At 70.3% G+C, this 227,271-nt stretch carries 201 protein-coding genes, 2 tRNA genes and 4 pseudogenes (1 of these 207 only partly in view); 110 read left to right on the top strand and 97 right to left on the bottom strand.

Annotation, left to right across the window (positions count from 1 at the left end; genetic code table 11):
* The first annotated feature begins 60 nt into the window (after positions 1-60).
* Entirely contained in the window at positions 61-1,239 is a 1,179-nt protein-coding gene (locus ACFY10_RS05170) for an acyltransferase family protein (RefSeq protein WP_390663657.1), read from the top strand.
* A gap of 103 nt (positions 1,240-1,342) precedes the next feature.
* Here the strand turns inward: ACFY10_RS05170 and ACFY10_RS05175 are convergent, their stop codons facing one another.
* Together ACFY10_RS05175 and ACFY10_RS05180 are read right to left on the bottom strand one after the other, a co-directional pair.
* Complete coding sequence (locus ACFY10_RS05175) at positions 1,343-1,786, bottom strand: HD domain-containing protein (RefSeq protein ID WP_390664138.1); 444 nt, start codon at positions 1,784-1,786, stop codon at positions 1,343-1,345.
* 20 nt (positions 1,787-1,806) lie between these two features.
* Positions 1,807-3,024, bottom strand: a complete 1,218-nt coding sequence (locus ACFY10_RS05180; RefSeq protein ID WP_390663658.1) for a PP2C family protein-serine/threonine phosphatase — start codon at positions 3,022-3,024, stop codon at positions 1,807-1,809.
* Between the two features lie 162 nt (positions 3,025-3,186).
* On the opposite strand from ACFY10_RS05180, the gene ACFY10_RS05185 reads away from it, so the two are divergent.
* The gene (locus ACFY10_RS05185; protein ID WP_390663659.1) at positions 3,187-4,416 is read left to right on the top strand and encodes a GNAT family N-acetyltransferase; all 1,230 of its coding nucleotides are present in this window, start codon (positions 3,187-3,189) and stop codon (positions 4,414-4,416) included.
* A gap of 16 nt (positions 4,417-4,432) precedes the next feature.
* Here the strand turns inward: ACFY10_RS05185 and ACFY10_RS05190 are convergent, their stop codons facing one another.
* Positions 4,433-5,242 carry an Fpg/Nei family DNA glycosylase gene (locus ACFY10_RS05190; protein WP_390663660.1) on the bottom strand — a complete coding sequence of 270 codons (810 nt, stop codon included), beginning with the start codon at positions 5,240-5,242 and terminating at the stop codon, positions 4,433-4,435.
* 197 nt (positions 5,243-5,439) lie between these two features.
* A complete protein-coding gene (locus ACFY10_RS05195) occupies positions 5,440-5,925 on the bottom strand; it encodes a ribose-5-phosphate isomerase (RefSeq protein ID WP_390663661.1) in 486 nt (161 codons plus the stop codon).
* Positions 5,926-6,140: 215 nt separating this feature from the next.
* On the opposite strand from ACFY10_RS05195, the gene ACFY10_RS05200 reads away from it, so the two are divergent.
* The gene (locus ACFY10_RS05200) at positions 6,141-7,562 is read left to right on the top strand and encodes an amino acid permease (protein ID WP_390663662.1); all 1,422 of its coding nucleotides are present in this window, start codon (positions 6,141-6,143) and stop codon (positions 7,560-7,562) included.
* A gap of 2,485 nt (positions 7,563-10,047) precedes the next feature.
* Here the strand turns inward: ACFY10_RS05200 and ACFY10_RS05205 are convergent.
* A pseudogene (locus tag ACFY10_RS05205) lies at positions 10,048-10,797 on the bottom strand (serine/threonine-protein kinase); the annotation flags it as partial.
* 278 nt (positions 10,798-11,075) lie between these two features.
* On the opposite strand from ACFY10_RS05205, the gene ACFY10_RS05210 reads away from it, so the two are divergent.
* Together ACFY10_RS05210 and ACFY10_RS05215 are read left to right on the top strand one after the other, a co-directional pair.
* Entirely contained in the window at positions 11,076-11,804 is a 729-nt protein-coding gene (locus tag ACFY10_RS05210; protein ID WP_390663663.1) for an LPXTG cell wall anchor domain-containing protein, read from the top strand.
* A gap of 104 nt (positions 11,805-11,908) precedes the next feature.
* On the top strand, positions 11,909-13,249 hold the full coding sequence (locus tag ACFY10_RS05215) for an FAD-binding oxidoreductase (protein WP_390663664.1): 1,341 nt from the start codon (positions 11,909-11,911) through the stop codon (positions 13,247-13,249).
* On the opposite strand, the gene ACFY10_RS05220 is transcribed toward ACFY10_RS05215, so the two are convergent.
* The gene (locus tag ACFY10_RS05220) at positions 13,236-13,814 is read right to left on the bottom strand and encodes a biotin transporter BioY (RefSeq protein ID WP_390663665.1); all 579 of its coding nucleotides are present in this window, start codon (positions 13,812-13,814) and stop codon (positions 13,236-13,238) included. The two genes, ACFY10_RS05215 and ACFY10_RS05220, sit on opposite strands and share 14 nt — an antisense overlap.
* Positions 13,815-14,219: 405 nt before the next feature.
* On the opposite strand from ACFY10_RS05220, the gene ACFY10_RS05225 reads away from it, so the two are divergent.
* The 12 genes from ACFY10_RS05225 to ACFY10_RS05280 all read left to right on the top strand — a co-directional run bounded on the left by ACFY10_RS05225 (position 14,220) and on the right by ACFY10_RS05280 (position 25,771).
* Positions 14,220-15,407 carry an ROK family protein gene (locus tag ACFY10_RS05225; protein ID WP_390663666.1) on the top strand — a complete coding sequence of 396 codons (1,188 nt, stop codon included), beginning with the start codon at positions 14,220-14,222 and terminating at the stop codon, positions 15,405-15,407.
* 219 nt (positions 15,408-15,626) lie between these two features.
* Positions 15,627-16,691: an ABC transporter substrate-binding protein gene (locus ACFY10_RS05230; protein WP_390663667.1), complete on the top strand. Its 1,065-nt coding sequence runs from the start codon at positions 15,627-15,629 to the stop codon at positions 16,689-16,691.
* The gene (locus tag ACFY10_RS05235; protein WP_390663668.1) at positions 16,688-17,536 is read left to right on the top strand and encodes an ABC transporter permease; all 849 of its coding nucleotides are present in this window, start codon (positions 16,688-16,690) and stop codon (positions 17,534-17,536) included. The genes ACFY10_RS05230 and ACFY10_RS05235 overlap by 4 nt, the downstream gene beginning before the upstream one ends.
* Positions 17,512-18,237 carry an ABC transporter ATP-binding protein gene (locus ACFY10_RS05240; RefSeq protein ID WP_390663669.1) on the top strand — a complete coding sequence of 242 codons (726 nt, stop codon included), beginning with the start codon at positions 17,512-17,514 and terminating at the stop codon, positions 18,235-18,237. The genes ACFY10_RS05235 and ACFY10_RS05240 overlap by 25 nt, the downstream gene beginning before the upstream one ends.
* A 199-nt stretch (positions 18,238-18,436) precedes the next feature.
* Positions 18,437-19,783 carry an LLM class flavin-dependent oxidoreductase gene (locus ACFY10_RS05245; protein WP_390663670.1) on the top strand — a complete coding sequence of 449 codons (1,347 nt, stop codon included), beginning with the start codon at positions 18,437-18,439 and terminating at the stop codon, positions 19,781-19,783.
* Positions 19,784-19,795: 12 nt separating this feature from the next.
* Positions 19,796-20,692 carry a TauD/TfdA dioxygenase family protein gene (locus ACFY10_RS05250; protein WP_390663671.1) on the top strand — a complete coding sequence of 299 codons (897 nt, stop codon included), beginning with the start codon at positions 19,796-19,798 and terminating at the stop codon, positions 20,690-20,692.
* A 113-nt stretch (positions 20,693-20,805) separates the two neighbouring features.
* On the top strand, positions 20,806-22,188 hold the full coding sequence (locus tag ACFY10_RS05255) for an amino acid permease (protein WP_390663672.1): 1,383 nt from the start codon (positions 20,806-20,808) through the stop codon (positions 22,186-22,188).
* Between the two features lie 110 nt (positions 22,189-22,298).
* Positions 22,299-22,940 (top strand): superoxide dismutase, encoded by a 642-nt coding sequence (locus tag ACFY10_RS05260; RefSeq protein WP_390663673.1) that lies wholly within the window; start codon positions 22,299-22,301, stop codon positions 22,938-22,940.
* A 267-nt stretch (positions 22,941-23,207) separates the two neighbouring features.
* Positions 23,208-23,507: a WXG100 family type VII secretion target gene (locus ACFY10_RS05265; protein ID WP_390663674.1), complete on the top strand. Its 300-nt coding sequence runs from the start codon at positions 23,208-23,210 to the stop codon at positions 23,505-23,507.
* 97 nt (positions 23,508-23,604) lie between these two features.
* Positions 23,605-23,874: a hypothetical protein gene (locus tag ACFY10_RS05270; protein ID WP_351471059.1), complete on the top strand. Its 270-nt coding sequence runs from the start codon at positions 23,605-23,607 to the stop codon at positions 23,872-23,874.
* Entirely contained in the window at positions 23,861-24,583 is a 723-nt protein-coding gene (locus ACFY10_RS05275) for a hypothetical protein (RefSeq protein ID WP_390663675.1), read from the top strand. The genes ACFY10_RS05270 and ACFY10_RS05275 overlap by 14 nt, the downstream gene beginning before the upstream one ends.
* A gap of 9 nt (positions 24,584-24,592) precedes the next feature.
* A complete protein-coding gene (locus ACFY10_RS05280; RefSeq protein WP_390663676.1) occupies positions 24,593-25,771 on the top strand; it encodes a hypothetical protein in 1,179 nt (392 codons plus the stop codon).
* Between the two features lie 112 nt (positions 25,772-25,883).
* On the opposite strand, the gene ACFY10_RS05285 is transcribed toward ACFY10_RS05280, so the two are convergent.
* Positions 25,884-30,263 (bottom strand): FtsK/SpoIIIE domain-containing protein, encoded by a 4,380-nt coding sequence (locus ACFY10_RS05285; RefSeq protein ID WP_390664139.1) that lies wholly within the window; start codon positions 30,261-30,263, stop codon positions 25,884-25,886.
* 248 nt (positions 30,264-30,511) lie between these two features.
* Between ACFY10_RS05285 and ACFY10_RS05290 the strand changes: the two genes are divergently transcribed.
* Positions 30,512-31,444, top strand: a complete 933-nt coding sequence (locus ACFY10_RS05290; RefSeq protein WP_390663677.1) for a hypothetical protein — start codon at positions 30,512-30,514, stop codon at positions 31,442-31,444.
* A 3-nt stretch (positions 31,445-31,447) separates the two neighbouring features.
* On the opposite strand, the gene ACFY10_RS05295 is transcribed toward ACFY10_RS05290, so the two are convergent.
* The 4 genes from ACFY10_RS05295 to ACFY10_RS05310 form a co-directional block, all read right to left on the bottom strand.
* On the bottom strand, positions 31,448-32,032 hold the full coding sequence (locus tag ACFY10_RS05295) for a sigma-70 family RNA polymerase sigma factor (protein WP_390663678.1): 585 nt from the start codon (positions 32,030-32,032) through the stop codon (positions 31,448-31,450).
* A gap of 63 nt (positions 32,033-32,095) precedes the next feature.
* Positions 32,096-32,866 carry a LamG domain-containing protein gene (locus tag ACFY10_RS05300; protein ID WP_390663679.1) on the bottom strand — a complete coding sequence of 257 codons (771 nt, stop codon included), beginning with the start codon at positions 32,864-32,866 and terminating at the stop codon, positions 32,096-32,098.
* Between the two features lie 248 nt (positions 32,867-33,114).
* Positions 33,115-33,723: a histidine phosphatase family protein gene (locus tag ACFY10_RS05305; RefSeq protein WP_390663680.1), complete on the bottom strand. Its 609-nt coding sequence runs from the start codon at positions 33,721-33,723 to the stop codon at positions 33,115-33,117.
* Positions 33,720-35,192, bottom strand: coding sequence for an FGGY-family carbohydrate kinase (locus ACFY10_RS05310; RefSeq protein WP_390663681.1), 1,473 nt, complete (start codon positions 35,190-35,192; stop codon positions 33,720-33,722). The genes ACFY10_RS05305 and ACFY10_RS05310 overlap by 4 nt, the downstream gene beginning before the upstream one ends.
* A gap of 199 nt (positions 35,193-35,391) precedes the next feature.
* Between ACFY10_RS05310 and ACFY10_RS05315 the strand changes: the two genes are divergently transcribed.
* From ACFY10_RS05315 to ACFY10_RS05355, 9 genes are all read left to right on the top strand, one after another.
* Entirely contained in the window at positions 35,392-36,813 is a 1,422-nt protein-coding gene (locus ACFY10_RS05315) for an ABC transporter substrate-binding protein (RefSeq protein ID WP_390663682.1), read from the top strand.
* A gap of 6 nt (positions 36,814-36,819) precedes the next feature.
* Entirely contained in the window at positions 36,820-37,701 is an 882-nt protein-coding gene (locus ACFY10_RS05320) for a carbohydrate ABC transporter permease (protein ID WP_390663683.1), read from the top strand.
* Positions 37,698-38,528: a carbohydrate ABC transporter permease gene (locus ACFY10_RS05325; protein WP_390663684.1), complete on the top strand. Its 831-nt coding sequence runs from the start codon at positions 37,698-37,700 to the stop codon at positions 38,526-38,528. Before ACFY10_RS05320 ends, ACFY10_RS05325 begins: the two co-directional genes overlap by 4 nt.
* A complete protein-coding gene (locus ACFY10_RS05330; RefSeq protein ID WP_390663685.1) occupies positions 38,525-39,613 on the top strand; it encodes an ABC transporter ATP-binding protein in 1,089 nt (362 codons plus the stop codon). Before ACFY10_RS05325 ends, ACFY10_RS05330 begins: the two co-directional genes overlap by 4 nt.
* Positions 39,610-40,449, top strand: a complete 840-nt coding sequence (locus ACFY10_RS05335; RefSeq protein ID WP_390663686.1) for a DeoR/GlpR family DNA-binding transcription regulator — start codon at positions 39,610-39,612, stop codon at positions 40,447-40,449. Before ACFY10_RS05330 ends, ACFY10_RS05335 begins: the two co-directional genes overlap by 4 nt.
* On the top strand, positions 40,427-41,506 hold the full coding sequence (locus ACFY10_RS05340; protein ID WP_390663687.1) for an ABC transporter ATP-binding protein: 1,080 nt from the start codon (positions 40,427-40,429) through the stop codon (positions 41,504-41,506). Before ACFY10_RS05335 ends, ACFY10_RS05340 begins: the two co-directional genes overlap by 23 nt.
* Positions 41,503-42,525: a 2-hydroxyacid dehydrogenase gene (locus ACFY10_RS05345; RefSeq protein WP_390663688.1), complete on the top strand. Its 1,023-nt coding sequence runs from the start codon at positions 41,503-41,505 to the stop codon at positions 42,523-42,525. The genes ACFY10_RS05340 and ACFY10_RS05345 overlap by 4 nt, the downstream gene beginning before the upstream one ends.
* A gap of 102 nt (positions 42,526-42,627) precedes the next feature.
* Entirely contained in the window at positions 42,628-44,046 is a 1,419-nt protein-coding gene (locus tag ACFY10_RS05350) for an FGGY family carbohydrate kinase (protein ID WP_390663689.1), read from the top strand.
* A 16-nt stretch (positions 44,047-44,062) separates the two neighbouring features.
* Positions 44,063-44,290 (top strand): hypothetical protein, encoded by a 228-nt coding sequence (locus ACFY10_RS05355; RefSeq protein ID WP_390663690.1) that lies wholly within the window; start codon positions 44,063-44,065, stop codon positions 44,288-44,290.
* Positions 44,291-44,293: 3 nt separating this feature from the next.
* Here ACFY10_RS05355 and ACFY10_RS05360 read toward each other — a convergent pair whose 3' ends face one another.
* Positions 44,294-44,956 (bottom strand): DsbA family protein, encoded by a 663-nt coding sequence (locus tag ACFY10_RS05360; protein WP_390663691.1) that lies wholly within the window; start codon positions 44,954-44,956, stop codon positions 44,294-44,296.
* Between the two features lie 149 nt (positions 44,957-45,105).
* On the opposite strand from ACFY10_RS05360, the gene pepN (ACFY10_RS05365) reads away from it, so the two are divergent.
* Both pepN (ACFY10_RS05365) and ACFY10_RS05370 read left to right on the top strand, forming a co-directional pair.
* Positions 45,106-47,688, top strand: a complete 2,583-nt coding sequence (pepN, locus tag ACFY10_RS05365; protein ID WP_390663692.1) for an aminopeptidase N — start codon at positions 45,106-45,108, stop codon at positions 47,686-47,688.
* Positions 47,689-47,876: 188 nt separating this feature from the next.
* Positions 47,877-48,923: a hypothetical protein gene (locus ACFY10_RS05370; RefSeq protein ID WP_390663693.1), complete on the top strand. Its 1,047-nt coding sequence runs from the start codon at positions 47,877-47,879 to the stop codon at positions 48,921-48,923.
* Between the two features lie 71 nt (positions 48,924-48,994).
* On the opposite strand, the gene ACFY10_RS05375 is transcribed toward ACFY10_RS05370, so the two are convergent.
* Positions 48,995-49,924, bottom strand: a complete 930-nt coding sequence (locus ACFY10_RS05375; protein WP_390663694.1) for a LysR family transcriptional regulator — start codon at positions 49,922-49,924, stop codon at positions 48,995-48,997.
* A 190-nt stretch (positions 49,925-50,114) separates the two neighbouring features.
* On the opposite strand from ACFY10_RS05375, the gene ACFY10_RS05380 reads away from it, so the two are divergent.
* Together ACFY10_RS05380 and ACFY10_RS05385 are read left to right on the top strand one after the other, a co-directional pair.
* Complete coding sequence (locus ACFY10_RS05380) at positions 50,115-51,464, top strand: acyltransferase (RefSeq protein WP_390663695.1); 1,350 nt, start codon at positions 50,115-50,117, stop codon at positions 51,462-51,464.
* Between the two features lie 46 nt (positions 51,465-51,510).
* Positions 51,511-52,278, top strand: coding sequence for a hypothetical protein (locus ACFY10_RS05385; protein ID WP_390663696.1), 768 nt, complete (start codon positions 51,511-51,513; stop codon positions 52,276-52,278).
* Between the two features lie 27 nt (positions 52,279-52,305).
* Here the strand turns inward: ACFY10_RS05385 and ACFY10_RS05390 are convergent, their stop codons facing one another.
* Complete coding sequence (locus ACFY10_RS05390) at positions 52,306-52,653, bottom strand: ArsR/SmtB family transcription factor (protein ID WP_390663697.1); 348 nt, start codon at positions 52,651-52,653, stop codon at positions 52,306-52,308.
* Between the two features lie 65 nt (positions 52,654-52,718).
* Here ACFY10_RS05390 and ACFY10_RS05395 point away from each other — a divergent pair, with 65 nt between their 5' ends.
* On the top strand, positions 52,719-53,951 hold the full coding sequence (locus ACFY10_RS05395) for an MFS transporter (protein WP_390663698.1): 1,233 nt from the start codon (positions 52,719-52,721) through the stop codon (positions 53,949-53,951).
* A 74-nt stretch (positions 53,952-54,025) separates the two neighbouring features.
* Here the strand turns inward: ACFY10_RS05395 and ACFY10_RS05400 are convergent, their stop codons facing one another.
* From ACFY10_RS05400 to ACFY10_RS05410, 3 genes are all read right to left on the bottom strand, one after another.
* On the bottom strand, positions 54,026-54,148 hold the full coding sequence (locus tag ACFY10_RS05400) for a hypothetical protein (protein WP_390663699.1): 123 nt from the start codon (positions 54,146-54,148) through the stop codon (positions 54,026-54,028).
* Positions 54,145-55,338: a glycosyltransferase gene (locus ACFY10_RS05405; RefSeq protein ID WP_390664140.1), complete on the bottom strand. Its 1,194-nt coding sequence runs from the start codon at positions 55,336-55,338 to the stop codon at positions 54,145-54,147. The genes ACFY10_RS05400 and ACFY10_RS05405 overlap by 4 nt, the downstream gene beginning before the upstream one ends.
* A 183-nt stretch (positions 55,339-55,521) precedes the next feature.
* Positions 55,522-55,716: a hypothetical protein gene (locus ACFY10_RS05410; protein WP_390663700.1), complete on the bottom strand. Its 195-nt coding sequence runs from the start codon at positions 55,714-55,716 to the stop codon at positions 55,522-55,524.
* Positions 55,717-55,761: 45 nt separating this feature from the next.
* Between ACFY10_RS05410 and ACFY10_RS05415 the strand changes: the two genes are divergently transcribed.
* Positions 55,762-57,180, top strand: coding sequence for a PLP-dependent aminotransferase family protein (locus tag ACFY10_RS05415; protein WP_390663701.1), 1,419 nt, complete (start codon positions 55,762-55,764; stop codon positions 57,178-57,180).
* Here the strand turns inward: ACFY10_RS05415 and ACFY10_RS05420 are convergent.
* The 5 genes from ACFY10_RS05420 to ACFY10_RS05440 form a co-directional block, all read right to left on the bottom strand.
* Entirely contained in the window at positions 57,168-58,325 is a 1,158-nt protein-coding gene (locus ACFY10_RS05420; RefSeq protein ID WP_390663702.1) for a serine hydrolase domain-containing protein, read from the bottom strand. The genes ACFY10_RS05415 and ACFY10_RS05420 overlap by 13 nt on opposite strands.
* A gap of 148 nt (positions 58,326-58,473) precedes the next feature.
* Positions 58,474-60,225 (bottom strand): TIGR03767 family metallophosphoesterase, encoded by a 1,752-nt coding sequence (locus tag ACFY10_RS05425; RefSeq protein WP_390663703.1) that lies wholly within the window; start codon positions 60,223-60,225, stop codon positions 58,474-58,476.
* Positions 60,226-60,475: 250 nt separating this feature from the next.
* Positions 60,476-61,342, bottom strand: a complete 867-nt coding sequence (locus tag ACFY10_RS05430; RefSeq protein WP_390663704.1) for a hypothetical protein — start codon at positions 61,340-61,342, stop codon at positions 60,476-60,478.
* Complete coding sequence (locus tag ACFY10_RS05435; protein WP_390663705.1) at positions 61,339-61,758, bottom strand: hypothetical protein; 420 nt, start codon at positions 61,756-61,758, stop codon at positions 61,339-61,341. The genes ACFY10_RS05430 and ACFY10_RS05435 overlap by 4 nt, the downstream gene beginning before the upstream one ends.
* 110 nt (positions 61,759-61,868) lie before the next feature.
* Positions 61,869-62,330, bottom strand: a complete 462-nt coding sequence (locus ACFY10_RS05440; protein WP_390663706.1) for an NUDIX hydrolase — start codon at positions 62,328-62,330, stop codon at positions 61,869-61,871.
* A 176-nt stretch (positions 62,331-62,506) separates the two neighbouring features.
* On the opposite strand from ACFY10_RS05440, the gene ACFY10_RS05445 reads away from it, so the two are divergent.
* Positions 62,507-65,800 (top strand): S8 family serine peptidase, encoded by a 3,294-nt coding sequence (locus ACFY10_RS05445; protein WP_390663707.1) that lies wholly within the window; start codon positions 62,507-62,509, stop codon positions 65,798-65,800.
* A 61-nt stretch (positions 65,801-65,861) separates the two neighbouring features.
* Here the strand turns inward: ACFY10_RS05445 and ACFY10_RS05450 are convergent, their stop codons facing one another.
* Entirely contained in the window at positions 65,862-66,572 is a 711-nt protein-coding gene (locus ACFY10_RS05450; RefSeq protein ID WP_390663708.1) for a hypothetical protein, read from the bottom strand.
* 1 nt (position 66,573) lies between these two features.
* The gene (locus ACFY10_RS05455) at positions 66,574-67,101 is read right to left on the bottom strand and encodes an RNA polymerase sigma factor (RefSeq protein WP_390663709.1); all 528 of its coding nucleotides are present in this window, start codon (positions 67,099-67,101) and stop codon (positions 66,574-66,576) included.
* A 309-nt stretch (positions 67,102-67,410) separates the two neighbouring features.
* Between ACFY10_RS05455 and ACFY10_RS05460 the strand changes: the two genes are divergently transcribed.
* On the top strand, positions 67,411-68,427 hold the full coding sequence (locus ACFY10_RS05460; protein ID WP_390663710.1) for an aspartate-semialdehyde dehydrogenase: 1,017 nt from the start codon (positions 67,411-67,413) through the stop codon (positions 68,425-68,427).
* Here ACFY10_RS05460 and ACFY10_RS05465 read toward each other — a convergent pair.
* On the bottom strand, positions 68,424-68,894 hold the full coding sequence (locus ACFY10_RS05465; protein WP_390663711.1) for a DUF1203 domain-containing protein: 471 nt from the start codon (positions 68,892-68,894) through the stop codon (positions 68,424-68,426). The genes ACFY10_RS05460 and ACFY10_RS05465 overlap by 4 nt on opposite strands.
* A 181-nt stretch (positions 68,895-69,075) precedes the next feature.
* Between ACFY10_RS05465 and pepN (ACFY10_RS05470) the strand changes: the two genes are divergently transcribed.
* A complete protein-coding gene (pepN, locus tag ACFY10_RS05470) occupies positions 69,076-71,652 on the top strand; it encodes an aminopeptidase N (RefSeq protein ID WP_390663712.1) in 2,577 nt (858 codons plus the stop codon).
* 110 nt (positions 71,653-71,762) lie between these two features.
* Here the strand turns inward: pepN (ACFY10_RS05470) and ACFY10_RS05475 are convergent, their stop codons facing one another.
* The 3 genes from ACFY10_RS05475 to ACFY10_RS05485 form a co-directional block, all read right to left on the bottom strand.
* Positions 71,763-72,521 (bottom strand): SDR family NAD(P)-dependent oxidoreductase, encoded by a 759-nt coding sequence (locus ACFY10_RS05475; RefSeq protein WP_390663713.1) that lies wholly within the window; start codon positions 72,519-72,521, stop codon positions 71,763-71,765.
* 74 nt (positions 72,522-72,595) lie between these two features.
* A complete protein-coding gene (locus ACFY10_RS05480; RefSeq protein WP_390663714.1) occupies positions 72,596-73,891 on the bottom strand; it encodes a sigma-70 family RNA polymerase sigma factor in 1,296 nt (431 codons plus the stop codon).
* Between the two features lie 40 nt (positions 73,892-73,931).
* Positions 73,932-74,816, bottom strand: coding sequence for a LysR family transcriptional regulator (locus ACFY10_RS05485; protein ID WP_390663715.1), 885 nt, complete (start codon positions 74,814-74,816; stop codon positions 73,932-73,934).
* 130 nt (positions 74,817-74,946) lie between these two features.
* On the opposite strand from ACFY10_RS05485, the gene ACFY10_RS05490 reads away from it, so the two are divergent.
* On the top strand, positions 74,947-75,843 hold the full coding sequence (locus ACFY10_RS05490; RefSeq protein ID WP_390663716.1) for an SDR family oxidoreductase: 897 nt from the start codon (positions 74,947-74,949) through the stop codon (positions 75,841-75,843).
* Here ACFY10_RS05490 and ACFY10_RS05495 read toward each other — a convergent pair.
* From ACFY10_RS05495 to ACFY10_RS05505, 3 genes are read right to left on the bottom strand one after another with little or no spacing between them, the layout of a single operon-like run.
* Positions 75,828-76,739, bottom strand: coding sequence for a LysR family transcriptional regulator (locus tag ACFY10_RS05495; protein WP_390663717.1), 912 nt, complete (start codon positions 76,737-76,739; stop codon positions 75,828-75,830). The genes ACFY10_RS05490 and ACFY10_RS05495 overlap by 16 nt on opposite strands.
* Before the next feature lie 9 nt (positions 76,740-76,748).
* Positions 76,749-77,663 (bottom strand): DMT family transporter, encoded by a 915-nt coding sequence (locus tag ACFY10_RS05500; RefSeq protein ID WP_390663718.1) that lies wholly within the window; start codon positions 77,661-77,663, stop codon positions 76,749-76,751.
* 35 nt (positions 77,664-77,698) lie between these two features.
* Complete coding sequence (locus ACFY10_RS05505; protein WP_390663719.1) at positions 77,699-78,640, bottom strand: EamA family transporter; 942 nt, start codon at positions 78,638-78,640, stop codon at positions 77,699-77,701.
* A 122-nt stretch (positions 78,641-78,762) separates the two neighbouring features.
* On the opposite strand from ACFY10_RS05505, the gene ACFY10_RS05510 reads away from it, so the two are divergent.
* The 4 genes from ACFY10_RS05510 to ACFY10_RS05525 all read left to right on the top strand — a co-directional run bounded on the left by ACFY10_RS05510 (position 78,763) and on the right by ACFY10_RS05525 (position 82,629).
* Positions 78,763-79,272, top strand: a complete 510-nt coding sequence (locus ACFY10_RS05510; RefSeq protein WP_390663720.1) for a MarR family winged helix-turn-helix transcriptional regulator — start codon at positions 78,763-78,765, stop codon at positions 79,270-79,272.
* A gap of 79 nt (positions 79,273-79,351) precedes the next feature.
* Positions 79,352-79,978: a hypothetical protein gene (locus ACFY10_RS05515; protein ID WP_390663721.1), complete on the top strand. Its 627-nt coding sequence runs from the start codon at positions 79,352-79,354 to the stop codon at positions 79,976-79,978.
* Between the two features lie 66 nt (positions 79,979-80,044).
* Complete coding sequence (locus tag ACFY10_RS05520; RefSeq protein WP_390663722.1) at positions 80,045-80,842, top strand: hypothetical protein; 798 nt, start codon at positions 80,045-80,047, stop codon at positions 80,840-80,842.
* Positions 80,843-80,844: 2 nt separating this feature from the next.
* On the top strand, positions 80,845-82,629 hold the full coding sequence (locus tag ACFY10_RS05525; protein WP_390663723.1) for a hypothetical protein: 1,785 nt from the start codon (positions 80,845-80,847) through the stop codon (positions 82,627-82,629).
* Here ACFY10_RS05525 and ACFY10_RS05530 read toward each other — a convergent pair.
* The 3 genes from ACFY10_RS05530 to ACFY10_RS05540 form a co-directional block, all read right to left on the bottom strand.
* Entirely contained in the window at positions 82,601-82,945 is a 345-nt protein-coding gene (locus tag ACFY10_RS05530; protein WP_390663724.1) for an NUDIX domain-containing protein, read from the bottom strand. The two genes, ACFY10_RS05525 and ACFY10_RS05530, sit on opposite strands and share 29 nt — an antisense overlap.
* 16 nt (positions 82,946-82,961) lie before the next feature.
* Positions 82,962-83,888, bottom strand: coding sequence for a radical SAM protein (locus ACFY10_RS05535; protein ID WP_390663725.1), 927 nt, complete (start codon positions 83,886-83,888; stop codon positions 82,962-82,964).
* A gap of 157 nt (positions 83,889-84,045) precedes the next feature.
* Positions 84,046-85,494 carry an FAD-dependent monooxygenase gene (locus ACFY10_RS05540; RefSeq protein WP_390663726.1) on the bottom strand — a complete coding sequence of 483 codons (1,449 nt, stop codon included), beginning with the start codon at positions 85,492-85,494 and terminating at the stop codon, positions 84,046-84,048.
* 128 nt (positions 85,495-85,622) lie between these two features.
* On the opposite strand from ACFY10_RS05540, the gene ACFY10_RS05545 reads away from it, so the two are divergent.
* Positions 85,623-86,219: a TetR family transcriptional regulator gene (locus ACFY10_RS05545; protein WP_390663727.1), complete on the top strand. Its 597-nt coding sequence runs from the start codon at positions 85,623-85,625 to the stop codon at positions 86,217-86,219.
* A 66-nt stretch (positions 86,220-86,285) separates the two neighbouring features.
* Here the strand turns inward: ACFY10_RS05545 and ACFY10_RS05550 are convergent, their stop codons facing one another.
* The 3 genes from ACFY10_RS05550 to ACFY10_RS05560 all read right to left on the bottom strand — a co-directional run bounded on the left by ACFY10_RS05550 (position 86,286) and on the right by ACFY10_RS05560 (position 88,930).
* Entirely contained in the window at positions 86,286-86,537 is a 252-nt protein-coding gene (locus ACFY10_RS05550; protein WP_390663728.1) for a hypothetical protein, read from the bottom strand.
* 71 nt (positions 86,538-86,608) lie between these two features.
* Positions 86,609-88,696, bottom strand: a complete 2,088-nt coding sequence (malQ, locus tag ACFY10_RS05555) for a 4-alpha-glucanotransferase (RefSeq protein WP_390663729.1) — start codon at positions 88,694-88,696, stop codon at positions 86,609-86,611.
* On the bottom strand, positions 88,697-88,930 hold the full coding sequence (locus ACFY10_RS05560; protein WP_390663730.1) for a hypothetical protein: 234 nt from the start codon (positions 88,928-88,930) through the stop codon (positions 88,697-88,699).
* Between the two features lie 190 nt (positions 88,931-89,120).
* Between ACFY10_RS05560 and ACFY10_RS05565 the strand changes: the two genes are divergently transcribed.
* Genes ACFY10_RS05565 through ACFY10_RS05575 form a run of 3 tightly spaced genes read left to right on the top strand, consistent with a single transcriptional unit; the run spans position 89,121 to position 91,698 of the window.
* The gene (locus ACFY10_RS05565; protein ID WP_390663731.1) at positions 89,121-89,654 is read left to right on the top strand and encodes a PadR family transcriptional regulator; all 534 of its coding nucleotides are present in this window, start codon (positions 89,121-89,123) and stop codon (positions 89,652-89,654) included.
* Positions 89,651-90,355 (top strand): ABC transporter ATP-binding protein, encoded by a 705-nt coding sequence (locus tag ACFY10_RS05570; RefSeq protein ID WP_390663732.1) that lies wholly within the window; start codon positions 89,651-89,653, stop codon positions 90,353-90,355. The genes ACFY10_RS05565 and ACFY10_RS05570 overlap by 4 nt, the downstream gene beginning before the upstream one ends.
* Positions 90,352-91,698 carry an ABC transporter permease gene (locus ACFY10_RS05575; protein ID WP_390663733.1) on the top strand — a complete coding sequence of 449 codons (1,347 nt, stop codon included), beginning with the start codon at positions 90,352-90,354 and terminating at the stop codon, positions 91,696-91,698. Before ACFY10_RS05570 ends, ACFY10_RS05575 begins: the two co-directional genes overlap by 4 nt.
* Before the next feature lie 103 nt (positions 91,699-91,801).
* Here the strand turns inward: ACFY10_RS05575 and ACFY10_RS05580 are convergent, their stop codons facing one another.
* Positions 91,802-92,338, bottom strand: a complete 537-nt coding sequence (locus ACFY10_RS05580) for an HNH endonuclease (protein WP_020116449.1) — start codon at positions 92,336-92,338, stop codon at positions 91,802-91,804.
* Between the two features lie 323 nt (positions 92,339-92,661).
* Here ACFY10_RS05580 and ACFY10_RS05585 point away from each other — a divergent pair, with 323 nt between their 5' ends.
* The 14 genes from ACFY10_RS05585 (at position 92,662) to ACFY10_RS05650 (ending at position 111,481) form a co-directional block, all read left to right on the top strand.
* Positions 92,662-93,759 (top strand): mechanosensitive ion channel family protein, encoded by a 1,098-nt coding sequence (locus tag ACFY10_RS05585; protein ID WP_390663734.1) that lies wholly within the window; start codon positions 92,662-92,664, stop codon positions 93,757-93,759.
* Between the two features lie 217 nt (positions 93,760-93,976).
* Positions 93,977-95,188 carry an ROK family protein gene (locus tag ACFY10_RS05590; RefSeq protein WP_390663735.1) on the top strand — a complete coding sequence of 404 codons (1,212 nt, stop codon included), beginning with the start codon at positions 93,977-93,979 and terminating at the stop codon, positions 95,186-95,188.
* A 61-nt stretch (positions 95,189-95,249) separates the two neighbouring features.
* A complete protein-coding gene (locus ACFY10_RS05595) occupies positions 95,250-96,611 on the top strand; it encodes an ABC transporter substrate-binding protein (protein ID WP_390663736.1) in 1,362 nt (453 codons plus the stop codon).
* 7 nt (positions 96,612-96,618) lie between these two features.
* Complete coding sequence (locus ACFY10_RS05600) at positions 96,619-97,560, top strand: carbohydrate ABC transporter permease (protein ID WP_390663737.1); 942 nt, start codon at positions 96,619-96,621, stop codon at positions 97,558-97,560.
* Between the two features lie 2 nt (positions 97,561-97,562).
* Positions 97,563-98,456, top strand: a complete 894-nt coding sequence (locus ACFY10_RS05605; protein WP_390663738.1) for a carbohydrate ABC transporter permease — start codon at positions 97,563-97,565, stop codon at positions 98,454-98,456.
* A 7-nt stretch (positions 98,457-98,463) separates the two neighbouring features.
* Positions 98,464-99,729, top strand: a complete 1,266-nt coding sequence (locus ACFY10_RS05610; protein ID WP_390663739.1) for a 6-phospho-beta-glucosidase — start codon at positions 98,464-98,466, stop codon at positions 99,727-99,729.
* Positions 99,720-100,691: an N-acetylglucosamine kinase gene (locus tag ACFY10_RS05615; protein WP_390663740.1), complete on the top strand. Its 972-nt coding sequence runs from the start codon at positions 99,720-99,722 to the stop codon at positions 100,689-100,691. Before ACFY10_RS05610 ends, ACFY10_RS05615 begins: the two co-directional genes overlap by 10 nt.
* Positions 100,692-100,920: 229 nt before the next feature.
* On the top strand, positions 100,921-102,375 hold the full coding sequence (locus tag ACFY10_RS05620; RefSeq protein WP_390663741.1) for a hypothetical protein: 1,455 nt from the start codon (positions 100,921-100,923) through the stop codon (positions 102,373-102,375).
* A gap of 14 nt (positions 102,376-102,389) precedes the next feature.
* Positions 102,390-103,439 carry a glutamate ABC transporter substrate-binding protein gene (locus ACFY10_RS05625; protein WP_390663742.1) on the top strand — a complete coding sequence of 350 codons (1,050 nt, stop codon included), beginning with the start codon at positions 102,390-102,392 and terminating at the stop codon, positions 103,437-103,439.
* 65 nt (positions 103,440-103,504) lie between these two features.
* Positions 103,505-104,830, top strand: a complete 1,326-nt coding sequence (locus tag ACFY10_RS05630) for a hypothetical protein (RefSeq protein WP_390663743.1) — start codon at positions 103,505-103,507, stop codon at positions 104,828-104,830.
* Positions 104,831-104,834: 4 nt separating this feature from the next.
* Positions 104,835-107,330, top strand: coding sequence for a tetratricopeptide repeat protein (locus ACFY10_RS05635; protein WP_390663744.1), 2,496 nt, complete (start codon positions 104,835-104,837; stop codon positions 107,328-107,330).
* Positions 107,331-108,665, top strand: coding sequence for a PP2C family serine/threonine-protein phosphatase (locus tag ACFY10_RS05640; RefSeq protein WP_390663745.1), 1,335 nt, complete (start codon positions 107,331-107,333; stop codon positions 108,663-108,665).
* Between the two features lie 98 nt (positions 108,666-108,763).
* The gene (locus ACFY10_RS05645) at positions 108,764-110,110 is read left to right on the top strand and encodes a VWA domain-containing protein (RefSeq protein WP_390663746.1); all 1,347 of its coding nucleotides are present in this window, start codon (positions 108,764-108,766) and stop codon (positions 110,108-110,110) included.
* An 87-nt stretch (positions 110,111-110,197) separates the two neighbouring features.
* Positions 110,198-111,481, top strand: a complete 1,284-nt coding sequence (locus ACFY10_RS05650) for an FHA domain-containing protein (RefSeq protein WP_390663747.1) — start codon at positions 110,198-110,200, stop codon at positions 111,479-111,481.
* 73 nt (positions 111,482-111,554) lie between these two features.
* Here the strand turns inward: ACFY10_RS05650 and ACFY10_RS05655 are convergent, their stop codons facing one another.
* Entirely contained in the window at positions 111,555-112,538 is a 984-nt protein-coding gene (locus ACFY10_RS05655) for a methyltransferase domain-containing protein (protein WP_390663748.1), read from the bottom strand.
* Positions 112,539-112,662: 124 nt separating this feature from the next.
* Between ACFY10_RS05655 and ACFY10_RS05660 the strand changes: the two genes are divergently transcribed.
* The 6 genes from ACFY10_RS05660 (at position 112,663) to ACFY10_RS05685 (ending at position 118,954) form a co-directional block, all read left to right on the top strand.
* Positions 112,663-113,076 (top strand): globin, encoded by a 414-nt coding sequence (locus tag ACFY10_RS05660; RefSeq protein ID WP_390663749.1) that lies wholly within the window; start codon positions 112,663-112,665, stop codon positions 113,074-113,076.
* A gap of 178 nt (positions 113,077-113,254) precedes the next feature.
* Positions 113,255-113,950 carry a FadR/GntR family transcriptional regulator gene (locus tag ACFY10_RS05665; protein ID WP_390663750.1) on the top strand — a complete coding sequence of 232 codons (696 nt, stop codon included), beginning with the start codon at positions 113,255-113,257 and terminating at the stop codon, positions 113,948-113,950.
* Between the two features lie 71 nt (positions 113,951-114,021).
* Entirely contained in the window at positions 114,022-115,428 is a 1,407-nt protein-coding gene (locus ACFY10_RS05670) for a four-carbon acid sugar kinase family protein (RefSeq protein WP_390663751.1), read from the top strand.
* A complete protein-coding gene (locus ACFY10_RS05675) occupies positions 115,428-116,279 on the top strand; it encodes a class II fructose-bisphosphate aldolase (protein WP_390663752.1) in 852 nt (283 codons plus the stop codon). The genes ACFY10_RS05670 and ACFY10_RS05675 overlap by 1 nt, the downstream gene beginning before the upstream one ends.
* 282 nt (positions 116,280-116,561) lie before the next feature.
* Positions 116,562-117,509, top strand: coding sequence for an NAD(P)-dependent oxidoreductase (locus ACFY10_RS05680; protein ID WP_390663753.1), 948 nt, complete (start codon positions 116,562-116,564; stop codon positions 117,507-117,509).
* Between the two features lie 2 nt (positions 117,510-117,511).
* Positions 117,512-118,954, top strand: a complete 1,443-nt coding sequence (locus ACFY10_RS05685; RefSeq protein ID WP_390663754.1) for an SLC13 family permease — start codon at positions 117,512-117,514, stop codon at positions 118,952-118,954.
* A 7-nt stretch (positions 118,955-118,961) separates the two neighbouring features.
* On the opposite strand, the gene ACFY10_RS05690 is transcribed toward ACFY10_RS05685, so the two are convergent.
* The 6 genes from ACFY10_RS05690 to ACFY10_RS05715 all read right to left on the bottom strand — a co-directional run bounded on the left by ACFY10_RS05690 (position 118,962) and on the right by ACFY10_RS05715 (position 124,995).
* Positions 118,962-119,639, bottom strand: a complete 678-nt coding sequence (locus ACFY10_RS05690; protein ID WP_390663755.1) for a hypothetical protein — start codon at positions 119,637-119,639, stop codon at positions 118,962-118,964.
* Positions 119,636-120,049 (bottom strand): acyl-CoA thioesterase, encoded by a 414-nt coding sequence (locus ACFY10_RS05695; RefSeq protein ID WP_390663756.1) that lies wholly within the window; start codon positions 120,047-120,049, stop codon positions 119,636-119,638. Before ACFY10_RS05695 ends, ACFY10_RS05690 begins: the two co-directional genes overlap by 4 nt.
* Before the next feature lie 6 nt (positions 120,050-120,055).
* The gene (gene ettA / locus ACFY10_RS05700) at positions 120,056-121,720 is read right to left on the bottom strand and encodes an energy-dependent translational throttle protein EttA (protein ID WP_390663757.1); all 1,665 of its coding nucleotides are present in this window, start codon (positions 121,718-121,720) and stop codon (positions 120,056-120,058) included.
* A gap of 1,101 nt (positions 121,721-122,821) precedes the next feature.
* The gene (locus tag ACFY10_RS05705; protein ID WP_390663758.1) at positions 122,822-123,019 is read right to left on the bottom strand and encodes a hypothetical protein; all 198 of its coding nucleotides are present in this window, start codon (positions 123,017-123,019) and stop codon (positions 122,822-122,824) included.
* 168 nt (positions 123,020-123,187) lie between these two features.
* Positions 123,188-123,505 carry a hypothetical protein gene (locus ACFY10_RS05710; protein ID WP_390663759.1) on the bottom strand — a complete coding sequence of 106 codons (318 nt, stop codon included), beginning with the start codon at positions 123,503-123,505 and terminating at the stop codon, positions 123,188-123,190.
* Positions 123,506-124,680: 1,175 nt separating this feature from the next.
* Positions 124,681-124,995, bottom strand: coding sequence for a hypothetical protein (locus ACFY10_RS05715; protein ID WP_390663760.1), 315 nt, complete (start codon positions 124,993-124,995; stop codon positions 124,681-124,683).
* A gap of 184 nt (positions 124,996-125,179) precedes the next feature.
* On the opposite strand from ACFY10_RS05715, the gene ACFY10_RS05720 reads away from it, so the two are divergent.
* On the top strand, positions 125,180-125,404 hold the full coding sequence (locus ACFY10_RS05720) for a hypothetical protein (RefSeq protein ID WP_390663761.1): 225 nt from the start codon (positions 125,180-125,182) through the stop codon (positions 125,402-125,404).
* A gap of 827 nt (positions 125,405-126,231) precedes the next feature.
* On the opposite strand, the gene ACFY10_RS05725 is transcribed toward ACFY10_RS05720, so the two are convergent.
* Positions 126,232-126,927: a cupin domain-containing protein gene (locus ACFY10_RS05725; RefSeq protein ID WP_390663762.1), complete on the bottom strand. Its 696-nt coding sequence runs from the start codon at positions 126,925-126,927 to the stop codon at positions 126,232-126,234.
* Positions 126,928-127,041: 114 nt separating this feature from the next.
* Here ACFY10_RS05725 and ACFY10_RS05730 point away from each other — a divergent pair.
* Both ACFY10_RS05730 and ACFY10_RS05735 read left to right on the top strand, forming a co-directional pair.
* Positions 127,042-127,350, top strand: a pseudogene (locus ACFY10_RS05730) (tyrosine-type recombinase/integrase); the annotation flags it as partial.
* Between the two features lie 353 nt (positions 127,351-127,703).
* On the top strand, positions 127,704-128,285 hold the full coding sequence (locus tag ACFY10_RS05735; RefSeq protein WP_390663763.1) for a hypothetical protein: 582 nt from the start codon (positions 127,704-127,706) through the stop codon (positions 128,283-128,285).
* 157 nt (positions 128,286-128,442) lie between these two features.
* On the opposite strand, the gene ACFY10_RS05740 is transcribed toward ACFY10_RS05735, so the two are convergent.
* The 6 genes from ACFY10_RS05740 to ACFY10_RS05765 all read right to left on the bottom strand — a co-directional run bounded on the left by ACFY10_RS05740 (position 128,443) and on the right by ACFY10_RS05765 (position 135,268).
* Positions 128,443-128,739: a zinc-ribbon domain-containing protein gene (locus tag ACFY10_RS05740; protein WP_390663764.1), complete on the bottom strand. Its 297-nt coding sequence runs from the start codon at positions 128,737-128,739 to the stop codon at positions 128,443-128,445.
* Between the two features lie 28 nt (positions 128,740-128,767).
* On the bottom strand, positions 128,768-129,136 hold the full coding sequence (locus ACFY10_RS05745) for a hypothetical protein (RefSeq protein ID WP_390663765.1): 369 nt from the start codon (positions 129,134-129,136) through the stop codon (positions 128,768-128,770).
* A 185-nt stretch (positions 129,137-129,321) separates the two neighbouring features.
* On the bottom strand, positions 129,322-130,731 hold the full coding sequence (locus tag ACFY10_RS05750) for a Cys-Gln thioester bond-forming surface protein (protein WP_390663766.1): 1,410 nt from the start codon (positions 130,729-130,731) through the stop codon (positions 129,322-129,324).
* Positions 130,732-130,989: 258 nt separating this feature from the next.
* Positions 130,990-131,466, bottom strand: coding sequence for a single-stranded DNA-binding protein (locus ACFY10_RS05755; RefSeq protein WP_390663767.1), 477 nt, complete (start codon positions 131,464-131,466; stop codon positions 130,990-130,992).
* Between the two features lie 274 nt (positions 131,467-131,740).
* The gene (locus tag ACFY10_RS05760; protein WP_390663768.1) at positions 131,741-133,657 is read right to left on the bottom strand and encodes a GTPase; all 1,917 of its coding nucleotides are present in this window, start codon (positions 133,655-133,657) and stop codon (positions 131,741-131,743) included.
* A gap of 3 nt (positions 133,658-133,660) precedes the next feature.
* Positions 133,661-135,268 carry a dynamin family protein gene (locus tag ACFY10_RS05765; protein WP_390663769.1) on the bottom strand — a complete coding sequence of 536 codons (1,608 nt, stop codon included), beginning with the start codon at positions 135,266-135,268 and terminating at the stop codon, positions 133,661-133,663.
* Between the two features lie 321 nt (positions 135,269-135,589).
* On the opposite strand from ACFY10_RS05765, the gene ACFY10_RS05770 reads away from it, so the two are divergent.
* Positions 135,590-135,662: transfer RNA gene (locus ACFY10_RS05770), tRNA-Arg, on the top strand.
* Positions 135,663-135,839: 177 nt separating this feature from the next.
* On the opposite strand, the gene ACFY10_RS05775 is transcribed toward ACFY10_RS05770, so the two are convergent.
* The 6 genes from ACFY10_RS05775 to ACFY10_RS05800 all read right to left on the bottom strand — a co-directional run bounded on the left by ACFY10_RS05775 (position 135,840) and on the right by ACFY10_RS05800 (position 140,288).
* Positions 135,840-137,234: a tyrosine-type recombinase/integrase gene (locus ACFY10_RS05775; RefSeq protein WP_390663770.1), complete on the bottom strand. Its 1,395-nt coding sequence runs from the start codon at positions 137,232-137,234 to the stop codon at positions 135,840-135,842.
* Positions 137,234-137,404 carry a helix-turn-helix transcriptional regulator gene (locus ACFY10_RS05780; RefSeq protein ID WP_390663771.1) on the bottom strand — a complete coding sequence of 57 codons (171 nt, stop codon included), beginning with the start codon at positions 137,402-137,404 and terminating at the stop codon, positions 137,234-137,236. Before ACFY10_RS05780 ends, ACFY10_RS05775 begins: the two co-directional genes overlap by 1 nt.
* Positions 137,405-137,757: 353 nt before the next feature.
* Positions 137,758-138,174 (bottom strand): hypothetical protein, encoded by a 417-nt coding sequence (locus ACFY10_RS05785; RefSeq protein ID WP_390663772.1) that lies wholly within the window; start codon positions 138,172-138,174, stop codon positions 137,758-137,760.
* A 102-nt stretch (positions 138,175-138,276) separates the two neighbouring features.
* A complete protein-coding gene (locus ACFY10_RS05790; protein WP_390663773.1) occupies positions 138,277-138,885 on the bottom strand; it encodes a nuclease-related domain-containing protein in 609 nt (202 codons plus the stop codon).
* Positions 138,845-139,198 carry a hypothetical protein gene (locus ACFY10_RS05795; RefSeq protein WP_390663774.1) on the bottom strand — a complete coding sequence of 118 codons (354 nt, stop codon included), beginning with the start codon at positions 139,196-139,198 and terminating at the stop codon, positions 138,845-138,847. Before ACFY10_RS05795 ends, ACFY10_RS05790 begins: the two co-directional genes overlap by 41 nt.
* A gap of 835 nt (positions 139,199-140,033) precedes the next feature.
* Entirely contained in the window at positions 140,034-140,288 is a 255-nt protein-coding gene (locus ACFY10_RS05800) for a hypothetical protein (RefSeq protein ID WP_390663775.1), read from the bottom strand.
* A gap of 157 nt (positions 140,289-140,445) precedes the next feature.
* On the opposite strand from ACFY10_RS05800, the gene ACFY10_RS05805 reads away from it, so the two are divergent.
* The gene (locus ACFY10_RS05805) at positions 140,446-140,895 is read left to right on the top strand and encodes a hypothetical protein (protein ID WP_390663776.1); all 450 of its coding nucleotides are present in this window, start codon (positions 140,446-140,448) and stop codon (positions 140,893-140,895) included.
* A 72-nt stretch (positions 140,896-140,967) separates the two neighbouring features.
* Here the strand turns inward: ACFY10_RS05805 and ACFY10_RS05810 are convergent, their stop codons facing one another.
* Together ACFY10_RS05810 and ACFY10_RS05815 are read right to left on the bottom strand one after the other, a co-directional pair.
* On the bottom strand, positions 140,968-141,375 hold the full coding sequence (locus ACFY10_RS05810) for a hypothetical protein (protein ID WP_390663777.1): 408 nt from the start codon (positions 141,373-141,375) through the stop codon (positions 140,968-140,970).
* Between the two features lie 281 nt (positions 141,376-141,656).
* The gene (locus tag ACFY10_RS05815) at positions 141,657-141,974 is read right to left on the bottom strand and encodes a hypothetical protein (protein ID WP_383986837.1); all 318 of its coding nucleotides are present in this window, start codon (positions 141,972-141,974) and stop codon (positions 141,657-141,659) included.
* Between the two features lie 812 nt (positions 141,975-142,786).
* On the opposite strand from ACFY10_RS05815, the gene ACFY10_RS05820 reads away from it, so the two are divergent.
* Positions 142,787-142,854, top strand: a tRNA-Arg gene (locus ACFY10_RS05820).
* Positions 142,855-142,927: 73 nt separating this feature from the next.
* Here ACFY10_RS05820 and ACFY10_RS05825 read toward each other — a convergent pair.
* The gene (locus ACFY10_RS05825; protein ID WP_390663778.1) at positions 142,928-144,538 is read right to left on the bottom strand and encodes an MFS transporter; all 1,611 of its coding nucleotides are present in this window, start codon (positions 144,536-144,538) and stop codon (positions 142,928-142,930) included.
* A gap of 201 nt (positions 144,539-144,739) precedes the next feature.
* On the opposite strand from ACFY10_RS05825, the gene ACFY10_RS05830 reads away from it, so the two are divergent.
* The 3 genes from ACFY10_RS05830 to ACFY10_RS05840 all read left to right on the top strand — a co-directional run bounded on the left by ACFY10_RS05830 (position 144,740) and on the right by ACFY10_RS05840 (position 146,899).
* The gene (locus ACFY10_RS05830; RefSeq protein WP_390663779.1) at positions 144,740-144,967 is read left to right on the top strand and encodes a hypothetical protein; all 228 of its coding nucleotides are present in this window, start codon (positions 144,740-144,742) and stop codon (positions 144,965-144,967) included.
* On the top strand, positions 144,964-146,364 hold the full coding sequence (locus ACFY10_RS05835) for a DUF2252 domain-containing protein (protein ID WP_390663780.1): 1,401 nt from the start codon (positions 144,964-144,966) through the stop codon (positions 146,362-146,364). The genes ACFY10_RS05830 and ACFY10_RS05835 overlap by 4 nt, the downstream gene beginning before the upstream one ends.
* 121 nt (positions 146,365-146,485) lie before the next feature.
* The gene (locus tag ACFY10_RS05840) at positions 146,486-146,899 is read left to right on the top strand and encodes a hypothetical protein (RefSeq protein ID WP_390663781.1); all 414 of its coding nucleotides are present in this window, start codon (positions 146,486-146,488) and stop codon (positions 146,897-146,899) included.
* A gap of 6 nt (positions 146,900-146,905) precedes the next feature.
* Here the strand turns inward: ACFY10_RS05840 and ACFY10_RS05845 are convergent, their stop codons facing one another.
* Complete coding sequence (locus tag ACFY10_RS05845; protein ID WP_390663782.1) at positions 146,906-148,210, bottom strand: DUF2254 domain-containing protein; 1,305 nt, start codon at positions 148,208-148,210, stop codon at positions 146,906-146,908.
* Between the two features lie 122 nt (positions 148,211-148,332).
* On the bottom strand, positions 148,333-148,611 hold the full coding sequence (locus ACFY10_RS05850; RefSeq protein WP_390663783.1) for a hypothetical protein: 279 nt from the start codon (positions 148,609-148,611) through the stop codon (positions 148,333-148,335).
* Between the two features lie 197 nt (positions 148,612-148,808).
* On the opposite strand from ACFY10_RS05850, the gene ACFY10_RS05855 reads away from it, so the two are divergent.
* Positions 148,809-149,222 carry an SHOCT domain-containing protein gene (locus ACFY10_RS05855; protein WP_390663784.1) on the top strand — a complete coding sequence of 138 codons (414 nt, stop codon included), beginning with the start codon at positions 148,809-148,811 and terminating at the stop codon, positions 149,220-149,222.
* Positions 149,223-149,316: 94 nt separating this feature from the next.
* On the opposite strand, the gene ACFY10_RS05860 is transcribed toward ACFY10_RS05855, so the two are convergent.
* Positions 149,317-149,514 (bottom strand): hypothetical protein, encoded by a 198-nt coding sequence (locus ACFY10_RS05860; RefSeq protein WP_390663785.1) that lies wholly within the window; start codon positions 149,512-149,514, stop codon positions 149,317-149,319.
* 117 nt (positions 149,515-149,631) lie between these two features.
* On the bottom strand, positions 149,632-152,322 hold the full coding sequence (locus ACFY10_RS05865) for a LuxR C-terminal-related transcriptional regulator (RefSeq protein ID WP_390663786.1): 2,691 nt from the start codon (positions 152,320-152,322) through the stop codon (positions 149,632-149,634).
* Between the two features lie 212 nt (positions 152,323-152,534).
* On the opposite strand from ACFY10_RS05865, the gene ACFY10_RS05870 reads away from it, so the two are divergent.
* From ACFY10_RS05870 to ACFY10_RS05885, 4 genes are read left to right on the top strand one after another with little or no spacing between them, the layout of a single operon-like run.
* Positions 152,535-154,892, top strand: coding sequence for an arylsulfatase (locus ACFY10_RS05870; RefSeq protein ID WP_390663787.1), 2,358 nt, complete (start codon positions 152,535-152,537; stop codon positions 154,890-154,892).
* Positions 154,893-154,932: 40 nt separating this feature from the next.
* Positions 154,933-155,355, top strand: a complete 423-nt coding sequence (locus ACFY10_RS05875) for an SHOCT domain-containing protein (protein ID WP_390663788.1) — start codon at positions 154,933-154,935, stop codon at positions 155,353-155,355.
* 25 nt (positions 155,356-155,380) lie between these two features.
* Positions 155,381-155,800: a DUF6325 family protein gene (locus ACFY10_RS05880; RefSeq protein WP_390663789.1), complete on the top strand. Its 420-nt coding sequence runs from the start codon at positions 155,381-155,383 to the stop codon at positions 155,798-155,800.
* Between the two features lie 37 nt (positions 155,801-155,837).
* The gene (locus tag ACFY10_RS05885; RefSeq protein ID WP_390663790.1) at positions 155,838-156,131 is read left to right on the top strand and encodes an SHOCT domain-containing protein; all 294 of its coding nucleotides are present in this window, start codon (positions 155,838-155,840) and stop codon (positions 156,129-156,131) included.
* A gap of 5 nt (positions 156,132-156,136) precedes the next feature.
* Here the strand turns inward: ACFY10_RS05885 and ACFY10_RS05890 are convergent, their stop codons facing one another.
* From ACFY10_RS05890 to ACFY10_RS05905, 4 genes are read right to left on the bottom strand one after another with little or no spacing between them, the layout of a single operon-like run.
* Complete coding sequence (locus ACFY10_RS05890; protein WP_390663791.1) at positions 156,137-156,979, bottom strand: YhjD/YihY/BrkB family envelope integrity protein; 843 nt, start codon at positions 156,977-156,979, stop codon at positions 156,137-156,139.
* A 31-nt stretch (positions 156,980-157,010) separates the two neighbouring features.
* Complete coding sequence (locus ACFY10_RS05895; protein WP_390663792.1) at positions 157,011-158,330, bottom strand: diacylglycerol/lipid kinase family protein; 1,320 nt, start codon at positions 158,328-158,330, stop codon at positions 157,011-157,013.
* 25 nt (positions 158,331-158,355) lie between these two features.
* Positions 158,356-159,630: a cation:proton antiporter gene (locus ACFY10_RS05900; protein WP_390663793.1), complete on the bottom strand. Its 1,275-nt coding sequence runs from the start codon at positions 159,628-159,630 to the stop codon at positions 158,356-158,358.
* Positions 159,631-159,659: 29 nt separating this feature from the next.
* A complete protein-coding gene (locus ACFY10_RS05905; protein ID WP_390663794.1) occupies positions 159,660-160,517 on the bottom strand; it encodes a formylglycine-generating enzyme family protein in 858 nt (285 codons plus the stop codon).
* A gap of 202 nt (positions 160,518-160,719) precedes the next feature.
* On the opposite strand from ACFY10_RS05905, the gene ACFY10_RS05910 reads away from it, so the two are divergent.
* Positions 160,720-161,943 (top strand): hypothetical protein, encoded by a 1,224-nt coding sequence (locus ACFY10_RS05910; protein WP_390663795.1) that lies wholly within the window; start codon positions 160,720-160,722, stop codon positions 161,941-161,943.
* 4 nt (positions 161,944-161,947) lie between these two features.
* On the opposite strand, the gene ACFY10_RS05915 is transcribed toward ACFY10_RS05910, so the two are convergent.
* From ACFY10_RS05915 to ACFY10_RS05935, 5 genes are all read right to left on the bottom strand, one after another.
* A complete protein-coding gene (locus ACFY10_RS05915; protein ID WP_390663796.1) occupies positions 161,948-163,666 on the bottom strand; it encodes an LCP family protein in 1,719 nt (572 codons plus the stop codon).
* Between the two features lie 111 nt (positions 163,667-163,777).
* Positions 163,778-163,984: a Sec-independent protein translocase subunit TatA gene (gene tatA, locus ACFY10_RS05920; protein WP_275773052.1), complete on the bottom strand. Its 207-nt coding sequence runs from the start codon at positions 163,982-163,984 to the stop codon at positions 163,778-163,780.
* 32 nt (positions 163,985-164,016) lie between these two features.
* Positions 164,017-166,656 carry a magnesium-translocating P-type ATPase gene (gene mgtA, locus ACFY10_RS05925; RefSeq protein ID WP_390663797.1) on the bottom strand — a complete coding sequence of 880 codons (2,640 nt, stop codon included), beginning with the start codon at positions 166,654-166,656 and terminating at the stop codon, positions 164,017-164,019.
* Positions 166,649-167,011, bottom strand: coding sequence for an ArsR/SmtB family transcription factor (locus ACFY10_RS05930; RefSeq protein WP_390663798.1), 363 nt, complete (start codon positions 167,009-167,011; stop codon positions 166,649-166,651). The genes mgtA and ACFY10_RS05930 overlap by 8 nt, the downstream gene beginning before the upstream one ends.
* 61 nt (positions 167,012-167,072) lie before the next feature.
* A complete protein-coding gene (locus ACFY10_RS05935) occupies positions 167,073-167,351 on the bottom strand; it encodes a hypothetical protein (protein WP_390663799.1) in 279 nt (92 codons plus the stop codon).
* Positions 167,352-167,533: 182 nt separating this feature from the next.
* On the opposite strand from ACFY10_RS05935, the gene ACFY10_RS05940 reads away from it, so the two are divergent.
* On the top strand, positions 167,534-168,493 hold the full coding sequence (locus tag ACFY10_RS05940; RefSeq protein ID WP_390663800.1) for a D-2-hydroxyacid dehydrogenase family protein: 960 nt from the start codon (positions 167,534-167,536) through the stop codon (positions 168,491-168,493).
* Between the two features lie 25 nt (positions 168,494-168,518).
* Here the strand turns inward: ACFY10_RS05940 and ACFY10_RS05945 are convergent, their stop codons facing one another.
* The 4 genes from ACFY10_RS05945 to ACFY10_RS05960 all read right to left on the bottom strand — a co-directional run bounded on the left by ACFY10_RS05945 (position 168,519) and on the right by ACFY10_RS05960 (position 171,268).
* Positions 168,519-169,391 (bottom strand): tyrosinase family protein, encoded by an 873-nt coding sequence (locus ACFY10_RS05945; RefSeq protein WP_390663801.1) that lies wholly within the window; start codon positions 169,389-169,391, stop codon positions 168,519-168,521.
* On the bottom strand, positions 169,375-169,842 hold the full coding sequence (locus tag ACFY10_RS05950; protein ID WP_390663802.1) for a tyrosinase family oxidase copper chaperone: 468 nt from the start codon (positions 169,840-169,842) through the stop codon (positions 169,375-169,377). Before ACFY10_RS05950 ends, ACFY10_RS05945 begins: the two co-directional genes overlap by 17 nt.
* Before the next feature lie 159 nt (positions 169,843-170,001).
* Positions 170,002-170,481 carry a hypothetical protein gene (locus ACFY10_RS05955; RefSeq protein ID WP_390663803.1) on the bottom strand — a complete coding sequence of 160 codons (480 nt, stop codon included), beginning with the start codon at positions 170,479-170,481 and terminating at the stop codon, positions 170,002-170,004.
* A gap of 52 nt (positions 170,482-170,533) precedes the next feature.
* A complete protein-coding gene (locus ACFY10_RS05960; RefSeq protein ID WP_390663804.1) occupies positions 170,534-171,268 on the bottom strand; it encodes a beta-glucanase in 735 nt (244 codons plus the stop codon).
* Between the two features lie 278 nt (positions 171,269-171,546).
* Here ACFY10_RS05960 and ACFY10_RS05965 point away from each other — a divergent pair, with 278 nt between their 5' ends.
* From ACFY10_RS05965 to ACFY10_RS05980, 4 genes are all read left to right on the top strand, one after another.
* Positions 171,547-171,942 (top strand): hypothetical protein, encoded by a 396-nt coding sequence (locus ACFY10_RS05965; RefSeq protein ID WP_390663805.1) that lies wholly within the window; start codon positions 171,547-171,549, stop codon positions 171,940-171,942.
* 307 nt (positions 171,943-172,249) lie between these two features.
* Entirely contained in the window at positions 172,250-172,570 is a 321-nt protein-coding gene (locus tag ACFY10_RS05970) for a hypothetical protein (protein ID WP_390664141.1), read from the top strand.
* A 62-nt stretch (positions 172,571-172,632) separates the two neighbouring features.
* Entirely contained in the window at positions 172,633-172,950 is a 318-nt protein-coding gene (locus ACFY10_RS05975) for a hypothetical protein (protein WP_390663806.1), read from the top strand.
* Positions 172,951-173,009: 59 nt separating this feature from the next.
* Positions 173,010-173,330, top strand: a complete 321-nt coding sequence (locus tag ACFY10_RS05980) for a hypothetical protein (RefSeq protein WP_390663807.1) — start codon at positions 173,010-173,012, stop codon at positions 173,328-173,330.
* 388 nt (positions 173,331-173,718) lie between these two features.
* Here ACFY10_RS05980 and ACFY10_RS05985 read toward each other — a convergent pair whose 3' ends face one another.
* The gene (locus ACFY10_RS05985; RefSeq protein WP_390663808.1) at positions 173,719-174,051 is read right to left on the bottom strand and encodes a hypothetical protein; all 333 of its coding nucleotides are present in this window, start codon (positions 174,049-174,051) and stop codon (positions 173,719-173,721) included.
* A gap of 322 nt (positions 174,052-174,373) precedes the next feature.
* Between ACFY10_RS05985 and ACFY10_RS05990 the strand changes: the two genes are divergently transcribed.
* The 8 genes from ACFY10_RS05990 to ACFY10_RS06025 are packed head-to-tail and all read left to right on the top strand — an operon-like array spanning position 174,374 to position 183,825.
* Positions 174,374-175,498: a glycosyltransferase gene (locus ACFY10_RS05990; protein ID WP_390663809.1), complete on the top strand. Its 1,125-nt coding sequence runs from the start codon at positions 174,374-174,376 to the stop codon at positions 175,496-175,498.
* Between the two features lie 20 nt (positions 175,499-175,518).
* Positions 175,519-176,982 carry an exopolysaccharide biosynthesis polyprenyl glycosylphosphotransferase gene (locus ACFY10_RS05995; protein WP_390663810.1) on the top strand — a complete coding sequence of 488 codons (1,464 nt, stop codon included), beginning with the start codon at positions 175,519-175,521 and terminating at the stop codon, positions 176,980-176,982.
* A gap of 6 nt (positions 176,983-176,988) precedes the next feature.
* Positions 176,989-178,446 (top strand): O-antigen ligase family protein, encoded by a 1,458-nt coding sequence (locus ACFY10_RS06000; protein ID WP_390663811.1) that lies wholly within the window; start codon positions 176,989-176,991, stop codon positions 178,444-178,446.
* A complete protein-coding gene (locus tag ACFY10_RS06005; RefSeq protein WP_390663812.1) occupies positions 178,443-180,128 on the top strand; it encodes a lipid II flippase MurJ in 1,686 nt (561 codons plus the stop codon). Before ACFY10_RS06000 ends, ACFY10_RS06005 begins: the two co-directional genes overlap by 4 nt.
* Positions 180,118-180,909 carry a polysaccharide deacetylase family protein gene (locus ACFY10_RS06010; RefSeq protein WP_390663813.1) on the top strand — a complete coding sequence of 264 codons (792 nt, stop codon included), beginning with the start codon at positions 180,118-180,120 and terminating at the stop codon, positions 180,907-180,909. Before ACFY10_RS06005 ends, ACFY10_RS06010 begins: the two co-directional genes overlap by 11 nt.
* Positions 180,906-182,048, top strand: a complete 1,143-nt coding sequence (locus tag ACFY10_RS06015; protein ID WP_390663814.1) for a glycosyltransferase — start codon at positions 180,906-180,908, stop codon at positions 182,046-182,048. Before ACFY10_RS06010 ends, ACFY10_RS06015 begins: the two co-directional genes overlap by 4 nt.
* Positions 182,045-182,716, top strand: coding sequence for a lipopolysaccharide biosynthesis protein (locus ACFY10_RS06020; RefSeq protein WP_390663815.1), 672 nt, complete (start codon positions 182,045-182,047; stop codon positions 182,714-182,716). Before ACFY10_RS06015 ends, ACFY10_RS06020 begins: the two co-directional genes overlap by 4 nt.
* The gene (locus ACFY10_RS06025) at positions 182,713-183,825 is read left to right on the top strand and encodes a GNAT family N-acetyltransferase (RefSeq protein ID WP_390663816.1); all 1,113 of its coding nucleotides are present in this window, start codon (positions 182,713-182,715) and stop codon (positions 183,823-183,825) included. The genes ACFY10_RS06020 and ACFY10_RS06025 overlap by 4 nt, the downstream gene beginning before the upstream one ends.
* Positions 183,826-183,833: 8 nt before the next feature.
* Here the strand turns inward: ACFY10_RS06025 and ACFY10_RS06030 are convergent, their stop codons facing one another.
* From ACFY10_RS06030 to iolC, 11 genes and pseudogenes are all read right to left on the bottom strand, one after another.
* Positions 183,834-185,075: a glycoside hydrolase family 26 protein gene (locus ACFY10_RS06030; protein ID WP_390663817.1), complete on the bottom strand. Its 1,242-nt coding sequence runs from the start codon at positions 185,073-185,075 to the stop codon at positions 183,834-183,836.
* A gap of 119 nt (positions 185,076-185,194) precedes the next feature.
* On the bottom strand, positions 185,195-187,117 hold the full coding sequence (locus tag ACFY10_RS06035) for an AMP-dependent synthetase/ligase (protein WP_390663818.1): 1,923 nt from the start codon (positions 187,115-187,117) through the stop codon (positions 185,195-185,197).
* Between the two features lie 98 nt (positions 187,118-187,215).
* On the bottom strand, positions 187,216-188,817 hold the full coding sequence (locus ACFY10_RS06040; protein ID WP_390663819.1) for a von Willebrand factor type A domain-containing protein: 1,602 nt from the start codon (positions 188,815-188,817) through the stop codon (positions 187,216-187,218).
* A 147-nt stretch (positions 188,818-188,964) separates the two neighbouring features.
* Complete coding sequence (locus ACFY10_RS06045) at positions 188,965-189,837, bottom strand: ABC transporter permease (RefSeq protein WP_390663820.1); 873 nt, start codon at positions 189,835-189,837, stop codon at positions 188,965-188,967.
* Positions 189,834-192,638, bottom strand: coding sequence for a CocE/NonD family hydrolase (locus tag ACFY10_RS06050; protein ID WP_390663821.1), 2,805 nt, complete (start codon positions 192,636-192,638; stop codon positions 189,834-189,836). The genes ACFY10_RS06045 and ACFY10_RS06050 overlap by 4 nt, the downstream gene beginning before the upstream one ends.
* A 182-nt stretch (positions 192,639-192,820) precedes the next feature.
* Complete coding sequence (locus tag ACFY10_RS06055; protein ID WP_390663822.1) at positions 192,821-194,215, bottom strand: APC family permease; 1,395 nt, start codon at positions 194,213-194,215, stop codon at positions 192,821-192,823.
* Positions 194,216-194,441: 226 nt separating this feature from the next.
* Positions 194,442-195,944 (bottom strand): CoA-acylating methylmalonate-semialdehyde dehydrogenase, encoded by a 1,503-nt coding sequence (mmsA, locus tag ACFY10_RS06060; protein ID WP_390663823.1) that lies wholly within the window; start codon positions 195,942-195,944, stop codon positions 194,442-194,444.
* Between the two features lie 14 nt (positions 195,945-195,958).
* Positions 195,959-197,842 (bottom strand): 3D-(3,5/4)-trihydroxycyclohexane-1,2-dione acylhydrolase (decyclizing), encoded by a 1,884-nt coding sequence (iolD, locus tag ACFY10_RS06065; protein ID WP_390663824.1) that lies wholly within the window; start codon positions 197,840-197,842, stop codon positions 195,959-195,961.
* A 49-nt stretch (positions 197,843-197,891) separates the two neighbouring features.
* A pseudogene (locus tag ACFY10_RS06070) lies at positions 197,892-198,134 on the bottom strand (5-deoxy-glucuronate isomerase); the annotation flags it as partial.
* Between the two features lie 49 nt (positions 198,135-198,183).
* Positions 198,184-199,095, bottom strand: coding sequence for a deoxyribose-phosphate aldolase (locus ACFY10_RS06075; protein ID WP_390664142.1), 912 nt, complete (start codon positions 199,093-199,095; stop codon positions 198,184-198,186).
* Between the two features lie 56 nt (positions 199,096-199,151).
* Entirely contained in the window at positions 199,152-200,102 is a 951-nt protein-coding gene (gene iolC / locus ACFY10_RS06080; protein WP_390663825.1) for a 5-dehydro-2-deoxygluconokinase, read from the bottom strand.
* 124 nt (positions 200,103-200,226) lie between these two features.
* On the opposite strand from iolC, the gene ACFY10_RS06085 reads away from it, so the two are divergent.
* The 3 genes from ACFY10_RS06085 (at position 200,227) to ACFY10_RS06095 (ending at position 202,865) form a co-directional block, all read left to right on the top strand.
* Positions 200,227-201,144, top strand: a complete 918-nt coding sequence (locus ACFY10_RS06085) for a sugar phosphate isomerase/epimerase family protein (protein WP_390663826.1) — start codon at positions 200,227-200,229, stop codon at positions 201,142-201,144.
* A gap of 288 nt (positions 201,145-201,432) precedes the next feature.
* Positions 201,433-202,281: a helix-turn-helix domain-containing protein gene (locus tag ACFY10_RS06090; protein WP_390663827.1), complete on the top strand. Its 849-nt coding sequence runs from the start codon at positions 201,433-201,435 to the stop codon at positions 202,279-202,281.
* Positions 202,282-202,640: 359 nt separating this feature from the next.
* A complete protein-coding gene (locus tag ACFY10_RS06095; RefSeq protein WP_390663828.1) occupies positions 202,641-202,865 on the top strand; it encodes a helix-turn-helix transcriptional regulator in 225 nt (74 codons plus the stop codon).
* 140 nt (positions 202,866-203,005) lie between these two features.
* On the opposite strand, the gene ACFY10_RS06100 is transcribed toward ACFY10_RS06095, so the two are convergent.
* Together ACFY10_RS06100 and ACFY10_RS06105 are read right to left on the bottom strand one after the other, a co-directional pair.
* A complete protein-coding gene (locus ACFY10_RS06100; protein WP_390663829.1) occupies positions 203,006-204,049 on the bottom strand; it encodes a zinc-dependent alcohol dehydrogenase family protein in 1,044 nt (347 codons plus the stop codon).
* The gene (locus ACFY10_RS06105; protein WP_390663830.1) at positions 204,018-206,282 is read right to left on the bottom strand and encodes an MMPL family transporter; all 2,265 of its coding nucleotides are present in this window, start codon (positions 206,280-206,282) and stop codon (positions 204,018-204,020) included. The genes ACFY10_RS06100 and ACFY10_RS06105 overlap by 32 nt, the downstream gene beginning before the upstream one ends.
* 131 nt (positions 206,283-206,413) lie before the next feature.
* Here ACFY10_RS06105 and ACFY10_RS06110 point away from each other — a divergent pair, with 131 nt between their 5' ends.
* From ACFY10_RS06110 to ACFY10_RS06120, 3 genes are all read left to right on the top strand, one after another.
* Complete coding sequence (locus tag ACFY10_RS06110) at positions 206,414-207,085, top strand: TetR/AcrR family transcriptional regulator (RefSeq protein WP_390663831.1); 672 nt, start codon at positions 206,414-206,416, stop codon at positions 207,083-207,085.
* Between the two features lie 106 nt (positions 207,086-207,191).
* On the top strand, positions 207,192-207,431 hold the full coding sequence (locus tag ACFY10_RS06115; RefSeq protein ID WP_390663832.1) for a heavy-metal-associated domain-containing protein: 240 nt from the start codon (positions 207,192-207,194) through the stop codon (positions 207,429-207,431).
* Positions 207,432-207,451: 20 nt separating this feature from the next.
* The gene (locus ACFY10_RS06120) at positions 207,452-209,710 is read left to right on the top strand and encodes a heavy metal translocating P-type ATPase (RefSeq protein WP_390663833.1); all 2,259 of its coding nucleotides are present in this window, start codon (positions 207,452-207,454) and stop codon (positions 209,708-209,710) included.
* A gap of 579 nt (positions 209,711-210,289) precedes the next feature.
* Here ACFY10_RS06120 and ACFY10_RS06125 read toward each other — a convergent pair.
* Together ACFY10_RS06125 and ACFY10_RS06130 are read right to left on the bottom strand one after the other, a co-directional pair.
* On the bottom strand, positions 210,290-211,579 hold the full coding sequence (locus ACFY10_RS06125) for a citrate synthase (protein WP_390663834.1): 1,290 nt from the start codon (positions 211,577-211,579) through the stop codon (positions 210,290-210,292).
* A 251-nt stretch (positions 211,580-211,830) separates the two neighbouring features.
* Entirely contained in the window at positions 211,831-214,059 is a 2,229-nt protein-coding gene (locus tag ACFY10_RS06130) for an ATP-dependent RecD-like DNA helicase (protein WP_390663835.1), read from the bottom strand.
* A 141-nt stretch (positions 214,060-214,200) separates the two neighbouring features.
* On the opposite strand from ACFY10_RS06130, the gene ACFY10_RS06135 reads away from it, so the two are divergent.
* The 5 genes from ACFY10_RS06135 to rbsD all read left to right on the top strand — a co-directional run bounded on the left by ACFY10_RS06135 (position 214,201) and on the right by rbsD (position 220,122).
* Entirely contained in the window at positions 214,201-215,202 is a 1,002-nt protein-coding gene (locus ACFY10_RS06135; RefSeq protein WP_390663836.1) for a LacI family DNA-binding transcriptional regulator, read from the top strand.
* Positions 215,203-215,252: 50 nt separating this feature from the next.
* Complete coding sequence (locus ACFY10_RS06140; protein WP_390663837.1) at positions 215,253-216,773, top strand: sugar ABC transporter ATP-binding protein; 1,521 nt, start codon at positions 215,253-215,255, stop codon at positions 216,771-216,773.
* The gene (locus tag ACFY10_RS06145) at positions 216,763-218,715 is read left to right on the top strand and encodes a substrate-binding domain-containing protein (protein WP_390663838.1); all 1,953 of its coding nucleotides are present in this window, start codon (positions 216,763-216,765) and stop codon (positions 218,713-218,715) included. Before ACFY10_RS06140 ends, ACFY10_RS06145 begins: the two co-directional genes overlap by 11 nt.
* Before the next feature lie 118 nt (positions 218,716-218,833).
* Positions 218,834-219,736, top strand: a complete 903-nt coding sequence (locus ACFY10_RS06150) for a ribokinase (RefSeq protein ID WP_390663839.1) — start codon at positions 218,834-218,836, stop codon at positions 219,734-219,736.
* Entirely contained in the window at positions 219,733-220,122 is a 390-nt protein-coding gene (gene rbsD / locus ACFY10_RS06155; protein WP_390663840.1) for a D-ribose pyranase, read from the top strand. Before ACFY10_RS06150 ends, rbsD begins: the two co-directional genes overlap by 4 nt.
* Before the next feature lie 529 nt (positions 220,123-220,651).
* Here rbsD and ACFY10_RS06160 read toward each other — a convergent pair.
* Positions 220,652-220,933 (bottom strand): DUF6247 family protein, encoded by a 282-nt coding sequence (locus ACFY10_RS06160; RefSeq protein ID WP_390663841.1) that lies wholly within the window; start codon positions 220,931-220,933, stop codon positions 220,652-220,654.
* Positions 220,934-221,115: 182 nt separating this feature from the next.
* Positions 221,116-221,544: an ATP-binding protein gene (locus ACFY10_RS06165; protein WP_390663842.1), complete on the bottom strand. Its 429-nt coding sequence runs from the start codon at positions 221,542-221,544 to the stop codon at positions 221,116-221,118.
* 195 nt (positions 221,545-221,739) lie between these two features.
* Between ACFY10_RS06165 and ACFY10_RS06170 the strand changes: the two genes are divergently transcribed.
* The 6 genes and pseudogenes from ACFY10_RS06170 to ACFY10_RS06195 form a co-directional block, all read left to right on the top strand.
* Positions 221,740-222,585 (top strand): helix-turn-helix domain-containing protein, encoded by an 846-nt coding sequence (locus ACFY10_RS06170; RefSeq protein WP_390664143.1) that lies wholly within the window; start codon positions 221,740-221,742, stop codon positions 222,583-222,585.
* 11 nt (positions 222,586-222,596) lie between these two features.
* Complete coding sequence (locus ACFY10_RS06175) at positions 222,597-222,941, top strand: DUF397 domain-containing protein (protein WP_390663843.1); 345 nt, start codon at positions 222,597-222,599, stop codon at positions 222,939-222,941.
* 66 nt (positions 222,942-223,007) lie between these two features.
* On the top strand, positions 223,008-223,283 hold the full coding sequence (locus ACFY10_RS06180) for a hypothetical protein (protein WP_390664144.1): 276 nt from the start codon (positions 223,008-223,010) through the stop codon (positions 223,281-223,283).
* Positions 223,284-223,299: 16 nt separating this feature from the next.
* Positions 223,300-224,688 (top strand): type VII secretion integral membrane protein EccD, encoded by a 1,389-nt coding sequence (eccD, locus tag ACFY10_RS06185; RefSeq protein ID WP_390664145.1) that lies wholly within the window; start codon positions 223,300-223,302, stop codon positions 224,686-224,688.
* 13 nt (positions 224,689-224,701) lie between these two features.
* Positions 224,702-226,180 carry a hypothetical protein gene (locus ACFY10_RS06190; protein WP_390663844.1) on the top strand — a complete coding sequence of 493 codons (1,479 nt, stop codon included), beginning with the start codon at positions 224,702-224,704 and terminating at the stop codon, positions 226,178-226,180.
* A 163-nt stretch (positions 226,181-226,343) separates the two neighbouring features.
* Positions 226,344-226,553: pseudogene (locus ACFY10_RS06195) on the top strand (hypothetical protein); the annotation flags it as partial.
* Between the two features lie 12 nt (positions 226,554-226,565).
* Here the strand turns inward: ACFY10_RS06195 and ACFY10_RS06200 are convergent.
* Positions 226,566-227,271 carry the 3' portion of an MOSC domain-containing protein gene (locus ACFY10_RS06200; protein WP_390663845.1) on the bottom strand. 110 nt of this gene lie beyond the right edge of the window, so only the last 706 of its 816 coding nucleotides appear in the window; the start codon falls outside the window, past its right edge; its stop codon occupies positions 226,566-226,568.

A 227,271-nucleotide genomic window follows, 5' to 3' on the forward strand; every position in this document is an offset into this window, starting at 1 on the left:
GTCCCCCGCACGCGCAGCGAGGTCCGGGATCGTCTCCCCCAGTTTCTGGGGGGAGGGTCTGTGACGAACTCGTTGCAACCGCACGGCCAGAACAGAGCGCCGCTCCCTCCGGCACAGTCGCCGGCGTCGGGAGTGCCGAGTCCGCGCTCACCGCAGGAACAGCAGAACAAGCCCCCCAAACCAGGCAAACAGCGCGACTCGTTCTTCGACAATGCGAAGTACCTGGCGATCGTGCTGGTGGCGATGGGCCACTCCTGGGAGCCCCTGAAGGGTGACAGCCGCATCCTGGAGGGTGTGTACACGGTCGTGTACTGCTTCCACATGCCGGCGTTCATCATCATCTCCGGCTACTTCTCGCGCAGTTTCGACATGCGCCCCGACCGCCTCAGACGTCTGGTCACCGGCGTCCTCGTGCCGTACATCGTCTTCGAGACCGCGTACAGCCTCTTCAAGCGCTACGGCGACCACGACCCGAGCATGACGGTCAGTCTGCTCGACCCCTGGTACCTCACCTGGTTCCTGATCGCGCTGTTCATCTGGCGTCTGACGACCCCGCTGTGGAAGACCCTGCGTTGGCCGCTGCCCGTCGCGCTCGGCATCGCGATGTTCGGGTCGGTCTCGCCGGAGATCGGCAACGACCTCGACCTCCAGCGCGTCCTGCAGTTCCTGCCGTACTTCGTGCTGGGCCTGTGCATGAAGCCCGAGCACTTCCAGATGGTGCGCACGCGGAAGATGCGGATGCTGGCGGTGCCGGTCTTCGCGGCCGCGCTGGCCATCGGCTGGTGGGCGGTGCCGCGTATGAACACCGCCTGGTTCTACCACCGGGACGCCGCCCAGGAGTTGGCCGCGCCGTGGTGGACCGGGCCGGTCATGGTGCTCGCCCTGTTCGGCTGCTCGCTGCTGCTGACCGCCTGCTTCTTCGCCTGGGTGCCGCGCCGGAAGATGTGGTTCACGGCGCTCGGCGCGGGCACGCTCTACGGCTATCTGCTGCACGGCTTCCTGGTGAAGGCCGGCGACTTCTACGGCTGGTTCGAGCCGAAGTGGTTGCACCGGCCGCTCGGTGAGATCTTCGTGACCGTGGTCTTTGTCGGCGCCGTCACGTTGCTGTGCACCCGGCCTGTGCAGCGGGTCTTCAAGTTCGCCATGGAGCCTGAGATGAAGTGGGCCTTCAGGCGGGATGCGGCGGAGGTTGCGCGGGCGCGGGAGACTGCGCAGAAGCGGGAGATGGCCAGCGCCTGAGCATTTGCCACGATGTGCCGTCTGGCGTCTGCGGGTTCGTCGGAGCTGGTCGCGCCCACGCGGCGGAGCCGCATATCGACACGGCCCCGCGCCCCTAAAAGCGCTACTGCTGACCTAGGCCGAGAAGTGCACGCATCTGCGTGTACTTCTCGGTCAGTCTTGTGCGGGTGGGCTCGTCGGTGAGGCGGGCCAGGCGGGTCGGGTCCGCGTTGTGGGCCAGGTCCGCCTGCTTCACCAGCCGTGCGCCGGGCGTGGCGAGGATCCGGGCGGCGTACTCCTCCGGGCTCTCCCCCGCCCGCTTGGTGAGCGCGAGGACGATGTCCTTCGTACGGCGGCTCAGTGCGGCCTCGTCCAGCCACTGTGCGGAGAGCGCGTCGTCCTCGACGGCGTCGTGCAGCCAGGCCGCCGCGATCTGCTCGTCGTCGCCGCCACGCGCGCGTACGCCCTCGGCGACGGCCCGGAGGTGCTCGGCGTACGGCCGTCCCGCCTTGTCGGTCTGCCCTTCGTGGGCGGCACGGGCGGTGGCCTCGACTTCGGCCAGGGTCATCGGCTCCCGAGGGGTTTCGGTCACTCCTCCAGAGCCTCCTTGCGCAGCGGCGGCTGCTGGGCCGTCTGGACCGTCGCCGTCGGGCCCTCCCTGCAGATCAGCAGCAGGGCCCGGTCGTCGTTCACGTCCTTCGCGACCGCCTCGATGAGGTGCCAGGCGGCGCCGTGGAAGCCGCCGGCGACATAGCGGTCGGCCTCGCCCGTGAGGCGGTCGATGCCCTCGACGATGTCCCGGTCTGAGGTCTCCACCAGGCCGTCTGTGAACAGCATCAACACGTCACCGGGGCGGAGCGAGCCCTTCACGGGGTCGAACTGCGCGCCGTCGTACACACCCAGGAGCGGGCCCTCGGCCGCCTTCTCCTCCCAGCGGCCGCTGCCCGCGCTGAGCTGGAGACCTGGTGGATGGCCCGCGGAGTAGAGCTCGTAGTCGCCGGAGTCGAGGTCCAGGACCAGGTGGATCGAGGTCGCGAAACCCTCGTCCCAGTCCTGGCGGAGCAGATAGCCGTTGGCCGCCGGGAGGAACGCGTGCGGGGGCAGCGAGCCCAGCAGGCCGCCGAACGCTCCCGACAGCAGCAGCGCACGCGAACCCGCGTCCATGCCCTTGCCCGAGACGTCCGTGAGGACGACCTCCATCGTGCGGCCGCCGTTGGTACGCGCCGCGACCACGAAGTCGCCCGAGAAGGACTGGCCGCCCGCCGGGCGCAGCGCCATCTCGCGGTGCCAGCCCACCGGCAGCTGCGGGAGCTTGCTCTGCACCCGGATGCGTTCGCGCAGGTCGAAGAGCATCGTGCCGCCGCGCCGCCAGGGCACGCCGACCCGGCTGCGGAACTGGGCGATGAGCAGACCGAAGAAGCCGCAGGCGGCCACCACCAGCACGACGCCCGGGGTGACACGGGAAGGGCCCTCCGTATAGGGCCCCAGTTTCACCGACTCCACGATCAGTGCCGTGGCCGCGGCCGCGTACAGACCGAGCAGGCTCGCCGGACGCAGCAGCAGGCCGCCCGCGACGATCGGGAGGACCAGCACGGCCGGGGAGCACCACACCGAGTTGGCGAGCGTGACGGCCGCGATCAGCGGGACGGTGAGCAGCAGACCCGCCAGCGCGACCCAGTCCGAGCCGTCCCCGCGGAAGTAGTCCACGGCGCTTCTGCGCAGGCCGACGCGGGCCCGGTGCCACTGCACTTTCAACCGGGCCGTGAACGTCTCGGCTTCTGCGCGCCGCTCTCGTCCTGCTGCCATTAGTTCGGGACCCTATCCATCGGACCAGCTGCTTGGCACGGGAGGTCCCACTTGTCCCCCGTCCGAGGTTCAACTTCACAGTGAACTTCACAGAAAGCCGTTGCGGGTCCGCCAAGGCGAAATTCCCTCGCTCGTCCCGCAATGCCCTGGTAGTCATGGTTCATGGGGACTGACTTGCGCGTGCTGCGCCGGGACGACTGGGACGAGTGGTACGACAACCTGATCCGCGCCTTCGGCGGGGTTCCGGAGTCGGCAGAGGAGCGGGCGCTGTGGCGTGAGCTCACCGAGACGGACCGTTCCATCGGCGCCTGGGACGGTGATCTGTGCGTGGGGACGGCGGGGGCGTTCTCCTTCCGGCTGACCGTGCCCGGCGGGGCCGCGGTGCCGGCCGCGGGCGTCACGATGGTGAGCGTGGCCGCCACGCACCGGCGGCGCGGGGTGCTGACGTCCATGATGCGGCGGCAGTTGGACGACGTACGGTCCTGGGGCGAACCGCTGGCCGTCCTGACCGCCTCCGAGCCGGTGATCTACGGGCGGTTCGGGTACGGCGTCGGGACGTACCACGTCAACGCCGAGATCGACACGACGCGCGTACGGCTGTCCGTGCCGCCCGGCACCGATGACGTACGGCTGCGGTACGCCAGGCCGGCCGACGTACTCGACGCGTGCGAGGCGGTGTACGCGCAACTGGTGGCGCGGCGGCCGGGGATGGTGGCGCGGATTCCGGGCTGGGAGCGGCTGTGGCTGCTCGACCCGGAGAGCGAGCGGGACGGTGCGTCGCCGCTGCAGTGTGTGCTCGCGGAGCGGGGCAGCGAGGTCGTCGGGTACGCGCGCTTCCGGATCAAGGGGGACTGGGAGCCCGCGGGCCCCAAGGGCACGGTGGTCGTACAGGACGTGGACGCGTTGGACCCGGCGGCGCACGCGGCGTTGTGGCGGTTCCTGTTCGAGATCGACCTGACGTCGAGGATCGACGCGCGGCGGCGGCCGCTGGACGAGCCCTGGCAATACCTGGCCTCCGACATCCGGCGGTGCTCACTGCTGGTCCGGGACTCGCTGCACGTACGGCTGGTGGACGTCGGGGCGGCGCTGGAGGCGCGGACCTACCAGACGCCGGTGGACGTGGTGTTGGAGGTCGAGGACGCCTTCTGCCCCTGGAACAGCGGGCGTTGGCGGCTGAGCGGCGATCCGAAGGGCGCGTCCTGCACGCGTACCGACGAGGCCGCCGATCTCGCCCTGTCCGTAAGGGAGTTGGGGTCGGCGTACCTGGGCGGCGTGACCCTGGACGCGCTCGCCGCGGCCGGGCGGGTACGGGAGTTGCGGCAGGGCGCCCTTGCGGAGGCGTCGCTCGCCTTTGTGTCGACGGTGGCGCCGTGGCTGGCGCACGGGTTCTGACCGTTCTGGAACCCGGTTATCTCTGCTGGCAGTGCGGGCACCAGAACAGGTTGCGGGCGGCGAGGTCGGCGGTGCGGATCTCGCTGCCGCAGATGTGGCAGGGCTGGGTGGCCCGGCGGTAGACGTACACCTCGCCACCGTGGTCGTCGACGCGCGGCGGGCGGCCCATGGCCTGAGGGGTGTGTTCCGGGCGGACGGTGTCGATGCGGTTGTGGCGGACGCCCTCGTGCATGAGCTCCACGAGGTCCGTCCAGATCGCGTCCCACTCGGCGGGGGTGACGTCCTTGCCTGCGCGGTACGGGTCGATGTTGTGCCGGAAGAGGACCTCGGCGCGGTAGACGTTGCCGACGCCGGCGATCACCTTCTGGTCCATGAGGAGTGCGGCGATCGTCGTACGGCTGCGGGAGATTCGCTTGTACGCCGTCTGCGGGGCGGCGTCCTCGCGGAGGGGGTCGGGGCCGAGGCGGTCGTGTATCGCGTGCTTCTCGGTGTCCGTGATGAGGGCGCAGGTCGTGGGGCCGCGCAGGTCGACGTACGACGTGGCGTTCGCGAGGCGGAGGCGGACGGTGTCCGTGGGTGGGGGTGCCGGGGTGTCGCCGAAGGTGACCTTGCCGAAGAGGCCCAGGTGGATGTGGACCCAGTCCGTGTCCCGGAAGCCCAGGAAGAGGTGTTTGCCGTGGGCCTCGGTGTCGGTGAGTTCGGCGGTGTTGAGGAGTTCTGCGGCGTCGGAGAACTTGCCCTGGGGGCTGGTGACGTGGGGGTGGGTGCCGAGGAATGCGGTGGCGTAGTCCTTGGCCAGGCGGTGAATGGTGTGCCCCTCCGGCACGGTGGCTCCTGTTCGTCCGTGTGTGGGGGCTGGGCGTAGGGGGTTTGTCGCCCCCGCCGCCCCTACCCGTTCCCATCCCCAGGGGCGCTGCCCCTTCGGCCCCGCCAGGGGGCTCTGCCCCCTGGACCCCCGGTCGGCCTGAACGGCCTCGTCCTCAAACGCCGGACGGGCTGGGAGTGCCGGACGGGCTGGAAGAACTACTGCTGCGGGTGGTGGGGCGGGATCGGGGGGAGGTCGCCCGTTGTCTCGTAGGTCGCGAGCATGTCGATGCGGCGGATGTGGCGCTCGTCCTCGGAGAACGGGGTGCCCAGGAAGGTCTCGACGAACTTTGTCGCCTCTTCCTGCGTGTGCATCCGCGCGCCCACCGCGACGACGTTGGCGTTGTTGTGCTGGCGGCCGAGCGACGCCGTCTCCTCGCTCCATGCGAGAGCGGCCCGTACGCCCTTGACCTTGTTCGCCGCGATCTGCTCGCCGTTGCCGGAGCCGCCGATCACGATGCCGAGGGAGTCGGGGTCCGCGGCCGTCTTCTCCGCGGCGCGGAGGCAGAAGGGCGGGTAGTCGTCCTGGGCGTCGTAGATGTGGGGGCCGCAGTCGACGGGGTCGTGGCCTGCTGCCTTGAGCCACTCGACGAGGTGGTTCTTGAGTTCGAAGCCCGCATGGTCGGAGCCGAGATACACGCGCATGGTTCCGAGTGTGACATGGCTGTTTCCGGGCGGCAGCCTCGGGTGTCGGCCAGGAGAGAAGTGGGTCCGACCATCGGCTCAACCATCGAACCTCAAGGAAACCTCAAGTAACGATCTGGAATCAAAGGTTCACGAATTCCTTTGCCTCCGTTTCACTGGACCGACTCGTACGCGACCCGTACGGGACCGCTCACCCGGTGCAAAGGAATTCCCCCATGACTGGTCTCCAGGCCGGACTGAAGAACCGCCATCTGTCGATGATCGCCATCGGTGGCGTCATCGGCGCCGGCCTCTTCGTCGGCTCCAGCTCCGGTATCGCCACCGCAGGACCGGGCATCCTCCTGTCGTACGCCCTCGTCGGCACGCTCGTCGTCCTCGTGATGCGGATGCTCGGCGAGATGTCCGCCGCCAATCCGACCTCCGGCTCGTTCTCGGCGCACGCCGACCGGGCCCTCGGCCGCTGGGCCGGGTTCTCCATCGGCTGGCTCTACTGGTTCTTCTGGGTCGTGGTGCTCGCGGTGGAGGCCACCGCCGGTGCCAAGATCCTGGCGGCGTGGATGCCGGCCGTCCCGCAGTGGGGCTGGGCCCTGATCGTGATGGTGGTGCTGACCGCCACCAACCTCGTCTCGGTCGGTTCCTACGGCGAGTTCGAGTTCTGGTTCGCCGGGATCAAGGTCGTCGCGATCGGCGCGTTCATCGTGGTCGGCGGGCTCGCTGTCTTCGGTGTGCTGCCGGGCGTCGACAGCGACAAGGCCGGCCTGAGCAACCTCACCGGCCACGGCGGCTTCCTGCCCCACGGGCCCGGCGCGATCCTCACCGGCGTACTGCTGGTCGTCTTCTCCTTCATGGGCAGCGAGATCGCGACGCTGGCGGCGGGCGAGTCGGAGAACCCGCAGCGGGCCGTGACGAAGTCCACGAACAGCATCATCTGGCGTATCGCGGTCTTCTACCTGGGCTCGATCTTCGTCGTCGTGACCCTGCTGCCCTGGAACGACCCGTCGATCAAGAAGCAGGGCTCCTACGTCGCGGCCCTCGACTCCCTCGGTATCGCGCACGCCGGTCAGATCATGAACTTCATCGTGCTGACGTCGGTGCTGTCCTGTCTCAACTCGGGTCTGTACACGGCCTCCCGGATGGCCTTCTCGCTCGGTGAGCGGGGGGACGCGCCGAAGGTGTTCGCGAAGACGACCTCGCGTGGTGTGCCGATGGCCGCGATCGTCGCGTCCGTGGTCTTCGGGTTCGTCGCCGTGTTCTTCAACTACAAGTTCCCGGACTCCGTCTTCCTCTTCCTGGTCAACTCCAGTGGTGCGGTGGCCCTGTTCGTGTGGCTGGTCATCTGCTTCTCGCAGCTGCGCATGCGGAAGATCATCCAGGCCGAGGCGCCGGAGAAGCTGGTCGTGAGGATGTGGCTGTACCCGTATCTGACCTGGGCGACGGCCGCGCTGATCGTGTTCGTGCTGGGTTACATGCTCACGGACACGGAGCACGACGGGCGCGAGACCGTGCTGCTGTCGCTGCTCGTCGCGGCGGTCGTGCTCGTCATCGCCTTCGTGAAGGAGAAGGTGCGTGGGGGCGGCCGGGCGGTCGTCGGGGGCGCGTCCTCGGCGGAGGTGCAGGAGAAGGTCAAGACCGGCTGACGTCAACGGCGTTGTGTGCTGGACGAGGGGCCCGCGGTGTTCACCGCGGGCCCCTTCTGCACGCTCGCCGAGCCGCTCACAGCACCGTGAAGCTGTCCTTGACCTTGTCGTAGGTCTTGAGGGCCTGGGTTTCGATCTCCGGCTGGTACCAGGTGTTGATCTGGTACGACTTCCCGTCCTTGTCGAAGCCCAGCAGCCGGGCGTGCCAGGGGGTGCCCTTCAGGGTGAAGGTGTACTCCCAGACCACGGCCGGGTTGCCGCGGAACGTCGTCTTCTCCAGGCGGATCTTCCGGTAGTCCTGGCCCTGGTGGGCGTCCTGCTCCGACTTCTGCCATGTCTCCATCAGGTCGCCGCGGGCGAGGGACGACTTGGCCACGAGCTCCTGTGCGCCGTCGGGGGACGTGTAGTGCACCTCCGCCCCCGTCTTCAGATCCCGCCGCCAGTCCTGCGGCGGCGCCCACGCGAACCCGCCGGCTTCCCGGTGGGAGCCCGGCGGCAGGCTCTGCGGCCTGGACGTGCCTTCCACGGTGGACGACGGGCTGCCGGCGGGTGTGGTGGCGGACGTCGTCGGTGACGTCGAGGAGCCTGCGCGGTCGTCGCCGGGCGATCCGGAGTTCGTCAGGAGGAGTACGGCGACGACGGCACCGGCCGCCACCAGACCGACGCCGGCCACGAGTACGGCACGGCGGCGGCCGCGGTGGGGAGTGGTCTGGACGGCGGGGCCACGGAGTTCCCCTTGGGGGGTGCGGAGGGGGTGGGGGCCCAGGGCGGGGCGGGTGGCTTGGTCGGGGGCGGGGTTGGAGCGGCTCTGCTGCGTGTTCGGGTGGGGGGCCTGGCGCGTGCCCGGGTGCGGGCCTTGTTGGACGTCGGGAGGCAGTCCCTGGTGGGCGCCGGGAGGCGGTCCCTGCTGGGCGCCTGGGGCCGGGGCCGGCCGAGTGGTTGGGGTCGGGTCCTGCTGAGTGCTCGGGTGCGCGACTGCTGCGAGGCCGGAGCCGTTCCGCTGCGCGGGGCGCTGCTCGGTGACCGCGTGGGGGCGGATGAGTGAGACGCCGGATCGTTGGGGTGCGGGGGGCTCGGAATGGGCAGTGGGGGGCGCGGAGTTGGCGGACGGGGTCTCGGAGCGGACCTCCGAGCGCAGTTCGGAGGGGACTTCGGTGGAGGCGTTGGGGGGTTGGGGGGCGGGGGGTGCCTGGGAGACGGCGGGTGCGGTGGGGCTGTGGGGCTCGGCGGGTACGGAGGGTGCGGAAGGTCCGGGGGGCTGGGAGGGTGCGGAGGGCTCGCGGGGTTCCGCATGCGCGGGCGGACCGTGGGGGGCCGCTGGTGCCGGGGGCTGATGGGAATCAGCAAACGCCGACGGCCCTTGGAATGCGGCTGCCGCCGGAGGCTCATGGGAATCCGCGAACGCCGGCGGCCCCTGGGATCCGACTGCCGCCGGAGACTCATCGGAACCCGCAAACGCAGAGCGCCCGTACGGTTCAGCAGGCGCCGAAGGCCCAACGGAATCCGCCAACGCCGGCGGCCCCTGGACTGCCGCTGCCGCCGGAGACTCATCGGAATCCGCAAACGCGGAAGACCCACGCAGTTCAGCAGGCGCCGAAGGGCCGACAGAATCCGCATACACAGAAGGCTCGTGCGGCTCGGCGGGTGTGTGGGGTGCTTGCGGAGGCGGGGGTGCCGTTGCCGCGGGGTTGGCGGCGGGTTGTTGCGGCGGTGCAGGGGCGTCGGAGGGCTCGTCCGTGCTGGTCGGGGCTGGGGCGCGGTCTCGGCGGAAGTCGTGAGTGTCGGGCAGGTCTTGCGGTATCGCGTCCTGGACGGGGGCGGGGGCGGGTTGCCTGGGGTCGCGTGCAGTGCGTACGAGACGGGTGTCCAGGTAGGCCGGGGTGGGCGTCTCGTTCGGGGCCCACGGGGTGGTCGGGGGCGGCTCCGCCGGGCCGGGCGTGTCCAGGCCGCCGGGGGCGTCGGCCCCACCAGGCCGCTCGGGCCCACCGGACCGCTCAACCCCACCAGGCCGCTCAGCCCCACCAGGCCGCTCAGCCCCACCAGGCCGCTCGGGCCCACCGGACCGCTCAACCCCACCAGGCCGCTCAGCCCCACCGAACCGCTCGGGCCCACCGAACCGCTCAGCCCCACCAGGCCGCTCGGGCCCACCGAACCGCTCAGCCCCACCAGGCCGCTCAGCCCCACCGGACCGCCCAGCCCCACCGAACCGCTCGGTCCCGCCCACGGGCTCCGGCTCGGCTTCAGCGCTCGCCGTAGCACTCGTCCTAGGCCTCGTCCTGGCACTCGTCGTCGCTTCGGTCGCAGGTGCGCCGGTCGGGCTCGGCTCGGCGTTCTCGGTCGGTCCGGTTCCGGGGGGCTCCTGGGGCTCGGACGGCTCTTGCTCGTCCGTAAGTTGAGTGGGCTCCGGCCCCGCCCCGGGCGTCTCTTCCTTCGCCGCCGCGCCCTTGTCCTCTCCTCCGCCCACCGGAAGGGTCGGCGTGGGTGCCGGGAACGCGACCGGTCGTAGGGCCTCCTCCAGATCGTGCAGGCCCGGGCGGACCGATGGTTCCTTCTCGAGCAGTGCGGCCAGGACGTCCCGTAGCGGGCCTGCCGCGGCAGGGAGTTCGGGCTCCTCGTACAGGACCGCGTGCAGTGTGGCCAGGGTCGTGTCGCGGGAGAAGGGGGAGCGGCCGCCCAGGGCCGCGCAGAGGGTCGCGCCCAGCGACCACACGTCGGACGGCGGGCCCTGGGGGCGGCCGGAGATGCGTTCGGGAGCCATGTAGTCGGGGGAGCCGACGAGCATGCCGACCATGGTGAGCGCCTTGGCGTCCTGGATCGCGGCGATACCGAAGTCCGTGAGGACGATGCGCCGGCCGCTGCCCTCCACCAGGACGTTCCCGGGCTTGATGTCCCGGTGCAGGACGCCGCGCGCATGCACCTGGCGCAACGCCGCCACCAGACCGAGCCCTATCCGTGCCGCCTCGCCGGGCCCCAGCGGCCCCTCCTCCACCATGATCTGTTCAAGGGAGCGGCCGACGACCAACTCCATGACGATCCACAGGCGTTCGCCCTCGTCGACGACGTCGTAGACCCGCACGACATTGGGATGGTCGATCCGGGCGGTGGCCCTGGCCTCGCGCAGCGTGCGTTCGCGCCTGGTGCGGGTGTCCTCCGCGTCCAGGCCGTCTATGCGCATCTCCTTGACGGCGACCGGACGGTCGAGCATCTCGTCGGCGGCTCGCCACACCCGCCCCATTCCTCCCTGGCCGATACTTTCGACCAGCCGATAGCGCCCCGTCACCAGTAACCCTGGAACTCCGCCGCTCCTCGTATTCCCCGGCAATCCGCTGCACCCCCTTGATTACCCCGGGTCAGCCCGGTCACCCCGATTACCCCAGTTGCCTCATTTATCTCAGCCGCGCCCCGACTGAAACACAATGGTCACACTTCATGGCGTACCAGCATAGTGCGGAGAAATCTTGTGGTAGCTCTTCAAGTACTGCGAATTCAGGCGCAGCCAAGGGGGATGTGAACATGAGTTCTCGTCGCACGACGACCATCGCGGGATCGCTGGTCGCGGCATCTTTTTCGGCAGTGATGATCCTTTCCTTCACTGCCAGCGCGGACGACCAGGGACCCGGCAGCAGCAAGGGGGGAAAGGCCGTCGACGAGGCACCGGCAGGTGTAAAGCTGACCACGCTTCTGCCTTCGAAGATCTCGGTCGACAACGGCTCCAAAAAGACGGCGATCACCGCCACGGTCAAGAACGAAGGGACCAAGGACAGCGGAAAGATCCAGCTTGTGGTCGCCGGTTTCGACGGCCTCACGGTGAAGAGCGTTCAAGGCTGCTCCCAGATTTCCGAAAAGAATCTTCCGACGGGCTCGAACAGCGCTTTCTCCTGCGCGATCGACAATCTGGCGGCCGGCAAGTCGAAGTCGTACGCCGTCGACGCCACCTACGACCTGAGCAAGACCGGCAAGATCTGCCTGCCCGTTCAGTCCGGTGACGGGAAGAAGACGTACTGGCAGCAGGGACCGGTTCCGTTCGGTACGACGAACCCGTCGCCGAACGCCCCGGCCACCCCGCTGCTCCTCGGCACCGACAACAAGCCGGTGGCACCGGGCGGCAGCGAGCTGCCGAAGACCGGTGTCGGGCGGGACGTCCTGCCGCTGGGTGCGGCGGGCGCCACCCTGATCGCGGCCGGTGCGGCGGGGCTGTGGTGGTCGTCCCGGCGGCCGACGCCTCAGCGGATGCGCGGCTGAGCGGCTGAGCGGCTGAGCGGGTCCACCAGATGGCCGGGGGCCTGGCATCCCGGCCATCTGTTCGCTTGAAAAGCTGACGGCAACTGTCAGGTTATCCGCGCACGATGGCTGCCATGACCAACGCCGACAACACCGCAGATCTGCTCGTCCTCCGCCCCGGCCGGCCCGGCTACGACGACGAACTCGCCGGTTTCCAGACCGGGTTCGCCCAGCGGCCCGCCGTGGTCTTCGCCGCCTCCTCGGCCGACGACGTGATCGCCGCCGTACGGTACGCGGCCGACCACGACCTGCCTGTCGGCGTCCAGGCCACCGGGCACGGGCTGCCCGGCGCCTCCGAGGGCGGGGTGCTGGTGACGACGAAGCGGATGGACCGGGTGACCGTCGACCCCGAGGCGCGCACCGTCCGCGTTCAGGCGGGCGTCCGCTGGGGGCAGGTCGTGGCGGCCGCCGAACCGTACGGCCTGGCCCCGCTCAACGGCTCCGCCCCGAGCGTCGGCGCAGTGTCCTACACGCTGAGCGGCGGACTGGGCATCCTGGCAAGGGAGTTCGGGTACGCGGCCGACCATGTGCGCTCCCTGGACATCGTCACCGCCGACGGCCGGCTCCGGCACGTGACCCGGGAGTCCGACCCCGACCTGTACTGGGCCCTCCTCGGCGGCGGCCACAACTTCGGCATCGTCACCGAGCTGGAGATCGGCCTCGTACCCGTGAAGACGCTCTACGGCGGCTCGCTCGCGTTCGACGGACGCGAGGTCGACCCGGCCGCCGTGCTGCGGGCGTACGAGGAGTGGACGCGGACCGTGCCCGACGGGCTGACCTCGTCCTTCGCGGCCGTACCGTATCCGGACATCCCGGCGTTGCCGCCGCACCTGCGCGGCCGGTACGTCGTCTCCGTGCGCGTCGCGTACACCGGCACCGGCGGCGAGCAACTCGTCGCCCCGCTCCGGGAGTTGGGGCCTGCGCTCGCCGACTCCCTGCGTGAGATGCCGTACGCCGAGAGCCACACCATCCACAGCGACCCGGACTTCCCGCATGCGTACTACGGGGACAGTGCGGTGCTGAGCGAGCTGGACGTGACGGCCGCCGGTGAGCTGCTCTCTCGGGTGGGTCCGGACTCGGGTGGGCCGATGTGCGTCGTGCAGATCAACCATCTGGGCGGGGCGCTCGCGCATCCGGCGGCGAACTCGGTGCCGTACCGCGAAGGGCGTTTTCTGGTGCGGCTGTTGACGGTGGGCGATAGGGAGACGGCGCGGGCCGTACTGGATCCGGCGTTCGCGCTGCTCGCGCCGGTCACCCTCGGCCGCGCCCTCAACTTCGCCTTCGGTGCCGGGGATCGGACCGACGGCCTCTACGACGCCGTAACGCTGAAGAGGCTCGCCGAGCTGAAGTCGCACTACGACCCGGCGAACCTCTTCCGCAGGAACTACAACCTCAGCGCTTGTTGACGAGCTTCCAGGCGGTGGGCATGACGCCCATCGCCAGGGCCGCCTTCAGGGCGTCGCCGAGCAGGAACGGGGTGAGGCCGGCCGCGATCGCCGTGGACGCGGACATGTCGGCGGCGTAGGCCAGGTACGGGACTCCCACGGCGTAGATGATCGCCTCGCCCAGCAGCATCGTGCCCGCCATGCGCAGCACGGAGCGGTCGGCGCCGCGGCGGGCCAGGGCGCCCACCACGGTGGAGGCGAGGAGCATGCCGAGGATGTAGCCGAAGGAGACGGAGACACCGGAGCTGCCGCCGGCGAACCACGGCACACCGGCGAGCCCGGCCAGCGCGTACAGGACGAGCGACGCCAGGCCGCGGCTCGCGCCGAGCGTGGTGCCGACCAGCAGGGCGGCGAAGGTCTGGCCGGTCACCGGCACCGGGGAGCCCGGGACGGGGACGGAGATCTGGGCCGCGAGGCCGGTGAGCGCGGCGCCGCCGAGCACGAGCGCGAGGTCGCGGACGCGGGAAGCGGGGAGCAGGTCGGCGAGGACCTGTCCGGGGAGGGCGGGGGCGGCAGCGGTGCTCATGGGGACTCCGCGGGTCGGGGACACAAGGGGACTCGGTGACGCTAACCCAGGGCACTCGAGGTGATCACCATCAGCGCTCGACAAAGGGTGGAGCAGCGGTTTCGTGGGCTCCGTACAAAGGATGTGGGTTACACGGGGTACGGCGTGACACCGGTCACGGAGAGGGAGTGACCTAACCTTCGTCGTCTCGCCCGTCGGTCGCCGTCTGGGCAGCGGTGGCCCGTTTTGCTAGCTTCGAGTTCATGGTCGCCCAGTCCCGGAACTTCTCGTCGCGTCGCCACGTCGACCTGCGACGAGTCGGTGCGTCCGCCTGTCATCTGCCCTAGCGGGGCGGGCGGAGCGGATCCGGCGCGTCTCGCTGTACGAGACGGCGCAGTGTCGGACCCGTTCCCGAGGATGATCGCCATGCCCCGTACCGCGGCAACCACCCTTCCCTCCCCTCCCCGTGATGACCGGCGCCGGACGAGCGCCAGCGTCGTGCTGCGGTCCGTGCTGGAGCACGGGCCGGTGGCGCGCTCCACCATCGCCCGGCTGACCGGGCTGTCGCCCGCGTCCGTCACCGACTACTGCGCCCGGTTCACCGAACTCGGCCTGATCCGCGAGTCGGACGCGCCCCGCCGCTCGAACGGGGTGGGCCGTCCGCACGTCCCCGTCGACCTGGACGACTCGCGGTTCGTGGTCGGCGGGGTGCATGTGGCGGTGCCGTACACCACGGTGGCGCTGCTCGATCTGCGCGGCCGGGTGGTGGCCCGGCGCGAGCTGAAGCACGAGCGCACCGATCCGGGGTGGGTACTGGCCCGGGCCGCCGAGGGGCTGGCGGCACTGCTGGCAGCCAACCCCCGGTGCAGAGCCCTCGGTGTCGGCGTGGCCGTCGGCGGCTGGGTCGACCGGGAGTCCGGGACCGTCGTGGAGCATCCGCTGCTGGGCTGGCGGGACGTGGCCGTGCGGGAGGTGCTCGGCCGGCGCACCGGGCTGCCGGTCCATGTGGACGGGCACGCGCGGGCGTTGGTCAACGGGGAGCGGCTGTTCGGGCTGGCGCGGAGCAGTGGAAGCGTGCTGCACCTGTTCGTCGGCAACGTCGTCGACGCGGCCTTCGCCACGGGCGACGAGGTGCACCACGGGCCGCGCTCCCAGGCGGGCGCCATCGCCCATCTGCCGGTGCCGGGCGGCACGGAGCCGTGCGACTGCGGCCGTATCGGCTGTCTGCAGGCCGAGTTGAGCGAGCGGACGCTGTGCCGGCGGGCGCGGGAGGCGGGCGTGGTGGCGGGTGTGAACCCGATGCACGTGGTCACGGCGGCGGACGGTGGCGACCCGGAGGCCGTACGGCTGCTGGTGGAGCGGGCCCATGCCGTCGGGCAGGCCTCTCGGTTGCTGCTCGACGTACTGAATCCGGAGACGGTGGTGGTGAGCGAGCTCGGCATCATCCACCGGGCGGACTGCCTCGACGCACTGCGCCAAGGGGTCGGGGACGAACGCGCGGTGTCCGTCGTCCCGACGAGTTTCCCGGAATCGATCCTCGCGGTGGCGGGCGGTTCGGTGGCGCTGGACGTGCTCTACCGCGACCCGCTGGCGGCCTCACCTGAGGCTATTTAATTCAGAAACTCGGAATGTTGACAGGGACCGTGCATGACCAGGAACATCCTGTTCATGAGCCCGTTCGTGAGCTGTCGCACCCTTTGTTGCTGACACGTTGCCGCGTGTGAAGCGCTCATTTTCTGCTGCGTGAATTCCCTTCCCCGGCTCTTCCCTGCCCGGAATTCCGCCTGCGCTCTTTCCTTCTGAAGTTCCTTCTGAAACTCACGGAGTCCTGCCATGACTTCCTCTCCCCTGTCGGGTGTCGACCGACGGCTCTTCCTCACCTCCCTGCTCGGCGCCGCGGCCGGCGTCGCCGGGCTGAGCGGCTGCGCGGGCAGCAGCTCGGCCGCCGACAGCAAGGGTGTCTCGTCCGCTCCGTTGGCCGACAAGGTTCCGTCCGGTACGAGCCTGAAGATCGCCTCGTACTCGAACACCCAGCAACTCCAGTTCAAGCTCGCCAAGTTGAGCCTTCCTTTCCAGGTGTCGAGCTGGGTGAACATCGGAGCCGGTCCCGATGTCATCAACGCCTTCCGCGCCAACTCTCTCGACCTCGCCAACAATGCGGGAATTCCGCCGATCCAGGCGCACTACCAGGGTTTCGACGCGAAGATCGTCGCGATCGACATCACCCGCAAGCCCAACTACCTCTTCGCCACCAAGCCGGGCAGCGACATCCGGTCGGTCGCCGACTTCAAGGGCAAGAAGCTCGCGTTCTCGCAGGGGCAGGCCCAAGGTGTCGTACTTCTGCGGGCGTTGAAGAAGGCGGGGCTGAAGTACGACGACGTCAAGCTCGTCCCGCTGACCAGCAACCAGTTCCTCACCGCCCTGCAGTCGGGCCAGGTGGACATCGCGCCCCTTGCCAACCAGCAGGCGCCCGCCTATCTGGCGCAGTACAAGTCCAAGGGCGCACACGCCATCACCACCGACGTCGTCGATCTCCTCAACCTCCTGTGGGCGCCGGCCTCCGTACTGAACGACCCCGCGAAGGCCGCCGCGGTCGCCGCGTACATCCCGTACTGGGCCAAGGGCCAGGTCTGGACGTACGAGAACCCCGACGCCTGGAACGAGGAGTTCTACGTCAAGACGCAGAACCTGACCGCCGCCCAGGCCAAGTCGATCTCCGATCTCGCCAACAAGCCGCTGTTCCCGCCGAGTTGGGACGAGGCGATCAAGTGGGAGCAGGAGACCGCCGATCTGCTGGCGGAGGGCGGCTTCGTGAAGAAGTTCGACGTCTCCTCGCTCTTCGACCACCGCTTCGAGTCCATCGCCGCCAAGGCCGTACCGGCGGAGTACCGGAGGTGAGCGCCGTGACCACGACGACCACTGCGGCCCCCGTCCGCACGGAGGACCGGGGCACACGGCGGGCACGCCGGCGAGGTCTCTCCCCCGGCAAGCGGCTGCCCGCCTCCCGTCTCATCGGCCCCGCCCTCGTCCTGGGCCTGTGGGCGGTCGCCTCCGCCGCCGGACAGCTCGATCCCGGCGCGATCCCGGCGCCCTGGACGGTGCTCGAAACGGCCGGTCACCTGTGGACCGCCGGGACCCTGCCCACCGACATCCTGACCTCGCTGGAGCGGGCCGCGTACGGTTTCGCGATCGGCCTGACGGGCGGCGTCGTCCTCGCCCTGGCCTCCGGGCTCAGCCGGGTCGGCGAGGCGCTGATCGACGGGACGGTGAACCTCAACCGGGCCATCCCGACCCTTGGCCTGATCCCGCTGTTCATCCTCTGGCTGGGCATCGGCGAGTCCTTCAAGATCGCGATCATCGCCATCGTCGTCTACATCCCGATCTACCTGAACACGCATGCCGCGCTGTCCGGCATCGACAGCCGTTTCGTCGAACTCGCCGAGGTGCAGGGGCTGTCGCGCTGGGCCTTCATCCGGCAGATCGTCATCCCCGGCGCCCTGCCCGGATTCTTCGTGGGACTCCGGCTCGGGGTGACCGGCTCCTGGCTGGGCCTGGTGGTCCTGGAGCAGATCAACGCCACCAGCGGACTCGGCTACATGATGTTCCAGGCCCAGAACTACGGCCAGTCCGACGTCATCCTGGTGGGCCTGCTCGTCTACGGCGTCTTCGGTCTGGTCTCCGACAGCGCAGTCCGTCTCATCGAACGGAGGGTGCTGTCATGGCGCCGCACACTGAGCAGCTGACCCGGCCCGCCGTCCAACTCCGGGGACTCACCAGGTCGTTCGAGGGGCGGACGGTGCTCGACGGCATCGATCTCGACCTTCCGGCAGGACAGTTCACGGCTCTGCTCGGGCACAGCGGCTCCGGCAAGAGCACGCTGCTGCGGGCGATCGCGGGGCTGGACCACAAGGTGGCCGGGAGCGGTCAGCTGACCGCTCCGGAAGCGGTGTCCGTGGTCTTCCAGGACTCGCGGCTGCTGCCCTGGCGGCGGGTGCTGGACAACGTACTGCTGGGCACCGACGGCGAGGAGAAGGGGCGTGCCGCCCTCGCCGAGGTGGGCCTGAAAGGCCGTGAGCGGGCCTGGCCAAACGAGCTGTCGGGTGGCGAGGCGCAGCGAGCCGCCCTGGCCCGGTCGCTGGTCCGCGAGCCCGAACTGCTGCTGGCCGACGAGCCGTTCGGCGCGCTGGATGCCCTGACGCGCATCAAGATGCACTCTCTGCTGCGGCAGCTGTGGGAACGCCACCGGCCGTCGGTGCTCCTGGTCACCCACGACGTGGACGAGGCCATCGTGCTCGCCGACCGGGTGCTGGTGCTCGACGCGGGCCGCGTCGGGCTCGACCTCGCGATCGACCGGCCTCATCCGCGCTCGTACCGGGATCCGTTGCTCGGGGAGTACCGGGAGCAGCTGCTGGCCGCGCTGGGCGTGACCGAGGATGCGGGGTGACCGGCGGCTGTCGTGACCGTGCTGGGGGCTGCCGCCCCCAGGCCCCCGCTTCGGCCCTTGAGGGGCCTCGTCCTCAAACGCCGGACGGGCTGAATTTCCGTGACCGGCGCTCGAAACAAGCGGACGGGCTGAAGTGCACTGACCTGCGCTCGTGAGCCCTCCCCCTGTTCTTCCGAAGCATCCGAAGCAAAGGACCCCCATGCCCCGGCAGCTCCACCTCAACGCCTTCCTGATGAGCACCGGCCACCACGAAGCCTCCTGGCGCCTCCCGGAGAGCGACCCGTACGCCCACGTCGAGCTCGACCACTACGTCAAGCTCGCCCGGATCGCCGAACGCGGCACCTTCGACTCGCTCTTCCTCGCCGACGGACCTCAGCTGTGGGGCAACATCGCCCAGCGCCCCGCCGGTGCCCTGGAACCGCTGACCCTGCTCACCGCGCTGGCGACGGCCACCGAGCACATCGGACTGATCGCCACCGCCTCCACCTCCTACAACTCCCCCTACAACCTGGCCCGCAAGTTCGCCTCGCTCGACATCATCAGCGGTGGCCGGGCGGGCTGGAACATCGTCACCACGGCGGGGGCGGAGGCCGCGCGCAACTTCGGTCTGGAGCACGAACCCGCGCACGCCGACCGGTACGCCCGGGCCGCCGAGTTCCTCGATGTCGCCCTGAAGCTCTGGGACAGCTGGGAGGACGACGCGATCGTCGCCGACAAGGCGGCCGGCGTCTGGGGCGACGACGACAAGATCCACCCGCCCTTGCACAAGGGGACGTACTTCAGTGTCGAGGGCGCCCTCAACGTGCCCCGCTCACCCCAGGGTTACCCGCTGCTCGTGCAGGCGGGGTCGAGCGAGGACGGGAAGGCGTTCGCGGCGCGGTACGCGGAGGCGGTGTTCACCGCCCAGCAGACCCTGGCCGACGCGCAGGCCTTCTACGCCGACCTCAAGTCCCGTACGAAGGCGGCCGGCCGGGACCCCGAACACATCAAGGTGCTGCCCGGGATCGTGCCGGTCATCGGCTCGACGGAGGCGGAGGCACGCGCGAACGAGCAGGTGCTGGAGGACCACATCGTGCACCGGCACGGGGTGGCCAACCTGGAGCGGCTGCTGCAACTGCCCACCGGCGCCCTGGAGTTGGATGCCCTGCTCCCCGCCGACCTCCCGCCCGAGGACGCCATCGAGGGCGCGAAGAGCCGCTACACGCTCATCGTCGAACTCGCCCGGCGCGAGCGCCTCACCGTCCGGCAGCTGATCGGCCGGCTCGGCGGCGGACGCGGCCATCTCACCTTCGCGGGCACGCCCGAGCAGGTCGCCGACGAGATCGAGACCTGGTTCACGCAGGGCGCCGCCGACGGGTTCAACATCATGCCCGCCGTGCTGCCCTCCGGCCTCGAGACCTTTGTCGAGCAGGTCGTCCCGATCCTGCGTGGCCGAGGTCTCCTCCGCACCGAATACGGCTCCCGGCAGACCCTGCGGGAGCGTTACGGCCTCCCGCGCCCCGCCAACCAGTACGTCACCACCTCTCCTGCACTCGCCGCCGTCTGAAAGGACCCGTACATGCCCGGCATCGAAATCCAGAAGGTCACCGCGAACATCGGCGCCCGCGTCTTGGGCGTCGACGTCTCCAAGCCGCTCGACGAGGAGACGGCCGCCGCGGTCCGCGAGGCCCTCAACGTCCACAAGGCCCTCGTCTTCGACGACGTGAACCTCGACGACGAGGGTCAGCAGGCCTTCGTCCGCCACTTCGGTGACGTCACCACCGCCCACCCGACGGTCTCCTCCGTCGACGGCGTCCCGAACGTCCTGCCCGTCGACAGCGAGCGCGGCCGCGCCGCCAACCACTGGCACACCGACGTGACGTTCGTCCTGAACCCGCCGCAGGCCAGCACGCTGCGCTCCATCACGATCCCGCCGTACGGCGGCGAGACCCTGATCGCCAGCGCGGCGGCCGCCTACCGCCAACTCCCCGAGTCGCTGCGCCAGTTGGCGGACACCCTGTGGGCCGAGCACACCAACGACTACGACTACGCCGTACCGGAGGAGGAGCTCGACGAGCAGCAGGCCGCCCAGCGAGCCCAGTTCACCTCGATCAAGTACCGCACGGTCCACCCGGTGGTCCGCGTCCACCCGCTGACCGGTGAACGCGGCCTGTTCATCGGCGGGTTCGCCCAGCGCATCGTGGGCCTCTCCCCGTCCGAGTCCCGCAAGATCCTCGACCTGCTCCAGGCGTATGTCACCCGGCCGGAGAACATCCTGCGCCACCGCTGGTCCGAGAACCAGCTGGTCCTCTTCGACAACCGCATCACCCAGCACTACGCCGTCGACAACTACGACGGTCTGCCGCGCCGTCTGCACCGGGTGACCGTCGCCGGTGACATCCCGGCCGGGATCGAGGGCAAGGAGAGCTACTCGATCGAGGGCGACGCCTCGCACTACACCTCCGTAGCGGCGTAGTCACAGCACGTACCGGACGCGTCCGGATACTGGGCAGCCTCTCCTCCTGACCGGAGAGGCTGCCCAGACTGTGGGCGTTTTTGCCCATCTCATGTACTGGACGAGCCGCGCCCATGCCCAGCAGCACCACCGAGGTCGAGAAGCCGCCACAGGCGGACGCCGACGCCACCCTGTCCCACGGCCTGAAGCAGCGCCACCTGTCGATGATCGCCCTCGGCGGGGTCATCGGCGCGGGTCTGTTCGTGGGCTCCGGCGCGGGTATCGCCGCCGCCGGCCCCTCCATCGTCGTCGCCTACACGCTCTCCGGTCTCCTCGTGATGCTGGTGATGCGGATGCTCGGCGAGATGTCGGCCGCGTACCCGTCGTCGGGCTCGTTCTCGGCGCACGCGGAACGGGCGATCGGCCCGTGGGCGGGCTTCACCGCGGGCTGGTCCTTCTGGGTGCTGCTCTGCACGGCCGTCGGCCTGGAGGGCATCGGCGCGGCGAAGATCGTGACGGGCTGGCTGCCGGGGACGCCCGAGTGGGCGTGGGTGGCCCTCTTCATGGTCGTCTTCTGTGTCACGAACCTTGCCGCCGTGCAGAACTTCGGCGAGTTCGAGTTCTGGTTCGCGGCCCTGAAGGTCGGGGCGATCAGCCTGTTCCTGATCCTGGGCGTGCTCGCCATCGCGGGCGTCCTGCCCGGCACGGACGCCCCGGGGGCCGGCAATCTGAGCGACTTCCTCCCGAACGGCAGCGAGGGCCTGATCGTCGGCGTACTCGCCTCGATCTTCGCGTACGGCGGCCTGGAGACCGTCACCATCGCGGCGGCCGAGTCGCAGGACCCGGTGCGGGGCGTGGCGAGCGCCGTCCGCACGGCCATGTGGCGCATCGCGCTCTTCTACATCGGCTCGATGGCGGTCATCGTGACGATCGTCCCCTGGGACTCGAATGAGGTCGTCGAGAAGGGCCCGTACGTCGCCGCCCTCGACCACCTCGGCATCCCGGGCGCCGGGCAGCTGATGAATGTGGTCGTCCTGGTCGCCCTCCTCTCCGCCATGAACGCCAACATCTACGGCTCCTCGCGCATCGCCTACTCGCTGGTGGAGCGGGGCCAGGGCCCGAGGGTGCTGGGCCGGGTGTCCGGCGGCGTCCCGCGCATCGCGGTCCTCTCCTCCTCCGTCTTCGGTTTCGTGTGCGTGGTGCTGAGCTACTGGCGCCCGGACGACGTCTTCCCCTGGCTGCTGAACATGATCGGCGCGGTGATCCTGGTCGTCTGGGTCTTCATCGCGGTCTCGCAACTGCGGCTGCGGGCCCGGCTGAACCGGGAGGCCCCGGAGCGGCTGACGGTACGGATGTGGGCGTTCCCGTGGCTGACCTGGGTGGCGCTGGCGGGGATGGCGGCGATCTTCGTGCTGATGGCCCGGGAGCCCGGCACCCGGGTCCAGCTCTACTACACCGGCGGGTTGACGGCGGTGCTGGCGGCGGTGGGGTACGCCCGACAGAAGGCCAGGCGCTGACACGACCACACCGCACCACCGAGAGGCCCCCGTGTGACCCACGGGGGCTTTTTGTTGTTAGCGTGTAGTTGCAACTAACTTGCAATAAGAGTTCCGGAGGGGACCCCGCCATGCCCGTCTACACGCTGCCCGACCTGCCGTACGACTACTCCGCACTCGCCCCCGTGATCAGCCCCGAGATCATCGAGCTGCACCACGACAAGCACCACGCGGCTTATGTGAAGGGCGCCAACGACACGCTGGAGCAGCTGGCGGAGGCGCGGGACAAGGAGTCGTGGGGCTCGGTCAACGGGCTGGAGAAGAACCTGGCCTTCCACCTGTCCGGGCACATCCTGCACAGCATCTACTGGCAGAACATGACCGGCGACGGCGGCGGTGAGCCGCTTGCGGTGGACGGCTTGGGCGAGCTGGCGGACGCCATCACCGAGTCGTTCGGCTCCTTCGCCGGGTTCAGGACCCAGCTGACCAAGGCCGCCGCAACCACGCAGGGCTCCGGCTGGGGCGTCCTCGCCTACGAGCCGCTGAGCGGCCGCCTCGTCGTCGAGCAGGTCTACGATCACCAGGGCAATGTCGGCCAGGGCTCGGTGCCGGTTCTGGTCTTCGACGCCTGGGAGCACGCCTTCTACCTGCAGTACAAGAACCAGAAGGTGGACTTCATCGAGGCGATGTGGCAGGTCGTCAACTGGCAGGACGTGGCGCGGCGTTACGAGGCGGCGAAGTCCCGTGCGGACGTATTGCTGTTGACGCCCTGAGGCAGACATCGAAGCGTCCTGCTCGTGATCGTCTTCTCACCTTTCACGTAGCGGGCGGATGAAGAGGAAGGCCCTCGCGAGGACGTGACTCGCGAGGGCCTTCCTTGTGGCCGGGAAGGCCCGCTTGACACCGGTCGCCGGGGCCCGTGGCCAGCCGTTTTCGTCACCGTTCCGCAACAGGCATGAACCGCCCTGGCAGGTGCCCCGTAGAGCCGGGTGTGAGCGGCCGAGCGGCCGCGGCGATCCGGAACGAGAGAAGGAACCGACATGGCCGGCGGCAACATCAAGATCAGCCCGGACGAGATGCGGGAGGCGTCGACCTGGCTGCAGAACCAGAAGGAACTGATGCAGCAGAGCCTCCACGAGGCCAACACCAAGATGGACGAGATGGTCGAGGCGGCCTACGCGACGCCGGGTTCCGAGAGCAAGTTCCGTCCGTTCTGGGAGGAGTACAAGAACGGCACCGAGAAGGCCATTGAGGGCCTTCAGGGCGTCAGCGAGTTCATCAAGCAGGTCGCCGACGCGTTCGTCGACACCGACGACCAGACGTCCGGCGCCATCGGCTGACTTCTTGGCCACGGCCGGGTTCCGTGGCGCTCCGGCGCCACGGAACCCGGCCGGTACAGGGAGAGAAAGGGGCGTCATGTCGCGCATTCACATACCGGTGGACGAACTCGCCGACACCATGGCCGCGCTGCAGGACATCCGCGAACGGATCGACAGAACAGCGAAGTTGAGCAACGTCGGTTCGGATGACGATGTGGGCGACCACGGTCTGATCTCGGCCGTCAACGGCTTCGACGACGCATGGTCGGCCGGCCACGAACGGGTCCAGGAGAACGTGGACACGTTCAAGCAGGCCGCGCAGGGCATCGTCGACAACTTCACCGACACGGACAACGAAGCTGCAAAGGCGTTGGATGAACCCGCTTGAGACACAGGACGGGGGCGGGCGGCCGCGGCTGCTGCCCTCGGATGAGCGGCCGTCGGGCGCTCCGGCGCGCTACACGCTGAAATACCCGTCCAGTTGGTCGCACCTCGACCTCGACCCGAACACCAGGGATGTGGCGATCCGGCGCCGGATCGAGGAGCAGGCGAAGGGTGTGGAGGTCGAGCGCGAGCGGGTGGACGCCCTGATCCGGGAGACCCGCAAGGGCGCGCGCGAAGCCTACGCCCAGGGCGCCCTGCAGGTCGGCTACCTGCTCGGGTTCCTCCCGGACGGCAGCACGCTGAACGCCACGGCGATGGTGCTGCGGACCCGGATCCCCGAGGGGGAGCCGACCGATCTGCCGCAGTTGATGCTCGCCGCGGGCGTGCAGAACAGCCGGACCTCGGTCGGGCGGGGTTCCGACCTGAACCGCGTGGAGATCATGGAGCTGCCCGAGGTGGGCAGTGTGGGGCGGATGACCTCGCTCGAGGACTTCGACTACTTCGGGCAGGCCACCATTCGCACCGCCGTGCACCAGGTGGTGATCCCCGTGCCGTCGAGCCGGGACCTGATGGTGCTCGCCAGTACGACGCCCAACATCAGCCTGGCGGAGAAGTTCTTCGAGGTGTTCGACGCCGTCGCCGGGACCTTCCGGTTCCACGACTCCGAGGACCCTGCCCAAGCCGCCGTCGCCGGCGCCGAGAACGGGAAGTGAGGGCGGGACATGGCACGGCCACCGCTGGCCGACTGGGAATCGGTGTTCGGCTTCTCGTCGGACCCGACACCCGGCGACCCCGAGGTTCTTGAACGACTCGCCGCCGAGTACCGGTCCATCTCCAACGACGCCCAGTCCGCCCACTCCGTCGTCGTCCGGCTGGACTCCGACGAACTCGGCGAGGGCAAGTCCATGGAGAAGCTGCGGACGCAGCTCAAGGAACTGCCCACCCAGGTCGGCAAGCTCCAGTCGTCCTACGAGGCGGCCGCCGACGCAGTTGCGAAGTACGCCATCGGCCTCCGGGAGAGCCAGGACCAGGCGGACCGGGCGCTGGAGAGGGGCCGCGAGGCGAAACAACGGCTGGACTCGGCCATCGAGGTGGCGTCCGCGGCGAGCGCCCATGTGAAGAGCCTCGACAGCGCGCAGCCCCCGCCCCCCGACGACGAGGCGGCCAAGAGCAACGCCCGGCGTGCCATCGCTGATGCGAAGGAGGCGGAATCCTCGGCCGCGCAGTCCGTCGAGTCGGCTCACGCGGAGCTGGAGGCGGCCCGGCTGCTGGCCGTCGACGCGCAGGAACTGCGTACTTCCGACGCGGCTGTGGCCAAGCGCGAGCTGGAGGAGGCCGAGGGCGAGGCGGTCAAGGGGAAGAGCTTCTGGGACAAGATCGGGGACATCCTGAACCAGGTCTTCTCCATCATCGGAACCGTTCTCGGTGTCATCGCCATGTTCGTCGCCGGCCCCATCGGCGTCGCTCTCACCATCGGCGCTCTCATCTTCGGAGCCGCTTCGCTGGGCCTCACCATCGGGAAAGGGGTCGATACCGGGCACTGGGACATCGTGGGCATCGTCCTGGGCGTGGTGGGGCTCGCCGCGGGCGGGATCGCCGTCATCGCCGGCAAGGGCATCGGCGCCCTGGGGAAGGTCGGCCTGGGGCAGTGGATCAAGAACCTGTTCAAGAAGTGGTATCCGACCGAGATCTTCTCGGCGCCACCGGTGCTCGAACTCGACCTCCTCGGAGGCGGAGCCAGTGTCATCATCCCGTCCACCGTCGTGGTCGGTGGCCGGCCGGCGCTGTCGATGCTGGACGGCATCCTGAACGGACTGGGACTCATCACCGGCATCGGCGGCCTCATCTACGGCCCCATCGAGTTCAGCGGGAACGCGCCGGGCGGGTCCGTGGACGCGTGAGGCCGCTCGCCGGGCGCTGATCCGACCGGGGCATGAGACATGGGGGCATGAGGCATACAAGGGCTCCCGCCGGCGTCAGCGGCGGGAGCCCTCGATCTGTGTGGACGACCGGTCAGTCCCCGGCCGCCGGGAGCACCGTCTCCGGGACCTGGACGGTGCGCAGCACGCCGTCGCCCAGGTGCAGGATCGCCCGGCCCGGGCGGGTCGCGCCCAGGCGGCTGCGGGGCACCTTGACGCCGATGAGTTCGCCGTCGCTCATGTTCTGCGGCTTCAGCAGCAGTCCGCACCGATGGCGGCGGGCCTCGGTGTGCCAGCCGGAGAACCCGGAGGAGAGCCGGTCGGTCTGCCCGGCGATCACCAGGCCCCGGCGCATCTCGGTACCGGACTTGGCGATCCGGGTGAGGACGGACTCGGCCTTCGTCTTGAGCAGCAGGTCGCCGTCGTCCAGGAGCACCACGGCCCCCTTCGGCGAGGACGCCAGCGCCTCCTCCAGCGCGATGGGGTCGATATCGGACTCGTCGAACACCGCGAGGACCCCGGGCCGTCCGGCGAGGCGGCGCAACGGCGACCTGGCGGGCGCACCGACGACGACGGGCATCCCGACCGACAGCAGCGAGAGTGCCAGCGTCGCCAGGACGGTGCTGCGGCCCGAGCGGGCGGGGCCTGCGACGAGGAAGGTCGGCGTGAGGCCGAAGTCCGGTCCGAACGCGGCGAGTTCGTCGCCGCCGACACCGGCCAGGGCCCAGCGTGCGGACGTCAGCGGCTGCGGCACGTACCGGACCGCCTCCTCCCAGGTGAGCCGGTCCGGGAGGGTGTCGACGCGGAACGGCCGGGTGGCGGCCGGCAGGTGGGACGCATGCCGACGGCACTGCTCGGCGATCTTCTGGAGCGCCACGGCCTGCGCCTGGCCCCCCGGGTCGTTGGTGAGGAGTGCGATCTGCACCTCCGCCTTGTCGGCGGCGCGGAAGGCGCGGCCCGGCGGGATCTCGTCGGGCACGTTCCGCTGGGTGATCCCGATCATTCCGTACTCGGACTTCTCGTTCAGCTTCAGCACGAGCTTGTCCTCGGTGGAGCCGTTGACCCGGCTGGAGAACAGCGCCCGGTCACCGGTCACCAGCAGGTGGATGCCGACGCTCCCGCCGTCCCGGAGCAGGGTCAGCACGGCGCTCAGCAGGTTCCCGGCGTCGTACTCGCCGAGCTGCTTGTCGAAGACCTCCCACCGGTCGATGAAGAGCACGATGTGCGGCGGCCGTTCGTCCTCGGGCAGGCTGCGGCGCAGTTCCGGCAGGTCGGCGCTGCCGTGGGCGGCGAGCAGCTCCTGGCGCCGGGCGAGCTCCGCCGTCAGCCGGGCGAGCAGCCGGGCCACCCGGTCGGGCTGGGTGCGCTGGGTGACGGCGCCGCAGTGCGGCAGCCCCTCCATCGCCAGCAGGGCGCCGTTGCCGCAGTCGATGCCGTACATGTGCAGCCGGTCCGGGGCGTGGGCGTGGGCCAGGGTGCCGGCGATCGTGCGCAGCGTCTGCGACCTGCCCTGCCGGGGCGAGCCGATGATGTGCAGGTGCCCGAGCGTCGCGAGGTCGATCACCAGGGGGAGCCGGGCCTGTTGGGCGGGCAGGTCCACCACGCCGTACGCGACGGGCGCGAGGTCGTAGTCCGAGGGCGGGGCCGGCGGCAGTTCGCCGATGACCAGCTGCTCGGGCAGGGGCGGCAGCCAGGGGCTGTGCTGTGCGGGGATGCCCAGCTCCCGGTCCGCCTCGCGGATCGCCGCGACGAGTCCCGTGAGGTCGGTCTCCACCTCGGCGGGAGCGGCCGCGGCGCGGGGCCGCGGCGGGAGCGGTTCGCCGAGCCGCTCCCAGCCGACCACCACCGCCCAGGGGGCGGGCAGCGAGCTCGCCGTGGCGCCGGGCCGACGGCCGCCGACCCGTCCGGACTGGAACGGCACGAGGGAGTTCTGGCCCAGGCGCACATAGGCGCGGCCCGGTGTGCTCTGCGAGATCGACGCGGCCTCGGGCGAGTTGAGGACGTCCTGGCTCTCGCCGGCGTCCGTCACCCGGAGCGCGATACGCAGGTTGGTGTTGGCGCGGATCTCCGAGGAGACCACGCCACTGGGGCGCTGCGTCGCCAGGATCAGATGGATGCCGAGGCTGCGGCCCCGCTGCGCGATGTTGACCAGGCCCTTCACGAAGTCCGGCAGGTCACGCACCATCGAGGCGAACTCGTCGATGACGATGAGCAGCCGGGGCATCGGTGTGCGGCCGGCCGGGTTGCGCTCCAGCAGCTCGACGTAGTCCTCGATGTCCTTGGCACCGGCCTCGGCGAGGACGTGCTCGCGCCGGGTGAGTTCCGCCGTGAGCGACACCAGGGCCCGCTCGACCAGGTGGGCGTCGAGGTCGGTGACCATGCCGACGGTGTGCGGCAGGTCCACGCAGTCCTTGAACGCGGAGCCGCCCTTGTAGTCGACGAGGACGAACGTCATCGCGTCCGGGCGGTTCGCCACCGCGAGCGAGGCGACCAGCGTCTGGAGGAGTTCGGACTTGCCGGAACCGGTGGTGCCGGCGACCAGCGCGTGCGGGCCGTCGCGCCGCAGGTCCAGGAAGAACGGGCCGTCCAGGGAGACGCCGACGGCCGCCCGGGTCGAGCGGCCCCCCGCCGCCCAGCGCGCCTTGATACCGGCGGCCTGCGGCGGGTCGAGCGAGAGCACGTCGAGCAGCCGCGCGGCACCCGGGAGCACCGCGGCCTCCTCGTCGGCCCCGCCCGGGTCCCGCAGCGGGCCCATCGCCCGGGCCAGCGAGCGGCACCAGTCCAGGGACACCCCGTCGGGCCGGATGCCGCCGACGGTGCCCTTCCCCGAGCGTCCCAGCCGCACGGTTTGGCCGGGCTCCTCGACGACGACGGCGTGGCACTCCTCGGGCAGCAGTCGCTCCTCGGCGTCCAGGCAGATCGCGCGAACGCCGACGGACGGTCCGTCGCGCAGGATCTGCGCCACGCCGGGCAGCGAACGCAGCCTGCGGGCCCCGTCGAGGACGACGAGCACGTCGGCTCCGCCGGGCCGGTTGCGGCGGTCCTCCCCTCCGGCGCGCTCGGCGATCAGCGCGGTCAGTTCGGCGACCCGCCGGGCGCAGCTCTCCGTGCCGTAGCCGATGCTGGCCGGGATGTCGCCGGACTTCTTGCGCACATGCGGCAGCCAGCGCAGCCAGGACCAGGCGTCCCGGCCCGGGCCGCCGGTCGTCAGCAGGTGGATCTGGAGGTCACGGGGGCTGTGCAGGACGGCGGCCTGGGCGACCGCCCACCGTGCCACGGCGCGCGCGGCCGGGCCCTCGCCGGCGATTCCCAGCACGTCGTGCTCGCGCAGCGCAACGGTCACCGGGACGTCGTACGCGGTCCACGGGTCCTGGCGGCGGTGTTCGTCCTTGGTCGGGTCCTGGAGCACCACCTCGGAGGGCAGGTCGGCGGTCCCGATGCGCAGTTCCAGGAAGTCGGCGTCCGTGGTGCGGCGTTCCCACAGGCGGCGCCGGGGGCCGACGGCGGTCAGGACGACCTCGGCCGGGTCCGGGAAACCGCGGCGCCGGGCGGTGCGTTCGGCCGCCAGGGCCTGCTTCGCATCGCCCTCGATCCGTGCCTTCTTCTCCTTGTAGGCGGCGACCGCTTCCGCGTGGGACTGGCGTCCGCTGCGCCGGTTCACCAGGTAGTTGCCGAGGATCGCGACCGGCGAGAGCAGCCCGAACAGCAGCATCGACAGACGGCCGAAGACCAGCACGCCCGCCCCCGCCATCACCAGTGGCGCAAGCGCGGTGATCCACGGCATCGGGCGGGCCGCGGGAGTCGCGGGCGGGGAGGGCAGGGCGAAGCGGGTGGCGTTCACCGGCGGCCGCAGCCGCGGCGGCCTGTTGTAGTCCTGGCCCGTACCGTCCTCCGACGGCTGCACGGCCGCGTCCGGCCGCTCCGGCAGGGCGAGTTCGAGCAGGCTGCCGCCGACAAGGAGCTGTTCGCCGACCGCCCAGGCGGTGGGCTCGGTGAGGTCCTCGCGGTCCAGTTGCAGGTCGCCGCCGTCCGCGGACTCGTCGGGTGCCACGCGGCAGCGCCCGCCGGGGCCCACCGTCAGGACGGCGAACGGACGGTCCGGTACGGTGCCCAGCACCTGGGCGGTCCCGTCGTGCGCCAGCCCGATCCGGTACTCGCCGATGCCGAGCCGGCGCACCGCGCCCGCCCCGGTCCCGCCGACCGCACGGACCTCCACCAGCCCGTCCGGTTCGGCCGACGAGGTGCCCGCCGGGCGGCCCAGGCCGACGACGGCCGCATGGTGCAGCGGCGCGTCCCGCAGCGTCAGGTCCGCCGGCAGCAGCCGGTCGCCGGCGTAGAGGCCGAGGCCCTCCAGGGGCCGGTGGACGCCGCCCGCCTCGGCCAGCGCCGCCGCGACGGCGCTCAGGGGCGTGTCGGGGTCGGCGTCGAGGTGGACGTCGAAGGCGTCACCGTCCCCCTCCACCACGGTCAACATCAACGACACGAAACGTCCTCCAGCCTGCGTGAACGGGGGCCGCGGGAGTGCTGCTCGTCGGCTCCCGGGCCACTGACTTGGCCTACGGAGCCGGCCCGCGGATGGTTCACGAACACGCCGGTGAACCATCCGCGGGCCGGCCCCGTAGTGGCCTTTGGGTGCACGGCGCCGCGACTTCGCCGCGCCGCCGCCCCCGCCCGTGACCGTCCCGGCTCCGTCGCCGGGGCGTCCCGACAAGGAGTCAGAAGATGATCTGGTACGTCCTGGCCGTGGTGCTGGGGCTGGCGCTGGTCGGGGCGGTGGCCGCGCTGGTCGTCACCGAGTGGCGGGCCCGCCCGCCGAAGCCCGTCGCCGCCTCGGCCGCCGTCGTGGGACGGCAGGCACTGGACGTGGTCGACGCCGGCCTGCGCCGGCTGACGGGCGAGTGCCTGCGCTCCGGCCGGTCGCTGCCGGACCTGTACGCCGTCGTCTACTCCGGGGAGCGGCTCGGACTGCTGCTGGCCGGTGCGGAGGAGACCGCCCCCGCGCCCTGGACCGCCGAGGCGGACGGCGAGCGCTGGACGGTCTCGCCCGACGACCTGCACCGCCGCGGTCCGGAGGGCGAGCCGGCCCTGCCGTACGCGCTGACGGTGACCGTGGGGCTGGACGGGTCCGACCGGGTGCTGGTCGACCTCTCCCGGGCGACGGGGCCGATCTCCGTGACGGGCCCGGACGAGGAGGTGCGCAGTCTGGTGCGGGCCCTCGTCGTCGAGACGCTCTCCGGCCCGGTGGGAGCCCTCGCCGAGGTCACCCTGGTGGGATCCCTGGCCGACGACGGGCTCGTGACCGGCGACGGGCGGCGCAGCTCGCGTCTGCACACCGCGGCCACCCTGGGGGAGGCGTTCGCCAAGGGGGCCCCGGGTTGGCCGGAGTCCGATGCGGCCGACGTCACCCAGGTCTCCTGGGTGATCGAGGGCAGCAGCCGGACCGCCGTCAAGGACGAGGCGCCGCGCCTGTTCGTCGTGGACGCCTCGCAGCTTCCGCAGCGGGAAGGGGCGTTGAACGCTCTGCGGCGCGGGGACGCGCTGCTGGTGGTCGGGGAGGCACCCGCGGGATGGCGCTGGCGGGCCGGTGCCGACGGCTCGCTCGACACCGGACCGCTCGGCCTGGAGATCACCCGGCATGTGGGACGTTTCGCATGAGTCTCAGCAGGCCTCGCGGTCCAGGCCGTCCACGTGCAGCCCGCGGCGGTGCAGTGCCTCCCGCAGGGCGCGGGCCGCATAGTGCGTCCGCGACTTGACCGTGCCCGGCGGAACGCCGAGCACCTCGGCCGTCTGGTTGACGCTGCGCCCCAGGTAGTGCACGTGCAGCAGGATTTCGCGCTGCGCCGGCCGCAGGTCCCGCAACGCCTCGACGAGCACCAGGGAGGTGAGGACGTGGTCCACTTCGTCGGAGACCGGCAGGTGGACGAGCTCCGGGTCGCCGACCTCCGGCGGCCGGGCCTGGCGTGCCCGGTGGCCGTCGATGACGAGATTGCGCAGGACGGTGAACAGCCACGGTCGTGCCGAGTCCGTGGTCGGGTCGATCTCCTCGGCGTGCCGCCAGGCCCGTATCGCCACCTCCTGGAGGAAGTCCTCGGCGCGGTGCCAGTCGCCCTCCAGCCGCCGCGCGGCGAACTGCAGCAACGCGGCGCTGTGGAAGTGATAGAGGGCCCTGAGGAAGTCGTCGGGGCGGGATTCCGCCGGGGTGGGGCGGGGTCTGCGGTCTTCGCTCGAAGTGCTGGCCGGCAAAGGCCTGTTCCTCTCCGGTCGTCTGTGGGGAAGACGTGTCGGCTGGCTGTGGGAGAGCCGGCGTCAGCCCGGCTCGCGAGAGGACAGCGACCGGACCTCACGGGATGTCAGTTCCCGCTTGTAGATGTGCACGTCGGCGATGTCGCCCTTCCAGTAGTCGACCGGGTTCCCGTTGAACCTGGCGCGTCCGATCACCACATCGCCGGTGGGGTCCACGCTGTTGGTGGCCACCCTGCTTCCCGCCAGCCGACCGTCGACGTAGAGCCGCATCAGGTGGTCCTCCTGGCGGTAGGTGCCCGTGAGGTGGTACCAGCGGCCGGCCTCCGGCTTCCCGGCGGCCTCCGCGAGGGTGCGGGCGCCGGAGAAGCTGAACGCGAAGCTGTGGTCCGACCCGGAGTACTGGAGGAAGAACGTGCTGGCCCCGTCGCCGTCCTGGGACACGGCGGTGTGGAAGCCGTCCATGTCGTCAGGGGTGAGCCGCACCCGTGCGGCGACCGAGTAGTCCTTGCCCTGGGTGTCGAGCCGGGAGCCGGTCTCGGCGTATCCGCTGGTGCCGTCCAGCTGCAGGGCGCCGCCCGTGGGGCCGTCGGTCCACTGCGTGCCGCCGTGGATCACGGCATCGTGCCGCCCCGCCTTCGCGGTGCCGGACCGGTGCAGGGGCCACCACCCGGCGCCGCGCGGCGCCGCGCCGCCGGCGCCAGGACCGGAAGCGGCCGGCTTCGCCCCGGCCTGCTGCTGTCCTGACCCCTGGCCGCGCACCAGATGCGCGACGACATAGGCCTGCGCGACGGCCAGTACGGCGATCGCGGCGATGAGCGACCATCTGCGCTTCATGAGTCTCCCCGACACGTATGGCGTAGATGTATCACTCTAGATCACGTGTACGACCGGGAAGCGGCCCACCACACGCCGTACTCACCGATCGGCAGGTATGGCCCCATGAACTCCCGCTCACTGTCCTTCAGTTGGACTCGCGCCATGCCGGCAGGCCTTCCCCTACGGCCCCGTTGCGGGGGCGAATCCCGCAGATTGAGCGGGCGGAGCGGGCACGGGCGATGGACAGTGGGCAGCGGTCATGGGCCTCACATACATGGCACATTGAGCGCCAGCAGAGCAGCCCTTCCCTCCGTCATACGGAGTTCACTCAGCGCCGCGTTGCGCAACTGCGGGAAGACTCGGCGGTATTCACCCAGAGGGATCGACAGCAACTCGCACAGCACCAGGCGGAGCAGGGTGTTGTGGGCGACGACGAGGACGCGTTCGCCCGACTGGGCGGAGGCGATGCGGCGTAGGGCCTCGGCTCCGCGCTCCGCGGCTGCCCTGGGGTCCTCGGCGCCCGGGAACGGGTTGGCCACCGGATCCGCACGGAAGGCCTCCGCCGCCTTCGGGTGGTCGGCCGCGAACTCGGCGAGGGTGCGGCCCTCCGCCGCCCCGAAGTCGCATTCTCGCAGGTCGGGTTCGCGGTGCGGGGTGAGGTCGAGGGCACGGCAGGCGGGGGCGGCGGTGATGACGGCTCGGGACACCGGGGACGTCCAGATCGCGTCGACGGGGTGGGCGGCGGCCCAGCGGCCGAGGGCTTCGGCCTGGGCGCGGCCCGTGTCGGTGAGGGCGATGTCGCTCACGCCCGCGTAACGGTTCTCGGCGTGCCAGACGGTCTGCCCGTGGCGGGCCAGCAGGAGGGTCGTGCTCATGAGTCCGAAGTCTTCCCGTGGTTCGCGGTGTCCAGGTCGAGGCGCGCGTGTGCGTGTGCCGCCACCGGTGCCGGCAGCCAGCCCCGCGCCGCCAGTTCGTCGACGAGACGGGCGTACGGCTCGGCGAAGAGAGCCGTGCGGTCGGGGTCCGGTTCGAGGACCGTACGGATGCGGACCATGCGGTCGGTGATGTCCGCCAGGGAGCCCGCACCCGTCCCGTACGCCGCGAGTGCCGCCATGCCCAGCACCGGTTCCGTCTGTGTCGGTACGCGGGCCGGGCGGCCCAGGATGTCGGCGCGCAGTTGGTTCCAGTACGGGCTGCGGGCGCCGCCGCCCGTGAAGGTGAGCGGGCCGTCGAGCGGGGCGCCCAGGTGGTGCAGGTAGTCCAGGCAGAGGCGTTCGGTGAAGGCGACGCCCTGGAGCAGCGCGGCCCACAGGTCGGCCTCCCCGTCGGGCTCGCCCAGGACCAGGGCGGAGGCGTGCGGCGCCAGGAACGGGAACCGTTCGCCGGGCGACACGAGGGGGTAGGCCACCGCGCCCGAGGGCTCGTGGGCGGCCGCCCGCGCGTCCATCGCGGCGGGGTCGGCGCCCGCGAAAGCGGCCGTCAGCACGCCCGCCCCCACGCTCGACGCCCCGCCGGGCAGCCAACTCCCGTCCGGTGCACGGTGGTTGTAGACCACGCCGGTCGGGTCATGGACGGGGGCCGGGGAGGCGCCCTTGAGGACGAGCGTCGTGCCGAGCACCGAGTTCCAGGAACCGGGGCGGAGGGCGCCGGAGGCGATCTGGGCCGCGCAGCCGTCGGTCATCCCGGCGATCACCGGGGTGCCGGCGGGGATGCCGGTGGCCTCCGCGGCGGCCGGGCAGACCTCGCCGAGCGGGGTGCCGGGGCGGACGACGTCGGGGAGGGCGCCCCTGGGCAGGCCCATGACGTCCGGCCAGGCCTCGCGCTCCACGTCGTAGGCCGTCTTGAGGGCGTGACTGGAGTCGGTCGGCACCGGTGCGCCGACGAGCCGTGCGGTGATCACGTCGGGCTGGTGGGTGATGCGGCCCCGCCCGTAGGTCTCGATGAGCCATCGCGCCTTGGGCAGCGCCCAGGTGTCCTGCACGGCCAGCCCCGCCCCGCGCGCCCACGCCCCCTCGGCCGCCGCCCGCCCGTCGTCGTACATGAGCGCCGGGCTCAGGGGCCGCCCCTCGCCGTCCGTCAGCAGCACCGTCCCGGACGTCCCGCACACCGCGAGCCCGCCGATCCGTACCCCCGAAAGGGGACCGATCGCCGCCTGCGACGCCGTACACACGCCTTCCCACCACTCCCCCGGGTCCTGCTCGTGCCGCTCCCCCACTCGGAGTCCACCGAGCGGTGCCGAGCCGCTGCCGAGGACCGTGCCGTCCCCGGTGACCGCCAGCACCCGGACGCTCTGTGTGCCCAGGTCGATTCCCAGCCACACCTCGCCTGCACCCTCATCCGTCATCCGCGCCTCCCGGCTCTTCTTGCTCGTGGCATCGCGGCCGAGTCTGTGAACTTCACACCCTCACTCGATATTGACCCGAGTTTTTCCCTTGCGCGAGGGATTGACGCGCAACTTCCGCCGTTACACCCTCTGTTAGCGAGTCGACTCAACGTGTTAACCCAGACAGCGCACCGGGCCCAACCCCACGCGGAGGTCACGGATGGACACGCACGTGCACGACCGCCGACGCTTCCTCGCCCTCACCGCCGGGGCCGCGGCGACCCCGTTACTCGCGGCCTGCGGTGCCGGCTTCGGGGGCGACAGCAAGAAGAGCGACGGCTCGGCCGCGGACGACGTCACCGGCTCCTTCGACTGGAAGCGGGAGAAGGGCAGGACGGTCAAGGCCCTGCTCAACAAGCACCCGTACACGGACGCCCTGATCGCCGACCTGAAGTCCTTCACCGCCAAGACCGGCATCAAGATCGAGTACGACGTCTTCCCCGAGGACAACTACTTCGACAAGCTCACCGTGGACCTGTCGAGCGGGCGCGCCTCGTACGACGTCTTCATGCTCGGGGCCTACATGGTGTGGCAGTACGGGCCGCCGGGCTGGCTCGAGGATCTCGGGCCCTGGATGCGCAACTCCTCGGCCACGGAGGCCGATTGGGACCAGGCCGACTTCTTCCCGAACCTTCTCCAGGCCGACCAGTGGTCCCTGAAGGACGGCGCGCCCCTCGGCCAGGGCGGCCAGTACGCGCTGCCGTGGGGCTGGGAGACGAACGTCGTCGCCTACAACACGGAGGTCTTCAAGAGGCTCGGCCTCAAACCGGCCGAGACGTTCGACGAGTTGCGCGAGATCGCCGGGGTCATCAAGAAGAAGGCTCCAGGCGCCGGTTACGACGGCATGTACGGGATCGCCGTCCGCGGATCGCGCAGCTGGGCCACCATCCATCCCGGCTTCATGACCATGTACGCCCGCAACGGCCTGCACGACTTCACCGTGCACGGCGGCAAGCTCAAGCCCGCCATGAACACCCCGGAAGCCATCGCGTTCACGCAGGACTGGGCGGGCATGGTCAAGCAGGGCGGGCCGCCGTCGTGGACGTCGTACACCTGGTACCAGTGCTCCAGCGACCTCGGCGCGAAGAAGGCGGGCATGCTCTTCGACGCGGACACGGCGGCCTATTTCCAGGCCGTGGCAGGGGCCTCCCCCGCCTCCGGGAAGATCGCCTTCCATCCCGGGCCGAAGGGGCCGGGCGGCTCCCTCGCCACCAACATGTGGATCTGGTCGCTCGGCATGAACGCCAAGTCCAAGAAGAAGAGCGCCAGTTGGCTGTTCCTGCAGTGGGCCACCGGCAAGGAGCATCTGCGCAAGGCCGCCATCACCAACAACCACATCGACCCCGTGCGGAAGTCGATCAGCCAGGACGCCGCCTACAAGGACAAGATGAAGCACCTGCCCGGCTTCATCGAGACCTTCGAGACGGTCGTCGACCAGACGAAGATCCAGTTCACCCCGCAGGCACAGTTCTTCGACGCGACCACCAGCTGGGCCGCGTCCCTCCAGGAGATCTACGGCGGCCAGAACGCGAAGTCGGTGCTGAACGGGCTGGCGGGCGATCTCGCCTCCAAGGTGGGCTGAGCGGCGATGGGCTGGCGGCTCACCCTGCGACCGTACTTCCTGATCGTGCCCGCGCTACTGCTGACCTGCGGAATCCTCTACCCGTTCGGGCTCGGGCTCTACTACACGCTGTTCGACTTCTCGGCGAGCAAACCGCAGCCGGACATGGTGCGGTTCCACAACTACGAGACCGTCTTCACTCAGGACGCCTTCTGGAACTCCGCGTGGGTGACCGTCCTGTACGCCGTCGGGGCCGCCGCCGTCGAGACCGTGCTCGGGGTCGCCGTCGCCCTGCTGCTGCACCGCTCGTCGATCGTCGGGCGGATCCTGGAGAAGATCCTCATCCTCCCCCTCATGATCGCCCCGGTGATCGCGGCGATCATGTGGAAGCTGATGCTCCAGCCGTCGGTGGGGGTGGTGAACCACCTGCTGAAACCCTTCGGACTGGGGGGAGTCCAGTGGACGGACACCCCGACCGGCGCGCTGCTGTCGTCGATCGCCGTCGACGTCTGGGTCTACACCCCGTTCGTGGCGATCCTCGCCCTGGCCGGTCTGCGGTCGCTGCCCACCTCCCCGTTCGAGGCGGCGGCCGTGGACGGCGCGGGCTGGTGGTACACGTTCCGGCGGCTGACCCTGCCGATGCTGTGGCCGTACGTCCTGGTCGCGGTGATCTTCCGGTTCATGGACTCGCTGAAGGTCTTCGACATCATCTACGCCCTGACGGAGGGCGGGCCGGGCGACTCGACCGTCGTCCTGCAGATCCGCGCCTACCTGGAGGCGATCCGCTTCCAGCGCTACAGCTTCGGCATCAGCTACACGATCGTGCTGTGGGCCGTCGTCTACCTCGCGGCGATGGTGCTCGTGCGCCACCTCGGCAAGATCCAGCGAAAGGCGGCCGAGGCCAAATGACCGTCAGGAAACGGCTGTTGGGATGGCTGGCGGACCTCGCCCTCATCCTCTACTTCGTCTTCGCGCTCTTCCCCATCGCCTGGATGGTGATCCTCTCCCTGAAGCCCGCGAACCAGCTCTTCAGCACGTACTTCTCCTTCACCCCGACCCTCGGCTCCTACCGGACCGTGCTCGGCGACAGCGAGGGCATCCCCTTCGTGCGGTTCTTCGTGAACAGCCTGGTGGTGTCCGTGGGCGCGGTGATGCTGTCCCTCGTCGTCGGGCTGCCGGCGGCGTACGCGTCGGCGCGGTGGCGGTTCAAGGGCTCGGACAACCTGATGTTCACGCTGCTGTCGTTCCGGTTCGCACCCGAACTCACCGTGATCATCCCGCTGTTCGTGCTCTACCAGAAGCTGGGCCTCTTCGACACGTACGTCGGCATGATCTGGGTGCTGCAGCTCGTCACCCTCCCCCTCATCGTGTGGATCATGCGGTCCTACTTCGCCGATCTGACACCGGAGCTGGAACAGGCGGCCCTGCTGGACGGCTACACGCGCAAGCAGGCCTTCTTCAAGGTGGCGCTTCCCCTGGTCAAGCCGGGCATCGCGGCGGTGTCGCTGCTCGCCTTCATCTTCGCCTGGAACAACTTCGTGTTCCCGCTGATCCTCACCTCCAACGAGGCGCAGACCGTGACCGTCGGCGCGCTGTCCTTCCTCGGCGGCGACCGGCCCAAGTACAACCTCACAGCCGCGGCGGCACTCGTCTCCGTCGTACCGCCGCTGCTGCTGGCCCTCACCATCCAGCGGTATCTGGTGCGGGGGCTGTCCTTCGGGGCGGTGAAGTCGTGATCGGGCTGCGGGGGATCCGGAAGACGTACGGCAGGGTCACGGCCCTGGACGGCCTCGAACTCGACGTCCGTGAGGGCGAGTTCTTCTGCCTGCTCGGGCCGTCCGGCGCCGGCAAGACGACGACACTCAAAACCGTCGCGGGGCTGGAACAGCCCGACTCCGGCACGGTCCTGCTCGACGGGAAGGACATGCAGGGCATCGAGCCCTACGACCGGGGCGTCGCGATGTGCTTCGAGAGCTACGCGCTCTATCCGCACCGTTCGGCGTACGACAATCTCGCCTCGCCGTTGCGCTCGCCCCGCCACCGCCTGCCCGCCGCCGAGGCCCGCGACCGTATCGCCGCGATCGCCGAACTCCTCGGAATCGGCGGCCTGTTGGACCGCCCGGTAGGACAGCTCTCCAACGGCCAGCGGCAGCGGGTCGCCCTCGGCCGGGTCCTGGTCCGCCCGGCCCGCGCCTTCCTCCTCGACGAACCCCTCTCCCACCTCGACGCCAAACTCCGGCAGCAGATGCGTGCGGAACTGAAAGCCATCGGCGCGGTGCAGAACACGACCACGCTCTACGTCACCCACGACTCCGTCGAGGCGCTGGCGCTCGGCGACCGGATCGGGGTGATCCGGGAGGGGCGGATCGTGCAGACGGGGACGCGCGAGGAGATCTGGTACCGGCCCTGCGACACGGAGGTCGCGCGGGCCTTCGGGCGGCCGCGGATCAATCTGCTGCCGGGGGCCGTCGCGGCCGACGGCGGTTTCCGGTCGGCGGACGGGAAGGTCGAGCTGCCGGTCAGAGCCGCGGCCGCTCCCGGTACGGAGGTGCTGATCGGCGTCCGGCCTCGTGATCTCACGCTCGGCGAGGGCCCTGGGCACGAACTCACGGGCACGGTCTACGTCACCGAGGTGCTCGGCCGGTCCGTCGAAGTCACTGTGCGGATCGGCGAGCAGCACGTCTCGCTGGTCGCCCCACGCGCCGACACGACCGGGCTGCGGCCCGACGATCCGGTGCGGCTGACGGTCCGGCCTGAGAACCTGCTGCTGTTCGAGGCCGACGGGCCCCAGGGTCCAGGACGACTGATCGGGACGCGATGAGCAGCAACAGCAGCAGCGGTGGCAGCGCACACCAGCAGGGGCCCGCGGCCCGGCAGGCCGCCATGGCCGAGCAGGTCCTGGCCGACGGTTCGGCGACCGCGGCGGAGCTCGCCGAGCGGTTCGGGGTGAGCCTGATGACCATCCACCGGGACCTCGACGAGCTCGAACGGCAGGGCATCGTAAGGAAGTTCAGGGGCGGGGTGACCGCCCAGCCGTCCGGCGTCTTCGAATCCAATGTCCAGTACCGGCTGAAGACCATGCGCGCCGAGAAGGCCGCCGTCGCCGAACATGCGCTGCGGTCGATAGAGCCCGGCATGGCGATCATGCTCGACGACTCCACCTCCACCCTGGAGATAGCCCGCAGGCTGCGCCTCGGCGAGATAGCCCCGCTGACGGTCGTCACCAACTTCCTGGAGGCGCTGAACCTGCTCGCCGACCAGCGGGGCATCCATCTGATGGCCCTCGGCGGCGACTACGACCCGCTGCACTCCTCCTTCCTCGGGGTGTCCTGCGTGGAGGCGATCCAGTCGCTCCGGGTGGACGTGTGCTTCGCGTCGACGTCCGCCGTGCACGGGGGTTACGCCTACCACCAGGAGCAGCACATCGTGTCGGTGAAGCGGGCGATGCTCGACTCGGCCGCCCGCAACGTCCTGCTCATCGACCACACGAAGCTCGCCCGGACCGCCCTCCACCGGGTCGTACCGCTGTCCCTTATCGACCTGCTCCTGGTGGACGACGGGGCGTCGGCGGAGGCTCTGCGGGACCTGGACGAGCACAAGGTCAGTTACGAAGTCTGCGCGACGAAGGGCAGAGATGACCGAGCTGGAGCTACGTGATCTGCGCAAGACCTACCGGTCGCGGGGCCGCCCGGCCGTGGACGCGGTGCGCGGCATCGACCTCGCGCTGCACTCCGGGGAACTGCTCGGGCTGCTCGGTCCGTCGGGCTGCGGCAAGTCCACCACCCTGCGGATGATCGCCGGGCTGGAGACGGTGACCGGCGGGGACATCCTGGTCGGCGGTGCCTCGGTGGTCGACCGCCCGGCGCAGCGGCGCAACATCGGCGTCGCCTTCGAGAACTACGCGCTGTATCCGCCGCTGACGGTAGCGGAGAACCTGGCCTTCGGTCTGAAGGCACGCAGGGGACGGGACCGGAAGGACGTCGATCGCAAGGTCGCCGAGATCGCCGACCGCGTCGACCTCACCGGCATCCTCGACGCCCGCCCGGCCGGCCTGTCCAGCGGCCAGAAACAGCGCGTCTCGCTGGCCCGCGCGCTCGTCCGCGAACCGGACGTACTGCTGCTGGACGAGCCCCTCTCCCACCTGGACGCCGCCCAGCGGGACACCACCCGCCGCGAACTCAAGCGCATCCAACGGGACTTGGGGCACACCACCATCCTGGTCACGCACGACCAGGAGGAGGCCCTCTCCCTCGCCGACCGGATCGCCGTGATGAAGGACGGCGTCATCCAGCAGCTCGGCACGCCCTACGAGATCTACGACAGCCCCGCCAACCTCTTCGTCGCGGACTTCGTCGGCGAACCCGCCGTCAACCTCCTGCCCGGCATCGCGGACGCGGACGGCCACGCCCGCCTCTCGGGGTCGGTGCGGATCGCGCTGCCGGTGCCGGTGGCGGAGGGCCGCGAGGTCGTCGTCGGCATCCGCCCGGAGGACCTGCATCTCACCGGCGACGAAGGCATGCGGGCCAAGGTCGTGGCCCACGAACCCCTGCTGGAGGCGGGCATCGCCACCCTCGCCCTCGACGGCGTCGAACGCCCCCTCGTCGTCCTCACCGACCCCGAGGCGCGCCTCACCCACGACGAGCCCGTACGGGTCACCGCCGACGCGCGCCTCACCCATGTCTTCGACGCCGAGACGGGAGACTCCCTGCGATGAGCGAACCTGTGCGTGTCGTCGCCGCCGGCGACCACTTCATCCTGCCGTCGCTCATCACAGCGGCAATCCACCATGAACTCGCCTGTGATGTACGCGAGTTGACCCTCGGCTGGCCACTGGAACCCTTCGGCCCGGTGGCCGAGGTGACGGAGGCCAGCGACGCCGAGGACGAGCTGATCGACGCGCTCGCGGGGGCGCAGGTGCTGGTCACCCAGATGGGACCGGTGACGGAGCGCGTCCTGGACTCCTGCCCGGACCTACGGCTGGTGGTCGTGTGCCGGGGCGGCCCGGTGAACGTCAACCTGGACGCGGCCAAACGGCACGACGTCCGCGTCTGCTTCGCCCCCGGCCGCAACGCCGCCGCCACCGCCGAGTTCACCGTCGGCCTGATGCTGGCGGCCCTGCGGCGCATCCCCCAGGCCCACAACCTCCTTGCCGGGCAGAGAAGTTGGCAGGGGGCGACTTACTACACGTACGAACACAGCGGGCTGGAGCTGGAGGACCTGCCGGTCGGGCTCGTCGGCTACGGGGCGGTCGGCAGCCGGGTCGCCCGCGCGCTGTGTGCGTTCGGTGCGCAGGTGATGGTCTACGACCCGTATGTGCGCGGCGAGATTCATGGGCTGCGGGTGTCCTCGCTGGACGAACTCCTGCGGCGTTCCCGGGTGATCACCCTGCACGCCCGGCTCACCGCCGAGACCCGCGGGCTGATCGGCGCGCGGCAGCTGGCGCTGCTTCCCCGGGGCTCGGTGGTGGTGAATGCGGCCCGCGGGCCCCTCCTGGATGAGGACGCGTTGTGCGACGCGCTCGAGAGCGGGCAACTGGCGGCTGCCGCCCTGGACACGTACGTGACGGAGCCGGTTCCGGGGGGTTCGCGGCTGTTCGGGCTACGTGACCGGGTGGTGATGACACCCCACCTGGGCGGGGCGTCCCGGGCGGTGGCGGAGAAGGCGGCACGGATCGCTGCGGGGGAAGTTTTGCGGTGGGTGCGAGGGGAGCCCCTCGCGCACGCGTTGACGTGAGTGCCGCTCTGTGCCGTCTTTCGGCTGCGGCCACGTCGTGGCTGGTCGCGCAGTTCCCCGCGCCCCTGTCAGGGCGCTGCAGAACCGCAAAGGAGAGCCGCTATGTATGTCGGGATTGACGTAGGTACGTCCATGGTGAAGGCCGCCGCGTTCGACGGCGGGGGGCGTGAACTGGCCGTCGAGGCAGAGCCGGTGAGGCTCGCGCTGCACGGGGGTGTCGTCGAGCAGGACATGGAGGAGGTGTACTCAGCTGTCGTCGGCGTGCTTGAGAGGGTGACCGCGCGGGTGGAGGAACCCGTCGAGCTCGCCGGGCTGACCGGGCAGGGCGACGGGGTGTGGCTGGTCGACAAGGAGGGGCGGCCGGTGCGGCCCGCGGCCTCCTGGATGGACGGTCGGGCGCATGAGCTGCTCGACCAGTGGCTGGCGGACGGCACGTTCGAGACAGTGTTCCGCCGCACCGGAAGTGCCATGTTCCCCGGCTGCCCGGGGCCGCTGCTGGCCTGGCTCGACCGGTACGAACCGAAGTCCCTCGACGCGGCCGCAAACGCCCTGTACTGCAAGGACATGGTCTTCCGACGGTTGACCGGCGCTCCGCCCACGACGGATGTGTCGGACGCGTCTATGCCGTTCCTCGATCCGCGGACGAGGACGTACGACAACCGGGTGGTGGAGCTGCTGGGCCTGACCCACCGGCGCGGTCTGCTCGCCCCCGTCGGCGACCCGATCGCGACGGCCGAGGCGCGCGGCGAGGGCCTGCCGCCCGGCACGCGGCTGGCGAACGGACCGTACGACCTCCCGTCCTGCGCACTCGGTGCGGGCGTCACGACCCCGGGGGACGGTCTGCTCATCGTCGGCACCTGCCTGGCCAGCCTGGTCGCGACGACCGACCTCGACCTGACCGGCGAACCGGCGGGTCTGTACATCTCCACCGACCGTCCCGGTCACTGGCTGCGTGCCATGCCCGCGATGGTCGGCACGGCGGCCCTGGACTGGGTGCTGTCGACGACGGGCGTCCACCACGAGGAGGTCGACGCCCTGCTCGCCGAGGGCCCGCCCGGCGCGAACGGTGTCCGCGTCCTGCCGTACTTCGCCCCGTCCGGCGAGCGCGCCCCCTTCGTCGAACCCCACCTGCGCGCCGAACTCACCGGTGTCTCCCTGGAGTCGACCAAGGGCGACCTGATCCGCGCGACCTGCGAGGGCATCGGGTACGCCGCCCGCCACTGCCTGGAGGCGGCAGGTCTGACGGGCTCGTTGGCCGTCTGCGGCGGGGGTACGCGCAGCCCCGCCTGGATGCGGTTGCTCGCCGACGTCCTGGGGCGTCCGCTGCGGGTCGTCGAGGGTGAAGTGGGCGCGCGGGGCGCGGTGTTGGCGGCGGCCGAGCGGTACGGTGTCGCGCTGGACGCGGTGGCGTGGACCGAGCCGACGGCGGTCGTGGAGCCGGACGCGGCCCGGGCGGCGTACTACGCGAAGGCCTACGAGGACCATCTGGCGCGGCTGGCTCAGGCGCGGGGCCGGCTGTGATCGCGAGGAGGGGTTGATGTTCTTCAAGGACAAGCACTGCCCGACCTGTGGCGGCAGCGGCACGCAGGTGTTCAGGCCGCTCAGCGCCGAGGAACGGAGGGCGGTCAAGCCGGAGCATCGCCGCTTGACCGACTTGTGGCGCTGCACCGCCGTGGACTGCCGGTGGTACCAGCGCTGGAGCAAGCAGAGCGACGGAGGCCGGCTCCCGGAGGACCTCAAGATTCCGGGAGCCGCCCCCGAGTGACCCCTACAGGTTGCTGAAGTCCGGCCCCGCCGTCCGCGTCCGCTTGATCTCGTAGAAGCCGGGGACCGAGGCGACCGCGAGGGTGCCGTCCCAGAGCTTGGCGGCGTCCTCGCCCTTGGGGGCCGGGGTGACGACCGGGCCGAAGAAGGCGATCTGCTCGCCGTCCGCGCCGGGGACGGCGATGACGGGGGTGCCGACCTCCTGGCCGACCTTCTCGATGCCCTCCTTGTGGGAGGCGCGCAGTTCGGCCTCGAACTCGAAGTCCTCCTGGTCGGCGTAGTCGATGAGGTCGGCGGGCAGGCCGACGTCGGCCAGGGCGCCCACGATCGCCTCGACGGTGGGGCCCTCGCCCTGGTTGTGGATGCGGGTGCCGAGCGCGGTGTAGAGCGGGCCGACGACGTCCTCGCCGTGCTTCTGCCAAGCCGCGGTCACCACGCGCACCGGCTTCCACGCCTTGGTGGCGAGCATCTCCCGGTACTCCTCGGGCAGTTCGTCGATCCGGTTCTCGTTGAGCACCGCCAGGCTCATGATGTGCCAGCGGACCTCTATGTCCCGGACCTTCTCCACTTCCAGCACCCACCGGGACGTCATCCAGGCCCAGGGGCACAGCGGGTCGAACCAGAAGTCGACGGGGGTCTTGGCGGAGGTGGTCGCGCTCTCGGACATGGTTCTCCCAGGAATACGGTCGTTTTCCCAGCCAACACCGGCCATCACCGAGCCCATTCCCGGGTGCCCAGGGTCAGGGGCGCATGGCAGGATCGGTCCTGTTCCGCCACACCCCCAGATGTCCGATATGCCCAGAGGGAGTACCGCCCGTGCCCGGTGAGAATCTGACCCGCGACGAGGCCCGGGAGCGGGCCGCCCTGCTGTCCGTCGACGGGTACGACGTGTTCCTCGACCTGCGTACTGCGGTGGGGGACAGGGCCGGGCAGGGTCCGCGCACCTTCCGGTCGGTGACCACGATCCGCTTCCGCAGCAGCGAGCCCGGCGCCGCCACCTTCGCCGACCTGATCGCGCCCAGTGTGACCTCCGTCTCACTCAACGGGAGAGATCTCGATCCAGGCCAGGTCTTCGACGGCTCCCGGATCCTCCTGGAGGACCTCGCCGCCGAGAACGAGCTGGTCGTCGACGCCGAGTGCGCCTACTCCCGCACGGGCGAGGGCATGCACCGCTTCGTCGACCCCGAGGACGGCGAGGTGTACCTGTACACCCAGTACGAGCCGGCCGACTCCCGCCGCGTCTTCGCCAACTTCGAGCAGCCGGACCTCAAGGCCCCGTTCCGCTTCGAGGTGCGGGCGCCTCAGGGGTGGACGGTCTGGAGCAACGGCGCCGGTGAGCTGGCGGACGGGGTGTGGAGGTTCGCGGAGACGAAGCCGATCTCGACGTACATCACGTGCGTGACGGCCGGTCCCTACCACTACGTCACCGACTCGTACTCCCGCACCTTCGAGGACGGTACGACGCTGGAGATCCCTCTCGGCGCCCTGTGCCGCAAGGGTCTGGCCCCCTACTTCGACTCCGACGACGTCTTTCTCGTCACCAAACAGGGCCTGGACTTCTTCCACGACCACTTCGACTACCCGTACCCCTTCGGGAAGTACGACCAGGCGTTCGTGCCCGAGTACAACCTCGGCGCGATGGAGAACCCGGGGCTCGTCACCTTCCGCGAGGAGTTCATCTTCCGGGGCAAGGTCACGCGGGCCTCGTACGAGGCCCGGGCCAACGTCATCCTGCACGAGATGGCGCACATGTGGTTCGGCGACCTGGTCACCATGGTGTGGTGGGACGACCTGTGGCTGAAGGAGTCCTTCGCGGACTTCATGGGCACGTTCGCGAACGTCGGCGCGACCCGCTTCACCGACGCGTGGATCACCTTCGCCAACCGCCGCAAGGCCTGGGCGTACCGCGCGGACCAGCTGCCCTCCACCCACCCGATCACCGCCGACATCCGCGACCTGCAGGACGCGAAGCTCAACTTCGACGGCATCACCTACGCCAAGGGGGCTTCCGTACTGAAGCAGCTGGTGGCGTACGTCGGCCAGGACGCGTTCCTGGAGGGTGCGCGGCGCTACTTCAAGCGGAACGCGTACGGCAACACGCGCCTCGGCGATCTGCTGTCGGTGCTGGAGGAGACCAGCGGCCGGGACATGGGGAGCTGGGCGCGGTCGTGGCTGCAGACGGCGGGGGTCAACTCGCTCACCCCGCACGTGCTGTTGGACGCGGAGGGCCGGGTCGGCGAGCTGGCGGTGGTGCAGGAGGCCGCCGAGTCACATCCTGAGCTGCGGCCGCACCGGGTCGCGGTGGGCCTGTACCGGCGTTCGGCGGAAGGGGCCCTGGAGCGGTATGCGCGGGTCGAGGCGGACGTCGACGGGCCGCGTACGGTCGTGGCGGAGCTGGCGGGCGTTCAGGCGCCGGAGCTGGTCCTGGTCAACGACGACGACCTCACGTACTGCAAGATCCGTTTCGACGACACCTCGCTGGCCACGCTGCGCGAGCACCTCGGGACGATGACCGACCCGCTGGCCCGCGCCCTGTGCTGGTCGGCGCTGTGGAACCTGACCCGGGACGCACTGCTGCCCGCGGCCGACTTCGTGGAACTGGTGGCGCGCTTCGCGCACCGCGAGTCCGACATCGGCGTCCTGCAGATGCTGCACGCGTGGGCGAACTCGGCGCTGGTCAACTATGTGGCGCCGGCCTGGCGGCGGACGGGCGAGCGGCTGCTGGCCAAGGTCGCCCTGCGGGATCTGCGGGCGGCCGAGCCGGGCAGCGAGCAGCAGCTGGCCTGGGCCCGTTTCTTCGCTTCGGTGGCGGCTGCCGGTCCGGACCAACTGGCGCTGCTGCGCGGCCTGTTGGACGGTACGGAGAAGATCGACGGGCTGGAGGTCGACCAGGAGCTGCGCTGGGCGTTCCTGGAGCCGCTGGCGTCCCACGGGGTCGTGGACGAGGCGGTGCTGGCGGCCGAGCTGGCCCGGGACGACACGGCGTCCGGCAAGCGCCACCAGGTCCGCTGTCTGGCCGCCCGCCCCTCCGAGGCGGTGAAGGCACAGGCCTGGGCGCAGGTGGTGGAGTCGGACGCGCTGTCCAACGCCCTGGTGGAGGCGACGATCGCGGGCTTCGCGCAGCCCTCGCAGCGGGAGCTGATCGCGCCGTACGCCTCGAAGTACTTCGCGGCGATCGAGCGGGTGTGGCGGGATCGGTCGATCCAGATCGGCATGGACGTGGTCCGGGGCCTGTTCCCGGCCTACCCGACGGAGCAGGGCGCGCAGGCGACGCTGGACGCTGCGGACGCGTGGCTCGCGGCCCACGAGGACGCGGCGCCGGCGCTGCGCAGGCTGGTGCTGGAGGCGCGCGACGACCTGGCGCGGGCCTTGCGGGCGCAGGCTTTGGCCAACGATTGATCCGCGTGTGACCGTTACGGAATCCGGTCAATAACACCCGTAACCCCTGGTCCGACCCGAACGGACCAGGGGTTTTCGATGCCCTATCGGCATCCGAACACGCGTCCTTTAGTGCCACCTTGTCCGTTTTTGTCGACGAGCGTGTAACAGCGGTTAGAGGACGGTTGAAGCGCGGGAAACCCCCCGGCATGAACCACAACACCCCGCTCCCCCCGGCCTCCCCCCGCCCCCTCCGCCACCTCGCCGAAGTCCACCGCCGCGTGCTGACGACGGCTCAGCTCCGTGCACACGGCGTCTCGTCCGCGGAGATGAGCGAGCAGTGCCGCACCAGCGGCCCCTGGCAGCAGCTCCTCCCGGGCGTCTTCCTCCTCCACCCGGGCCCGCCGACCAGCGAGGAGCGACTGCACGCGGTGCTGATGTACGCGGCACGCGAGTCGGCCCCCGGAGTGCCGGCGCAGCCGGGCGCGGACGACCCGCACCGACCGGTCTACGCGGAGGCGATGATCACGGGCCTGGCGGCCCTGACCCTGCACGGCTTCACGTCCGCGCCGCCGCTGCTGTCGCTGGAGAAGATCGACGTACTGGTCCCCCGGCTGCGCCGGCTGCGCACGGTGGGCTGCGCACGGATCGTCCGCACGCACGCGCTGCCGACTCCCCAGCAGGTGACGGGAGTTCCGATCGCGCCGGTGCCGCGCGCCCTGGCCGACGCGGTGTCGGAACTGGCGGACGCGGGCGCCGTACGCCGGCTGCTGACGGAGGCGGTGCGCGCCGGCCACTGCGAACCGGCCTCGGTGGTGCGGGCGTTGAACCAGGCGAAGCTGCTGAGCCGCCCGCACGTGGTGGACGCGGTGGACTCCCTGCTGGCCGAGGGCCGCGCGATCGCGGAGGACCGGCTCTACCGGATGGTCCACGACTACGGCCTGCCCGACCCGGTCTGGAACGTGGACCTCCGCCTGCCGGGCGGCCCCCACCTCGGCGGCCTGGACGCCTACTGGCCGGAGCAGGCGGTGGCCGTGGAACTGGACACCCGGGCCCCGCGACAGGACGAGGACGCGCTGTGGTCCGAATACGCCCGCAAGCGGGAGCACTTGGAGCGCCTGGGCATCACGGTCGTCTACATCACGCCCAAGAAGCTCCGCGACTCGATGGAGCAGCAGGCGGCGGTCGTCCGTACGGCGCTGATGGCGTCCGGCGACCGGGAGCCCGCCGCGTATGTCGTGGTGCTGCCCCGGTAGTGACGGACCGGGGCTGGACCAGGAGGGGAGAGGAGGGGCCGCCGGGTGCCGGTGGCCCCTCCTCGTGCGCGTCAGGAGGCCAGGGGCTGTGGCCGCTCGGGTTCGATCACGAGGTCGTAGGTGTCGTCGCCGGTGCCCTCGTCCAGGTAGGGGAAACAGCGCAGGGCGTCGCGGGCCGCGAGGTGCGCCGCCTCGATGACGCCCTCCTTGGTGCCGGGTGCGACCACCAGCGACACGGGGACCGGGTCGACCGGCGGAAAGCAGTCCGCCGGGGCCTTGCGCAGCCCCCACAGCTCGTCCGCGTTGGCCGGCAGGCAGGTGTTGCCGAGCCCGGCACGGATCGCCGCCCGCACGCCGGGCAGGTCCGGGCCCTCGTAGACGCTCCGCCAGGAGAGCCGGCCGAGGGTGACGGAGTTGAGGACGTGGACCCGCAGATTGCAGGGCTCGGCGCACAGGACCAGTGGGAGCGGAGCGCCCGCGTCCACCAAGTGGCGGCCGAACCAGGCGAGTTGTACACGGCCCAGGAACCGGTCCCGGCTGCCGCGCGGCGGCGCCGAGATCAGCGCGAGGTCGAGTTCCCCGTCCGCGACCCGGGCGGTGAGCGGTGCGCTCAGGCCCGTGCGCAGGGCCAACCGGGCGTCGGGGAGTAATCGGGTCAGCCCCGACAGCAGCTCGGGCATGGCTGGTTCGAACTGCTGGGAGATGCCGATCGACAGCACCAGTTCGCGGCGCGGCACGGCGCTGACCCGGGCAACCGTCTCGTCGTTGAGGGCGACCATCCGCCGGGCGTATCCGGCGAGTTCCTCGGCCTGCGGACTGAGCCTGAGCCGCCGTCCGGTACTGATGAAGACGGGGCCGTCGAGAAGGGATTCGAGGCGTCGTATGTGCTGACTCACCGCGGGTTGCGTGAGAGAAAGCCGCTCGGCCGCACGACGGAAACCTCCTGTTTCCAGAATGGTAACGAGGGTACGCAGCTGACCTACATCCAGATTACGGAACATGACCAGGCGCCTTACCCAGGCATGCTGCGCCAATCCCTCCCTTGACTGATTATTGATGAATCCTTTCCGGTTACACGGAGTTGCCGATAACCTTCAATTATTGAAGCAATAAACAACTCTCGTTGGTCCCCTCGACGCCTCTCACCTAGGCTTTTGCCAACCGTCCAACGACGTTTCCAGGGGGAACCACGTGAACAAGTCCGCATACTTCGACGTGCACACGACGATAGAGCGGGTCAGCACGGTAAACCTTCTCGAAAAGCTGGCGGAGGCCTCCGGACCCGATCCGTACCCCATTGTTCGGTACGCCCAGGTCCTCAAGGAACTGCGGAAGAAGTCGGCCACCACCGGAAACGAGCAGCAGCAGATAGAATTCGGCCGACTGGTGGCCAATTCACTGCGGGAACTGGCGGCGGAACTCGGCCTTCCGGAAAACCATTTCTCCGTCGACACCTCGGGCGATCCCCTGCTGGTCCGGGAGGGTGCCGGACAGCACTGGATCCTCCCCACTCACTTCGAGGGCGGCGCCTACTTCAGCGCCCCCCACGCCGACCACCAGTACGCACTGCACGCGGGGCAGATACCCCGCATCAACATCGGCAGGTACGTGCGGTTCGGCAAGGGCAGCGGGATCAACGCCGGCGGCGACATCACCATCGGGGACGGGGCCTGGCTGTCCCCCGGCAGCCTGCTCCTGCGCCAGGACCACAGCGCGTACGGGCGCCCGTCGATCGGCGCACGCACCGTCTCCATGACCCACCAGCCCGCTGTCGTACTGCGCGACTACGCCTGGGTGGGCCGCGACGCCATGGTGGGCTGGAACGCCGACTACCTGGGCCTCGCGAGCGTCGTCGGCACCCGGTCCTTCATCAACGGCTGGGTGGGCGACTACTCCATCGTCGGCGACCACGGGCGCATCCTGCAGTACCAGCCCTTCAAGGCCTTTCTGTTCGGCCGGTACGACCTGACGGTGGAGGAGGTCCTGCGGATCTCCGACTGGGGCCGGGTCGACGAGGACTGGCTGCGCGTCTACGGCGAGGAGAGCGGCCCTCTGCTCGCCGGCGACGGCGCGGACCTGTCCGAACTCGCCGACCTGGTGGAGGAGGTGACCCACCCGCGATCGCGGGCCCTGCTCCTCAAGCCGGACTCGCTGCGGCTCGTACCCCTGCTCGCCCAGGGCCGCCTCGACATCGCCACGCACTCCCCGGACCTCACGCCCCATGCCCTGCAGTGGGCCGGCGACCACAAGGCCCTGCGGATCAGGGTGCGTTCGGACCTCACGACCACCGAGCTGCCCTTCGAGACGGCCGGCACCTTCCACTACAACAAGCGGATCGGCTACGACCTCACGGTCTCGGAACACGCCCCGGACACTCCGGTCGTGCCGCTCGCCGAGCTGGAGCGCACCCTGCTCCAGGGCGGTGTCCTGATCACCGACGTCCGCAATCTGCCGGCCGGCGGCGAGCGGCCCGACAACCTCGTGGAAACCCATGAACTGCTGCTCGGCGGGCGGCAGTACAAGGCGTTCAAGAAGAAGTGACACCCGAGAAGAAGCGACGTTTCAAGAAGAAGCGAGGTGAGTGCACATGAACCGGAAAGTCGCCGGCTCGTACGAACTCGCGGTCGGTTACGCCGACAGCGGCCTGTCCTGGCCGGAGTACCTGGACGGCCTCGCCGGGCACGAGGAGCGGCCGTCACCCCCCGGCACGGTCCCCTTCCTCCCCGCGGAGCGCTCCCGGGCCGCCGTCTACAGCTTCGGCTACACACACGCCGTGGTGAACGAAACAGCGGTGGAGAAGGGGAAGCTGGACTTCTACTACAAAGGAACCGGAGACCTGCTGCGCACCGATGGGGACCCGCTCTCCAGCCCGGTGCCGCTGACCGGCGGCGGCATAGAGGTCGAGTACTGCGCCGTCTACTGCGTGAACAAGGAGGGTGACCCGGTCTACCTCGGCTTCACGCTGGCCAACGACTTCTCCGACGCGGGGCTTCGGCACGCGCGCCGCAACCTGGCGAACCTGTCGAAGCTGCAGCCCACGTCCGTGGCCGCCGAGGTGGTCCTGGACGAACTGCCGCCGTCCAGCGCGGTCAGCGCGTCGATCAGCCGCGACGGCACGGCCGTGTGGGAGCGCCGAGGAACCCTCGGCAGGCGGGAGATGCTCTACTCCCCCCGCGTCCTGGAACGGCTGCTGCTGCGCCGGCGCGGTCTGTTCGAGGCCGGAACGGTCGTGTACCTGCTGCTGGGCTCCTGCATCAGCTCGCACAAGGACGGGGCAGAGTTGCGCGACGGTGACCTGATCAAGATGCGGGACACGTATACGGGGCTGAGCCTCGGGAACGTGTTCTTCGGCTGAGCCGTGCCGGGCCGGGGGCGGCGGACGTCACCGTTCGCCGCTCCCGCCTTCTGCCATGTTCTCGACGACGGCCATGTTCTTGACGACGGCGGGCAGCAGCCCCGGGAACCGCTCCTCGAACTCGTCCGCCCGCAGCCGGGCGCTCTGCTGCTGCCCCTGGTGGCTGCGCCAGATGAGCCCGCACTCCCTGAGGACCCGGAAGTGGTGCGAGGCGTTCGACTTGCTGATGCCCAGGTCGTTGTAGATCACCGAGCACTCGGTCTCACCGCGCTCGGCGAGCAGCGCGACGATCCGCAGGCGCAGCGGATCGCTCAGCCCGTGCATCGCCTCGGCCAGGCTGACGTTGGCCAGTTCGGCATGAAATCTGTCCCGCATGACGTCGACCCTACTGCGCCGGACCCCACCTTCCAAAGGTTCAACGACTCTTGTACCGTTGGACCATGAATCCAAGGATCTACCTCTTAGCCCTTGGCACCTTCACGGTGGGCACCGAGGGATATGTGATCGCCGGAGTGCTCCCGGAGGTGGCCCACGACCTCCACTCGACGGTGTCCGTGTGCGGGCAGATGGTCACGGTCTTCGCCCTGGTCTATGCGATCGCCGGGCCGCCCCTGATCGGCCAGTTCCAGCACGTACCCCTCAAACGGCTCCTCATCTGGGCCGCGGTGGGCTTCGCCGCGGCCAATGTGCTCGCAGCCGTCTCCCCCGACATCGCGACGCTGGCCGTGGCGCGCGTCCTGGCGGCGCTGGGTGCGGCGCTGTTCGCGGCGCCGGCGGCGGCCGCCGCGGCGGCGCTGAGCAAACCCGAGGAGCTGCCGCGCGCGATCGCCGTCACGGCCGGCGGCAACGCGGTCGCCCTCACCCTCGGCGCCCCCATCGGCACGGTGGTGGGCGCGGCGCTGGGCTGGCGGGCGTCCTTCGCCTTCGTGGCCGCGCTGGCGCTCGTCACCGCCCTGGCCGTCCTGGCCTGGCTCCCGGACGTCCCCGGCACGGCGGGCGCGACGACCGGGCGCCTGAACCTGCTGCGCCGGGGACCGGTCCGCTGGGGCCTGGTGACGACGTTCGGTCTCTTCCTCGCGGCGTACACGATGTACACGTACCTGTCCCCCATCGCGCACCGGGCAACCGGCCTGGGCAGTACGGGCGTTGCGGCACTGATGGTCGTGTTCGGCGCGGGCGGCTTCACGGGCGGGCGCCTCATCGGCTCGGTGCTGGGCAAGCACGCGCTGGCGACGGTCCTGCGGACCGTACTGCTGCTCATTGCCGGATTCCTGGCGGTCCTGACGCTGCTGACAGTTGCCCATGTCCCGACGGCGGCCCGGATCGTCGCCTTCCCCCTCCTGTTCGTCTTCGGCATGGCCTGGTGGTCGGGCGGCATCAGCCAGCAGACCCGCCTGGCCGGCCTGGCCCCGCAACAGCGCTCCCAGGCTCTCGGCCTGCACTTCTCGGCCCAGTTCCTGGGCGTAGCGGTCGCCGGAGCCCTCGGCGGTCTGACCCTGTCCACGGCCGGCGCGGCCGGGGTACCCGCAGTGGCGGGCGCGATCGCACTGGCCGCGCTGGTGAGCGTGCGTCAGGTACTGCCGACGGCGCACGACGGCGGGGACGACGGCACAGCGCCGGGCGCTACGACAGGGGCGTCGACGGGAGTACGGGGGTCGACGCGGGTGGAGTGAACGGGACCGCGGCGAGGAGGGGCCGCCGGGCAGCACCTACTCGTCGGCGGGCTCGTGCGTACCCGTGTGAGTCGTCATGCCAGGGCCCGTCCGGCGGCGGCCTTCGCCCGCTCGGCGTACCGGCCGGACAGGACGAACGAGAGGACGAAGGCGCAGGCGGGCGCACCGAGAGTGAACCCGGCCGCCCAGACCCTCACAGCGGCTCAGGCAACCCCGGCTGCACCGTCGCCCGCGTATGCACCCCGTCGAGCAGCGCAGCGTACGCGGCGATCATCCGCGTACGGCTGAACCGTTCACGGCTGGCCGCCAGCGCCGGCGCGAGGTCGGCGCGGGCGGCGATCGCCTCGCCCCACGCCTCCGCGATCGCGCCCGCGTCCGGCGGGGTGACGAACCCGTGCCCCGCCACGATCGCCGCGCTGTCGCCGACGTCCGTGGCCACCGGTACGGCCCCGCACATCATTCCCTCGACGAGGCAGAGCGGGGCCGCCTCGCCCCAGGACGAGGTCAGCGCCACCACGTCCGCAGCGGCGTACACGTGCTCCATGTCGTGCCGTACGCCCAGCCGGTGGAGCCGGTCCACCAGCGACCGGTCGCCTCCGAACGCGGCCTCGATGTCCGCATCCAACCCGGGGTTGACCGGCGTCATCCCCGCGCCGCACATCAGCGCGTGCCCCTCGGGCTCCCGCGCCAGCCACTCCCGCGCCGCCCGCAGGAACAGCGGGACGTTCTTCATGGCGTCGTAGCGGGCGGCGAAGACGACCACCGGGGCGTCGGCCGGGATGGTGAGGGACGTGCGCAAGGCCAGGCGGCGGGCCGGGTCGGGGCGGAACCTCTCCAGGTCCACGCCGTTCGGGATGACGTGCAGCAGTTCCCCCGGCACCCCCGCCGCCTCGTATGCCGCCCGCGTCGACTCCGCGCAGCACACGCAGGCCACGACCGTGCCGTCGGCGATGGCGGCCTTCAGCTCGTCCAGGGCGGCGCCCTGGTTCTCGGGGTCGGAGCGGTGGAGGCAGACCACGACCGGGCGGCGGGGCAGACCTGCCTGGTTCAGCAGCCTCAGCGGCTGCTCCTTCAGGGACAGGATGACGTCCGCGTCCGCCGTCGCCCGTGCCGTATCGGCCAGTTCCGGGCCGGTGAAAACGGCCGGATCCCCGCTCGCGCCGGCCGGGCCGAAGCTGCGGCCCAACGACGTGACGCCGACGCCCGCCGCGGTCAGCGACCGGTAGCACGCGTCGTCCTCCATGCGCTGCCGGGTGGCCTCGCGATGCACCTCGCCGTGGATGCTCAGCACGCGATGGTGCTGGTCACCCTCCTGAAGTCCGAGTACGACGTCACTGTGAACGATCCGGGCTCCGCCGGAGAAGAAACCCTCGTAGACCGAGAGCACGTGCAGTCCGCGCCTCGCACGCACACGACCACCCGCCTTGCGATAAATCGAGCCATCCCCGAGAACTGCGGGTTAGCCGATATGAGGCGGCATGAATATTGCGTACGGATTAACTCGGCGCTTCGTGTCGGAGTCCTCTCGATTACACCCGGCATTTGTTTACACGGAAGTGTGAAGCGCCGATCATTTGGCGGCCGGGTAAGAATAGCCCGTGATTTTTCGGCGGCCCGGCAGAGGCCGCCGCTGCCGGGAGTCGTCGGGTACGACCGGCGCGTGCGGCAGCGCCGAGAAGACGCCGGCCCTGTCGGACCAGTCCGCGAAGACGCCGGAGAGCAGCTGATGGGGCTGGGTCGGTCGGGAGCTCCTGATGGATGCCATGGTTCGAAGGTAGGGAGAAATGGCTCGCTGCTACCGTCCAATGGCATGCGGGAATCACAGACCAATCTGGCGGGTGATCTGCTGCTCCAGCTGGGCCGGGACGGCACCGGCCCCCTCCACGAGCGGGTCAAGCGGGCGCTGCGTACGGCGATCAGGGCGGGGCGGATCGAGGTCGGTACCGCCCTGCCGCCCAGCCGGCAGCTCGCCGCCGACCTCGACTGTTCGCGCTGGGCGGTGACCGAGGCGTACGGGCAGCTCGTCGCCGAGGGGTATCTGGAGGCGCAGACCGGCTCCGCGACCCGGGTGCGCTGGTCGAACCGCCCGGACGACGGCTCCGTACACCGGACTCCGCGCCCGGATCCCGCGGCCCGCTTCGACCTGGCCCCGGGCCTGCCCGACCTGCGGGCGTTCCCGCGCCGCCGGTGGGCCGAGGCCGTGCGCTCGCAGGTGGCCTCCGTGGCGTTCACGGAGCTCGGCTACCCTCCGCCCGGCGGCCACCCCCGCCTTCGGCGGCTGCTCGCCGAGTACCTGGCCCGCTCCCGGGGCGTGTCCGCAACCCCGCAGGACGTGACGGTGTGCACGAGCGTCACCGACGGCGTACGCCGCTTCTGCCAGGTGCTGCGCGCCCGTGGCATCACCGCCGTCGGAGTCGAGGAACCGGGCTGGACCCGGCTGCGCGAGGTGATCCGCGCCGCGGGCCTGGACGTGGTGCCCGTCCGCGCGGACGGCGCCGGTCTGCGCACCGACGACCTCGCCGGACAGTCCGGGCTGCGGGCCGTGCTGACGTCCCCGGCGCACCAGTTCCCGCTGGGCACGGTGCTCGCCCCCGAGCGGCGCGCGGCCCTGCTGCAGTGGGCCCGCCGGGTGGACGGCGTCGTGCTGGAGGACGACTACGACGCGGAGTTCCGCTACGACCGCCGCCCGGTCGCGGCCCTGCAGGGCATGGATCCGTCCCGGGTCGTGCTGTTCAAGTCGCTCAGCAAGATCCTCTCCCCCGCGCTCGGCATCGGATGGATCGTGGCGCCCGCGGCCTGGACCGACCACTTGCGCCAGGCCGACCAGACGGCGACCCAGCCCCCGCCCCTCGACCAGCTCGCCTTCGCGGAACTGCTGGAGTCAGGCGCCTACGACCGCCATCTGCGGGCCTGCCGCAAGCGCTACCGCGACCGCCGCGACGCCCTCGTCCGGGCCCTCGCCGACCAGCTGCCCGGCGCCCCGGTCTCCGGCATCGCGGCCGGACTGCATCTCATCCTCCGCCTGCCCGCCGCCGTGGACACCGCAGCCGTGGTCGTGGCGGCGGCCGCCCGCGCCCTGCGCGTCGCCGACCTGGCTGCCTGTCACGCCACCGAGGACCATGCCGAGCACGGCCTGGTCCTCGGGTACGGCAACCTCGCCGACGGCGCGGTGGACGAGGCGGTCGCCCAGCTGCGCGCGGCGATCGAGGAGAGCCGTCAGCGGTCCTGACCGCTGCAGAACTCCGCCTCGATCACCGCCTGGGTGTGTTCCACGTCCGTCCAGTCCCCGTTGAGGTTGAAGGACAGGGAGTGACGGCCGTCCGCCGTCGTCACCGCCTCCGAGATCGAGCCGAAGATGCCGCCCGCGTGGCCCCAGACATGGACGCCGCAGCTGAGCCTGCGGTCGATCAGGCCGAGGCCGTAGCGGGCGTTCGGCAGGACGTCGGCCTTGACCGTGGTCTTCATCTCCTTGAGCTGCTCGGGCGGGAGCAGACGGCCGGTGAGCAGGGCCTTGAAGAAGCGGTTCAGGTCGGACGTGTCGGAGATCAGCTCGCCCGAGCCGTAGGCCAGGGAGGGGTTGACGGTCGTGACGTCGTACGTCGGGCCCGTCGTGGAGTCCGCGAGTTTCGAGTACGTACGGCTGCTGGGCTGCGGGAGGGTGACCCGGTTGCCCGGGACCGAGGTGCCGGTCAGGTGGAGTGGGTCGATGATGCGCCGGCGGACCTCCGTGCCATACGTATGGCCCGTGACCTTCTCGACCACCATCGCGGCCAGGAGGTAGTTCGTGTTGGAGTAGCTCCACGAAGTCCCGGGCTCGAAGAGCGGTTTGTGGCGCATGGCGACGGCCAGTTCGGCCTCGGGGGTCCATCGGTCGTAGCGGTGCTTGAAGAAACCGTCCTTGGAGAAGTACCGGCGCACGAACGTCTCGTCGTTCGTGTAGTCGTAGATGCCGCTGGTGTGGTTGAGGAGTTGGCGGACGGTGATCCGGCTGCCGTCGTGGCCGTTGCCGTGGACCGCGCCCGGCAGCCACTTCTCCACCGTGTCGTCCAGCGACAGCCGTCCCTCGGCCTCCAGCTGCAGCAGCACCGTCGCCACGAACGTCTTCGTGATGCTGCCCGCGCGGAAGCGGTCCTCGGCCGAACGCGGCTCGCCCGTACGGAGGTTGCCCACGCCGGCGGTCGTCGACCAGGTGCCGTGGGCGTCCTTCGCCGTCGCCGTCACGCCGGGCACGCCGTCCCTGACCGCGGCCTCGATGGCCCGGCGGGTCGCCTCGTGGTGCGCACCGGCGCCTCTGGCGGGCGTCGCCGCGAGGGCGGGGCCCGCCAGGGCCGCCGAGAGCACGACGGCCGTGGCCGCCGTCAGAGATGTACGCATGCGCAAGGTCATGTTCTCCCCCGTCTCGTGTCGCTCACCGCTGAGCGCGGTCGGGGGATCAGACTCGGCCCGCAGTACGGGAGTTGACGCACTGCGGGCCGGTTGAGCAGCTTTCAGCCCTTCTTCGACCCTTCGGCCCTTCGGCCCTTCAGCCCTTCTTCAGCACCAGCTCCGTGTTGCGGTCGTTCGGGTCGCCACCGAGCGTCGTACCGGCGCCGGGGGCGTTGTACGACAGCTCGCGGTAGAGGGCGGCCAGGCCCGTCTGGGTGAGGTCGGAGAAGTCCGTGCGGTGCGGGGCCGCGGACTCGACGAGGGTGGTGAACAGCGAGAGGGTGCCGTCCTTGTTGTCGGCGATCTCGATGACACGGGCGAGCTGGGGGTAGTCCACGTGCGAGGCGGTCGAGATCTCCCAGAAGGAACGGCCGCCCGCGGCCTTGTGCGGGGTGATGTCGTTGCGGTGGATGTGTCCGTTCACCCAGGCGACCACGTTGGCGTGCTTACTGAGCAGGGACACGACCTCCTGACCGCTGTGGCGGCGCTCGCGCGGCCGGGCAGGGTCGACATGCGACGTGTTGTCCATCGTCTGGCTGGTGTGGTGGCTGAAGACGATGGCGTACGAGTCCTTGTTGTCCCGCAGTTGCTTGTCCAGCCAGTTCAACTGGGCCGTCCCGATGGAGCCTTCGAAGTGGCCCCCCGGGTCGGTGGTGTCGATGCTGATGCCGATGACGTCGTCGGAGATGCGGAAGGTGTAGTACTGGGTGCCCGCCGCGAGGTTGGCGGAGGAGTAGCCGTGGCCGACCGGGCCGTTACCGCGGTGGGCCGGGTCGAGGTGGGCCTTGAGATAGTCGGCCGGGGTGAACGGCGCCCGCTTCTCGTCCGCCGTCACCGAACGCATGTCCCGCGCGTGCGCCTTCAGCAGGTCCCGGAAGGCCGTGCCCTTCGGGTCGTTGCCGGTCTTGATGTGGTCCTGGAGCTTCTTCGCCTCGGACGCGGACAGGGTCATCAGCTTCTTGCCGCCGACCGCGAACTCGGCGAGCCAGGAGTCGCCGTGCCCGTAGCAGCCCAGCGGCAGGGCGTCGTGGTTGCCGACCGTCGAGTACCAGGGCAGGTTGAGGCCGGGGCTGCGGACCTCGCGGGTCGCGGCGGCCAGGAAGCCGTCGAGGTGCGGGAAGCCGAGCTGCTTGTCGCCGTCACGGACGGTCGAGTCGGGCTGCCAGTACAGCTTCAGCCCGCTGTTCTGGACGCCCTCGTAGTGCCGCGGATCACCGGAGTTGGGGGTGATCTTCCCCCCGCTCATGATGGTGAGGTACCACTCCAGCTCGGTCTTCGCGTTGTTGTCCGTGTTGTCGCCGGTGGTCATGGCGAAGTGGAGCGGCGAGCCGGTCACCGGCGCCCCGCGCAACGCGTTGATCCTCTCCACCAGCGAGATCGCGCCCTGCACGGTCAGCGCCTCGTGCGGACGCCAGGAGTGCGGGCTCGCCGAGCGGAGGTACTCCAGCCGCAACGGGTGCTGGGCGTCGATCAGATGCAGGTCGGTCAGCTGCACGAACGCCGCCAGTGCGGTACGGCGGCCGGCCCGGCCCGACTTGGGGGCGGCGAGCTCGCTGCGCACGACGCGGCTCCAGCCTGGGCCGTCGCCGAGACGGCGGTACGGCGTGCTGGTGCGCGGGGCGGCGACCGCGGCGAGGGTGGTGCCCTTCGTGTACGGCGCCAGGGGGGCGGCCGGGGCCTTGCGGGACTGCGCCACGACCCGGGTGGTGTCGGTGGTGGCGGCCTGGCTGTCGGTGGGCCGCAGGGCGTAGCCGATGCCTGCGGAGACGGCCGCCGCGCCGGTGGCGGCGAGGACGGTACGGCGGTTGACCGCCGGGATGGTGGCGGCGACAGAGCGTATGCGCGACATGGCGCGATCTCCCCGAGTGCGAACGCGTCGGCAGTGGTCGCGGGCGGTCGCAGTCGCGAACATCCCGCTCGTACTGGATCGTTGACACCGGGGATGACCTGCTGGTGAACGAGACGGCAACGCGTAACGCCGATCACCGTACGTGGATCTTCGGGGACCCTGCGCGTTCACGGGTGCTCTTCGGACCGCCGGGGGGCGGTCACTCCGTGTTCATCTTTCCGGGTAGGGGAGGTATCCCGCGGGGGTTCACTCAGACCGTGGGGCAGTGCACGTCGGCCGGACAGAACGACGCCACGGCGGCGTCGAGCGGCGCCCGGATCCGTTCGAGACGCGCCGCGCCCCCGGGTCCGCTGGCGCGAATCGCGTAGACGGCGCCGTCGGCCGCCTCGAGGCGGTGGTCGACCACCAGGCGGTAGCCCCGGTCCGGGTCGTCGTAGACGTAGGCGAGTTCGGACGAGTTGGCGCCGGAAGTACGTTGGACGACCGCGTACCCCGGTTGCCGTGCGAAGCCGTATCCGGGGTCGTTCTCGGCAAGGGACAGGGACTCGGCCGGGGAGCTCTCTGCCGTCTGGAAGATCTGGAGCTCGCGGCCGTCGTGCGGAGAGTCGTAGTAGACCACCGGCGCCGCCATGCCCTGCTTCTCCCGGCGGGTCCAGCCCAGAGGGACGTCGAGCCTGTAGCCGGCCGGGTCCTTCACCATGTGGTAGCCCACGGGGGGCAGGCCGGGCGGGACGATCGGGGTCATCGGAGTGACCAGCGTCGGGCCGGGCAGCAGCCGCGAGGCGCCGAAGGCCGTGGCGATGACCAGCAGAGCCGCCAGCGCGAAGCCGGTGATGCGCCACGCACGCCTACGGACAGGCGGAGTCGTCCCCACGGTGACGGTCCTGTCGAGCGTGTAGTACACCGTGGACGCCGGCGGATCCCGCTCCAGTAACTCCTGCTCCGGCGCCTGTGCCGCGCCCCCGCCCCGCCCCACCGCCTCCACATCCAGCAGCGACGCCACATACCGCCGCCACAACGGCAGGTCCCGCCGCCGCCCCTGTTCGACCAGCCTGTCCCACACCTCGGGCCGGGAGTCCGTCAGTGAAGCCCAGTACCGGGATGCGAGCCTCGTCATGACTCCAGCACCTCCGAGCCACCCGGCACCGCGGCGGCGGCATCCCCGCTCGTGGGCCCCGGCGGGGCGGGCGGCCCCGAGCTGCCGAGCACCGCCTGCAACGTCCGCGCGCTCCCCAACTGCCGCAGCAGCGCCGGTGCCGACGCCCCCACCGCGACCGTCGCCAACGCGCCCGTCAGCTGCGGATGGAAGATCCACCCGGCGCCCGCGCCCAGCGACAGCCGGGTCAGTGCGGCCAGGGCGTCGGACGGCGGGTCGATGTACTTGTCGAGGCGCGGGAGACGGTCGCGCCGCCGGTTCTTCGCCAGCGCGCGGTGCCGGGCCGTCTGCCATGCCGCGATCCGCCCGTAGAAGACGACGATCTCCACGACCAGGCCGCCCAGTGCGCCGTATGTGATGGACGCGTTCCACTCCATGGCCGTCCCCCTCGGCGATGGCGCCGTTCAGCTCGACCCAGCATCCCAGACGGGCGATTGATCCGGGAGAGATTGGGAGAGAGATGGCATAGAACCCATACAGGCCTTTGTCAGTCTTCGGCGGTCACCGTCACCCGCCCCGCCACCGGCCGCTCCCGCCACAGCGCCAGCCCCACGTCGACCAGTCCGACCCGGTTCAGGCGGGGCACCTCCTCCAGCGGATGCCAGGCCGCCATGTCCGTCGAACCGCCGACCTCGTGGCGGAGTTCGCCGCCGGTCACTCGCCCCTCGTACACCAGCCGTACGCCGTGATGGTCGACGGAGCGTCCGAAGCGGCGCGGGGCGGTGCGGCGGATCGAGTTCACGCCCAGGAGGGCGGTGAGGTCCACGTGATAGCCGGTCTCCTCCTCCACCTCCCTCAGGGCCGCGTCGTAGGGGTCCTCGCCGTGCTCCACGCCGCCGCCGGGCAGGGTCCACTCGGGGCGGCCGTGGTTGTCGATCCAGCGGGCCAGGAGGAGTTGGTCGTCGCGGACGCATATGGCGTAGGCCGCCACCCTCAATTTTCTGCGCACGTACGGACGTTAGTCCTGAACCGACGGATCATTTGCCACTATTGGGGACTCATCCCCGTAAAGGGCATCGGGGGTTTTCCCCATACGTCCATATCGTTTCGGTCAACACTTCCCAAACAACTGTCCCTTGGGTAAAGCTGTGCGCTCGTCCGGCACAGAAATCTTCACTACAAGGGATGCCGATGACCCTCACCCCCCTCAGACCCGTGGCCCGAATAGCCGTGGCCGCCGGTCTTGTAGCCGCGCTCTCCGCGGCCGGGCCGATACCCATGGCCTTCTCCGCCGACGCCCCGTCCCCGGGCTCCACCGCCCCCTCGGACGGCAGCGTCAAGTCCGCGCACGACAAGCTCGGTTCCGACGACGCGGACCTGCTCGCCGAGGCCAAGGCCGACGGCGACAAGAACGTCACGATGATGATCGCCACCGCGCCGGGGCAGACCGAGCAGGTCGCCGGGGAGCTGGACGCGGTCAAGGGCGGCTCGGTCGGCCGGACGTACGACAAGCTCGGGTACGTCCGCGCCACCGTCCCGACGAGCAAGGCCGACTCGGCCATCGCCGCCGCCGCGAAGCTCTCCTCCGTGCACGGCATCGACCTGCGCGAGGAGATACCGCTGGACGACCCGAGCGCCACGTCCAACTCCAAGTCGGCTGCGGCGACGACCAGTTACCCCGCCCCCGACAAGAACACCCCCGCCGAGAACCCGTACAACCCGTCCTTCGAGACGGGCGCCGTCGACTTCGTGAAGGACCACCCGAAGGCGGACGGCCGCGGCGTCACCATCGGCATCCTGGACTCCGGTGTGGACCTCGGCCACCCGGCCCTGCAGAAGACCACCACCGGTGAGCGGAAGATCGTCGACTGGGTGACGGCGACCGACCCGATCGTCGACAGCGACGCGACCTGGCGCCCGATGGTGACCTCCGTCTCCGGGCCCACGTTCACCTACGGCGGCAAGACGTGGACGGCGCCCGCCGGGTCGTACCAGGTCAGCACCTTCAGCGAGGCCGCCACCGCGGGTGGCGACGCGAAGGGCGACGCCAACCGGGACGGGGACACGACGGACAAGTGGGGCGTCCTCTACGACGCCGCCGCCGGGACCGTCCGGGTGGACCTCAACAACAACTACGACTTCAGCGACGACGCGCCGATGAAGCCGTACAAGGACGGGTTCCAGGTCGGCTACTTCGGCACCGACGACCCGTCGACCGACGTCGTGGAGCGCCAGCCGTTCGTCGTGCAGATCCGCAAGGACGTGCCGATGGATCCGTTCGGCGGCGACTGGGTCGGCAAGAAGGCCGACTTTGTCAACATCGGCGTCATCGAGTCCGAGCACGGCACACACGTCGCCGGCATCACCGCCGCCAACGGCCTGTTCGGCGGGAAGATGAACGGCGCTGCCCCCGGCGCGAACATCGTCTCCTCCCGTGCCTGCACCTGGACCGGCGGCTGCACCAACGTCGCGCTGACCGAGGGCATGATCGACCTCGTCGTCAACCGCGGTGTCGACATCGTCAACATGTCCATCGGCGGCCTCCCGGCGCTCAACGACGGCAACAACGCGCGCGCCGAGCTCTACACGCGGCTCATCGACACGTACGGCGTGCAGCTGGTGATCTCGGCCGGCAACTCCGGACCCGGCGCCAACACCATCGGCGACCCGGGCCTGGCCGACAAGGTGATCTCCGTCGGCGCGGGCATCTCGAAGGCGACCTGGGCGTCCAACTACGGCTCCGCCGTCGAGAAGAAGTACGCGATGATGCCCTTCTCCTCCCGCGGCCCGCGCGAGGACGGCGGCTTCACGCCGACCCTGGTCGCCCCCGGCGCCGCGATCAACACCACCCAGACCTGGCTGCCGGGCTCCCCGGTCGCCGAGTCGGGCTACTCGCTGCCGGCCGGCTACTCCATGCTGCAGGGCACGTCGATGGCGTCCCCGCAGGCGACCGGTGCCTCCGCACTGCTCCTCTCCGCCGCCAAGCAGAAGGGCATCGAGCTCAAGCCCGCCACCCTGCGCACGGCGCTGACCTCAACTGCCCATCACATCAAGGGCGTTCAGGCGTACGAGGAGGGCGCGGGCCGCATCGACATCGTCGACGCCTGGGACTCCATCCGGGACGGCGCAACGGCCCACGACTACGCCGTGAAGGCGCCGGTCGACACCGCGCTCGACCAGGCGCTGAAGACGCCGGGCTTCGGCACCGGCCTCTACGACCGCGAGGGCGGCCTCAAGGCCGGCGACAAGAAGACGTACGACGTCACCATCACGCGTACGTCCGGACCGGACAAGGCAGTCCGTCACGAGCTGTACTTCGAGAACAATGCCGGTGACACCTTCAGGATCCTCGGCAAGGACGACGTGAAGCTGCCGCTGAACCAGCCGGTGACGGTGAAGGTTCAGGCGCATCCGCGGTCCGCCGGTCTCAAGAGCGCGATCCTCGAGGTCGACGACCCGAAGACCGAGGGCATCGACAAGCAGATCCTCACCACCGTCGTGGTCTCGACGCCGGTGAAGTACACCTTCGCCGCCTCGAACTCCGTGCAGCGCAACAGCACGCAGTCGTACTTCGTGACCGTGCCCGAGGGCGCCAAGTCCCTCGAGGTCGCGATCGGCGGGCTGGCGGACAAGAGCCAGACCCGGTTCATCGCGATCCACCCGTACGGCACTCCGGTCGACAACACCGGCACCCCGTACTGCTACAACAACTATCTCGACGGCAACGGCTGCAAGGCCGACGTGCGTTCGTATGCGGACCCGCAGGCCGGCGTCTGGGAGATCGAGGTCGAGTCGCGCCGTACCTCGCCGCTGCTCGACAACCCGTACCAGCTGGACGTCGCCGTCCTCGGCGCGGCCTTCGACCCGGAGACCGTGACCGTGCCCGAGGCCAAGGTCGGTACCCCGGCCGCCGTCTCGTGGAAGGTGACGAACAAGCTCGCCGCGCTCGACGGCAAGCTGGTCGGCGGCCCGCTCGGCTCGTCCAAGACGGCCCGCCCGACCATCAAGGAGGGCGAGACGCAGACCACCACGGTCGAGGTGCCCGCGGGCGCCAAGTCGCTGGACGTCGCGATCGGCAAGGTGTCGGACGCGTCCGCCGACCTCGACCTGACGGTGAAGAACGCCGCCGGCACGGTCGTCGGGACGTCCGCCGACGGCGACTCGGAGGAGGCGGTCTCGGTCGCCTCGCCCGCCGCCGGCACGTACACCATCGAGGTCGCGGGCTACTCGGTCCCGTCCGGCTCCACCGCGTACGACTACCGGGACGTCTTCTTCTCCGCGTCCCTGGGCAGCGTCACCGTCGACGGGTCGGCGCCGGTCAAGCTCGGCACGGGCGAGTCGGCGACCGTCTCGGGCAGCGTCACCGCCGCGGCGGCCGCCCCGGAGGGCCGTGCGTTCTTCGGCCAGGTCCAGCTGGTGAACGCACGCGGCACGGTCGCGGGCACCGGCAGCGTGAAGATCGAGAAGGTCACGCCGTAGTCAGTGGTACGGCAGTGAGGGCGGGCGTCCGTACGGGCGCCCGCCCTTTCCCGTCCCCCCGTCAGCAGGCGATGCCGGCCGACTCCTTCAACGCCCGGTCCAGTCGCGCGCGTTCGCGGGCGATCGACTGCTCGCCGACGAGCACGTAGTCCGAGGCTGCCGCGTGCTGCGGAATGGCCACCAGGATGTGATCGCCCTTGTGGAGGGCCTTCTGGACGGCCGCCTCCTCGATCACGAAGGTGACCTTCTTCTGGGCCTTCTCCGGCTTGTACGAACGGGTCACGTGCAGGGTGATCCGCTCCTGCTCGGTGGCTCCGGGCAGCCGCTCGACCTTGGTGACGTCACCCTCGGCGACCAGGCGGGCGCAGGCGAGGTAACCGGCGCTGGAGAACGGGGAGCGGGCAGAGGCGTCCGCCTTGGCACCCGAGGCGCTGCTGGAGTCCTCGCCACCACCGCTCCCGGCCTGCGTCACCAGCCAGCCCATCCCCGCCAGCACGGTCGCGACGGCGGCCGTGGCGAGGGAGCCGAAGGCGAACCTGCGCGCCCGGCGCCAGTCCCGCGGTGCCCGTACCGGAGCCGGCTGCCGCTGCGGTCGTCCCTCCGCGCCCAGCGCGTCCCCGATGATCCCGAGCTGCTCCCGCAGCAGGGCCACGTCCGCCTCGGCCTTGCGGTGCTCGGCCATGAAGGCGGTGTCCGCGCGGGCCTCGTCCGACAGTGCCTCGCCGGTGATCGCGGCCATGAGCGCATCCGCACCGTTGTGTTCCGCGGTCATGTCACACCACCTCGTCCTCGTGCAGGCGGGCGCGCAGTGCCCGTACCGCCGTGTGCAGCCGACTCTTGACCGTGCCCTCGGGGACGCCCAGCTCCTGGGCGATCGAGCGGACCGGCAGGTCGGCGTAGAAACGCAGGACGAGGACCTGGCGCTGGGGGTCCGGCAGCTCGTCGAGGCCCTGGGCGACGGCGAGGGAGAGCACGCTGGTGTCCTCGCCGGAGGGCTGCTCGTGCTGGCGCAGCGAGGCCAGCCGTTCCCCCAGCCGCTCCTGGCGCTTCTTGGCCCGGTGCCAGTCCATGGCCAGGTTGGAGGCGACGACGGCCGCCCACGCGGAGACGTCGCGCGGGGCCTCGTACCCCTTCGCCGCCCGCTCCAGCAGCCGCAGACGGACCTGCTGCACCCCGTCCGGCAGGTCCGTCTGCGGCACCCCGCCCAGTGCGAGCACCGCCCGCACCCGGCGTTCCTGAGCCGCGTCCAGAGGATCGCCGTGATCGTCCTCCTGGGCCCGGCGGGCCTTTCTGCGCAGCACAAGCCACCCCCCTCACCGCGTTTCCTCTACGACGCCCCAGCCGACGGAAACGTTCGGCCGGGCCGCGGGAAATCGTTCAGAGGTGTACGTCACACCGCCGGGCGCGGCCAGCACAGCTTGCGGCACTGGGCCGTCGTAGGGCGATTTTCTCCAGCTCAGCGCGGGTGTGGGCGGAGTTCCGCAACCGTGGATCACGGCGGGGCGTCCCAGGCTTCGGGCATGGAGCGCAAAGAATTGGACAGGCGGACCCGGGTCGGCCGCATGATGGAAACGCCGCAGACATACACGAACACGTAAGAGGGAGTCACCGTGAGGGTCGGAATCGTCGGAGCCACCGGTCAGGTCGGCACGGTCATGCGCAGGATCCTCAAGGAGCGCGCCTTCCCGGTCACCGAGCTGCGCCTGTTCGCCTCGGCCCGCTCGGCCGGGACGGTGCTCGACGGTGTGACGGTGGAGGACGCGGCGACCGCCGACTACAGCGGACTGGACATCGTGCTGTTCTCCGCGGGCGGCGCCACCTCGAAGGCGCTGGCCGAGAAGGTGGCCGCGCAGGGCCCCGTCGTGATCGACAACTCCTCGGCCTGGCGCAAGGACCCCGAGGTCCCGCTGGTCGTCTCCGAGGTGAACCCGCACGCGATCGCGAACCGCCCCAAGGGCATCATCGCCAACCCGAACTGCACGACGATGGCCGCGATGCCGGTCCTGAAGGTGCTGCACGCGGAGGCGGGCCTGGAGGCGCTGGTCGTCGCCACCTACCAGGCGGTGTCCGGCTCGGGCCTCGCGGGCGTGGCGGAGCTGCACGGCCAGGCGCAGAAGGTCGTCGCCGACGCGGACAAGCTCACCCACGACGGCGGCGCGGTCGACTTCCCGGAGCCCGGCGTCTACAAGCGCCCCATCGCCTTCAACGTGCTCCCCCTGGCGGGCTCGATCGTCGACGACGGTCTGAACGAGACCGACGAGGAGCAGAAGCTCCGCAACGAGTCCCGCAAGATCCTCGAGATCCCCGGTCTCAAGGTCTCCGGCACCTGTGTCCGCGTCCCGGTCTTCTCCGGCCACTCCCTCCAGGTCAACGCCCGCTTCGCCCGCCCGATCTCCCCGGAGCGCGCGACGGAGCTCCTGTCGGACGCCCCGGGCGTCGAGCTCTCCGACATCCCGACCCCCCTCCAGGCCGCCGGCCAGGACCCGTCCTACGTCGGCCGCATCCGCCGCGACGAGACGGTGGACAACGGCCTGGCCCTGTTCATCTCCAACGACAACCTCCGCAAGGGCGCCGCGCTGAACGCGGTGCAGATCGCGGAGCTGGTGGCCGAGGAGCTGAAGGGCTAGCCCCTCCTGACCTCGTAGAGGAAGCAGCCGTACTCGACGGCCCGGACGTGGACGAGCGCCACGGACGGGTCGTCGAACGCGTTCTGGAAGGCGGCTTCGTCGGGGGCGTCGACCAGCTCGCCGCCGAGGATGCGCCCGTCGGCGGAGTAGCGGCGGACGGTCCGGTGCTCGTTGTCGAACGGATAGCCGTCACCGTCTCGGCCCTGGCACTCCTCGGCATGGATGAAGACCGGCCCCTGCTCGTCGTAGGCCCCCGGCTCGGCCCCTGTCTCGGCCGCCCAGCGCCGCAGGGGCGCGTAGGAGACGAGGGCGATCCGCTCGCCGGGCTCGCTGCGGCGCAGACAGCAGCGCAGCGGGGCACCGCCCTCGTCGTCGGTCACGGGGACCATCGGGCGCCCCGCGTCGTCGGTGGTGCGCAGTTCCTTGAGGACGGCCGGGGCGATGGGTCGTGCGGTGTAGGTCGTCATTGGTCCAGGCTGGCGCGGGCGGGGCTGGATGGCTGGCGGGATACGGACGGGGCGTTTCCGGCGCAGGCCGGTTTGCATCAGCCCGTCCGTGACCGGGGGATCCATCGGGAAAACCCTCGTCGCCCTCCCCACGGTCCCATGGAAGGATGGCGGAACCCACACATAACGAGGAGATGACCGCGTGCCTGGCACAAACCTGACTCGCGAAGAGGCGCAGCAGCGGGCGAAGCTGCTCACCGTTGACTCGTACGAGATCGATCTCGACCTCTCCGGCGCGCAGGAGGGCGGCACCTACCGGTCCGTGACCACGGTGCGCTTCGACGTGGCCGAAAACGGTGCCGAGTCCTTCATCGACCTGGTGGCGCCGACCGTCCACGAGGTCACCCTGAACGGGGACGCCCTCGACCCCGCCGAAGTCTTCAAGGACTCGCGGATCGCCCTGTCGGGGCTGCTCGAGGGCCGCAACGTCCTGCGGGTCGTCGCCGACTGTGCCTACACCAACACGGGTGAGGGACTGCACCGGTTCGTCGACCCCGTCGACCAACAGGCCTATCTCTACACCCAGTTCGAGGTCCCGGATGCCCGCCGCGTGTTCGCGTCGTTCGAGCAGCCGGACCTCAAGGCGACCTTCCAGTTCACCGTGAAGGCCCCCACCGGCTGGACCGTCATCTCCAACTCGCCGACGCCCGAGCCCAAGGACGACACCTGGGTCTTCGAGCCGACGCCGAGGATCTCGTCGTACATCACGGCGCTCATCGTCGGCCCGTACCACAGCGTCCACAGCGTGTACGAGAAGGACGGGCAGAGCGTGCCGCTGGGCATCTACTGCCGGCCCTCGCTCGCCGAGTTCCTCGACTCCGACGCCATCTTCGAGGTCACGCGGCAGGGCTTCGAGTGGTTCCAGGAGAAGTTCGACTACGCGTACCCGTTCAAGAAGTACGACCAGCTGTTCGTGCCGGAGTTCAACGCGGGCGCGATGGAGAACGCCGGTGCGGTGACCATCCGCGACCAGTACGTCTTCCGGTCCAAGGTGACCGACGCGTCGTACGAGCTGCGCGCGGAGACCATCCTGCACGAGCTGGCGCACATGTGGTTCGGCGACCTGGTCACCATGGAGTGGTGGAACGACCTGTGGCTGAACGAGTCGTTCGCCACCTACACCTCCATCGCCTGCCAGGCGTACTACCCCCAGTCGCGCTGGCCGCACTCCTGGACCACCTTCGCCAACTCCATGAAGACGTGGGCCTATCGGCAGGACCAGCTGCCCTCCACCCACCCGATCATGGCCGAGATCCGGGATCTCGACGATGTGCTGGTGAACTTCGACGGCATCACCTACGCCAAGGGCGCCAGCGTCCTGAAGCAGCTCGTCGCGTACGTGGGCATGGACGAGTTCTTCGGCGGCGTCCAGGCGTACTTCAAGCGCCACGCGTTCGGCAACACCCGCCTGTCCGACCTGCTGGGCGCGCTGGAGGAGACCTCCGGCCGCGACCTGAAGAACTGGTCGGAGAAATGGCTGCAGACGGCGGGCATCAACATCCTCCGTCCCGAGATCGAGACGGACGCGGCCGGTGTCGTGACGTCCTTCGCGATCCGCCAGGAGGCCCCCGCCCTGCCCGCCGGCGCCAAGGGAGAGCCGACGCTGCGCCCGCACCGCATCGCCGTCGGCCTGTACGAACTCGACGACGACAGCGGCAAGCTGGTCCGCGACGAGCGCATCGAGCTGGACATCGACGGTGAACTGACCGCCGTACCGCAGCTGGTGGGCAAGCGCCGCCCGGCCGTCGTGCTGCTCAACGACGACGACCTGTCGTACGCCAAGGTCCGCCTCGACGAGCAGTCCCTCGCCTTCGTCACCGAGCACCTGGGCGACTTCGAGTCCTCCCTCCCCCGCGCCCTGTGCTGGGCCTCGGCCTGGGACATGACCCGGGACGCGGAGCTCGCGGCCCGCGACTACCTCTCCCTGGTCCTTTCGGGCATTGCCAAGGAGTCCGACATCGGCGTCGTGCAGTCCCTGCACCGCCAGGTCAAGCTCGCCATCGACCTGTACGCCGACCCGGCCACCCGCGAGGCCCTGCTCACCCGCTGGACCGACGCCACCCTGGCCCACCTGCGGTCCGCCGTGCCGGGCGGCGACCAACAGCTGGCCTGGGCGCGGGCGTTCGCGGCGACGGCCAGGACGCCGGAGCAGCTGGACCTTCTGGAGGCCCTGCTGGACGGTTCGCAGACGATCGAGGGTCTGGTCGTCGACACCGAGCTGCGCTGGGCGTTCGTGCTGCGGCTCGCCGCGGTCGGCCGCTACGACGAGACGGAGATCGCCGGCGAGTACGAGCGCGACAAGACGGCCGCGGGTGAGCGCCACGCGGCGAGCGCCCGTGCCGCCCGGCCGACCGAGGAGGCGAAGGCGGAGGTCTGGGCGCAGGTCGTCGAGTCCGACAAGCTGCCGAACGCCGTCCAGGAGGCGGTCATCGGCGGCTTCGTCCAGACCGACCAGCGCGAGCTGCTCGCCCCGTACGCCGACAAGTACTTCGAGGTGGTCAAGGACGTCTGGGACTCCCGCTCGCACGAGATCGCCCAGCAGATCGTGGTCGGCCTCTACCCGGCCGTCCAGGTTTCGCAGGAGACCCTGGACAAGACGGACGCCTGGCTGTCCTCCGCCGAGCCCAGCGCAGCCCTGCGCCGCCTGGTCTCCGAGTCCCGCTCGGGAGTGGAGCGCGCGCTGAGGGCGCAGGCGGCGGACGCGGAGGCGCTCCGCTAAGGGTGCCGCGATGGGCCGTGGATCGTCTGCGGCACCATCGTGGCTGGTCGCGCAGTTCCCCGCGCCCCTTTAGGGCGCCCGGCCGTGTGCCGGGCGCCCTTCGCGCGTCCTCACCGCGCGATCATTCCGCCGGTCACGTTGACGAACGTGCCGGTGATGCCGCCCGCGTGGTCGGAGGCGAGGAAGACAGCGGTGGCGGCCACCTCGGCGAGGGTGGGGTTGCGGCGCGTCATCCGCATCCCGGCGAGGTTGTCGACGATGCCCTGGACGGCGGCCTCGTCGATCGCCGGGTTGACCGCGGAGAGCTTCTCGACCGTGAACGTCTCGGGCACCCCGGCCGCCCACAGCCCCACGGCCCGCACCCCGCGCGGCCCCAGCTCCAGGGCCAGGTTCCGCACGAGCGTGTCGATCGCCGCATCGGCCGGACCGGTGCCGCCCATCATCGGACTGCCGTGCGCGGAGCCGCTGTTGAGGGTGAGGATCACTCCGGAGCCGCGCTCGGCCATACGGCGGCCCGCGGCGCGGGCGGTGATGAAGCCCGCGCGGACGCCGTTGACCACGGGCCGCAGGAAGTCGTCCACGGGCATGTCGGTGAGCGGGGCGCCCTGTACATCGCCGCGTGTGACCAGGTTGAACGAGATGTCGACGTCGCCGACGCCCGCGAGGTGCTCCTCCACGGCCGCCTCGTCGAGCGCGTCCACGACGGCGACCTCGGCGTCCTTGATGTCGGCGGCCACCGCCTCCAGCGTCTTCCGTGTGCGCCCCACGAGGTGCACGCGGGCGCCCTCGGCGGCGAAGGCACGGGCCACTGCACCGCCGATCGAGCCGCCGGCGCCGTAGATGATCGCGGTCTTGTCGGTGAGCAGCATGAGGATCAACTCCCTGTCGGGTGGTGTCGTCAGAGTCGGTCATACAGACGCACGGCACCGCGATCTCTCATCGGTCACAGCCGCAGCGGCAGCCCGAACGCCGGGAACAGATGCGGTTCGAAGGACGTGATCTCCACGATCCGGTCATCGGCGTCGAAGCGGAGCACGTCGAGGACCTGGGCGCGATGGACGGTCGTGCCGGGCCTGCGGACGTAACCACCCACCGCCAGCTGCCCGTTGGCGCGGGCGGGCAGATGGCGCCAGTGGCCGAAGAACATGGGGGACGCGGGGTCGAGGGTGGGGCGCAGGAACTCGACGAGGGCGTCCCGGCCGGTGAACCAGAACGGGTTGGGCGGCATGGTGAGCGTGACGTCCTTGCTGAGCAGGTCGGTCATCGCGGCGAAGTCGAGCTGCTCGGCCGCGGTCATGTACCGCTGCAGGACGGCGCGTTGGGCCTGTGTCGGCACGCCTGCGCTCCAGTCCGCGCGCTGCCCGGGCAGGTGGTCGCGGAGGGTGGGCCGGGCCCGCTGCAGGGCGCTGTTGGCCGAGGCCACGGTCAGGTCGAGGGCCTCGGCGGTCTCGGCGGCGCTCAGCCCGAGCACGTCCCGCAGGATCAGCACGGCCCGCTGGCGGGGCGGGAGGTGCTGGATGGCGGCGAGGAAGACCAGCTCCAGGGTCTCGCGGGAGACGGCGGCGACGTCCGGCCGGTCCTCCTCGGCCGTGGGCAGCTCGTCGTCGGGGTAGGGCTGCAGCCAGGTGATCCGGGCGGGTGCCTCGCCTGTTCCGTGGTTCATGCCGGGGACCGGTTCGTAGCGCTGGGGGCGCCGGGCGGTGCGGCGCTGGAAGTCCAGGCAGGCGTTGGTGGCGATGCGGTACAGCCAGGTGCGGGCACCGGCCCGCCCCTGGAAGCCGTCCCGGGCCCGCCAGGCCCGCAGGAACGTCTCCTGTACGAGGTCCTCGGCGTCGTCGTAGGAGCCGGTCATGCGGTAGCAGTGCACCTGGATCTCGCGGCGGTGGGACTCGGTGAGGGTGGCGAAGTCGGCTTCGGCGAGGAGGCCTTTCGTCACGGGGGCCGGCGTGACGGAATCGTTCGCGCTGTCCCGGGCGACCCGGGCGATGCGTCGCAGCTGCGCGACGGCGGCCGACAGTTCGGTCGCCCCGGAGTAGAGGACGGAGGCCGGCTGCGGCACCAGCTCCGTCACCCGGCGCCCGATGTCGTCGATGAGCCCCTGCACACTCGCCCCGGTCTGCTGCCGCTCCCGGTACGCCTTCTGCCGGCAGGCGGCCGAGCAGTAGACGGAGCTGCGGCCGGTACGGCCCTTCCGGCCGGGCAGCGGCTTCGCGCAGACGGCACAGACGTCGGCGACCACGGGCACCTCCGGAGTTGCGTCACGCGGGGACGGGGTGACGCTATCGCGGGTCGGTGCCCGTGAGGTGGCTGCGCGCACACTTGCGGAAATCCGTCACCAGTCGGCTGCGGTCGCCGGCCCGGGTGGCCAGGACGACGTGGCAGGGCTCGACGCCGTGCAGGGGGACGGCGGTGAGGTCGGGGCGCAGCGCTCGGCCGCGCACGTCGGCCGCGACGACCAGGGCCTGTCCCTCGGCGACGACCTCGAACTTGTCCTCCAGCGCCTCGATGACGGGGCCGTCGGGTGCCCGGCTGCCGTCCGGCCGGGGGTCGAGGCGCCAGAAGGCGTTCACGGCCGGATCGGCACCGAGCAGCCGCGGCAGAGGTTCGTCGGCGATGTCGTCCAGGGTGACGGACTCCTTGCCGGCCAGCCGGTGGTCGAGAGGGACGATCACGGTCCTGGGTTCGTCGTAGAGGACCGTGACCTCCAACTGGTCGGTGGGGAAGGGCAGTCGGGCCACCACCGCGTCCGCCCGATGGTCCAGCAGCGCCGCGTGCACATCGCCCCAGTCCAGGTGCGTGGACCGCACCTCGGCATCCGGGTGTCGGCGCCGCAGCTCGCGCACCGCCGGGGTGACGATGATCCCGGCCGCGAAGCCGACGGTGAACCGGCTGGGCTCGGCCGCCGCCCTGGCCTGTGCGGCGGCCTGGGCGGCGGTGCGCAGCAGCGCCTCGGCCTGCGGCCGGAACACCTCGCCGGCCTCGGTGAGCCGGGTGCCCCGCGGGGTGCGGTCCAGGAGGCGGGCGCCCACCTGCTGTTCCAGACGGCGGATCTGCCGGCTCAGCGACGGCTGGGTGATGTGCAGGGCCTCGGCGGCCCGGCCGAAGTGGCGGTGTTCGGCGACGGCGGTGAAGTACCGGACGAGGCGCAGATCGAGGTCGGCCATACGATCCAGCGTAGCCATCTGGGGTGATGCCTGAAGCGCATTGCTCCATGCGAAAGAAGCTTTGGACGCGGGCCGCGGTCCCTTCCGAGGATGTAGGCACATCCACTCCCCTCTCTTCGAAGGACTGACCATGCGCGTATTCGTCACGGGCGCGACCGGATTCATCGGTTCCGCCGTCGTCCGCGAACTTCTCGACGCCGGGCACGAGGTCACCGGTCTCGCCCGCTCGGAGGCGTCCGCCGCGTCGCTCAAGGCCGCCGGGGCCGAGGTGCACCGCGGCTCGCTGGAGGACCCGGACAGCCTGGCCGCGGGGGCCGCCACGGCCGACGGGGTCGCCCATCTCGCCTTCATCCACGACTTCTCGGACCTCGACGCCGGGTACGCGGCCGACCGGCGAGCCATCGAGACGATCGGGGCGGCGCTGGACGGCTCGGGGAAGCCCTTCATCGTCGCCTCGGGCACGGCGTTGCTCCAGCCGGGAACGGTCGGCACGGAGGAGGACACGTTCCAGCCGGGGTCGTTCGGGGCGCTCCGGGGTCGCAGCGAGATCACTGCCCTCGCGCTGGCCGACCGCGGGGTCCGCTCGATGTCCGTCCGGTTCTCCCCGGCCGTGCACGGCCGGGGCGACCACGGCTTCGTCCCGATGCTGATCGCCACCGCCCGCGAGAAGGGTTTCGCGGCCTACGTCGGCGACGGCGCCAACCGCTGGGCCGCTGTGCACCGCTCGGACGCCGCCCGCCTGGTCCGGCTGGGCCTGGAGTCGGCACCGGCGGGCTCCTGCCTGCACGCCGTCGGCGACGAGGGCATCCCGTTCCGCGACATCGCCGCCGTCATCGGCCGCCATCTGGACCTGCCGGTCCGGTCCATCGCCCCCGAGGAGGCCGAGGCCCACTTCGGCTGGCCGGCCACCGTCGCCGCCCTCGACGTACCGGCGTCGAACGCCCTGACCCGCAAGTGGCTGGGCTGGGAGCCGACGGGCCCCGGTCTGATCGAGGACCTGGAGGAGGGGCACTACTTCGAGAGCTGATCCGCCGCGGCTTCCCGCAAGGCCTCCAGCACCCGCCCCACCGCCGCCCCCTCCCCGGCCCCCTTCCGCACGGCCGCCACGACGTGCCGGTGCGGACGGTCCGCGGTCAGCTCCCGCATCACCACGCCACGCTCCCTCCCCACGGCCGCCATGCGCGGGACGAGCGCCACGCCCATCCCGGCCTCGACCATCGCCAGGATCGCCGTCCAGCCGGCCGCGGAGTGGCCCTGTACCGGGCTGAATCCGGCCGCCTCGCAGGCTCCACGCGTGATCTCGGACCAGGGCCCGCTCCCGCCGAAGATCCACTCCTCCTCCGCGAGGTCGGCCAGCCGCAGCCCGTCGGCCGAGGCGAGCGGGTGGTCCCGGGGCAGGGCGACGTCAAGGGGGTCGGCGAGCAGCGGGACGCGGGTGAAACGGGGGTCGGCGGCCGTCGGGGCCTGTGCGGCGAGGGACAGCGCGAGGTCGACGTCTCCGGCGGCCAGCAGCTCGTACGCCTCCCCGGCCTCCGCCTCCCGCACCCGTACGGTCACCCCGGGATGCGCGGTCCGCAGCTCCTTCACGGCCGGTACGACGAGGGCGGGCACGGCGGTGGAGAACGCCCCGACCCGCACCTCGCCCGCCTCTCCCTGCAGGTAGGCCGCCAACTCGGCGTCCGCCCGCTCCAGTTGCTCGAACACGGCCTCCGCGTGCCGCAGCACCAGCCGCGCCGCGTCCGTCAGCCGCACCCGCCGCCCCTGCGCCTCCAGCAACGGCACCCCGAGTTGCTTCGCGAGGTTGGTCAACTGCTGCGACACCGCGGACGGTGTCATCCGCAACGCCTCGGCCGTCGCGGTCACGGTGCCACGCTCCCGCAGCACCCGCAGGATCTGCAGCTTCCGGATGTCCCACTCGACCATGGCGGCAACCTATACGGCGGCCCCCAGCATCACCCCGCCGAGAATCAGCGCCATGCACAGCAGCTGCGCCGGGCCCACCCGCTCACCGAGCACCGCCCAGGACAGCAGGGCCACGCACACCGGCTGCAGGTAGTAGACGACGCCCGCGCGGGCCGCGCCGACCAGGGAGACCGCCTTGTTCCAGGCGAAGAAGGCAACGGCGGAGGAGGCGACACCGACGTAGAGGAGCGGGAGGACGGTGCCGGAGGTGGGCGTGAAGCCGCCCTGGACGCTGAGGCTCACGGCCTGGGCGGGCAGCAGCATCGCCGCCCCCAGGAGGAAGGTCGTGAACAGGAAGGCCGTACTGCCGAGTTGGGCCGGCCGCCGTCGCAACAGGGCGCTGTAGGACCCGAAGCAACAGGCCGCGGCGATCATCCAGAGGTCACCGGGGACGCTGTATCGATCTGCGGCTCCGCCGCGGGCCGTCCCGCCGCCGACCAGGAGCACCACCCCCGCGCACGCCATCAGCAGCCCGGCGACCCGGCGCCCGCCCAGCCGTACGCCTCCCACCCGCTCGAACACCGCCATCAGCACCGGTGAAGCGGCCATGATCATGCCCATGTCGGCGGCCCGGGTGGTCAACCCGGCCTGGTTCACGAGGGTGTTGTAGGCCGCGACCCCGAGAAGCGAGGCGAGCAGCACGAAGCCGAAGTGGCGCCGGATCACATCCCGCTGCCGCCAGGCCTGTCGGGCTCCGAACGGCGCCACCGCCACCAGCGCCACCACCCACCGCCAGAACGCCTGCTGCACCGGCGGCACGCTGTCGTGCAGAGCCCTGGAGGTGACGAAGCTGCCGGACCAGACGACGGTGGCGAGCGCGGCGAGGACGAGCCCGAGGAGAGGGGCGGTGGTACGGGAGGTTGTCCGGTGGAGGGCGAGAGCCACAGAGGTCCTTTCGCTGGTCGGTGATCTCGGCGGATCTACCGTCGCAGCGCCACACCTGTCACGTCCATCGAATCTTTTCGATGATTTTTTGAAGCAGAACTGAATGATTGGTCGGCCGCCCCGGCCGGGCGCGCGCCCAGCTGACCCGCCACCGTCGCCCCGAACGCCAGCGCCATGCCGGCCAGTTGAACCGGCGTCAGCGTCTGGCCGAGCGCCGCCCAGCCGACCATCGCGGCCGTCAGCGGCGACAGCGGGCCGAGGAAGGTGACCTGGGTGGCGGTGAGCCGGCCGATACCGCGGAACCAGAGCCAGTACGCGACCGCCGTATTGGCCAGGGCGAGGTACAGGTAGCCGCCGATCGCACGGCCGTCGAGTGCGGGCGGCGCACCCTCGACCAGGAGCGCGAGGGGAGCGATCAGCAGACCGCCCGCGGTGAGCTGCCAGCCGGTGAGGGCGAGCGGACCGACACCCTCGGGCCGGCCCCACCGCTTGGTGAGCACCGTGCCGGTGGACATGGACGCGGTGGCGGCGAGGGCCGCGAGGACCCCCAGCGCATCCAGCGCCCCGGCCGCCTTCAGTACGACCAGGCTGACGCCGGACGCCGCCGCAACCCCGGTGAGCAGCGTCCGTACCGTCGGCCGCTCCCCCAGCAGCACCGCCGCGAGCCCGGCGACGAACAGCGGGCCGACGGACCCCACGACCGCCGCCATACCGCCGGGCAGCCGGTACGCGGAGAGGAAGAGCAGGGGGAAGAAGGCGCCGATGTTCAGCGCGCCGAGGACCGCGGACTTCCACCACCAGGCGCCGCGCGGGAGGACGCGGGCGGACGCGAGCAGGAGCAGACCGGCAGGAAGGGCCCTGGCCAGGGCCGTGAACAGGGGGCGGTCGGCCGGGAGGAACTCCGTGGTGACGGCATAGGTGGTGCCCCAGGAGACCGGGGCGAGGGCGGTGAGCAGGACGTTCGCGGGCCGAGTCATGGCCGGGTCCTCTCTCGGAGGCGGTTCGCAGAGATCGCTTGGCAGGAAGTAGCTTAGCTCTAAGCAACTTTCCGTCAAGTCAGTTTCTTGCGGGCGACCGGAATCGAGCGGATACTCGCCGCATGAGTGCACAGCCCAAGGACCCCGTCGACGCGATCATCGAGCAGTGGGCTGCCGTGCGCCCCGACCTCGACACCCGGGCGATGGAGGTCTTCGGCCGCATCTTCCGGCTCTCGCGCGCCATGGGCGACCGGATGGAGAGGGCGTACGCGCCCTACGGGATCTCACGCGGCGAGTTCGACGCCCTGGCCACCCTGCGCCGCTCCGGCGAGCCCTACACCCTCTCGCCCCGCCAGCTCTCCGCCACGTTGATGCTCACCACGGGCGGCATGACCGGCCGCCTCGACAAACTGGAACGCGCCGGCCTGCTCCGCCGCTCCCCCGACCCGCACGACCGCCGGGGCCTCCAAGTGACCCTCACGGAGAAGGGGTTGAACATCGTCGACGAGGCGGTCGCCGCCGGCCTCACCGCCGAAGCGGAGGCCCTGTCGGCACTGAGCGAGAAGGAGTCCGGGCAACTGGCCGGGCTGCTACGGCAGTTGCTGGCCTCGACGGGGCACACACAGCCGTAGGGCCCGCCCGGGCGGCGACCGCGCCCCGGTCCGGCACGGAGCCATTTCCTCCGTCCGACCACCGCGCCATCATGACGGCGTGAGAATTACGCCGGCCGAGGCGGCAATCGTCGGCACCGCGGTGGGCGCGACGGCCACCTTCAGCGCAGCCTTGATCACACAGCGGGCCACGACGAAGAGGGACCGGGAACGTCGGCTGTGGGACCGCCGCGTGGACACGTACGCGGAACTGATGAGCGCCGTCCACCTGTTCGCCCGTATGCGGGCTCAAGCACTCGACGACACGCTCCCCGAGAACGACGCACGACGGACCGAGGCACACGAAACCGCCGCCGCGATCGCGGCCCGCGTCGAGATCTACAGTCCCAAGCCGTTGATCCTGGCATGCAAGGAATCCTTCGACCTGACGGACAAATGGCAGGAAGCCTGGGAGAAGTGGTGCGCCCAGGACCCCAACGTCCGCCTGGACACCGGTGCCGACAAGCTGTGGCGCAAGTTCACAGAGTACGTCAAGGAGTCCAGGAAAGCCGATCGCAACCTCCTGGAACTGCTGTTGTCAGATGTTCACGGAGAATCTCCGAAGCAGAACGGAAGATCGAGAAAGCGATTTCTCAGAATCCCAATTCCGTTCACCACCGTAAACCCTCCCGTCACACGCGAGACAACTTCGGCGAAAACAGCACTCACGAAATCCGATCAAAGCTAGCATTGCGTTTTCCGGGCGGGACACCCGGACCACATGAAAGGATCGGACGGGGGGAGCCGAACCGTAATGCGGAACGAACATCTGATCGACCTGTACTACAACGGAAATCCCATCGGGTGCGGGCTGCGCATCGAACGAACATTCGCACTGACGGCCGTTCATCTTCTTTGCGAAAAGATCGGCGCCGACGCGTGCACCACGAAGCCGTCACTCCACCTGGAGGACGGAACCCCGGTTTCCATCGTGTCCTGCAACACTCCGTCGGACCTGGCCCGGCTCAGGATCGAACTGAATGGCAGTCGAGCGCCTCTGTCGGACATCACCTTCCGCAAGGCACGCGACGGTGAAGCGTGGTGGGCGACGGCTTCCGCGGCACCCAACAAGCCTTTCTTGTCGGGAAAGGTCGTCGAAGTGGATTCCGTCTACTACAAGACGGCCACACTCACGGTCAAAGCCATGCGCCTTCGCTGCGAAGTGCCGATGGACGACCATGCGACCTACGCCGGCAGCCCGATCGAGTCGACGCCGCAGAGTTCGCCTCCGGAAGTCCTCGGCCTCCTGGTCCAGCCGAGAGGAAACAGCTCCACGGGCGACGAAGCATTCGCCGTGTCCATAGCGGAAGCGTTCCGGCTGCTCGGCTCGAGGACAAAGAACACTGGCATGCGGCCCTCGCCCGGCTATATCCGCGCCCAATGGATCTTGCCCGGGAATCGGCCGCCCGGCGAAAAACCGAAGAAGCGGCCACCGGAAAAGAAGCCGAAGAAACGACCGCTGGAGGCAGGAGCGACGGAGAAACCGCCGGAGGCCACAGCGAAGACCCCGCCGGAGGAAGAGACCCGACAACGTCCCCCGGAGGAGAAATGACCATGGACGCCGACCTCAGCCTCGACGAGGCGATAGCGCTCGCGGACAGGGCGGCCGACGAGGAGGAGAGCGCGCAGGGCGCTGCGGAGGTGAGCCCCCCACGACAGGAGACCGAGGACCTGCTCACCGGCTACGTCAACCGGATCTGCGCCGACGCGACGCTCTGGGACAACGATCCGAAGATCGTCGCCCGGCACACGCATCTCGCCCAGTGCCTGCTGGACCTCGGCATGAAGAAGGAGTCCAGGGACCTGACGAACACGACGATCAGGCGCATGGAACGCGCCGAGAGCGACGCCATCGTCTACACGGAGGCCGAACTCTGGAACCACCTCGGTGCGTTGCTCGCGGATCAGGGCGATCTGACAGGGGCCAGGGCCACCCTCGTGTGCGCGCTCGGCCGGGCCCACCAGGACGAGTCACAGGAGCGGTACGAGACCCGTGAGCGGGCCGCGATTCTCGCCAACCTGAGTGAGGCGAGTCTCCAGATGAACGATCTCGAGGCCGCGGACTTCTGGGCCGACAAGGTCCTCGCTGAACTCAGGCGCCCATGGGAACCGGACCTCACGGCCCGGCTGGCGGCCGACCGGGTGAAGCTGGCGATCGCCCGAACTCGCCATGACGCCAAGGCACTCGAGAGTTCGCTGGCCCGGTTCGAGGAGTCGGTGCAGCTCTTCGTCGAGCGAGAGGGCAGCCAGGCTCTGCGGGCCCTCGATGCCCAGATAGCTCTGGCCTCCGCGCGTCAGGAGTCGCACCCGGACGGACAGCACATCGCGGAACTGGAGTATCTGCACGCGACGACTCATGCGACCCTCGGCCCGGAGCACCGCGAGACGATCATCGCCCAAGCCGCGCTGGCTGCCGCCGAGTTCGATGCGGTGGACGGCTGGGAGGGATCGGGCGAACCCAAGGACGCCCCCCGCATGACCGCGGCCATCAAGGCGCTCGAGGCGGCCAGGAACTACGCCGTGGAGTCCCCGGACCTCGGCCAGGGACATCCGCAGACACGGATCCTGCGAGACGCGCTCGCCGACATGCACGCGGCCGCCAAGTCCGCCGACCCCCCTCTCTCAGAGCTCGGGAATCTCTACGACTACCACCTCGAGAAGGTGTACCTGCCGCACGAGAGCGACGCACGCAACAGCGCGAAACAGCAAGCGCTGGCGAGGGAGTCGGACGAGATCCGGCTCATAGCCCACGCGGGAGCCTCCTACTTCCTGAAGGAGATCGACCTCTTCTACGGGCCTGTCGTCGACGCTTTGCAACGCAACGTGCACTTCAAGGTCGTCATCAGCAGCCCGTGGAGCACCCTTGCCGCCTTCCTGCCGGGCAACCCGACGGCAGATCCCGGCAATTACGGGAACATAGACGAACTGGTGAGGCGCAGCGACTACTACCAGAAGGCGTTCCGCCCGGTTGTCCGATCCTACCGACGCCTCAAGAAGCGTTACCCGGATCACGTCGAACTGAGGGTGACGCCCTTGGACATTCCAGGGTCTACGTTGCTCACTACGGATGTCGGTTTCTTCGAGCCGTACATCACGTCGAACCCCGGCCGGCGGACCCGTCGAGGTATGAGCGTGTTCGAGGTGGAGTTCCGCAAGGACAGCCAGTACCACCCCGACAGCCTCGAGGAGTTCAACACCCAGTGGGAACTCTCCAGCACCTGGGACGAGTTCGAGGCGAATGAGAAGGAGCACATCGAGACGCTGCGGGCCGAAATGCAAGCACACGGCTACGTCCGCGATCGGGAAAAGGTCAGGAGGGGAGAAGTACCCCGTCCCTGATCCTCTGCAGTACCGGCACCGAGCCGACGAACAACAGATCCGGCAGCGCGTCCATCGGCCAGAACTCCCAGCCCGCGCACCGGTCCGGCTCCCGTACCCGGATCTCGCCCGCGTAGCTCAGAATCTCCACACCGACCTGCATGTGGTGGTTGGCGGCGGGATCCGGGTCGGTGACGCATACGACGCGTGCCGCCCGGGCGCGTGCCCCGGTCTCCTCTTCCAGCTCGCGGCATGCTGCCCCGGTCAGCGACTCCCCCACCTCGAGGTGTCCTCCGGGAAGCCCCCAGGTGCCATGCCCGAAGACGTTGCTCCTCAAGCCCAGCAGGATCCGGTCACCTGAGCGAACGATCGCCTGTACGCCCACGCGCACGTGTGCCGTCATCACCACTCTTTTCGTCGTCCGGATACGTTCCCACGAAGTTCTCGACGTTCCTGAACGGCGAGACCAGGCCGGCCGAACGGGACCCGCCGTCTTCGAGCAGAGTGAAGAAGTTGCCGAGCCTGCGTTCCCCGTCGTCGTCGATGACGACGACCTCGCAGTCGGGGTCGATGAAGAAGTAGCTGCCCGTTCGGGTGGAGTTCCGGTAGACCCGCAGGGCGACACCGCGCTCCTCGGCCGCGCTTCTGCAGCGGTCCACCACCTCTTCGAACTGTTCGTCGCCGACCGACAGCCAATCACTGTTGTCCGCACCGTAGTTTGTCTCCGACATCTGGTACACCTTCCAGATATCGGGAAGCCAGGCGTCCTCCTCAATGAGGTCGAGAACTCTCGGGGCTCCGGAAACATTGCGCCGGGTAACCACGGTCCCCAGCTTCACACCCACGTACTGATGGTTCTTCCGCACTTCCCTCAACAGCTCGAGGACTCTTTTCCGGTGCGGCGCCACCCCCGTTCTGAGTTCCCTGTGCTCCTTTTCGTCCGCCGATTCCAGAGGAAGCGCGATCCATGAAAGTCCTGGAAGTACTCGCTCCATGGTGCGAAGGGGCGCAAGACCGTTCGTGCTGAGGACGACTCGAGGAGGGTGGCCGTAGGGGAGCGGCATGCTCAACTCCCCGACGAGATCGGCCAGATACTGCAGAAGCGTGGGCTCGCCTCCCGAGATGACCACTCCTTGCACGCTTTCCTCCCGCAGTTTCGCGGCAATTCGGAGTGCGTTCTCGCGAGGCATGGTGGGGATTTCATGGCGGGGACCGAAACAGAATGGGCAGTCGAGATTGCATCTGCCAATGGGACGAAGATCCACAAAAGGGGGGAGCATCTGGCCGACACTACCGGCACATCGATGCCCCCGAGGGTCGTTGAGGGAAGCGTCACCCTATTGCTTGAAGTCGCTCCTCCTGTTGTTCCATGACACGCCGTCACTCCGCTTCTGACACTTCCCCGAAGCCGGAAAGATCACTCGTTCTGTCCGGTCCTCACTCCCGTCCCACATGGGCGGCGACCGCCTCCTCGATCGCCCCGGCGTCCGCCGAGTCCGCCGCCCAGGCCACGTATCCATCAGGGCGGACCAGGACGGTCGTACGCCGGTCGCTCGCCCAGCGCTCCACCGCGAGCCGATCCTTGCGGGTGCCGTGGCCTTCGTACGCCTGTGGGGTGATCAGCACGAACCTGCCGCCGCGCAGGGCCTCGTAGAGGCGGCCGCTCTTCAGGGCGACGTCCGGGACGCGGGTGCCGGTGAGGCGGTGGGCCCCGCGGGGGGCGGGGTAGCGGTAGCCGATGCCGGTGATCTGGCCGACCGCCCTGCGCCGGGCCGGACCCACGGTGTTGAGGAAGGTGGTGAGCGCGGCCCGCAGCGCCAGTTCCCAGGGGCGCTTGGCCATCGCGAGGCGGACGATGCCGCCGCTACTGCGCAGGACCGACCTGCCGACGGGGTGGCGCTCGGCCTGGTAGCTGTCGAGGAGGGCGGCTTCCGAGTGGCCCTGGACGACGGCGGCCAGCTTCCAGCTCAGGTTGGCCGCGTCCTGCAGACCGGTGTTCATGCCCTGGCCGCCGGCCGGGGTGTGGACGTGCGCGGCGTCCCCGGCGAGGAAGACGCGGCCCACCCGGTAGGCGGGCGCCTGGCGTTCGTCGCTGTGGAAGCGGGACATCCAGCGGGCGTCGTGCATGCCGAAGTCGCGGCCGAGGGCGAGCCGGGTGACCTCCCTGACCTCGTCCAGGTCGAGGGGTTCGCCGTCGGGAACGTTGCGGGCGCGGTTCCAGGCGATGACGCGGTGGTAGCCGTCGCCGAAGGGCGCGAGGAAGGCGAAGGCGTCGCCGACCGCGTTGACGGTCAGCAGGTTCTCCGGCTCCTCGGCAAGGCGTACGTCCGCGAGGACGACGGAACGGATGGCGGAGCGGCCGGGGAAGGGGAGCCCGATCGCGTCGCGCACGGCGCTGCGCATGCCGTCGGTGCCGACGACGTACGCAGCCCGCAGACTGTCGGCCGCCCCGCCGGGGCCGCGGACCTCGACCGTCACACCGTCCGCGTCCTGGGCGAGCCCGGTCAGCTCGGTCTCGTACCGGAAGTCCACACCGGCCTCGACGGCACGCCGCTCCAGGGCCTTCTCCACCTCGTACTGCGGGATCACGAGGAGGTGGTTGAAGCGGGAGTGGAGTGTGCCGAGCTGGACGGTGAGGCGGCCGAAGAGGCGGAGGCTGTCGAGGGGGCGGCCGACGGACTCCAGGCCGTCGGCGAGACCTCGGGCATCCAGCTGCTCGAGGGTGCGGGCGTGCAGGACGAAGGCGCGGGACAGGTTACTGATCTTGTGCGGGCGCTTTTCGAGGAGGGTGACGGGGACACCGGCGGTGGCGAGGTCGCCGGCCAGCAGAAGACCGGCGGGACCCGAGCCGACGACGATCACGGAGCGGTCGGTGGTGCCGTTCATGGTGACCTCCAGTTGCCAACGCTTGTTTGCCAACGCTTGTTGACGAGAGTAGCGAGGACCTTCGGCAGGGGTCAACACTTGTTGGCAAACAGTTGTTGGCATACATTCGTTGGCCTACGCTCGTTGGCATGAACGGCAGCAACAGCAGAAGCACAGGTTCCGACAGCGGCGCCCGGCGCCGTTCCGACGCCACCCGTGAGGCGATCCTCACCGCGGCCCGCGAGCGCTTCGCCGCCGACGGCTACGAGCGCGCCACCATCCGCGCCATCGCCAAGGACGCGAACATCGACCCGTCCATGGTGATGCGCTACTACGGCAACAAGGAGGGCCTGTTCGCGTCGGCCGTCTCCGTCGATCTGCGGCTGCCCGACCTGGCCGGGCGGCCCCGGCAGGACGTCGGCCGCGCCCTTGTGGCGCACTTCCTCGACACCTGGGAGGAGAACGAGGTGCTCACCGCGCTGCTGCGGGTCGGTGCGACCAACCAGGCCGGGGCCGAGCGCATGCAGGGCATCTTCCGGGACCAGGTGCTGCCGGTCGCCCGCCAGGTGTGCCCGGACCCCGAGCAGGTACCGGCGCGGGCCGCGCTCGTGGCGACGCAGCTGCTCGGGCTGGCGCTGACCCGTTACGTCCTGCGGATCCCGCCCGTGGTGGCGCTGCCCCCCGAGGAGATCGTGGCGTGGCTCGCACCCAGCCTGCAGCGGTATCTGACGGCGCCCAGCCCGTGAGAACACAGCGAGGGCGTCGGCCTCACCCTACGTACGGTGAGGCCGACGCCCTCGGGAAACGTGAGGTCAGGCCTTCGCCTTGGCCTTCGGCTGGCGGTCCTTGGACTTGTCCAGGACCATCACCAGGCCCGCGATGACCGCGAACAGGGCGAGGGGGGCCAGGACGTAGAGGCCCAGCGTCTCACCGACGCTCAGCCCCTTGCCGGGGTCTTCGCCGTCGTCATGGATCAGCGCGGAGGCGGGGGACGACATGAGCAGCATCATCAGCGTCGTACCGGCGGCCAGGGCGCCGGCGCGCAGGGCGTTCTTCTTGTCCACGTTGTCAAACGTATCGAACGACGATCGGGGCCGCTCGTTCGGGGGGGTGCTGTAAGCGATCCGCCCCCTCCTCACCCCTGCCGCACCGTCCGCAGTACGTCGATCAGCGCATGCAGCCGCGGCGACCCCGCCAGTTCCTCCAGGGTCACCGGGCGGCCCTCCGCGTCCGCGATCGGCAGTCGCCAGTTCGGGTACTGGTCCCAGGTGCCCGGGAGGTTCTGGGGGCGGCGGTCGCCGATCGTGTCGGGGAGCCAGATGCCGATCATGCGGGACGGGGTGCGCAGCAGGAAGCGGTGGACGGCCTGGATCTCGGCCTCCTCCTCCGATACGCCGTGCGCGCCGCCCGTCCCGTGCAGCAGGCCGAGGCGGGTGAGCAGGCCCAGCCACTCCCCCGTGTCGTTCGCCGCCTCCGCGCGCTCCTCCTCCAGCGGGCGGGTCAACAGGCCCAGGCGGTCGCGGAGTTCGACGTGTTCGCCGGTGAGGCGGGCGGCGGTGGGCGGCAGGTCGTGGGTGGTGGCGGTGGCCAGGCAGTCGGCGCGCCAGGCCTCCGGCGGGAGGGGCTGCCCGTCGCCCTCCCAGTCCCGCTCGAACCACAGGACCGACGTACCGAGCACCCCGCGCTCGCGCAGGGTCTCCCGCACCCCCGGCTCGACCGTGCCCAGGTCCTCGCCGATGACGACCGACCCGGCGCGCGAAGCCTCCAGTACGAGGATCGCGAGCATGGCCTCGGCGTCGTAGCGGACGTACGTGCCCTCCGTGGGCGGATGTCCCTGCGGCACCCACCAGAGGCGGAACAGGCCCATGACGTGGTCGATGCGCAGGGCTCCGGCGTAGCGGAAGAGGGCCTTCAGCAGGCGGCGGTACGGCGCGTAGCCGGACTCGGCGAGACGGTCCGGTCTCCAGGGCGGCAGGCCCCAGTCCTGGCCGCGTGCGTTGAAGGCGTCCGGCGGCGCGCCGACCGACATCCCGGCGGCGAAGTACTCCTGCTGCGCCCAGGCGTCGGCGCCGTCGGGGTGCACCCCGACGGCCAGGTCGTGCACGATCCCGACCGGCATCCCGGCCTCGCGTGCGGCGCGCTGGGCCTCGGCGAGCTGCGCGTCGGTGAGCCAGGCGAGCCGGGAGTGGAAGTCCACCCGGTCCATCAACTCCCCGCGGGCACGGGCCGTTTCGGCCGAGCGGGGGTCGCGCAGGGCGGCGGGCCAGCGGCTCCAGTCGGAGCCGTGCACCTCGGCGAGGGCGTACCAGGTGGCGTGGTCCTCCAGGGCCTCGCCCTGCTCGGCGAGGAAGTCGACGTACGCGGCACGCCGTCCGGGCCCGAGCTCCACCTCGCGGATCAGCTCCAGCGCCTCCCGCTTGAGCTCCCACACGGCGTCCCGGTCGATCAACGCGCCCTTCTCCAGCACCGCTTCGCGCAGTTCGGCGGCGCGCCCGAGCAGCGCCCGCAGGCGCTCGCGGTCCTCGACGTATGCGTACTCGGGGATGTCCTCGACGCGCAGGTGCACGGGGTCGGGGAAGCGGCGGGAGGAGGGGCGGTAGGGGGAGGGGTCGGTGGGGGCGCCGGGCACGGCCGCGTGCAGCGGGTTGACCTGGACGAATCCCGCGCCGAGCGCACGGCCGGCCCAGGCGGTGAGCTCGGCGAGGTCACCGAGGTCGCCCATGCCCCAGGAGCGTCGGGAGAGCAGGGAGTAGAGCTGGACGAGCAGGCCGTACGAGCGTGCGGTGGGCGTGGGCAGCCGGGGCGGGGCGACGACGAGGTGGGCCTCGGCGCTGCGGCCGTCGGGCGCGTCGGCCGTCAACCGGTGGACGCCGGGCGGGAGTTGGTCGGCGGACGCCCGCGTCTCACCCTGCTCGGTCTCGATGCGCAGTCGGGTGCCGGCCGGGAGGGCCGCGAGGGCGGGGGACGTGGCGCCGCTCCACAGGACCACCGTCGGCGGCAGCAGCCGCTCGCTCAGCTCCCGCTCTCGGGCGGCGAGCGCGGCACGGACCGCGTCGTCGGTGCTCGCGTCGACACCGAGGGCGGCCAGAGCAAGGGTGACGGCGGTGGCCGAGGCCGCGACCGTGCGGTCCGGGGAGGGGCTGTAGGAGGTGGCGACGCCGTACAGCCCGGCAAGCCGGGACAGGTCCTCGGAGGGCGGCTCGGTCGGCCCCAGCGCTGCCATCTAGGGCCTCGTGCAGTCCGGCTCGGGGGCAACCGCCTCGCTGGTCAGGGGTGCGGCGTCGGCGAGCGGGGGCTCGCTGGTGAGGGGCTCGGCGTCGGGCAGGGGCGGTTCGCTGGTCAGCGGGGTCTCGGCGCAGGCGCCCTCCGCGCTGAAGGCGCACAGATGCGTTTCGGGTTCGGCGAACGCCTCACGTTTGGAAAGGGGCGAGAGCAGAAGATGTGCCGATGCGGCCACGGGGGCCTCCTTGTCGAGTACGGCATGGCGGGATACCGCAGCCCTACCCAGCGGGCGCGACGGCAGACGTACGGGATGGAACTCAGTGCCTCTCGTCACATTCTGGGCCGGACACTGAGTCAAGTCACCTTCCGATCGCCTTCCCGGGAACTATTCACTCAGTACATGTAGCGAGTGCATAATGATCCGCATGAGCACCCGCCACATCCTGTTGGGGCTGCTCGCCTCGGGGCCGAGCCATGGCTACGACCTGAAGCGGCGGCACGACGAACGTTTCCCGCAGGCCCGTCCGCTGGCCTACGGGCAGGTCTACACGACCCTGCAGCGCCTGGTCCGGGACGGCCTCGCTGAGGTCGAGGGCACCGACTCGGACGGCGGCCCGGAGCGGACGACGTACCGCTCGACCGACGACGGGGCGCGTGAACTGGCCGAGTGGGCCGGGGAGATCGCCCCGCCGGCGCCGTTCGTGACGAACGAGATCTTCGCCAAGGTCGTCGTCTCGATCCTGTCCGGCGGCGACGCGGACGATTATCTGCGGGCCCAGCGCGCCGCGCACATGCAGCGGATGCGGGAGCTCACGGCGGTCAAGACGGCGCCCGGCGCCGATCTCGCGACCGTGCTCTCGGCGGACTACGCCCTCAACCACCTCGACGCCGACCTCCGTTGGATGACGACCACGGCGGCCCGGCTCACCACCCTGACCGCGGAGGTCGACGCAGCATGAGCAACGGGGACAGCCCAGACAGCACGGTGCCGCTCCTGGCGGCCCGTGACCTCACCAAGGCGCACGGCAGGACCGAGGCCCTGCGCGGCGCCTCGGTGGAGCTGCGGACCGGCGAGATCCTCGCCGTGACCGGCGCCAGCGGCAGCGGGAAGTCGACGCTGCTGCACTGCCTGGCCGGCATCGTCCGGCCGGACGCGGGCTCGGTGACGTATGCCGGGCAGCGGCTCGACCGACTGCCGGAGAAGCGGCTGAGCGAGCTGCGCCGCAGCGACTTCGGTGTGGTCTTCCAGTTCGGGCAGCTGATCCCCGAACTGACGGCGCTGGACAATGTCGCGCTGCCGCTGATGCTCGCGGGCAGCTCCCGCAAGGACGCCCAGACACAGGCCGGCGAATGGCTGGAGCGATTCGGCGTACGGGGGCAGGAGGCGCTGCGTCCCGGTGAGCTGAGCGGCGGCCAGGCGCAGCGGACGGCGCTGGCGCGGGCCCTGGTCACCGGCCCGCAGATCGTCTTCGCGGACGAACCGACCGGGGCGCTGGACTCCCTGGCGAGCGAGCAGGTGATGACGGCCCTGGTGCACACCGCCCGCGAGGCGGGCACCGCCGTCCTGCTGATCACGCACGACGCCCAGGTGGCGGCGTACGCGGACCGCGAGGTACGGCTGACCGACGGGGCCGTGGCGCCGGCGGGGGTGACGGCATGAGGGCCGATCTCCGGCTGGCCTGGCTGCTCACCCGGGGTTCCGACCGGCGGGAATGGTGGCGGATCGGGCTCACGGCACTCGGGGCGGCGATGGCGACAGGCATCGGACTCGCGATCGTCTCGCTCGCCTCACTGGACGGGTACTACTCCGTGTCCGTCGGGTCCGGGCTGCTCGACTCCGACAGCGACCGGCGCGGAGTGATCTTCGCGTTGGGGCTGCTGCTCATCCCGGTGCTCGGGTTCCTCGGGCAGTGCGCGCGCATCGGAGCGGTGCACCGCGACCGGCGGCTGGCCGCACTGCGGCTCGCGGGGGCCGCGCCCGGGCAGGTGCGGCGGATCGCGGCGCTGGAGTCGGGGCCGGCCTGCCTGGCCGGTTCGGCGCCGGCCACGGCCGCCTTCGTACCGCTGTGGTCGCATCCGACAGCCCTGGCCTGGGCGGGCTTCGCCCTGGTGGCCGCGGCCGTACCCGTGCTGGGCGCGGCTGTGAGCGCCCTGTCGCTGCGCCGGGTGGTGGCCTCGCCGCTCGGGTGGGTACGGCGGGTGCGGGCCACGCGGGGTCCGGGACGGCTGTTCAAGTCGGTGACCTGGCTGCTCGCGGCGACGCTGCTGTTCATCGTCGTGGCCCCGGTCTTCAGCGACTCCTTCACCTTCGGCCCCGGCCCGCTGACGCTGATCGTCCTGATCCTGTTGGTCAGCTTCACTGCACTGTGGCTGTCCGGCTCGTCGTCCCGGCAGCTGGGCAAGGGCCTGGCCGCCCGCGCCCGGCGCCCGGAGGTACTGATCGCGGCGGAACGGCTGCGCGAGGACCCGTGGGCGGCGGCCCGTACGCACGCGGCGGTGCTGCTGGTGACGGTCGTGGGCTCGGGCTTCGTCGGCATCCGGCAGGTGCTGCTCGCCGACCTCCACGCCATCCGCCGCGAAGGACACCTGGCCGCGGACATGGCGTACTACACGACGGGCATCGACCTGACGGCCGCGGCGGTCCTCGTCGCCCTCGCGCTCATCCTCACGAGTCTCGCCGTCGGCGCCGCCGAGTCCCTCGCCACGCGGCGCCGGGGCCTGGCCGCGCAGGCCGCCGCCGGAGTGCCGTACGGGGTGCTGGCCCGGGCGCTGCTCCTGGAGACCGCGCTGCCGCTGGCCCCCGCGGTCGCGGTGGCGGGCATCGGCGGCCTGGTGATCAGCGCCTGGTACGCCTCGGTCTCCACGGACTACATCGTGGCGCCGGTGCCGTACGGCATGCTCCTGGTGCCGTTCGCCGTGTACGTGTGCTGTCTGCTGGCGGTGGCCACCTCGATCCCGCTGCTGCGCCGCTCCGTCCGCCCGGCCGAGCTGCGCTACGCATGACCGCATGACCGTCCGGCCCGGGAGTACGGGGGGCTCCCGGGCCGGACACCTCGTTCATCGCACCGCATGCCCTGTGAACAGGGGTATGCGAAAGCCCGGATCGTCAGGCGGAAATGCCGTCGATCCGGGCCATGGCGTCCTCCGCGCCGTACGGCTGCAAGTAGGGCAGCCAGCGCGGGTCCCTATGGCCGGTCCCGATGATGCGCCAGGCCAGACCGGTGGGCGGGGCCGGTTTGTGGCGCAGCCGCCAGCCAATTTCGAACAGGTGTCGGTCGGCCTTCACGTGGTTGCAGCGACGGCAGGACGCCACCACGTTGTCCCAGACGTGCTTGCCCCCGCGGCTGCGCGGAATGACATGGTCGACGCTGGTTGCGACGCCACCGCAGTACATGCACCGGCCCCCGTCGCGCGCGAAGAGCGCCCGCCGGGTAAGAGGAACGGGCCCCCGATAGGGAACCCGGACGAATCGCTTGAGCCGGACCACGCTGGGTGCGGGGACTGTGACGGTTGCGCTGTGCATGAAGGCGCCGGATTCCTCCAGGGAGACAGCCTTGTTCTCCAGGACGAGGACGAGCGCGCGGCGGAGCGGTACGACGCCGAGCGGCTCGTACGACGCGTTGAGGACCAGGACATGCGGCACGGATGCCTCCTTGGGCGTCGGCGGCGCGTGGCTCGCGCCGGGACGATCTGTAGTCAGTCTCCCCTCTTGCCTGGTGGAAGCGCCACCATGTCCCGGTAACGGGCTGGGAGTGTTTTCGACCACATCTGATTCATCCCCCGGAGAGGCAGCGGTTTATCCCACCTGCGCAACTCGGGGTGAGCACGGTCTCTCCTCAGAAGATGGCAAGGATTCGCACACCGTGCCCCGATAGTGTGGTGGACCTGCCGTCGCGGTGACCTTTTCGTGACCTTGACCGAGTCGACGTGCCGGACGGCAGACCGTTGCACCTGGAGGTACCTGCCGTGTCCTTGCCCGCCGTCCTACTGGCCGCCGGTTCGTCGCCGTCGCCGTCTCCCTCGGAGTCGACGACCCCGGCGGTGCCCTCGCTCCAGGACGCCCAGGAGAGCGCGACCAACGCCGCCAGCTGGGTCGAGCAGAACTGGTCGACCTGGCTCGCGATCGGGCTGCGGGTCCTGCTGATCCTGGTGATCGCGGGTGTGCTGAGAGTGGTCGTGCAGCGGTCGATAACCAAGCTGATAGACCGGATGACCCGTACCGCCGAGGCGGTCGACGGGACCTCGCTGGGCGGCCTGCTGGTCAACAACGAGCGCCGCCGCCAGCGCTCCCAGGCGATCGGCTCGGTGCTGCGCTCGGTGGCGTCCTTCCTGATCCTGGGCACCGCGGCGCTGATGATCCTGTCCACGTTCCAGATCAACCTGGCCCCGCTGCTGGCATCCGCCGGCGTCGCGGGCGTGGCGATCGGTTTCGGCGCCCGCAACCTGGTCACGGACTTCCTCTCCGGCGTCTTCATGATCCTGGAGGACCAGTACGGCGTCGGCGACTCGATCGACGCGGGCGTGGCCTCCGGCGAGGTGATCGAGGTCGGCCTGCGTGTCACGAAACTCCGCGGCGACAACGGCGCGATCTGGTACGTCCGCAACGGCGAGGTCAAGCGCATCGGCAACCTCTCCCAGGGCTGGGCGACGGCCGGCGTGGACGTGACCGTGAAGGCGAACGAGGACCTGGACCGCGTGAAGTCCACCCTCGACGAGGTCGCCGAGAAGATGAGCGCGGAGGAGCCCTGGAACGAGCTCCTGTGGAGCCCGATCGAGGTCCTCGGTCTGGACAGCGTGCTGCTGGACTCGATGGTGGTCCGCGTCTCCGCCAAGACGATGCCCGGCAAGTCCCTCGCCGTCGAACGCGAACTGCGCTGGCGCATCAAGCGCGCCTTCGACGCGGCGAACATCCGCATCGTGGGCGGCGCGACGACCCCGGCGGACGAGGAGGAGACCGCCGACCCGACGGCGGCGGTCGCGGCCCCGTCGGTGTTCTCCAACTCGGACTCCCCACAGGCGGCAGCGGCATCGCCGCTCGCCCAGCAGCGGCCGTCGGCGAAGTAGTACGCACCTGATCCACCACCGCCCCCGCAGGTAACGACTCTGTTGCCTCGGGGGCGGTTTCTATTGACGCCTCCTTCGCCTCGGGCTTACGTTCCTTTCCAGCCAATAGGAAACTTTCCTAACAGTGATCGGGAGACGGCCCGTCGGTGATCAGTCGATGGACTAACCTCCCTGGTCGCTGAGAAGCTGGGCAGTCGAAAGGCAGGTGTCGACACACATGGCAGGAACAGCCGGTACGCCGGGCACCCCGCGCGTCCTGCGCGCCATGAACGACCGCGCCGCCCTGGACCTCCTCCTGGAGCACGGGCCCCTGTCCCGCACGCGGATCGGCAAGCTCACCGGCCTCTCCAAGCCGACCGCCTCCCAGCTGCTCGCCCGTCTCGAAGCGGCCGGGCTCGTCCTCGCCACCGGCACCACCGAGGGACGCCCCGGCCCCAACGCCCAGCTGTACGAGGTCAATCCGGCCGCCGCGTACGCCGCGGGACTCGACGTCACCCCCGAGCGCGTCCTCGCCGCCGTCGCCGACATCACCGGCCGCACGGTGGGCTCGTACGAGCTCCCGACCCCGGGGAGGCGGCCCACCCGGCCGGTCGTCCGGCAGGTCACCGACGCCCTCGACGGCGCCGTGAAGGCCGCGGGGCTCGCCCGCGACGACGTCCACCGGCTCGTCATCGGCACCCCCGGCGCCTTCGACCCCAACACCGGGCGCCTGCGCTACGCCTCCCACCTCCCGGGCTGGCACACCCCGGCCCTCCTCGACGAACTCGCCGCCGCCCTGCCGATGCCGGTCGAGTACGAGAACGACGTCAACCTCGCCGCCGTCGCCGAACAACGGCTGGGCGCGGCCCGCGGCCACGAGGACTTCGTGCTGCTGTGGAACGAGGGAGGCCTCGGTGCCGCCCTCATCCTCGGCGGGCGGCTGCACCGCGGCTGGACCGGCGGCGCGGGAGAGGTGGGTTTCCTTCCAGTTCCGGGCGCCCCTCTGGTCCGGCACGTGACCAAAGCCAACAGTGGCGGCTACCAGGAGCTGGCCGGCTCCCAGGCGATCCCGCACCTCGCCGGTGAACTCGGCATCGGACAGATCCCCTCGGGGCCCTACGCCGAGGTCGCCGCCGCCCTCGTCGAGCGGGCCGCCGCCGAGGACACCGTCCTGGGCCGCAAGCTCCTGCAGACGTACGCGACCCGGCTGGCCACCGGTCTCGCCTCCCTCGTCTCCGTCCTCGACCCCGAACTCGTCGTCCTCAGCGGCGCCTCGCTGACCTCGGGCGGCGAAGTGCTGCGTGCGCTCGTGCAAGCCGAGCTGGAAGAGCTGGCCGCCTCCCGGCCCCGGCTCGTGGTCGGCGACGTCCGTGAACACCCCGTGCTGCGCGGCGCGCTGGAGAGCGCGCTCGCAACCACCCGCGACGAGGTCTTCGACACCTCGCGCTGAACCCCCGTAGCCCCACCCCCCTTCCCTCGCCATGCCCACCGCGCCACTGGGAGACCTCGCCATGCCCGAAAAGTCCTGGAAAGTCATACCCGAAGTGTCCCGAAGGGCGGCCGTCGCTCTCGCCGCCTCCGCCTCCCTCGCCCTGCTCGCCACCGCCTGTACCGGCCAGTCCTCCTCCAGCGCCGACGACGACGCCTCGAAGAACACGACCATCAACTTCTGGCACGCCTGGAGCGCGCCCAATGAAGTGAAGGCCGTCGACTCCCTGATCGCCGGCTTCGAGAAGGCGCACCCCAACATCCATGTGAACGTCGTCGCCAACATGACCGACGACAAGATCAACCAGGCGCTGCGCACGGGCGGCGACAAGGCTCCGGACGTCATCTCCTCCTTCACCACCAACAACGTCGGAAAGTTCTGCTCGTCGGGTGCGCTGGTCGATCTCAACCCCTTCTTCAAGAAGGCGGGCATCGACCCGGCGGCGACGTTCCCGAAGGCGATGAGCGAGTACACCCAGTTCGACGGCAACCGCTGCTCGGCACCGCTGCTGGGCGACGCCTACGGGCTCTACTACAACAAGACGGCGTTCGCGAAGGCGGGCATCAAGACCCCGCCGAAGACGTGGTCCGAATTCGCGGCCGACGCCAAGAAGCTGACCATCAAGGACGGCGACAGCTACAAGCAGCTCGGCTTCATGCCGGACTACCACGGCTGGGAGACGACGACCGAGCACTACTTCGGCCAGTTCTCTCCGACGTACTTCGACAAGGCCGGCAAGTCGCAGCTCGCCACGGACCCCGCCTTCGAGGCCGGATTCACGCTCCAGAAGAAGCTCGTCGACGAACTCGGCGGCTTCAAGAAGCTGGAGACCTACCGCTCCAAGCTCGGTGACGAATGGGGCGTCAAGCACCCCTTCCACACCGGTCAGGTGGCCATGCAGCTCGACGGTGAATGGCGTCTGGGAATGGCGCTGGCCGCAAAGCCCAAGTTCGAGATCGGTGTCGCTCCGCTGCCCGTCCCGGACGACCAGGCGAGCCAGTACGGCAAGGGCTACATCACCGGCACCATCACCGGTATCTCGGCCGCCAGCCACAAGCAGAACGCTGCCTGGGAGCTGGTGAAGTACATGACCACGAACACGGACGCCGTGGTGAACTTCTCCAACGCCATCCACAACGTGCCCTCGACGCTGGCCGCCCTGAAGTCCCCCAAGCTGAAGTACGACCCGCGCTTCAAGACGTTCCTGGACATCGCCGCGAACCCGGACTCGACCACGTCTCCCGCCTCCGTCAACGGCGGCGTGTATCTCGCGACGATCCAGAACTTCGGCTACGACTACGAGAGCGGAAAGGTCACCGACCTGAAGGCCGGCCTGAAGAAGACGGCCGCGCAGATCGACACGGACATCGCGCAGGCGAAGTAGTCCGACGATGAGCACCATCACCCTGGCGTCGAAGCGCCGCAGGTCGGCGCTTCGTACTCTCGCCTTCATGTCGCCCTGGTTGATCGGCTTCGCGGTCTTCTTCGCGTATCCGCTGATCTCGACGGTCTATTTCTCGTTCATGCACTACGACGGCTTCAAACCGCCGACGTGGAGCGGAACGAAGAACTGGACGTACGTCTTCGAGCACTATCCGTTCTTCTGGCCGGCTCTGCGCAACACCCTCTGGCTGGTGCTGGTCATGGTGAGCCTGAGGGTCGTCTTCGGCCTCGGGGTCGGCATTCTGATCACCAAGATCAAGACGGGTACGGGAGTCTTCCGCACCCTCTTCTACCTGCCCTACCTCGCCCCGCCGGTCGCCGCGACGATGGCCTTCGCGTTTCTCCTCAACCCCGGTACGGGCCCGGTGAATTCGATCCTCGAAAAGGTCGGCATTCCGGCCCCGGGCTGGTTCAACGACCCCACCTGGTCCAAGCCCGCCCTCACCCTGCTCGCCCTGTGGGGCATCGGCGACCTGATGGTCATCTTCATGGCCGCGCTGCTCGACGTGCCCCAGGAGCAGTACGAGGCCGCGGAGCTGGACGGCGCGTCGGCCTGGCAGCGGTTCCGGTTCGTCACCCTTCCCAACATTTCGCCGATCGTCATGTTCGCCGTCGTCACGGGCGTGATCCAGACGATGCAGTACTACACACAGCCGCTCATCGCCGGGAAGGTCGCCTCGGGTGTGATCCAGGGCGCGGGCACCCAGTTCGAGCCCGGCTACCCCGAGAAGTCGACCCTCACCCTCCCCCAGCTCGTCTACAACCTCGGCTTCCAGCGCTTCGACTACGGCTCCGCGTGCGTCGTCGCCCTGGTCCTGTTCGCCCTGTCCATGGTGTTCACCGCGTTCCTCATGCGGCGCCGGGGCGGTCTCAACCTGGCAGGTGACTGACCATGGCCCAAGTACTGGACAAACCCGTGCAGTTGAAGGCACCGGTCTCCCCCGCCGAGCGCACGGCCCGCCGCAGGGCCGTACTCGAATGGGTCGCGATCCACTCCCTCGGCGTCGCGACCGCGCTCTTCTTCGTCCTGCCCTTCGTGTTCGTGTTCCTGACCTCGCTGATGAGCGACACCCAGGCACTCAGCCGGGACCTGATCCCGCACACCTGGGAATGGTCCAACTACAAGAAGGTCTTCGACACCCCGGGCTTCCTGACCTGGTGGAAGAACACCCTGATCTACGCGGGACTGGGAACAGTCCTGACAGTCGCGTCGTCGATCCCGGTGGCGTACGCGCTCGCCAAGTTCCGCTTCCGCGGCCGCAATCTGTCGCTGATGCTGGTGATCTCGATGATGATGCTGCCGCCGCAGGTGATCATCATCCCGATGTACCTGTTCTGGGCGAAGCAGCTGGACCTGTCCGGCACGCTGTGGCCGCTGATCATCCCGATGGCGTTCGGCGACGCGTTCTCCATCTTCCTGCTGCGCCAGTTCCTGATGACCATCCCGAACGAGTACCTGGACGCGGCGAAGGTGGACGGCTGCGGCGACCTGCGCACGCTCCTGAAGGTCGTCCTGCCGATGGCCAAGCCGGGCATCGCGGCCGTCGGCCTGTTCCAGTTCTTCTACGCCTGGAACGACTACTTCGGCCCGCAGATCTACGCCTCGGAGAACCCCGGCGCCTGGACCCTCTCCTACGGCCTGGAGTCCTTCAAGGGCGCCCACCACACCGACTGGAACCTCACCATGGCCGCGACCGTGCTGGTCATGGCCCCCGTGATCCTCGTGTTCTTCTTCGCCCAGAAGGCGTTCGTCGAGGGCGTCACGCTCACCGGAGTGAAGGGTTAAGCCACACATGAAACTCACCGTGGTCGGCGGAGGCTCGACCTACACCCCCGAACTCATCGACGGCTTCGCCCGGCTGCGCGACACCCTGCCCGTCGAGGAACTGGTCCTCGTCGACCCGGCGCCCGAGCGCCTGGAGCTGGTGGGCGGCCTTGCCCGCCGTATCTTCGCCAAGCAGGGGCACGGCGGCCGGATCGTGACGACGCACGACCTGGACGCCGGCGTGGACGGCGCCGACGCCGTGCTGCTGCAACTGCGCGTGGGCGGGCAGGCGGCCCGCGAGCAGGACGAGACCTGGCCGCTGGAGTGCGGCTGCGTCGGCCAGGAGACGACCGGTGCGGGCGGCTTGGCGAAGGCGCTGCGCACGGTCCCGGTGGTCCTGGACATCGCGGAACGGGTCCGCCGTACCAACCCGGACGCCTGGATCATCGACTTCACCAACCCGGTCGGCATCGTCACGCGCGCGTTGCTGCAGGCGGGCCACAAGGCGGTCGGCCTGTGCAACGTGGCGATCGGCTTCCAGCGGAAGTTCGCGGACCGGCTCGGCGTCTCACCCGCCGACGTCCACCTCGACCACGTGGGCCTCAACCACCTCACCTGGGAGACCGGCGTACGCCTGGAGGGCCCCGAGGGCGAGAACGTCCTGCCCAAGCTGCTCGCCGAACACGGCGACGCGATCGCCGCCGACCTGCGGCTGCCCCGGGCCCTGCTCGACCGCCTGGGCGTCGTCCCGTCGTACTACCTGCGCTACTTCTACGCGCACGACGAGGTCGTACGCGAACTGCGCACCAAGCCCTCCCGTGCCGCCGAAGTTGCCGAGATGGAACGGCACCTGCTGAAGATGTACGGCGACCCGGCCCTCGACGAGAAGCCGGAGCTGCTCGCCAAGCGCGGCGGCGCCTACTACTCGGAGGCCGCGGTGGACCTGGCGGCCGCGCTGCTGGGCGCAGCCGGCAGCCCCTACCAGGTGGTGAACACGTACAACCGGGGCACGCTGCCGTTCCTGCCGGACGACGCGGTGATCGAGGTGCAGGCCGCGGTGGGTCCGAAGGGGCCGCTCCCGCTGCCGGTACCGCCCGTCGACCCGCTGTACGCGGGCCTGATGGCGAACGTGACGGCGTATGAGGACCTGGCCCTGGAGGCGGCGCTGCGCGGCGGCCGCGACCGGGTCTTCCGGGCCCTCCTCTCGCACCCCCTCATCGGCCAGTACGAGTACGCAGACGCCCTGACCGACAAGCTGATCGCACACAACCGGGAGCATCTCGCGTGGGCATGACCGCACGTGTCCTCGCCGTCGACGCGGGCAACAGCAAGACCGACGTCGCGGTCGTGGCGGCCGACGGAACCGTCCTCGCAACGAGCCGCGGCGGCGGGTTCCGGCCGCCCGTGGTGGGCGTGGAGGCGGCCGTCGACAAGGTCGCCGACGCGGTGGAACGGGCCTTCGCCGCAGCCGGAGTGAGCTCGGTGGACCATGTCTCCGCCTGCCTCGCCAACGCCGACTTCCCCGTCGAGGAGGAGCAGTTGGCGGCCGCGCTGCACGCGCGCGCGTGGGGCGCGAGTGTCGAGGTCCGCAACGACACCTTCGCCATCCTGCGCGCGGGCATCACCGAACCCCGCGGTGTCGCCGTCGTCTGCGGCGCCGGCATCAACTGCGTCGGCATGCGCCCCGACGGCCGCACCGCCCGCTTCCCCGCGCTCGGCCGCATCTCCGGCGACTGGGGCGGCGGCTGGGGCCTCGCCGAGGAGGCCCTGTGGCACGCGGCCCGCGCGGAGGACGGCCGCGGCGACCCCACGGCCCTCGCGCACACGCTCCCGGCCCACTTCGGCCACGACACCATGCTCGCCCTCGTCGAGTCCCTCCACCTGGAGCAGGTGCCGACCGCCCGCCGCCACGAGCTGACACCCGTCCTCTTCGCCACGGCGGCGGACGGCGACCCGGTCGCCCGCGCGATCGTCGACCGCCTGGCCGACGAGGTGGTGACGATGGCGACGGTGGCCCTGACCCGCCTCGACCTGCTGGAGGAGGAGACACCGGTCCTGCTGGGCGGAGGCGTCCTGGCCGCCCAGCACCCCCAACTCAACGACCGCATCCGGGACTTGCTGGCAGCACGCGCCCCGAAGGCGGTACCCCGGGTGGTGACGGCGAGCCCGGTACTGGGGGCGGCACTGCTGGGCCTGGACCGGGTGGGCGCGGAGGCGGAGGTACACGAGAGGGTACGGGCACACTTCGAAGGCTGAACGCCGTCAGGTATTTTCAGCCCGTCCGGCGTTTGAGGACGAGGCCCCTCAAGGGCCGAAGCACCCCTCCCACCGACGGCAGCCCCCAGACGGAACCGAACTGATTCCCAAGACGTGTTCATGGGCAGGGGGTGGTACGGGATCCTGCAGCCGCCGGCAGGCAACCGGTGCGGATGTCAGTCCCGGCGGCGATACTTGCTGTGACGGATGACCATGGGGGAGGTCAAAAGTGACACACCCGCCGAAGAGCAGCGCGGCACGACCGGGCACCGGCATGCCCACGATGCCGTCCGTACCGCCGCAGCCGGACCGGCCCGTTCCCCCCACCCCGACGGGCCCCGCAGCCGTTCCCGACGCCGTCTCCGCACGCCGTACGGCCTTCGCGGAGGGCGTCGACCGGCTGCGCGAGGCCGCGACCACTGAGCCCGGGCGACTGCGCATCATCGGTGCGTTTCTCGCCCTCCTCGTCGTCGCGTTCGGCGCGGTCACCGCCTGGCAGATGACGGCCCGGGCGACGGCCGCCGACGACGTGCTCACCCGCAGCCAGCCGCTCAGCTCCGACGCCGCCGACATCTACCGCTCGCTCGCCGACGCCAACACGGCGGCGGCCAGCGGCTATCTCGCAGGCCCGCAGGAGAAGCCCGAGACGCGGCAGCGATACGAGGACGGCATCAGGAGGGCCGCGGAAAAGCTGGTCACGGCCGCCTCCAGCTCGAAGCCGGGGTCCGAGTCGGCGAAGACCATCGCCGATCTCAACAAGCTGCTGCCCCAGTACAAGGGCCTGGTCGAGACGGCCCGGGCCAACAACCGGCAGGGCTACCCGGTGGGCAGCGCGTATCTGCGGGCGGCGAACGAGCAGATGCAGAAGCAGATGCTGCCGAAGGCCGAGGCCCTGTACCAGAAGGAGAACCAGCGGCTGGGTTCCGACTACGCGGACGCGAAGTCGTTCCCGTGGGCCGCGACCGGCCTCGGCCTGCTCGCACTCGGCGGGCTGGCCTGGGCCCAGCACCGCAACTACCTGCGCACCAACCGGGTGTTGAACCACGGCCTGGTCACCGCCTCGGCGGCGTCCGTGGTGGTCCTGCTCTGGCTGGTCGTCGGCCACACGGTCGCCCGCACGGGGCTGAACGCCTCGTACGACCACGGCGTCCGCTCGCTGAACGTGCTGCACGACGCCCGCATCGCATCCCTGACGGCCCGCAGTGACGAGAACCTCAGCCTGATCCGCCGCGGCGCGGACACCAAGGTCGTGGGCGGAAATCCGGTGGACGCCTACGCCGCGGGGTACGACGAGCAGATCGGCGAGTTGGCGGCGTCGCTGACCAAGGCCGACGGTCTCGCGGACGACTCGGCGGGCAGGAAACCCGTCCAGGACGCGAACGGCTACATGAAGGCGTGGAAGGAACGGCACGGGGTAGCGCAGGGCCTGAACGACAAGGGTGAGTACCAGCAGGCCCGTGACAAGGTCATCGGCGTCGGCAAGGACCCGACGAGCGTGTGCTTCGACAATGTGGACATCGCTCTGGAGACGGCACTGAACCACGAGCAGACCGAGTTCAAGCAGGCCGCGGGCGACGGCCGGGACGCGCTGACCGGCCTGCCGTACGGGGCCGCGGTCCTCGCGGTGCTGGGTGCGGCCGGCGCGGTGGTCGGCATCGGGCGCAGGCTGTCGGAGTACCGGTGAGAGGGGGCGTGACGATGGATGCACACCGTCCGGCACAACGTCTGCGGACCGGCCTCCGGGGCTGGGGCGGGGTCGGCGCGATGGCTGCCCTCTGCGTCCTGGCTCTGGCGTTCGTGCTGCTGCTGCCCCTGACCCAGTCGAGCGGCACGGACGGCGCCGCGGGCAGCGGCGGCCAGGGCGTCGCCCAGGGCCTGCAGGCCAGGGCGGCGGCCAAGTGCGACAACCCGCAGGACCGCAGCCTGTCGCCGTCGGGCGACGACGGCGGCACACCGATCATCGACAGGATCAAGGCCCGCAAATACCGGCGCCTGATCGTCGGCATCGACACCAACAGCTACCGCTGGGGCTACCTCAACCCGAACAACACGTCCGGTGCGCCGGAGGGCTTCGACATCGACCTCGTCCACCAGATCGCCAAGGACCTCCTGGGCGATCCGAACGCGGTCTCGTTCAAGGCCATCCCGACCAGCCGCCGGATCAAGGCGATCCAGGACAACGAGGTCGACATGGTGGTCCGCACCATGACGATCAACTGCGACCGGATCAAGCAAGTCGCGTTCTCCGCGCCCTACTTCAGGACCGGCCAGCAGGTCCTCGCCCCGCGGACCTCGGCGATCACCGGGTACAACAAGACGCTCGCGCACAGGAAGATCTGCTCGGCGGACAGTTCGACGGCGCTGGAGCGACTGCAGGCGGACCAGGGCAAGGGCACCCTCCCCACCGGCGCCAACATCGCGACGGTGGTCCCCAACCAGCTCGACTGCCTGGTGAAGTTGCAGCTCGGCGAGGTCGACGCGGTCGTCACGGACGGCGCGCTCGCCGCAAGCCAGGCCGCACAGGACCCGACGGTCCAGCTGAAGGGCCCCCTGTTCACCGACGAGTACTACGGCGTGGCGATGAAGCTGGGTTCCAAGGATCTGATACGCCAGGTCAACCGGACCCTGCAGAACTACATCAAGGACGGCGACTGGGCGGCCTCGTACGAGAAGTGGCTGCACCCGACCATGGACCAGGGCGACAAGAAGTCGGCGTCGGCGACCCCTCCCGAAGCCCACTACAAGTGACCGACCATCAACTGACGGACGTACGACACAACACGACGGAACACGACAGCAGCGAGAGGTGATCGATGGGCGTCACGGACCCCGCCGGGCCGGTGATGGACCGGGACGAGGTGGACCGTGCGCTGGCGCGGCTCGGCGCGGAGCACGAGGCGATCGAGACCTCGCTCCTCGCCCTGCAGGACCACGCGGGCCGCAGACTCCTCGAGGGTGCGCAGTTGACCGGCATCACCAAGGAGCGGTGGGCTGCCGCGGAGGCGTCGATCACGCTGCTGTGGGCGTACTTCGACGCGTACACGGACGCGTTGCGCTCCGCCCGGGAGATCCGCTCGCGCCGCCGCTGGTCCAGCCGCGAGGACCTGGTGGAGCTGACGGAGCTGCTGCGCGGCGAGTCCGTCACGCTCGCGGGCTCGACGACGGCCACCGCGAACGCGCCGACGCTGCTGTCCGCCTCCGGCAAGCTCAGCCAGCACTTCTCCCTGGCCGCCCTGGTCGACCTGATGAACGAGCTGTACGCGTCGTCGCTGGACATGGTCGTCGCCGCCGACGCGGTCTGGTCGGCGCTGCCCGCCCGGATCGATTTACTGGCCGCGGAGCTCCAGCGCACCCGCGCACTCGCCCACTCCGTCGGCGTGCGCCCCGGCGAGCACCCGTCCGGCGACGACCTGGAGCGCATCACCCGCACCCTGACCGCCCTGCGCGAACAGGTGATCTCCGATCCGCTCGCGTACTGGCTTCCCGCGCCGGGGAGTTCGGCTCCCGGCGGCGGACGGCCGGACACCACGGTGTACGACCGGGAGGCGCGCGCCCTGGAGGAGGTGCGCCGGGAGATCGACGCCGTGCTCACCGTCCGGCAGGACGCGGAGCAGCGGCTGGTGAAGCTGCGGGACGTGCTCAGCCGCGCGGACCGCACGCTCGCGGAGGCACGCAACGCGCGCGGGGAGGTCCTTGCGAAGATCGCCGCCACGGAGGTGCCGGTCGTCAGCGGCCCGCCGACCGTGCTGCAGGAGCAGCTGGCGACGGCCGCCGAGTACCGCAGACACGCCCAGTGGCACCGCCTGTCCCCGCTCCTGGAGTCCCTGGAGCAGAAGGCGGACGACGAACTGCTGCGCGCCCGCGAGTCGTTGACCGCGGTCACCGCACCACTGGCGGTCCGCGCCGAGCTGCGCGGCCGCCTCGACGCGTACAAGGCGAAGGTCGCCCGGCTCGGGTACGCCGAGGACCCGTTCCTGATCGAGCGGTACGACGCGGCGCGCCGCATGCTGTGGAGCGCACCCTGCGACCTGCGCGTCGCCGAACAGGCCGTGCTGCGCTACCAGCAGGCGGCCGCCGAAGTGCTGGGCGCCCCGCGCGTACCGGGGCAGGGCGGGCCTCAGGACCGCAGGGGGGAGTGACGTCATGAGTCAGGCACAGCAGCAGTGCCAGCGGCCGGACTGCGAGGGCACGTACGAGGACGTGGGCGGCGGCGAGCTGTACTGCGACACCTGCGGCCTCGCGCCGGTCGTCTCGGCGAAGGGCATGGTGGGCTCGCCGGCCACCGGCATCACGGGCGGCGGCAAGGACTCGCAGGACAGCGGCAGTTCGCGGGCCGGCAGCCGCGGCAGCTCGCGTACGTCCTCGCAGTCGTCGAAGTCCCGGCGCTCGGTGTCGGGGCGGCTCTCGCGCTCCCTGTCGGGCAGGTCCACGGGCCGTTCGGTGTCGGTGCGCAGCTCCGGTTCGGGCACCAGCACCGGCTCCCGCGGCCGGCTGGGCGTGGGCCTGGTGCAGGTGCCGGACGTGCCGCGGCCGGACCCGCGCGCGATGGTGCTGGAGAACCCGGAGGTGCCCGAGCGCAAGCGGTTCTGCTCGCGCTCCGACTGCGGGGCACCGGTCGGCCGCTCGCGAGGTGACCGCGCGGGCCGCACCGAGGGCTTCTGCACCAAGTGCGGCAACCCGTACTCGTTCGTACCGAAGTTGAAGGCCGCCGACGTGGTGCACGGCCAGTACGAGGTCGTGGGCTGTCTGGCGCACGGCGGTCTCGGCTGGGTCTACCTCGCCGTGGACAAGGCGGTCTCCGACCGGTGGGTGGTCCTCAAGGGCCTGCTGGACACCGGTGACCAGGACGCGATGGCGGCGGCGATCTCCGAGCGGCGCTTTCTGGCCGAGATCGAGCACTCCAACATCGTGCGGATCTACAACTTCGTGGAGCACCTCGACCAGCGCACCGGTTCGCTCGACGGCTACATCGTCATGGAGTACGTCGGCGGCAAGTCCCTGAAGGAGATCGCCAACGATCGCCGCACCCCCGGCGGCAAGCGGGATCCGCTGCCGGTGGAGCAGGCCTGCGCGTACGGCATCGAGGCGCTGGAGGCGCTCGGCCATCTGCACAGCCGGAACCTGCTGTACTGCGACTTCAAGGTCGACAACGCCATCCAGACCGAGGACCAGCTCAAGCTGATCGACATGGGCGCGGTGCGCAGGATGGACGACGAGGAGTCGGCCATCTACGGCACGGTCGGCTACCAGGCGCCGGAGGTCGCCGAGGTCGGCCCGTCGGTGGCGAGCGACCTCTACACGGTCGCGCGCACGCTGGCCGTCCTGAGCTTCGACTTCCAGGGCTACACGAACGTCTTCGTGGACTCGCTGCCCGACCCCGACAACATCGAGGTCTTCCGCCGGTACGAGTCCTTCTACCGGCTCCTGGTCCGCGCCACCGACCCCGACCCGGCCCGCAGGTTCGCCTCCGCGCAGGAGATGGCGGAGCAGCTGACGGGTGTGCTGCGCGAGGTGGTGTCGCTGCAGACGGGGCGTGCGCGGCCCGCGCTGTCGACGCTGTTCGGACCCGAACTGAAGGTCACGGACACGGAGTTGTTCCCGAAGCTGGAGGGGGACGTGTCGCGGCTGGGGGCGCGGGCGGTGCAGCCGCGCAAGGTGCAGCAGCCGCAGCTGCCCGGGTCCGCGGGCGGCACCGCGGCCCTGGTCAAGCACGTCAACTCCCCCACCGCGGCCCTCGCCCTGCCCGTCCCCCGCGTCGACCCCTCCGATCCGAACGCCGGTTTCCTCGCGGGCCTGATGACGACCGCGCCGGCCGAGCTGCTCGGGGCGCTCGCCGCGGCTCCGGCGGCGTCGGTCGAGACCCGGCTCAGGCAGATCCGAGCCTGGCTGGAGAACGGCGACTCGGCCACCGCGCTCAACGCCCTGCAGACCCTGGAGACCGAGCGGCCCGACGACTGGCGGGTGGTCTGGTACCGGGGCGTGGCCGCGCTGGTCACCGGCGACCACGAGGGCGCCGCGCTCGCGTTCGACGCGATCTACGACGCGTTCCCCGGCGAGCCCGCGCCCAAGCTGGCGCTCGGCCTGTGCGCGGAGGTGCTGGGCCAGCTGGACAACGCGGCCGAGTACTACCGCCTGGTCTGGTCGACCGACCCCAGCTATGTGAGCGCCGCCTTCGGCCTGGCCCGCGTCCAGCTCGCGGCCGGGGACCGCCGCAGTGCCGTAGGGACGCTGGAGTCGGTGCCGGAGTCGTCGATCCACTACACGGCCGCGCGGGTGGCCGCCGTACGGGCGCGGCTGCGCGGGCGCACGGCGACCGCTTCCGACGTACCGTTCCTCGATGACCTGAGGGCCGCCGCCGTGCAGGTCGAGGCGCTGGAAGCGTACGGTCTGGATCCGGCGCGCCGGGAGCAGTTGTCGGCCGAAGTCCTCGGCTGCGCGCTGGACTGGATACTCTCCGGTGGCCGGGTCGCAGTGCCCGCCGAGCAGCGCGTGCTGCTCGGCAGCGACCTGGACGAGCGGGGACTCCGCTTCGGCCTGGAGCGCTCGTACCGCACGCTGGCCCGGCTGGCGCGGGGCGGCGAGGAGAGGATCGACCTGGTGGAACGTGCCAACCGTTACCGCCCCCGGACGTGGGTGTAGTTGATGTCGCAGATGCCCCAGCAGGCCGCCCTGTCGAACTGCCCGAGCTGCGAGTGGCCGCTCGAGTCGGGTGACCGTTTCTGCGGTGCGTGCGGATACGACCTGTCCGCAGTGCCCGCACGCCCGGACGACCACCCGACGATCGCCCTGAACGGCTCGGACCTGCAGTCGGCCGACGGCGGTGCGGCCTGGCCCGTCTCCGCCGGGCCGGGCGGCTCCGACACCCCGACGGCGACGCATCTGCCGACGGACCTGCACGGCACGGACCCGGGCGGCTCCCCGCTGCCGCCGGAGCAGCCCACGGGATCACCGGTGTCCCCGGCCTCCGGTGTGCGCTTCGACCGGCCGCCGGTGCCCGACGAGTACCCGTTGCAGGCCCCGGACCCGCGCGTCGCCGGTCTCGCCGCGCCCGCCGAGGAGGCCAAGCTGTGCGTGGCCTGCCGTGCGGGCCGCGTCGACAACGACGGCTACTGCGAGAACTGCGGGCACGCCCAGCCCCGGGAGCGCGACCACATGGAGCAGGAGTCCGGCCCGGTGGCCGCCGTCAGCGACCGCGGTCTGCGCCACCACCGCAACGAGGACGCGTTCGGCATCGGCACCGCCACACTGCCCGACGGCTCCCCCGCGTCCGTGGCGGTCGTCTGCGACGGCGTCTCCTCGGCGACCCGCCCCGACGACGCCTCGCTCGCCGCCGCCCGCGCCGCGGGCAATGCGCTGCTGGCCGCCCTGCCCCGCGGCACACACCCGCAGCAGGCCATGCACGACGCGATCGTCGCCGCCTCGCACGCCGTCAACGCCCTGGCCGACGAACCCGCCACCGCCCGCGAGCACACCCCGCACCAGAACGCCCCGGCCTGCACGATCGTCGGCGCGGTCGTGACGTCCGGGCTGCTGGTCGTCGGCTGGGTCGGCGACAGCCGCGCCTACTGGGTGCCGGTGGACCGCAGTTCACCCCCGGCCCGGCTCACCGAGGACGACTCGTGGGCCGCGCAGATGGTCTCCGCGGGCCTGATGAGCGAGGCCGAGGCCTACGCCGACGAGCGCGCCCACGCGATCACCGGCTGGCTCGGCGCGGACGCCTACGAACTGGAGCCGCACACCGCTTCCTTCAAGCCGGACCGGCCGGGTGTAGTGGTGGTGTGCACGGACGGACTGTGGAACTACGCGGAGGCGGCCGAGGAGATGGGCGAGGTCGTGCCGCCCGACGCCGCCGTACGTCCGCTGCACAGCGCCCGTGTGCTGGTCGGTCACGCCCTGGACGGTGGGGGCCACGACAACGTAACAGTGGCCGTCGTGCCGTTCCCGGCCGTGCCTCAGGGGGCAGGATCGGCCTGAGGCCGCATACGGGGAGGCCTCAGCGGACCGGAGGGGACCGGTCCGCATACAGTCGTCGCCCCGCGAACGCGGGGTTTTCGAGGGGGATTTGAGTACGCATGGCCAATTTCTCGAAGTCCAACGTGCCGCAGTTCTCGATGGACGTGTACCAGAACGAGTACCTGCCGGAGGGCGGCCGCGAGGTCAACGCGATCGTCACGGTCACCGCCACCGGCGGCGGCACCGTCGGCAGCGCGGTCGCCGCGCCCCACCTCTACGCGCCCGGGCAAGGCCCGTCCGCCGGGGTGGCGATCATGGTCGACTGTTCCGGCTCGATGGACTATCCGCCGACCAAGATGCGCAACGCCCGCGACGCGACGGCCGCCGCGATCGACACACTGCGCGACGGGGTGCACTTCGCGGTGATCGGCGGCACGCATGTCGCCAAGGAGGTCTACCCGGGCGGCGGGCGCCTCGCGGTCGCCGACGCCGCCACCCGCAGCCAGGCCAAGGAGGCTCTGCGCAAGCTGAGCGCGGGCGGCGGCACGGCCATCGGGACCTGGCTGCGCCTCGCCGACCGTCTGCTCTCCTCGGCCGAGGTCGCCATCCGCCACGGCATCCTGCTCACCGACGGCCGCAACGAGCACGAGTCGCCGGAGGACCTCAAGGCCGCCCTGGACTCCTGTGCCGGACGGTTCACCTGTGACGCACGTGGCGTGGGCACCGACTGGGAAGTGAAAGAAGTCACAGGGATCGCCTCCGCCCTGCTCGGCACCGCCGACATCGTCGCCGACCCGGCCGCGCTGGCCGCCGACTTCACGCAGATGATGGAGACGGCCATGGGCAAGGAGGTCGCCGACGTCGCTCTCAGGCTGTGGACGCCGGTCGGCACCGCCATCAAGTTCGTCAAGCAAGTCGCGCCCACCGTCGAGGAGTTGACCGACCGCCGCACCGAGGCCGGCCCGCGCGCCGGGGACTACCCCACCGGCTCCTGGGGAGACGAGTCCCGTGACTACCACGTATGCGTCGAGGTCCCGTCCGCGGGCCTCGGCCAGGAGATGCTCGCCGCCCGGGTCTCCCTGGTCGTCCCGCAGCCCGACGGCAGCGCGCAGAACCTCGGCGCCCAGGGCCTCGTCAGGGCCGTGTGGACCGACGACATGGTGGCGTCCACCTCGATCAACCCCCAGGTCGCCCACTACACCGGGCAGGCCGAACTGGCACAGGCCATCCAACAAGGGCTGGATCTTCGCAAAGCGGGCGATATGGATGGAGCAACGGCCAAACTGGGCCGGGCCGTTCAGCTCGCCAGCGCCTCCGGAAACGCGGACACTGCGAAACTGCTTGCGAAGGTGGTGGACGTGGTCGACGCCGCGACAGGTACTGTGCGACTGAAAGCGAAGGTCGAGGAGGCCGACGAGATGACTCTCGAGACACGGTCGACAAAGACTGTTCGTGTAAAGAAGTGACGTAGAAGTTCAGAGAAGTGACGTGAAAGTTCGCCGACAAGAACTTTCCTGAACAGAGTTTCCTGAAAGAGAGGGGGAAGCGCCGACATGCCGACCTGCCCGAACGGACACCAGTCGGGTTCCGACGACTGGTGCGAGGTCTGCGGTCACCGCATGGCCGGTGCCGTGCCTCCGCCCCCTCCCCCGCCGCCCCCGCCCGGCGGCGGCTACGGCTTCCCGCCGCCCGGCCAGGGCCCTCAGCCCGGCGGCCGTCCGCCGCTGTCCGCGGTGCCGGACTACGAGCCGGAGCTCTGCCCGCAGTGCCGTACGCCCCGTGAGGGCGGTGCGCCGTTCTGCGAGGAGTGCCGGTGGAACTTCCTGACGAACACCGCGACCTCGTACACCCCGGCCGCCCCGCGCCCGCCGGCGCCCGGCCCCGGCGGACCCTTCCAGCAGCAGCCGCCGCCCGGACCGTCGTACGGCGGCGGCGGCTCGTACGAGTACCAGGGCTCGCGCCCGTCCCAGATGAACCGGCCCGCCGAGCCGATCCCGCCGGGCCCGCCCTTCGGCGGTGAGCCCTCGGGCCCGCCGAGCCCCTTCAGCACCGAGCCGTCCGGTCCGCCGAGTCCCTTCGCCGACCGGTCCGGCTTCGGCCCCGACCCGTCGCGTCCGGTCCCGCCGCCGCCCGGGCCCACGCCGCACGCGGGCCCCGGTGGTCCCGGCGGTCCCGGTGGCGCCCCGCAGGCGTTCCAGCAGCCCGGTCCGCCGGCCCCGCCCCGCTTCCCGCAGGAGACGGGACGTCCGCCGCAGACCGGCGGTCCGTCCTTCGGCGGCGGTGACGACGACTGGGTGATCTCCCCGCCGTCCGGCGGCCCCGGCGCCGGCGGTCCCAGTCAGGGCGGTGGCTACGGCTATCCGCAGCCCGGCCCGACCCAGGCGCCCCCGCCCCCGCCCGGCCAGGGCTTCCCGCCGCCGCATGCCGGTCCGGCGACCTGGACGGCCACCATCGGTCCGGACCGCGAGTACTTCATGGCGATGATGCAGCGCTCCGGCCCCGAGGCCGCGGGCCTCAACCTGCCCGCGTACTCGCCCGAGCAGCAGCGCACCCTCAGCGGCAACCAGATCACCATCGGCCGCCGCCGGCACTCCACCGGCGACACCCCCGACATCGACCTGGCGGTGCCGCCGGAGGACCCGGGCGTCTCGCACCAGCACGCGGTGCTCGTGCAGCAGCCGGACGGCAGCTGGGCGGTCGTCGACCAGAACTCGACGAACGGTACGACCGTCAACGGCTCCGATGAGCCGATTCAACCTTTCGTGCCGGTACCGTTGCAGGACGGGGATCGGGTGCACGTGGGTGCGTGGACGACGATCACTATTCGCCGCGGGTAGCCGGCACCGTTGCAGGGTGCGGCGCCGTCGTGGTTGATCGCGCAGTTCCCCGCGCCCCTCAAGGGCGGCTGAATCACCGGAGGGGCCAGATGTACGGTCCCTCCGGATCGTCCAGCCATGCCCACTCCTGCTCCTCGCTGACCGTGATGCCGTAGCGCTCCCGCTGTGGCTGTCCCTCGCGCTCCCACAGGGCGAACGCCTCCTGTGGGTCGAGGCTGCCGCGGGTCAGGGCCAGTAGGAACCGGAACAGTTCGTGGTCCCGGAAGCGGCGTGGAATGGCGCCCAGGTGTGCCGTTCCCGGTTCGGGGCGGGTCTCGCCGCGCAGCGGCACGAAGTAGGCGGGCGTGTGCAGGAAGCGGCCCTCGGCGTGTGTGGTGTCCCGGACCGTCAGGGCGATCAGGCCGGTGGCGAACGGCGCCAGGATGCGGGCGCCGGGGCCGCACTGGGCGAGCCAGGCGCGCGGGATCGACGTCAGGGTGCAGGTCGCGATGATCCGGTCGTAGGGGGCGCGTTCGGGGACCCCGCGCGCGCCGTCGCCGGTGACGACGGCCGGGTGGTACCCGGCGGCGGCCAGGTGCTGCCGGGCCGACTCGGTGATCTCCGGCTCCAGATCGACGGTGGTGACCAGGTCGTCGTCACCGAGCCGGTGGGCCAGCAGGGCCGCGTTGTAGCCAGTGCCCGCGCCGATCTCCAGGACCCGGTTGCCGTCCTCGACCCTCAGCTCGGCCAGCATCTTCGCCATCAGCGACGGCTGGCTGCTGGAGGAGACCAGTTCGCCGTCGCGCAGCCGCGTGGCCAGCGGGGCGTCCTCGTAGGCACCCCGCATCCAGCGCTCACGCGTCCGCGGATCCGGGCTCTCGCCCCACCGCCGCTCATAGCCGCCCACGGCCCCGACGTAGTAGTACGGCACGAAGACATGGCGCGGCACCGCCTCGAACGCCTCCCGCCACACCGGGTCGTCGTCCCAGGCCCCGCTCGCGTCGATCTCCCGCACGAGCGCCGCCCGCGCGGTGACGGCGAGGTCGTCCAGATCCTTGTCGAGAGCAGCTGCGCCCATACGTCCACTCTCCTGCGGGACGGGGCACGAGGCGAGTACCGGAGCCGCCAGATCCGGAATGTCCACTTCCCGGGCGTGGGGCGGGGACCTAAGCCTCAAGTCCTCCTCCGCGCGGTCTGAGAGCATGGGGAGCGTGAATGAGATTCGGCGTGGCACGCTTCAGGAGCAGACCTTCTATGAGCAGGTCGGCGGGGAGGAGACCTTCCGCCGCCTCGTCCACCGTTTCTACGAGGGTGTGGCCGAGGACCCGGTGCTGCGGCCCATGTACCCCGAGGAGGACCTCGGCCCGGCCGAGGAGCGCCTCACGCTGTTCCTGATCCAGTACTGGGGCGGCCCGACGACGTACAGCGACAACCGCGGCCACCCCCGGCTGCGCATGCGCCACGCCCCCTTCACCGTGAACCGCGAGGCGCACGACGCCTGGCTGAAGCACATGCGGGACGCGGTCGACGAGCTCGGCCTGTCCGAGGAGCACGAGCAGCAGCTGTGGAAGTACCTGACGTACGCCGCCGCCTCGATGGTGAACACCCCGGACTGACTGATCACCCGCCGTAACCAAACAGAAATCCGGCGAGGGTGTTGACGCCCTCGCAGGCCGGTGTCATGGTTACGGCCATCAAGACATCAGATGTCTGACGTCAGATATCTGACCCAGTTCGGTTCGAGCAACTGGTTCGGATAACTTCAGACGGTTCGAACGCTGAGGAGGCCCAACGATGTCGCTCTCCGAAGACCTCGCCGAGCGCCTGCTCAGCGCGATCATCGACGGCACATACCCGCCGGACGCCGCTCTCCCCCCGGAGGGCGAACTCGCCGAGCAGTCCGCCGTGAGCCGGCTGACGGTGCGCGAGGCGGTCAAGCAGCTGCGTGCGCAGAACGTCGTACGCGTGGTGCGCGGCCGCGGCACATACGTGAACCCGCCGGACCGCTGGACGGCTCTGGAGCCGGTGGTGCGCGCCGCCTCCCGCTCCTCCCACACATCGCTGTCCCAGCAGCTCATCGAGGCCCGCCGGCTGATCGAGAACGGCGCGACGGAGCTGGCCGCCGAGCGCCGCGACGAAACCCACCTCGCGGAACTGCGCGAACACCTCGCCACCATGCGGGAGGCGGCCGACGAGGCCGACACGGAGAAGTTCGTCCAGGCCGACATCGACTTCCACGCCACGGTGATGCGGGCCACGGGCAACCTCTTCGTCCCCCTCCTCTTCGAGCCCTTCGGCGCCCTCCTCGCCGAGGGCCGCCGCGAGACCTCCGCGGTCCCGCAGATCCGGGTCAACGCCATCGCCCATCACGAGGCGGTTCTGGCGGCCCTGGAGTCCGGCGACCGGCACAAGGCCCGCGAGGCGATGAACGCCCACATGAACCAGACGGCGGACGACTACCGCAGGCACGTGGTGAAGTCCGCCGAGTAACCACCCCTCCCCGCCCCAGCACCCCAGGAACCGCCATGTCCCTACCCCGTCACGCCCTTCCGGAGTCGGAAGTGATCCAAAATATCCCTGTAATAAGGGAAATCGACCCCGCCTCGGTGGCCGCACGCCTGACGACGGCACCCCGCCTGGCCGTGCTCGACGACGACCCGACGGGCACCCAGACCGTCAAGGACATCCCGGTCCTCACCACCTGGACCGTGGACGACCTCCGCTGGGCCCTCCGCCAATCCAGCCCCGCCTTCTTCGTCCTCACCAACACCCGCAGCCTCTCCCCGCAGGACGCCGCCACCCGCAACCGCGAAATAGCCCGCGCCCTCCACGAGGCCTCCCGGGCCGAGAACATCCCGTACGTCATCGCGTCCCGCGGAGACTCCACCCTCCGCGGCCACTTCCCCCTCGAAACGGACGTACTCGCCGAGGAGTTGAGGTCGGTGGGCGCCGCCCCCGACGGCGTGGTCCTGGTCCCCGCCTACATCGAAGCCGGCCGTCTCACGGTCGACTCGACGCACTGGATGCGCACCCCGGACGGCGACCTCCTCCCCGTGGGCGAGAGCGAGTTCGCGAAGGACGCCACCTTCGGCTACGCCTCTTCCGCCCTTCCCGACTGGGTGGAGGAGAAGACGCAGGGCCGTGTCCCCGCCGACAAGGTCCTCCGTATCACCCTCACCGACCTGCGCACCGGCGGCCCGGCACATGTGGCCGACCTGCTGGCCACCCTCCGCGACGGCGCCACGGCGGTCGTGGACGCGGTCTGCGACGACGACCTGCGCGTCCTCGCCCTCGCGCTCGTCGCGGCGGAGGAGAACGGCACCCGCCTCCTCTACCGCGTCGGCCCGTCCTTCGTCCGCGCCCGCGCGGGCCAGCCCGCCCACCCCCCGCTCACGGCCCCCGAACTCGCCCCCCTGCGCGCTCCCTCCCCGCACGGCCTGATCATCGTCGGCTCCCACGTCTCCCTGACCACCCGCCAGCTGAACAGCCTGCGCGAGCGCACCCCGGACCTCGCCGAGTACGAACTCGACGTGGCCCAACTCCTCGACCCGGCCCGCCGGGACGCCCACATCACCGAGACCGCGAGCGCCGCGGCGGCCTCGCTCGCCGGCGCCGACACGGTCATCCGCACCACCCGCACCGTCGTCACCGCCGCCGACCCGGACGAGAGCCTCGCGATCTCCCGCAGCGTCTCCGCCGCCCTGGTGGAAACGGTCCGCCGGATCACCGCCGCCCACCGCCCCGCCTTCGTCATCGCGAAGGGCGGCATCACCTCCAGCGACACCGCCACGCACGGTCTGGAGATCCGCCGGGCCTGGGCCCGAGGCACCCTGCTGCCCGGCATCGTCTCCCTGTGGCAGCCGGTCGACGGCCCGGCCGCCGGTATCCCCTACATCGTGTTCGCCGGGAACGTCGGCGGCGCCGACGCCCTCGCCGACGCCCTCGCCCTCCTGAGGAGCGCCGCCTGATGCTGCTGACCGGCCCCGACGGCCTCAAGGCCCTGACCACGGCATACGAGAACGGTCGCGCCCTCCCCGGCTTCGTCGCGTACAACCTGGAGACGGTCCAGGGCATAGTGGCCGCGGCAGAGGCGAACCCCGACCACCCAGTCCTGATCCAGGCGGGCTCGAGCCCCTTCGGACACGCGGGCCGCGAACCGTTGATGCGCCTGGCCCTGGACGCGGCGAAGGCCTCCCCGGCCCGCCTCGGTGTCCACCTCGACCACAGCCGCGACCTGGACGAGATCACCGCCTGCCTGCGGGCCGGCTACACCTCGGTCATGGTCGACGGCTCCCACCTTCCCTTCGCCGAGAACATCGCCCTGACCCGCGAGGCCGTCCACCGGGCCCGCGACCACGGCGCCTGGGTGGAGGCCGAACTGGGCGCCCTCGCAGGCGACGAGGACGTCTCCACGAACGCGACGCCGGCCGACACGACTATGACCGACCCCGCCCAGGCGGCCGAGTTCGTGGCCGAGACCGGAGTCGACGCCCTGGCAGTGGCAGTCGGCAACGTCCACGGCTTCACGGCCACTCCCGTACGCCTGGACCTGGCCCGCCTGTCCGCCATCCACACGGCGGTCTCCATCCCGCTGGTCCTCCACGGCGCCAGCGGCCTCCCCGAGCCCCAACTCCGCACCGCCCTCACCCGAGGCGTAGCCAAGATCAACGTCAACGCGGAACTCCGCCGCGCCTACCTCCGGGCGGTGGAGGCCGAACTCCCCACGGCACTCCCCGGCTCGGACGTGGTGAGCCTCTGGTCGGCGGGCCGGGATGCGGTGACGGAGGCGGCCTCCCGGATCATCACCCAACTCGCGTAGCTGCAGCAGCATTCGTACCTCGCTGCGGGCGAGTGGGGGCTGGTCGCGCAGTTCCCCGCGCCCCTAAAGAGCTGCAGCCCCGTCAACCACCATCGCTCCCCCCTGCGTAGCTGTGGGCAGTCGTGCCGCTGGGGCGGCACGGGTGGGCGCAGCGGCACCCCGCAAGCGCGGGCAAGCACCCCCACCCCACCCCAGCCCCCACTCCGGGCTCCCCACCGGACAGCAGCACCCCAAGAAACCTGCTCCCCAGAAACCCCAGTCCCCAGAAAGGCCCAACACCCCATGCACCCCCGTCCCCACACCGCAGTAATCGGCCTAGGCGCCATGGGCCTCCCTATGGCCACCCACCTGGCCGCCCACCTCCCGGTAACCGCCTACGACATCTCCGGCCCCCGCCTCACCCAACTCGCGGCAGCAGGCGGCACCCCCGCATCCACCCCCGCCCAAGCCGCCGCAAAAGCAGACACAGTCCTCCTCGCCGTACGCGACCAACACCAGGTCGATTCCGCCCTGTTCGGCAAGAACGGCGCCACAGAAACCCTCCGCCCCGGCACCACAGTCATCCTCACCAGCACAGTCGGCCCGGAGGCCGCCCGCACCACCGCCACCCGCCTCGCAGAGCACGGCGTCCTCACGGTCGACGCCCCCGTCAGCGGCGGCCCCGTGCGCGCAGGCAACGGCGACCTCCTCATCGTCGTGGGCGCCGAGGACAAGGCCCTCGACCAGGCCCGCCCGGTCCTGGACCTGCTGGCCTCCACCCTCACGGTCGTAGGAAAGAACCCCGGCGACGGCCAGTCCCTGAAGGCGATCAACCAGCTCCTCGCCGGCGTCCACATCGCCGCCGCGGCGGAGGCGATCGCCCTGGCCCGCGGCCTGGGCCTCGACCCGGCGACGGTCATCGAGAGCCTGCGCCACGGCGCCGCGGGCTCCTTCATGTTCGCCGACCGGGGCCCCCGCATGGTCGAGACGTACGAGAACGCCGCCGCCCCCGAGGTGAAGTCCCGCCTGGACATCTTCGTGAAGGACATGGGCATCGTCACCGGCATCGCGAAGGACGCCCACGTCCCGGTCCCGCTCGCCTCCGCCGCGCAGCAGCTCTACCTCCTCGGCGAAGCCGCCGGCCTGGCCGCCCACGACGACTCGTCGTTGGTCACCGTCCTCTCACCGAAGCACGACGCCTCCGCCGACTCCCCAGCCTCCCCCAACTCCCCATCCCAGAACGGAGAGTGACGATGACCCACACCACCCTGCTCCTGATTGCGGCCGCCGGTGTCGCCACCCTTCTCCTCCTGATCCTCCGCGCCAAGGTCCAGCCCTTCGTCGCCCTTGTCGTCGTCTCCATCGGGGTCGCCCTCGCGGCCGGCGTCCCGGCCGCCGACCTGGTGAAGACGATCGAGGACGGCATGGGCTCCACGCTCGGGCACATCGCCACGATCATCGCCCTGGGCGCGATGATCGGCCGGATCGTCGAACTCTCCGGCGGGGCCCAGGCGTTCGCGCACTCCCTGATCGACCGCTTCGGCTCCAGGCGCACCCCGCTGGCGCTCACGGTCGCCGGTTTCGTCCTCGGCATCCCGGTCTTCTTCGAGGTCGGCCTGATCATCCTGATGCCGATCGCGTACGGCGTCGCCCGCGCCTCCCGCAAGCCGCTCCTCGGCTACGCCCTCCCCATGGGCGCCGCGATGCTCACCGTCCACGCCTTCCTGCCGCCGCACCCGGGCGCGGTAGCCGTGTCCCAGGCCATCGGCGCCGACCAGGGCCTGGTCCTGCTGCTGGGCATCCCGGTCACCGCGGTCGTGATCTTCCTCGGCTACCTGCTCTCCCGCCGACTGACCCGCCGCGAGTACCCGATGGACCCGGCCGTGTACGCCGAGGTCTACGGCGAGGAGTCCGCACCGGAGGCCGCAGGCAGCTCAACTCCCGCCGCCAGCACGGCGGATGACGGCCACGGCACCGCCGTACTCACCAAGCCCGCCGCCACGGACACCAACCCCGGCCTCCCCGCGCCCGCCTTCGGCACCGTCCTCGCTCTGATCGTCACCCCGATCCTGCTGATCCTGGCCGGCACCCTCGGCCAGAACCTCCTGGCCGACGGCTCCGCCCTCCGCGCCGTCCTCACCGTCCTCGGCGCCCCGATGGTGGCCCTGCTGATCGACGTGGCCCTGTGTGCGTACGTCCTCGGCGCCCGCCGCGGCTGGGACCGTACGCACATCGCGAGCGTGATGGGCTCGGCCCTGCCGTCGGTGGCGATGGTGATCCTGGTGGCGGGCGCGGGCGGCGTCTTCGGCAAGGTGCTGGTGGCGAGCGGCATCGGCGACGCCATCGCCGACGTACTGGACCGCACCGGCCTGCCCGCCCTCGTCCTCGCGTTCCTGATGGCGCTGACCCTGCGCGCCGCCCAGGGCTCGACGACGGTGGCCCTGATCACCACGGCGGGCATCCTCACCCCGCTGCTGCAGCGCGCCGACCTGTCCACCGCCCAGCTCTCCCTGGTCGCGCTGGCGATGGGCGCGGGCGGCCTGTCCGTCTCGCACATCAACGACGCCGGCTACTGGATGTTCACCAAGCTGACCGGCCTGGACGTCGCGAGCGGCCTGCGCACATGGACCGTCCTGACGACCGCGATGGGCGTCATCGGCTTCGGCCTCACGGCCGCGCTCTGGCCCCTGGTCTGACGGTCGGTCAGCGGACGCTGACGTCCAACGCCCCAAGTCCCGCACGCCGTACGGCAATCGACCCGTACGGCGTGCGCAGCCGCAGCCACGCACCCGACGAGACCAGCGCGAGATCCCCCGCACCCTGAGTGGACCGCAGGAACCCGAGCGACTGTGCCGCGTGCGCGGCCCGTACCGGAAGGTGTGTGTCCCCGACCGTCCGGGACCAGATCTCCCGTCCGATGCGGTCGAGTTCGGCCCGCGTGCGCAGCTCGGGCGTCAACTCCTGTGTGCGGGACCGGAATTCGGCGACGGCCGCGCCGACCATGGCCCGCAGGGCATCGGGCGCGGGCAGCCCGGGCTCGGGTCGCCACCCGCCGCGCGGCGGAAGGACGCCCGCCCACGGCGGCCCGGTCACCGCCGCCGGAACGCCGGCCGTCGCGGCCGACTCGTCCACCGCCTCCAGGAGTTCACCGGCGGACACGGTCACGTCGAGCGTGACGTCGAGCCCGTTCTCGTACGGCTTGGCGAGCCGCACCGCGCGGATCGCCAGCACCTCGAAGGACGGCGGCCGCCCGAATACGGCGAGCGCGGTCCCGGCGGCCTGGAGGCGTACCGCTGCGCCACGGTCGTAGTGGAGCAGCCGCGAGAGGAAGGCCGCGAGGTCCGCCGCCTCCCCCTCGTCGGCAAGGTGGAGCACCGTCATGCGGCGACGGCCTCCTCCTCGGCGTCGTCCCGGTACCCCTCGAGGAACTCACGCTCCTGCGAGGTGATCCGGCGCGGCCGCTGTGTCTCGAAGTCGAACGGCACGACGACGGTCGAGGCACGTACATAGACCAGGTCGTCGTCCTTCACCTCGCAGGTGATGGTGAAGGACGCGGCCCTGATCTCGGTGATCCACAGCTCGATGTCCACCGGATCGGGCCGGTGCACCAGCTGCCGCTTGTAGTCGATCTCATGGCGCGCCACCACGGACCCCTGCTTGGACTCCTTGGCCCTGAGGGACAGGAAGTCGATACGCGCCTCCTCCAGATAGCGCAGGAACATCGCGTTGTTGACATGGCCGTACGCGTCCATGTCCGACCAGCGCAGGGGGCAACGGTAGATGTGCCGCAAGATCGATCAGCCCCGAGTCAGCTTCTTGTACGTGGCGCGGTGCGGACGCGCGGCGTCCGGTCCGAGCCGCTCGATCTTGTTCTTCTCGTACGACTCGAAGTTGCCCTCGAACCAGAACCACTTGGAGTCACCCTCGTAGGCGAGGATGTGCGTGGCGACTCGGTCGAGGAACCACCGGTCGTGGGAGACGACCACGGCCGCGCCCGGGAACTCGAGCAGCGCGTTCTCGAGGCTCGACAGGGTCTCGACGTCGAGGTCGTTCGTCGGCTCGTCGAGGAGCAGCAGGTTGCCGCCCTGCTTGAGGGTGAGCGCCAGGTTCAGCCGGTTGCGCTCACCACCGGAGAGGACACCGGCCGGCTTCTGCTGGTCGGGGCCCTTGAAGCCGAAGGCGGAGACGTAGGCCCGCGAGGGCATCTCGACCTGGCCCACGTTGATGTAGTCCAGCTCGTCCGAGACGACGGCCCAGAGGCTCTTCTTCGGGTCGATGTTCTCGCGGCTCTGGTCGACGTACGAGATCTTGACGGTGTCGCCGACCTTGATCGAACCGGAGTCGGGCGTCTCCAGACCCTGGATCATCTTGAAGAGCGTGGTCTTGCCGGCGCCGTTCGGGCCGATCACACCGACGATGCCGTTGCGCGGCAGCGTGAAGCTGAGGTTGTCGATGAGGACCTTGTCCCCGAAGGCCTTGCTGAGGTTGTCGACCTCGACGACCACGTTGCCCAGCCGCGGGCCCGGCGGGATCTGGATCTCCTCGAAGTCCAGCTTCCGCATCTTGTCCGCCTCGGCGGCCATCTCCTCGTAGCGGGACAGACGCGCCTTGGACTTGGCCTGCCGCCCCTTGGCGTTGGAGCGGACCCACTCGAGCTCTTCCTTGAGCCTCTTCGCCCGCTTGGCGTCCTTCTGCCCCTCGACCTTGAGGCGGGAGGCCTTCTTGTCGAGGTACGTGGAGTAGTTGCCCTCGTACGGGTGGGCGCGGCCGCGGTCCAGCTCGAGGATCCACTCGGCGACGTTGTCGAGGAAGTACCGGTCGTGGGTGACGGCGACGACGGTGCCCGCGTACTTCGCGAGGTGCTGCTCCAGCCACTGCACGGACTCGGCGTCCAGGTGGTTGGTGGGCTCGTCGAGCAGCAGCAGGTCGGGAGCTTCGAGGAGCAGCTTGCAGAGGGCGACGCGACGCCGCTCACCACCGGAGAGGTTGGTGACGGGCCAGTCGCCGGGCGGGCAGCCCAGGGCGTCCATGGCCTGCTCCAGCTGCGTGTCCAGGTCCCACGCGTTGGCGTGGTCCAGGTCGTCCTGGAGCTTGCCCATCTCCTCCATGAGCGCGTCCGAGTAGTCGGTCGCCATGAGCTCGGCGACCTCGTTGAAGCGCTTGAGCTTGCCCATGATCTCGGCGGCGCCGTCCTGCACGTTCTCCAGCACCGTCTTGGACTCGTCGAGCGGCGGCTCCTGGAGGAGCATGCCGACGGAGTAGCCCGGCGACAGGAAGGCGTCACCGTTGGACGGCTGCTCGAGTCCGGCCATGATCTTGAGAACGGTGGACTTACCGGCACCGTTCGGACCGACCACACCGATCTTCGCGCCGGGCAGGAAGCTCAGCGTCACGTCGTCAAGGATCACCTTGTCGCCGTGCGCCTTACGCGTCTTGCGCATGGTGTAGATGTACTCAGCCAAGAGAAACCGTCCGGCAGCTTGAATTCTGGCAGTGGGCAGATACACCCCATCTTGCCTGAGGTCCAGCCTTGGGTGGTAACCCATATGGCCGGGGGCCTGTGACCTGGGGTTTCGTCGGTGACGGCTGAACCTCGATTGTCACTCCCGGTCGTCGTTGGTCGGCCTCGGGCACCCTCGCACGGCCCAGAGACGGCCCAGCATCGGGACTGCTCACTCAAGAGGCTGGGCCGCCACCCTCAGCTGCTGGCTGTAGAGCCAAGTGAAGGTGCGGTCAGGTTCGAGATGGGCGTCTCCCCAGGGGATGACGTGGATGCCGTTCTCCGGGTCTGCCGTGAAGAAGAGACACACGAGCTTCGTGGAGGCACCCAGGGCCTCGAAGGTCTCGTGCAGTTCCTCGTACTCGTCTGTTGTGAGCTCGTCGTCAATGTGAGCTCGTCGTCAATGGGAAAGAGGCCGTCCTGCGGCTCTGGCCCGTGACTCAGGAGCATCCGACGGCGCGTAGGGGAAGCGTTGGCCGCCAGCCACGCACGTTCGAGGGGCTTGGGGCGATCGGCGTACTTAAAGGGGAAGAGAGCGTGGTCGTTGATGACTGCGTACTCGTACCCGTGCACGTCACGTACGGCCTCGTCCAGCTCACGAGCCGTATCCGCGAGGTTCTCGCGCACGGCCTCGGCCAGGGTGACGCCGTAAGGGCTGCGTTTCTTCAGCCTCGCGGTGAGGTGAACGGCATGAGCCCTGGCGTGGGCCCTCGCCAGCTGCTCTGGGATCGCTTCGACGAGCTTGCCGGCATGCCGCCCAAACCGCTGCACTTCCCAGTCCGACGGATCATCGTGATTACCACTCAGCACGGACATGCAGAATCCCCCTCCCCCAGTCACCCCGCCTACTCACTGTGTGACACGTGCATGAAGCATCAACAAGGGAGCCGAGATGGCCATACGGCGTGGAGAGCCTGCTCCGTACACCGACAGACTCGGAGCGAGGGCTTAGAAGGCGCTTGGCGTGTTCGCCTGGGATCGGTCGCTGAGCTGGGCAGCTACCCGTTCCGCTGGCAGCTCGTCACCTGACGTCGACACACATTCGACACGGCTCGGAGCCGGTTCACGGCCGCCGGTAAGCAGAGGGGGCGACACCCGCTTCTGGCTTCCTGCTGAACGACACGTAGGCAGCGTGCTCAGGGTCTCCCACCTGCACGAGGGCGAAGAGAGCAAGGTCATGATTCGCGAACCTGTGGAGGTACTGGAGGAACAGCTCCAACTCGTCGTCCGACAGCCGCTCATCGTGCCGCTCGTTGCGCATGCGGTCACGATACGAGCCGAGGGAACCTTGACGTGGAGCTGCCCTGCTAGCGGTTGATGGGGCCTTTCGGTCCCAGACGTATGTGCATGTCAACGCCTCATGGTTGAGCGGTGGGCGATCCACACTCCACAAATAGTCCACTGACGGTCACGATGGTTGACCCACCTTTCACTTCGCGTCGCGGATGGTCTGCTCGAACGCCCGATCCATGTCCCACAGGGGTTCCCAGGTGACGTGAGCCACGTGGCCGTAGGTCTGGTTGTGGAACGCCTGGTAGCCCCCGAAGGCCTCCGGATCCTCGACTTCGATCAGCACGTACCCGCCCCATCCGGTTCCGTACGTCTGGTGGTGCGTCACGCCGCTGCTGGCGTCACCCCAGTTTCCCGTCCGGGCGAACGCCTTGAAGCCTTCGCCCCATGCGTGATCGAGTGCGGCCTTGTCGACGCCCTCGGCATAGACGAAACGCTGAAGATACATCTGACCCATCGGTTTCCTCCTGCAACGCAGAGGGGCAGCCCTTGCGCATCGGCTCTCGTTGATCGCAAGATAGCGGCCATTTGTCTACATTCCGCTGATAGCACCTGGTTGAGGGCGTGTCAGGTCTACAGCGCTCCGGTGCGTATGGCTTGGAGGAGGTGGGCGAGCGGTGCGGGTGGTGGCCGTCCGGAGGGTGCGCGCTGGTACGAGGTCGGCGGACTCCCAATGGCTGAGTCAAGCCGTCACATCGACGGACGCCCCTCGATGCGAGCTATGGGCGCGACGGTTGCTGTACCGCGCTGCTGTACGGCAGGAAGGTTCTGCTTGGATCAGTCCATGATTTCTGTTGGTGCACCGGACGAGACACGAGAGAAAGCAGAGCTCGCGGTCTGGTTCGGCGGGGCCTCCTTGGCGTGCTGGCTCTGCTGCCCGTTCTGGATACTGGTCAGCTTCGTCTCGCTACCCCTGGCATTCGTCGGCCTTGTGCGGGCCTGTATCGAGTACCACGCATCAAAGTCGGGGCGAGCGAATAGGACGCGAGCTTTGGTGGGGGCCGGGTTGTCCCTCCTGGGGGCATCAGCGGCGATCACCTACATGATCTTTCTGGCCAACCATCCTGATCTCCCCGTCCAGGAGTAGCGGGCGAATAGCCACCGCTTTAGGAGCGAGGTGAGGCGAGTGCCGCTCTGACCTGCCAACCGCCCACGTAGGCGGACTGGCGGTTAGCCACCCGTCGGCCACTCCCGTTTCCCGTGGCTCCCCGCTGTATCTGGCACGGATGTGGCACAGGGAACTTCTGATCCGTAGCTAAGAACGGATCGATCATCCAGAGTCATTACGGCCGCTTTCGGGCCGCTGTCGACTTCATGGCGGGCGCTGTCGTTTGCTGTCGCTGCTGTACTTCACTGCTGTACGGAGGGGGCGTGCGCCTCATCATCACCAGAACCACCAGTGGGGTAAGTGCCCTTGACCTGCCGTGGTGGTACTTGTCTCGGTTGCTGGTCCAGGGCGGGGGAGCCCGTAGAGGCCATGATCCTATTGTCCGCCTGGCGCGTGGTTGCAGCCGACGGCAATGAAAGCCGACCGAATTCTGATTAATGCCGAAATCTGAGTAAGTGAGGGTAGTCGTGGGGGTGCTGCTCTCGTACCTGGTCCTTTTCCTTATTGAATGCGGCTTGATGGCGCTACAGATTGTCGGCGCGTTCCTGCTCATGTTGAGTACCGCTCTGTTTATCCGGCGCTTCGCTATTGCCCGCAAGCGTCGACCCGATGGCCACTGCCTGAAAGCGACGCCAGTGGCACCATATGCGCTTGGCGGCATCGGCATTTGCTTGCTGGTTCCGACTTCGGCAGCGCTCTTCATCGGGAACAAGTTGGGCATTTTTGAAACCTGGGCGATATAGGCCGAAACCGCTGTGCTCTGCGGGGGCATCGTCGGCCTGTCGAGGCTGATAGCGGTAGGCTGCGGACGCGGTGGTTGCTGCACCTTGCTGCTGCACATCACCAGTTTGGAAGATCGGGTAAACCGATGATCGCTGAGCTGGGCCGTTGATGGTCTGGGGTTATGTGAAACCTGGCCTGCAAGTCCCCGCTGTTCCCCATTGGTGCTCGCTGGTTCGGGCACGTGGGGGACATGCCCATGGTGAGCCGTGTCTGGTGATTGTCATGGTCGTTGGAGCGAGCATGCGAAAGATCATCATGACCGCCACGCTGGCCGTGGCTGCTGTCGCCATGGCAGTTCCTGCTCATGCGGACAACAAGTCGACCCCCCACTGGACCTTCGCGCCGGGATCCATCTGCGGGTTCGAAGGGGCAGAGGTGTCGGTGCTGCCTATTCTGACCGACTTCATTCCGATCCACTCCAACAACTGCCCGAACGGCAACGTGCTCAATTACCCGACGATCTAGGTCGAACGGTCCCCTCAACCCACCACTCTCCCCAACTCCCATCCCGTCCGCCGTCGCCCCACACACCGTGGAGCGGGCGTGGTGCATGGCGTCCAAGTGGAGCGCGCCACTGTACGAACGACCTGGACGCCATGGGCCGCGTCTGCTCGGCTCTGCCTGGGTCGATGGTGGACGGGATGGGAGCTCCCCACGCACACCACCACGGAGCCGCGGCCGGGAACGGTGCCGCCTCCATCCCGGTGTCGGCCGATCCCCCGCCGGAGGCATTGCCTTGACGGTGGCTGCTCCATGAGGTGATCGACTCATGGCCGCTTTCGCTGTCCGGCCGGTGGCCTGGTGCGGGATAGGCGGGCCGTTCGAACGCCCGCGTATCTGGCAGCGTTGGTCCGTGTGCCGTCGCCACCACGATCCGGCCTCTATCGGTAACACAAAGCGTCTTTGACCTGCATTGTTGGGGATCATCGTTCGCCCCCGTGCCCGTATTTGGCCGCCGCGCTTGGCCCTGAAACGAGGGCGTTGGGGTCCAGCTGCTGTTGGTCTTTTCCATTCCTGAGGCCGGATCGTGGTGGCGGCGGCATGCGGGCCGACGCGGTCGTTGATGCGCTTGGGCGGAGTCTGCGGCCCGAAGATGGCAAGCGCCGTCGGCCGCCGGTCGAGCGAGCGCAGCGAGCCTTGATGAAGTAGGGAAACTCTGTCCGCGCTCGGCTACGCGGCGGCTGTCTTGTCTCGGTTGATGCTTGACGTTGTGGCCTCACTTGATGCTTGACACCGCTTGCCTCGGCTTGGCTGTGCGCGTCTGATCAGTGTGCGTGGGAGAGCTGGGGTAGCTACTCACCGAGAAGCTTGAGCTGGTACCTGTCGGTGAGTTCAGCGACCCACTCGTCGGAGAACCCGAGACCGTACTGCTCGCCTAGCTCGGCCCGGCGCTGGATGAACTCGGCAGGATCAGCAGCCGTCTCGCTGACCGTGCCCAGCGCGTCGAAGAACCGCTCGAAGCCTGCGGGGGAGATAATTTCCAGGAGCCTCGCCGGTTCCGGTCCAGCGTTCCAGAAGGTATGCAGGATCCCTCGCGGCTTGAGGATGTAGGAGCCCGGACCTGCCGTGGCCTCCTGGTCGCCCACCCGTGCACCGACCCTGCCCTGCAGGACGTACGAGAACTCGTCCTCGCGGCTGTGTACATGCGGCGGTATGAGGCGGCCCGGCTCGATGGGGTGCTCGACGATCGAGAACTGGTTGCCGGTCTCCTCACCCCAGATCTTGAAGTCGACTCCTATGCCCGCCAGCCAGATCGACTTGCCCTCATCCGGTTCGACGACGATGCGGAGAGCCCCCATAACGGCCTCCCAGGTGTCGCTTTCGCTGTCTTCTGCAACTCTATGACCGATTCCTAGGAGACGCCCGACAGGCCGGCCACAATCAACTCCAACGAGAATCGCGTCTTCCACGGCGAAGCGCTGGGCACCACCATGTTCCGCACCACGACGAAGGAGGTGGTGATGCGCCCCTCCGGTGAGTACACCCACCGAAAGATCGTCTAGGGCAGGCCTCAAGCATCACCCGACGCCAATCCGTCAACCATCAACTGAGACTCGACACGGCTACGCGGCGGCCGGTGTCGATCTACGATCCGGAGTTGCCGGTCATGGAAGCCCGCGTTGGCCTCCGCCGGCATCATCCCTGCGCCCAAGAAGGGGCAACGGCACGCGGCGGCACGGGAACACGGCATGCACGCCCTTCGGCACTTCTGCGCCTCGGTCCTCCTGGACGCCGGAGAGAACATCAAGGCCCTGAGCCTCTACCTCGGTCACAGCGATCCGGGGTTCACGCTCCGCGTCTACACGCACCTGATGCCGTCCAGCGAGACCCGGACCCGGAAAGCCATCTCCTCGATGTACCAGGCCGCCGGTCACGCTCATGATGGTCCAGGAACGGCCCAAGCCGCCTGACACGGCCCCTCATCGGCAGGAAACCCGCTGGTGAGGGGCCTTTTCTTGCCCTCTGGCGGCAATTAACCAGTGCCTGACGTCCACCCCGCGATGGACGCGTATGGCCGATCACCTCTGACCTGGACGGCTGTGCCTCGTCTGTCGATACCGGTTGTCGTCCACCACCCTCGGGTCCCCTGGTGCACCAGAGGCGATTGGCGACCGGTGGAGTGGCTGTTCTGTCCGACCGGGTGACGCGGCGCCGCGCGAACGGGTGATTCAGGCGGTTTTCCCGTTGTCGGATGGAAGGGAAAAGGTGGCATTTTTGCGCGAATGAGGCGCATGAGCATCAGGGAGGAATCATGCCGATACAAATGGCCGCGCTCGCGCGCGGCAGTGCGGTGCTGGTCACCGCCGCGGCGACCGCCGCCATGCTGAGTGCCCCTGCCGAAAGCATCGAAGCCAACGACGGGCGGACAAACGGCGGGCGGGCGAGCGAGACCAGGCAGATCGCGTCCTCGGTCCTTGACGCGGACGAGAATGTCAAGTTCACCCTGACCGCGATTCGGTCCACCGTCGACCCGCTGAAGGCCTCCGTCCGCCTGAAAGCCTTCGTTCGGCAGCACGGCCGGTTCGTACTGTCGGACGAGGTACAGGTCGGCGCGGCGGACGGCTGGTTCTGGTTCCCGGTCACCGGGCGGGGCGCGATCTGCGAGTTCTCGACGGCGAGCACCAACCCCGCACCCGTTGCCGCGAGCCTGCTGATCACCCCGTCGATCGGATGCTCGCTCCCCGAGCGTTTCGAGCTGCGGGACGGGAAGTTCGAGGCCGACGGCCAGAGCGCGCGGGCCCCGCGCGGCGGAGTAAGCGCCGGTGGTGGCGGCATGGCCGGAAAGACCGCCGCTCAGGGCGCGGTTGAGCGGGGCGACAGCCCAGAGACGGCCCAAGCCGCCTGACACGGCCCCTCATCGGCAGGAAACCGCTGGTGAGGGGCTGTTTCATGCCCTCCGGCGGCAAGTAGCACCCCGTCTTGCCTGAGGTCCAGCCTTGGGTGGTAACCCATATGGCCGGGGGCCTGTGACCTAGGGTTTCGCTGTCGGCCTCGGCGGTCGCTCAGGCTCCGGGGTGCTGGTGCGGCTGCTGCGGCTGGCCGTATGCCTGACCGCCGGGAGTGCCTACGGCTTGTGCCTGGAGCTGCTCGGCCTGTTCCTCGGTCAGCTTCTGCTCCGTGCCGCAGAAGGTGCACTGTGTCGCGTACTTCGTCGAGATGGGGAACAGCGGCACGAAGAACAGCGTGAACTTCGTGACGCGCTTCCTGAGCGTGTGCGCGGCAGGGTTGCCGCAGCCTCCGCACACCAGCGTGAGTATCGCGAGCTGGTACAGGTATCCCTTGGTGCCAAAGACGATCACGAGGTCGGTCCTTCTCGAGTGGTCACTGTCAGTGGTCGCCGTTCGTCCTCGGGAGCCGCTGAGCCAGCAGCAGAGCAGTCACGGCCGTCACCCCCACCACCCCGGCCGAGCGGAACGCGCGGGAGGAACGCCAGGACAGTACCGACCACCGGGACTGCGCGGACAGCAGTGATCCCGTGCTCAGCCATGATCCGGCGGAGATCAGCGACAGCGCCGAACCGATCGATCCGACGGAGAGCGCGCTCCCGATCGAGGCGACGGACAGGGCCGAGCCGACGGACCCGATGGACAGCACCGACCCCACCGAGCCGATCGACAGCACCGAGTCCTGCGACCACAGGGACAGCACCGAGCCCGTGGAGGGGCGCTGCCCCGGCGATACGGATGACTTCGTCATGAGGCCATCCTGCCCATCGATCGCGCGGGTCTCCACCGTGTAGTCCTCTTCGCGCTTGGACCAGGCGACGCGGGCGGTGATCCGGTCTTCGCCCTCGCGGTCTCTCGGCCATCTCGGGACACCGGTTCCTCCGGGGGCACACGGCGCGGGTCACGGGACCCGCGCCGGACGAAGGCGACGAAGGCTCAGTCCTGCGTCGGTGCGTCCTTCTTTCCTACGAGCACCAGGGCCGCGCCGCCGATCACCACGAGGGCGATGGCGATGCCCGCGATCAGCGGCGTTGTGCTGGAGCCGCCGGTCGCGGCGAGGTTGGTGTCGTCGGCCGTGCCGCCCACCGTGGCGGGGCTCGGTTCGCTGAGGATCTGGGTTGCGTTGCCGCCCTCGGCGCCCTGTGTCTTGCAGTCGAGGATGCCGGTGAAGCGCTTCTCGAGGCCGCCCGGTCCCGTGATCGTGAAGTCGTACGGCTGGTCTTCCTGCAGCGGGATCGTCACCGTGCGGGACTCCCCTGCCGGGATGCTGTGCTCGGCCCCCATCAGCTCGAAGGTGAACGCCTCGTCACCCTGGTTGGCAGCGGTGATGTCGACACCGCTCCTGGCGCAGTTCTTCGCCGCGGACAGTGCCGGTATCGCCCCCTTCTTCGCCCAGGTCGCGCCGGCCGCCGCCGAGACCGTGGACTCGCTGGAGCCGGCCAGGATCTGCGTCTGGCTGCGGGTCTCGGAGGCGAAGGCGCGGCCCACCGGCACGGTGGTCGAGGCCTGCACGGTGATCTCGGCCGAGCCGGCGGCGGCACCCTCGGGCACGTCGAAGAAGACCTGGCTGCCGTTGACCGCGGAGGTGAGGGGCTTGCCGTCCTTGCCGACGATCCGCACCCCGCTGGTCGCCGCGTCCGCCGGCGGCGTCACGGTCACGCCCGCCGCGTTGGTGTGCACGGTCACCGGGCCGAGCAGCTCGCCGGGGTGGCCGGAGACCGCGGGCGGGTCCAGCGTCAGCGACGCCTGGGGCTCCGCCACGCCGACCGCGCTCTTCTCCAGGTAGTCCGCGAGCTTCTCGGCCTGCGGGTCGACGGCGTCGACGTCGGCGTCGTCCGAGTAGCGCCAGATGGCCACCTGGGTGCCGGCCGCCGCGTCCTGCTCGGTCAGACCGCCCTGGACGCCCGCCTTCGCCGCGAGCGTCGCGAGGTCGTTGACCTGCGGGTAGGAGTTCTGCAGGATCCAGCGGATCCTGCCGGCGTTCTTGTTGGCGCCCAGCGAGGTGCCGCTCCAGGCGGTCTCGTGGTACTGGGCATCCCGCTGTGTGGGGTTGTGGATGTCGACGCAGTACGTCTGGAGGGTGCCGCCGCCGTCCACGGACATCTCGAACAGGCCGGCCGAGACCTGCTGGTCCCCGGTGTCCTCGTGGATCACGGCGGCGCCGTACGTCTTGAGGCCGCCTATGGTGGCGGTCGCCCCACCCTGGCTCTGTGTCGTCTCCTCCGCGGTGGCAGTACCGGCTCCGGTGAGCACCCCGACGGCCACGAGCCCGGACACCAACGTCGCGGCGGCGAGGCGCACGGCCCCTCGCCTGCGCGCGGACAGCGCAGAGAAAGAAGAAAACACCAAATTCCCCTTCGAGCAGGACCATTGACGTGGGGGTGTGGTCCCACCAGCAGAATCAGAAGCCCCGAGAGCTATGCCCGGCATCCTAAGGACGCGGCGCACCGCGCTTGCCGGTCATACCGTCGGACAAGCGATCCGACTCGGAATCGTTATCGCCAAGACGGCCTGTGAGCAGGGCTTATCGACAAATCAACCGGACTGTTCGGAACGCATTCGCCGATAAGCCGCAGTACGGTCAGCTCGGGGCAGCACCTGACATCACGTCACCGCAGCGGGTTCCGGCTCCCGTTGGGCGGAGGCGAGGTGTGAACCTCCGGGCGGGGTCTCCCAGTTGGGCTCGGGCTGCTGGGGCGCCGCTGCGGTCGTATCCGTCTCCGGCCTGCCCGGCCGCCGGAAGGCCGAGGTCCCCCGCGTGAGGTCATGGCCGATCGCCACCGCCTCGAGGTCCGCCGAGGTCCAGTTCTGCCCCTCGCGCGGTTCCGTACGCACCTTGAGCCTGCCCTGCACGATGACGGGATCGCCCACGTCGAGCGAGGCCGTCACGTTCGTGGCCAGCTGCCGCCTGGCCCACACCGTGAAGAAGTTGGTGTGGCCGTCGGTCCACTCGTTCTTCTCGCGGTCCAGATAGCGCGTGGTCACCGCGAGCCGGAAGCGCGCCGACGGCCCCGACGCCAGATCCCGGAACGCCGGCTTCGTCGCCACGTTCCCCACGGCGCAGATGATCGTCTCGTTCATCGTGAACCCCTCCCTGGCCCGGCCGCCGAGGCCGGGCGGACATGCCTACGGGCCCGTCCCGTACGGCTGCGTCTGCCGCGGCGACCACGTCCCTCGCAACCGCCGCACCGCCAGACTGCCTCCGTCGGACCGAGCCCGCTGAGCCCTGTGGATCGTCCACCGCCTGTGGAAATCTCCGTCACCCGGACGGGTGAGCCCAGGACAACCCCGACGAGTGATCATCTGCAGAAAGGCCCACCGTCACCCTCCGGAACCCGCCGCCCCCGTCCGGGTGTCACCGGGGCACGGCGCCCGCCCCCGTCACCCGCCCGTACTGCTCCCGCACCTCCCGGTACCGCAGCAGCTCAGCCGCCACCGGATCCAGCACCCGGGCCCGTCCGCACCCGGCGGCCGCCTCCCGCAAACGCCGTTCCGCATCGGTGCCGTAGCGCCGGGCCGGTCCGCGCGCCGCCATCCGGCAGCTCCACTCGACGATCGGGCCGCCGATGATGCCGGTCGCCATCAGCAGCACCGGCACCCCCAGATTCGGCGCCATGACCCCGACGATCTGCCCCAGAAGCCACAGTCCGCCCACGATTTGAAGGATCGTCATGGAGACCTGCGCCAGCACGGCCAGCGGCCACCAGCCCGGCCGCGGTGGCCGGCCGGGCGGCAGACCCGCCCGTACCGCCAGTTCGTCGAGCGCCTCGGGCAGCCCGTGGGAGCCGCGTACGGCCGCCTCGCGCACCCCTTGTGCCCATGGTGCGGGCAGCCCGGTCGAGGCCCGGTCGGCGAGCGTCCGTACCGCCTGCTCGACGCGCTGGCGTGCCGCGATCTCCTCGTCCGCCTGGGTGCGCAACGGCAGCCGCCCCGTGGTCGGTTCGGACCGGTCCCGGTACCACCGCCACAGCCGCAGCCAGGGCGTCCCGCAGGCGCGGTTGGCGTTGCGCAGCCAGGCGCGCTCGGCCGCCTCGCCCGCGGCGGAGGCACCCACCGCGTCCGCGAGCCGGGCGGAGAACTCGTCCCGCGCCTCCTCGCTCAGGCCGGTCCGCCGCCGCGCGGCGTACAGGGGCCGCAGTTCCGCCGCGGCCGCGTCGAGATCGGCCGAAATTCGCCGCGCCGGAGCGCCGCGTTCCGCCACAAACTGCCCAAGTGCTTCGCGCAGTTCACCGACGCCGTCTCCGGTGAGCGCGGACAGCGCGAGCACGGTGGCACCGGGGTCGCCGTACTCGCCCAGCGCGATCCCGTCCTCGTCGAGCAGCCGCCGCAGGTCGTCGAGGACCTGGTGGGTGGCCTCGCCGGGCAGCCGGTCGGTCTGGTTGAGGACGACGAACATGACCTCCGCGTGCCCCGCCATGGGCCGCAGATAGCGCTCGTGGAGGACGGCGTCCGCGTACTTCTCGGGGTCGACGACCCAGATGACGGCGTCGACGAGGGCCAGGACCCGGTCCACCTGTTCGCGGTGCTGTACGGCCGCCGAGTCGTGGTCGGGCAGGTCGACCAGGACGAGCCCGCGCAGTTGCGCCTCCGTCTCGGGGTTCTGCAACGGGCGCCGCCGCAGCCGGGGCGGGATGCCGAGCCGTTCGATGAGGCTCGCCGCGCCGTCGCTCCAACTGCACGCGATGGGCGTCGCCGTGGTGGGCCGCCGTACACCGGTCTCCGAAATGGGCACCCCGGCCAGCGCGTTGAACAGCTGCGACTTGCCGCTGCCGGTCGCGCCCGCGATGGCGACGACGGTGTGCTGCCCGGAGAGCCTGCGCCGCGCCGCCGCCTCGTCGAGCACCCGGCCGGCCTCGGCGAGCGTCCGGCCGTCGAGCCTGGTGCGCGAGAGCCCCACGAGTTCCCGCAGCGCGTCGAGCCGCGACCGCAGGGGGCGGTCGTATGTGAGCGGGACCGTCGGCTGGGCGCTGAGCACCCGTGTCTCCACGACCGCGACGTGCTCGGACCCGGCGTTCTCCTCGGTGGCGCGCCGCGCGATCAGCCCGTCGTCCCAGGCGCTCGCGGAGTCCGCACGCCGGGAGGTGCCGCCGTCCTCCACGCGCGCGTGGCCGCCTTTCTCGCGTACGTCGGCCTCCCGCGAGGGCCGGCCGTCACGCACGCCCTCGCCGGACTCCGCCTTCGCGGCCCCGTCCCCTCCGGGGAGGTCTTCGCAGACGCCCCCTTCGGGGTGCTCGGCCCGGCCCGTGTGGTCCTCGTCAGTGACGGCAGTCACCGGTCACCTCTCCTTCTGCAGCAGGGACAGCGTGGCGATGAGTTCGGCCTGGGGTTCGGGGTGGATTTCGAGGGCGTCGAGCGGTGCGAGACAGCGCTCGCGTTCGGTGTGCATCACCCGGTCGAGGTGCTCGGTGAGCAGCCGCCCGCCCCGGTCGCGCAGCCGCAGCGCCCCGTGCGCGCCGATCCGCTCGCCGAGCCCCTCACCGGCCGAACGCGCCCGGCGGCCGCCGAGCAGCGCGGTGGCGACGAGGACGGCGACCACCTCGGGGTCCGGCGCGACGTTGCGGTCGAGGTCGCGGACCTCTTCCTCCGCGTACTCCTCGAGCTCGCGCCGCCACCGTCGTACGGCCATTCCGATGCGGTGCTCCGGGCTCTCCAGGGACGGTTCGCGCTCCGTCAACTCCGGGGCGCGCGCCGCGGGTTCGCGCCGCCAGGCCTCCCGGATGCGCTCGTCGGCGGCGGTGACGGAGCACAGCAGGAGCGTGGCCAGGCTCTCCACGAGCGCGTCCAGGAGCTCACCGGCGGAGCAGTCCAGCGGAAACGCACGCCACCGCTTCAGAGCGTCCCCGGCGAGTACGGCGCCGGCCTGCAGCCGTCCTCGCACGCGCGCGTGCTCGCTGTCGTACGCCCCCTCGACGGCGTTGGTGAGCCGCAGGGCGGCCGCGTACTGGGCGGAGGCGGCACTGGCCAGTTCGGGCAGCCGGGCCTTGAGGGAGTTGAGCATCCCGTGCGCGGTACGGTTCATGGCCTGCTGCCGGGCGGCCGGGTCCTGCGCCAGGTGCACGAGCCAGGTCCGCAGCGACGCCACGGCGGTGGCCGGCAGCAGCCCGCTTCCCCAGGCAGACTCGGGCAGTTCGGGCACAGTGAAGCGCGGTACGTCGCCGAGTCCGGCCTTGGTGAGCAGTGCGCCGTACTGCCGGGACACCTCGGAGACGACCTGGTGCGGCACGCGGTCGAGCACCGTCACAAGGGTGGCGTCGTACTCCTTCGCGGTGCGCAGCAGATGCCAGGGGACGGCGTCGGCATAGCGGGCGGCCGTGGTGACCATGACCCAGATGTCGGCCGCGCAGACCAGTTCGGCGGCCAGGACCCGGTTGTCGGCGATCAGGGAGTCGATGTCGGGGGCGTCGAGGAGGGCGAGCCCGCACGGCATCGTGTCGGCGGTCTCCACGCGCAGCACGCGCGCGGGGTCCTCTCCGGGAAGCAACAGGTCGTCCCCGGCCTCCTGATGGGGCACCCACACGCGCGTGAGGTCGGGCAGCACCCTCATCCCGCTGAACCAGTGATGGTCCTCCGGGTGGCACACCAGCACCGGTGTCCGCGTGGTCGGCCGCAGCACGCCTGCCTCGCTGACCCGCCGCCCCACAAGGGAGTTGACGAGGGTCGACTTCCCGGCTCCCGTCGATCCCCCCACGACGGCCAGCAAGGGCGCTTCGGGCTCCCGCAACCGGGGCACCAAATAGTCGTCGAGCTGCGCAAGCAGTTCGTCGCGGTTGGCACGCGCGCGTGGAGCCCCCGCCAGGGGCAGCGGGAAGCGTGCGGCGGCGACACTGTCGCGCAGGGCGGAGAGTGCGTCGAGCAGCTGAGGCCGTACGTCCAAGGTCACCACATGCGGAGAATGCCCGATTTTAGGGGAATTCTGAAGCATATGAGCATGTCTGCGCGCCGACAGGACACAAGGGATGGAAGGGATGACTGGGACGCAGGCACAGTCCAGGCATAACGAGTGCACAACACCCGGTGCGTGAGGGCCCAAAAGCGATGCACGATTCGTACCTGCCTGCGATTATCAGGACCGCTTCACCGAACCTCCACATCGAGCCACGGAGGCGAAGCAACAGGGACAAGGCCACGGGAGCCCTATCCTTGTCCCCGGCAACGTCACGGATCAGCCCACACCCGGGCACCCACGACAGAGGCCACACACCCGGCCCCCGTAGCTCAGTGGATAGAGCAGGCGCCTTCTAAGCGCTTGGCCGCAGGTTCGAGTCCTGCCGGGGGCGCCCCGTCTCCGCCCTCCTTCGGGAGGGCGTTTTTGCTGGTCGGAGCAGGTTTCCTCAGGCACGACAAAGCCCCGGGCCCTCCCTCAACGATCAAGGGCAGGCTCCGGGGCTGTCCGGCTGTCACCGGGTTTTTGCGGGTCGCCGTGTCGAATACGTGTCGAAGTTTTTGGCCGAAGATCAGCCAGCTTCGCGCGGCTCGGGGAGGTCGCCGGCGGCCTCGATGCGCTTCTTGAGGTCCGGCAGCTGCCCGTCCACACAACGGGCGTATGTGGCCAGCAGCACGGGCACGCTGTTCCCGGCCCAGTCGGCCACCTGCGCGGGCGGGATGCCGTCGTTGAGCCACTTGGTCAGGCGGGTGTGCCGGATGTCGTACACGCGCTTCCCGGTCGGCGAGTCGAAGACGTGCGGAGCCAGTACCGCCCGGCGAGCGCTGCGCCAGGCCCGGCGAATGACAGAGCCCGCGAGAATGCCGCCGGTTTCGCCCTGAAACAGAAGATCACCCGGCTTCAGCTCCTCGTCTTCGATGTGCTGCCGCAGGATGCGCGTCAGGGCGGGATGCCCCGGCACCGTGCGCGTGTCCCCTTCGGCACGGCCCTTGAGGTCGCGCTCCTCGTGGATCTCTCCCGTGTCGGTCCACTGCTTGCCGACTTCCGGAGTCGCAGTGTGGATCGTCACTTCGCACCACTGGTCGGCGGCGTCCGGGGCGGGCAGAGTCACGTCCCACATCCGCATGGCCACGGCCTCTTCCGGGCGCGGTCCGCAGTAGTACAGCGTGGCGAAGAAGGCGTGCAGTCGCTTGCCGCCGCGGGGCCGGCGACGAATCCAGTCGAGGAGCGCCGCCGCCTGGTCGGGGTTCATCAAGCTGCGCTTGTCCACGGCGTTGCTCGTCTTGGTGGCAGTCGTCGCCTCCTTGCCCTTGGGCAGGGGGTTCGCTCGCAGGATCCGCCGCCGGAGCGCGTACTTCATGACCACGTTGAGGATCCGGCGGTGGCGCTTGCGGGACCAGGCTGCCGCCTGCTTGCCATCGAGCCGGGTGTCGATCGCCTGTAGGACGTCGTCGACCTTTTCGGGGTCCTCCCAGACCGAGACCGGAAGAGAGTTCCGCTCGACCCATCTGAAGATGGCCACGACGTCACGCGGCGCCTCCGATCGACGATTCGCGTTGAACGCCCACTCACGCAGAGCTGTCCGTACGGCCACCGGATCGAACTGGGTGGGCTGCCCCCGGAGCAGCGCGAGAGTGGTTGCGGTGAGCGTCTTGGCCGTGTTCTTGCGGCTGTTGCCTCCGAGTTGAGCCCACCGGGCATCCACGTACTGAACGGCGAACTTGTACCAGCTCATGGCGGCCGACTTGGAGCGATGAGACACCGGCAGCCCGGTCGCGACGACGAACGCCTCACCCTTGCCCGTGGCTTGGATCAGTTCGGACCGGAAGCCCTCAGCGAGCGCCACGGTGTCGAAAGGCTCACGCCAGCGCCTGCCCGCAACCACCCAGCGCACGGTGTACGTGGTCTTCCGAGCGCCCTTGTACGTGAGGATCTTGTAGACCTTGACGTCGTAGGTCGTCTCCATCAAGCGACGTCCTCCCGGTCATCGAGCCAGTTGTCGAGGTCGGTCCGCCGGATCCTCAGATCACCGTTCGGGAGCTTGATGCAGCGGGGTGCACGGTGCTTGGCGCGCCAGTCGTAGAAGGTCGAACGCGAGATGCTCAGTTCCTCGCAGACCTCAGCGAGAGTGAGCATGCTCCGTGATCGAACGGCTGTGGTCTGGGCCGGAGCTCGAACGGCTCGGGCGTATCAAGAGGTCACCGTGCGGCGGGCTCGCACCATCAACACCAACGAGCTATCACGCGATGGGTGTTGACGTGGTGGCGGCCGCGAAGGTACCGAGCGTCACCGCTCTATGCGGAGGCATCAACGCCGTGTTCGCCGGAGATATCCGCCCGGTGCCCACGCGACCGCCACCACGAGATCCGCCGGACCGTCCGCCGCTCTGATGCGAGGCGTCAGTCGCCAGGCAACGTTTAGACATCACGGTCCAGCATTCGAACAGCACCGCAAGGCTCACAGCTCCTCGTGGCGCCGTTGACAAGGAATTAGGCAACGTTCGCCCTGGTGAGGAACCAAGCCAACACAGCCACGCCGATGGGTAGCGCTAGAAGGTAGCCGACGAGGATACCGACGCCCGGATCAGCCAGCGCAGGAAAGGCCCAGTTCACTGCTGCAGCCACGAGCAGTCTCACCGTTGCCAGCGCAAGGAGAGCGGCAACAACAGCAAGCCGACGCGGCGGGCCCGTCCCGCTGTACAACTCAGCCGCAGGCCCGATCGCGATCAGGCCCGTCACGAGGAGGACGAAACCAGTGTCGGGCAGCCACCCGAACGGCCACCCCACCAGAGCGACCAACCCGGAGACAGCAAGGCCGCCCAGTTCCAACGCGACGGTGGCCGCTACCGGGTGGTCCCACGAGGGGCGTCGGATCGAGCCGCTCCCACTGTCCTTCTCATCGGCCACGTCGTCAGAGTAGCCATCGACAGGGCGAACGTCGCCTGATACGGCATTAGGAGCGTCCCGTCTTGCTGGTCCGCCGGCCGCGATGGGCCAGCAAAAGACGGTTCACCCACGCAGCCATGCCCTCCGGTGCCGGGCAACGCCGTAAACCCGCTCGACCTGCTCAGCCGTAAGCTTGCCCGAGAGGGGCGCCAGCGCCGACACTTCGCGCTCCTGATAGATCCGCACGGTGTACTGCGTCACGGCACGCTGCAGCGAGGCGACGCCGACAAAGACGAGGACGGGTTCCACGGGAACAGCAAACCCACAGTGTCGTTCCAGCACCTCTTGGGCATAGTCGGCCTCTGCCTGGCTGGCCGCCGCATACGGGACCGGCTTACCGCGATTGACCTTGGCCATGGTGTCGCCGACCCAGACCGAAGCGTTTTGGTGGTGCTTGGTGTTGATGGTGAACACCCCACCAGGGCCGATCAATAAGTGATCGATATCCCCGCCGTTGGCCTTCGGCACGCCATGCAGAACCTTCCACCCGCTAGCTGAGAGTCGTTGCAGCTCCCGACCGACACGACGTTCGCCTTCGAGCCCGACATACCAGCTATCCCACTCCGAAGACCGCCGCAGCGCCCGCGTCCAGAACCTCTTGACCACCGACGGCCCTCGCGCAGCGATCGTCTCAAGGACCACCGCACCGGGACGGGTTCTCTGCCAGGTCATCGGCGACGGTCAGCTCGGGCAGAGCCACAGGCTGACGACGCCGGGGCGGGTTGGCACCGGCCGGCTGCCGTGGAGGTGTCACTGTCGGCGATTCAGAAGCCGCGCGGGGGCGCGCTTCCTCAGACCGGACACTCACTGAGTCCCCGAGGTGCTTACGTAGCAACGCCACGGCCTCATCTCGGTACTTCACCACCTTGATCGTGATGACCTTCGTCAGCCGATCCGCCCACGCGACGGTGGTCCCGTCGGGCAGATTCACATACAGCCGATCCTTGCCGTGCCCCTTCCACGGGTTCACCGTGAGATCGCTCATCGGCCCGCGCCCCCAATGCGTGTCCTCCACACATGGCAGCAGCCAAGCATGAGCCCTGCAAGAGCGCCTCGCGGTCAGACTTGCCCTACATCAATCAAGGCTCGCTGCGCTCGCTCGGCCGGCGGTCAACGGCGCTCAGTGATCATCGCCAACCCGGCCGCCGCACACTCCGCCCAAGCGCATCAACGGCCGCTTACGGCCCGCATGCCACCGCCACCACGATCCGGCCTCGGGAGGGAAGAACGCAACCGCGGTCGGACCTCAACGCCCCGCTTCCGGGGTCACGCCGCAACCCTTTCCACCCGGTTGCCTATACCAGTAGGTCGGATCAAACCGAGGGCCGCGCAAAGCGCGGCGGCGCCGGCCGGTCGCCGCCGCGCCGCCTCCATGTCTTCGCCACCCGCGCACGTCGCCGCCCGCCCGTCGGCCCGCAGCGGCCACATTCCAACAAGGGCACAGGGGGACGAACGGCGATCCCCAACAGTGCAGGTCAACGACGCTTTGTGTTACCGAAAGAGGCCGGATCGTGGTGGCGGCGGCACGCAGACCAACGCTGCCAGATATACGGGCGTTCGTACGGCCCACTGATCCCGCACCGGGCCACCTGCCGGACGGCGGACGCGGCCATGAATGGGGGAGAACCCCGACGTGGCTGGGGCGGTCGGCTCCGCGACTTTAGCCAGCCACTTTGGCGCGAGCCTCGAAGATCATGGCCCCAACGTCGTGCTTTAGCGGGCAGGTCCACAGACTGCCCGACGCGCCGGAAGCTTACGGGGCCATGATCACTCGCGCCAAAGCAGCTCCCGGCCAAAGTCGCTACGCCGACCTTCGGGAGCTATCGCACCCGGAATAGTGGGATTTTGCCGGGAGGGCAGACAATCACTGAGTCGGGCCCACGAAGTACAAGCGCCCGCTCATTGTTCTCTTCCAAGTAGGCCCTCAGCTTCTCCGCCAGCTCTTTACGGATCTCGTCTTCACTGGCCCCCTCTGCGGGTTCCAGCGTGATCCATTCCTCCTGCCATACCGTGATGGCAGTTACTTGAATGGTTTGGCCGTCGGCCATCAAGGCCGTCACGCGAAGCTGTGTCATGGCGTCCACCATGAGGTCCGGCAAGGGATGAACGCCAGTAACCGGCCCAAATGGACCAAAGCCTCAGCCCGCCGCCCCCCTCGTCGCGCGCAGACCGCATGCTGCCCCGGCAAGCCAGAGGCCTAAGATCAGGCCACCAGCACGAAGGGGGCGGGCGATGAACACCCGAGCATGGACGTGGGCGCTAATTTCGGGCCCGGTGGCGCTGTCGGTCTCCGCGTGCATGGGATGGGGCGGCTATCCGCCTGCGAAGAACGTCCACGACTCTCAGCTCGTAGGCACCTGGCGCGCCCGGGAGTGCGACACCACGTTGACCTTGAACCCGGACGGATCGGCGTCCGCCGCCGGCATCCCTACCGAGATGGAACTCGACGGCAAGGTCACGCAGAGGGTCAGCGGGGATGGCACCTGGGAGATCGACGAGTCCGGCGCTGAGCAACAACTCGAATTTGTCATGGGGGACCAACACACCCCCTTCGACCTATACCGAGACAAGGGGCGCTTGCTCGTGGCTCTGACCGTAGGGGACCCCGACGATATGAACTCGTGCATCCTGACCAGACACTCGAAAACGGCAGCCAATGCCCCAACCGCTGTACAGCAATGAAGTACAGCAACCAGCGCAACCGCAGCTGACCGTTACCGGCCTCAGCCCACCGCCTGACCAGTTGAGGAGACCTCAACGACCTCCCTGCCCGTAGTTCGCATCGAGAGGGTCACCAGCCGGCAGGGCTTGGGACGACCTTGAGAGATGCGACCGTGAGCAAGTCTCGGCATGCGCGATCCAGCGGTCGAAGTACTGAGCCTCGGCGTCTGCGGTGCCCTCGGTGACGAGCCATTCCCGGGCGGCTCTGACCATTTCGCCCTCAGCCTCGGCCGTCTCGCTTGGCCGCAGTTCAACCCAATCCGTCAGGGCGCCCCAGAGAAGTTGCAGAGCGATGCAAATCTCGTCCCCGTCGTCGCTCGGCCATTCCCTACCAGCGCGGCCCCAGATCTTCATGCCCGCGTCGTAGGGCTCAAGGTCCCCACTCACCATGGACCGGGCATAGTCCCGCACCACCGAGCGAAACGCCGTCGAGTCCTTCACACGGCCGAGCATAGACGGCGGGCTTCGGCTTCTCGTGCCGCCCAAGGCCAGAGCGGTGAGCCCCGACCAGGCCGAACGCTCGTTGGCGCTGGGCCGTCTCCGGGCCGTCCGAGGGTGCTCAACGACGACCACCGCCGACAACCGTCGACAGGTAAGTCGCAGGTCGCAGTGTTGATCGATTGCAGGGCCGGCCCCTCACTTCTTCGGCTGCTGATCGCACTCGACGGCCTTGACTCGCCGATTGAGACTCCACTGACCTGACGTCGGCGCGGATGGAGACCTCAGATTGCGCTGGGTATGTACCTCGGTGCGACAAGCTCGGCCAGCACCCGCAGTCGTGCGTAGTAGTCCCTGCAGTACTCGTCATCGATCAGGGGCAAGACCTTGTCGAGGTCCGTGATGCACGCCCAGAGGATCGCGACTTCGTCATGATCCAGCCCGCCGCTCAGCTCTCCCATGACCAGACCCGCAACGCTTGAATCAAGCAGGACCAGTTCCACGCCTGCGATGTCCACACCGCGGAAGCGGCCGGGGAACGGCGCGCGCCGGTGCTCCTCCCACAGCGGGCGGAGCCGGTCGTTCAAGTCTGGCTTACCCATGCTCTGATTCTCTCCAGGCGGTGACTCGTTCGAAAGCGGGGTCCAGCTGTACAGCAGCGAAGTACAGCAACCGGTACGACCGCAGCCGACCAACACTGCACGTACGCGGCCGGCTGATCAGCCCAGCAAGCCTCAGCGACCGCCGCGCCCGTAGTTCGCATTGAGCTGTCAGTGCCCGACGGTACGGCGCGCACCATGATCTATCCCTCGCCACGTCCCGCGGGCTGTCGCAGGCCAGTGGGACGCCAGACCTACAGCGTTGGCCGTCTCGGCTGGGGCTGGGGAGCTGGCGCTGCAGACGGCCGTACCTCCACACCGGGCTCGTTCTCCGAGGAGCCCGCGGCGGGCTTACGGACGGCCCTCGTCCTCTTGAAGCGGGGCCTGATGCCGGCCGCCTCTTCGGCCTTACGCCCGCAGGTACGACAGAAACTAGTCCCGTGGACCAGGGCAATTTCGCGAATCTCGATGCTGCAAGTGCAGAGGTCTTCCTTTTGCGGCGACTGCTCGGCCATAGGGGATATGTACCCGAACCGGCCGCCCATCACTCGGCCGGGGCCTGCTCCACATGCCGCACCACCCGCTTTACGGCCATCTCCAGCTCGCCCCGGCGTCGGTGACCATCACGCTCCACGCCGCAGGCTGAGGGCACGATGCAGCCCACTCCCACTCGCCACGCGCAGACGCCTTGCCAGCTTCATGACACCCAGTCAAGCCAACGCGCCGACCCCTGGTCTGTCGAATGCGTGTCGAAGTTCCACAGATCCCCTCCGTTCGAGGCGGGCTAAACCGGGCTAAACCAGGTCAGAACACAAGTAGGGCAGCTTGCGCCAGGCGCCTTCTAAGCGCTTGGCCGCAGGTTCGAGTCCTGCCGGGGGCGCCACAACCCTTCTCACCTGGGACTACGGGTCAGATGGAGCGCTGAGGACGGCGTGGCTCGCCCCTCCGCATGGCACCTACTTCGAGCGCGGCTGGGTCGTCGGGATCCGGTGGGTGAAGAACAGCGCGAGGACCGAGGTGAGGGCGAGGATCGCGAGTGCCGCGCGCAGGCCGTCGAGCCTGGCGTCGGTGTTCGCGTCGAGCGCGGCCTGCGTCACTTTCTCGCTCGTGCCCGCCTCGTCGAGGGCGGCCTTGAGCTGAGCGTCCGACACAAAGGGCGCACCACTCTGGAGTTCGACGCTCGCCGTGCTCTTGACGTGATCGGGGATGTCCGGGTTCTGCTCGATATTGGCGAGGAACGAACTCGTCAGCGCGGCGATCAGGACCGACCCGGCGAGTGCCGTACCGATCGAGGCGCCGAGGTTGGTGACGGCGTTCTGGATGCCGCCCACCTCCGCGCTCTGCTCGTCCGGCACCGCGGACACGGTGACCGAGCCGAGCTGGGACGCCAGCGCGCCCATGCCGAGCCCGATCAGCAGGAGGGGGATGGTGACGATCTCCGCGCCCGCGTCCTCGTCGAGCGCGGCCATCAGGACCACCGCTCCCGCAAGCAGGGCGAGGATCCCGAGCCGGACCACCCGCCGCGGCGAGACGTCCGGGAGGAAACGCGGGATGAGGATCGCGGCGGCCAGCAGTGTCAGCGAGAGCGGCAGGATGCGCGCACCCGTCTTGAGCGCGGACAGGCCGAGTGCCACCGACAGGTACAGGGGTACGACGAAGAACACACCCATTTGTACGAGGTACTGGAAGAAGAACATCGTCAGCCCGCCGGTGAGCTGCCGGTTCTGCAGGAGAGCCGGGTCCACGAGTGGTTCCCTGCGCTGCTCCACCAGACGCGCCTCCCAGCGCAGGAACAGCCAGACCAGGAGCAGCCCCGCCAGCATCAGCCAGACGACCAGTGAGACCCCGAGCCAGGAAGGCGCGTCGGGCTTCGGGCGGAACCAGCCCCATTCGTCGGAGCGGAGTACGCCGTAGACGAAGATCCCGAGGCCGGCGGCGGACAGCAGCGCGCCGACGAGATCGATGCGCGGGCGGCTCTCGGCCGGCGCGTCGGCGATGCGGCGGCCGAGGAACAGGATGCCGAGCACGATCACGACTTCGCCGGCGAACACCCAGCGCCAGGAGAAGTACGTGGTCGCGATGCCTCCGATGAGCGGCCCGACGGCGATCGCCACGGCTCCCGCGGCCGCGACGAGTCCGTAGGCGGCGGGCCGGCGCTCGATGCCGAAGTTGCCGGCGACGAGCGCCACGATCGCGGGCATGATCAGCGCCGCCCCGATCCCCTCGAGGAACGACCAGCCGAGCAGGAGCACCGGCAGGTTCGGGGCGAGGGCCGTGGTCAGGGATCCGCAGCCGTAGATCACGCAGCCGATCAGGAACGCGGACTTGCGGCCGATCAGGGCGCCGACCTTGCCGCCGGGGATCATGAACATCGCCATCACGAGGGTGTAGGCGGTGATCGCGCCCTGCACCCCGGTCACCGTCGTGCCCACGTCGTCGGCCACCGTCGCGATCGAGACGTTCATGACGGAGCTGTCGAGGGCCATCAGGAACTGGCCGGACGCGAGTGTCAGCAGGACGAGTTTTGCGGCTGCCGAATTCGAAGAACTGCCTTGCCCTGGTGCCATGCCCGCATCGTCTCAGCGGCCATGGCGATCGATCATCGACCCGCCACGGAGGTCGACCGGTTGGCGGTGGGTCGGCCGAACCTCGAATCCGTGCCCGCCAAGAGGTCGGCCAGTCACCTCGAGAGGGTGATCCGGTGTGGCCGCAGGGCGGGCAGCATGCGAGGAAGAGGGTCCCTGCGCGCAAGAGAGGGCGGTGTCGGCATGCGTTACGAGTTCCGTGTCGACGGTCGCGTCTCCGTGGCATTGGCCGAGGCGTTCCCGGAGCTGGCGACGAGGGCCGGTTCCGAGCAGACGCTGTTCTTCGGCCCGGTGAAGGACGAGGCGCATCTGTACGGACTGCTGCTGCGTTTCCAGAATCTGGGGCTGCGCATCGACGAGATGCACCGCCTGCCGGATGCGGGGACACCGGCGACGAGGAGGCCGCAATGACAGCGACGAACCAGGCCGGCAGCCACCTCACCGTGGCCGAGCGGGCCGCGCAGGGCAGAGCGGCCCGCTCCACCGTGCCCCGGTCGAGCCACGCACGGTTCGTTCCGGCCGAGAAGCGCCCGCAGCCCATCGGCGTCCTCGAGCAGCAAGCCGTCACGCGGGTGCCGGAACTGGTGCCCATCCGCTACGGCCGGATGCTGGAGTCACCCTTCCGGTTCTACCGGGGGGCCGCTGCGATCATGGCCGCGGACCTCGGCCGGGCGCCGCACACGGGCATCACGGTCCAGCTGTGCGGCGACGCCCACCTGCTGAACTACGGTCTTTTCGCCTCTCCCGAACGGCACCTCGTCTTCGACATCAACGACTTCGACGAGACCTTGCCGGGCCCCTTCGAATGGGACATCAAGCGGCTGGCCGCCAGTCTCGCCGTCGCGGGCCGCGCCAACGGTTTCGACGACGGGCAGCGCGCCGCCGTCGTCAAGGAGGCGGTGAAGGCGTACCGCGAGCGGATGCGGGTCTTCTCCGACATGCGCACGCTGGACATCTGGTACGCCCAGGACGACGCCGACCAGCTCAACGCGGTGCTGCCGGACAAGAGCGTCCGCCGTCGGACGTCCCGTGCCATGGCCAAGGCCCGCACCCGGGACAGCCTCCAGGCCTTCGACAAGCTCACCCATGTGGTCGACGGCGTACGACGGTTCGCCCCCGACCCGCCCCTGATCACCCCCATCAGCGACCTGGACACGGGCACCGAGCGCGAGGAACTCGAACACACTCTGAGATCGCTCATCGAACGCTACGGGCACAGCCTCTCCACCGAACGCCGCCACCTGCTGGAACGCTTCCACCTGGTCGACATGGCGCGCAAGGTGGTCGGGGTCGGCAGCGTCGGCACCCGCTGCTGGATCGCCCTCATGGAGGGCCGGGACGACGGCGATCCGCTGCTGCTGCAGGCCAAGGAGGCCGGGGAGTCGGTCCTCGCCCCGTACTGCGGACCCGGCAGGTACGACAACCAGGGAAAGCGCGTCGTCGCAGGGCAGCGGCTGATGCAGGCGAACAGCGACATCTTCCTCGGCTGGGAACGCGTCACCGGCATGGACGGCCGGCTGCGCGACTTCTACGTCAGGCAGCTGCGCGACTGGAAGGGCACCCCCCGGCCCGAGACCATGCCGCCCGACGTGCTGCGTCTCTACGCCAACCTGTGCGGTGGCTCGCTGGCCCGCGCCCATGCCCGCTCCGGGGATCCGGTCGCCATCGCCGCCTACCTCGGCACCGGCGGCTCCTTCGACCGTGCCCTGGCGGAGTTCGCCGAGGCGTACGCCGACCAGAACGACCGGGACTACGAGATCTTCGCCGAGGCCGTACACGCCGACCGGATCACCGCCGTGGCTGCCTGAGCACGCGGTCCGCCACAACCGTTCATCACCCGTCAGGGGTGACGACGGGCCGGTCGACCAAGCGGAAGCTTGATCACATACGGCTGCGGGCCGCAGCCGTACAAGGAACGGAGGTCCTGCAATGGCCACCACCCACCACCGCACGCCAGGCGTCCAGGCTGCCGCCACAGGGATGACGCTCTTCGCCGCCGTGTTGCTGTTCATCGCCGGCACCCTCGACCTCTTCCGAGGCATCATGGCGATCGCCAACGACGACGTCTTCGTCAACACCCCCAACTACGTCTTCAAGTTCGACCTGACGAGCTGGGGCTGGATCCAGCTGACGCTCGGTGTGATCGCCATGGTCACGAGCTTCGGTCTGTTCGCCGCGGCCACCTGGGCGAGGGTCATCGGCGTGGGCATCGCGGCGCTCCTGATCATCGCCAACTTCCTGTCCATCCCGTACTACCCCGTCTGGTCGCTGACGCTGATCGCCCTGTACGGGTTCACCATCTGGGCGCTGTGCTCGGTCAAGCGGGAGGACATCCGGGACTGAAGGGGTTCACGGGGCCGTCGGCCCGCCGAGTCCCTGCCGGTCGGCCCCCTCCGCCACCGCCGTGAGCAGCGGATCCCGGAAGGAGTGGGCGAGGCGGTCCACCAGGGCGACGCGTTCGGCCAGGGGGGCTCGCCGGTGGTCCGGGGCCGCTTCGGCCACGGTGTCGAGCAGCACCCGTAGACGTCGTACGACCTGCAAGGACGTCGCCCCGTAGTGCAGGATCTCGTCCAGTGCCAGGCTCACAAGACCTGGCCACACGGGCGCGGAGCGGCGCAGGCGGGGTGTCCCCCGGTCGTCCGTCACCAGGGCCACGCCGAGCGGGCGGGTGACGAGCCGCAGCAGGGTCTCCTCGATCTGGTCCAGTGCCTGGACGGCGGTCGTGGGGTCGTTGACGGCCGGTGAGAGTGCGCGGATCGCGATGTCCACCAGGAGCCGGAGGCCGTACGACGGATCCTGGCCGAGGGAGCGGACCCGGTCCACGTGTACGCAGGACGCCAGGAGGCGCAGCCGGCCGCCATGTGGTTCACGCGCCTCCGCCGGGCCGTGCACATACCCCAGGACCGAGCCGGCGCCGACGTAGTCCCCGGGACCGACCCCGAGTGCGACACGCGCGTCCCAGCCCGTCGCGATCCGTACCAGCCGCCGCTCGTCGACGCCCTGGACGACGCCGGGCCGCCCGGTGTGGACCAACGGAACACCCGTCCCGGATGCCCAGGCCTCTGCCGCGCCGGCGGCCGCTGCGGTGCCGTTCAGCGGGAGAGCGGCGTCAATCGACGCGGGCATGAGTTCGCCCACCGCCCGGGCGAGGCCGCCCCCGGTCACGAACTGCCGGAGCCTGGTGAGACTCCGCAACAGAACGGCCGTGTCGACGACCACGAGGGCGACAGCCAGGGTCACCGACAGCCGCGGAGTCTCGTCGGGCCGGATCTGGGCCAGCACGACCAGCGCGTAGACCGCGGTCCCGGTCACGAGCCCCACGACGGCCACAGACCGGCGGAAATGGCCGATGACGCCGATCAGCCGGGGCGACATGCTCTGCACGGTCTGGATGACCAGGGTGACCGCGGTGATGACGAACCCGGACAGGGTGATCATCCCGCCAGCGATGGCCGCGAGGGTCGTCGAGGCCGTCGCCGGGTCGTAGGTCAACCCGACCTTCGGCAGGGAGTCCTCCCAGTGCGGCAGTCCCAGGCCGAGCACGACCGCTGCCACCATCGTCGCCGTCGCCAGGGCCGGGCTCAGCAAGCCGACCAGGCGCCTGAAGCGGGGCGTGGCGACGGGACCTCGCGTGTGCCACGGCTCTGCCTCCACGCGATCACCGTAAGAGCCCGGGGGCATTCGCGCGCGTCATGTCACGCGAGGGAACCGAGGGCTGCACGGCGCTCGCCCCACTTCCGTTGTCACCCCTGACGGGTGATGCGGGGGGGCGTACGTCAACGGCAGTGCCGCATGATCCAGTGTGCGCCGTGATCCGCCGCGAGGTAGCGGTGCCGCAGCCGCTCCGGAAGGTTCCACGGCTCGTCCAGCCGGATGGCTCCGGGACGGTGGCCGTGCCGGCCGCCGGCTTCGGTCGCCCTGGCCAGTTCCTCGGCACATTCGTGGAGTCGCTCGAGCGATCGCTCGTCGGCGGCGTTCAGCTGGTCGTACGCGGCTTCTACGGCCGCCAGGGCGTCCGCGAGGTTCGCGGTCCCGGGAACGAGTTCCGTCGCCATGGCTGTTCCTCCTGGTCACACGCCGACCGCGGGGTGCGCGGGTCGTCCATGCCTGCGCTGTGAGAATGCGGCGACCGGGTCGTCCGTGAGGCCACCCGTAGCGGGTGATCCGCTGCACTCCGTGCCGGTGGACCGTGGTGCCGTCAGCACCACGCCGCTGTGGCCATCGGACGGCGGACCGGAAACCGGAGGGCATCATGTCCGACTACCCCCTGCTCAACGCGTTCCTCACGATGATGTGGTTCTTCCTGTGGATCATGTGGTTCATGCTCCTGTTCAGGGTCATCACCGACATCTTCAGCGACGACGCCCTCAGCGGCTGGGGCAAGGCGGGCTGGACACTCTCCGTCTGTGTCCTGCCCTTCCTGGGCGTCCTCGTCTATCTGATCGTCCGGGGCCGGAGCATGGGCGAGCGGGCCATGCGGCAGGCACAGGCCCGGGACCAGGCCTTCCGCGCGTACGTACGGGATGCGGCCACCGAGGCCCCGACGACCGGGACGGCCGGGACGAACAAGGCGGACGAACTGGCCAAGCTCGCCGGCCTGCACGACCACGGCGACATCAGCGACGCCGAGTACGAGAAGGCCAAGGCCAAGGTCCTCGCCGGGTGAACGAATCCGGTCGGGTCGGCACGGCGCCCGAAAATGTCCCTGTCGGTTCTCACCGACAGGGACATCGCATGTGGACACCGCGCCATGTGCCGCATCACTCGGGAAGACGTCGCATCTCCACCACGTGCAGTCCCAGCGACTGGAAGCGTGTCAGCAGGCCGTACAGCTGCGCCTCATCGGTGACCTGGCCGAACAGGACGGTCTGCCCGGCCATGACGATGCTCTCCAGCTCCGGGAACGCCCCGGTCATCGTCCGGGACATCTCCCCGTCGACGCGGATCTCGTATCGCATGAGCGCGCTTCTCTCGCAGTCGTACGACAGCTCTGCCCCCGATTCCATGCTGGGACCCCCGGACGGTGCGCGGCATCACCCGCCTCAGGTGACCGGGCCTTCCCGCAAGCGGCCTTCCTACAGGAGGTGCAGCTCCCGGGCGTGACGCACCGCTTCGCCCCGCCGCCTCACGGCGAGCTTGCGGTAGACGTTCTTCAGATGCGTCTTGACGGTGTTGACCGACAGATGGAGATCGGCGGCGATCTCCTCCGTCGACATCGTCTGCGCCAGCCGTTCCAGCACCTCGTGCTCACGCTCGCTCAGTGGCTCGGCCATGATGCCGGGGCCGGGCTCGTGCGCGTGCTGCGTCGGAGGGTGTCCCACCAGTACGGGGGGCAGCCAGTCGTGACCCCGCGTCAGCTCCGGCCGGTGGCGCACCAGACGGTGCAGCCATGGTCCGGCCTCGACGAACGGGCGCCTGAGCTCTTCGGGCCGGGCCGTGGACAAGGCTCGTGCGGTCAGCCGCTGTGCCGCGAAGCCGTCGCCCAGCGCATCGGCGGCCTGCGCCCGTGCCAGCAGCATCCTGACCGTGACGGCGGGTCCCTCGCCGTGTCCCACCGGGAACGCGTCGAGCAGACGCTGCGCCTCGTGCTCGCTGCCCACGGCGAGCCGGGCGCGGGCCGCGGCCACCACGCTCTCCGGCCCGGCGGCCCCGTCCTCCTCAAGGATCTCCGCGGCGGCTTCGGGGCGGCCTTCCCACAGGTGTGCGTTGGCCCTCGCCAGGGCGGTCCGGTCGCGCACCCACGGCGAGGGCTCGACGGGGGCCGGCGGTTTCTCCAGCTCGTCGAGGACGCGCAGTGCCGCGCGCGAATGGCCCTTGGCGAGCAGCAGGCGCGAGCGCAGGAGCGTCACTTCGGCCCGCACGATGGGGTCGTGCGGGGCCACGGACGATGCGAACACCTGCTCGAGATGGGCATGTGCGGTGCCGAGTTCGTCACGGTCGAGGGCGACGGATGCCAGCACAAGCTCGGCGACGCCAGTGCGGGCCGCCGGGGGCAGACCGCCCCGCTCCGCCTCGGCGACCGCTTCCCGGGCGTGCCGTTCGGCACGGTCGGGCCAGCCGCGCAGGAAGTCGATCAGAGCCAAACGGCTGAGGCACTCGTGCCGCGGAACCGCGGTGTCCGGACCGTCGCCCAGTTGCGCCGCGGCGGACAGCGTCGACCGGGCGGCGTCGAAGCGCCCTGCCCACAGCTGGGCCGATCCCAGGTCGGTGAGGGTCAGTGCGCGCAGTTCGGGATGCGGTTCCAGACGCTCGGCGGGGATGGCTCGCTCCGCCGCCGCCACGTCCTGCGCGGCGTCCTCGGCCAGGTCGGCCGAGCCGATCATCCGGGCGGCGAGCACCCGCAGCAGTGCGCAGCTCAGCCGCCGGGCCGCGGACGGAGACCCGCCGTCGTGCAGGTTGTCCTGGGCGCGGCGAAGGTGTTCGAGCCCGCGGTCGACATCGTGGCGGGTCAGATGACGGGCGGTGCGTACGAGATCCGCGGCGGGCCCTGGAGTGTCCGCGGGCATCGTGGAGAAGAGCCGGTCCAGGCGTTCGGCGTCCAGGCCGGTGAGCAGCCGGCCGATGGCCAGCTCCTCCACGAACTGGTTCGCCGTGTGCTCCCAGTCCCCCGCGTCCGCGGCGTGCGGCAGGGCCTCGGCGAACAGTCCCGCTTCGCTGAGCCACCGTGCGGCCCTCCGGTGCAGCTCGGGCTCGAGCCCCGGGCACCGGACCCGTAGATGGACCCGGAGGATCTCGGCGAACAGGGGGTGAAGCCGGTACCACGAGTGACCGATGGACTCGACGAACGCGTTCGCGCGCTGCAGCCCGGCCAGGATCGGCTCCGCATCGTCGCGGCCCGTGAGGGCGTTGGCCAGGTCGGGATGGATCTGTTCGAGGATGCTGCTGCGCAGCATCAGGTCCTGTGTCCGGCCCGGCTGGGTGTCGAGCACCTCGGCGAGCAGGAAGTCGGCGAGCGTGCTGCGACCCGCTTCGAAGTCCTTCAGGAAGACGTCCGGGTCCTCGGCCTGCTGCGCCGCCAGAATGCAGAGCCGGAGCCCGGCGGCCCAGCCCCCGGTCCACTCGGTCAGGGCCCGGGCGCCCTGCTCCGACAGACGCATGCCGTGCCGGCTGAGCAGCTCGGCCGTCTCCTGGGGCAGGAATGCCAGGTCGGCGCCGCGGATGTCGACGACCTGGCCGGCGGCGCGGTAGCGGTGCAGCGGCAGCAGCGGTTCCGTACGGCTGATGACGACCAGGCGCAGTCCGTCGCCCACGTGACGGAGCACGAACTGAAGCTCGTCGGCGACCTCCGTCGAGCCGGCGACGCGGTCGAACTCGTCGAGCACCAGCACGACGGGCTCGCTCTGCTCACTGAGATGAGCGGCGAGCCGGGCGAGCAGCGAGTGGTCCACCTCGCCGGGGCGGGCCGGGCTGCCGACGGCGTCCGGTGGGCCGAACCCGTGGCGGCGCAGGGCCTCCAGTACGTAGGTCCAGAAGACGCCGGGGCCGTTGTCCTCGTCCTCCACCGTCAGCCATGCGACCCGGCTCGACGCCCCGCCCGTGGCGATCCAGTCGGCCACCAGCAGCGTCTTGCCCGCTCCCGCGGGTCCGTTGACGAGGGTCAGGGGCACGTTCCCGCCCGGAGCCAGACGCGCGACGAGCCGCGGTCTGCGTACGAACGTGCTCGGGGGAACCGGCACGCTGAACCGTGCCGCCAGAAGGGGATCACCGTTCGGTGTCAGCCGTTCGGCAGCAGCGTCCCGGTGTCCGCCGGAACTCGGACGGGGCATGGCACACACGACAACACCGCAGCTCGCAGTCCGGAAGAACTGCCTTCCTTTTGATCCTCACCCGTCAACCGGAAGGCCGCAACGCAGGCTGTTCTTCACCCGGGGCGGGTGAGGCGCCGGGACGCGCTGCCGCGCACTGTGGGGGCAGGGAAGCGGGCCCCACCGGGACGACGGTGGCCCTGCCGGGGCGACCTGGAAAGAAGGCGCGGCTCATGTCCGAGATCCACCGCCAGATCCTGCCGATCCCCGATGTGCACCGCCTGGGGCCGATCACGTACGACGCCAAGGATCCGGACACCTCGTTCCCGCCCATCCAGCCGCTGATGCCGCCCGAGCAGGCGCCCAACGTGATGCTGATCATGCTCGATGACGTCGGTTTCGGCGCCCCGAGCACCTTCGGCGGCCCCTGCGAGACCCCGGTCTTCGACCGCCTGGCGCAGCACGGTCTGCGCTACACCCGCTTCCACACGACCGCCCTGTGCTCCCCGAGCCGTGCGGCCCTGCTGTCCGGCCGCAACCACCACTCCGTGGGCATGGGCGGCGTCACCGAGATCGCCACGTCGGCCCCCGGCTACAACTCGATGCGCCCCAACACCAAGGCGCCGCTCGCCGAGATCCTCAAGCTCAACGGCTACTCCACGGCCCAGTTCGGCAAGTGCCACGAGGTCCCGGTGTGGCAGACCAGCCCGGCCGGCCCCTTCGACGCCTGGCCCACGGGCGGCGGCGGCTTCGAGTACTTCTACGGCTTCATCGGCGGCGAGACCAACCAGTACGAGCCCGCGCTGTACGAGGGCACGTCGCCCATCGACCCGCCGAAGACCCCCGAGGAGGGCTACCACCTCACCGAGGATCTGACGGACCGTGCCATCGCCTGGGTGCGCCGGCAGAAGACGCTGATGCCGGACCGCCCGTTCTTCTGCTACTTCTCACCGGGCGCCACGCACGCCCCCCACCATGTGCCCGCCGAGTGGTCCGACCGCTACCGCGGCCGCTTCGACCTGGGCTGGGACGCCATCCGGGAGGAGATCCTCACCCGGCAGAAGGCACTCGGAGTCGTACCGCGGAACGCGGAGTTGACGAAGCGTCACGCGGAGATCCCCGCCTGGGAGGAGATCCCGGCACAGTTCCGTCCCGTGCTGGCACGGCAGATGGAGGTCTACGCCGGCTTCCTCACCCACACCGACCACCACATCGGCAGGCTCGTCGCGGCCCTGGAGGAGCTGGGGATCCTCGACGACACGCTGATGTACGTGATCACCGGTGACAACGGCGCCTCCGCCGAGGGCGGCCTGCGCGGCAGCTTCAACGAGCTGCTCGCCTTCAACGGCATGGCCCAGATCGAGACCCCGGAGTTCATGGCCTCCCGCATCGACAAGTTCGGCACCCCGGAGGCGTACAACCACTACGCGGTCGGCTGGGCGCACGCCATGGACACTCCGTACCAGTGGACCAAGCAGGTCGCCTCGCACTGGGGCGGCACCCGCAACGGCACCATCCTCCACTGGCCGGGCAAGCTCCGCGTCGGCGGCGAGGTGCGCAGCCAGTTCTGCCACCTGATCGACGTCGCCCCGACCGTCCTCGAAGCGGCCGGGATCCCCGAGCCGACCACGGTCAACGGCGTGCTGCAGTCGCCGATGGAGGGCGTCTCGATGCTCTACAGCTTCGAGGACGCCGACGCGCCCGAGCGGCACGACCAGCAGTACTTCGAGATGTTCGGCAACCGCGGCATCTACCACAAGGGCTGGTCCGCGGTCACCAAGCACCGCACGCCATGGGTCGTCGTAGGGGAACAGGTGGCGTTCGACGACGACGTCTGGGAGCTCTACGACGGCTCCACCGACCCCTCCCAGGCCCACGACCTGGCGGCCGAAATGCCGGACAAGCTCCACGAGTTGCAGCGGCTGTGGCTGATCGAGGCCGTCCGCTACAACGTCCTGCCGATGGACGACCGGACCGCCGAGCGGTTCAACGCCGAGATCGCGGGACGGCCCGAACTCATCAGGTCCGACCACCAGTTGCTGTACGGCGGCATGGGCCGGCTGACCGAGAGCAGCCTGGTCAACGTCAAGAACAAGTCGTTCGCCGTCACCGCCGAGATCGACTCCGCCGACGGCCCCGTCGAGGGCGTCATCCTCGCCCAGGGCGGCAGCTTCGGCGGCTGGAGCCTCTACACCAGGCACGGCCGCGCGAAGTTCGCGTACAACCTCTGCGCCCTGGAGATCGCCCAGGTCGAGGCCGAGCGGCCGCTGCCCTCCGGCGAACACCAGGTGCGCATGGAGTTCGCCTACGACGGCGGCGGCCTCGGCAAGGGCGGCACCGTCTCGCTGTACTACGACGGCGACAACGTGGGCGAGGGCCGGGTCGAGCACACGCTGCCGTTCCTCTTCTCCGCAGACGAGACGGCCGACGTGGGCGTGGACACCGGCACTCCGGTCGCCCCCGACTATGTGAGCCCCGACGGCGCGTTCACCGGTGACATCCACTGGGTGCAGGTCGACACGGGACCCAACGACGCGGACCACTTCATCCGGCCCGAGGACCGGATCCGTATCGCCATGGGACGTCAGTGACCCTCACTGCCCCTGTGGCGTCGCACCAAGGAGAAAGATCATGGACTACCCACTGCTGAACGCGTTCCTGACCATCATGTGGGTCGCCCTCTGGGTCATGTGGTTCATGCTGCTCTTCCGCATCTTCGGCGACATCTTCCGGGACGACTCGATGAGCGGCTGGGGCAAGGCCGGATGGTCGGTCTTCTGTGTCGTCCTGCCGTTCCTCGGCTGCTTCGTGTACCTCATCGCCCGCGGCAGGGGCATGGGCGAACGCGAGGCCCGCAGGGCCCGCGAGAGCGAACAGCAATTCCGTGACTACGTGCGGGAGGCCGCCGGTACGGGGCAGGGCGCCGCCGCTACGGGCCAGGGCGCGGCCACCGGTCACGTCGCCGAGTTGTCGAAGCTCGCCGGCCTGCACGACCACGGCGACATCACCGACGCCGAGTACGAGCGCGCCAAGGAGAAGGTGCTCGCCGGCTGACGGTGTGTGAGGAAGGGGAGCTGTCATGGACGTGGGACCTGTCGAGTACGTCGTCGTCGCCTTTCCGGGCAACCGCTTCCGGGGCGAGATCGCACCGGAGCTGAGGGCTCTCGTGGCGAGCGGCACGGTGCGGATCCTCGACCTGACCTTCGTCAAGAAGGACGCGGACGGTGTCGTCTCCTACGTCGAGCTCGATGCCCTCGACCCCACGGAGGCCTCCGTGTTCGACGACATCGAGGGAGATGTCGGCGGGCTGTTCAGCCAGGAGGACCTCGAGCTGATCGCCGAGGAACTCGTGCCGGACTCGTCGGCGGCCATTCTCCTGTGGGAGGACACCTGGGCAGCGGGGATGGCCGGCGCCGTCCGCCGGGCCGGCGGCAGGCTCGTCGCCCATGAGCGCATCCCCGCCGAAGTGGTGGAGCGGGCGTACCAGAACGCCGCCTGAAGGGACGCACTCCGATCGGAAAGGGAAGGTGAGGGCCATGCTGGGTCGTCGCCCCTTGGCGCGTCGCGGACGTCCCGGTGTCGTCGGCGTGGCCGCCCGCACGGCGGTGGCCGCCGGTACCGCGAGCGCGGTCTCCGGCCGGGTCGCCCGGCACCAGGCCGAGCGCGCCGCCGCACAGGAGACCGCGCAGGAGCCGTCGGGCCCGTCGGCCTCTTCGGGGCTGACGGACGAGGAGATCAGCAATCTGGAGCGGCTTGGCAAACTCCACGATCAGGGCGTGCTGTCGGACGAGGAGTTCGCCGTCCAGAAGGACCGCATCCTGAGGGGCTGACGAAGCTACGGCTCCTCGTCGGCCGTCGGGGTGCCCAGCCACCGCGGGAACGGCCCTGAGACCGCGGTGACCTGGCCGAGCGCGACTCCGGCGACGATCACGCAGCAGCCCGTGATCAGCCAGGAGAGCGCGGTGAAGACGTAGCCGAGGGAGCCGAACTGGGCGATGCTCCGCTTCATGGTCGCGGGCATGAACAGGCCCGACAGATAGACGAACACCACCATGCCGACGCCCGTCAGAACGGCTCCCGGGAGCAGCGGCAGCCAGCCGATGCGCGCCCCGAGCAGCAGGTGCTGCGTCCACCACCACAGCAGTACGGCGGTCACCACCGAGAGCAGCACACCGAGCAGGGGGCCGCCGCCGAAGCCGTGGCGCAGCGGAGCCTGGAGCAGCACCGCGGCCAGCCAGCCCAGCAGCCACGCCAGCCACCGCCAGGCGGCCATGCGTGCGCCGGCCTTGGGCAGTTCCCAGCAGCGTTCGCAGACACTCTGCAGCGCCCGGCTCAGCGCGGTCGCCGAAAGGAGCGTGACGACGACGCCGACCGCTCCGTACGCTTCCTTCGTCGCGCCCTGGGCGGCGAGCGTGTTCTCGATGTCGTCGACCGGCGCGTCCTTCCCGAGCATGGCCTGGACGGAGTTGGTCAGCAGGTCCTTGACGGGCTTCGGCGCGAACGCGGCCATGACGATGAGCAGCGGCAGCGCGGCGAGGAAGGTCTGGGCCGCCAGTCGCGCGCTGGCGTCCATCCAGTTCACACTGATCAGTCTGCCGAGCATCCGCCCGATCACCGGGGTCCGCCGGGGCATCTCCTTCGCCGTCCTGGCCCACTGCCCGAGCTGCTTGCGCTTCACAGTCCGTTCCTCGTGTCGACAGAGCCCTGCCTCAGCCGTGCGCCAGAGCCAGATCGCGCAGCCGCCGCCAGTCCAGGCGCGCACGGGACCGGGGTACGCCCGGGCGGCGTCGTGGGACGCGTACACGCAGAGCCTGGGGATTGATCACGCAGCGAACGGGGGTGGGGAAGGAGAGCGCCTCGCCGTCCACGCCGACCTCCACCTCGGGCTCATCGGCATCGACGACGATTTCGTGTGCGGTCGCGACGGTGAGCCCGGACGAGCGTCTGCCACGGAGCAGTTCGGCCGCCTGGACCGCGTTGTCGACCTTGATGCCCAGCACTCCGAGAACACCGGTGTCCAGCCGCTCCCGGTGTCCGAGGCCCGCCGGGTCGTCCGTGCTGTACGGGTTGTTGCTGACGAGCACGGCCTGCGGGGAGTCGATGCTCACCCCCGCGCCGTGAACCATCAGGCGGGAGCCGAGGTGATGGGTCAGGACGTCCGGCAGCATGCGAAGGATGGTGTGCAGCTTGTCGTCGCGGTAGGCGGGGCTCTGCACCACTTCCGCGTAGGCACCGAAGGACACGTTGTTGACGAAGGTCCGCTCGCCGATGCGGCCGAGGTCGATACGGAGTTCGACACCGTCGGTGAGCGCGTCCAGGCAGGTGGACGGGTCCTCGCGGTCGAGTCCGAGATCGAGGGCGAAGTGGTTCCGTGTCCCGGCCGAGATCACCATGAAGGGGATGTCGTGTTCCGCCGCCACACTGACGACGAGAGCCTGTGTGCCGTCACCGCCGGCGACGCCGAGGAGATCCGCGCCGTTCGCCAGGGCGTTGCGGGCGAGTTCGGCGACATCCTGAGGGTGGGCAGGGTCGAGCAACGCGACCTGGGCGCCCAGGGCTTCGGCCTTCTCCTTCAGCCCGAACCTGCCGACCTTCCCGCCGCCCGAGCGTGGATTCATGATGAGGTACGGGCGCTCGGGCGGCGGAGTGCGGTGTTCGACCGGAGCGGCCGGTCGGCGGTCCTCGGCGAGCGCGGCCCAGCCCTCGAAACACACCACGGCCCACAACAGCAGCAGGACGATCACCAGCCAGAACAGGCCGACGGCGACGAAGAGCGCGATCACCGCCGCCTGTACGGCCACCGCGAGCGCGGCCGCGAGCACCCTGACCGGGCCCCTGCGGCTGAGGGCCCACCACAGCCCGGCCGCGCTCACGCCGAACCCGGCCAGCGTGACCGCGGCCAGCCCCAGGCTCTTCAGACCCGCGACCACGAGTGGCAGAACCAGTGCGGCGACGGCCGCGGCGATCGCCAGCCGGGCCGCCCACCGTTGCGTCGCACTGCTGTGATGCCTGCCGACGTCGCCGCCCATGATTCCTCCGTAGCTCGTCCGAGTACTACCGCGCGGTGGCCGAGGGCCCGGCGGCTTCCTCTTCGGGTGCCCCCTCCCGCAGCTGTGGCCGCGCGGCCGCCGCCTTTTTGTGCCAGGCGCCGTATCGCTCCGCGAGCACGACGGCCGACAGCCCGTGCAGCAGGATGCTCAGCGCGACGGTGACCGCGATCACCCGGCCGAGGAGCTGGTCCCCCGGGACGTGTTCCTCCACCACGAGCAGCCCGAAGACGACGGAGGCGAGCCCGCGCGGCCCGAACCATCCGATGTAGGCGACGGTGGGCAGGGCCAGGCGGCTGCCGGCCAGGGAGAGGGCGACGGGCAGCATCCGGACCACGGTCAGGCTCAGTACGGCGTACGTGAGGATCCGCCAGTCGAGGTGCTCCAGCGCCGGACCGAGCAGGACGGCGCCGAACACCAGGAAGCTCAACGACGCGAGCAGTTCCGCGAGTTGCTCGGCGAGGTCGGCGGTGTGCCGCCCGCCGGCCGGTGCTCCCGCGGCCTCCGCCTCCCTGGTCCGCTGCTGGGAGGCACCGAAGGCGAAGCCTGCCACCCAGGCCGCGATGAACCCGCTCCCGTCGACGACGACGGCCAGTGTGTACGAGCCCGCGGCCACGGCCAGGACGAACATCTGCCGCCAGTCACGGCTGCTCCAGCCCCTCTCGCGCGACCAGCGCAGCAGCCATCCGCCGACCCCTCCGACGGCCAGCCCCAGAGCGGTGCTGACCACGAGCGCACGCCAGAAGACCCCGGCAACTCCCTCCTCCGAGGCGTGTGTTCCGGGCAGGGCCGCCAGGAAGAGCACGAAGAAGGGCAGCGCCATACCGTCGTTGAGGCCGCTCTCGACGTTCAGACCGCTGCGTACGAGCGGGGGGACACGCGGGCTGGAGACGGCGGTCTTGCCCAGGGCCGCGTCGGTCGGGGCCAGGATCGTCCCGGCCAGCGCCAGCTCCCACGCGGTCAGCCCGGGCAGCAAGGGCCACGCGAGGAGCCAGCCGGCCCCGATGGTCAACGGCAGCCCGATCCCCAGCAGCCGGCCGGGGAGGAATCCGCCGACGCGCAGATCGCGTCGGCGTACGGTCATCGCGTCGGTCACCAGGACCAGGGTCAGGGCGGCTTCGACCAGGGTGAGCACCGATCCCGAGTCATGGGTCAGATCGAGGAGGTCGAGCCCGACCGGACCGATGGCCACCCCGAAGCCGGCGAACACCATCGGCCCCGACACGACGGTCGTGGACAGTCGCCGCGAAAAGAGCGCGTATCCCGCCGTGACGGCTGCCACGGCAGCCCCGGTCCACGCACCGCCACCGCTCACCGCGACCCCGCCGGCGTGTCGTCCCGGGCGCAGCGGAAGCCCTGGTTGCCGGTGCTGCTGTCGGGGGTGCTGGAGCTGCGGGCGGCGACGCGGTAGCGGCGGCAGTAGGAGGCGTGGCACAGGTAGGACCCGCCGCGGATCACCCGCTGCACTCCGAACGACGGGCCGAGCGGACCGTTCTGCGGGCTGCGCGCGTAGTAGGCGGGCGAGTACCAGTCCGCGCACCACTCCCAGACGTTGCCGCACATGTTGTGCAGGCCGTAGCCGTTCGGGGGGTACGTGGTGACGGGCGCCGTGCCGTACCAGCCGTCCGCGACGGTGTTGTGGTCGGGAAAGGTGCCCTGCCACACGTTCATCCGGTGCTCACCGCCGGGCTCCAGTTCGTCGCCCCAGGGGAACACCGCCTGTTCGAGGCCGCCGCGGGCCGCGTGCTCCCACTCGGCCTCGGTCGGCAGCCGCTTCCCGGCCCAGGCGGCGTAGGCCGTGGCGTCGTTCCACGAGACGTGGACGACCGGGTGTCCGGCCCGGTCGCGTACGTCGGATCCGGGGCCCTCGGGGTGACGCCAGCACGCCCCGTACGCCTGCCGCCACCACGGGGCCTCGGCGACCGCCCGGGTGTCGGGAAAGTCGTCCGGAAGAAGCCCGGCGAAGACGAACGACCAGCCGTAACGTTCGGCGTCCGTGACGTGTCCGGTCGCGTCGGCGAACTCCTGGAACTCCGCGTTGGTGACGGCACAGCGGTCGATCCAGAAGGGGCCGAGCCGAACCGGATGGACGGGGCCCTCCCCGTCCCCGGGCACGACCCAGTCGTCTTCGGCACCCATCAGGAACAGGCCGCCGGGCAAGTGCACCATGCCGTTTTCTGGCATTGAGTACCAATCGGGATCGAACGTGCCAACTTCCACATGATCAGACCCTGATACGTCCGCACCCGGCATCGACACGGGGCACTCCGGATGGCGCACCCCAGGATGCCGTACCTGCGGTGATCGGGACGAATGGGTACCAACGGCAGCCACGACAAGGCCGCACCCCAGTCCTGAGTCTGGAGGACGGATGACCAACCGGATCGTGCGGAAGGTGGCCTCGGCGGTTCTGATCGTCCTCGCGTGCATCCTGGTGCCCGTGTCGGTACTGACCGTGTGGGTGCACGACATCGCCCTCGACACGGACCGTTACGTCGCCACGGTCAAACCGCTCGCCTCCGATCCCGCGATCGAGGAGGCCGCGCACAACCGCATCGTCCAGGCCGTCGACGTACGGGTCGACGGCAAGCGGGCCACCGCCGAGCTCGCGGCGTGGCTGCAGTCGCAGGGCCTGCCGCCGACGGCGGCCCAGGCGGTGCGGGGGCTGGCCCCCCAGCTGGACGCGGCCGTGACGGGCGCCGCGGACAAGGTTGCGACGCGCTTCGTCCAGAGCGACCGGTTCGAGAAGGTGTGGACGTCGGCCAACCGGGACGCACATGCAGCCGTCGTGCACGCCCTGACCGGAAAGGGACGCGGGGCGCTCGGCGTCGACGAAGGCACCGTGACCCTGAACGTCGGCACCGCGGTCGACCGGGTCAGGCAGGAGCTCGTCGATGCCGGTGTGACACCGGCGTCGCACATCCCGGACGTCGACAAGCAGATGGTTCTCTTCAAGTCCGACCAGCTCAAGCGCGCACAGGGTGCCGCGCACGCCCTCGACGTCATCGGCACCTGGCTGCCGGTGCTGACGGTGCTCCTCGCAGCGGCAGGCGTACTCCTCGCACACCGGCGCAGACGCGCCCTGATGAAGACCGCGCTGGGTGCCGCCGCGGCGGCCCTGATCGTCGCCATCGGCCTTGTCGTCGCCCGCCGCTACTACCTGGACCATCTGCCCCCGCAGGTGCAGTCGGAAGCGGCCGCGGCGGCGGTCTTCGACCATCTCCTGCACTTCCTGCGGGTCACGCTGCGCACCGTGATCGTGCTCGGGGTGGTCGTCGCTCTCGGCGCCTACTTCGTCGGGCCCGGCCGAGGCGCGCGCGCCGTGCGGGGCACCTCCGAGCGCACCGCCGACTCCGTGGCCCGCTGGGCGGACACCCACGACATCAGAACCGGCCGGGTGGGGACGTGGACGGCGGACAACCGGCGATGGCTCACGATCGGCGTCCTGCTGGTACTGGCCCTGCTGTTCGCGCTGTGGAACCACCCCACGGTGCTGACGGTGCTGCTCCTGGTGCTCATCTTCCTTGCGGTACTGGCACTGATCGCACTGGTGGCGGCCACCGGCCGCAGGACACGGGCGGCAGGGACCGCCTGAGCCGCTACGGCGCCGAGTCCTGCTTCCCGCTCGCCGCCGCATACGCCTGAGCCGGCGTCATCGGCACCCCGTTGATCTGCACCGTCTTGTAGGGGCTGACCTTCGCGCAGGTCTTGGCCTTGTCGGCGGTCTGGGCATGGGCGTCGGCGACCGCGGCGTGCGTGTCGGCGGGGGCGGCCGACGAACTGCCCGAGGAGCCGTACGCCGTGCCGCTCGGCCAGTCGCTGCCGATGACGAGGACCACGCCGCTGCTGCTGCCCTGGGTGAGGTGCGAGGCGGGCAGTCCGAGGGCGGAGGCCGCCGTCCGGGCCTCGGCCTTCTGTCCGGGGCCGTAGGTGATCGTCGTCCTCGACGCCTGCTCGGGAGCGTTGCCCGAGGTGGTGTTCGAACTGAAACCCTTGGCGATCAGCGCCTGGGCGACCACCGAGGCGCGTCCGCCGGTGGTGGTGCCGTTCTCGACCTGTACGGCGACCTCGGAGGCCGGCACGGTGGCCGCCGCCGACGCGGACGGGGACGCCGAGGACGTCTTCTTCTTGCCGCTGCTCGAGGTCAGGGACTGGTCGTTCGCAATGGTCTGGAACAGCGACTTCGCGGCGGCCGCGGGCACGACACGGTTGGCGTTGGTCGGGTCGGCCCCGGTCTGCATCGTGGTGAACGTCATCCGCTTGGACGGGACCTTGTTCAGGTCGGTCGCCAGGTCCACGAGTTTGCTGACGCTGCCCAGGCCGGTGTCCACAGTCAGCGCCTTGGTGGCCGCGTCCGCCAGCGAGTAGACCTTGGCCGGGTTCGCCAGCGTGCCCGCGCTCTTGAACTGGCGGATCATGGCGCCGAGGAAGAGATGCTGGGAGACGGTACGGCCCAGGTCGCTGCCGTCGCCGAAGCCGTGCCGGGAGCGGACGAACTCGAGTGCCGCCTCGCCCTTGAGGGTGTGCGTGCCCTTGGCGAGCTTCAGGTGGGAGTAGGTGTCGTAGACGTTGTCGCTGACGCACACCGACACGCCGCCCACCGCGTCGGACATCTTCACGACGCCGGAGAAGTCGAGCATCACGAAGTGGTCGATGGTGATGCCGGTGAGCTGGTGAATGGTTTTGACCTGGCAGGCCGCGCCGTACTGCAGTGCGCTGTTGATCTGCCCGTAGTAGCCGGACGTCGCCTGGCTGCTGTCCGGGTCCTTGCAGGCGGGAACCCTGGTCATGGTGTCGCGCGGGACGCTCATCACGGTGGCGTTGGAGCGGTCGGCGGAGACGTGCACCACCATCTCCACGTCCGCGTTGTGGCCGACGGTCGCACTCGCCGAGCCGCAGCCGCCGCCGAGCTTGCAGTCGGCCTTGTTGTTCCGGCCGTCCGAGCCGATCACCAGGATGTTGATCGGGGTCCGCCCGAAGGAGTCGGCCTTCTCCTTGCCGCCGGCGCCGTCGTCGATCGCGACGCTCTTGATGTTGCCGTTCAGGTGCTCGTACAGCCAGGCACCTGCTCCGGCGGTGACCAGGATCAGCGCCGACACCGTGAACAGGGCTATGCGGGCGATCCGTTTGCGCCGCGCGACGGGCTTGGCCCGGCGGCCCGAGCCGCGCCCCCGGGAGCGCGCCGCCTGCCGGGCGGCCGCCCGGCCTCCGTACGGCGGGCTGTGCGGTTCGTCCTCGGACTCACGCTGGCGGGGAACATGTGCCGAGCGATCGCGTGTGGCCGAATGGCCACGGGTTCCGCCCCAGGGGTCGCTCAACTCCCACTCCCTACGCTGTGGCCGACGCCAACCGCCGGCGCCACGGCGCACCCCTCGGGTTGGTTGATTGCGCAATATAGCAAGCGTTTACGAGTTCGCAGGTGGGCTGCGTCACACCTCGCGGACGGTGCTGTCCTCGGACACCGGACGGGCCGACACGGCACCGTCGTCCTTCATGGCCTTCGCCTCGCTCTTGAGGATGCGCATGGACTTGCCCAGTCCGCGGGCGGCCTCCGGGAGCTTCTTCGAGCCGAACAGCAAGATGATGACGATCGCCAGGACCAGCAGGTGCCAGGGTTCCAGTCCGTTGCGGAGCATCCCGCCCACCCCTTCTCACTTCTCCATGGTTGCTACGTTGCGCAACTGTACAACCAAGGGACTCTCCTGACAGCCATCAGGCCGACGGTGTACAGGGCGAGGACCGCAGCCAGCAGAAGGTAGTAGAGGAGCGGCAGCGCGGTCAGGCCGAGCAGCGAGCCGAGCGGGGAGACCGGCAGCAGCAGTCCTACGGCGGCCAGCGCGCCCGCCGCCCAGCCGATCGGCCCGGGCCCGCGCCCCGCCGCACGGCGCCCGGCGCGCAGGAGCACCATCACCAGGGCCTGGGTGAGCAGGTTCTCGGTGAACCAGCCGGAGTGGAACACCGCCTGGTCGTCCAGCCCCTCGGGCCCGTGCAGGGCGAGTTCCAGCACGCCGAAGGTGGCCAGGTCGGCGACCGCGTTGAGGACGCCGAAGCCGATGATGAAGCGCAGCAGGTCGCGCGGGCGCAGCACCGTCGGGCGCCGCAGCACCGACGGATGCGGCCGGTCGTGCGCGAAGGCGAGCTGCGCGGCGTCGAAGCACAGGTTCTGCGCCAGCACCTGGGCCGGGAGCATCGGCAGGAACGGCAGCAGGAGGCCGGCGGAGAGCATCGCGAGGACGTTGCCGAGGTTCGAGGAGAGGGTGATGCGCAGATAGGTGACGATGTTGCCGCCCGAGTACCGTCCGGCCGCGATGCTGTGGTCGATCGCGGTGAGGTCCTTGTCGGCCAGGACCACGTCGGCGCTCTCCCGGGCGACGGCCACGGCGTCGCGCGGTGCGATGCCGACGTCGGCGGCGCGCAGGGCGGGCAGGTCGTTGACCCCGTCGCCGAGATAGCCGACGGTGTGCCCGCCGGTCCGCAGGGCCGCGGCGAAGCGCGCCTTGTGCTCGGGGGTGCAGCGGGCGAGGACGACGGTGCGGGCGGCGACCTGGACGAGTTCGCCGTCGGTGAGTCCGTCGATGCCGTCGGCGGTGAGGACACCGTCCGGCGGTACGGCGACGCCCAGGTCGCGGCAGGCGCGGACAGCGGTGCCCGGGTGGTCGCCGGTGAGGATCTTGACGGTGACACCCCGGTCGGCGAGGACCTTCAGCGCTTCGGCGGCGGTGGGGGCGAGCGCGTCCTTGAAGGTGACGAAGCCCCGGAAGTCCAGGCCGCGTTCGTCGGCGGCCGTGTACTCGCGCGTCCGCACGGGGCGGGCGGCTGTGGCGACGGCCAGCACCCGCAGCCCTTCGTCCGCCTGCCGCGCCGCGATCGAGAGCAGTTCCCCGCGCTCCGTGTCCTCCAGGGAACACCGCTCCAGGACGGCCTCAGCGGCTCCCTTGACGACCAGCGTGTGCGTGCCCAGCCGGCCCGGCGTGCGGACGACGGCGGTCGCAAGGCGCCGCAGCGGATCGAACGGAAGGGCCGCCACCCCGTCGTACGCCATGACGTCGTCCTCGTCGGCCGCGTCCAGGACCGCGTCGTCGAGGGCGTCCGGGGCGGGCAGGTCGGCGAGTTGCAGGGTCCACCAGGCGTTCACCGCGGCCCAGCGCAGCACCTCGGGGTCGTCCCGGCCGTCCGGGCCGAGGGCGCGGTGGAGGACCGGCCGGTCCTGGGTGAGCGTGCCGGTCTTGTCGAGGCACAGCACGTCGACGGCGCCGAGGTCGTGCAGCGCGGGCAGCCGCTTGACGATCACCCCGTGGGCCCGGGCCAGCAGCGAGGCGCCGCGCGCGAGGCACATGGTGACGATGACCGGCAGCATCTCCGGCGTCAGCCCGACCGCCACCGCGACGGCGAACGGCAGCGTCTCCAGACCGCGGTCGCGCAGGGCCGCGTTGGCCATGAGAACCAGTGGCGGGGTCAGCAGCATGAACCGGATGAGGATCCAGGAGATGCCGTGCACGGACCGGTCGAAGGCGCTGGCCTCCGGCCGGGCATCGGTACGGCCGTGCGCCGCGGCGAACCGGGTCCGCGCGCCGGTCGCCACGACGACCGCGGTGGCACTGCCGGACGCGACGCTGCTGCCCTGGAAGCAGAGCTCGGGCCGGCCGAACGGACCGCCGCCCGCCCCGCCCGCCCCGTCGGCGGCGTCCTTGGCCGCGGGGGCCGACTCGCCCGTGAGCGCGGCCTGGTGCACGGTCAGGCCCTGCGCACGCAGCAGCCGTACGTCCGCGGGGACCAGGTCGCCGGGGCCGAGCCGGATCACGTCACCCGGCACCAGCTCGTCCACCGGAATCTCCCGGGCGTCCGGCGGCAGGTCCTCCCCGGTGCGGCGCAGGACGGTGGCCGTGGTGGCGACCAGGCCGCGCAGTGCGGCCATGGACCGGTCGGCCCGGTGCTCCCCGGACGCACGCAGCACACAGCTCACGGCGACCAGCAGGAGGATCACACAGGCGGTGCCCCAGGAGGCGACGGCCGCCGACACCAGCCCGAGGCACAGCAGTACGGCGGTGAACGGATCCCGCAGACTGCGCAGCAGCACCCTCGGCCAGGAGGCTTCCCGGTGCGTCGGCAGAGTGTTGGCGCCGAAGCGGACCTGCCGCTCCTCGGCCTGTGCCTCCGTCAGACCGCGCGGCCCGCTGTCCAGGCGCCGCAGCGTCTGCAGCAGGGTCGCCGGTTCGGGTCCCGGACCCGCATGGCCGTCCGGTACCGGTCTTCCCGCGGAAACCAGTGCCCCGGGGTCCGGTTCCGAGGCCGCGGTGGTGTCAGCCACCGGCCCCGCGCAGCGCGTGCACGGACGCGGACGCCCCGTCGGCACGCGCGGCCAGCTGCCCCACCATCACGCGGACCACGGTCACGACGTCGGGATCGTCGACGAAGTAGATCTGCCGCCGCCCCTCCCGCCGGGACCGCACGAGCCCCGCGAGCTTCAGCTTCGCCAGATGCTGGCTGACCGCGGGCAGGGCCCCGCCCACCCGGTCCGCGAGGTGGGTGACATCGCTCTCGCCCTGGGCCAGCGCCCACACGAGGTGCAGCCGGGCCGAGGAGGCCAGCAGTCCGAAGGCAGCAGCCGCCTCCGCCAGCACCTCGGCAGACGGATCCTCGAAGCCCCCGATGTCTGCCGCCACAGTCCTCTCCCGTCCCACCCTGGTCGCCGCGCCACGCCGCACCGCGCCACGCCGGTCCAGTCTAGGTGTCCGGCTGTGCCCGGACCTCCGTCTCGCCGCCCGCCGGCGCCCCGTCGTCCGGCTCGGGCCGGCCGCGGGCCGCCATCAGGAACCAGGCGACGTCGCCGACCGCCGTCCCGGCGGCCACGGCCCCGGCGATCAGCCCGGCCGTGATCAGCCCCTGTCCGACGTAGGGCCGCCCGGCGAAAGCGCCCACACCGAATCCGAGGAACAGAAACACGGCCGCGGCAGCGGCCGGCACACCGGTGACGAGCATCGCCCGCACGCACACGAACCGCATGTATCTCCCCCGATGGATGGACGCCCGCGGCATGGAGTGGCGAGTGTAATGGTTCTCGGCTTGCGCAATCCTTAAAGGCTTATTTGATCTACGCCGTACTCGAGTGGCCGTCGGATCCCGTCATACGCGACCATTGCTGATCACGCCATGTCACCCGACCGCGCCGACGAAAGGGACCCGCCGTGCGGCTGCGCTGCGCTGTGCTCGACGACTTCCAGCAGGTGGCGACGGAGCTCGCCGACTGGTCACCCGTGGCCGACCGGGTGGAGACCGTCAGCTTCCGCGAACACTTCGGCACCGAGGCCGAGCTCGCCGAGGCCCTCTCCGGCTTCGACATCGTCGTCACCCTGCGCGAGCGCGTTCCCTTCCCGGCCTCACTGCTCGCCCGCCTGCCCCGGCTGAAGCTGCTCGTCGCCTCCGGCATGCGCAACAGCGTCATCGACTACGCCGCCGCCGAGGCGCACGGCGTCACCGTGTGCGGCACGGCGAGCACCTCGACACCGCCGGTCGAACTGACCTGGGCCCTCCTCCTCGGCCTCGCCCGCGGCATCGTCGAGGAGAGCAACTCCCTGCGTTCCGGCGGCCCTTGGCAGCAGACGGTGGGCGCCGACCTGCACGGCCGCCGCCTCGGACTGCTCGGCCTCGGCAAGATCGGCAGCCGGGTCGCCCGGGTCGGCACCGCCTTCGGCATGCACGTCAGCGCCTGGAGCCAGAACCTCACCAAGGAGTACGCCGACGAGGTGGGCGTCGAACTCGCCGCCTCCAAGGAGGAGTTGCTGTCGAGCAGCGACTACGTCTCCGTCCACCTGGCCCTCGGCGACCGCACCCGCGGCCTGCTCGGCCCCGCCGAATTCGCCCTCCTCAAGCCCACCGCCTACCTGATCAACACCTCCCGCGCCGCGATCGTCGACCAGGACGCCCTGCTCGCCGCCCTGCACGAGGGCCGTATCGCCGGCGCGGGCATCGACGTCTTCGACATCGAGCCCCTCCCCGCCGGCCACCCGATGCGCACGGCTCCCCGCCTGCTCGCCACACCCCACCTCGGCTATGTGTCGAGGGCGAACTACGAGACGTACTACAGGGAGGCGGTCGAGGACATCCGGGCGTACCTGGACGGTGCGCCGGTACGGCGGCTGAGCTGAAACGAGCGGCCGAACCGAGCAGCGGTCAGGCGTACCGATAGATCCGGCTCACGTCCTCCATCTCGTCCGGCGTCACGCCCCACGGCGGCATCCGCTCGTACCGGGCGACGATCCGCCCGCGCTGCTCGCTGTCGGGGCCGGGCGGGTAGGCCGGCAGATAGCCCGTGCCCCGCTGCTCGTGCCGTTGCTGCCAGCGGGTCCACTGCAGGTCGACGAATGCGTGGTGGAGCCAGAACACGGGGTCGTTGACGGAGGCGCCGCCGACCATGGCACCGCCGACCCAGCGGTGGACGAGGTTGTGATTGTGCAGGGCGGCGGGGTCCTCCCCGGTCCCCCACCCCTCCAGCTTGTTGCGGAATCCCTCCTCGCAGGTGGAGTCCCAGGGCGAGGTGTCGTAGACCGGGTCGTCGAGCGCCGTCTCGAGGTCCTCCTCCGTCGGCAGCTCGATGGGGTCGCGGGCGCGGCCGAGGTCCCGGGTGAGGAACACGGCGTCGATGATGCCCTCTCTGATGGGCCAGTAGCCCTGCACATAGGCGAACGGCCCGGTGACGACCTGGCGGTCGAAGCTGCGCCCGTTGCCGCCGAGGAGGTCGTCGGTCCAGGGCACGGACATCGTCGAACGGTCCCGCGTCCAGTCCCAGTACGGCACCGTCACCGACGGGTCGACCCGCTGCAGCGCCCACTCCAGGTCCAGCAGGAAGCGGCGGTGCCAGGGCAGGAAGGACGGCCCCATGTGGGCCGAACGCAGGCCCCTCTCACCGTCGGAGGCGTAGTACGCGATGTGCATCCGCACGAACTCGTCGTACTCTCCCCGCCATTTGATCTGGAGCAGCGCGTTGACGAACCGCCGCCGCTCGTCGGGCGTCAGCGTGCTCACGTCCTTACGCACGTACGTCATGGTCTTCCCCCATGTGCATGGGGGCCCCGCCGAGCGGGCCCGGGGCCAGGTCGCGCAGCCCCTGCCCGGGGCCGAGTTCGTCGACGGCCGCCCGGGTCGCCTCCAGCGAGGTCCGGTACGAGCTGTAGTGGTTGACCATGCTCAGCCAGGTGCCGTCGGAGCGGCGCATCAGATGCAGCGGGTGACCGTCCACTGTGACCTGCCACGCGTGGCCGCCGGCGCGGGTTCCGGCGGCGCTGAGCGGAGCGCCCCGGATGCGACGGCCGCGATAGACCTCGTCGAAGGCCGATTCCGCCGCGCCCCCGGAGCCGACCGCACGCCGCGGGACGCGCGAGGCGGCGAGGACGGGCGCGAGCGCGAGAGCGGCGATGGAGACGAGCAGCCGGCGCCTTATCGCCTGCCCCGGCCGCTGCTCCCCACCCATCGGTACTCCGCCGGTACTGACGACCATGGCTCGCTCCCTCGCACACCCGACACCGGTACGGCCATACGATGCTGCGCGCACCCGGGGCGCCGACGGAACCAATAGGTCATTTCGTCCAAAAATCCCACTAACGGGTCAGGGTCGGCATGCCGACGACGCTGATGTGCAGCCGGAACCGCGCGAGGTTCACCCGACCGTCGTTGTCGCGGCCAGCACCTTGCCCAGCGCGGTCACCACGCCGGTGACGGCCGGGGCGATCTTGTCGGCATCGCCGGAGGCGACGGCCGCGAGCAGGGTGTCGACCGCCTTCTTCAGAGCGGTGAGCGCGTCACCCTTGAGGTCCTTGGTCGCCACCGGGGCGACCTTGGCGATGGCGTCCTTCACGGCGTCGCCGAGCTTCTGCGCCTCGGCGACGGACAGTTGGCCGCTGTCGGCCTTCAGTACCGCGTTGAGCAGTTTGGCGACCGGAGTGAGCACACCGCCGAGATCGCCGAGGCTCTTGACCTGGGCGAGCAGTTCGTCCGCACCGGGGACGGGTGCACGGGACGACGCATGGGTGCGCTCTCTTGCGGACTCGGCCGCGACGGCGGCCGGAGCGGCGATGCCGACCAGAAGGGCGGCGCAGAGAACGGTGGACGCGATACGCCGTGCGGGCAGTGCGCGCATGAGGGTTCCTTTCGATGTGCGTCGGATGCGTTCACCCCCGTTGGGCGAACACTCAGCGGTAGACGCGAAGGTGGTCGACGGCGAACGTGATGGGGCCCGGGCCGGAGGGGGCCGGGTGGTACTGGCCGGCGCTCAGCGAAAGATTCAGGATCAGGTACGCCGACCAGTCGGCGCCCACTCCGGTGCCGTCACGGAAGACCTGTTCGCCGTTGACGTACCAGTCGACGGAGTGCTCGCCGTAGCAGTTGCCGATGGTCACCCACTCGTTCGGGGCGATCGCGTCGGCATCGGTGTGACAGGCGCAGGCGTCGTTGACGTGGTTGGACAGCTCCAGCAGGTTCGGGTTGTCGGGGTGGTACTCGAAGGAGTCGATTTCGTTCGCGCCGTCCTTCCAGGTCCACAGCGCCGGCCAAGCACCGGTCCCGGAGGGCAGTTTGACGCGGGTCTCGACGTAGTCCCCGGTCCGCACCTGGAAGCCCTCGGCGGAGTACTCGGTGGTGAGCAGTCCGGTGCGCCAGGCCTGCAGGCCGTTCTCCAGGGTGTGGCCGGCCGGGGTGGCGGTGAAGGTGGCCACACCTTCGAAGACGGTCACACAGCCGGGGCTGAGCCAGTCGAGCTTGTTGTCGTCCGGATTGTGGTTGCCGTAGCGGTAGGCGCTGGTTCTGTCGCCGACCCATTTGGCCCCCCAGGCGATGGGGGTGTTGAACTCCTCCGACCAGGTGAGCGACTTGCCGGTGGCGATGGCAGGGGACACGGTCGGCATGGGCTTGGCGCTGTCGGCGGTCATGGCGGTGAGGGTAGGGCCGCGGGGCTGCCGCCCCGGCCGACGTACCGGCTGCACCGCTGGAATTCCTCTTTCACACTACCCATCCGGTCGAAACCGCACCCACCATACGATCAATTGATTCACCGACCATGTGAATCCCTTTGACGACACCGTACGCAAAGCATTGTTCACCCCTCCGACTTTCATGCGTATGGAGTAACGCATCGCTTTTACGGAGGGCATGGACTGCTATGTTCTCCAGCCGTCGGATCAGAGGTAACTTTCAACCGAGGTGAATCATGAAGAAGGCAATTTTCACCACTGCGGCGTTGGCCATCGGCGCGGGCCTCGTGGGTGGGTCCGCCGTCGCGGCGTCGGCCGCCACCCCACCGGCCGTACCGGCCTCGTCGGGCGGTCTGCTCGGTCTCATGTCCCCGACCAAGGTGACTCCCGCGGTCGTGCCCGCGGCCGACGTCGTGTCGCGACTGGCCCGCAACGGCAAGCTCGCCAACGGCAGCGCCTTCGACAAGCAGAAGACGCCGGGCGTCTCGGGCGTATACCTGGACGGCATGGACCCGAACGCCTCCAAGAAGCCCACGATTCCGGTGAAGAACCCGGCCGGAAACGGCGTCGTTCAGGTCCACCCGCTGCAGGCTCCGACCTCCGCCGGACTGGGCAGCCTGCTCAGCAAGTGACGAGACGGAAACCGTAGGAGCCGGCCGTACCGGCGAAAGCCCCCACCCGAACCACTTGTCCGGCCCACCGGCCCTCTCCCTTCCGGTGGGCCGGACACATGTCGGCGTCCGTTTCTTTTTCGGATTGTCGTTCATTTACGCCACACGGATTCCGGACTGATTCCGGTCCAGCCCCCTGGAACGTGCGGCATTGCGCCATCCGACGGAATAAACCTTGTTTAGGCGCCAGTCCCGTGACTTATACGCGCATATCAAGGTTTCCTGGTATGCAAGCGTGCGCAACGGTGAATTGAGGAAGGAAACTGAGTTGCCCAGGAAGTTCGCGGTCATCACTGCCCTCACCCTCGGCGCTATGGTCAGCAGCGTCGGTTTTGCCTCGGCCAACGACAACACCACCACCGTGAAGGGCGGCAGCGGCTTTGCGGAGTCGCCGGTCGTCGTGAACGCCCCTCAGCAGGGTGTTCTGGTTGTCAACGGGACGCTCGTTGACGGTCGTTGCATCGCCCCGTGGTCCAACGGGTCCGTCCTCGGCGGCGTCGTGGCCCCGAATTCGCACTACGCGGCATGCAACACGGCGCAGGTCGACCAGTCACAGAACGCCCCCTACGCGGGTGGCCTGCTCTTCTGACCCCTGTCCCGAGTAACTCGGAGCAGGTGCAACACCCAATACAGCCCGGAAAGGCGCAACTCATGCGTAACAAGGTTTCGGCCATTTCCGCCCTCGCTGCGGGCCTCGTCCTCGCGGCGGCCGGCACCGCGGCCGCCGAGGACTGCACCGACGTCAAGGGTGGCGGCGGCTTCTCGTCGTCCCCGGTCGTCGTCAACGCTCCCCAGCAGGGGGTCGCCGTCGTCAACGGCTCGGTCGCCGACCTCCGTTGCGTCGCGCCGTGGTCCAACGGTTCCGTGCTCGGTGGCGTCGCGGCCCCGAACTCGCACTACGCCGCATGCAACACGGCCAAGATCGACCAGTCGCAGAACGCCCCGTACGCGGGCGGCCTGCTCTTCTGACCTGCTCCGAGCAACGCGGAGCACGGAAATCCCAACCGCCCCACCGAAAGGCGCATCCCATGCGTAACAAGGTTACGGTCATTACCGCCATCGCCGCGGGCCTCGTGCTCGCGGCCGGTGGCGCCGCCGCGGCCGACGACTCCAACACCACCGTCACCGGCGGCAACGGCTTCTCGCAGTCCCCGATCGTCGTGAACGCTCCCCAGCAGGGCGTCGCCGTCGTCAACGGCTCGCTGATCGACGGGCGCTGCATCGCTCCGTGGTCCAACGGTGCCGTCCTCGGTGGCATCGTGGCTCCGAACTCGCACTACGCCGCGTGCAACACGGCGCAGGTCGACCAGTCGCAGAACGCCCCGTACGCGGGCGGCCTGCTCTTCTGAGCCGTACTTCACTCGATGGCGGTCCGCCGGAATTCCGGTGGGCCGCCATCGGCGTTTCCATGCCCTTCGTTCCAGAGTCGGGAAAATGCCCGCGGGGCCTGTCTGCGTCTGAAGCAGACAGGCCCCGCGATCTGGAGGTGGCCGACGAAGAGCGCGCCAACAAGGAGGGAAAGGCGCTCCACCAGGTCATTCCAATGGGACCAACGGCACTCGGCCGCTTGCGGTCACCCTGAATCGTTCGTTTGGCCCAGCGCACGAAGCGTGACCGCAGTCGATCTGACGAATGCGCTCCCCCGCACATGCCGAAGGGCCGACTCCGAGGAATGCGGAGCCGACCCGAATCGTCGAAACCATGGGCGGCGAAGTTGTCGCCGTACCTTCCGACCGGCTACTTGCCGACCGGGAGCCCGCCCAGCAGCTTGCCGTCGGCGGGGGTCGCCGGCAGGGCGGGGTTCGGCAGGGCGCCGCCGACGACGGGGCCCTTCACGCCCGCCTCCTTCATGCTGCCCTTCACGCTGTCCTTCACACTCTGCGCCACCTGGCCGACGTTGTCGCCCACGAAACCCGTCGACACCTTGGCTGCCGTGGGGACGCCACTCGCGACCGTCTTTCCGCTGTCCACGAGGCCCCCGGCCGGCATGTCCGCCGCGACCGCGGAGCCGGCGACGCCGGCAATGGCGAGGGAGCCGGCTACGACGGCGGCAGCCTTCAGAGTCTTCATCGTGTGCCTTTCTTTCGTAAGTCGTCTTCGACCGGCCTAACGAGAGTGAGGCTTCCTGGAAACCCTGTTGCCTTCCCGTAACTCCAAATGGGTGATCCGGCGCGACAAATAGCTCATGGAAACGCCACCATTCCGACACAGATGACCGGTTCGCAGATAAATACGGGTGAGCGGCTAGAGTGGCTCACCTCGTGATTTCAGCGATGCCGGTTGAACAACCAACCTCACGCTCTCGAACGGGTGCGGGTTTTTATATCAAGAACACGAGCCGCACGTCCTGGCCCCGGCTCGGACTCTTTTGTTCGGAAGGGCATCCTCGCTCATGCGTATTTCCCCACGCGTGCCGCACATCCTGCATGTCACCCAGCCCGTCGAGGGCGGTGTCGCGCGGGTCGTGACGGACCTGGTGGAGGCTCAGCTCGCCGCGGGGCTGCGGGTGACCGTGGCCTGTCCGGAGGGCGGCACGCTGGCGGAGACTCTGCGCGCGCCGGGCTGCACGGTGCTCCGCTGGGACGCGACCCGTTCGCCGGGGCGCCGACTGCCGGGCGAGGTAGGGCGGTTGGTGCGGATCCTGCGCGAGGTGCGGCCGCACCTGGTGCACGCGCACAGCGCGAAGGCGGGACTCGCGGCCCGGCTCGCCGTTCGCGGCAGTCTCCCGACCGTCTTCCAGCCGCACGCCTGGTCGTTCGCGGCCGCGGACGGGGTCGTCGCGCGCCTGGCGCTGGGCTGGGAGCGGTTAGGGGCGCGGTGGGCGACGCGCGTGCTGTGCGTCAGCGAGGCGGAGCGGCGCACCGGGGAGCGGTGCGGAATCAGCGCCGTGTGGCGTGTGGTCCCCAACGGTGTCGACACGCTCAGGTTCCGGCCGGAGGGCGACGGCGCCCGGTCCGGGGCGGGGCCGCTCGTCGTGTGCGTGGGCCGGCTGTGCCGCCAGAAGGGGCAGGACGTGCTACTGCGGGCCTGGCCCGAGGTGGAACGGCAGCTGGCCGGGGCGCGGTTGGTGCTGGTCGGCGACGGTCCGGACACGGACCGGCTGCGCTCCTGCGCACCCGAATCGGTGCTGTTCGCCGGTGCCGCGCCCGACGCGGCCCCCTGGTACCGGGCCGCCGACGTCGTGGTCCTGCCGTCCCGCTGGGAGGGCATGGCGCTCGCCCCGCTGGAGGCGATGGCGTGTGCCCGGCCGGTCGTGGTCACGGACGTGGACGGGGCGCGCGAGAGCCTTCCGCCCGAGCAGCTGCCGTACTGCCTGGTGCCGCCGGAGGACCCCGGTGCGCTGGCGCGGGCGCTGACGGTGCTGTTGCGGGACGAGCCGCTGCGCACGGCGCTGGGCGCGCAGGGCCGTCGGCATGTGCTCGCCGCTCACGACCTGCGGCAGGCGGCGGACGCCGTGACGGACGTGTACCGCGAATTGCTCGGCGTCGTTGTCGCGCCGGTCGTCGTACCCAACTAGAGCAGGAAGTGCATCACCAGATGACTGCGGAAAGTACCGTTCCCCCTCCTACGGGGCAGCAGCCGCGGGCGGCAGAGCGCGCTGTCTCCGTTCTCGCCCCGCGCGGCCCCGCAGCCGGACGCCGACTGCCCGCGGCACGGAGAGAGAGCCGGCCGCGGCGGGCCTTTCGGGTGACCCTGCCGCTCGTCGACGGCGGCGCCGCCCTGCTGGGGGTCCTGGTCGTGCCCGGGGCCCCGAGGTATCCGCTGGTCATCGCCCTGCTGACGCTGGGTGTGATCGGGCTGAACCGGCGGGCCCGCCTGTACGACAGTTCCGTCGTGCGCGGCGTGCTCGACGAACTGCCCGCCGTCTGCGGACGCATCGCCGTCGGCTGGGCCGCCGTGGGGGCGCTCTCCCCGCTGCGGCCGCTCCCGCCGGCCGCGCTGGTCACCGCGTTCGCCGTGCACTGCGTGGCGGCCTTCGCGGGCCGCGCGGCGGTGCACGGACGGCGGGCGCGGCGGCGTCGGCCCGACCCTGCGCTGGTGGTCGGCCCGGTCGCCACGGCCCGGCCGGTCGCGGCCGCGCTGTTGCGCCAACCGGGCTGCGGAGTACGGCCGGTGGGCGTGGTCAGCGACACCCACGACGTCCTGGCCCGGTCCGGCGAAGGTCGCGAGCTGCCGGTGCTGACCACGGATCAGGAGGCGCGTCGCGCAGTCATCCAGAACGGTGTGGAGACGGTGCTCGTCGTGGGCGCCGCCACCCGGGTGGAGAAGACCGCGCTGCTGCGGGATCTCGCCGCGTACGGATGCGTGCTGTGGGAGCTGGACGCGGACGCGCCGTCGTACGGCCTCGGCGGGCGGCGCGAAGGAGCCGGGCATCTGGCGGGATTCCCGCGCAGGCTGCTGTGCCCGGGGCGCGGACGGCGGCGGGTCGGCGTGGGCAAGCGGGTGCTCGACGCGGTGCTGTCGGGCTCGCTGCTGCTGCTGGTCTGCCCGGTGCTGCTGGTGTGCGCGGCGGTGCTGCGGGTCATGGACGGGCCCGGCGTGCTGTTCCGGCAGGAGCGGATCGGCAAGGACGGGCGGCCGTTCACCCTGCTGAAGTTCCGCACCCACCGGCCCGCCAGCGCGCACGAGGCGGCGACCCGCTGGAGCGTGGCGAACGAGCAGGAGATGAGCCGCTTCTGCCAGTTCCTGCGCCGCACCTCGCTGGACGAGCTGCCGCAGCTGTGGAACGTCTGCCGCGGAGACATGAGCCTGGTCGGTCCGAGGCCCGAACGGCCTTACTTCGTCGCCAAGTTCAGCCAGGCCTATCCCGGTTACCGGGAGCGCCACCGGATGCCGACCGGGATCACCGGGCTCGCCCAGATCCACGGGCTGCGCGGCGACACCTCCATCGAGGACCGGTGCCGCTTCGACAACGCCTACATCGACAACTGGTCGCTGTGGCAGGACATCTGCATCCTGGCGCGTACGGCGGTCCTGTTCGTGCGGCCGACGGGGAGCTGAGCGCGGGTGAGCACTCCCTCGGCGGCCTCCGTACCGCTCGTGCCGCCGCTTTCTGCGCTGCACCGGGCCGCTCCCGTGCTGCCCGTCCTGGCGGTGATCGCCCTCATGGGGCTGCCGGCCGAGACGGACAGCGGCGCCACGCCCGCCGACCTGACCTGCGGGCTGGTCCTGCTCTGGGCCGCCGTATGCACCGTACGACGGGCGCGGCGCCCGCTGGCGCGGACGGCGGCGGTCGTGCTCGGGCTGCCCGTGGTGGGCATCGCGGTGTCCGCGACCGGGGCGGTGACGCCCGGCGACGCGATCACCGGACTGGCGCGCTATCTCCAGGTGTTCGTGCTGGTCCCGCTCGCGATGGTGCTGCTGGTGCGCGACCGGCGCGACGCCCGGCTGGTGCTCTGGGGGCTGGCCGGTCTCGCGCTGTGGCAGGGGGCGGTCGGGGTGCACCAGTACCTCACCGGAACCGGGGCCTCGTACCAGGGGGCCTACATCCGGGCGGTGGGCACGTTCGGGCCGCACGACGTGATGGGGATGGCGGCCGTCGTCGCGTCCGGAGTGGTGGTGCTGACCGGTCTCGCGCTCGGGACCGGTGGGCGGCGGCAGCGGATGGCGGCGGCCGTTTGTGCGCTGGCGCTGCTCGTGCCGCTCGCGCTGTCCTTCAGCCGGGGGTCCTGGATCGCCACGGCCGTGACCTGCGGGGCGCAGCTGCTGCTGGCCGGGGTACGGCGGGCGGTGAAGGTGTTCGCGGCGGGGGCCGCGGCCTCGGTGGTGCTGGTGGGCGGGTTCGGCGTGGGCGGCTCGGTGCTGCAGGAGCGGCTGACCAGCATCACCCAGGTCGCCGGCGCACCGGACCAGTCGGTCGTCGACCGCTACACCATGTGGGCGGCTTCCATCGACATGTGGCACGAGCACCCGGTACGGGGCGTGGGCCTGAAGGCCTTTCCCGCCTACCGGGACTCGCACGCCTCGCTCGCGCTGTCGTCGGGCAGCGACACGGAGGGCGACGGCCAGGCCTTCCGGCGCCAGCCCCTGCTCTCCCCGCACAACATGTACATGCTGCTCCTGAGCGAGCAGGGCCTGCTGGGTCTGCTCACGGTGGCGGGCAGCTGGCTGGCCCTGCTGGTGTGCGCGCTGCGCCGGCTGCGGCGTGCGGGACGCGCCAGGGACTGCGCGCTCGCGGCGTGCGGGCTGCTGCTGTGGCAGCTGGTGAACTTCCTGTACTCCGACATCGGCGGCCCCTCCACCACCCTGACGGCCGTCTGCTTCGGCGTCGCGGCCTGGTGGTCGCTGGGGGGGCGCTCCGCTGGCTGTGCGGATTTGCGGCTACGCCGCGGGGCCGCAATTGGCCGTCGGCCGTCTGCCACGCCGTCGTGGCTGGTCGCGCCCCGCGGCGAAGCCGCAGATGGACACAGCCCCGCGCCCCTTCAGGGGCCTACCGGCCCCGCCGCGGAATCGGACCCGCGGTGAATCCCGGACCCGCCAAGACCGCGGGCGCTCCCGACGCGGCCGGTCTCGACGGCGCGCTCCCGGCGGACGGCCGCCCGGGTGCGGCAGCCGCCCGGCAGGCGGACACCCCCTCCGCCCGCTTCCTGGCCCGGGCGACGCTGCTCTCCGCCGCGCTGTCCATGGCCGGGGCGGTCCTCGGCCTGGCACGGGACCAGGCGCTCGCGCATCTCTTCGGTGCCGGCGCGGAGACCGATGCGTTCCTGGTGGCCTGGACCGTGCCCGAACTGGCGGCGACCCTGCTGATCGAGGAGGGCATGGCGTTCGTGCTGGTGCCCGCGTTCAGCGTGGCGCTGGCCCGGCGGGCGCTCGGGAACAGCACCCCCGACCCGGTGCACGCCCTGGTCTCCGCCTCGCTGCCGCGGCTGTGCCTCGCCTTCGCCGCCGCGGCCGCCGCGCTCGTGGCCGGGGCACCGCTGCTGGTCTCCGCCCTCGCACCCGGTCTGCCCGACCCGGCCCTCGCCATCTCCTGCACCCGGCTGACCGCGACCTGCGTGCTGAGCTTCGGGCTGGCCGGGTACTGCAGTGCAGCGCTGCGGGCCCACCGTTCATATCTCGCGCCCGGCGCGATCTACATCGCGTACAACGTCGCGATCATCTCCACGATGTTCGTCCTCGGTGCGCGCTGGGGCGTGCGGGCCGCCGCTCTGGGCGTCGCTCTCGGCGGGTGCCTCATGGTCGTCGTGCAGACTCCGTCGCTGGCACGGCGGATCGCCGGGCGGCCCGGCCGCAACGACGGCGCGTACGAGGACGACGGCGGGCGGCCGCTCGCGCCGGGCCTCGTCTGCGCGGTGCTGCTGTTCGCCCTGTGCCGGCAGTCGCAGGTGCTCATCGAGCGGCACTTCGCGTCCGCGCTGCCCGCCGGCGCGATCTCGCACCTCAACTACGCCCAGAAAGTCGCCCAGTTGCCGATGTCGCTGTCCATGATGGTGTGCATCGTCACCTTCCCGGTGGTGGCGCAGGCCATCGCCGAGGGCGACACGCGGCGGGCCCGGGACCGGGTCGAGCGGGATGTGCTGCTGATGGCCTGTCTCGTCCTGCTCGGCGCCGCGGTGGTCGTCGCCGGTGCGCCGCAGATCGTCCAACTGCTTTTCCAGCGCGGGGCGTTCACGGCTCAGGACACCGCCGCGACCGCCGCGGTGATGCGGGTGTACGCGGCCGGGCTGCTCGGGCAGACGCTCGTGGGTGCGCTCGTACGGTCGTACTTCGCGGCCGGCCGCACCACCTGGTTCCCGCTGGGCGCGATGGGCGTGGGCGCGCTCGCCACCGTCGTCATCGGCGCCTGGGCCGTACGGCCCTGGGGTGCGTGCGGCATCGCCGCGGCCAACGCGACCGGCATCACCCTCACCGCGCTGCTCATGCTGCACGGCCTGGGGCCGCGCAATGTGCCGGTGCGCGTGCGCCGGGTCGTCGCCGAACTGGTCCGGCCGGTGTGCGCGGCCGTGTGCGCCACCGGAGCCGGGCTGGTGGTCGCGGGGCTGTTCACCTCGCCCGCAGCGTCCGTCGCCGCCTGCTGCACCTGCGTGACCGCCGTCTTCCTGCTGCTGGCCTGGGCCCTCGACGCCGCGGACGCCCGGTCTCTTCTGCTTCCCCTCGCGCAGTCACTCCGTCACTCCGTCACACGAAAGCTGGATCATGGTCGCTGACGTCTCCGCCGCACCGCGCAAGGCCGAACCCGATCCCAGATCGTCCGCGAGAAGACGGTCCAAGCGGGGGCCTGCCGTCTGGGTGGCCATGTACCACTCCGTCTCGGACTGCCCGGACGACCCGTACAACGTCACCGTCACCCCAGCGCGCCTCGACCGCCAGTTCGCCTGGATGTCCGGCCGCGGCCTGCGCGGAGTGAGCATGCGGGAACTGCTCGCGGCGCGCGCCCGTGGCACCGAGCGCGGCCTGGTGGGGCTCACCTTCGACGACGGATACGCCGACTTCACCGGCGACGCACTGCCCGTGCTGTCCCGCTGGGGTTTCACGGCGACGGTGTTCGTGCTGCCGGGGCGGCTCGGCGGCGAGAACGCATGGGAGCCGCTCGGACCGCGCAAGCCGCTGCTCGACGTGGCCGGCATCCGCCGTGCCGTGGCCGCCGGCATGGAGATCGCCTCGCACGGTCTGACCCACCTCGACCTGACCAAGGCCACGGACGAGGTGCTGCACACCGAGGTCAACGACAGCCGTCACCTGCTCTCCAGGATCACCGGCAGCGGCATCGACGGCTTCTGCTACCCGTACGGGTATCTCGACGAGCGCGTCGCCGCCGCCGTGCGCCTGGCCGGTTACCGCTACGCCTGTGCGATCACCCCCGGCCCGGACGGCTGCGGCGACTTCGCGCTGCCCCGCATCCACGTCGGGCAGATCGACACCGCGGCGCGGCTGGAGCTGAAGCGACGCCTGGCCCGGCTCTTCGGCCGCTCCGTGGAGGCCGTGTGAGGGCCCTGCACGTCATCACCGGCCTCGGCGTCGGCGGAGCGGAACAGCAGCTGCGCCTGTTGCTGCGTCATCTGCCCGCGCAGTGCGACGTGGTGACTCTGACCAACCCCGGCCCGGTCGCCGCGGGCCTGGCGGCCGACGGTGTCCGCGTCGTCCACCTCGGGATGGGCGGCAACCGCGACCTCGGCGCACTGCCACGCCTGACCCGGCTGATCCGCACCGGCGGCTACGACCTCGTCCACACCCACCTGTACCGGGCCTGCCTCTACGGCCGGATCGCCGCGCGGCTCGCGGGAGTGAGGGCCGTCGTGGCCACCGAGCACTCGATCGGCGCCACCGCGCTGGAGGGCCGGCCGCTGACCGCGGGCGTCCGCGGGCTGTACCTGGCCGGCGAGCGCCTCGGCCGCGCCACGGTCGCCGTCTCGCCGACGGTGGCCGAGCGGCTGCGCCACTGGGGCGTGCCCGGGGCGCGCATCCGCGTCATCCCGAACGGCATCGACGCGCCCCGCTTCCGCTTCGACGAGGTGGGCCGCAAGGAGGCCCGCATGCACTACGGGCTGCCGGAGGACGCGTACGTCGTCGGCGGGGTGGGGCGGCTCGCCCCGGGCAAACGCTTCGACCTGCTGCTGCGCGCGCTGTCCCGGCTGCCCGGCGACGTACGGCTGCTGCTGGTGGGCGGCGGGCCCGAGGAGGCGGCGCTGCGGCGCTCCGCCCGGGCGCTGGGCGTCGCGGACCGGGTGGTGCTGACGGGCGAGCGGCCGTATCTGCCCGATCCCCGCGACGCGGCGCCCGGCCTGGTCGACCTGCTGTCCGCGATGGACGTGCTCGCCTCGCCGTCGACGGAGGAGGCCTTCGGGCTGGCCGTGGTGGAGGCGCTGGCGGCCGGGCTGCCCGTGCTGTACGCGAGCTGCCCCGCCGTCGAGGACCTGCCGCCCGACGCGGCACCCGGCGCCCGGCGCGTCACCGGCTCCACCGGGGCGTACGTACGGGAGCTGCTGCGACTGCGGGCGGCGGGGCCGGACGAGCGAACCGCCCCGGACGCCGTGCACCACTACGACATCGCGTGCAGCGCCCGGCAGTTGATGGATGTGTACACGGCCGCTGTGGCCGGCTCGACCCTGGAAGTGAGTTCTCCATGACCGACAACCCCGCTCAGCGTGACCGCCTGCCCCGCCGTGAGCGCGCCCGTGCGAAGCGGCTGCCCGCGTGGTGGCTGCTGCCGGCCGGTGCGCTGCTCGGTGCCGTGGCCGGCGGCGCGTACGGACTGGTGAAGCCGCCGCAGTACACGGCGACGAGCTCCGTCGTCGCCGTGGCGGCCGGCCGGTCCGACGTCGACTGCGCCGACGCGCTCGGCTTCGCGCAGGCGTACGGCCGGGTGGCCCCGCAGCTCGCGGTGCTCGGGGACGCGCAGGTCGAGGCGGGCGTACCGGCCGCGACGCTGCGCAAGAGCGTGCAGGTCGCGACCTCGCCGGACGCACCGATGGTCTCGGTCTCGGCGACCTCGTCGAGCCCCGGCCGGGCCGCGGACATCTCCAACGCCGTGTCCGGCGCACTGGTCACGCAGGCGGGCCACACCAAGGCCAGCACCGGCATCCGGCTCGAGCGGCTCGCCCGGGCGATGAGGCCCGTCGAACCGTCGTCCGCGTCCTGGAAGCTGACCTCGCTCGTGGGTGCGAGCGCCGGAGGTCTGCTGGGCGGCCTCGTCCTGCTGGCACGGCCGCGGCGGGCGGCGGACGACGACGGACCGGGCCAGCCGACGGTGCCCGCCCCGACCCATGCCGCGGACGCCCGCGGGACCCTCGGATGACCGCGTCCGGCCACCCGCTCTCGGTGGAACTGTGCACCGACGAGCGCACGTTCGCCGGGCTGGCCGAGCAGTGGGGGCGGCTGCACGATGCCTGCCCGTCGGCGACGCCGTTCCAGAGCCACGCCTGGCTGCACTCCTGGTGGCTCTCGTACGGCACACCCGACGGGCTGCGGCTCTTCCTGGTCCGCCGGGGCGGTGAACTGGTGGCCGCCGCACCGCTGATGCGCGTGCGGCGGCCACTGCCGAAGCTGGTGCCCATCGGCGGCGCCATCTCCGACTTCTGCGACGTACTGCTCGACGAGAAGGAGGCCGAGCGCGGCAGCCGGGCACTGACGGACGCCCTGGCCGACGCGGCCCGCACCGCGCTGATCGACTTCCGGGAGGTCCGGCCGGGCAGCGCGGTGGAGCAGGTCTACGGCCGCTGGCGCGGTCCGCGCCGCCGGCTGCGTGACTCGACGTGCCTGGAACTGCCCGCCGTACCGATGACCGAGCTGGTCAAGCGGCTGCCGCCGACCCGCGCCCAGCGGGTGCGCAACAAGGTGAACAAGCTCGGCCGGCTCGGCGTCGAGTGGCGGGTCGTCGGCCACGACGAGACGGAGACCGCGCTGCGGCGGCTGCTGGAGCTGCACCGTCTGCAGTGGCAGGGCAAGAAGATGACACCCGAGCACACCCGGCCGCAGTTTCTGGAGCACCTGGTCCGGTCGGTGGTCCCGATGACCCGCTCCGGGCAGGCCGCGGTGACGGAGTTCCTGCTCGAGGGCGTAGTGGTGGCAGTCAACCTGCATCTGCTGTCCGCAAGGCTGCTGGGCGACTACATGTACGGCTTCCACCCGGGGCTGCGGGAGCGCAAGGTGGACGTGGCGACGATGCTGCTGCGTGCCTCCACCGAGCATGTCGCGTCCGCCGATGACGGCCGGGTGCTGAGCCTGATGCGCGGCGACGAGCCGCACAAGTACCGCTGGTGCCCCGAGACGGTCCACAACCAGCGTTTCCTGCTGGCCGGCCGGCGCACGGCGGTGCTGCTGGCGGCCACCGTGTGCGCGGCCGCCGCCCGGTGCGGGGCCAAGGCCGTCCGGCGCATGGTCCCCGATTCCAAGGACCATTGGTAGCGCTGCCCTCAGCGGGCGGGGGCGGGCGGGGCGGCCGGCGTCACCGGGGGCGTGGGCACCGGCGTCGGCAACGGCACCGGTGTCGGCTCCGGTACGTCGGGGGTCGCGGGCGCGGGCGGGACGGGGACGACGGGGACGGGGACGACGGGCCCCGGCGTCGGCTCCGGCAGGACGGAGCTGGCCAGCACCGCGCGGTACGTGGCGGCGGCGCGGGGATTGTCGGTACACCCCCACACGCCGTGCGGGCAGTAGTCGGTGATCGTGTTGTACAGCGGCTTGTGCTCGTCCATCCAGGCGAGCATGCGCAGCATGTACGTGACGTTGTCGCCGTTGCGGTACAGACCCCACTCCGGATACGAGATCGGCTTGTGGTGACGCCGCGCGAAGTCCACCTGGAACTGCAGCCCGTAGGGCTCGGACACCTCCTCGTCGAACGACATTCCGTGCGGCTGGTCGTACGAGTCCATGCCGACGATGTCGACGAAGTCGTCGCCGGGATAGCACTTCGGCCACGGAACCGCGTCTGCGCCCCTGTTCGGAGCGAAGTCGAACCTGAACCTCTGCCCGGGAACCGAGCGCATGACGGTGACGATGCGCCTCCAGTACCGGATCCAGTTCTCCGGGTCGGGGCCGCAGCGGTGGGTGTAGGTGCTGCCGTTCATCTCCCAGCCGAGCACGAGGACCGTGTCCGTCGCGCCCAGGGTCACCAGGCGCTGCGCCAGCCGCTGGAAGTGGCCGTCGAACTCGCCGGCTGCGGCGCGCCGCAGCAGCCGTGCGACGGCGATGTCGGAGAACTGCGCCTCGTTGTGCTCCATCAGCGGAACATTCAGCACGAGCAGCCGGTCGGGCTTGGCCAGCCGCCACTTGGCCCAGCTGTCGAGGAAGCCGTAGCCGCCCTCGATGTTCTCCCACACGTCCCCCGGCAGATAGGTGTGCCCCACGCGCAGTTCGGTGCCGCCCAGCCAGCCGCTGAACTCCTTCAGCCGCACCAGCCCTTCGGGCTCGGAGTCGAGGAACGCGCCGAACGCGGCCCTGCGCACGTCCGCCACCGAGTAGGAGCGCGTGTCGTCCGTGGGCGGGACGGGCGGGCCCGGTGCGGGGGGCACCGCGGGCATGGCGCGCTGCAGGTCCGGGTGGCGTGCGGCGTCGGCCGGGGAGGCCGGGCCCCAGGCGAGAGCTGCCGACGCGATCCCGCCGGCGGTGATGAGCGCCAGCCGCCTGTGGGCGGACCGGCGGCGATGAGGGGTCATCCATCCTCCTTTGCCGCAATTCCGCACATTAATGACACACAGTCATATATCACTTAATTGCACCACTTGAGTCGCGCGGCCGGGCATGGATCACCCGCAAGAGTGACCTGGTCAGGCCGTCAGCCGCGGTACAGCGCCTCGATCTCCGTCGCGTACGCCGCCGTCACGGCATGCCGCTTGATCTTCAACGACGGGGTGAGCAAACCGTTGTCCTCCGTGAACTCGCCCTCGGCCAGGGCGAAGGCACGGATCGACTCGGCCCGGGAGACGGCCTCGTTGGCGTAGTCCACGGCCTTCTGGACCTGCGCACGCATCCGCGGATCCCGTACGACCTCCGACATCGGGGTGTTCGCCGGCAGCTTTCGGACCGTCAGCCAGTGGGCCACGGACTCGGGGTCGAGGGTGATCAGTGCGGCGACGAAGGGGCGGTTGTCGCCGACGACGATGCACTGGCCGATCGGCGGGCGGCTGCGCAGCCGGTCCTCGAGGACGGCCGGGGAGACGTTCTTGCCGCCGGAGGTGACGAGGATGTCCTTCTTGCGGCCGGTGATGGTGAGGTAGCCGTCCTCGTCGAGCGAGCCGAGGTCGCCGGTCGCGAACCACTCGTCCTGGAGTACGGCGTCGGTGGCGGCCGGGTTGTTCCAGTACGCGCCGAAGACGATGCCGCCCTTGATGAGCACCTCCCCGTCGTCGGCGATGCGCACCGCGGTGCCGGGGACCGGGACGCCGACCGTGCCCGGGCGGGGTTCGAGGGGCGGGACGATCGTGGCGGCCGCGCTCGTCTCCGTGAGGCCGTAGCCCTCGTAGACGATGATTCCGGCGGCGTAGAAGAACAGGTTGAGCTTGCGGTCCAGTGGGGAGCCGCCGCTGATGGCGTAGCGCATGCGGCCGCCGAGTTCCTTGCGGATACGGCGGTAGACCAGCAGGTCGTACAGGGCCCAGGCGGCGTAGAGGGCGGGGGTCGGACCCTTGCCGGTCTCCAGGAACTTGTTCAGGTACGCCTCCCCGAAGCGCACCCCGATGCGGTCCGCGCGGTCGAAGGAGGCGCCGCGGCCGATCTTCTCGGCGGTCGCGCGGCCCGTGTCGTGGATCTTCTCGAAGAGGTAGGGGACGCCGACGAGGAAGGTCGGGCGGAACTCCTTGAGGGCGGGCCGGAGTTCGTCGGGCTTGATGCTCGGGCAGTGGCCGATCTCGATGCGGGCCATAAGGCAGGCGATCTGGAGGGTGCGGCCGAGGATGTGGGCGAGGGGGAGGAAGAGGAGGGTCGAGGCGACCTGGCGGGTGACCTCCTTGAAGATGGGGTGGAGCAGTTCGACCGTGTTGGCGGCCTCGGCGTGCAGGTTGGCGTGGGTGAGGACGCAGCCCTTCGGCTTTCCGGTGGTTCCGGAGGTGTAGCAGATCGTCGCGATCGTGTCGGGAATGAGGGCGCTGCGGCGCTTGGCGACCTCCTCGTCCGGGATGTCGCGGCCGAGGGTGGTGAGGTCGGTCAGGGCACCTTCGTCCAACTGCCATATCCGCGGCTGCCGTTCGTGGCGGGCCGTACCCGTCGTCACCGTGGCGGCGTTCTCGACGGTTTCCGTGATGACGAAGCGGGCGTCCGAGTCGCGGACGATCCACTCCACCTGGTCGGCCGAGGAGGTGGCGTAGATCGGGACGGTCTGGCCGCCCGCCGCCCAGATCGCGAAGTCCAGGACCGTCCACTCGTAGCGGGTACGGGACATGACGGCGACGCGGCCGCCCGGTTCGAGGCCCGCCGCAATCAACCCCTTGGCCACGGCGGTGACTTCGCCGGCGAAGGCAGCCGCGGTCACCGGCTGCCAGGTGCCGTTGTCGTGCCTTCGGCGCAGGACCACGGCATCGGGGGCCTCGGCCGCGTTGGTGAAGGGGAGGTCCGCGGTGCTGCCGGTGGCCGGGCGCGGGGCGAGGGCGGGGGTGCGGGCCTCGCGTACGACTCCGTCCTCGTCCTTGACCACCTCGGTCCTGGTGCGTGCCCCCAGGTCAGTGCGCTGCTTTGCCCGTTTCAGATCCTTGCGTACGCCCATGACGGCTCCCAGTCGGCTCTGACTGGGAGGTCAACTTACTCGCAAGTAAGGAAAGGTCAATGGGCCGGTGACCATTGGACTGATGTTCTGGCCCTGGCCTAGCCCTGGCCGCGGTGGGCCTGGTCTATCGCGTCGGCGAGCTGCTGCACGTCCTTGTCCTCCGTCTTCCTCGCCAACTGCTCGGCGCGGTCCTGGAGTTCGCCGAGGCCGGGGTCACCGGGGAGGGATGACCAGCGTTCGTCTCCCTGGCGGAGGGCGTCGGCGAAGTAGGCGGCGACGGCGGTGACCTGGAAGCGGGGGCTCGCCTTCCAGAGGGAGTCGTGGAGGGCGCCGGTCTCCAGTTCGCCGGACTTCTCGTGCGGGTCGCGGGTGTCGGGGTCGAGCCAGCGGACGGTGGCCGTGGCGAGGTGACCGTCGGCGCCGGGCCTGGTGCGGACGGCGTAGAGGGCGGTGACCGTGTGGCCGGGGCCGACCTCGCCGCCGTCGACGCGGTCGTTGCGGAAGTCGTCGTCGGCGACCCGGCGGTCGTCGTAGCCGACGAGGCGGAACTCGGCGACCGTGGCGGGGTCGAAGGCGACCTGGGCCTTGGCGTCGCGGGCGGTCAGGTCGATGTTCTGCGGGAGCTGGGTGCAGAAGACCTTGCGAGCCTCGTCCTCCCCCGACACGTACACGGTGTGGCCGTCGCCCTTGTCGGCGAGGCGTTCCATGAGGGCGTCGCCGTAGTCGCTGCCGACGCCGACGCCGAAGAGGGTGATGCCGTACTCGCGGCGGGCCGAGGAGATGCGGTCGAGGATGGAGTCGGGGTCGGTGTCGCCGTCGTTGGCGAGGGCGTCGGAGATGAGGACGACACGGTTGGTGGCGTTCTTGCGACGGCCCTCGACGGCGGTGGCGTAGCCGGTCTCGACGCCCGCGCCGAGGTTGGTGGAGTAGGTCGGCTCCAGGCTGTCGACGGCGTCGTGGATCTCGCCGCGGTGGCCGCCGAGGCGGGTCATCGGCAGGACCTGCTCGGCCTTGTCACTGAAGGTGACGATGGCGACCGAGTCGTCGTCGCGCAGGCGGTCCGTCATCGTGTCGAGGGACTTCTGGGCGAGGTCGAGACGGCCGGGCTCCGACATGGAGCCGGAGATGTCGATGACGAAGGTCAGGGCGGCGGGCGGGCGTTCGCCGGTCTCGGTGGACGGGCGGGTGGCGAGGCCCACGCGGACCAGGGACCAGTTCTTCTCGTCGGTGCGGGCGCCGTCGACGGTGACCGTGAAGCCGTTGCCGTCGGGGCGTTCGTAGTCCTGGCGGAAGCTGTTGACGAACTCCTCGGGGCGGATGGTCGACGGGTCGGGGCGCTGTCCTGCGGCGAGGGTGCGGCGGGCGTAGCCGTAGGAGGCGGTGTCGACGTCGAGGGCGAAGGTGGACAGGTGGTCGGCGGTCGGGGACGGGCTCGCGAAGGAGTCCTCGCCGTCCTGCCGTTCTCCGGTGGCCTGGCTGTTCTGCGGGGCCGGTGCGGGGAAGCCGGTCCTGTTCGAGCTGTCGGAGGCCTTGTTGCTGTTGCTCCCGGAACCGCCCGCGCCGCAGGCCGTGAGCAGCAGGCCGCTCGCTGCCGTGAGGGCGAGGACGGCGGCGCGCAGCCGTCGGGTGCGGTGTGGCGTGCGCAGTGGTCGGGTGCGGCGGTGTGGCGTGCCCGGCCGTGGTGTTCGGTACCGCTCCATCTTCCGTGCCCCCTTGGTGTGTTGACGTCGACGTCTGTGACTGTGACGGCGCAGGGGGTCGGAATGTGCGGCACGGGGTGTTGCGGATGAATCTCAAGACGGCCACGATCATGGCCGGTCGAGACCGGTGGGAGATCCTCCGTTGACCTAGGACACCACGTCCTTGCGGGCAAAACCCCGGAAGGCCAGGGCGAACAGCACGAGGGCGTACGTTATGGAAATCGCCGTGCCCTGGATCATGCCGGACCACTCGGGGTGCGGCTGGACGGCGTCCGCCCAGGCGAACTGCCAGTGCGCGGGCAGGAAGTCGCGCCAGTGGCCGAGGGCCGTCACGGCGTCCAGGACGTTGCCGACGATGGTGAGGCCGACCGCGCCGCCGACGGCTCCGAGGGGGGCGTCCGTCTTCGTCGACAGCCAGAACGCCAGCCCTGCGGTGACCAGTTGGGACACGAAGATGAACGCCACGACCACCAGCAGGCGCTGGGCCGCCGTCCCCGAGTCCAGCGCGCCGCCGGTGGGGATCTGGAGCGGGCCCCAGCCGTAGGCGACCGTGCCGACGGCCAGTGCGACCACCGGGAGCAGGATCATCGCGGCCAGGCTGAGGCCGAGTCCGACGACGAGCTTGGACCACAGGAGGCGTGCCCGTGGAACGGGGGCGGCCAGCAGGTAGCGCAGGGAGGACCAGCTGGCCTCCGAGGCGACGGTGTCCCCGCAGAACAGGGCGACCGGGATGACGAGCAGGAAGCCCGCGGAGACGAAGAGATTGACGGCCGCGAAGTTGGCTCCCGACGCGGTGGCCGTGTCCATCAGCGTCACCTGGCCGTTGCGGCCGCTCGGGTCGCCGCCGATCGCGAACGCGATCAGCAGCACGAACGGCAGCGCGGTGAGGATCCCCGCCATGATCAACGTTCGGCGCCGCTTCAGCTGCCGGACCAGCTCGACCCGTAGGGGCAGCGTGTGGCCGGCCCGGTAACCGGAGGCGGCGTGAAGGGGCTCGGTGTGCTCGGCCAGCGTGCTCATGCGGAACCTCCGATCAGGGTGAGGAAGGCGTCCTCGAGGCGGCGGTGGGGGCCGAGGGAGGCAACCGGGACTTCCAGGCGCACCAGCTCTACGAGGAGGTGGGCGGCGGTGCCTGTGCCCGTGCGGGCGGCTGCGGGTGGTTCGGCGGTGAGTGCCGCGGTATGCCGTTGTTCGTCTGCGGCGCCGTCGTGGCTGGTCGCGCAGTTCCCCGCGCCCCTTATCGGCGCTGCCGAACCGGGGCCGACTTGGCTCGCGCGGGGACTATCGCCGGGAGCCAGCCGTACCAGGAGCCCCCCGTCCGTCCGTACCGCCGACTCGACGCCCGGCAGTGCCGCCACCTTCTCGATCAGCGGGTCGGCGATGTCGGCCGCCAGGCCGACAAGGAGGGTGTCTCCGGAGCCGATGATCTCGGCCACGGGGCCCGCCTGGACGAGGCGGCCGCGGTCCATGACGACCAGGTGGGTGCAGGACTGTTCGACCTCGGCCAGGAGGTGGCTGGAGACGATCACGGTGCGGCCGGCCGCCGCGTACCGGATCAGCACCTCGCGCATCTCGCGGATCTGGGGCGGGTCGAGGCCGTTGGTCGGTTCGTCGAGGATGAGCAGGTCCGGGAGGCCGAGCATGGCCTGGGCGATGGCGAGGCGCTGGCGCATGCCCTGGGAGTAGGTGCGGACCGCTCGGGCGAGTGCGTCGCCGAGGCCGGCGATCTCGAGGGCCTCGTCCAGGTGGGCGTCCTCGGGCGGGCGGCCGGTCGCCTGCCAGTACAGCTCCAGGTTCTCGCGGCCTGAGAGGTGCGGGAGGAAGCCCGCGCCCTCCACGAACGCGCCGACCCGGGACAGGACCGGGGCGCCGGGGCGGATCGCCTGGCCGAAGACACGGATCTCGCCGCCGTCCGGCCGGATCAGGCCCATCAGCATGCGCAGGGTGGTGGTCTTGCCCGCGCCGTTCGGTCCGAGGAGACCCAGGACCTGGCCCTTCTCCACGCGGAAGGACAGGTCCCGTACCGCGTAACGGTCCGTCGACTTGGCGTACCGCTTGCTCAAGTCCGTGATCTGGAGCGGAACTTCGGCCAGCTCGGGGGCCGCAGGCGCGGCGGTCGTGCGGCGGCGGCCCGTCAGCAGCAGGGCCAGGGCGAGCACCGCGCCGGCCAGCGGGAGCCACCACACCCAGGACGGCAGCGGGGCGGCCGCGGTCGTCACGCCGGGTGCCGTCGGCACCTTCAGGTCGCCCTTCAGGGAGACGGTGTACGTCGCCGGGGCCGCCGGGGATGCATAGCCCAGGTCGGTGGAGGCCAGGACCAGGCGCAGCCGGTGGCTCTGCTCGACCTCGTGGTCGACGGCCGGGAGCGTGATCGTCACGTCCTTGCCGGACTTCGCGCCCTCGACGCGGACGGGGGCCACCAGCTGCGAGGGCAGCACGGGCGAGCCGCCGCCGGGACCGACGTCGTACACCTTCCCGAACAGCACGGCGTCGTCGCTCGTCGACTTCACGTGGACGGTCACCGTCGGCGATCCAGTGATCCGCAGGCTGCTGCTCACCGGTGCCGACTCGAACTGTGCGTACTGGCCGGGGAAGTCCAGCGACACCCCGACGCCGAGCGAGGACAGCTGGGCGAGGCCGCCGGAGCCGCCGAGGCCGGGCAGGGCGGAGACGGCGGGCGGGCTGGCGCCCGCCGGGTTGGCGAACCTCTGTTCCGAGCCCCTGAGCGGCACGGAGCGCTGTCCGCTCTCCAGGCCCGGGTAGGTGTCGGCGCTCGCTCCCCGCAACACGGCCGCGCCGTCCGTGGCGTCGACGCCTCCGGTGCGGGTGATGCGGAAGGCCGGGCCCGTGTCCGTGCCCTTCTCGGCCTTGAGGTACCGGTCGAACCATGCACGCACGCGTGTCTGGACGCGGGCGGCCTCCATGTCGCCGCCGTCGTGTCCGCCGGCGATCCAGTCGACGTCGACCGGGGCGCCGCCCGCGCGGATGGCCTTCGCCGCCGCGTCGGCCTGGCCGAGCGGGAAGAGGGAGTCCGTCTGGCCCTGCACCAGGAGCGTCGGCACCTTGATGCGGTCGGCGACCGCGGACGGGGAGCGGGCGGCCAGCAGCTCACGCGCCTGCGCGTCGGGCTTGCCCGACTCCGCGACCCGCTCGTACATCCGGCACAGCTCGGGCTGGAACTTGTCGCAGCCGCCGCCGGAGTTGATGAAGATGCCCGCCCACAGCTTCTTGAAGACGCCGTTCGGGAACAGGGCGTCCGCCAGGTTCCAGTACGTGATCGCCGGGGCGATGGCGTCCACCCGGTGGTCGTACCCCGCCGCCAGCATCGAGATCGCGCCGCCGTACGAGGCGCCTGCGACGCCCACGCGCGGGTCGCCGGGCTTGTCGAGCTGGACCTGGGGCTGCTCGGCGAGCCAGTCGATCAGCTTGGAGACGTCGGCGACCTCGCCCTTCGGGTCGTTCAGCCCGATCTTGCCGGTGGACTTGCCGAAGCCTCGCGCGGACCAGGTCAGGACCGCGTAGCCGTCTCTGGCCAGGTCCTGCGCCTGCTGCCGTACGTCCTGCTTGCTGCCGCCGAAGCCGTGGGCCAGGAGGACGGCGGGGTGGCGTGCGCCGCTTGAGCCGGACGTGAAGTACGAGGTGTCGATGCGGACGCCGTCCACGGCCATGACCCGGTCGGTCTGGTGCACCGCGGGTGTGTCGTCCGAGGCGACGGCCGTCCATGTCCCGGCACCGGCGAGCACGACGACGGCGGCCCCGGCGGCCAGCAGGCGCCGGGGCCGCCGAAGCAGCCCTCGCAGGCGGGGCATTCGAAGATCCATGCCTCAACGGTACGGGGCGTCTCTGACAGTTGGAGCAGCCTCGGGGGTGAGGGGGGTGCCCTCCCGCGGGAGTACCGGGGGATCAGGGTGTACCGCGGTTGCTGTACGGCTACGGGCTCGGTTGCTTCTGTGATTTGCCGGGTGCGGGTTCGTTGTGGCTTGTCGCGCCGTTCCCCGCGCCCCTAGGCACGCTCGTCTTCCGGGAGGGAGATCAGCCACCGGGTGTCCCTGCGCGGGCGCAGGTAGAAGGCCCAGTACAGGGTGGCTGCGGCGGTGATGCCGCCCGTCCAGAGCAGGTAGGTCGTCTCCTGCTGGCTGAGGATGTATGCCAGGACCGCGATCAGCAGGATCGGCATTGCGGGCCACAGGGGCATCCGCCAGGCGGGGGTGTGCTTGTGGGAGCCGCGGCGGGAGAGGAGGGCGGCCACGGCGACCAGGAGGTACATGCCTGTCACCGAGACGCCCGTTACGCCGTACAGGGTGTCGAGGTTCACGAAGCAGAGCAGGGCGCCGGGGACTCCGACGGCGAGGGTGGCGACCCAGGGGGAGCCGAAGCGGCCGAGCTTGGCGAAGACGTTGTTGACGGGCTCCGGCCAGGCCTTGTCGCGGGCCGAGGCGAACAGGACACGGGAGTTCTGGATGACCATGACGATGCCCGCATTGATGATCGCGAGGGCCACGCAGAGGCTGACGAAGGTGCCGACCGCGGAGTTGGACCAGGCGGTGACCATGGAGCTGATGTCGCCGCCGGTGAGAGTGGAGAGGTCCGAGGCGCCCATCGTGATCGCGACGACCGGGATCAGGATGATGAACGTGGAGATGGCGAGGGTGGCCAGGACCGTGCGGGCGACGTTGCGGCGCGGGTGCTCCAGCTCCTCGGAGAGGTAGACGGCGGTCGAGAAGCCCTGGGTGACGAAGAGGGCGATGGCCAGCCCGGAGACGACCAGCATCGCCGTCACCGTGTCCGTGTGGCCGCCGGAGCCCGCCACCTGCATGGAGACCAGGCTCCCGGCGCCCCGCTCGCTGTGCGCGAAGCCCAGGACCGCCACGACGGCAGCCGCGATGACCTCCAGGACCAGGAAGATGCCGGTGATCCAGGCGTTGGCGCGCAGGTCCAGCAGGCCGGCGAGGGTGGCCAGGAGCATCACTCCGGCGCCCGCGATCGACGGGTCCAGGTGCACGACCGGGGCCAGGTAGTCCGCCGTGCCCATCGCGATCACCGGCGGGACGATCATGACGACCAGGAGCGAGAGGACGAAGACGAGCCAGCCCGCGAGCCGTCCGGCCATCGTCGAGACCATCGCGTACTCGCCGCCCGCGCTGGGGATGAGGGTGCCCAGCTCCGAGTAGCAGAAGGCCACGGCGATACAGAGGAGGGAACCGATGGCGATCGTCAGGGCGGTGGCGGTGCCGAGCGAGCCGAACAGGTCCGGGACGACCACGAAGAGCGTGGAGGCCGGGGTCACGCAGGAGAGGGTCAGCAGTGTTCCGCCCACCACGCCGATCGAGCGCTTGAGCTTCTGCGGGCTGTGCGGGGTGTCGACGACGGTGTCGACAGGGCGGAGCGTGTCGGTCATGCGCGGTTCCGATCGCCAGGAGCAGCAGATTGCGCTGATGGAATCCCAACGAAAACCAGCGCGTCAATAGCTGTTTACCTACGAAATCCGTAGATCGAAAGGGCCTTTGATCACGGATACGGCACACCGTGCGGGAATTCGCCGCCTTTCACTCGTACGGGAACCGTAGTCCCGAGGCGCAAAAAAATGGGGCCGTCCGCAATACGGACGGCCCCTGACGCCTGCGTCAGTGGTTGCGCGGGAAGCCCAGGTCGACGCCGGAGGGGGCGTCCGCCGGGTCGGGCCAGCGCGTGGTGACGACCTTGCCGCGGGTGTAGAAGTGCGTGCCGTCGTTGCCGTAGATGTGGTGGTCGCCGAAGAGCGAGTCCTTCCAGCCGCCGAAGCTGTGGTAGCCGACGGGGACCGGGATCGGGACGTTCACGCCGACCATGCCGGCCTCGATCTCCAGCTGGAAGCGGCGGGCGGCGCCGCCGTCCCGGGTGAAGATCGCGGTGCCGTTGCCGAACGGCGAGGCGTTGATCAGCGCCACGCCCTCTTCGTAGGTGTCGACGCGCAGGACGCACAGCACCGGGCCGAAGATCTCGTCCTGGTACGCCTTCGCGGACGTGGGCACCTTGTCGAGCAGCGAGATGCCGATCCAGTGGCCGTCCTCGAAGCCCTCGACGGTGTAGCCGGTGCCGTCCAGGACCACCTCGGCGCCCTCGGCCGCCGCGCCCTCGACGTAGGAGGCCACCTTGTCGCGGTGGACCTTGGTGATCAGCGGGCCCATCTCGGAGGTGGGGTCGTTGCCCGGGCCGATCTTGATCTTCTCGGCGCGCTCGCGGATCTTCTCCACCAGCTCGTCGCCGATGGCGCCGACCGCGACCACCGCGGAGATGGCCATGCAGCGCTCGCCCGCCGAGCCGTAGGCCGCGGACACCGCCGCATCCGCCGCCGCGTCCAGGTCGGCGTCCGGCAGGACCAGCATGTGGTTCTTGGCGCCGCCCAGGGCCTGCACGCGCTTGTGGTTGGCGGCGGCGGTGGTGTGGATGTAGCGGGCGATCGGGGTCGAGCCGACGAAGGAGACGGCCTTGACGTCCGGGTGCTCCAGGAGGCGGTCGACGGCCACCTTGTCGCCGTGTACGACGTTGAAGACGCCGTCCGGCAGCCCGGCCTCGGCGAGCAGCTCGGCGATCTTGATGGACGCCGACGGGTCCTTCTCCGACGGCTTCAGCACGAAGGTGTTGCCGGTCGCGATGGCGATCGGGAACATCCACATCGGGACCATCGCCGGGAAGTTGAACGGCGTGATGCCCGCGACGACACCCAGCGGCTGCCGGATGGACGAGACGTCCACGCGGCTGGCCACCTCGGTCGACAGCTCGCCCTTCAGCTGCACGGTGATCCCGCAGGCCAGGTCGACGATCTCCAGACCGCGGGCCACCTCGCCCAGCGCGTCGCTGTGCACCTTGCCGTGCTCGGCGGTGATCAGCTCGGCGATCGCGTCCCGGTTCGCCTCGAGCAGCGCCCGGAACCTGAACAGGATCGAGGTCCGCTTGGCGAGCGAAGAGGTGCCCCAGGTCGCGAAGGCGTCCTTCGCGGCGGCGACCGCCGCGTCCACCTCGTCGACCGTGGCGAACGCGACCTTGGTGGTGACCGCGCCGGTCGCAGGGTCGGTGACCGGCCCGTACGTGCCCGACGCGCCTTCGACGGTCTTGCCGCCGATCCAGTGGTTGACGATCTTCGTCATGCCCAGTTGCTCCTTCACAGATGGCGGCGTCGGGTCGAGACGTGCCGTTCGTACAGCTCACGGGCCTTCACCGCCGACGGTCGGGTCGCGGTCTCGGCCACAGGTACATCCCACCAGGCCTGCGCCGGCGGCGGGCCCGACACAGTGTCGGCCGTTTCGGTCTCGACGTAGACACATGTGGGTGTGTCGGCGGCGCGGGCCTCGGCGAGCGCCGCCCGCAGGTCCGCCACGGTCTTCGCGCGCAGCACGCGCATGCCCAGGCTGGCGGCGTTGGCGGCGAGATCCACGGGCAGCGGCGCGCCCGTGTACGTGCCGTCGTCCGACTGGAAGCGGTACGCGGTGCCGAACCGCTCGCCGCCCACCGACTCGGACAGGCCGCCGATGGACGCGTACCCGTGGTTCTGCACCAGCAGGACCTTGATCGCGATGCCCTCCTGGACGGCGGTCACGATCTCCGTCGGCATCATCAGGTACGTGCCGTCGCCGACCAGCGCCCACACGGGCCGGTCCGGGGCGGCCAGCTTCACGCCGATCGCGGCCGGGATCTCGTAGCCCATGCAGGAGTAGCCGTACTCCAGGTGGTACTGGTCCCGCGACCGCGCCCGCCACAGTTTGTGCAGGTCGCCGGGGAGCGAACCGGCCGCGTTGATGATCACGTCCGTCTCGTCGACGATCGCGTCCAGCGCTCCGAGCACCTGCGGCTGCGTCGGCCGTACGTCCGGCTCGTCGGCCTCGTAGCAGGCGTCGACGCGCTGCTCCCAGCGCTCCTTGTCCTCGGTGTACTCGGTGACGTAGGAGGCCGCGACCCGGTACGTGTGCATGTCGAGGGCCTCCGTCAGCTCCTGGAGGCCGCTGCGGGCGTCCGCGATCAGAGGCAGGCCGGCGAGCTTGTGGCCGTCGAAGGGCGCGATGTTGAGGTTGAGGAAGCGCACGCCCTCGCCGGCGAAGAGGGTGCCGGAGGCGGTGGTGAAGTCGGTGTACCTCGTCCCCACGCCGATCACCAGGTCGGCGGTGCGGGCGAGTTCGTCGGCCGTCGCCGTGCCGGTGTGGCCGATGCCGCCGACGTCCTGGGGGTGGTCGTAGCGCAAGGACCCCTTGCCGGCCTGGGTGGAGGCGACCGGTATGCGTGTCACCTGCGCAAACTCGGCGAGGGCCGCCTCGGCGCGGCTGTGGTGGACGCCGCCGCCCGCGACGACCAGCGGCCTGCGCGCGTCCCTGATCACTCTTACGGCCTCGGCGAGTTCGGTCGGGTCGGCGCCCGGACGTCGTACGACCCAGGTGCGCTCGGCGAAGAACTCGTCCGGCCAGTCGTAGGCCTCCGCCTGGACGTCCTGCGGGAGAGCCAGGGTTACGGCGCCGGTCTCCACGGGGTCGGTCAGCACGCGCATGGCGTTCAGGGCCGAAGGGATGAGGGCTTCCGGCCGGGTGATGCGGTCGAAGTACTTCGACACCGGGCGCAGGCTGTCGTTGACCGACACATCGCCGGCGTACGGGACTTCGAGCTGCTGGAGGACCGGGTCGGCGGGGCGGGTGGCGAAGACGTCGCCGGGGAGGAGCAGGACCGGGAGGTGGTTGACCGTGGCGAGGGCGGCGCCCGTGACGAGGTTGGTGGCGCCCGGACCGATGGAGGTCGTCACGGCGTGCGTGGACAGGCGGCCCGACTGCCTGGCATAGCCGACCGCCGCATGCACCATGGCCTGTTCGTTGCGGCCCTGGTGGTACGGCATGGCATCGGCGTACTCGATGAGGGCCTGGCCGATTCCGGCGACGTTGCCATGGCCGAAGATGCCCCAGGTGGCGCCGATCAGCCGCTGACGGACGCCGTCGCGTTCGGTGTACTGGGCCGACAGGAAGCGGACGAGTGCCTGCGCGACCGTGAGCCTCGTCGTCGAGGTCATCGACATCCCTCCTTCATCGATGGACACGGGTACGCGCCGGCTGCCACCGGCGTTCACGCATGGGGACCTCCGGCGCGGGGCCGTAGCGGGCGGGGAGTCGTCGCTCGCACTTCGCTCCTGCCAGGGCGAAGCGGCCTCCCGCGCCGGAGGCGATCTGGACCCGGGCGTCACGGGGCGCGTACACGAGGTCTGAGACCGACGTGAACACGCTTTCCCTGCCCAGGAGTTGGAACTCTTCGTCCGTTATGTGGCCGGCTATCCGCACGGTACATCCGCCCCGCGGCGGAAGCACGGCGCTGGTGCCGCGCTCTGCGTACAGCTCGCCCACGATCATCAGACCCTCACAGCAGTCCTACGGCGGTGTCCACGGCGGCGGCCACGTCGCCGTCCGCCGGGTACAGCAGCGAACGGCCGACCACCAGGCCCCGCACGGTGGGGAGTTGGAGGGCGCCGCGCCACTTCTCGTACGCGCCGTCCTGGTCGTCGCCGACCTCGCCGCCCAGCAGCACGGCGGGAAGGGTGGACGTCTCCATGACCTCGGCCATGTCGTCCGGGTTCTCGGTGACCGGCAGCTTGAGCCAGGTGTAGGCCGAAGTGCCGCCCAGGCCCGAGGCGATGGCGATGGACTTGGTGACGGCCTCGGCGGACAGGTCGTTCTTCAGCCGGCCCTCGTCCGTGCGGCGGCTGATGAACGGCTCCACGAAGACGGGGAGTCTGCGCGCGGCCATGTCGTCGATGGCGCGGGCGGTGGACTCCAGCGTGGTGAGGGAGCCCGGGTCGTCGTAGTCGATCCGCAGAAGCAGCTTGCCGGCGTCGAAGCCGAGGCGCTCGATGTCCTCGGCGCGGTGGCCGGTGAAGCGGTCGTCGAGCTCGAAGCTGGCGCCCTGGAGGCCGCCGCGGTTCATCGAGCCCATGACGACCTTGCCGTCGAGGGCGCCGAGCAGCAGCAGGTCGTCGAGGATGTCGGCGGTGGCGAGGACGCCGTCGACACCGGGGCGGGACAGCGCCAGGCAGAGGCGTTCCAGCAGGTCGGCGCGGTTGGCCATGGCGAACCTGCGGTCGCCGACGCCGAGCGCGCCGCGGGCCGGGTGGTCGGCGGCGACGATCATCAGCCGGCCGGAGTCGTTCAGCAGCGGGCGGCGGGTGCGGCGGGCGGCCGCTTCCGCTATCGCCTCGGGGTGGTGGGCGCGGAGGCGGACCAGTTCGCTGACGTCGACGTGCGGGGGCGTGGCCGCTCTCGGGGTCACGGTCATGCCCAGGCAGCCCGTGTCGCCCGTCTCGTCCACGCCCTTGCGGCGGCGGCGCGTGCTCACAGCACCGCTCCGGCCTTGAGTGCGGTCTCGATCTCGTCGGTGGTCGGCATGGCGGAGGAGCACTCCAGGCGGGAGGCGACGATCGCGCCGGCCGCGTTGGCGTGCCGCATGATCGTCTCCAGGTCCCAGCCCTCCAGCAGGCCGTGGCAGAGGGAGCCGCCGAAGGCGTCTCCGGCGCCGAGGCCGTTTAGGACATTGACCGGGAGGGGCGGGACCTCGGCGGACTCGCCCTTGCTGTTGACGGCGAGGACGCCCTTGGGGCCCTGCTTGACCACGGCGAGTTCGACACCGGCGTCGAGCAACGCCTGGGCGGCGGCCTGCGGTTCGCGCACTCCGGTGGCGACCTCCACCTCGTCGAGGTTGCCGACCGCGACGGTGGTGTGGCGCAGGGCCTCTTGGTAGAACGGGCGGGCGGCTGCCGGGTCCTTCCAGAACATCGGGCGCCAGTCGAGGTCGAAGACCGTGGTGCCGGCTCTGGCCCGGTGGGCGAGCGCCGCCAGCGTCGCCGTACGGCTGGGCTCCTCGCTCAGGCCGGTGCCGGTGACCCAGAAGATACGGGCGTCCCGGATGCCGTCGAGGTCGAGCTCGTGGGCGTCTATCTCCAGGTCGGGGGCCTTGGGCTGCCGGTAGAAGTAGAGCGGGAAGTCGTCCGGCGGGAAGATCTCGCAGAAGGTGACCGGGGTGGGCAGGCCCTGCACCGGGGTGACCCAGCGGTCGTCGACGCCGAAGCCCTGCAGGGCCTCGTGGAGGTACGCGCCGAAGGGGTCGTCGCCGGTGCGTGTGATCACCGCCGTACGGCGTCCGAGGCGGGCGGCGGCGACCGCGACGTTCGTCGCCGAGCCGCCGAGGAACTTGCCGAAGCTCGTCACCTGCGGCAGCGGGACACCGGTCTGGAGCGGATACAGATCCACTCCGATGCGCCCCATGGTGATCAGGTCGTACGCCATCGGCTTCCCTTCGTTACGGCTCTCCCCGCGTTTTTAGCCCCGCACGCGGAACCCTGTCAATGTTTTGTCCAGACATTCGGACGACACCTTGACAGCGCTTACCCGCGCCCGGAAGCTGACCGACATGACGTCGTTGTCACCTCCCTCCTCACTGTCCCGCATCCGGATCGGGTCGGCTCCCGACTCATGGGGTGTGTGGTTCCCCGACGACCCGCAGCAGGTCCCCTGGCAGCGCTTCCTCGACGAGGTCGCGCAGTCCGGCTACGAGTGGATCGAGCTGGGTCCGTACGGGTATCTGCCGACCGATCCGGCCGTCCTCACGGAGGAGACCTCCCGGCGTGGCCTGAAGGTGTCGGCGGGGACCGTGTTCACGGGCCTGCACCACGGCGAGGCGGTCTGGGAGAAGACCTGGGCTCATGTCGCCGACAACGCGGTGCTCGCGCAGGCCATGGGCGCGTCCCATCTGGTGGTCATCCCGTCCTTCTGGCGGGACGACAAGACCGGTGAGGTGCTGGAGCCGGACACGCTGACGGCCGAACAGTGGCGGAATCTGACCTCGCTGACCGAGCGGTTGGGGCGGGAGGTTCGCGAGCGGTACGGGCTGCAGATCGTCGTCCATCCGCATGCCGACACGCATATCGACAGCGAGGAGAACGTCGTCCGGTTCCTGGACGGGACGGACTCCGGTCTGGTGTCGCTGTGCCTGGACACGGGGCACTACGCGTACTGCGGTGGCGACAGCGTCAAGCTGATCGAGACGTACGGGGAGCGGATCGGGTACCTGCATCTCAAGCAGGTGGATCCGGAGATCCTGGCGGACGTGCGGGCCAATCAGGTGCCGTTCGGGCCGGCCGTGGCGCGGGGCGTGATGTGCGAACCCCCTGCGGGGGTGCCCGCGCTCGGGCCCGTTCTGGAGGCGGCTCAGAAGCTGGACGTGGATCTGTTCGCCATCGTCGAGCAGGACATGTATCCCTGCGAGGCGGATCGGCCGTTGCCGATTGCTCGGCGGACTCGGGCGTTTCTGCGGTCCTGTGGGGCGTAGGAACGCCTACGGATGTGCCGGGATCTGTAGCAGTGCGAGTGCCGCTTGTACGTGGCTGGCCGCGCCCACGCGGCGGAGCCGCAAATCGATACAGCCCCGCGCCCCTAGGCATGCTGCAGCTCACGTAGGAGCATGTGTGCCCTCGACTTCAGCGCGGGAGGGCGGATGTCGGTCGAGCTGCGCAGTCGGTCGGGCCAAGGCCCCTGGGGGTCGTGGGAGACCGTGCTTGCGCGGCCGGATCCTCGGTTGCGGCCTGCGGTGATCAGTTATCGGGGGATCCGGCTGGCGTTGGACCGGCCTCGGCGGCGGCTGGAGGCGCCGATCGGGGCCGCGACGCTGTTGCTCGGGTTCGAGCAGCCGGTGAGCGTCACGCGGGCGGGCCGGGCACCGGTGACGCTGGTGTCCGTGTTCGCCGGGCCGACGACCACGCCGGCCGTGGGCGAGCACAGCGGACGTCTGTCGGGCATCGAGGTGCTGATGATGCCGTGGGCCGCGTTCACCCTCTTCGGCACCCCGCTGTACGAACTCATCGACCGCACCATCGCCCCCGACGATCTCCCGCACGCCCTGGGCACGCGCCGAGCGGGCGACTGTCGCAACACCATCCGCGAACTCTCCGCCGCGCTGGCCTCGTTGCCGACCTGGGAGCAGCGGTTCGGGCTGCTCGACGACGTGTTGACGCACTGGTCCCAGGCCGGGACGCCGAGTTCGGTACGGGTCGTGCAGGCCTGGTCGGAGCTGGTGCGGACGTGGGGTGCGGTACCGGTACGGTCGCTCGCCGACGAGGTCGGCTGGAGCGTACGGCAGTTGGAGAACCGGTTCCGGGAGCAGATCGGGCTCGGGCCGAAGGTCGCGGCACGGGTGCTGCGGCTGCAGCGGGCGCGGCGGTTGCTGGCTCAGGGGCGCGGACAGGCGGAGACGGCGGCGATCTGCGGTTTCTACGACCAGGCGCATCTGAGCGGGGAGTTCAGGGCGATGACGGGGTGCACCCCGCGGGAGTTCACCATGGCCCGGGTGATTCCGCCGGTGTCGCAGCCGGGTGCGCCTGCGGCCGACCGGATGACCGGCGAGGCGACGAGTCTCTTGCTCACATCCACGCGAAGTGCGGTTTTTTCCAAGACCGGCAGGGTCCGCTGAATGCACGCTGATCGTCCGGCCGGTGATCCCTGGGGGGAGGTCTCCGACGGCACCGCCACGGGGAACCGGGGGAGCCGGTGGGCCGGGCCCGGCGCAGCGGGTCCGGCCCACCTCGCCGATGTCAACGCGCCACACTTCTGAGCCCACCGGTGCCTTGCGGCACTTGTGTCACAAACACCTCCGTCCTGTCACACGTGTCGCATGTACGCGAGCCGTGCGTCACACCCGGCCCACAGACCCTGCCTCCGTTCACGCTCCGTCGTTGACCAGGCACAGATCTGTGATCGCCAGCGCAGCGCCCGGCTCCCCCGACGGCCGCCCCCGGCCGCCCCCGCGGTGCGCGCGGGGAGGTGCTACCCATGACCGACCGAAGGCTCTGGTCGTACAAGGAGATCGCGGCGCACATCAAGGTGCAGCCGGACACCGTGCGGTCCTACCGCAAGCACGGGCTGCTGCCGCCGCCCGACCACGTCGAGGGCGGCAAGCCCTTCTGGTACGCGGACACGGTCCGGGCCTGGGTCGCCTCCAGGCCCGGAAACCGCGGCCGCAGAGACGACGAGCCCCGTGACCACCCGACCTCGTGACTTCCCGGCCTCGTGGCCTCGTGAGCACCCGGCCTCTCGGCCTCGCGGCCTCCTGACCTCCTGACCTCCTCGAAAAGGACCGGACCTGTGCCCCACCTGCCCCGTGGGGCACAGTCGTCTGCCCCGCGAGTGGGCCGCCCTCAGCTACACGGCTCGATGACCGTCACGCCCGCTCCCGGCGCCGTCCCCATCGCCGCCAGGGCGTCGGGGGTCGCGTCCAGGGTGATCGTGGATGTGACCAGCAGGTCGGGGCGCAGGACGCCCGCTCCGACCAGCTCCAGCATCGGCGGGTAGGTGTGCGCCGCCATGCCGTGGCTGCCGAGGAGTTCGAGCTCCAGGGCGATCGCTCGGGCCATCGGGACGGGGGTCGTACCGGTGGGAGACGGGAGCAGGCCCACCTGGACGTGGCGGCCGCGGCGGCGCAGGCCGTTCACGGAAGCGGCGCAGGTGGCGGGTGAGCCCAGGGCGTCGAGGGACAACTGGGCGCCGCCGCCTGTCAGTTCACGGATCTCCGCGGCCGTGTCCGGCGTCGTCGATCCGTCCACGCACTCCGCCGCACCGAACTTCCGCGCCAGGTCCAGGGCCCCGGGCGATACGTCCACCGCGATCACCCGCGCCCCCGACGCCGCCGCGATCATCACCGCGGACAGGCCCACGCCCCCGCAGCCGTGCACCGCGACCCACTCCCCCGCCGCCACCCGGCCCTGCTGTACGACCGCACGGAACGCCGTGGCGAACCGGCAGCCCAGCGCTGCCGCTGTGGCGAACGACAGCTCCTGAGGTACGGCCACGAGGTTCACGTCGGCGTGGTTCAGTGCCACATACTGCGCGAACGAGCCCCAGTGCGTGAAGCCGGGCTGGGTCTGGCGCTCGCACACCTGCTGGTCCCCCGCGGCGCATGCTCCGCAGGTACCGCAGGCGCAGACGAAGGGGACGGTGACTCTGTCGCCGGGGTGCCAGTTGCTCACGCCGGCGCCGACTGCCTCCACTACGCCGGCGAGTTCATGTCCGGGTACGTGCGGGAGCGTGATGTCCGGGTCGTGGCCCTGCCAGCCGTGCCAGTCGCTTCGGCAGAGGCCGGTGGCCTCGACCCGTACGACCACTCCGTGGTCGGCGGGGCGGGGGTCGGGTACGTCGCGTACGTTGGCCGGCTCACCGTATTGCTCGAATACCACCGCTCTCATGTGCGCTCCCATCGCCGTCGCGGTCTGCGGGTACATCGTGGCTGGTCGCGCCGTTCCCCGCGCCCCTATTGGGGCGCTCCTCGGCCCCTTCGCTCAAGCCGAACCGTTCGTGGAACCTCCGCAGCGGCCCCGGCGCCCACCAAGTCGCCCTGCCCGTCAGCCTCATCACCGCCGGAACCAGCAGGCTCCGGACGATCATCGCGTCCATCAGCACTGCCAGGGCGATGCCCAGACCGAGCATCTTGGTGTTGGTCACCCGGGACGTCCCGATGGCGACCATCACCACCGCCAGGATCACCGCCGCTGCCGTGATCAGGCCGCCCGTGCGCTGCAGGCCGTGGCGGACCGCCTCGTTGTGGTCGCCCGTTCTGTCGTACTCCTCCTTGATGCGGGAGAGCAGGAAGACGCCGTAGTCCATGGAGAGGCCGAAGGCCACGCAGAACATCAGGACCGGCAGGGTGGTCTCTATGGAGCCGGGGCTGGTGAAGCCGAGGAGGCCGGAGAGGTGGCCGTCCTGGAAGACCCAGACCACCGCGCCGAACATGGCGGTCAGGCTGAGCGCGTTGAGCACCACTGCCTGGATCGGTATCAGCACGCTGCCGGTCAGCAGGAAGACCAGGAGCAGGGTGACGATCGCGATGAAGGCGGCCGCCCAGGGCAGGCGCTCGGCTATGGCGTGCTTGGAGTCGACCAGGACCGCCGCCGTGCCGGTCACCTTGGTGTCGAAGGGGGCGTCCATGGTGCGCAGTTCGCCCACCAGGCGCTGGGCCGCGTCGTCCACGGCCTCCCCCTTCGGCAGCACCGTGAAGTACGCCGACTGCCCCTTGACCAGCGGGCCGTCGACCCTCAGCACGCCGGGCAGGGCGGCTGTCCGGTCCTTGTACGCGGTGTACTGCGCGGGGGTCGCCTTCCCCTCGGCGAGCACCTCCAGGCCGCCGCCGGGGCTGCCCGGGAAGCCGTCGCGGATGTGCTGCTGGACCACGTGGGACTCTGCGGTCGAGGGGAGTTGGCGGTCGTCCGCGGTGCCGAACTTCACGCCCAGGAAGGGCAGTCCGAGGACGATCAGGACAACAGTGGTCGCCACGGCGAAGAGCGGGGCCCGGCGCATCACGAGGGTCGCCATGCGCGCCCACGCCGTGCCCTCCTCGCCGGACGTCTTCGCCGGCTGCCCGCGCCGGAACAGGCGCCGCAGATCCAGGGCGTTGACCCGGTGCCCGAGCAGGATCAGGGCCGCCGGGAGCAGGATCAGCGCGGCCGCGGCGGCCAGCAGGACCACCGCTATACCGGCGTATGCGAAGGACCGCAGGAAGTACTGCGGGAAGAGCAGCATCGCCGCAAGGGAGACCGCGACCGTGAGGGACGAGAAGAGGACCGTGCGGCCCGCTGTGCGCAGGGTGGTGCCCACCGCCGTCAATGGTTCGGCGCCGGTGGACAGTTCCTCACGGAAGCGGCGGACGATGAACAGCGCGTAGTCGATGGCCAGGCCCAGGCCCAGGGCCGTGGTGAGGTTCATCGCGAAGACGGACACGTCCGTGAACTCGGTCAGTCCGCGCAGCACCGCGTTCGTGCCGAGGATCGCGACGATGCCGATGCCCAGCGGCAGCAGGGCGGCGATCGCCGACCCGAAGACCATCACCAGCAGCACGAGTGTCACCGGCAGGGCGATCATCTCGGCGCGGGTCAGGTCCTCCTTGATGATCGTCTGCATCTCGTGCCGCACGGCGACGATGCCGCCGACCTTGACCTTCACCGGTCCGTGTGTGCCGCGGTAGTGGGGCGCGATGCGGTCCAGGGTGTCGCCCATCGCCTTCTCGTCACCCGTGATGTGCGCGGCGATCAGCGCCTCGTGGCCGTCCTTCGCCCGGAGGGCCGGCGACTTCGACTGCCAGTAGGAGCCGACACCTATGACGCCCTTCTCACCGGCCAGGCGCGCGGTGAGGCGCCGGGCCTCGGCGGCGACGGAGGGGCCGTCCACCGAGGAGTGGCCCGAGTCGACGAGCAGCAGCAGGTTGGGCTGGGAGTCCGGGAACTCGCGCTCCAGGGCCTTGGTCGCGTACGTCGACTGGGCGTCCGGGTCCTCCCAGCCGCCGCTGCCCAGGCGGTCGGCGACCCCGCTGCCGGCCAGCACGGCGAGCGCGGTGATGACCAGGGCCACCAGCAGCGAGAGCCGCGGCCGGGCGGTCACGAAGCGGGTCCAGCCCCCCGGGCGCGGTGGCTTGTTGACTTCGGTCATCGTGCGGTGTCCCCTTCACCGTGGAAACCATAGACTGGCAAACACGAGAGAGCGCTCGCGTTTCACCTGGATCCAGAATGCGAGCGACCGCTCGCGTTTGTCAATCGCGTTCGGAGAACTGGGGATAACGCGTGCCCGACAACCCGCAGAAGGAACAGCCGCGCCGCCGCCAGGCCCGCGGCGAGCGCCGCATCGCCCAGCTCCTGGAAGCCGCCGCCGCCGTCTTCTGCACCACCGGCTACACGGCCGCCAGCACCAACGCCATCGCCCGCGAGGCCGGCGTCTCACCGGGCACGCTGTACCAGTTCTTCCCGAACAAGGAAGCGATCGCGATCGAGCTGGGCGACCGGCTGATGCACGAGATGCGGGAGGCGTACGGCGAGGCACTCGCGCCGGTCGACCCGGCGACCCCGCTGGAGGAGGCGGTCGGCGCCGCCGTGGACCGGTTCATCGCCTTCAACTGCGATCACCCGGTGTTCTTCGCACTGATGCACGGCCCCGACATCCCCGGCCGGATCGCCGAGGAGCACGACGCCCTGCACGCGACCCTGGTCTCCCGCATCGAGGCCCTGCTGTTCTCACTGCTGCCGGACGCACCCCCGGCCGACGTCACCCGTACCGCACATGTCTGCCTCGGCATGTACAAGGCGGGTCTGGAGCTGGTCCTCGCCCACGAGGGCGCCGAGCGCGACGCCTACACCCAGGAGATCAAGAACGTACTGATCCGCTATCTCGGGCCCGTGGTCGGCGACCGGCTGGGCGCCCCGGAGGGTGCCGACGCCACCACGACGCGAACCGTCTGACTGCCGCGCCCCTCCTTGGATGGGTACCCCCTAGGGGTATACTGTGAGGAGTGGAGGGCCTCCCGTGGGCCCCCGCAGCCCCACACGCCTCGACGAGGAGAACGACATGACCGCCCAGACCGACACCCCGGGTACCGTCACCGCCGTCTACAAGGTCAGCGGGATGAGCTGCGGACACTGCGAGGGTTCCGTCTCCGGTGAGATCCTGGAGCTCCCCGGTGTCAGCTCGGTGACGGCCGTCGCCGCGTCCGGTGAGGTCACCGTCGTCTCCGCCGCCCCGCTCGACGAGGCCGCCGTGCGCGCCGCGGTAGACGAGGCGGGCTTCGAACTCGTCGGCCAGGCCTGACCGAAGCCGGGGAGCCCGAGATGAGCAGCACCACCACAGAGACACCGGCACCGATACGCACGGCGGCGGACGCCTCCGAGGTCGAGCTGCTCATCGGCGGGATGACCTGCGCCTCCTGCGCGGCCCGCGTCGAGAAGAAGCTCAACCGCATGGACGGCGTCATCGCCACGGTGAACTTCGCGACGGAGAAGGCGAAGGTGAGCTACCCCGCGGGCATCCAGGTCGCCGACCTGATCGCCACCGTGGTGAAGACGGGGTACACGGCCGAGGAGCCGGCCCCGCCGCAGCCGGAGCCCGCCGAGCGGGAGACTCCAGAAGATCCCGAACTGGCTTCCTACCGCGGGCGGTTCACCGTCTCCGCCCTGCTCGCACTCCCCGTCGTACTGCTGTCGATGATCCCGGCCCTGCAGTTCGACAACTGGCAGTGGCTGGCGCTCACGCTCGCCGCGCCCGTGGTCGTCTGGGGCGGGCTGCCCTTCCACAAGGCGGCCTGGACGAACGCCCGGCACGGCGCGGCCACCATGGACACGCTGGTCTCGGTGGGCACGCTGGCCGCGTTCGGCTGGTCGCTGTGGGCGCTGTTCTTCGGCGATGCGGGCATGCCTGGCATGCACGACGAGTTCAGGTTCACCGTCTCGCGCATGGACGGGGCCTCCACGATCTACCTCGAGGTCGCCGCCGGCGTCGTCGCCTTCATCCTGCTCGGCCGCTATCTGGAGGCCCGCTCCAAGCGGCGTGCGGGCGCGGCGCTCAGGGCGCTGATGGAGCTGGGCGCCAAGGACGTGTCCGTACTGCGCGACGGCCGTGAGACCCGTATCCCCGTGTCCCGACTGGCCGTCGGGGACCGTTTCGTCGTACGGCCCGGGGAGAAGATCGCGACCGACGGCACCGTCGTCGAGGGCGCGTCCGCCGTGGACGCCTCGATGCTGACCGGCGAGTCGGTGCCGGTGGACGTGGGCGTGGGCGACGCCGTCACCGGGGCCACGGTCAACGCCGGCGGGCGACTGGTCGTTGAGGCCGCCCGGGTCGGCGCCGACACACAGCTCGCGCGGATGGCGAAGCTGGTGGAGGACGCCCAGAACGGCAAGGCCGAGGTGCAGCGGCTCGCCGACCGGATCTCGGCGGTCTTCGTGCCCGTCGTCATCATGATCGCGCTCGGTACGTTCGGGGTGTGGCTCGGCATCACCGGTGACACCGTGGCCGCGTTCACCGCGGCCGTCGCGGTCCTGATCATCGCCTGCCCGTGCGCGCTGGGCCTGGCCACACCGACCGCGCTGATGGTCGGCACGGGGCGCGGCGCCCAGCTCGGCATCCTCATCAAGGGCCCCGAGGTCCTGGAGTCCACGCGCCGCGTCGACACCGTCGTACTCGACAAGACCGGAACGGTCACCACCGGCCGCATGACCTTCCACGAGGTGTACGTCGCCGCCGGCGCCGACGAGGAGGAGGTGCTGCGGCTCGCGGGCGCCGTCGAACACGCCTCCGAGCATCCCGTGGCCCGGGCGGTCGCCGTGGGCGCCGAGCAGCGGGCCGGGCGGCTTCCGGGGGTCGAGGGGTTCGAGAACGTGCCCGGGCGAGGCGTACGCGGGCGCGTGGAGGGCCATGACGTGGCCGTGGGGCGGCTGGCCGAGTACACCGCGGAGCTGCCGCAGGAGCTGGCCCGTGCGAAGGACGCGGCCGAGAAGGACGGACGTACGGCCGTCGTGGTCGGCTGGGACGGCGTGGCACGCGGTGTCATCGCCGTCGCCGACGCGGTAAAGGAGACCAGCGCCCAGGCGGTGCGCGAGCTGCGCGCGCTGGGGCTCACGCCGGTGCTGCTGACCGGGGACAACCAGGCCGTCGCTCAGGCGGTGGCGCGCGAGGTCGGGATCGAGCAGGTGATCGCGGAGGTCCTGCCCGAGGACAAGGTGGAGGCCGTGCGGCGACTGCAGGCCGAGGGGCGGACGGTCGCCATGGTCGGCGACGGCGTCAACGACGCGGCCGCGCTGGCCACCGCCGATCTGGGGCTGGCGATGGGGACCGGTACGGACGCGGCGATCGAGGCGGGCGATCTGACGCTCGTGCGCGGGGATCTGCGGGTGGCGGCGGACGCGATCCGGCTGTCCCGCAGGACGCTGTCCACTATCAAGGGCAACCTGGTGTGGGCCTTCGGGTACAACGTGGCCGCGCTGCCGCTGGCCGCCGCCGGGCTGCTGAATCCGATGATCGCCGGGGCCGCGATGGCCTTCTCGTCGGTGTTCGTGGTCACGAACAGCCTTCGGCTGCGGACATTCCGCTGAAACCGCAGCGAGGTTACCGGCGGTTAGTCGAAGTCGAGGTGAGAGCACCTCTGGAGTCCGGCGCCAGCCTCACATAAGCTCTTCACAAGGCTCGCGCATCATCCTTACGCTTGGACCCCGATCGCTATATTGGGGCTCTTGCGTATCTAACGGACATATGCAAGAGACGCAGATCACAGTGATGTGAACGTAACCATCGAAGGGGTTCGAAGGTCTAAGTTGACGATGTCAGGCAGCGTCTTGGGGGGCGTTTCCTGGCATCTGAGGATGTCTTGGGGGACTTCCTCAGAGTTGCGTTGCCGGGGCCACGTACACCGGGGAGCTTTGAGCGGCCCTCCCGAGCGTGCGTTGTCCCGGCAGACCGCAGAACCATGAGAACGGCGAGTTTTGCTCATTCTGCTCAACCCTCGCCGCACTCGACAGCTCAACAGCGATTCAGGCGCTGGCTTCACAGACGCCCGGCCGGATCCCGTGGGGGGAATCCGCACCGGGACATGGGAAGGCGCCCTGTACGTCGGCCCGTGGGGGGACCGGCGGCAGGGCGCCTTCTTCTTTGCTCAGGTGTCTTTGCCCGAGGCGTCAGCGTGCCTCGACCGGAACGAAGTCGCGCTCGACCACGCCCGTGTAGATCTGGCGCGGACGGCCGATACGCGAGCCCGGCTCCTTGATCATCTCGTGCCACTGGGCGATCCAGCCCGGGAGGCGGCCGAGGGCGAACAGGACCGTGAACATCTCGGTCGGGAAGCCCATGGCGCGGTAGATCAGGCCGGTGTAGAAGTCCACGTTCGGGTAGAGGTTGCGCGAGACGAAGTACTCGTCCGAGAGCGCGTGCTCCTCCAGCTTCAGCGCGATGTCCAGCAGCTCGTCGGACTTGCCGAGGGCCGAGAGGACGTCGTGCGCCGCCGCCTTGATGATCTTCGCGCGCGGGTCGAAGGACTTGTACACCCGGTGGCCGAAGCCCATCAGGCGGACGCCGTCCTCCTTGTTCTTCACCTTGCGGATGAAGGAGTCGACGTCGCCGCCGTTGGCCTGGATGCCCTCGAGCATCTCGAGGACGGACTGGTTGGCGCCGCCGTGCAGCGGGCCCCACAGGGCGGAAATCCCGGCCGAGATCGACGCGAACATGTTCGCCTGGGACGAGCCGACCAGACGGACCGTGGACGTCGAACAGTTCTGCTCGTGGTCCGCGTGCAGGATCAGCAGCTTGTCGAGGGCGGAGACGACGACCGGGTCGAGGTCGTACTCCTGGGCGGGGACCGAGAAGGTCATGCGCAGGAAGTTCTCGACGTAACCGAGGTCGTTGCGCGGGTAGACGAACGGGTGGCCGATCGACTTCTTGTAGGCGTAGGCCGCGATCGTCGGAAGCTTGGCGAGAAGGCGGATCGTCGAGAGGTTGCGCTGCGTCTCGTCGAACGGGTTGTGGCTGTCCTGGTAGAAGCTGGACAGCGCCGAGACGACCGACGACAGCATGGCCATCGGGTGGGCGTCGCGAGGGAAGCCCTTGTAGAAGTTCTTGACGTCCTCGTGCAGCAGGGTGTGCTGCGTGATGTCGTTCTTGAACACGGAGAGCTCGTCGACGGTCGGCAGCTCGCCGTTGATCAGCAGGTAGGCGACCTCCAGGAAGGTGGAGCGCTCCGCCAGCTGCTCGATCGGGTAGCCGCGGTACCGGAGGATGCCTTCCTCGCCGTCGAGGTAGGTGATCGCGGATTTATAGGCGGCGGTGTTCCCGTAACCGCTGTCCAGCGTCACCAGTCCGGTCTGGGCGCGGAGCTTCCCGATGTCGAAGCCCTTGTCGCCGACGGTGCTGTTGATCACCGGGTAGGTGTACTCGCCGTCGCCGTACCGCAGTACTACAGAGTTGTCGCTCACGTCTTCCCTCACCGACGTAGTGCCTCATCTTCGAGGTTGCCCTGACTGTCTCTACCTTCCCCCAATTGGCTCAGGAGAGTGCACTCGGGGTCGACCATCGGGCCTATTGGCGGCACTGAGTGCCGCCAACTTGCTCATCCTGCCCCCTTGATTCCCCATCCGGAAGTGGTCTGTGACCTTCGCGACTCATTTGATCGATCATTTTTCGTGATGCCTGTCTCAAAGAGGCCGCACGGAGGTCTGAAGCGCTCTCACAGAGGTCTCGGGGAGAGCCGGAAGTCGAGTGCCGTGCAGCGTCGTCCGGCCGACACCGTGCGCACCGCCTGGCCGATCGCCTTGCGTGAACCGACGAGCACGACCAGCTTCTTGGCGCGGGTCACCGCCGTGTACAGCAGGTTCCGCTGGAGCATCATCCAGGCTCCGGTGGTGACCGGGATCACCACGGCGGGATATTCACTCCCCTGGGAGCGGTGAATGGTGACCGCGTATGCGTGGGCCAACTCGTCCAGTTCGTCGAATTCGTACGGAACCTCCTCGTCCTCGTCGGTCAGCACCGTCAGGCGCTGGTCGACCGGGTCGAGCGAGGTGACCACGCCGACGGTGCCGTTGAAGACACCGTTCTTGCCCTTCTCGTAATTGTTGCGAATCTGGGTGACCTTGTCGCCGACCCGGAAGACCCGGCCGCCGAACCGCTTCTCGGGCAGGTCGGGGCGGCCGGGTGTGATGGCCTGCTGGAGCAGGCCGTTGAGGTTTCCCGCGCCCGCGGGTCCTCGGTGCATGGGCGCGAGGACCTGGACGTCCCGGCGCGGGTCGAGCCCGAACTTGGCCGGAATTCGACGGGCCGCCACATCCACCGTGAGCCGGCCCGCCTCCTCCGTGTCGTCCTCGACGAAGAGGAAGAAGTCCTTCATGCCGTCGGTGACCGGGTGCTGACCGGAGTTGATCCGGTGCGCGTTCGTCACGACCCCCGACTGCTGGGCCTGGCGGAACACGCGCGTGAGGCGCACCGCAGGGATCGGGCCGCCCTCGGCGAGCAGATCGCGGAGCACTTCGCCGGCGCCGACGCTGGGCAGTTGGTCGACGTCCCCGACGAAGAGGAGGTGGGCGCCCGGCGGGACCGCTTTCACCAGCTTGTTGGCCAGCAGCAGGTCCAGCATGGAGGCCTCGTCGACGACCACCAGGTCGGCATCGAGCGGGCGGTCCTTGTCGTACGCCGCGTCGCCGCCGGGCTTCAGCTCCAGCAGGCGGTGGACGGTGGAGGCCTCGGCTCCGGTGAGCTCGGCCAGTCGTTTGGCGGCGCGGCCCGTGGGGGCCGCCAGGACCACCCTCGCCTTCTTGGCGCGGGCCAGCTCCACGATCGAGCGGACCGTGAAGGACTTGCCGCAGCCGGGGCCGCCGGTCAGCACGGCGACCTTCTTGGTCAGCGCCAGCTTGACGGCGGCCTCCTGCTCGGGCGCGAGCTCGGCGCCCGTACGGTCCTTCAGCCAGGCCAGCGCCTTGTCCCAGGCCACGTCGTGGAAGCCGGGCATCCGGTCCTCGTCGGTGCGCAGCAGGCGCAACAGCTGGGCGGAGAGGGAGAGTTCGGCGCGGTGGAAGGGGACCAGGTACACGGCCGTCACCGGGTCCCCGCCGTCCGGGCCGGGCACCTTCTCCCGTACGACACCGGGGTCCTCGCCGTCCTCGGGCGGCTGGGCGAGCTCGGCGAGGCACTCGATGACCAGGCCGGTGTCGACCTGCAGCAGCTTCACCGCATCGGCGATCAACTGCTCCTCGGGGAGGTAGCAGTTGCCCTGGTCGGTGGCCTGCGACAGCGCGTACTGCAGGCCTGCCTTCACGCGCTCGGGGCTGTCGTGCGGGATGCCCACGGACTGGGCGATCTTGTCGGCGGTGAGGAAGCCGATGCCCCAGACGTCGGCCGCGAGGCGGTACGGCTGGTTCTTGACGACGGAGATCGAGGCGTCGCCGTACTTCTTGTAGATGCGCACGGCGATGGAGGTGGACACCTCGACGGTCTGGAGGAAGAGCATGACCTCCTTGATCGCCTTCTGCTCCTCCCAGGCGTCGGCGATCTTCTTGGTGCGCTTGGGGCCGAGACCGGGGACCTCGATGAGGCGCTTGGGCTCCTCCTCGATGATCTGCAGGGTGTCCAGGCCGAAGTGCTGGGTGATGCGGTCGGCGAAGACCGGCCCGATGCCCTTGACGAGGCCCGAGCCGAGGTAGCGGCGGATGCCCTGGACGGTGGCCGGCAGCACCGTCGTGTAGTTCTCGACCGTGAACTGCTTGCCGTACTGGGGGTGGGAGCCCCAACGGCCCTCCATGCGCAGGGACTCACCGACCTGGGCACCGAGCAGCGCGCCGACGACCGTGAGGAGGTCGCCGGCTCCTCTGCCGGTGTCGACCCGGGCGACCGTGTACCCGTTCTCCTCGTTGGCGTACGTGATCCGCTCCAGTACGCCTTCGACCACCGCCTGATTGGACATGATCCGACGCTACAGCGGGGGTCTGACATCACGATCCGGTTTCGGGATGTGGTTGAGGGCTTGATCAACCCACGTGTAATCGATTCCAATCCTCGGTACACGAAGTCGTGTAATCGATTCCACAAGGAGGTGGGAGCGGCGATGGCGAGCATCAAGGACGTCGCTGCCGAGGCGGGTGTCTCCGTCGCCACGGTGTCGCGCGTCCTGAACGACCATCCGTCGGTCAGCGCGGACGCACGCACGCGCGTGCTGGCCGCCGTCGAGGCGCTGGGCTACCGCCCGAACGCCGTCGCCCGTTCCCTGCGCACGGACCAGACCCACACCCTCGGCCTGGTCATCAGCGACGTGATGAACCCCTACTTCACCGAACTGGCCCGCTCCGTCGAGGAGGAGGCCCGCGCGCTCGGCTACAGCGTCATCATCGGCAACGCCGACGAGCGGCCCGACCTGCAGGACCACCACGTACGGAACCTGCTGGACCGCCGTATCGACGGGCTGCTGGTCTCCCCCACCGACGGCGGCTCGCCGCTCATGCTGGACGCCGTGCGTGCGGGGACGCCGATGGTGTTCGTGGACCGGTGGATCCCGGGCGTCGACGTGCCGGTGGTGCGGGCGGACGGACGGGCCGCCGTACGCGATCTCGTCGCGCATCTGCACGGCCTGGGCCACAGGCGGCTCGCCATCATCGCGGGGCCCGCGGCCACCACGACCGGACGGGAGCGGGTGGAGGTCTTCCGGGAGGCGCTCGGCGCGTACGGCCTGGAACTCCCCGAGGCCTACATCGGGCAGGGCGACTTCCAGGCCGAGAGCGGGCGGCGGGTGACCGAGGGCTTCCTCGACCTGCCCGAGCCGCCCGAGGCCGTGTTCGCCACCGACAACCTGATGGCGCTCGGCGCGCTGGACGCCGTACGCGCGCGTGGGATGCATGTCCCCGAGGACATCGCGCTGGCCGCCTTCGACGACATCCCGTGGTTCGTGCACACCGATCCGCCGATCACCGCGATCGCCCAGCCCACGGGCGAGCTGGGCCGGGCCGCCGTACGGGCCCTGGTCGACCGCATCGAGGGGCGGCCCGCGCGGTCCGTCACCCTCGCCGCCCGTCTCGTCGTACGCCGCTCGTGCGGCGAGTCACCGGCTTCGTGAGAGCCCGTGAGAGCCATCAGAGCCGTCCCCGTAACGAACAGGAGCCAGTCGTGAGCAACCCGGACGAGTTGCTGCGCATCGAGGGCATACGGAAGACCTTCCCGGGCGTGGTCGCGCTCGACGGCGTCGACTTCGACCTGCGCCGGGGCGAGGTGCATGTGCTGCTCGGTGAGAACGGCGCGGGCAAGAGCACCCTGATCAAGATGCTCTCCGGCGCCTACACCCCCGACGCCGGGCGGATCCTGGCCGGCGGCGAGGAGGTGCGCATCCATGGTGCGCAGGACTCCGAGCGCCTCGGGATCGCCACCATCTACCAGGAGTTCAACCTCGTACCCGATCTGACGGTCGCCGAGAACATCTTCCTGGGGCGGCAGCCGCGCCGCTTCGGGATGATCGACCGGAAGACGATGGAGGCGGAAGCCGAAGTCCTCCTCGCGCGCGTGGGCGTGAATCTGTCGCCACGCGCGCGTGTACGCGAACTCGGCATCGCGCGCCTCCAGATGGTCGAGATCGCCAAGGCGCTGAGCCTGAACGCGCGCGTACTGATCATGGACGAGCCGACCGCCGTGCTCACCTCCGAGGAGGTCGAGAAGCTCTTCGCGATCGTGCGCAAGCTGCGCGAGGACGGGGTCGGGATCGTCTTCATCACGCATCACCTGGAGGAGATCGCCGCCCTGGGCGACCGCGTCACCGTCATCCGCGACGGGAAGTCGGTCGGGCAGGTCCCCGCGGTCACGCCCGAGGACGAGCTCGTACGCCTCATGGTGGGCCGTTCGATCGAGCAGCAGTACCCGCGCGAACGGGCGGACGCGGGCGCCGCGTTGCTGACCGTCGAGGGACTCACGCGTGACGGCGTCTTCCATGACGTCAGTTTCCAGGTGCACGCCGGTGAGGTCGTCGGCATCGCGGGGCTCGTCGGAGCCGGCCGTACGGAGGTCGTGCGGGCGGTGTTCGGTGCCGATCCGTACGACAAGGGGGCCGTGAAGGTCGCCGGGGCCGAGGTGCGGCGGGGCGATGTCAACGCCGCCATGGCGGCCGGTATCGGTCTGATCCCTGAGGACCGCAAGGGCCAGGGCCTGGTGCTGGACGCGTCGGTCGAGGAGAACCTCGGCCTGGTGACGCTGCGGAAGGCCACGCGCGCGGGGCTCGTCGATCTCAAGGGACAGCGCGAGGCCGCCGCCCGGGTCGCCGGACAGCTCGGTGTGCGGATGGCCGGACTCGGCCAGCACGTACGGACGTTGTCCGGCGGCAACCAGCAGAAGGTCGTCATCGGCAAGTGGCTTCTTGCCGACACCAAGGTGCTGATCCTCGACGAACCGACGCGCGGCATCGACGTCGGCGCCAAGGTCGAGATCTACCAGCTGATCAATGAACTGACCGCCGCCGGGGCGGCCGTACTGATGATCTCCAGCGATCTCCCGGAAGTCCTCGGCATGAGCGACCGGGTGCTGGTGATGGCCCAGGGCCGGATCGCGGGCGAACTCGCGGCCGACGAGGCCACCCAGGACGCCGTGATGGCGCTCGCCGTAAGCACACCCACGCACGAAACGGAGGCCTCCCGTGGCCACTGACACGCTCAAGAGCACGACGGGCGCGAGTGGCGCCACGGGCGGCCTGCGCCGCCTCCTGCTCGACAACGGCGCACTGACCGCGCTGATCGTCCTCGTCGTCGCCATGTCGGCGCTGTCCGGCGACTTCATGACGGCCGACAACCTCCTGAACGTCGGCGTCCAGGCGGCCGTCACCGCCATCCTCGCCTTCGGCGTCACCTTCGTGATCGTCTCGGCGGGCATCGACCTGTCGGTGGGCTCGGTGGCCGCCCTGTCCGCCACCGTCCTTGCCTGGAGCGCCACTTCACAGGGTCTCCCGGTCGCCGTCGCGGTCGTCCTGGCCATCGCGACGGGCATCGCGTGCGGCCTGGTCAACGGCTTCCTGATCTCGTACGGCAAACTGCCGCCGTTCATCGCGACGCTCGCCATGCTGTCGGTGGGCCGCGGTCTGTCGCTGGTGATCTCGCAGGGCTCCCCCATCGCCTTCCCCGGCTCGGTCTCGCACCTCGGCGACACGCTCGGCGGGTGGCTGCCGGTGCCGGTGCTGGTGATGGTGCTCATGGGCCTGGTCACGGCGTTCGTGCTGGGCCGGACGTACATAGGCCGCTCGATGTACGCGATCGGCGGCAACGAGGAGGCGGCCCGCCTCTCCGGCCTGCGGGTGAAGAAGCAGAAGCTCGCGATCTACGCCTTCTCCGGGCTGTTCGCGGCGGCCGCGGGCATCGTGCTCGCCGCCCGGCTGTCCTCCGCGCAGCCGCAGGCCGCGCAGGGCTACGAGCTGGACGCCATCGCGGCGGTCGTCATCGGCGGCGCCTCGCTGGCCGGTGGTACGGGCAAGGCGTCCGGCACGCTGATCGGTGCGCTGATCCTGGCGGTGCTGCGCAACGGCCTCAACCTGCTGTCCGTGTCCGCGTTCTGGCAGCAGGTCGTCATCGGCGTGGTGATCGCGCTGGCGGTGCTGCTCGACACCGTGCGGCGCAAGGCCGGCGCAACTCAGGTGGCGGCCGGTGCGTCCGGCGGCGGCAAGGGCAGGCAGGCCGCGACGTACGTACTCGCGGCCGTGGTCGCGGCAGCCGTCGTCGGCGCCATGTCCTTCCTGCACAGCGGTACGTCTGCGGCGAAGGACCAGAAGATCGGTCTGGCCCTGTCGACCCTCAACAACCCCTTCTTCGTGCAGATCCGCGCCGGAGCGCAGCAGGAGGCGAAGAAGCTGGGCGTCGACCTGACGGTCACCGACGCCCAGAACGACGCCTCCCAGCAGGCCAACCAGCTGCAGAACTTCACCAGCGAGGGCCTCGGCACGATCATCGTCAACGCGGTGGACTCCGACGCCGTGACGCCGGCGGCGAAGGCCGTGAACAAGTCGGGCATCCCGCTGGTTGCGGTGGACCGCGCCGTCAACAACGCGGACACCGCCGCGCTCGTCGCCTCCGACAACGTCACCGGCGGCAGGCTCGCCGCCAAGTCCCTCGCGGACAGGCTCGGCGGCAAGGGCACCATCGTGGTCCTGCAGGGCCAGGCGGGCACCTCCGCCAGCCGTGAGCGCGGCGCCGGCTTCACCGCGGGCCTGAAGGCCTACCCGGGCATCAAGGTCGTCGCCGAGCAGCCCGCCGACTGGGACCGCACCAAGGGCCTCGACGTGATGACGAACCTTCTGCAGGCCCACCCCGACATCGACGGCGTCTTCGCGGAGAACGACGAAATGGCGCTCGGCGCGATCAAGGCCCTGGGCAGCAAGGCCGGCAAGTCCGTCGCGGTCATCGGCTTCGACGGCACTCCGGACGGCCTGAGCGCCGTCAAGGCGGGCACTTTGTACGCGTCTGTGGCCCAGCAGCCGACGGAACTCGGCAGAATCGCGGTACAGAACGCGCTGAAGGTCGCCGAGGGCAAGAAGGTCACGAAGTCGGTGATGGTACCGGTGAAGGTGGTCACGAAGGAGAACGTGGCCGGCTTCAGCGGCTGACGAGGCGACTGGCAAGGGGAATGGGCGGGCGGTTGTTGCCCGGGGGTCCGGGGGTTACCCGGTGGCGACGGCCGCCCGCCTCGAGTCATCTCTCATCATCTCTCAGGGGAGTTATTTGATGTACGACTACGACCTGCTGGTCGTGGGATCCGCCAACGCCGACCTGGTGATCGGTGTCGAGCGGCGGCCGGGTGCCGGCGAGACGGTGCTCGGCTCCGACCTGGCCGTCCACCCGGGCGGCAAGGGCGCCAACCAGGCCGTCGCCGCCGCCCGCCTCGGAGCCCGTACGGTCCTGCTGGCCCGGGTCGGCGACGACCCGTACGGCCGGCTGCTCCTCGACTCGCAGCGGGCGGCCGGTGTCGACACGGTGGGTGTGCTGGTGGGCGGGGCGCCGACGGGGGTCGCGCTCATCACCGTCGATCCCTCCGGGGACAACAGCATCGTGGTGTCGCCGGGTGCGAACGGCCTGCTGACCCCGCAGGACGTCCGGACCGCCGCGAGCCTGTTCGTGGCCTCGCGGGTGGTCTCGACGCAGCTGGAGATCCCGCTGGAGTCGGTCGTGGAGGTCGTACGGAATCTGGCGCCGGACAACCGCTTCGTACTGAACCCGTCGCCGCCACGGCCGCTGCCGCCCGAGGTGCTGGCGGCCTGCGACCCGCTGATCGTCAACGAGCACGAGGCGAAGGTGGTCCTCGGCGACGCATACGTCTCCGACCGCCCGGAGGACTGGGCACGACTGCTGCTCGCCAAGGGCCCGCGCTCGGTCGTGGTCACCCTGGGCGCGGAGGGCGCACTGGTGGCTTCCTCGGCCGGAGTGACGCGGGTGCCCTCGGTGAAGGTGGACGCGGTGGATACGACAGGTGCGGGCGACGCGTTCACGGCGGCGCTGGCGTTCCGGCTGGGGTCGGGGGCGTCCCTTGCGGAGGCCGCGGCGTACGCGGCCCGGGTCGGCGCGGCCGCCGTCACCAAGGAGGGCGCGCAGGTGTCCTTCCCTACGGCCGAGGAGGTCGAGGCCCTGTGAAGAGGGCGGGAATCCTGAACCGTCATCTCTCCGGCGCCCTCGCCGAACTGGGTCACGGGGACGGGGTGCTGGTGTGCGACGCGGGCATGCCGATACCGGAGGGGCCGCGGGTGGTCGACCTCGCCTTCCGGGCCGGGGTGCCGTCCTTCGCCGTGGTGCTGGACGGGCTGCTGGCCGAGCTGGTGGTGGAGGGCGCAACGGCGGCGAAGGAGGTGCGAGAGGCGAATCCGGCGGCCGCCGGCCTGCTGGAGAGCGAGTTCCCCGACCTGGAACTGGTCCCGCACGAGCACCTCAAGGAGCTGTCGGCAGGCGCGCGGCTGATCGTACGCACCGGGGAGGCACGGCCGTACGCGAATGTGCTGCTGAGGTGCGGGGTCTTCTTCTGACCCCGCCCTTTCGGGGTGCGGACAAATTCGAGGGGGCCCGGTCCGTCGACCGGGCCCCCTCGGCTTTTCCCCTCCAACATCAGAACCCCCGCGATCCCCCCAGATCCCCCTCCGAGAAGTCCTGATGCCAAGTACGACCCGCGGGGTGGGGGGAGGGTTGTACGGCTTCTTCAGAATTTTTCGGCGCCGGCGTCCGGGTGGAATATTCCCAGGTCAGCCGCGTACCTCAGAAGTCGGGTATGTCGGTACGGAGAATGCGGGCGACGAAGATGTCCGGCCCGGGGTCCGGGTCATCCCGTTCTGGCTGGGTGTCGCCGACGTGGTACTCGACCAGGCCAAGGTCACGGACCAGCGGTGCGGAGTACGTCAGGCCGCCCAGGGACGGGAAGGGCGTCTTGCGGAACTGGGTTCTTCCGCAGCTCGACGAGGAACGCAGCGATCGCCCCGAAGACGTCCGCAGGCACGCTCGTGTCGTTCAGGATGTCCCAGACCTGGGGGGAGAGAGTGATTCGGTCGTGCTGTTCGTCGCTCACCGGCCGCGGACCTCCGTGGCAGCGCGGAGAGCGGCGGAGGCGGGGTGTCCGGGCCGGGTGCCGTCTTGGTGCTCGCGCAGCATCCTCTCGCCGGGGTCGGGGTTCTGGTAAAGACGGATCCGCAGGCGCCAGCGCCGCAGGACTCCGCTGATCGTCTCTTCAGTGGCGGTGCCGATCTCCCGGTAGAACTCCATTCGCTGCGCAGGCGGAAGAGAGGCGGCAACGTCGTCCGGAGTACGAGGGGGCTCGGGGAAGGGATCGACGGGCTGTGCGCTCATGTGCCTGCTCCTTGAGATGGGCGTACAGATGATGCTATGGACGCTCATGGGCGGAGTGCGAGCCTTTCGTGGTTCAGACCGGAACGATGCGATCACACTAGGTACGGCGATACGACTGACCAGGGGAAATACCTCCCCGCTCACCCGTTCAGGGGAGCCTCACGCGTCACGCTCCACCCGTGTCACCGGCACTCGGCCCACAGCAGCTTCCCACCCTTCGAGGCCCCCAACTCCCGTAGCACCGAGACCCCGACCGCATCCGCGCAGGCTCGCACGAGATGCAGCCCGCGCCCGTCCTCGGCATCCAGGGGAGGCAAGGCAACCGGCATCCCATTGTCGGCGAATCCGGGCGGGATGCGGGGGTCGTTGTCCCATACGGCGACCCGCAGCCGACCGGTCTCCATCGGGCGCACCCGCAGGGCATACGGTCCGCGGGTGTGCAGGTGGGCATTGGTGAGGAGTTCCGAGGCCAACAGCTCTGCAGTGGGCACGAGTTCGGCTAGGCCGTGGGCGGTGAGGACAGTGCGGAGGGTGGCTCGGGCGATGCCCGGGGCATGGGGATCGTGCGGGAGTTGGAGGGTGTGGGCCCAGGCCGGGGATACGGTGGCCATCGGAAGTCTCCGATCACTGAGGGGGGTTGACGGGTGGCCCAGTCGCGGTGCCGCCCCGTCGGACGGTGCGCTTCTGAGCGAGGGCGCCTGACATCAAAGTAGCGGCGAATGAGTAATGCATTACACGAGTTCGCTAAAATCCATTTCACGCCCACCCATGTGGGTGACATCCTCGGCAAGCAGAAGGGCAAGCCCGTGAGGACCAACCCGACGGGTCGCCAACTCCGGTTGGGTACTGAGCTGCGCAAACTCCGGGAGTGCGCGGGTCTGACGGCTACCGAGGCCGGTCAACTGCTGGGCGCGAAGCAGACCCTGATCAGCAATATCGAGGCCGGCCGGGCAGGCGTGAGCGCTGAACGCGTACGCACACTCGCCTGCCATTACGACTGCACGGACAAGGCCCTGGTCGAAGCCGTCGCCGACATGACAGGTGACCGCAGCCGCGGCTGGTGGGAGGAGTACCGCGAGATCCTGCCCGCCGCACTCCTGGACCTGGCCGAGCTCGAACACCACGCCATGCGGCTGCGCACCGCCGTGACGGTGCACGTCCCCGGCCTCTTCCAGACCACCGACTACGCCCGCGAGATCTTCCGCCAGGCCGTGCCGGACCTGCCGCCGCCGGACGTGGAGCATCGGGTGTCGTTCCGGATCAAGCGGCAGACCGTGCTCTACCGGGAGCCGCCCACCTCACAGCAGGTGATCATCCACGAGGCCGCCCTGCGCATGCGGTTCGGCGGCCCTCAAGTCACCCGTGCCCAGCTGAAATACCTGCTGGAGATGAACGAGCGGGACCACATCGCGATCCACGTCATCCCCTTCGCCGCAGGCACCTTCGCCGGCTCCGGCCAGTCCGTCTACTACGCCGAGGGCCCCGTACCGCAGCTCGACACCGTGAACCTCGACCAGTCGCACGGCCCGGTGTTCCTCGACACGGAAGCCCAGTTGAGCAAGTACCGCGTCACACTCGACCGGCTGGAAGCGGCGGCCCTCACCCCGGAGGAGTCGCAGAGGTTCATCCACACCATCCTCAAGGACCTGTGAGGGAGCCCCCGATGCCCGCACTCACCTGGCAGAAGTCGTCGTACTGCCCCGAGGGCAACTCCTGCATCCACGTAGCCGCCACCCCCCAAACGATCCACATAACCGAAACCAGCGACCCCACCCGCGCAGTACTCACCACCACCCCCGACGCCTTCGCCACCCTCCTCACCGCCCTCAAGAACGAACCGCACCCCAGCACCCCCGCCCTCCAAGTCACCACCGGCGAGCAGGACACCGTCCGCTTCCGCAACGGCACCACCACCGTCACCACCGATCGCCTCAAGTGGCACGCATTCGTACGCGGCGTACAGGCAGGCGAGTTCGACCACTTCGTAGAGGACTTGCAAGGGGTATGACCACGAAGATCATCGCGTAGCGAGACAACCTCGGACGCGGCGCAGCAACTGACCGCGGTCAGCCACCTGCCGTATCTGGACAGCCAACTGCTCGAGTCGGTGTCCGAAAGACGCCGCCGCCTCCGCGGCGCTCTCCTCTTCGGTGCCCAGCGGCAGCGGCGGTCCGTGGATGAGCGGGTGGGGAAGGTGTTTGCCGGAGTTGTGATTGCTGCTGTGGTGTGTGCCGGGTGTGTGGGGTGGTCGTTCGTGACGCATCGGGTGGTTGGGAAGACTCCGTATGGGGGTTCCGTGCAGCCTTCGGGCGGGTCCGGCTCGCCCTCCGTCCCCTCCCTCACCCGGTGATAGGTTCGAATACGTGATGTCTGCGGGGGCCTTGAGTCGTGCGGCGGCCAATGGGACCGCAGTTGTTCTGAGTCGCGTCACCCTGGTCGGAGAGCGGCGGCGTATTGATCTCGTGTTGCCGGCTCGGGAGCCGGTCGGGGTGTTGTTGCCCGAGATTCTGCGGGTGCTGGACTACCGGGTGGGTGAGCGGCCCGAGTTGCGGCATCTTGTGACCGTGGACGGGTCCGCGCTCGGTCATGACAGCAGTCTTGAGTCCGCCGGGGTCCGGGACGGTGCCGTGCTGCGGCTCGTACGGGCCGAGGATGCTCCGTCCGCGCCCGTCGTGCACGACGTGAGTGACGAGGTCGCGGAGGATCTCGGTGGGCGGGCGTGGCAGTGGGGGACCGGGGCGCGGCGCGTCGTCGCCGGGCTGGCCACGGTGGGCTGGGCCGGTGCGGGCGGGGTCTTTGCGCGGAGTGCCTACGACGCCTCCGTCGTCGCTGGTGTGTTGCTCGTCGTCGCTGTTGGCGCTGTTCTTGCCGGCGCCCTTGTGGGGCGTGGCCGGCGGCAGGGCGGGCTTGTCAGCACGCTGATCTGCACGGGCGGGGTGCTTGGTGTGCTCGGGGCTTCCGCGCTCGCCGATGATCATCGGTGGTCCGGTGCGCTGCATGTGGGTGCGCTGGCCGCGGTGGGTGCCGTGACGCTCGTACTGCTGGGGCTCTTCACCCGGTTGGGGCGCGGTGGGCTGGTCGGTGCGGGCGCTGTCGCCGTCAGTGTTCTCGGCTGGGAGGGCGTCGTCGCCCTGCAGTCGGGGGCAGATACAGCCGGGCAGCAGGCTCGGACCGGTGCGGTGCTCGCCGTCGTCTCCGTCGTCGCCCTCGGTGTGCTGCCGCGGCTCGCGCTCATGGTTTCCGGGCTGTCCGGGCTCGACGACCGGCGGGCCGGCGGGGTTTCGGTGAGCCGGTACCAGGTGTCCGCGGCGCTGGCGGCCGCCCATCGCGGGCTGGTGCTCGCCACCGTCACCGTTGCTGTGTCGGCGACCGTGGCGGGAGTGTGGGCGCTGCATGCGCCCACCGTGTGGACCGTGCTGCTCGCCGCCGTCACGGCGGTCGTGGTGGCCCTGCGGGCGCGGGCTTTTCCGCTGGTTGCCGAGGTTGTGGTGCTGCTGGCGGGCGCCGCCCTGGTGGCCGTACGGCTGTTGTCGGTGTGGGTGGAGCGGTCCGGGGCGACTGGGCCGGCCCTGGTCGTGCTCGTGGCGCTGGCCGTGCTGACGCTCGCCGCGCTCGTCGTGCAGCCCGCCGAGCATGTCCGGGTGCGGCTGCGGCGGGCGGGTGACCTGCTCGAGTCCGTCGGTGTCATCGCCCTGCTTCCGCTGCTCATCGGTGTCTTCGGCGTGTACGGGCGGCTGCTCGGCACCTTCGCTTAGGAGACGGGACGGCATGGCTCACGGGGAACAGGGGCAGGAGCGGCTGGGCGACGGCAGCGACTGGCAGCTCGAGGTGTTGCGGCAGCTCGGGCAGGCGGAGCAGCAGCGGGCTTCGGCGCCCTCGGGCGAAGCCGTCGTAGCGGCGGATCCGGCGGTTCCCGTGGGCGCCGGCGAGCCCACCCCGCGGCTCGTGCACTCGACGCGACCCGAGCAGCCCGCCCCTTGTACGGGGCAGATCGGCCCCTCGGCCGGTCCTATGCCCCCGGCCGCCGCACCCACCCCGCACATCACCTCCGCACACCCCGTGGGCACCCCTGCCCCCATGGGCAATCCGGCTTCGCCCCAGCCACCCGCGGCCGCGGTACCCGCGCGCCCCGCGGTCGTCCCCGCCCCGCCACTCGGCCCGCCCACCACTGCGCCCGCGCCGACGACTGCCCTCCCGGCGCACCCCGCCGCCCCCGAGTCCAGGCCGCCCGTGCCCACCACTCCCATCGCCTCCCGCACGCCCGCATCCGGACCCCGCTCCCAGGCCCCCGCCCCCACTCCCCCTTCAGCCCCCGCCGCACCCACCTCCACCCCCGAGACCCGCCCCACCCTCGACCCCCGCCTGTCCCTCGCCCTCGGCCGCCCCCACCACGGCGACTCGCTCGCCCACCGCACCGGCCGTACCCTCCGCCGACTTGCCACCTCCGTCTCGCAGGACGTCGCCGAACAGACGCGGATCGCCCGGGAGTTGCAGCAGCCTGTGGCCACCGGGCGGGTCATCGCCGTGACCTCCATCCGCGGGGGCGTCGGCAAGTCGACCGTCGCCGCGCTGCTCGGCCGTACCTTCAACCACTACCGGCACGACCCGGTGCTCACGCTCGAGGCGGACTCCGCCCTGGGCACGCTTCCGGTGCGGATGGGTGCGGAGTCGGTGCGGTGGTCGTGCGCCGACCTCGCCCGGATTCTGACTCCGGCCATGCAACTGACCCATGTGACCGGGTATTTGGTGCCCGTGGCCGACGGCGGCTGGCTGTTGCCCGGGAGCCAGGGGAAGGTCGGCGCCCCCTTGGACGTACGCACGTACCGCACCGTGACACTGGCGCTGCGGCGCTACTTCTCCGTGACGGTCGTCGACTGCGAGACGCTGCCCGGCGACGTCGCCCGTACGGCGATGGACACGGCCCATGCCCGGGTGGTCGTCGCGCCGACGACCGCGGAAGGTGTCGGGGCGACCCGGCAAGTCCTCGACTGGCTCGGGCAGTTGCCGCATTCCGCGCTCTCGACGACGGTGGTGGCCCTCACCGCGAGTTCGCCCGACATGATCCTCGACGTGAAGGCTGCCACCGCTCATCTGAAGGAGACGGGCGTTCCCGTCGTGGTCCTGCCATACGACCGGCATCTGGCCGGCGGTGGTCCCATCCGCACCGATCTGCTCGGCCGGGCGGCTCAGGACGCGGCCATGCAGCTGGCGGCCGAGGCGCTGCACCGGGCAGTGCGCGTGCGATGACCGTGATCACTGCGATGACCACGACCAGCCGTCCCTTCCTCCTCTCCGGAGCGGCCCTTCAGTGACCCGGCAGCTCGTCCACCGGCCCGCTCGCAGCACGCGCCCTCTCACCCCCGCCCCGCCGCGCTCGATCGAGCCGCCGCCCAACCTGCCCGAGGGCAAGCTCGGCAACGCGGCCACCGTCGTCGGACGCGTCCACACCAGCCTGGCCGGCGAGGTCAAACGCCGCCAGCAGGTCCTCAAGGACGCCGGGAGCGTCGCCGACATCGGCCATTACGCCGCCCTGCGCGCCACCGAACGCCCCGACCTCGAACCCCTCCCCCACCTCTTCGTCGTCATCGACGAGTTCGGCGAACTCATAACCGAAGCGCCGTAGACGGCGGGATCAGAACCGTATGACATCCCCTTCCCGCACCCGTCCGCCCCGCACCACCTGCGCATACACCCCGGCACACGGCTCGGGTGGTCGGCCGGGCAGGGCAGGTACGCGGTTGTGGTGGGCGAGGACACGCAGAGCGTCCGGGTCGCGGGGGAGGTCGCCGTGGGCGAGGGTGGGGATCGCGCAGCGGGGCGTCGAGGCGATGACGCGGAGGATCGGGCCGTCGGCGATGCGCAGTTGTCTGCCGGCCCAGGTGTGTTCCACGAAGCCTTCGGCCTCGTCCGTCTCGATGACCAGGTTGGGGCGGTAGCGCCGCACCTCCACCGTGCCCCGGGGGCTCAGCTCGGCGATTCTCCTCAGGGTCGACGTCGTGATGACGTGGACCGGTGCGAAGTCGAAGAAGGTGCCGGGCGGGGAGGCCGAGCCGAACTGGACGGTGTCGGCGTCCACTTCGGCCTCCTGTCCCGCCGCCAGGACCTGCTCCGGACGGGAGCGGTCCAGTGTGGCGGCGGGCGGGGGTGCGTCGGTCAGCGTGACGTTGCGGCCGACGAGGGCCGAGAGGGCGGCGGTTCCGTGAACTTCCGTGCCGTCCGGTCCGGTGATGCGCGGTCCGGCCTCGGTGAGTGTCGCAGCGCACCTGAGTAACTCCCGCCACAGACGCGGGGTCTTCGCGCTGGCGACCTTGCCCGTCTCCTCGTCAAGCAGCGCGAAC

Origin of the sequence: Streptomyces sp. NPDC001401 (genome assembly GCF_042895385.1) — a bacterium.
In the GTDB taxonomy this organism is placed as follows: domain Bacteria; phylum Actinomycetota; class Actinomycetes; order Streptomycetales; family Streptomycetaceae; genus Streptomyces.

Bases quoted from the DNA above. Each gene is read 5' to 3' on its own strand.
- ACFY10_RS05175 (WP_390664138.1), bottom strand. From the start codon at position 1,786: ATGACCCTGGCCGAAGTCGAGGCCACCGCCCGTGCCGCCCACGAAGGG.
- ACFY10_RS05180 (WP_390663658.1), bottom strand. From the start codon at position 3,024: ATGGCAGCAGGACGAGAGCGGCGCGCAGAAGCCGAGACGTTCACGGCC.
- ACFY10_RS05185 (WP_390663659.1), top strand. From the start codon at position 3,187: ATGGGGACTGACTTGCGCGTGCTGCGCCGGGACGACTGGGACGAGTGG.
- ACFY10_RS05195 (WP_390663661.1), bottom strand. From the start codon at position 5,925: ATGCGCGTGTATCTCGGCTCCGACCATGCGGGCTTCGAACTCAAGAAC.
- ACFY10_RS05200 (WP_390663662.1), top strand. From the start codon at position 6,141: ATGACTGGTCTCCAGGCCGGACTGAAGAACCGCCATCTGTCGATGATC.
- ACFY10_RS05210 (WP_390663663.1), top strand. From the start codon at position 11,076: ATGAGTTCTCGTCGCACGACGACCATCGCGGGATCGCTGGTCGCGGCA.
- ACFY10_RS05215 (WP_390663664.1), top strand. From the start codon at position 11,909: ATGGCTGCCATGACCAACGCCGACAACACCGCAGATCTGCTCGTCCTC.
- ACFY10_RS05220 (WP_390663665.1), bottom strand. From the start codon at position 13,814: ATGAGCACCGCTGCCGCCCCCGCCCTCCCCGGACAGGTCCTCGCCGAC.
- ACFY10_RS05225 (WP_390663666.1), top strand. From the start codon at position 14,220: ATGCCCCGTACCGCGGCAACCACCCTTCCCTCCCCTCCCCGTGATGAC.
- ACFY10_RS05230 (WP_390663667.1), top strand. From the start codon at position 15,627: ATGACTTCCTCTCCCCTGTCGGGTGTCGACCGACGGCTCTTCCTCACC.
- ACFY10_RS05240 (WP_390663669.1), top strand. From the start codon at position 17,512: ATGGCGCCGCACACTGAGCAGCTGACCCGGCCCGCCGTCCAACTCCGG.
- ACFY10_RS05245 (WP_390663670.1), top strand. From the start codon at position 18,437: ATGCCCCGGCAGCTCCACCTCAACGCCTTCCTGATGAGCACCGGCCAC.
- ACFY10_RS05250 (WP_390663671.1), top strand. From the start codon at position 19,796: ATGCCCGGCATCGAAATCCAGAAGGTCACCGCGAACATCGGCGCCCGC.
- ACFY10_RS05255 (WP_390663672.1), top strand. From the start codon at position 20,806: ATGCCCAGCAGCACCACCGAGGTCGAGAAGCCGCCACAGGCGGACGCC.
- ACFY10_RS05260 (WP_390663673.1), top strand. From the start codon at position 22,299: ATGCCCGTCTACACGCTGCCCGACCTGCCGTACGACTACTCCGCACTC.
- ACFY10_RS05265 (WP_390663674.1), top strand. From the start codon at position 23,208: ATGGCCGGCGGCAACATCAAGATCAGCCCGGACGAGATGCGGGAGGCG.
- ACFY10_RS05275 (WP_390663675.1), top strand. From the start codon at position 23,861: ATGAACCCGCTTGAGACACAGGACGGGGGCGGGCGGCCGCGGCTGCTG.
- ACFY10_RS05280 (WP_390663676.1), top strand. From the start codon at position 24,593: ATGGCACGGCCACCGCTGGCCGACTGGGAATCGGTGTTCGGCTTCTCG.
- ACFY10_RS05285 (WP_390664139.1), bottom strand. From the start codon at position 30,263: ATGTTGACCGTGGTGGAGGGGGACGGTGACGCCTTCGACGTCCACCTC.
- ACFY10_RS05290 (WP_390663677.1), top strand. From the start codon at position 30,512: ATGATCTGGTACGTCCTGGCCGTGGTGCTGGGGCTGGCGCTGGTCGGG.
- ACFY10_RS05300 (WP_390663679.1), bottom strand. From the start codon at position 32,866: ATGAAGCGCAGATGGTCGCTCATCGCCGCGATCGCCGTACTGGCCGTC.
- ACFY10_RS05305 (WP_390663680.1), bottom strand. From the start codon at position 33,723: ATGAGCACGACCCTCCTGCTGGCCCGCCACGGGCAGACCGTCTGGCAC.
- ACFY10_RS05310 (WP_390663681.1), bottom strand. From the start codon at position 35,192: ATGACGGATGAGGGTGCAGGCGAGGTGTGGCTGGGAATCGACCTGGGC.
- ACFY10_RS05315 (WP_390663682.1), top strand. From the start codon at position 35,392: ATGGACACGCACGTGCACGACCGCCGACGCTTCCTCGCCCTCACCGCC.
- ACFY10_RS05320 (WP_390663683.1), top strand. From the start codon at position 36,820: ATGGGCTGGCGGCTCACCCTGCGACCGTACTTCCTGATCGTGCCCGCG.
- ACFY10_RS05325 (WP_390663684.1), top strand. From the start codon at position 37,698: ATGACCGTCAGGAAACGGCTGTTGGGATGGCTGGCGGACCTCGCCCTC.
- ACFY10_RS05335 (WP_390663686.1), top strand. From the start codon at position 39,610: ATGAGCAGCAACAGCAGCAGCGGTGGCAGCGCACACCAGCAGGGGCCC.
- ACFY10_RS05340 (WP_390663687.1), top strand. From the start codon at position 40,427: ATGACCGAGCTGGAGCTACGTGATCTGCGCAAGACCTACCGGTCGCGG.
- ACFY10_RS05345 (WP_390663688.1), top strand. From the start codon at position 41,503: ATGAGCGAACCTGTGCGTGTCGTCGCCGCCGGCGACCACTTCATCCTG.
- ACFY10_RS05350 (WP_390663689.1), top strand. From the start codon at position 42,628: ATGTATGTCGGGATTGACGTAGGTACGTCCATGGTGAAGGCCGCCGCG.
- ACFY10_RS05355 (WP_390663690.1), top strand. From the start codon at position 44,063: ATGTTCTTCAAGGACAAGCACTGCCCGACCTGTGGCGGCAGCGGCACG.
- ACFY10_RS05360 (WP_390663691.1), bottom strand. From the start codon at position 44,956: ATGTCCGAGAGCGCGACCACCTCCGCCAAGACCCCCGTCGACTTCTGG.
- ACFY10_RS05370 (WP_390663693.1), top strand. From the start codon at position 47,877: ATGAACCACAACACCCCGCTCCCCCCGGCCTCCCCCCGCCCCCTCCGC.
- ACFY10_RS05375 (WP_390663694.1), bottom strand. From the start codon at position 49,924: ATGTTCCGTAATCTGGATGTAGGTCAGCTGCGTACCCTCGTTACCATT.
- ACFY10_RS05385 (WP_390663696.1), top strand. From the start codon at position 51,511: ATGAACCGGAAAGTCGCCGGCTCGTACGAACTCGCGGTCGGTTACGCC.
- ACFY10_RS05390 (WP_390663697.1), bottom strand. From the start codon at position 52,653: ATGCGGGACAGATTTCATGCCGAACTGGCCAACGTCAGCCTGGCCGAG.
- ACFY10_RS05395 (WP_390663698.1), top strand. From the start codon at position 52,719: ATGAATCCAAGGATCTACCTCTTAGCCCTTGGCACCTTCACGGTGGGC.
- ACFY10_RS05410 (WP_390663700.1), bottom strand. From the start codon at position 55,716: ATGGCATCCATCAGGAGCTCCCGACCGACCCAGCCCCATCAGCTGCTC.
- ACFY10_RS05415 (WP_390663701.1), top strand. From the start codon at position 55,762: ATGCGGGAATCACAGACCAATCTGGCGGGTGATCTGCTGCTCCAGCTG.
- ACFY10_RS05420 (WP_390663702.1), bottom strand. From the start codon at position 58,325: ATGCGTACATCTCTGACGGCGGCCACGGCCGTCGTGCTCTCGGCGGCC.
- ACFY10_RS05425 (WP_390663703.1), bottom strand. From the start codon at position 60,225: ATGTCGCGCATACGCTCTGTCGCCGCCACCATCCCGGCGGTCAACCGC.
- ACFY10_RS05430 (WP_390663704.1), bottom strand. From the start codon at position 61,342: ATGACGAGGCTCGCATCCCGGTACTGGGCTTCACTGACGGACTCCCGG.
- ACFY10_RS05435 (WP_390663705.1), bottom strand. From the start codon at position 61,758: ATGGAGTGGAACGCGTCCATCACATACGGCGCACTGGGCGGCCTGGTC.
- ACFY10_RS05445 (WP_390663707.1), top strand. From the start codon at position 62,507: ATGCCGATGACCCTCACCCCCCTCAGACCCGTGGCCCGAATAGCCGTG.
- ACFY10_RS05450 (WP_390663708.1), bottom strand. From the start codon at position 66,572: ATGACCGCGGAACACAACGGTGCGGATGCGCTCATGGCCGCGATCACC.
- ACFY10_RS05465 (WP_390663711.1), bottom strand. From the start codon at position 68,894: ATGACGACCTACACCGCACGACCCATCGCCCCGGCCGTCCTCAAGGAA.
- ACFY10_RS05475 (WP_390663713.1), bottom strand. From the start codon at position 72,521: ATGCTGCTCACCGACAAGACCGCGATCATCTACGGCGCCGGCGGCTCG.
- ACFY10_RS05485 (WP_390663715.1), bottom strand. From the start codon at position 74,816: ATGGCCGACCTCGATCTGCGCCTCGTCCGGTACTTCACCGCCGTCGCC.
- ACFY10_RS05490 (WP_390663716.1), top strand. From the start codon at position 74,947: ATGCGCGTATTCGTCACGGGCGCGACCGGATTCATCGGTTCCGCCGTC.
- ACFY10_RS05495 (WP_390663717.1), bottom strand. From the start codon at position 76,739: ATGGTCGAGTGGGACATCCGGAAGCTGCAGATCCTGCGGGTGCTGCGG.
- ACFY10_RS05505 (WP_390663719.1), bottom strand. From the start codon at position 78,640: ATGACTCGGCCCGCGAACGTCCTGCTCACCGCCCTCGCCCCGGTCTCC.
- ACFY10_RS05510 (WP_390663720.1), top strand. From the start codon at position 78,763: ATGAGTGCACAGCCCAAGGACCCCGTCGACGCGATCATCGAGCAGTGG.
- ACFY10_RS05520 (WP_390663722.1), top strand. From the start codon at position 80,045: ATGCGGAACGAACATCTGATCGACCTGTACTACAACGGAAATCCCATC.
- ACFY10_RS05525 (WP_390663723.1), top strand. From the start codon at position 80,845: ATGGACGCCGACCTCAGCCTCGACGAGGCGATAGCGCTCGCGGACAGG.
- ACFY10_RS05535 (WP_390663725.1), bottom strand. From the start codon at position 83,888: ATGCTCCCCCCTTTTGTGGATCTTCGTCCCATTGGCAGATGCAATCTC.
- ACFY10_RS05540 (WP_390663726.1), bottom strand. From the start codon at position 85,494: ATGAACGGCACCACCGACCGCTCCGTGATCGTCGTCGGCTCGGGTCCC.
- ACFY10_RS05545 (WP_390663727.1), top strand. From the start codon at position 85,623: ATGAACGGCAGCAACAGCAGAAGCACAGGTTCCGACAGCGGCGCCCGG.
- malQ (WP_390663729.1), bottom strand. From the start codon at position 88,696: ATGGCAGCGCTGGGGCCGACCGAGCCGCCCTCCGAGGACCTGTCCCGG.
- ACFY10_RS05565 (WP_390663731.1), top strand. From the start codon at position 89,121: ATGAGCACCCGCCACATCCTGTTGGGGCTGCTCGCCTCGGGGCCGAGC.
- ACFY10_RS05570 (WP_390663732.1), top strand. From the start codon at position 89,651: ATGAGCAACGGGGACAGCCCAGACAGCACGGTGCCGCTCCTGGCGGCC.
- ACFY10_RS05575 (WP_390663733.1), top strand. From the start codon at position 90,352: ATGAGGGCCGATCTCCGGCTGGCCTGGCTGCTCACCCGGGGTTCCGAC.
- ACFY10_RS05590 (WP_390663735.1), top strand. From the start codon at position 93,977: ATGGCAGGAACAGCCGGTACGCCGGGCACCCCGCGCGTCCTGCGCGCC.
- ACFY10_RS05595 (WP_390663736.1), top strand. From the start codon at position 95,250: ATGCCCGAAAAGTCCTGGAAAGTCATACCCGAAGTGTCCCGAAGGGCG.
- ACFY10_RS05600 (WP_390663737.1), top strand. From the start codon at position 96,619: ATGAGCACCATCACCCTGGCGTCGAAGCGCCGCAGGTCGGCGCTTCGT.
- ACFY10_RS05605 (WP_390663738.1), top strand. From the start codon at position 97,563: ATGGCCCAAGTACTGGACAAACCCGTGCAGTTGAAGGCACCGGTCTCC.
- ACFY10_RS05610 (WP_390663739.1), top strand. From the start codon at position 98,464: ATGAAACTCACCGTGGTCGGCGGAGGCTCGACCTACACCCCCGAACTC.
- ACFY10_RS05625 (WP_390663742.1), top strand. From the start codon at position 102,390: ATGGATGCACACCGTCCGGCACAACGTCTGCGGACCGGCCTCCGGGGC.
- ACFY10_RS05630 (WP_390663743.1), top strand. From the start codon at position 103,505: ATGGGCGTCACGGACCCCGCCGGGCCGGTGATGGACCGGGACGAGGTG.
- ACFY10_RS05635 (WP_390663744.1), top strand. From the start codon at position 104,835: ATGAGTCAGGCACAGCAGCAGTGCCAGCGGCCGGACTGCGAGGGCACG.
- ACFY10_RS05645 (WP_390663746.1), top strand. From the start codon at position 108,764: ATGGCCAATTTCTCGAAGTCCAACGTGCCGCAGTTCTCGATGGACGTG.
- ACFY10_RS05650 (WP_390663747.1), top strand. From the start codon at position 110,198: ATGCCGACCTGCCCGAACGGACACCAGTCGGGTTCCGACGACTGGTGC.
- ACFY10_RS05655 (WP_390663748.1), bottom strand. From the start codon at position 112,538: ATGGGCGCAGCTGCTCTCGACAAGGATCTGGACGACCTCGCCGTCACC.
- ACFY10_RS05660 (WP_390663749.1), top strand. From the start codon at position 112,663: ATGGGGAGCGTGAATGAGATTCGGCGTGGCACGCTTCAGGAGCAGACC.
- ACFY10_RS05665 (WP_390663750.1), top strand. From the start codon at position 113,255: ATGTCGCTCTCCGAAGACCTCGCCGAGCGCCTGCTCAGCGCGATCATC.
- ACFY10_RS05675 (WP_390663752.1), top strand. From the start codon at position 115,428: ATGCTGCTGACCGGCCCCGACGGCCTCAAGGCCCTGACCACGGCATAC.
- ACFY10_RS05680 (WP_390663753.1), top strand. From the start codon at position 116,562: ATGCACCCCCGTCCCCACACCGCAGTAATCGGCCTAGGCGCCATGGGC.
- ACFY10_RS05685 (WP_390663754.1), top strand. From the start codon at position 117,512: ATGACCCACACCACCCTGCTCCTGATTGCGGCCGCCGGTGTCGCCACC.
- ACFY10_RS05690 (WP_390663755.1), bottom strand. From the start codon at position 119,639: ATGACGGTGCTCCACCTTGCCGACGAGGGGGAGGCGGCGGACCTCGCG.
- ACFY10_RS05705 (WP_390663758.1), bottom strand. From the start codon at position 123,019: ATGCGCAACGAGCGGCACGATGAGCGGCTGTCGGACGACGAGTTGGAG.
- ACFY10_RS05710 (WP_390663759.1), bottom strand. From the start codon at position 123,505: ATGGGTCAGATGTATCTTCAGCGTTTCGTCTATGCCGAGGGCGTCGAC.
- ACFY10_RS05720 (WP_390663761.1), top strand. From the start codon at position 125,180: ATGCGAAAGATCATCATGACCGCCACGCTGGCCGTGGCTGCTGTCGCC.
- ACFY10_RS05735 (WP_390663763.1), top strand. From the start codon at position 127,704: ATGGCCGCGCTCGCGCGCGGCAGTGCGGTGCTGGTCACCGCCGCGGCG.
- ACFY10_RS05745 (WP_390663765.1), bottom strand. From the start codon at position 129,136: ATGACGAAGTCATCCGTATCGCCGGGGCAGCGCCCCTCCACGGGCTCG.
- ACFY10_RS05755 (WP_390663767.1), bottom strand. From the start codon at position 131,466: ATGAACGAGACGATCATCTGCGCCGTGGGGAACGTGGCGACGAAGCCG.
- ACFY10_RS05775 (WP_390663770.1), bottom strand. From the start codon at position 137,234: ATGGAGACGACCTACGACGTCAAGGTCTACAAGATCCTCACGTACAAG.
- ACFY10_RS05780 (WP_390663771.1), bottom strand. From the start codon at position 137,404: ATGCTCACTCTCGCTGAGGTCTGCGAGGAACTGAGCATCTCGCGTTCG.
- ACFY10_RS05790 (WP_390663773.1), bottom strand. From the start codon at position 138,885: ATGACCTGGCAGAGAACCCGTCCCGGTGCGGTGGTCCTTGAGACGATC.
- ACFY10_RS05795 (WP_390663774.1), bottom strand. From the start codon at position 139,198: ATGAGCGATCTCACGGTGAACCCGTGGAAGGGGCACGGCAAGGATCGG.
- ACFY10_RS05800 (WP_390663775.1), bottom strand. From the start codon at position 140,288: ATGACACAGCTTCGCGTGACGGCCTTGATGGCCGACGGCCAAACCATT.
- ACFY10_RS05805 (WP_390663776.1), top strand. From the start codon at position 140,446: ATGAACACCCGAGCATGGACGTGGGCGCTAATTTCGGGCCCGGTGGCG.
- ACFY10_RS05815 (WP_383986837.1), bottom strand. From the start codon at position 141,974: ATGGGTAAGCCAGACTTGAACGACCGGCTCCGCCCGCTGTGGGAGGAG.
- ACFY10_RS05825 (WP_390663778.1), bottom strand. From the start codon at position 144,538: ATGGCACCAGGGCAAGGCAGTTCTTCGAATTCGGCAGCCGCAAAACTC.
- ACFY10_RS05830 (WP_390663779.1), top strand. From the start codon at position 144,740: ATGCGTTACGAGTTCCGTGTCGACGGTCGCGTCTCCGTGGCATTGGCC.
- ACFY10_RS05835 (WP_390663780.1), top strand. From the start codon at position 144,964: ATGACAGCGACGAACCAGGCCGGCAGCCACCTCACCGTGGCCGAGCGG.
- ACFY10_RS05840 (WP_390663781.1), top strand. From the start codon at position 146,486: ATGGCCACCACCCACCACCGCACGCCAGGCGTCCAGGCTGCCGCCACA.
- ACFY10_RS05850 (WP_390663783.1), bottom strand. From the start codon at position 148,611: ATGGCGACGGAACTCGTTCCCGGGACCGCGAACCTCGCGGACGCCCTG.
- ACFY10_RS05855 (WP_390663784.1), top strand. From the start codon at position 148,809: ATGTCCGACTACCCCCTGCTCAACGCGTTCCTCACGATGATGTGGTTC.
- ACFY10_RS05860 (WP_390663785.1), bottom strand. From the start codon at position 149,514: ATGCGATACGAGATCCGCGTCGACGGGGAGATGTCCCGGACGATGACC.
- ACFY10_RS05865 (WP_390663786.1), bottom strand. From the start codon at position 152,322: ATGCCCCGTCCGAGTTCCGGCGGACACCGGGACGCTGCTGCCGAACGG.
- ACFY10_RS05870 (WP_390663787.1), top strand. From the start codon at position 152,535: ATGTCCGAGATCCACCGCCAGATCCTGCCGATCCCCGATGTGCACCGC.
- ACFY10_RS05875 (WP_390663788.1), top strand. From the start codon at position 154,933: ATGGACTACCCACTGCTGAACGCGTTCCTGACCATCATGTGGGTCGCC.
- ACFY10_RS05880 (WP_390663789.1), top strand. From the start codon at position 155,381: ATGGACGTGGGACCTGTCGAGTACGTCGTCGTCGCCTTTCCGGGCAAC.
- ACFY10_RS05885 (WP_390663790.1), top strand. From the start codon at position 155,838: ATGCTGGGTCGTCGCCCCTTGGCGCGTCGCGGACGTCCCGGTGTCGTC.
- ACFY10_RS05895 (WP_390663792.1), bottom strand. From the start codon at position 158,330: ATGGGCGGCGACGTCGGCAGGCATCACAGCAGTGCGACGCAACGGTGG.
- ACFY10_RS05905 (WP_390663794.1), bottom strand. From the start codon at position 160,517: ATGGTGCACTTGCCCGGCGGCCTGTTCCTGATGGGTGCCGAAGACGAC.
- ACFY10_RS05910 (WP_390663795.1), top strand. From the start codon at position 160,720: ATGACCAACCGGATCGTGCGGAAGGTGGCCTCGGCGGTTCTGATCGTC.
- tatA (WP_275773052.1), bottom strand. From the start codon at position 163,984: ATGCTCCGCAACGGACTGGAACCCTGGCACCTGCTGGTCCTGGCGATC.
- ACFY10_RS05935 (WP_390663799.1), bottom strand. From the start codon at position 167,351: ATGCGGTTCGTGTGCGTGCGGGCGATGCTCGTCACCGGTGTGCCGGCC.
- ACFY10_RS05945 (WP_390663801.1), bottom strand. From the start codon at position 169,391: ATGACGTACGTGCGTAAGGACGTGAGCACGCTGACGCCCGACGAGCGG.
- ACFY10_RS05950 (WP_390663802.1), bottom strand. From the start codon at position 169,842: ATGGTCGTCAGTACCGGCGGAGTACCGATGGGTGGGGAGCAGCGGCCG.
- ACFY10_RS05955 (WP_390663803.1), bottom strand. From the start codon at position 170,481: ATGCGCGCACTGCCCGCACGGCGTATCGCGTCCACCGTTCTCTGCGCC.
- ACFY10_RS05960 (WP_390663804.1), bottom strand. From the start codon at position 171,268: ATGACCGCCGACAGCGCCAAGCCCATGCCGACCGTGTCCCCTGCCATC.
- ACFY10_RS05965 (WP_390663805.1), top strand. From the start codon at position 171,547: ATGAAGAAGGCAATTTTCACCACTGCGGCGTTGGCCATCGGCGCGGGC.
- ACFY10_RS05975 (WP_390663806.1), top strand. From the start codon at position 172,633: ATGCGTAACAAGGTTTCGGCCATTTCCGCCCTCGCTGCGGGCCTCGTC.
- ACFY10_RS05980 (WP_390663807.1), top strand. From the start codon at position 173,010: ATGCGTAACAAGGTTACGGTCATTACCGCCATCGCCGCGGGCCTCGTG.
- ACFY10_RS05985 (WP_390663808.1), bottom strand. From the start codon at position 174,051: ATGAAGACTCTGAAGGCTGCCGCCGTCGTAGCCGGCTCCCTCGCCATT.
- ACFY10_RS05990 (WP_390663809.1), top strand. From the start codon at position 174,374: ATGCGTATTTCCCCACGCGTGCCGCACATCCTGCATGTCACCCAGCCC.
- ACFY10_RS05995 (WP_390663810.1), top strand. From the start codon at position 175,519: ATGACTGCGGAAAGTACCGTTCCCCCTCCTACGGGGCAGCAGCCGCGG.
- ACFY10_RS06010 (WP_390663813.1), top strand. From the start codon at position 180,118: ATGGTCGCTGACGTCTCCGCCGCACCGCGCAAGGCCGAACCCGATCCC.
- ACFY10_RS06020 (WP_390663815.1), top strand. From the start codon at position 182,045: ATGACCGACAACCCCGCTCAGCGTGACCGCCTGCCCCGCCGTGAGCGC.
- ACFY10_RS06025 (WP_390663816.1), top strand. From the start codon at position 182,713: ATGACCGCGTCCGGCCACCCGCTCTCGGTGGAACTGTGCACCGACGAG.
- ACFY10_RS06030 (WP_390663817.1), bottom strand. From the start codon at position 185,075: ATGACCCCTCATCGCCGCCGGTCCGCCCACAGGCGGCTGGCGCTCATC.
- ACFY10_RS06035 (WP_390663818.1), bottom strand. From the start codon at position 187,117: ATGGGCGTACGCAAGGATCTGAAACGGGCAAAGCAGCGCACTGACCTG.
- ACFY10_RS06040 (WP_390663819.1), bottom strand. From the start codon at position 188,817: ATGGAGCGGTACCGAACACCACGGCCGGGCACGCCACACCGCCGCACC.
- ACFY10_RS06045 (WP_390663820.1), bottom strand. From the start codon at position 189,837: ATGAGCACGCTGGCCGAGCACACCGAGCCCCTTCACGCCGCCTCCGGT.
- ACFY10_RS06050 (WP_390663821.1), bottom strand. From the start codon at position 192,638: ATGGATCTTCGAATGCCCCGCCTGCGAGGGCTGCTTCGGCGGCCCCGG.
- ACFY10_RS06055 (WP_390663822.1), bottom strand. From the start codon at position 194,215: ATGACCGACACGCTCCGCCCTGTCGACACCGTCGTCGACACCCCGCAC.
- mmsA (WP_390663823.1), bottom strand. From the start codon at position 195,944: ATGACGAAGATCGTCAACCACTGGATCGGCGGCAAGACCGTCGAAGGC.
- iolD (WP_390663824.1), bottom strand. From the start codon at position 197,842: ATGACCTCGACGACGAGGCTCACGGTCGCGCAGGCACTCGTCCGCTTC.
- ACFY10_RS06075 (WP_390664142.1), bottom strand. From the start codon at position 199,095: ATGACCGTGACCCCGAGAGCGGCCACGCCCCCGCACGTCGACGTCAGC.
- iolC (WP_390663825.1), bottom strand. From the start codon at position 200,102: ATGGCGTACGACCTGATCACCATGGGGCGCATCGGAGTGGATCTGTAT.
- ACFY10_RS06085 (WP_390663826.1), top strand. From the start codon at position 200,227: ATGACGTCGTTGTCACCTCCCTCCTCACTGTCCCGCATCCGGATCGGG.
- ACFY10_RS06095 (WP_390663828.1), top strand. From the start codon at position 202,641: ATGACCGACCGAAGGCTCTGGTCGTACAAGGAGATCGCGGCGCACATC.
- ACFY10_RS06100 (WP_390663829.1), bottom strand. From the start codon at position 204,049: ATGAGAGCGGTGGTATTCGAGCAATACGGTGAGCCGGCCAACGTACGC.
- ACFY10_RS06105 (WP_390663830.1), bottom strand. From the start codon at position 206,282: ATGACCGAAGTCAACAAGCCACCGCGCCCGGGGGGCTGGACCCGCTTC.
- ACFY10_RS06115 (WP_390663832.1), top strand. From the start codon at position 207,192: ATGACCGCCCAGACCGACACCCCGGGTACCGTCACCGCCGTCTACAAG.
- ACFY10_RS06120 (WP_390663833.1), top strand. From the start codon at position 207,452: ATGAGCAGCACCACCACAGAGACACCGGCACCGATACGCACGGCGGCG.
- ACFY10_RS06130 (WP_390663835.1), bottom strand. From the start codon at position 214,059: ATGTCCAATCAGGCGGTGGTCGAAGGCGTACTGGAGCGGATCACGTAC.
- ACFY10_RS06135 (WP_390663836.1), top strand. From the start codon at position 214,201: ATGGCGAGCATCAAGGACGTCGCTGCCGAGGCGGGTGTCTCCGTCGCC.
- ACFY10_RS06150 (WP_390663839.1), top strand. From the start codon at position 218,834: ATGTACGACTACGACCTGCTGGTCGTGGGATCCGCCAACGCCGACCTG.
- ACFY10_RS06160 (WP_390663841.1), bottom strand. From the start codon at position 220,933: ATGAGCGCACAGCCCGTCGATCCCTTCCCCGAGCCCCCTCGTACTCCG.
- ACFY10_RS06165 (WP_390663842.1), bottom strand. From the start codon at position 221,544: ATGGCCACCGTATCCCCGGCCTGGGCCCACACCCTCCAACTCCCGCAC.
- ACFY10_RS06175 (WP_390663843.1), top strand. From the start codon at position 222,597: ATGCCCGCACTCACCTGGCAGAAGTCGTCGTACTGCCCCGAGGGCAAC.
- eccD (WP_390664145.1), top strand. From the start codon at position 223,300: ATGTCTGCGGGGGCCTTGAGTCGTGCGGCGGCCAATGGGACCGCAGTT.
- ACFY10_RS06190 (WP_390663844.1), top strand. From the start codon at position 224,702: ATGGCTCACGGGGAACAGGGGCAGGAGCGGCTGGGCGACGGCAGCGAC.